General features: G+C 64.4%; 176 protein-coding genes, 1 tRNA gene, 3 pseudogenes and 1 riboswitch (2 of these 181 running past the window's edge). Of the genes and pseudogenes, 77 read left to right on the plus strand and 103 right to left on the minus strand.

Translation table 11 applies throughout. The features are described 5' to 3' along the window. Window positions 1-576: the 5' portion of a Crp/Fnr family transcriptional regulator gene (locus QA639_RS02395; protein WP_244978918.1), read on the minus strand. Its footprint begins 135 nt before the window's first position; only the first 576 of its 711 coding nucleotides appear in the window; the start codon lies at window positions 574-576; the stop codon falls past the left edge of the window. A gap of 550 nt (window positions 577-1,126) precedes the next feature. Between QA639_RS02395 and QA639_RS02400 the strand changes: the two genes are divergently transcribed. The 6 genes from QA639_RS02400 to QA639_RS02425 all read left to right on the plus strand — a co-directional run bounded on the left by QA639_RS02400 (window position 1,127) and on the right by QA639_RS02425 (window position 7,898). Beyond that, a complete protein-coding gene (locus tag QA639_RS02400; RefSeq protein ID WP_157348973.1) occupies window positions 1,127-2,650 on the plus strand; it encodes a flagellin N-terminal helical domain-containing protein in 1,524 nt (507 codons plus the stop codon). Between the two features lie 388 nt (window positions 2,651-3,038). Continuing rightward, window positions 3,039-5,753: a hybrid sensor histidine kinase/response regulator gene (locus QA639_RS02405; protein WP_283088106.1), complete on the plus strand. Its 2,715-nt coding sequence runs from the start codon at window positions 3,039-3,041 to the stop codon at window positions 5,751-5,753. 22 nt (window positions 5,754-5,775) lie between these two features. Continuing rightward, window positions 5,776-6,249: a chemotaxis protein CheW gene (locus QA639_RS02410; protein WP_283089095.1), complete on the plus strand. Its 474-nt coding sequence runs from the start codon at window positions 5,776-5,778 to the stop codon at window positions 6,247-6,249. Between the two features lie 43 nt (window positions 6,250-6,292). Then, complete coding sequence (locus QA639_RS02415) at window positions 6,293-6,682, plus strand: response regulator (RefSeq protein WP_018269419.1); 390 nt, start codon at window positions 6,293-6,295, stop codon at window positions 6,680-6,682. A 37-nt stretch (window positions 6,683-6,719) separates the two neighbouring features. Beyond that, entirely contained in the window at window positions 6,720-7,577 is an 858-nt protein-coding gene (locus QA639_RS02420) for a CheR family methyltransferase (protein WP_028338016.1), read from the plus strand. 3 nt (window positions 7,578-7,580) lie between these two features. Then, on the plus strand, window positions 7,581-7,898 hold the full coding sequence (locus tag QA639_RS02425) for a hypothetical protein (RefSeq protein ID WP_028338017.1): 318 nt from the start codon (window positions 7,581-7,583) through the stop codon (window positions 7,896-7,898). 138 nt (window positions 7,899-8,036) lie between these two features. Here the strand turns inward: QA639_RS02425 and QA639_RS02430 are convergent, their stop codons facing one another. Further along, complete coding sequence (locus QA639_RS02430) at window positions 8,037-8,345, minus strand: hypothetical protein (protein ID WP_157348847.1); 309 nt, start codon at window positions 8,343-8,345, stop codon at window positions 8,037-8,039. 155 nt (window positions 8,346-8,500) lie between these two features. Between QA639_RS02430 and QA639_RS02435 the strand changes: the two genes are divergently transcribed. From QA639_RS02435 to QA639_RS02445, 3 genes are all read left to right on the plus strand, one after another. Next, on the plus strand, window positions 8,501-9,133 hold the full coding sequence (locus tag QA639_RS02435; protein WP_018269422.1) for a response regulator transcription factor: 633 nt from the start codon (window positions 8,501-8,503) through the stop codon (window positions 9,131-9,133). Between the two features lie 189 nt (window positions 9,134-9,322). Beyond that, window positions 9,323-11,062, plus strand: a complete 1,740-nt coding sequence (gene araD / locus QA639_RS02440; protein WP_050383646.1) for an L-arabinonate dehydratase — start codon at window positions 9,323-9,325, stop codon at window positions 11,060-11,062. 100 nt (window positions 11,063-11,162) lie between these two features. Then, entirely contained in the window at window positions 11,163-11,882 is a 720-nt protein-coding gene (locus QA639_RS02445; protein ID WP_157348848.1) for a ribonuclease activity regulator RraA, read from the plus strand. A 307-nt stretch (window positions 11,883-12,189) separates the two neighbouring features. On the opposite strand, the gene QA639_RS02450 is transcribed toward QA639_RS02445, so the two are convergent. The 8 genes from QA639_RS02450 to QA639_RS02485 all read right to left on the minus strand — a co-directional run bounded on the left by QA639_RS02450 (window position 12,190) and on the right by QA639_RS02485 (window position 24,131). Beyond that, window positions 12,190-14,295, minus strand: a complete 2,106-nt coding sequence (locus tag QA639_RS02450) for a S9 family peptidase (protein ID WP_283089096.1) — start codon at window positions 14,293-14,295, stop codon at window positions 12,190-12,192. A 191-nt stretch (window positions 14,296-14,486) separates the two neighbouring features. Continuing rightward, window positions 14,487-16,205: an ABC transporter permease gene (locus QA639_RS02455; RefSeq protein WP_283089097.1), complete on the minus strand. Its 1,719-nt coding sequence runs from the start codon at window positions 16,203-16,205 to the stop codon at window positions 14,487-14,489. 211 nt (window positions 16,206-16,416) lie between these two features. Continuing rightward, the gene (locus QA639_RS02460) at window positions 16,417-17,481 is read right to left on the minus strand and encodes a substrate-binding domain-containing protein (RefSeq protein ID WP_157348850.1); all 1,065 of its coding nucleotides are present in this window, start codon (window positions 17,479-17,481) and stop codon (window positions 16,417-16,419) included. A 22-nt stretch (window positions 17,482-17,503) separates the two neighbouring features. Beyond that, window positions 17,504-18,556, minus strand: a complete 1,053-nt coding sequence (locus QA639_RS02465; protein WP_283090717.1) for an ABC transporter ATP-binding protein — start codon at window positions 18,554-18,556, stop codon at window positions 17,504-17,506. 376 nt (window positions 18,557-18,932) lie between these two features. Next, window positions 18,933-20,117 (minus strand): pyridoxal-phosphate-dependent aminotransferase family protein, encoded by a 1,185-nt coding sequence (locus QA639_RS02470; RefSeq protein ID WP_157348852.1) that lies wholly within the window; start codon window positions 20,115-20,117, stop codon window positions 18,933-18,935. Window positions 20,118-20,248: 131 nt separating this feature from the next. Next, window positions 20,249-21,082, minus strand: a complete 834-nt coding sequence (locus QA639_RS02475) for an LssY C-terminal domain-containing protein (protein ID WP_050383636.1) — start codon at window positions 21,080-21,082, stop codon at window positions 20,249-20,251. A 128-nt stretch (window positions 21,083-21,210) separates the two neighbouring features. Further along, entirely contained in the window at window positions 21,211-21,936 is a 726-nt protein-coding gene (locus QA639_RS02480) for a thermonuclease family protein (RefSeq protein ID WP_028338027.1), read from the minus strand. 464 nt (window positions 21,937-22,400) lie between these two features. After that, window positions 22,401-24,131, minus strand: a complete 1,731-nt coding sequence (locus tag QA639_RS02485) for a hypothetical protein (RefSeq protein WP_028338028.1) — start codon at window positions 24,129-24,131, stop codon at window positions 22,401-22,403. Between the two features lie 371 nt (window positions 24,132-24,502). On the opposite strand from QA639_RS02485, the gene QA639_RS02490 reads away from it, so the two are divergent. Further along, a complete protein-coding gene (locus QA639_RS02490; RefSeq protein WP_157348853.1) occupies window positions 24,503-25,354 on the plus strand; it encodes a caspase family protein in 852 nt (283 codons plus the stop codon). 169 nt (window positions 25,355-25,523) lie between these two features. Here QA639_RS02490 and QA639_RS02495 read toward each other — a convergent pair. The 5 genes and pseudogenes from QA639_RS02495 to QA639_RS02515 all read right to left on the minus strand — a co-directional run. After that, window positions 25,524-25,757, minus strand: a pseudogene (locus QA639_RS02495) (permuted SH3 domain-containing protein); the annotation flags it as partial. A 47-nt stretch (window positions 25,758-25,804) separates the two neighbouring features. After that, entirely contained in the window at window positions 25,805-26,683 is an 879-nt protein-coding gene (locus QA639_RS02500) for an efflux RND transporter periplasmic adaptor subunit (protein ID WP_283089098.1), read from the minus strand. Window positions 26,684-26,690: 7 nt separating this feature from the next. Then, window positions 26,691-27,602: an alpha/beta fold hydrolase gene (locus tag QA639_RS02505; RefSeq protein ID WP_283089099.1), complete on the minus strand. Its 912-nt coding sequence runs from the start codon at window positions 27,600-27,602 to the stop codon at window positions 26,691-26,693. Between the two features lie 454 nt (window positions 27,603-28,056). Further along, on the minus strand, window positions 28,057-30,504 hold the full coding sequence (locus tag QA639_RS02510) for an adenylate/guanylate cyclase domain-containing protein (RefSeq protein WP_283089100.1): 2,448 nt from the start codon (window positions 30,502-30,504) through the stop codon (window positions 28,057-28,059). A 129-nt stretch (window positions 30,505-30,633) separates the two neighbouring features. Then, window positions 30,634-32,670 (minus strand): AsmA family protein, encoded by a 2,037-nt coding sequence (locus QA639_RS02515; protein ID WP_283089101.1) that lies wholly within the window; start codon window positions 32,668-32,670, stop codon window positions 30,634-30,636. Between the two features lie 212 nt (window positions 32,671-32,882). Between QA639_RS02515 and QA639_RS02520 the strand changes: the two genes are divergently transcribed. Then, the gene (locus QA639_RS02520) at window positions 32,883-33,557 is read left to right on the plus strand and encodes a Crp/Fnr family transcriptional regulator (protein WP_016845951.1); all 675 of its coding nucleotides are present in this window, start codon (window positions 32,883-32,885) and stop codon (window positions 33,555-33,557) included. Between the two features lie 246 nt (window positions 33,558-33,803). Here the strand turns inward: QA639_RS02520 and QA639_RS02525 are convergent, their stop codons facing one another. After that, on the minus strand, window positions 33,804-34,664 hold the full coding sequence (locus QA639_RS02525) for an AraC family transcriptional regulator (protein WP_283089102.1): 861 nt from the start codon (window positions 34,662-34,664) through the stop codon (window positions 33,804-33,806). Window positions 34,665-34,849: 185 nt separating this feature from the next. On the opposite strand from QA639_RS02525, the gene QA639_RS02530 reads away from it, so the two are divergent. The 6 genes from QA639_RS02530 (at window position 34,850) to QA639_RS02555 (ending at window position 41,959) form a co-directional block, all read left to right on the plus strand. Next, window positions 34,850-36,427: an ABC transporter substrate-binding protein gene (locus tag QA639_RS02530; RefSeq protein WP_283089103.1), complete on the plus strand. Its 1,578-nt coding sequence runs from the start codon at window positions 34,850-34,852 to the stop codon at window positions 36,425-36,427. After that, window positions 36,424-37,425 carry an ABC transporter permease gene (locus QA639_RS02535; protein ID WP_028335185.1) on the plus strand — a complete coding sequence of 334 codons (1,002 nt, stop codon included), beginning with the start codon at window positions 36,424-36,426 and terminating at the stop codon, window positions 37,423-37,425. The genes QA639_RS02530 and QA639_RS02535 overlap by 4 nt, the downstream gene beginning before the upstream one ends. After that, the gene (locus tag QA639_RS02540) at window positions 37,425-38,258 is read left to right on the plus strand and encodes an ABC transporter permease (RefSeq protein WP_028335186.1); all 834 of its coding nucleotides are present in this window, start codon (window positions 37,425-37,427) and stop codon (window positions 38,256-38,258) included. Before QA639_RS02535 ends, QA639_RS02540 begins: the two co-directional genes overlap by 1 nt. Beyond that, on the plus strand, window positions 38,255-39,943 hold the full coding sequence (locus QA639_RS02545; RefSeq protein ID WP_283089104.1) for a dipeptide ABC transporter ATP-binding protein: 1,689 nt from the start codon (window positions 38,255-38,257) through the stop codon (window positions 39,941-39,943). Before QA639_RS02540 ends, QA639_RS02545 begins: the two co-directional genes overlap by 4 nt. Then, window positions 39,940-41,241 (plus strand): ArgE/DapE family deacylase, encoded by a 1,302-nt coding sequence (locus tag QA639_RS02550; protein ID WP_283089105.1) that lies wholly within the window; start codon window positions 39,940-39,942, stop codon window positions 41,239-41,241. Before QA639_RS02545 ends, QA639_RS02550 begins: the two co-directional genes overlap by 4 nt. Before the next feature lie 82 nt (window positions 41,242-41,323). After that, complete coding sequence (locus QA639_RS02555) at window positions 41,324-41,959, plus strand: pyridoxamine 5'-phosphate oxidase family protein (RefSeq protein WP_028335189.1); 636 nt, start codon at window positions 41,324-41,326, stop codon at window positions 41,957-41,959. Between the two features lie 176 nt (window positions 41,960-42,135). On the opposite strand, the gene QA639_RS02560 is transcribed toward QA639_RS02555, so the two are convergent. From QA639_RS02560 to QA639_RS02580, 5 genes are all read right to left on the minus strand, one after another. Continuing rightward, window positions 42,136-43,698 carry a winged helix-turn-helix domain-containing tetratricopeptide repeat protein gene (locus QA639_RS02560; RefSeq protein WP_283089106.1) on the minus strand — a complete coding sequence of 521 codons (1,563 nt, stop codon included), beginning with the start codon at window positions 43,696-43,698 and terminating at the stop codon, window positions 42,136-42,138. A gap of 599 nt (window positions 43,699-44,297) precedes the next feature. After that, window positions 44,298-47,450, minus strand: a complete 3,153-nt coding sequence (locus QA639_RS02565) for an efflux RND transporter permease subunit (protein WP_157348554.1) — start codon at window positions 47,448-47,450, stop codon at window positions 44,298-44,300. A gap of 13 nt (window positions 47,451-47,463) precedes the next feature. Then, window positions 47,464-48,381, minus strand: a complete 918-nt coding sequence (locus QA639_RS02570) for an efflux RND transporter periplasmic adaptor subunit (protein ID WP_028335192.1) — start codon at window positions 48,379-48,381, stop codon at window positions 47,464-47,466. A 244-nt stretch (window positions 48,382-48,625) separates the two neighbouring features. Then, window positions 48,626-49,279 carry an OmpA family protein gene (locus QA639_RS02575; protein WP_157348555.1) on the minus strand — a complete coding sequence of 218 codons (654 nt, stop codon included), beginning with the start codon at window positions 49,277-49,279 and terminating at the stop codon, window positions 48,626-48,628. 139 nt (window positions 49,280-49,418) lie between these two features. Next, entirely contained in the window at window positions 49,419-50,978 is a 1,560-nt protein-coding gene (locus QA639_RS02580) for a caspase family protein (RefSeq protein WP_028335194.1), read from the minus strand. Between the two features lie 382 nt (window positions 50,979-51,360). Here QA639_RS02580 and QA639_RS02585 point away from each other — a divergent pair, with 382 nt between their 5' ends. Together QA639_RS02585 and QA639_RS02590 are read left to right on the plus strand one after the other, a co-directional pair. Further along, a complete protein-coding gene (locus QA639_RS02585; protein WP_157348557.1) occupies window positions 51,361-52,167 on the plus strand; it encodes an N-acyl homoserine lactonase family protein in 807 nt (268 codons plus the stop codon). Window positions 52,168-52,226: 59 nt separating this feature from the next. Then, window positions 52,227-53,123, plus strand: coding sequence for an NAD(P)-dependent oxidoreductase (locus tag QA639_RS02590; protein WP_283089107.1), 897 nt, complete (start codon window positions 52,227-52,229; stop codon window positions 53,121-53,123). 226 nt (window positions 53,124-53,349) lie between these two features. On the opposite strand, the gene QA639_RS02595 is transcribed toward QA639_RS02590, so the two are convergent. Further along, window positions 53,350-53,910: a MarR family winged helix-turn-helix transcriptional regulator gene (locus QA639_RS02595; protein WP_428841133.1), complete on the minus strand. Its 561-nt coding sequence runs from the start codon at window positions 53,908-53,910 to the stop codon at window positions 53,350-53,352. 169 nt (window positions 53,911-54,079) lie between these two features. Between QA639_RS02595 and QA639_RS02600 the strand changes: the two genes are divergently transcribed. The 5 genes from QA639_RS02600 to fahA all read left to right on the plus strand — a co-directional run bounded on the left by QA639_RS02600 (window position 54,080) and on the right by fahA (window position 59,783). Further along, the gene (locus tag QA639_RS02600; RefSeq protein WP_283089108.1) at window positions 54,080-55,708 is read left to right on the plus strand and encodes an FAD-dependent oxidoreductase; all 1,629 of its coding nucleotides are present in this window, start codon (window positions 54,080-54,082) and stop codon (window positions 55,706-55,708) included. A gap of 9 nt (window positions 55,709-55,717) precedes the next feature. After that, complete coding sequence (locus tag QA639_RS02605) at window positions 55,718-55,948, plus strand: DUF2783 domain-containing protein (RefSeq protein WP_283089109.1); 231 nt, start codon at window positions 55,718-55,720, stop codon at window positions 55,946-55,948. A 28-nt stretch (window positions 55,949-55,976) separates the two neighbouring features. Further along, entirely contained in the window at window positions 55,977-56,930 is a 954-nt protein-coding gene (locus tag QA639_RS02610) for an MBL fold metallo-hydrolase (protein ID WP_092089997.1), read from the plus strand. A gap of 2 nt (window positions 56,931-56,932) precedes the next feature. Next, on the plus strand, window positions 56,933-58,279 hold the full coding sequence (hmgA, locus tag QA639_RS02615; protein WP_283089110.1) for a homogentisate 1,2-dioxygenase: 1,347 nt from the start codon (window positions 56,933-56,935) through the stop codon (window positions 58,277-58,279). Between the two features lie 232 nt (window positions 58,280-58,511). Beyond that, window positions 58,512-59,783, plus strand: a complete 1,272-nt coding sequence (gene fahA, locus QA639_RS02620; RefSeq protein ID WP_283089111.1) for a fumarylacetoacetase — start codon at window positions 58,512-58,514, stop codon at window positions 59,781-59,783. 164 nt (window positions 59,784-59,947) lie between these two features. Here fahA and QA639_RS02625 read toward each other — a convergent pair whose 3' ends face one another. Both QA639_RS02625 and QA639_RS02630 read right to left on the minus strand, forming a co-directional pair. After that, the gene (locus QA639_RS02625; RefSeq protein WP_028335203.1) at window positions 59,948-60,259 is read right to left on the minus strand and encodes a DUF1272 domain-containing protein; all 312 of its coding nucleotides are present in this window, start codon (window positions 60,257-60,259) and stop codon (window positions 59,948-59,950) included. Between the two features lie 81 nt (window positions 60,260-60,340). Then, entirely contained in the window at window positions 60,341-60,817 is a 477-nt protein-coding gene (locus tag QA639_RS02630; protein ID WP_050384067.1) for an Lrp/AsnC family transcriptional regulator, read from the minus strand. 123 nt (window positions 60,818-60,940) lie between these two features. Here QA639_RS02630 and hppD point away from each other — a divergent pair, with 123 nt between their 5' ends. Beyond that, on the plus strand, window positions 60,941-62,059 hold the full coding sequence (gene hppD, locus QA639_RS02635) for a 4-hydroxyphenylpyruvate dioxygenase (RefSeq protein WP_283089112.1): 1,119 nt from the start codon (window positions 60,941-60,943) through the stop codon (window positions 62,057-62,059). 173 nt (window positions 62,060-62,232) lie between these two features. Here the strand turns inward: hppD and QA639_RS02640 are convergent, their stop codons facing one another. The 4 genes from QA639_RS02640 to QA639_RS02655 all read right to left on the minus strand — a co-directional run bounded on the left by QA639_RS02640 (window position 62,233) and on the right by QA639_RS02655 (window position 67,401). Then, a complete protein-coding gene (locus tag QA639_RS02640) occupies window positions 62,233-63,345 on the minus strand; it encodes a CaiB/BaiF CoA transferase family protein (RefSeq protein ID WP_028335206.1) in 1,113 nt (370 codons plus the stop codon). A gap of 326 nt (window positions 63,346-63,671) precedes the next feature. Continuing rightward, window positions 63,672-64,472 (minus strand): FAD binding domain-containing protein, encoded by an 801-nt coding sequence (locus QA639_RS02645; RefSeq protein ID WP_028335207.1) that lies wholly within the window; start codon window positions 64,470-64,472, stop codon window positions 63,672-63,674. A gap of 13 nt (window positions 64,473-64,485) precedes the next feature. Next, window positions 64,486-66,825 (minus strand): xanthine dehydrogenase family protein molybdopterin-binding subunit, encoded by a 2,340-nt coding sequence (locus QA639_RS02650; RefSeq protein WP_028335208.1) that lies wholly within the window; start codon window positions 66,823-66,825, stop codon window positions 64,486-64,488. Between the two features lie 90 nt (window positions 66,826-66,915). After that, window positions 66,916-67,401, minus strand: coding sequence for a (2Fe-2S)-binding protein (locus QA639_RS02655; protein WP_028335209.1), 486 nt, complete (start codon window positions 67,399-67,401; stop codon window positions 66,916-66,918). Between the two features lie 404 nt (window positions 67,402-67,805). Between QA639_RS02655 and QA639_RS02660 the strand changes: the two genes are divergently transcribed. The 4 genes from QA639_RS02660 (at window position 67,806) to QA639_RS02675 (ending at window position 72,333) form a co-directional block, all read left to right on the plus strand. Continuing rightward, complete coding sequence (locus QA639_RS02660; protein ID WP_028335210.1) at window positions 67,806-69,521, plus strand: PQQ-dependent dehydrogenase, methanol/ethanol family; 1,716 nt, start codon at window positions 67,806-67,808, stop codon at window positions 69,519-69,521. Between the two features lie 26 nt (window positions 69,522-69,547). Next, the gene (locus QA639_RS02665; protein WP_321176917.1) at window positions 69,548-70,750 is read left to right on the plus strand and encodes a c-type cytochrome; all 1,203 of its coding nucleotides are present in this window, start codon (window positions 69,548-69,550) and stop codon (window positions 70,748-70,750) included. A 36-nt stretch (window positions 70,751-70,786) separates the two neighbouring features. Then, window positions 70,787-71,467, plus strand: a complete 681-nt coding sequence (locus tag QA639_RS02670) for a response regulator (RefSeq protein ID WP_157348561.1) — start codon at window positions 70,787-70,789, stop codon at window positions 71,465-71,467. A 119-nt stretch (window positions 71,468-71,586) separates the two neighbouring features. Next, a complete protein-coding gene (locus QA639_RS02675) occupies window positions 71,587-72,333 on the plus strand; it encodes a LuxR C-terminal-related transcriptional regulator (protein ID WP_028335212.1) in 747 nt (248 codons plus the stop codon). Here QA639_RS02675 and QA639_RS02680 read toward each other — a convergent pair. Both QA639_RS02680 and QA639_RS02685 read right to left on the minus strand, forming a co-directional pair. After that, complete coding sequence (locus QA639_RS02680) at window positions 72,328-73,701, minus strand: ATP-binding response regulator (protein WP_283089113.1); 1,374 nt, start codon at window positions 73,699-73,701, stop codon at window positions 72,328-72,330. The genes QA639_RS02675 and QA639_RS02680 overlap by 6 nt on opposite strands. Further along, window positions 73,698-74,870, minus strand: coding sequence for an FIST N-terminal domain-containing protein (locus tag QA639_RS02685; protein WP_157348563.1), 1,173 nt, complete (start codon window positions 74,868-74,870; stop codon window positions 73,698-73,700). The genes QA639_RS02680 and QA639_RS02685 overlap by 4 nt, the downstream gene beginning before the upstream one ends. Window positions 74,871-75,333: 463 nt before the next feature. On the opposite strand from QA639_RS02685, the gene QA639_RS02690 reads away from it, so the two are divergent. Both QA639_RS02690 and QA639_RS02695 read left to right on the plus strand, forming a co-directional pair. Beyond that, window positions 75,334-77,367: a methyl-accepting chemotaxis protein gene (locus QA639_RS02690; RefSeq protein WP_028335215.1), complete on the plus strand. Its 2,034-nt coding sequence runs from the start codon at window positions 75,334-75,336 to the stop codon at window positions 77,365-77,367. A gap of 292 nt (window positions 77,368-77,659) precedes the next feature. Beyond that, window positions 77,660-78,601, plus strand: coding sequence for an IS110 family RNA-guided transposase (locus QA639_RS02695; RefSeq protein ID WP_283089054.1), 942 nt, complete (start codon window positions 77,660-77,662; stop codon window positions 78,599-78,601). 51 nt (window positions 78,602-78,652) lie between these two features. On the opposite strand, the gene QA639_RS02700 is transcribed toward QA639_RS02695, so the two are convergent. Next, window positions 78,653-79,021 (minus strand): DUF3175 domain-containing protein, encoded by a 369-nt coding sequence (locus QA639_RS02700; protein ID WP_157347912.1) that lies wholly within the window; start codon window positions 79,019-79,021, stop codon window positions 78,653-78,655. Between the two features lie 184 nt (window positions 79,022-79,205). On the opposite strand from QA639_RS02700, the gene QA639_RS02705 reads away from it, so the two are divergent. The 8 genes from QA639_RS02705 (at window position 79,206) to QA639_RS02740 (ending at window position 89,506) form a co-directional block, all read left to right on the plus strand. After that, entirely contained in the window at window positions 79,206-80,696 is a 1,491-nt protein-coding gene (locus QA639_RS02705) for an MFS transporter (protein WP_283089114.1), read from the plus strand. A 3-nt stretch (window positions 80,697-80,699) separates the two neighbouring features. Continuing rightward, complete coding sequence (gene otsB, locus QA639_RS02710) at window positions 80,700-81,533, plus strand: trehalose-phosphatase (RefSeq protein WP_428841134.1); 834 nt, start codon at window positions 80,700-80,702, stop codon at window positions 81,531-81,533. 202 nt (window positions 81,534-81,735) lie between these two features. Continuing rightward, window positions 81,736-83,187 (plus strand): trehalose-6-phosphate synthase, encoded by a 1,452-nt coding sequence (locus QA639_RS02715; RefSeq protein WP_028335219.1) that lies wholly within the window; start codon window positions 81,736-81,738, stop codon window positions 83,185-83,187. A 550-nt stretch (window positions 83,188-83,737) separates the two neighbouring features. Continuing rightward, a tRNA-Ser gene (locus QA639_RS02720) sits at window positions 83,738-83,827 on the plus strand. Window positions 83,828-84,238: 411 nt separating this feature from the next. Beyond that, a complete protein-coding gene (locus QA639_RS02725) occupies window positions 84,239-85,243 on the plus strand; it encodes a TAXI family TRAP transporter solute-binding subunit (RefSeq protein ID WP_028335220.1) in 1,005 nt (334 codons plus the stop codon). Between the two features lie 32 nt (window positions 85,244-85,275). Then, on the plus strand, window positions 85,276-85,869 hold the full coding sequence (locus QA639_RS02730; RefSeq protein WP_283089115.1) for a hypothetical protein: 594 nt from the start codon (window positions 85,276-85,278) through the stop codon (window positions 85,867-85,869). Window positions 85,870-85,906: 37 nt separating this feature from the next. Next, window positions 85,907-86,521 (plus strand): DsrE family protein, encoded by a 615-nt coding sequence (locus tag QA639_RS02735; protein WP_157347910.1) that lies wholly within the window; start codon window positions 85,907-85,909, stop codon window positions 86,519-86,521. Between the two features lie 123 nt (window positions 86,522-86,644). After that, window positions 86,645-89,506 carry a coiled-coil domain-containing protein gene (locus QA639_RS02740; RefSeq protein WP_157347909.1) on the plus strand — a complete coding sequence of 954 codons (2,862 nt, stop codon included), beginning with the start codon at window positions 86,645-86,647 and terminating at the stop codon, window positions 89,504-89,506. A gap of 124 nt (window positions 89,507-89,630) precedes the next feature. Here the strand turns inward: QA639_RS02740 and QA639_RS02745 are convergent, their stop codons facing one another. The 3 genes from QA639_RS02745 to QA639_RS02755 all read right to left on the minus strand — a co-directional run bounded on the left by QA639_RS02745 (window position 89,631) and on the right by QA639_RS02755 (window position 95,712). Further along, window positions 89,631-91,058, minus strand: a complete 1,428-nt coding sequence (locus QA639_RS02745) for an HlyD family type I secretion periplasmic adaptor subunit (protein ID WP_157347908.1) — start codon at window positions 91,056-91,058, stop codon at window positions 89,631-89,633. Further along, the gene (locus QA639_RS02750) at window positions 91,045-93,687 is read right to left on the minus strand and encodes a type I secretion system permease/ATPase (RefSeq protein ID WP_244481881.1); all 2,643 of its coding nucleotides are present in this window, start codon (window positions 93,685-93,687) and stop codon (window positions 91,045-91,047) included. Before QA639_RS02750 ends, QA639_RS02745 begins: the two co-directional genes overlap by 14 nt. 576 nt (window positions 93,688-94,263) lie before the next feature. Beyond that, on the minus strand, window positions 94,264-95,712 hold the full coding sequence (locus tag QA639_RS02755; protein ID WP_244978757.1) for a hypothetical protein: 1,449 nt from the start codon (window positions 95,710-95,712) through the stop codon (window positions 94,264-94,266). A 582-nt stretch (window positions 95,713-96,294) separates the two neighbouring features. On the opposite strand from QA639_RS02755, the gene QA639_RS02760 reads away from it, so the two are divergent. Further along, the gene (locus QA639_RS02760; protein ID WP_157347906.1) at window positions 96,295-97,032 is read left to right on the plus strand and encodes a class I SAM-dependent methyltransferase; all 738 of its coding nucleotides are present in this window, start codon (window positions 96,295-96,297) and stop codon (window positions 97,030-97,032) included. Window positions 97,033-97,066: 34 nt separating this feature from the next. Here the strand turns inward: QA639_RS02760 and QA639_RS02765 are convergent, their stop codons facing one another. The 4 genes from QA639_RS02765 to QA639_RS02780 form a co-directional block, all read right to left on the minus strand. Further along, window positions 97,067-97,861, minus strand: coding sequence for a hypothetical protein (locus QA639_RS02765; protein WP_157347905.1), 795 nt, complete (start codon window positions 97,859-97,861; stop codon window positions 97,067-97,069). Between the two features lie 47 nt (window positions 97,862-97,908). Further along, window positions 97,909-99,222 (minus strand): O-antigen ligase family protein, encoded by a 1,314-nt coding sequence (locus tag QA639_RS02770; protein WP_157347904.1) that lies wholly within the window; start codon window positions 99,220-99,222, stop codon window positions 97,909-97,911. Between the two features lie 132 nt (window positions 99,223-99,354). Then, a complete protein-coding gene (locus tag QA639_RS02775) occupies window positions 99,355-100,494 on the minus strand; it encodes a glycosyltransferase family 4 protein (protein ID WP_157347903.1) in 1,140 nt (379 codons plus the stop codon). Between the two features lie 63 nt (window positions 100,495-100,557). After that, complete coding sequence (locus QA639_RS02780; protein WP_157347902.1) at window positions 100,558-101,805, minus strand: glycosyltransferase family 4 protein; 1,248 nt, start codon at window positions 101,803-101,805, stop codon at window positions 100,558-100,560. A gap of 204 nt (window positions 101,806-102,009) precedes the next feature. Between QA639_RS02780 and QA639_RS02785 the strand changes: the two genes are divergently transcribed. Both QA639_RS02785 and QA639_RS02790 read left to right on the plus strand, forming a co-directional pair. Further along, window positions 102,010-102,156 carry a hypothetical protein gene (locus tag QA639_RS02785; protein ID WP_157347901.1) on the plus strand — a complete coding sequence of 49 codons (147 nt, stop codon included), beginning with the start codon at window positions 102,010-102,012 and terminating at the stop codon, window positions 102,154-102,156. After that, a complete protein-coding gene (locus tag QA639_RS02790) occupies window positions 102,153-103,163 on the plus strand; it encodes a polysaccharide deacetylase family protein (RefSeq protein WP_283089116.1) in 1,011 nt (336 codons plus the stop codon). The genes QA639_RS02785 and QA639_RS02790 overlap by 4 nt, the downstream gene beginning before the upstream one ends. Window positions 103,164-103,283: 120 nt before the next feature. Here the strand turns inward: QA639_RS02790 and QA639_RS02795 are convergent, their stop codons facing one another. The 4 genes from QA639_RS02795 to QA639_RS02810 form a co-directional block, all read right to left on the minus strand. Further along, on the minus strand, window positions 103,284-104,225 hold the full coding sequence (locus tag QA639_RS02795; protein ID WP_244978756.1) for an FkbM family methyltransferase: 942 nt from the start codon (window positions 104,223-104,225) through the stop codon (window positions 103,284-103,286). Between the two features lie 70 nt (window positions 104,226-104,295). After that, window positions 104,296-105,774: a lipopolysaccharide biosynthesis protein gene (locus tag QA639_RS02800; RefSeq protein ID WP_157347900.1), complete on the minus strand. Its 1,479-nt coding sequence runs from the start codon at window positions 105,772-105,774 to the stop codon at window positions 104,296-104,298. A gap of 341 nt (window positions 105,775-106,115) precedes the next feature. Then, complete coding sequence (locus QA639_RS02805; RefSeq protein ID WP_157347899.1) at window positions 106,116-107,264, minus strand: Wzz/FepE/Etk N-terminal domain-containing protein; 1,149 nt, start codon at window positions 107,262-107,264, stop codon at window positions 106,116-106,118. Window positions 107,265-107,383: 119 nt separating this feature from the next. After that, complete coding sequence (locus tag QA639_RS02810; protein ID WP_283089117.1) at window positions 107,384-108,883, minus strand: undecaprenyl-phosphate glucose phosphotransferase; 1,500 nt, start codon at window positions 108,881-108,883, stop codon at window positions 107,384-107,386. Window positions 108,884-109,062: 179 nt separating this feature from the next. On the opposite strand from QA639_RS02810, the gene QA639_RS02815 reads away from it, so the two are divergent. Beyond that, window positions 109,063-110,442 carry a polysaccharide biosynthesis/export family protein gene (locus QA639_RS02815; RefSeq protein WP_038377630.1) on the plus strand — a complete coding sequence of 460 codons (1,380 nt, stop codon included), beginning with the start codon at window positions 109,063-109,065 and terminating at the stop codon, window positions 110,440-110,442. A gap of 303 nt (window positions 110,443-110,745) precedes the next feature. After that, window positions 110,746-112,467, plus strand: coding sequence for an asparagine synthase B (gene asnB, locus QA639_RS02820; RefSeq protein ID WP_157347898.1), 1,722 nt, complete (start codon window positions 110,746-110,748; stop codon window positions 112,465-112,467). A gap of 165 nt (window positions 112,468-112,632) precedes the next feature. Here the strand turns inward: asnB and QA639_RS02825 are convergent, their stop codons facing one another. The 8 genes from QA639_RS02825 to QA639_RS02860 all read right to left on the minus strand — a co-directional run bounded on the left by QA639_RS02825 (window position 112,633) and on the right by QA639_RS02860 (window position 124,656). Continuing rightward, window positions 112,633-113,811 carry an acyl-CoA dehydrogenase family protein gene (locus QA639_RS02825; RefSeq protein WP_152977496.1) on the minus strand — a complete coding sequence of 393 codons (1,179 nt, stop codon included), beginning with the start codon at window positions 113,809-113,811 and terminating at the stop codon, window positions 112,633-112,635. Window positions 113,812-113,873: 62 nt separating this feature from the next. After that, window positions 113,874-115,886: a non-ribosomal peptide synthetase gene (locus tag QA639_RS02830; RefSeq protein WP_283089118.1), complete on the minus strand. Its 2,013-nt coding sequence runs from the start codon at window positions 115,884-115,886 to the stop codon at window positions 113,874-113,876. A 41-nt stretch (window positions 115,887-115,927) separates the two neighbouring features. After that, window positions 115,928-116,941 carry a thioesterase domain-containing protein gene (locus tag QA639_RS02835; RefSeq protein WP_283089119.1) on the minus strand — a complete coding sequence of 338 codons (1,014 nt, stop codon included), beginning with the start codon at window positions 116,939-116,941 and terminating at the stop codon, window positions 115,928-115,930. 74 nt (window positions 116,942-117,015) lie between these two features. Continuing rightward, window positions 117,016-117,927, minus strand: coding sequence for a 4'-phosphopantetheinyl transferase family protein (locus QA639_RS02840; RefSeq protein WP_283089120.1), 912 nt, complete (start codon window positions 117,925-117,927; stop codon window positions 117,016-117,018). Window positions 117,928-118,182: 255 nt separating this feature from the next. Further along, window positions 118,183-119,346: a GNAT family N-acetyltransferase gene (locus QA639_RS02845; RefSeq protein ID WP_283089121.1), complete on the minus strand. Its 1,164-nt coding sequence runs from the start codon at window positions 119,344-119,346 to the stop codon at window positions 118,183-118,185. A 393-nt stretch (window positions 119,347-119,739) separates the two neighbouring features. Continuing rightward, the gene (locus tag QA639_RS02850) at window positions 119,740-122,355 is read right to left on the minus strand and encodes an AMP-binding protein (RefSeq protein ID WP_080667131.1); all 2,616 of its coding nucleotides are present in this window, start codon (window positions 122,353-122,355) and stop codon (window positions 119,740-119,742) included. Between the two features lie 275 nt (window positions 122,356-122,630). Continuing rightward, the gene (gene galE, locus QA639_RS02855) at window positions 122,631-123,641 is read right to left on the minus strand and encodes a UDP-glucose 4-epimerase GalE (protein ID WP_028335243.1); all 1,011 of its coding nucleotides are present in this window, start codon (window positions 123,639-123,641) and stop codon (window positions 122,631-122,633) included. 97 nt (window positions 123,642-123,738) lie between these two features. Further along, a complete protein-coding gene (locus tag QA639_RS02860; protein ID WP_283089122.1) occupies window positions 123,739-124,656 on the minus strand; it encodes a response regulator transcription factor in 918 nt (305 codons plus the stop codon). A gap of 460 nt (window positions 124,657-125,116) precedes the next feature. Between QA639_RS02860 and QA639_RS02865 the strand changes: the two genes are divergently transcribed. Next, a complete protein-coding gene (locus QA639_RS02865) occupies window positions 125,117-125,773 on the plus strand; it encodes a LuxR C-terminal-related transcriptional regulator (protein ID WP_225162391.1) in 657 nt (218 codons plus the stop codon). Window positions 125,774-125,826: 53 nt separating this feature from the next. Here QA639_RS02865 and QA639_RS02870 read toward each other — a convergent pair whose 3' ends face one another. Together QA639_RS02870 and QA639_RS02875 are read right to left on the minus strand one after the other, a co-directional pair. After that, a complete protein-coding gene (locus QA639_RS02870) occupies window positions 125,827-126,243 on the minus strand; it encodes a VanZ family protein (protein ID WP_080667132.1) in 417 nt (138 codons plus the stop codon). Between the two features lie 620 nt (window positions 126,244-126,863). After that, the gene (locus tag QA639_RS02875; protein ID WP_028335246.1) at window positions 126,864-127,100 is read right to left on the minus strand and encodes a DUF6894 family protein; all 237 of its coding nucleotides are present in this window, start codon (window positions 127,098-127,100) and stop codon (window positions 126,864-126,866) included. Between the two features lie 499 nt (window positions 127,101-127,599). On the opposite strand from QA639_RS02875, the gene QA639_RS02880 reads away from it, so the two are divergent. Then, a complete protein-coding gene (locus QA639_RS02880; protein WP_028335247.1) occupies window positions 127,600-127,860 on the plus strand; it encodes a hypothetical protein in 261 nt (86 codons plus the stop codon). Window positions 127,861-128,183: 323 nt separating this feature from the next. Here QA639_RS02880 and QA639_RS02885 read toward each other — a convergent pair whose 3' ends face one another. Continuing rightward, window positions 128,184-128,372 carry a hypothetical protein gene (locus QA639_RS02885; RefSeq protein ID WP_157347893.1) on the minus strand — a complete coding sequence of 63 codons (189 nt, stop codon included), beginning with the start codon at window positions 128,370-128,372 and terminating at the stop codon, window positions 128,184-128,186. Between the two features lie 236 nt (window positions 128,373-128,608). Between QA639_RS02885 and minC the strand changes: the two genes are divergently transcribed. The 4 genes from minC to QA639_RS02905 are packed head-to-tail and all read left to right on the plus strand — an operon-like array spanning window position 128,609 to window position 130,733. Next, window positions 128,609-129,325, plus strand: a complete 717-nt coding sequence (minC, locus tag QA639_RS02890) for a septum site-determining protein MinC (RefSeq protein WP_028335249.1) — start codon at window positions 128,609-128,611, stop codon at window positions 129,323-129,325. A 21-nt stretch (window positions 129,326-129,346) separates the two neighbouring features. Next, window positions 129,347-130,162, plus strand: coding sequence for a septum site-determining protein MinD (gene minD, locus QA639_RS02895; RefSeq protein ID WP_028335250.1), 816 nt, complete (start codon window positions 129,347-129,349; stop codon window positions 130,160-130,162). Further along, window positions 130,162-130,440 (plus strand): cell division topological specificity factor MinE, encoded by a 279-nt coding sequence (gene minE, locus QA639_RS02900; protein WP_026192121.1) that lies wholly within the window; start codon window positions 130,162-130,164, stop codon window positions 130,438-130,440. Before minD ends, minE begins: the two co-directional genes overlap by 1 nt. Continuing rightward, window positions 130,437-130,733, plus strand: a complete 297-nt coding sequence (locus QA639_RS02905; protein ID WP_016842303.1) for a hypothetical protein — start codon at window positions 130,437-130,439, stop codon at window positions 130,731-130,733. The genes minE and QA639_RS02905 overlap by 4 nt, the downstream gene beginning before the upstream one ends. Before the next feature lie 156 nt (window positions 130,734-130,889). Here QA639_RS02905 and QA639_RS02910 read toward each other — a convergent pair whose 3' ends face one another. Then, on the minus strand, window positions 130,890-131,693 hold the full coding sequence (locus QA639_RS02910) for an NAD-dependent protein deacetylase (protein WP_050383996.1): 804 nt from the start codon (window positions 131,691-131,693) through the stop codon (window positions 130,890-130,892). A 153-nt stretch (window positions 131,694-131,846) separates the two neighbouring features. Here QA639_RS02910 and QA639_RS02915 point away from each other — a divergent pair, with 153 nt between their 5' ends. Next, window positions 131,847-132,227 carry a c-type cytochrome gene (locus tag QA639_RS02915; protein ID WP_244978754.1) on the plus strand — a complete coding sequence of 127 codons (381 nt, stop codon included), beginning with the start codon at window positions 131,847-131,849 and terminating at the stop codon, window positions 132,225-132,227. Window positions 132,228-132,247: 20 nt separating this feature from the next. Here the strand turns inward: QA639_RS02915 and QA639_RS02920 are convergent, their stop codons facing one another. Together QA639_RS02920 and QA639_RS02925 are read right to left on the minus strand one after the other, a co-directional pair. After that, window positions 132,248-133,411, minus strand: a complete 1,164-nt coding sequence (locus tag QA639_RS02920) for an Ig-like domain-containing protein (RefSeq protein WP_244978753.1) — start codon at window positions 133,409-133,411, stop codon at window positions 132,248-132,250. A 185-nt stretch (window positions 133,412-133,596) separates the two neighbouring features. Beyond that, window positions 133,597-134,061, minus strand: a complete 465-nt coding sequence (locus QA639_RS02925; protein ID WP_028335254.1) for an Lrp/AsnC family transcriptional regulator — start codon at window positions 134,059-134,061, stop codon at window positions 133,597-133,599. A gap of 161 nt (window positions 134,062-134,222) precedes the next feature. On the opposite strand from QA639_RS02925, the gene QA639_RS02930 reads away from it, so the two are divergent. Together QA639_RS02930 and QA639_RS02935 are read left to right on the plus strand one after the other, a co-directional pair. Then, a complete protein-coding gene (locus tag QA639_RS02930) occupies window positions 134,223-135,236 on the plus strand; it encodes a 1-aminocyclopropane-1-carboxylate deaminase (RefSeq protein ID WP_028335255.1) in 1,014 nt (337 codons plus the stop codon). Between the two features lie 405 nt (window positions 135,237-135,641). Continuing rightward, window positions 135,642-135,884 (plus strand): hypothetical protein, encoded by a 243-nt coding sequence (locus tag QA639_RS02935; RefSeq protein WP_050383993.1) that lies wholly within the window; start codon window positions 135,642-135,644, stop codon window positions 135,882-135,884. 1,205 nt (window positions 135,885-137,089) lie between these two features. Here the strand turns inward: QA639_RS02935 and QA639_RS02940 are convergent. Next, entirely contained in the window at window positions 137,090-137,401 is a 312-nt protein-coding gene (locus QA639_RS02940; protein WP_244481874.1) for a hypothetical protein, read from the minus strand. A 475-nt stretch (window positions 137,402-137,876) separates the two neighbouring features. Between QA639_RS02940 and QA639_RS02945 the strand changes: the two genes are divergently transcribed. Then, a complete protein-coding gene (locus tag QA639_RS02945; protein WP_283089123.1) occupies window positions 137,877-139,142 on the plus strand; it encodes a S1C family serine protease in 1,266 nt (421 codons plus the stop codon). A 308-nt stretch (window positions 139,143-139,450) separates the two neighbouring features. Here the strand turns inward: QA639_RS02945 and QA639_RS02950 are convergent, their stop codons facing one another. The 5 genes and pseudogenes from QA639_RS02950 to recQ all read right to left on the minus strand — a co-directional run bounded on the left by QA639_RS02950 (window position 139,451) and on the right by recQ (window position 145,484). Further along, a complete protein-coding gene (locus QA639_RS02950) occupies window positions 139,451-140,395 on the minus strand; it encodes a metallophosphoesterase (protein WP_283089124.1) in 945 nt (314 codons plus the stop codon). A gap of 82 nt (window positions 140,396-140,477) precedes the next feature. Next, window positions 140,478-142,226 carry a flavin-containing monooxygenase gene (locus QA639_RS02955; RefSeq protein ID WP_283089125.1) on the minus strand — a complete coding sequence of 583 codons (1,749 nt, stop codon included), beginning with the start codon at window positions 142,224-142,226 and terminating at the stop codon, window positions 140,478-140,480. Window positions 142,227-142,387: 161 nt separating this feature from the next. Further along, window positions 142,388-142,682 (minus strand): annotated as a pseudogene (locus tag QA639_RS02960) (MFS transporter); the annotation flags it as partial. A 90-nt stretch (window positions 142,683-142,772) separates the two neighbouring features. Next, the gene (locus QA639_RS02965; protein WP_283089126.1) at window positions 142,773-143,471 is read right to left on the minus strand and encodes an alpha/beta hydrolase; all 699 of its coding nucleotides are present in this window, start codon (window positions 143,469-143,471) and stop codon (window positions 142,773-142,775) included. Window positions 143,472-143,615: 144 nt separating this feature from the next. After that, window positions 143,616-145,484 carry a DNA helicase RecQ gene (recQ, locus tag QA639_RS02970; protein ID WP_283089127.1) on the minus strand — a complete coding sequence of 623 codons (1,869 nt, stop codon included), beginning with the start codon at window positions 145,482-145,484 and terminating at the stop codon, window positions 143,616-143,618. Between the two features lie 131 nt (window positions 145,485-145,615). Between recQ and QA639_RS02975 the strand changes: the two genes are divergently transcribed. From QA639_RS02975 to QA639_RS02985, 3 genes are read left to right on the plus strand one after another with little or no spacing between them, the layout of a single operon-like run. Beyond that, a complete protein-coding gene (locus tag QA639_RS02975; protein ID WP_283089128.1) occupies window positions 145,616-146,959 on the plus strand; it encodes a cytochrome c in 1,344 nt (447 codons plus the stop codon). Then, on the plus strand, window positions 146,956-147,447 hold the full coding sequence (locus QA639_RS02980) for a (2Fe-2S)-binding protein (protein WP_157347888.1): 492 nt from the start codon (window positions 146,956-146,958) through the stop codon (window positions 147,445-147,447). Before QA639_RS02975 ends, QA639_RS02980 begins: the two co-directional genes overlap by 4 nt. Beyond that, window positions 147,444-149,666, plus strand: a complete 2,223-nt coding sequence (locus QA639_RS02985) for a xanthine dehydrogenase family protein molybdopterin-binding subunit (protein WP_283089129.1) — start codon at window positions 147,444-147,446, stop codon at window positions 149,664-149,666. The genes QA639_RS02980 and QA639_RS02985 overlap by 4 nt, the downstream gene beginning before the upstream one ends. A gap of 124 nt (window positions 149,667-149,790) precedes the next feature. Here QA639_RS02985 and QA639_RS02990 read toward each other — a convergent pair whose 3' ends face one another. Beyond that, the gene (locus QA639_RS02990) at window positions 149,791-151,011 is read right to left on the minus strand and encodes a T6SS phospholipase effector Tle1-like catalytic domain-containing protein (RefSeq protein ID WP_283089130.1); all 1,221 of its coding nucleotides are present in this window, start codon (window positions 151,009-151,011) and stop codon (window positions 149,791-149,793) included. A gap of 463 nt (window positions 151,012-151,474) precedes the next feature. Here QA639_RS02990 and QA639_RS02995 point away from each other — a divergent pair, with 463 nt between their 5' ends. Then, window positions 151,475-152,002: a hypothetical protein gene (locus QA639_RS02995; RefSeq protein ID WP_157347885.1), complete on the plus strand. Its 528-nt coding sequence runs from the start codon at window positions 151,475-151,477 to the stop codon at window positions 152,000-152,002. A 15-nt stretch (window positions 152,003-152,017) separates the two neighbouring features. Here QA639_RS02995 and QA639_RS03000 read toward each other — a convergent pair whose 3' ends face one another. The 10 genes from QA639_RS03000 to QA639_RS03045 form a co-directional block, all read right to left on the minus strand. Then, a complete protein-coding gene (locus tag QA639_RS03000) occupies window positions 152,018-153,394 on the minus strand; it encodes a vWA domain-containing protein (RefSeq protein ID WP_283089131.1) in 1,377 nt (458 codons plus the stop codon). A gap of 104 nt (window positions 153,395-153,498) precedes the next feature. Beyond that, a complete protein-coding gene (locus QA639_RS03005; protein WP_021078095.1) occupies window positions 153,499-154,446 on the minus strand; it encodes an AAA family ATPase in 948 nt (315 codons plus the stop codon). A 303-nt stretch (window positions 154,447-154,749) separates the two neighbouring features. Then, complete coding sequence (locus QA639_RS03010) at window positions 154,750-155,067, minus strand: hypothetical protein (protein WP_283089132.1); 318 nt, start codon at window positions 155,065-155,067, stop codon at window positions 154,750-154,752. 165 nt (window positions 155,068-155,232) lie between these two features. Then, on the minus strand, window positions 155,233-155,865 hold the full coding sequence (locus QA639_RS03015) for an HAD-IA family hydrolase (protein ID WP_283089133.1): 633 nt from the start codon (window positions 155,863-155,865) through the stop codon (window positions 155,233-155,235). A 169-nt stretch (window positions 155,866-156,034) separates the two neighbouring features. Further along, entirely contained in the window at window positions 156,035-156,721 is a 687-nt protein-coding gene (locus QA639_RS03020) for a methyltransferase family protein (RefSeq protein WP_050383983.1), read from the minus strand. A 97-nt stretch (window positions 156,722-156,818) separates the two neighbouring features. Continuing rightward, window positions 156,819-157,160 (minus strand): hypothetical protein, encoded by a 342-nt coding sequence (locus QA639_RS03025; protein WP_152977495.1) that lies wholly within the window; start codon window positions 157,158-157,160, stop codon window positions 156,819-156,821. Window positions 157,161-157,196: 36 nt separating this feature from the next. Beyond that, window positions 157,197-157,376, minus strand: a complete 180-nt coding sequence (locus tag QA639_RS03030; protein ID WP_016842277.1) for a hypothetical protein — start codon at window positions 157,374-157,376, stop codon at window positions 157,197-157,199. A gap of 56 nt (window positions 157,377-157,432) precedes the next feature. After that, on the minus strand, window positions 157,433-157,624 hold the full coding sequence (locus QA639_RS03035; protein ID WP_016842276.1) for a hypothetical protein: 192 nt from the start codon (window positions 157,622-157,624) through the stop codon (window positions 157,433-157,435). A gap of 172 nt (window positions 157,625-157,796) precedes the next feature. After that, window positions 157,797-160,244 carry a S8 family serine peptidase gene (locus QA639_RS03040; RefSeq protein WP_050383982.1) on the minus strand — a complete coding sequence of 816 codons (2,448 nt, stop codon included), beginning with the start codon at window positions 160,242-160,244 and terminating at the stop codon, window positions 157,797-157,799. Between the two features lie 354 nt (window positions 160,245-160,598). Then, window positions 160,599-161,273, minus strand: coding sequence for a LuxR C-terminal-related transcriptional regulator (locus tag QA639_RS03045; protein WP_050383981.1), 675 nt, complete (start codon window positions 161,271-161,273; stop codon window positions 160,599-160,601). 28 nt (window positions 161,274-161,301) lie between these two features. Between QA639_RS03045 and QA639_RS03050 the strand changes: the two genes are divergently transcribed. Next, a complete protein-coding gene (locus QA639_RS03050; protein ID WP_082190529.1) occupies window positions 161,302-161,577 on the plus strand; it encodes a hypothetical protein in 276 nt (91 codons plus the stop codon). A gap of 130 nt (window positions 161,578-161,707) precedes the next feature. Then, window positions 161,708-162,469 (plus strand): S1 family peptidase, encoded by a 762-nt coding sequence (locus QA639_RS03055; protein WP_050383980.1) that lies wholly within the window; start codon window positions 161,708-161,710, stop codon window positions 162,467-162,469. Between the two features lie 98 nt (window positions 162,470-162,567). Here QA639_RS03055 and QA639_RS03060 read toward each other — a convergent pair whose 3' ends face one another. The 3 genes from QA639_RS03060 to QA639_RS03070 all read right to left on the minus strand — a co-directional run bounded on the left by QA639_RS03060 (window position 162,568) and on the right by QA639_RS03070 (window position 168,030). Continuing rightward, the gene (locus tag QA639_RS03060; protein WP_283089134.1) at window positions 162,568-164,790 is read right to left on the minus strand and encodes an acetate--CoA ligase family protein; all 2,223 of its coding nucleotides are present in this window, start codon (window positions 164,788-164,790) and stop codon (window positions 162,568-162,570) included. A gap of 170 nt (window positions 164,791-164,960) precedes the next feature. After that, window positions 164,961-165,551 (minus strand): class GN sortase, encoded by a 591-nt coding sequence (locus QA639_RS03065; RefSeq protein WP_028335277.1) that lies wholly within the window; start codon window positions 165,549-165,551, stop codon window positions 164,961-164,963. Window positions 165,552-165,756: 205 nt separating this feature from the next. Beyond that, entirely contained in the window at window positions 165,757-168,030 is a 2,274-nt protein-coding gene (locus tag QA639_RS03070; RefSeq protein ID WP_283089135.1) for a marine proteobacterial sortase target protein, read from the minus strand. Between the two features lie 199 nt (window positions 168,031-168,229). Here QA639_RS03070 and QA639_RS03075 point away from each other — a divergent pair, with 199 nt between their 5' ends. Beyond that, on the plus strand, window positions 168,230-168,997 hold the full coding sequence (locus tag QA639_RS03075) for a helix-turn-helix domain-containing protein (RefSeq protein ID WP_283089136.1): 768 nt from the start codon (window positions 168,230-168,232) through the stop codon (window positions 168,995-168,997). Between the two features lie 108 nt (window positions 168,998-169,105). Here QA639_RS03075 and QA639_RS03080 read toward each other — a convergent pair whose 3' ends face one another. Both QA639_RS03080 and QA639_RS03085 read right to left on the minus strand, forming a co-directional pair. After that, the gene (locus QA639_RS03080) at window positions 169,106-170,326 is read right to left on the minus strand and encodes an ABC transporter substrate-binding protein (RefSeq protein ID WP_283089137.1); all 1,221 of its coding nucleotides are present in this window, start codon (window positions 170,324-170,326) and stop codon (window positions 169,106-169,108) included. A 125-nt stretch (window positions 170,327-170,451) separates the two neighbouring features. Then, entirely contained in the window at window positions 170,452-171,993 is a 1,542-nt protein-coding gene (locus QA639_RS03085; protein WP_283089138.1) for an acyl-CoA synthetase, read from the minus strand. A 215-nt stretch (window positions 171,994-172,208) separates the two neighbouring features. On the opposite strand from QA639_RS03085, the gene QA639_RS03090 reads away from it, so the two are divergent. From QA639_RS03090 to QA639_RS03105, 4 genes are all read left to right on the plus strand, one after another. Then, entirely contained in the window at window positions 172,209-173,345 is a 1,137-nt protein-coding gene (locus tag QA639_RS03090; RefSeq protein WP_028335282.1) for an acyl-CoA dehydrogenase family protein, read from the plus strand. Between the two features lie 188 nt (window positions 173,346-173,533). Then, window positions 173,534-174,703, plus strand: a complete 1,170-nt coding sequence (locus QA639_RS03095; RefSeq protein WP_028335283.1) for an acyl-CoA dehydrogenase family protein — start codon at window positions 173,534-173,536, stop codon at window positions 174,701-174,703. Next, entirely contained in the window at window positions 174,703-175,359 is a 657-nt protein-coding gene (locus QA639_RS03100; protein WP_028335284.1) for a glutathione S-transferase family protein, read from the plus strand. Before QA639_RS03095 ends, QA639_RS03100 begins: the two co-directional genes overlap by 1 nt. Window positions 175,360-175,534: 175 nt before the next feature. Beyond that, window positions 175,535-176,365 (plus strand): helix-turn-helix domain-containing protein, encoded by an 831-nt coding sequence (locus QA639_RS03105; RefSeq protein WP_283089139.1) that lies wholly within the window; start codon window positions 175,535-175,537, stop codon window positions 176,363-176,365. A 170-nt stretch (window positions 176,366-176,535) separates the two neighbouring features. Here the strand turns inward: QA639_RS03105 and QA639_RS03110 are convergent, their stop codons facing one another. Beyond that, window positions 176,536-177,750, minus strand: coding sequence for an ABC transporter substrate-binding protein (locus tag QA639_RS03110; RefSeq protein ID WP_283089140.1), 1,215 nt, complete (start codon window positions 177,748-177,750; stop codon window positions 176,536-176,538). A gap of 214 nt (window positions 177,751-177,964) precedes the next feature. Here QA639_RS03110 and QA639_RS03115 point away from each other — a divergent pair, with 214 nt between their 5' ends. From QA639_RS03115 to QA639_RS03130, 4 genes are all read left to right on the plus strand, one after another. After that, window positions 177,965-178,831 (plus strand): beta-keto acid cleavage family enzyme, encoded by an 867-nt coding sequence (locus QA639_RS03115; RefSeq protein WP_283089141.1) that lies wholly within the window; start codon window positions 177,965-177,967, stop codon window positions 178,829-178,831. Window positions 178,832-178,976: 145 nt separating this feature from the next. Then, window positions 178,977-180,578 (plus strand): AMP-binding protein, encoded by a 1,602-nt coding sequence (locus QA639_RS03120; RefSeq protein ID WP_283089142.1) that lies wholly within the window; start codon window positions 178,977-178,979, stop codon window positions 180,576-180,578. Between the two features lie 121 nt (window positions 180,579-180,699). After that, on the plus strand, window positions 180,700-182,316 hold the full coding sequence (locus QA639_RS03125; protein WP_283089143.1) for an acyl-CoA carboxylase subunit beta: 1,617 nt from the start codon (window positions 180,700-180,702) through the stop codon (window positions 182,314-182,316). Next, the gene (locus tag QA639_RS03130) at window positions 182,313-184,292 is read left to right on the plus strand and encodes an acetyl/propionyl/methylcrotonyl-CoA carboxylase subunit alpha (RefSeq protein ID WP_283089144.1); all 1,980 of its coding nucleotides are present in this window, start codon (window positions 182,313-182,315) and stop codon (window positions 184,290-184,292) included. Before QA639_RS03125 ends, QA639_RS03130 begins: the two co-directional genes overlap by 4 nt. A gap of 133 nt (window positions 184,293-184,425) precedes the next feature. Here QA639_RS03130 and QA639_RS03135 read toward each other — a convergent pair whose 3' ends face one another. The 8 genes and pseudogenes from QA639_RS03135 to QA639_RS03170 form a co-directional block, all read right to left on the minus strand. Beyond that, the gene (locus QA639_RS03135; RefSeq protein WP_028335291.1) at window positions 184,426-185,418 is read right to left on the minus strand and encodes an ABC transporter ATP-binding protein; all 993 of its coding nucleotides are present in this window, start codon (window positions 185,416-185,418) and stop codon (window positions 184,426-184,428) included. Then, the gene (locus tag QA639_RS03140; RefSeq protein WP_050385084.1) at window positions 185,415-186,428 is read right to left on the minus strand and encodes an ABC transporter ATP-binding protein; all 1,014 of its coding nucleotides are present in this window, start codon (window positions 186,426-186,428) and stop codon (window positions 185,415-185,417) included. Before QA639_RS03140 ends, QA639_RS03135 begins: the two co-directional genes overlap by 4 nt. Continuing rightward, complete coding sequence (locus tag QA639_RS03145) at window positions 186,428-187,321, minus strand: ABC transporter permease (RefSeq protein WP_016848340.1); 894 nt, start codon at window positions 187,319-187,321, stop codon at window positions 186,428-186,430. Before QA639_RS03145 ends, QA639_RS03140 begins: the two co-directional genes overlap by 1 nt. A 4-nt stretch (window positions 187,322-187,325) precedes the next feature. Then, window positions 187,326-188,273, minus strand: coding sequence for an ABC transporter permease (locus QA639_RS03150; RefSeq protein ID WP_028335293.1), 948 nt, complete (start codon window positions 188,271-188,273; stop codon window positions 187,326-187,328). A gap of 36 nt (window positions 188,274-188,309) precedes the next feature. Then, window positions 188,310-189,905, minus strand: coding sequence for an ABC transporter substrate-binding protein (locus QA639_RS03155; RefSeq protein WP_283089145.1), 1,596 nt, complete (start codon window positions 189,903-189,905; stop codon window positions 188,310-188,312). 354 nt (window positions 189,906-190,259) lie between these two features. Continuing rightward, window positions 190,260-191,147: a TauD/TfdA dioxygenase family protein gene (locus QA639_RS03160; RefSeq protein ID WP_028335295.1), complete on the minus strand. Its 888-nt coding sequence runs from the start codon at window positions 191,145-191,147 to the stop codon at window positions 190,260-190,262. A gap of 95 nt (window positions 191,148-191,242) precedes the next feature. Continuing rightward, window positions 191,243-192,793, minus strand: a complete 1,551-nt coding sequence (locus QA639_RS03165) for an AMP-binding protein (RefSeq protein ID WP_028335296.1) — start codon at window positions 192,791-192,793, stop codon at window positions 191,243-191,245. A gap of 86 nt (window positions 192,794-192,879) precedes the next feature. After that, window positions 192,880-194,033, minus strand: a pseudogene (locus QA639_RS03170) (iron-containing alcohol dehydrogenase). 456 nt (window positions 194,034-194,489) lie between these two features. On the opposite strand from QA639_RS03170, the gene QA639_RS03175 reads away from it, so the two are divergent. Then, window positions 194,490-194,795: a DUF6916 family protein gene (locus QA639_RS03175; RefSeq protein ID WP_038377636.1), complete on the plus strand. Its 306-nt coding sequence runs from the start codon at window positions 194,490-194,492 to the stop codon at window positions 194,793-194,795. On the opposite strand, the gene QA639_RS03180 is transcribed toward QA639_RS03175, so the two are convergent. The 5 genes from QA639_RS03180 to QA639_RS03200 all read right to left on the minus strand — a co-directional run bounded on the left by QA639_RS03180 (window position 194,777) and on the right by QA639_RS03200 (window position 205,248). Further along, the gene (locus tag QA639_RS03180) at window positions 194,777-195,325 is read right to left on the minus strand and encodes a GNAT family N-acetyltransferase (protein WP_283089147.1); all 549 of its coding nucleotides are present in this window, start codon (window positions 195,323-195,325) and stop codon (window positions 194,777-194,779) included. The two genes, QA639_RS03175 and QA639_RS03180, sit on opposite strands and share 19 nt — an antisense overlap. Before the next feature lie 7 nt (window positions 195,326-195,332). Beyond that, window positions 195,333-195,866, minus strand: coding sequence for a phage tail protein (locus QA639_RS03185; protein WP_028335300.1), 534 nt, complete (start codon window positions 195,864-195,866; stop codon window positions 195,333-195,335). A 12-nt stretch (window positions 195,867-195,878) separates the two neighbouring features. Further along, window positions 195,879-196,373 (minus strand): phage tail protein, encoded by a 495-nt coding sequence (locus QA639_RS03190; RefSeq protein ID WP_283089148.1) that lies wholly within the window; start codon window positions 196,371-196,373, stop codon window positions 195,879-195,881. Between the two features lie 42 nt (window positions 196,374-196,415). Further along, window positions 196,416-196,916, minus strand: a complete 501-nt coding sequence (locus QA639_RS03195) for a phage tail protein (RefSeq protein ID WP_225162022.1) — start codon at window positions 196,914-196,916, stop codon at window positions 196,416-196,418. Between the two features lie 334 nt (window positions 196,917-197,250). Further along, on the minus strand, window positions 197,251-205,248 hold the full coding sequence (locus tag QA639_RS03200) for a cadherin domain-containing protein (protein WP_283089149.1): 7,998 nt from the start codon (window positions 205,246-205,248) through the stop codon (window positions 197,251-197,253). A gap of 833 nt (window positions 205,249-206,081) precedes the next feature. Between QA639_RS03200 and QA639_RS03205 the strand changes: the two genes are divergently transcribed. The 3 genes from QA639_RS03205 (at window position 206,082) to QA639_RS03215 (ending at window position 211,927) form a co-directional block, all read left to right on the plus strand. After that, a complete protein-coding gene (locus QA639_RS03205; protein ID WP_051376211.1) occupies window positions 206,082-207,299 on the plus strand; it encodes an efflux RND transporter periplasmic adaptor subunit in 1,218 nt (405 codons plus the stop codon). Continuing rightward, a complete protein-coding gene (locus QA639_RS03210) occupies window positions 207,296-210,469 on the plus strand; it encodes an efflux RND transporter permease subunit (RefSeq protein ID WP_283089150.1) in 3,174 nt (1,057 codons plus the stop codon). The genes QA639_RS03205 and QA639_RS03210 overlap by 4 nt, the downstream gene beginning before the upstream one ends. 267 nt (window positions 210,470-210,736) lie before the next feature. Further along, window positions 210,737-211,927 (plus strand): ABC transporter substrate-binding protein, encoded by a 1,191-nt coding sequence (locus tag QA639_RS03215; protein ID WP_050385076.1) that lies wholly within the window; start codon window positions 210,737-210,739, stop codon window positions 211,925-211,927. A gap of 77 nt (window positions 211,928-212,004) precedes the next feature. Here QA639_RS03215 and QA639_RS03220 read toward each other — a convergent pair whose 3' ends face one another. From QA639_RS03220 to QA639_RS03240, 5 genes are all read right to left on the minus strand, one after another. Then, window positions 212,005-212,397: an MAPEG family protein gene (locus QA639_RS03220; protein ID WP_028335307.1), complete on the minus strand. Its 393-nt coding sequence runs from the start codon at window positions 212,395-212,397 to the stop codon at window positions 212,005-212,007. Between the two features lie 232 nt (window positions 212,398-212,629). Further along, the gene (locus tag QA639_RS03225) at window positions 212,630-213,715 is read right to left on the minus strand and encodes a lipocalin-like domain-containing protein (RefSeq protein WP_283089151.1); all 1,086 of its coding nucleotides are present in this window, start codon (window positions 213,713-213,715) and stop codon (window positions 212,630-212,632) included. Continuing rightward, the gene (locus QA639_RS03230) at window positions 213,705-216,164 is read right to left on the minus strand and encodes an ABC transporter permease (protein ID WP_283089152.1); all 2,460 of its coding nucleotides are present in this window, start codon (window positions 216,162-216,164) and stop codon (window positions 213,705-213,707) included. Before QA639_RS03230 ends, QA639_RS03225 begins: the two co-directional genes overlap by 11 nt. Beyond that, window positions 216,161-216,814 carry an ABC transporter ATP-binding protein gene (locus QA639_RS03235; protein ID WP_028335310.1) on the minus strand — a complete coding sequence of 218 codons (654 nt, stop codon included), beginning with the start codon at window positions 216,812-216,814 and terminating at the stop codon, window positions 216,161-216,163. Before QA639_RS03235 ends, QA639_RS03230 begins: the two co-directional genes overlap by 4 nt. A 36-nt stretch (window positions 216,815-216,850) precedes the next feature. Next, entirely contained in the window at window positions 216,851-217,612 is a 762-nt protein-coding gene (locus QA639_RS03240) for a class I SAM-dependent methyltransferase (protein ID WP_050385073.1), read from the minus strand. Between the two features lie 223 nt (window positions 217,613-217,835). On the opposite strand from QA639_RS03240, the gene QA639_RS03245 reads away from it, so the two are divergent. Beyond that, a complete protein-coding gene (locus QA639_RS03245; RefSeq protein ID WP_283089153.1) occupies window positions 217,836-219,164 on the plus strand; it encodes an MFS transporter in 1,329 nt (442 codons plus the stop codon). Between the two features lie 74 nt (window positions 219,165-219,238). Here the strand turns inward: QA639_RS03245 and QA639_RS03250 are convergent, their stop codons facing one another. Together QA639_RS03250 and QA639_RS03255 are read right to left on the minus strand one after the other, a co-directional pair. Further along, complete coding sequence (locus QA639_RS03250; RefSeq protein ID WP_028335313.1) at window positions 219,239-220,957, minus strand: N-acyl-D-amino-acid deacylase family protein; 1,719 nt, start codon at window positions 220,955-220,957, stop codon at window positions 219,239-219,241. Window positions 220,958-221,124: 167 nt separating this feature from the next. Further along, window positions 221,125-222,945, minus strand: a complete 1,821-nt coding sequence (locus QA639_RS03255; protein ID WP_283089154.1) for a chloride channel protein — start codon at window positions 222,943-222,945, stop codon at window positions 221,125-221,127. A gap of 79 nt (window positions 222,946-223,024) precedes the next feature. Between QA639_RS03255 and QA639_RS03260 the strand changes: the two genes are divergently transcribed. Next, a complete protein-coding gene (locus tag QA639_RS03260) occupies window positions 223,025-223,477 on the plus strand; it encodes a MarR family winged helix-turn-helix transcriptional regulator (RefSeq protein WP_283089155.1) in 453 nt (150 codons plus the stop codon). A gap of 28 nt (window positions 223,478-223,505) precedes the next feature. Here QA639_RS03260 and QA639_RS03265 read toward each other — a convergent pair whose 3' ends face one another. Then, a complete protein-coding gene (locus QA639_RS03265) occupies window positions 223,506-224,744 on the minus strand; it encodes an MFS transporter (protein ID WP_283089156.1) in 1,239 nt (412 codons plus the stop codon). Between the two features lie 162 nt (window positions 224,745-224,906). Here QA639_RS03265 and QA639_RS03270 point away from each other — a divergent pair, with 162 nt between their 5' ends. After that, the gene (locus tag QA639_RS03270; RefSeq protein WP_283089157.1) at window positions 224,907-226,154 is read left to right on the plus strand and encodes an ATP-grasp domain-containing protein; all 1,248 of its coding nucleotides are present in this window, start codon (window positions 224,907-224,909) and stop codon (window positions 226,152-226,154) included. Between the two features lie 17 nt (window positions 226,155-226,171). Here QA639_RS03270 and QA639_RS03275 read toward each other — a convergent pair whose 3' ends face one another. The 3 genes from QA639_RS03275 to QA639_RS03285 form a co-directional block, all read right to left on the minus strand. Further along, window positions 226,172-227,164 (minus strand): ABC transporter substrate-binding protein, encoded by a 993-nt coding sequence (locus tag QA639_RS03275; protein WP_157343409.1) that lies wholly within the window; start codon window positions 227,162-227,164, stop codon window positions 226,172-226,174. A gap of 196 nt (window positions 227,165-227,360) precedes the next feature. Continuing rightward, complete coding sequence (locus tag QA639_RS03280; protein WP_167350403.1) at window positions 227,361-227,534, minus strand: hypothetical protein; 174 nt, start codon at window positions 227,532-227,534, stop codon at window positions 227,361-227,363. 113 nt (window positions 227,535-227,647) lie between these two features. Next, window positions 227,648-229,855, minus strand: a complete 2,208-nt coding sequence (locus tag QA639_RS03285; protein ID WP_283089158.1) for a TonB-dependent receptor — start codon at window positions 229,853-229,855, stop codon at window positions 227,648-227,650. Window positions 229,856-230,018: 163 nt separating this feature from the next. Beyond that, window positions 230,019-230,216, minus strand: a riboswitch (cobalamin riboswitch). Between the two features lie 112 nt (window positions 230,217-230,328). Between QA639_RS03285 and QA639_RS03290 the strand changes: the two genes are divergently transcribed. Further along, window positions 230,329-230,686: the beginning of a FecCD family ABC transporter permease gene (locus tag QA639_RS03290; RefSeq protein WP_157343414.1), read on the plus strand. The gene runs 686 nt beyond the window's last position; the window shows 358 of its 1,044 coding nt (coding positions 1-358); its start codon is at window positions 230,329-230,331; its stop codon lies beyond the right edge, outside the window.

The following is a 230,686-nucleotide window of genomic DNA, read 5'->3' on the forward strand; positions in this document are numbered from 1 at the left end:
AAACCCATGCGCGACAATCGAAACCGCATTGCGCCGGACGCCGATCATCTGCGCCAGCATCTCCTGGGTTAGCGGCAACGCCTCGCTGCCGCACAGATCGCGCGCGCGCAGCAGCCATCGTGACAGCCGTGCCTCCACCGGATGGGAAACGTTGCAGGCGACGGATTGTTGCGTCTGCGCCATCAGCGCCTGCTCATAGAGCGCAACCAGGGTCCGGAAATCCGCGCTGCGATTTGCTGCCTCGCGGAAATCCTCCGCCCGCATCATCGAGGCCGAGCCTGGCACCACGACAATCGCGTCGGCAAGCGGCGGCCGCTCGTGCAGGGCGGCAGACGCGCCCACGATGCCATCGCGACCGACGGTTGCAATTTCGACAGATTGCCCGTCGGACAGATTGATCATCATCGAGACCACGCCGCTATGCGGAAAATAAACCCGCTGCACCGGCGCGCCGGCATCGGCGAGCGCCGTTTCCTTGGTCAGGTCGACGGTTTCCAGAAGGGGATGGAGTTGCGCGTACTCCGTGGGGGGAAGTGCTTGCAACAGACGATTGGGCGGACGCGATACCGCGGACATTGCTGCTCCTGCCGAGGGCGGGAGCACTACGGTCTCGCATCACCTACTCTTGGCGTGTGGAAGGACTGCGAACATAGCTTGCCTGTCCAATTGCACAAGGGTTGTGGTGTCGAAACTATACCCTCTAGAGGGCAGACGGCGCGGCCGCCGCCGGCGCCGGTGATCGACGTCGATCCGCGCGGCGCGAGATACGAGCGCGACTTTGTCTCTCATTTGTTGATTTCCATTAACTCTGTTCCTCGCCGGACTTGGCATCGTGGTGGCTTGCAACGCCGGCTATCGACGCGCCGGGCCGGCCGCGCCGGGATGTCGCAAGTCCTGCACATGCGCAGGAAATTCAGGGCCATGACGTCGGTCCGGCGCCGACCGCGCGCTGCCGGGGCCAGCCATCGCGCCGGCCGCCCGTCGAATCACCGGCAAGGCCGTCCTGGGTATTTGTACGGACCAGCCCTTTAACGAACGGGTAGCGCCGACGGACCAGTGTGGCGTGGGTCGCCGTGCGAAATTTACGGCGTCGCGTCAATCGTGTTCATCCAGAAGGGTATCCAGTATGTCCGGCATCGTTCTTTCGGCATCGGTCCGTCAAAATCTGCTTTCGCTGCAGTCGACCGCTGACCTGCTCGCCACCACGCAGAACCGCTTGTCCACCGGCAAGAAGGTCAACACTGCGCTCGACAATCCGACCAACTTCTTCACGGCGCAGTCGCTCGACAACCGCGCCAGCGACATCAACAACCTGCTGGACGGCATCGGCAACGGCGTGCAGGTACTGCAGGCCGCCAACACCGGCATCACCTCGCTGCAGAAGCTCGTCGACAGCGCCAAGTCGGTCGCCAACCAGGCCCTGCAGGCTGCGGTCGGCTATTCCGCGAAGTCGTCGGTGACGACCGCCGCGATCCCCGGCGCGACCGCCGACAACCTTCTCGGCACCGCGACCCCGACCAATGCGACCCTCACCAGCACCGCCGCCTATACCGGCATCGACCTCACCGCGGCCGGCGCGAACCTGACGTTCCAGATCAACAGCCAGACTGTGACCTTGAACTCGGGCACGAACTACTCCGCCACCCAGGTTCGCGACGCCATCAACACGCAGGTCGGCGCCAGCGCCAAGGTCGCCGCCTCGATCGACGGCACCGGCAAGCTGGTCCTGACCAGCACCAACACCGCCGGCGCCGCGGACTCGCTCACGGTCGGTACGTTCAGCTCGGGCGACGCGACACAGCTCGGCCTCCCGGCCGGTGCGACGGCGACCGCAAACGGCACGGCCGGCGCGAGCGCGCTGGACACCCTCACGCTGACCATCGGCGCGACCGGCAACGGCACTGCGACCAACATCACCTTCGGCACCGGTGCCGGCAAGGTGAAGTCCCTCAACGACCTGAACGCCGCGCTGGCGGCCAACAACCTGCAGGCCTCGCTCAGTGCGGCCGGTGCGCTCACCATCAGCACCACCAACGATGCCGCTTCGGCGACCATCGGCACGATCGGCGGCACGGCGGCCGGCGCCGGCAAGCTGTTCAACGGCCTCACGGGCAGCGCTCCGGTGCAGGACCCGACTGCGTTGGCGAACCGCGCCAACCTGGTCAACCAGTACAACAACATCCTGGACCAGATCACCACGACCGCCCAGGACGCGTCGTACAACGGCATCAACCTGCTCAATGGCGATCAGCTCAAGCTGACCTTCAACGAGACGGGCTCCTCGACGCTGAAGATCCAGGGCGTGACCTTCGACGCCACCGGCCTCAACCTCACCAAGCTGACCGCCGGCACGGACTTCGTGGACAACGCTTCGGCCAACGCCACGCTGAAGACGCTGAACAACGCGAGCGGCCTGCTGCGCACCCAGGCTTCGACCCTCGGTTCGAACCTGTCGATCGTGCAGATCCGCCAGGACTTCTCGAAGAACCTGATCAACGTGCTGCAGACCGGCTCGTCCAACCTGACGCTGGCCGACACCAACGAGGAAGCGGCCAACAGCCAGGCGCTGTCGACCCGCCAGTCGATCGCGGTGTCCGCGCTGGCGCTGGCCAACCAGTCGCAGCAGAGCGTGCTGCAGCTGCTCCGCTAAGCGTAGCCGCGACAGACATCGACTATCGAGGCGGCGGAGGAAACTCCGCCGCCTTTTCTTTGGCTGCGCTTAGCCATCCCGCCCGGTTCAACCAATGAGCGATCGCGTTCGGATGCAAGCGATCGGCATGTCGCGAACGTTTCGCAAGACTTAGCGGTCCTCGATTCCAATTAGTTCAAATTGCGATGACTGGTGGAACGGGCTCTTTCCCGTCCGGGTGGTAAGGCCTGTCCTCGTGAGACCGGCCGTGATGTCGTGATGCGTCGTCGAACTGCAGAAGGGCTTCATCGTCCGTATTTGCACGGACGGCAAAATTAACGTCGCCGTGAAGCCGGCCCAGTTATCGATGCAAGGCGAGTGTTCCGTAGCACCTTGAGGGGACCTATCCATGGACGATCTGTTGCGCGAGTTCCTGACGGAGAGCAGCGAGAGCCTGGATACGGTCGACAACCAGCTGGTGCAGTTCGAGCAGGATCCGAACAACGCGAAGATCCTGGATAACATCTTCCGGCTAGTGCACACCATCAAGGGCACCTGCGGCTTCCTCGGGCTGCCGCGGCTCGAGGCGCTGGCGCATGCCGGCGAGACCTTGATGGGCAAATTCCGCGACGGCATGCCGGTGAAGGCGGAAGCCGTGACGCTGATCCTGTCCTCGATCGACCGCATCAAGGAGATCCTTGCAGGGCTCGAGGCGACCGAGGCCGAGCCTGAAGGCAACGACCGCGATCTGATCGATCAGCTCGAGGCCATGGTCGAGCACGGCATGGCGGCGATGGCAGTTGCTGCTGAAGAAGACGTGCCGGTCGTCGAAGCCCCGTCCGTGCAGGCGGCAATGACCGATGGCACGCTGGTGGTGCAGACGCTGGAGCGTCCGCTGCGTCCGGGCGAGGTCTCGCTCGACGAGCTCGAGCGCGCCTTCCGCGAGACCGAGACCGAAGTCGCCGCACCGGCGCCGGTCGTGAAGCCTGCCGCTGCGGCTCCCGCCGCCGAGCCGGCTGAGGCTGCAAAGAAGCCGGCCCGCAAGGCCGCCGGTGAGGACGTTCAGGAAGGCGACAAGATCGCCAACCAGTCGATCCGGGTCAATGTCGACACCCTCGAACACCTCATGACCATGGTCTCCGAGCTGGTCCTGACCCGCAACCAGCTGCTGGAGATCTCCCGCCGCAACGAGGACACCGAGTTCAAGGTGCCCTTGCAGCGGCTCTCCAACGTCACCGCCGAGCTGCAGGAAGGCGTCATGAAGACGCGCATGCAGCCGATCGGCAATGCCTGGCAGAAGCTGCCGCGCATCGTCCGCGACCTCTCCGGCGAACTCGGCAAGCAGATCGAGCTCGAGATGCACGGCGCCGACACCGAGCTCGACCGCCAGGTGCTCGACCTGATCAAGGATCCGTTGACGCACATGGTGCGCAACTCCGCCGATCATGGGCTCGAGACCACCGCCGAGCGGGTCGCCGCCGGCAAGGGAGAACAGGGCACCATTCGCCTGTCCGCCTATCACGAGGGCGGCCACATCATCATCTGCATTGCCGACAATGGCCGCGGGCTCAACACCGAGCGGATCAAGGCCAAGGCGCTCCAGAACGGTCTCGTCACCGAGGCCGAGCTGGAGAAGATGACCGAGGCCCAGATCCACAAGTTCATCTTCGCGCCGGGCTTCTCGACCGCCGCCCAGGTCACCTCGGTGTCGGGCCGCGGCGTCGGCATGGACGTGGTGCGCACCAATATCGACCAGATCGGCGGCACCATCGACATCAAGAGCGTGGCCGGCGAGGGTGCTTCCGTCACCATCAAGATCCCGCTGACCCTTGCGATCGTCTCCGCCCTGATCGTGGAAGCCGGCGGCGACCGCTTTGCGATTCCCCAATTGTCTGTCGTCGAGCTGGTGCGCGCCCGCGCCAACTCCGAGCACCGCATCGAGCGCATCAAGGACACCGCGGTCTTGCGCCTGCGCAACAAGCTGCTGCCGCTGATCCACCTCAAGAAGCTGCTCAAGATCGACGACGGCGCGACCACAACCGACGCCGAGAACGGCTTCATCGTGGTCACTCAAGTGGGCAGCCAGACCTTCGGCATCGTGGTCGACGGCGTGTTCCACACCGAGGAGATCGTGGTCAAGCCGATGTCCACAAAACTGCGGCACATCGACATGTTCTCCGGCAACACCATTTTGGGCGATGGCGCCGTGATCATGATCATCGACCCCAACGGCATCGCAAAAGCGCTGGGCGCGTCCGGCTCCTCGGCCCATGACCTGGCCGACGACAATGCGAACGCCCATGCGGCGAGCGGCGAGCAGCTGACCTCGCTGCTGGTGTTCCGCGCCGGCTCCGCGCAGCCCAAGGCGGTGCCGCTCGGCCTCGTCACCCGGCTGGAGGAGATCGCAACCGACAAGATCGAGCTCTCGAACGGCCGCTACATGGTGCAGTACCGCGAGCAGCTGATGCCGCTGGTGCAGATGGCCGGGGTCGAGGTGCAGTCGCAGGGTTCGCAGCCGATCCTGGTGTTCGCTGACGACGGCCGCTCGATGGGGCTCGTGGTCGACGAGATCATCGACATCGTCGAGGAGCGGCTCAACATCGAGGTCGCGGGTTCGCAGGACGGCATTCTGGGCTCGGCCGTGATCAAGGGCCAGGCCACCGAGGTGATCGACGTCGGCCACTTCCTGCCGATGGCGTTCGCCGACTGGTTCTCGCGCAAGGAGATGCGCCCGTCGGCCTCGGCGCAGTCGGTGCTGCTGGTCGATGACTCAGCGTTCTTCCGCAACATGCTGGCGCCGGTCTTGAAGGCCGCCGGCTACAAGGTCAGGACCGCGGGCGGCGCGCAGGAAGGGCTCGCCGCGCTGCGTTCGGGACAGGCCTTCGACGTCGTGCTGACCGACATCGAGATGCCCGAGATGAACGGCTTCGAGTTCGCCGAGAACATCCGAAGCGACCACAATCTGATCGGGCTGCCGATCATCGCGCTGTCGGCGATGGTGTCGCCGGCGGCGATCGAGCGCGGCCGGCAGGCCGGCTTCCACGACTATGTCGCCAAGTTTGACCGTCCCGGGCTGATCGCGGCGCTGAAAGAGCAGACCGCCGAACTGCGCCGGGCGGCATGACACGGGATAAGGACAAGGATTGATGACCAGCAAGACCGAGACAAGCGAAGGCGCGATGGCCGAATACGTCACCGCCGTGATCGGCGGGCAGCTGTTCGGCCTGCCGATCTCGCGGGTGCAGGACGTGTTCATGCCGGAGCGGCTGACGCGGGTGCCGCTGGCCTCCAGCGAGATCGCCGGCGTGCTCAATCTGCGCGGCCGGATCGTCACCGTGGTCGACATGCGCGCCCGGCTCGGGCTGCCGAAGGCCGATGACGGCCAGCTGCCGATGGCGGTCGGCGTCGACCAGCGCGGCGAATCCTATGGCCTGCTGATCGACCAGATCGGCGAGGTGCTGCGGCTGCCCGACGACAGCCGCGAGGACAACCCGGTCAACCTCGATCCCCGCATGGCCAAGCTCGCCGGCGGCGTCCACCGCCTCGACGGCCAGCTCATGGTCGTCCTCGACGTCGATCGCGTGCTCGAACTGGTGCCCAAAACAGCTGCTGCAGCGTAACACTCCACCGCGGAGACGGTGGATTCCACAAGGAGGCCAACACATGAAGACATGTCTCGTCGTCGACGATTCCGGCGTGGTGCGAAAGATCGCGCGCCGCATCCTCGAAGGAATGGAGTTCACCGTCATCGAGGCCGAGGACGGCGCGGTCGCGCTCGAGGCCTGCAAGCGCGCGCTGCCGGATGCGGTCCTGCTCGACTGGAACATGCCCGTGATGGACGGCTTCGAATTCCTCGTGCAGCTCCGTCGCATGCCCGGCGGCGATCAGCCCAAGGTCGTGTTCTGCACCACCGAGAACGGCATCGACCACATCTCGCGGGCGCTGCATGCCGGCGCCAACGAATACATCATGAAGCCGTTCGACAAGGACATCGTGATCGCGAAATTCCAGGAAGTGGGTCTGCTGGCGCTCGACGCGTCGGCCGAAGCCTGACACCCAGTTTCACCATTCAGTCCCTTGTGAGGCTCCCGTGACGCCCCCCGACTACGAGTATCTGCGTAAGCTCCTGAAGGACCAGTCCGGTCTCGATCTGTCCGCGGACAAGCAATATCTGATCGAGAGCCGCCTGCTGCCGCTGGCGCGCAAAAGCGGCCTGTCCGGCATCCCCGACCTGGTCGCCAAGATCAAGGCGGGCTCGTCCACGCACACCGTCCAGGTGGTCGAGGCCATGACCACCAACGAGACGTTCTTCTTCCGCGACAAGGTGCCGTTCGAGCACTTCCGCGACACCATCATGCCGGAGATGCTGAAGGCACGCGCCACGCGCCGTAGCGTCCGGATCTGGTGCGCCGCCGGCTCGACCGGCCAGGAGCCCTATTCGCTGGCGATGTGCCTGAAGGAAATGGGCGCGGCGCTTGCCGGATGGCGCGTCGAGATCATCGCGACCGATCTGTCGCAGGAGGTGCTGGAGAAGTCGAAGGCCGGCATCTACAGCCAGTTCGAGGTGCAACGCGGACTGCCGATCCAGATGCTGGTCAAGTACTTCAAGCAGTCGGGTGAATTCTGGCAGGTCAATCCCGAGTTGCGCGCGATGGTCCAGCACCGCCAGCTCAATCTGCTGCACGATTTCTCCCAGCTCGGCTCGTTCGACGTGATCTTCTGCCGCAACGTGCTGATCTATTTCGATCAGGACACCAAGATCAATATCTTCAACCGTCTCGCCCGGTTGATGGAGGCCGACGGCTTCCTGGTGCTGGGCGCCGCCGAAACCGTGGTCGGCCTGACCGACACGTTCAAGCCGATTCCCGAGCGGCGCGGCCTGTACCGGCCGAGCGGGGTGCGGGGCGTGCTCGCCATGCCGAAGCCTGCCATGGCGGTCGGATATTGAGCAATGACCGAGGACGGCAAATCCATTGAGCGGGTCACCTTCAGCCGGGGTGTCGACGTCTGCATCATGGCCATCGACGGCACCTGGCGGCGTGACTGCCAGCTCAATGCCATCTCCGACACCGATGCCTCGCTGACCGTCGAAGGTTCCATTCAGGGGCTCAACCTGAAGGAGTTTTTCCTCCTGCTGTCCTCGACCGGACTTGCCTATCGCCGTTGCGAACTGGTCCGCGTCAACGGCACCGAAATGGACGTCAGCTTTCTCAAGGGCAAGCCGAGCAAACGGCGATCGTCCGCGGACGAAGAGCGGGCCAGGGCCTGACGTCAGGACGACCTGATCCGACCGGGCGGGCAAGGCCCGCGGCCAATCCGGACGATGCGTGGAACAGATCGTCGACTGATGGGTTGGGCGTCGTCGGGACAGTCGAGGTGATTGGGCCGAACCTGTCGTGGCGGCGGGTCAGTTCAGCAGACGCGCTGCTGCCCCGGAATCGCGCAGGCGGTCGAGCGCCGTGCCGAGGCCGGCATCGCATGCCTTCAGGGCGGTGGATGCAGTGAGGTAGCGCGGGGTAACGTCGTCGAGAACGACGGTGTCGGCGTCGGCCTGCCGCGCGGCCAGCAAGGCCTCTCGCGCAATCGCCGCTTCGATCAGCTGCAGGCTCGCCTGGACATGGCCAATCAGCGCGACCAAGTCCGTCACGATCAGACCGCAGGGATCATTGCCCTCGTCCAAGCGCGCCGCAACGCGGTCCGACGCTGCATTTTCCATGCATGTTTCTCCACTGCCCCCCCACTTTTAGGGAACGCGGTGCTACTTGTGCGTTAAGCGGACGTCCCGTACAAATACGGGTCCATTGATCGAGATGGTCGAGTTAGTTCTTGTGCGGTCAGGGCAGCACGTTTCACCACTAATGGACGATGCATATGGTTGAGAATGGCGCTCCGCGCGGGGAAATTTTTGTAGTCGACGACGATCCTGCCGTTCGCGAGACGCTTTCAGTGGTCCTGTCGACCGCTGGTTACAAGGTGATCTGCTTTGCGGACGGCGCGGCGCTGCTCGCGGTGGCGCGCAGCAGGACACCGGCCTGCATCCTGCTCGACGTGCATATTCCCGGCAAATCCGGCCTCGATATCCTGAGGGAGCTGCATGGCGAGGATTATCCGGCGCCGATCTTCATGATCTCCGGTCAGGGTGACATCGCGATGGCGGTCAGCGCCATCAAGAACGGCGCGCTCGACTTCATCGAGAAGCCGTTCCGCGGCAACGAGATCGTGAGCCGTCTTAACGAGGCGATCGACGCCTACACCAGGCGCCAGGCCGAGACCTCGGCGTCGCGGATCGCCGCGCTGCATTTCCCGGGTCGCGAGCCGCTGACCCGCCGCGAGCGCGAGGTGCTCGAGCAATTCACCGCGGGCGCCTCCAACAAGGAGGCCGGGCGCCACCTCGGCATCAGCCCGCGCACGATCGAGGATCACCGCGCCAACATCATGAAGAAGCTCGGCGCGCGCAACGCCGCCGATCTGGTCCGCATCGTGATGACGGCGCAGCAAAAGTAGGCCACGGCCGGTTTACGTTCCGATCGCCACATTGCGGAGCCTGTGCGGCGCACGTTGAGCGAACGGCACGTCTGCGCCGGGCGCGGGACGACACGTCAGAAAATCGAGTATATGCCTGACGCAGGGCAGGCGCGCCCGAACCGCGCGCGTGCGAGCAATGTCGAGACCCATGACATCGAGACAATGGCGATGACGAAGAAGAACAAGACCCCGGATCAATTGCGCAGCGCGCGCTGGTTTGCGCCCGACGATTTGCGCGCCTTCGGCCACAGATCGCGGGCGATGCAGATGGGTTACGCGCCGGAAGAGTGGCGCGACCGGCCGGTGATCGCGATCATCAACACCTGGTCGGATGCGCAGCCCTGCCACATGCATTTCAAGAGCCGGGTCGACGACGTCAAGCGCGGCGTGCTGATGGCCGGCGGCTTTCCGCTCGAGCTGCCGGCGCTGTCGCTGTCGGAATCGCTGTTGAAGCCGACCACGATGCTCTACCGCAACATGCTGGCGATGGATGCCGAGGAACTGCTGCGCGGCCATCCGGTCGACGGCGTGGTGCTGATGGGCGGCTGCGACAAGACCACGCCCGGCCTGCTGCTCGGGGCCACCAGCATGAACCTGCCGGCGATCTACCTGCCCGCCGGACCGATGCTGCGCGGCAACTGGAAGGGCCGCACCCTGGGCTCCGGCTCGGACGCCTGGAAATACTGGGACGAGCGCCGCGCCGGCAAGATCTCCGACAAGGACTGGGTCGACATGGAGGCCGGCATCGCCCGCAGCTACGGCACCTGCATGACCATGGGCACGGCCTCGACGATGACGGCGATCGCGGAAGCGATCGGCATGACGCTGCCGGGCGCCTCGTCGATCCCCGCGGCCGACGCCAACCACATCCGCATGAGCTCGGAGGCCGGCCGCCGCATCGTCGAGATGGTGTGGGAGGATCTGACCCCGCAGAAGATCCAGACCCGCAAGGCCTTCGAGAACGCGATCACGGTCGCGATGGCGATGGGCTGCTCGACCAACGCCATCATTCACCTCATCGCGCAGGCGCGCCGCGCCGGCCAGGACATTTCGCTCGACGATTTCGAGATCGCGAGCCGCAAGGTACCTGTGATTGCCAATGTGCGGCCGAGCGGCGACCTCTATCTGATGGAGGATTTCTTCTATGCCGGCGGGCTGCCCGGTCTGATGAACCGGATCAAGCCGCATCTGCATCTCGACTGCATCACCGTCACCGGCAGGACGCTCGGCGAGAACATCGATGGCGCCGAGGTGCACAATGACGACGTGATCCGCACCGTCGACAACCCGATCTACAAGGAAGGCGCGCTCGCGGTGTTGAAGGGCAATCTCGCGCCCGATGGCTGCGTCATCAAGCCAAGCGCCTGCGATCCGCGTTTCCTCAAGCACACCGGGCCTGCGTTGGTATTCGACGACTATCCGTCGATGAAGAAGGCGGTCGATGATCCCGATCTCGACGTCACGGCCGATCACGTGCTGATCCTGCGCAATGCCGGCCCGCAGGGCGGGCCGGGCATGCCGGAATGGGGCATGCTGCCGATCCCGACCAAGCTGGTGAAGCAGGGCGTGCGCGACATGGTGCGGCTGTCGGACGCGCGCATGAGCGGCACCAGCTACGGCGCCTGCATCCTGCACGTGTCGCCGGAATCCTATATCGGCGGCCCGCTGGCGCTGGTGCGAAACGGCGACCGCATCACGCTCGACGTCGCCGCGCGCACCATCAATCTCGATGTGCCGGAGGCAGAGCTGGCCAGGCGCCGCGCCGAATGGAAGCAGCCCGAGCAGCGCTTCGAGCGCGGCTATGGCTGGATGTTCTCGAAGCACATCAAGCAGGCCAATGAGGGCTGCGACTTCGATTTCCTCGAGTCCGGTTTTGGCAAGCCGGTCGGCGAGCCGTCGATTTATTAGTTCATCACACCGTCGTTCCGGGGCGCGAAGTGAACCCGGAACCTCGAGATTCCGGGTTCACGCTTCGCGTGCCCGGAATGACAGCCGGGGACAAAGCATCATGTCAAAACTCAACGACACCACCCGCAACAAGCTGAAATCTGTCTCCACCGCGACGGTCGCGACCGCGCTGTTCAAGCGCGGCTTGCGCATCCAGATGATCCAGGACGTTCATCCGCTCGGCCCGGATCAGCCGACCATGGTCGGCGAGGCCTTCACGCTGCGCTACATGCCGGCGCGCGAGGATCTGAACGGGATCGAGGTGTTCCGCGATCGCTCGCATCCGCAGCGCAAGGCGATCGAGGATTGCCCTGTGGGCGCGGTGCTGGTGATGGACAGCCGCAAGGATGCGCGCGCAGCGTCGGCCGGCGCTATCCTGGTGACGCGGCTGATGAAGCGTGGCTGCGCCGGCGTCGTCACCGACGGCGGCTTCCGGGATTCGGCCGAGATCGCGCGGCTCGGCTTCCCGGCCTTTCATCATCGTCCGAGCGCGCCGACCAACCTCACGCTGCATCAGGCGATCGAGATCAACGTGCCGATCGGCTGCGGCGATGCGCCGGTGTTTCCCGGCGACGTCATCCTCGGCGACAGCGACGGCGTCATCGTGATCCCGGCGCATCTCGCCGACGAGATCGCCGACGAGACCTTCGAGATGACCGCGTTCGAGGATTTCGTCACCGAGCAGGTCCAGAACGGCCGCGGCATCTTCGGGCTCTATCCTGCGACCGACGAACAGACGCTGAAGGATTTCGCGGCGTGGCGGAAGGCGAAGGGGCGGTAGCCACCACAACCACCGCCGTCGTCCGCTTGATAAGCGATCGCCATACATTCCACCGTCGTCCCGGCGAAGGCCGGGACCCATAGCCACAGGGAGGAGTTTGGCGAAGACCGGCAATGCCGTGGGACTGCGACTTCCTTGCTCGATGGATCACGCGGTATGGGTCCCGGCTTTCGCCGGGACGACGGTGGGGAGGGAGTGCGCAAGCCAACCGGCCCGTAGCCCGGATGGAGCGAAGCGCAATCCGGGGTTCTCGCAGCCGGCGCGATCGTTCCCGGATTTCGCTACGCTTCATCCGGGCTACGGTGCCCTATATCTCCGCTTTCTCCGCCATCCCGACCGCCCACAGCGCGAACGCGTAGACGATCGCGACCTCGTCGAGGCGGTTGAAGCGGCCGGAGGCGCCGCCGTGACCGGCGCCCATGTTGGTGCGCAGCAGCACCGGGCCGCCGCCGCGCATCGTGGCGCGCAGCCGCGCGATCCATTTCGCCGGCTCCCAATAGGTGACGCGCGGATCGGTGAGCCCGCCCATCGCCAGGATCGCCGGATAGTCCTTGGCCGCGACATTGTCGTAGGGCGAATAGGACAGGATGGTGCGGAAATCCTTCTCGCTCTCGATCGGATTGCCCCATTCCGGCCATTCCGGCGGCGTCAGCGGCAGCGTGTCGTCGAGCATGGTGCTGAGCACGTCGACGAACGGCACCTCGGCGACGATGCCGGCGAACAGCTCGCCGGCGCGGTTGGCGACCGCGCCCATCAGCATGCCGCCCGCCGAGCCGCCATGGCCGACGATGCGCTTCTCACCGGTATATTCCGCCTCGATCAGCGCCCGCCCGGCGGCGGCGAAATCGTCGAATGTGTTGGTCTTCTTCTCGCGCTTGCCGTCGAGATACCAGCCCCAGCCCTTGTCGGCGCCACCGCGGATATGCGCGATCGCATAGACAAAGCCGCGGTCGACCAGCGACAGCCGGTTGGCGGCAAACGAGGCCGGCATCGCCATGCCGTAGGAGCCGTAGCCATACAGCAAGAGCGGCGCCTTGCCGTCGCGGACAAAGTCCTTGCGATGCAGGATCGACACCGGCACCTGCGCGCCGTCATGCGAGGTCGCCATGATGCGGGTGGTGACGTAGTCGGCCGGGTTGTGGCCGGACGGGATCTCCTGGCGCTTGCGCAGCCGGCGCGTCCGCGTCGCCATGTCGTAGTCATAGACTTCCGACGGCGTCGTCATCGACGAATAAGCAAACCGCAGATTGGTGGTGTCGAACTCGTAGCCGCCCATGGTGTCGAGCGAATAGGCCGCCTCGTCGAAGGCGATCGCGTGCTCCTCGCCGCTGTTGAGGTCGCGGATGATGATCGCCGGCAGCGCGTTGGCGCGCTCCAGCCGCACCATGTGGCCGGCATAGAGCTCGACGTCGAGCACATAGACGCCTTCGCGATACGGGATCAGGTCGCGCCAGTTGCTGCGTTCGGACGCGGTGAGCGGCGCGGTGACGACCTTGAAGTCGATAGCGTCGTCGGCATTGGTCAGAATGAACAGCTCATCGCCGCGGTCGGCGATCGAATATTGCACGCCTTCCTCCCGTGCCGCGACCAACCGCGGCGGCGCATCGGGATTGGAGAGATCGATCAGCCGCTGTTCGGAGGTCTCATGGTCGCCGCCGGCAATCACGCAGAAGCGGCCGCTCGCGCTCTCGTGCAGGTGGGTGAACCAGCCGGAATCCTGCTCCTCATAGATCAGGATGTCGTCGGCCTGTTTGGTGCCGAGCTTGTGCCGCCACACCTGCATCGGCCGGTGATTGTCGTCGAGCTTGACGTAGAAGAAGCTCTTGGAATCCGCGGCCCACACCACGCCGCCGTCGGTCTCCTCGACGAGGTCGTCGAGATCGCCGCCGGTGGCCCAGTCGCGCACCCGGATCGAGAAATATTCGGAGCCCTTGGTGTCGGCGCTCCAGGCGTGCAGGCGGTGATCGTTGGAATGCCGACTGCCGCCGAACTTGAAATATTTGTGGTCCTTCGCCAGCGCGTCGCCGTCGAGCACGACATGGGCGTCGCCGCCGTCGCGCGGCGTGCGGCAGTACAGCTCGTGCTGGCCGCCCTCGCGGAACTTGCGGAAATAGGCGAACGGGCCGTCCGGCGACGGCACGCTGGAATCATCCTCCTTGATCCGCCCGCGCATCTCCTTGACCAGCCGCTTCTGCAACGCGTCGGTATGGCCGAGCAGGCTCTCGGTGTAGCCGTTCTCGGCTTCGAGATAGGTCCGGATGTCGGGATCGAGGATCGAGGGATCGCGCAGCACCTCCTGCCATTTCGGATCCTTGATCCACGCATAGTCGTCGGTCACCGTGATGCCGTGGGTGGTGAAGGAATGCGGCCGGCGCGGCGCGACGGGGGGCGATGTCTTGGTGGATTGGGTCACACGATCCTCATGGTGCGGGGTTCCGCTCTATATCGGGATGAATGTGGCGATTGCCAGATGGGCGGGTGATTGGACGTCCTCACTATCCTCGTCATTGCGAGCAGCGAAGCGACGATGCAATCCGTGGCTCCGCGTATGCGGACCGATGGATTGCTTCGCTTCGCTCGCAACGACCGTGGGGACAGAGCGAGCTACCCGTTCCGCAGCCTCGCCCCCGCATTCCCGCCGGACATCGGAATCCGGTTCACCGCCAGCACCACGGCGAAGGTGATCACCAGCATCGCGATGCCGAGCACCGCGATCGCGGCGAGGTCGCCGCCTTCGTTGAGGTCGTAGATCAGGACCGAGAGCACCTTGGTCTGCGAGGTGAACAGCACGATCGCCGCCGACAGTTCCCGCATCACGCCGATGAAGATGAAGCACCAGGTCGCGATCACGCCGGTGCGCAGCAAGGGGGCGGTGATCTGGCGCAGCGCCTGCAGCCGGGTCGCGCCGAGGATGCGGCTCGCCTCCTCGAGCTCGGGATGGATCGTCGCGAACGCCGCCTGCAATTGCTGGTAGGCCGAGGGCAAATTGATGGTGAGGAACGCCAGCAGCAGGATCCATAGCGTGCCATAGAGTACGAAGGGCGGCCGCGTGTAGCTCAGGAACAGGCCGACGCCGAGCACGATGCCGGGCACCGCGACCGGCGCAGTGGCGAGGAAGCCGAGCACGCGGTGGCCCGCGATCACCTTGCGCGTCGTGACATAGGCGATGACGAGCGCGAGGATGGTGCCGATCGTCGCGGTCGCGGTGCCCAGGATCACGGTGTTCTTGAGCGCGAGCTGGGTCGAAGACAGCTCGGTGAACACGAAGACGATGTTGTGCAGCGTCGCCGTCGACGGCGTCACCAGCGTGGTCGCGTTCGGCGAGAACGCGGCATTGAGCAGCGCGAGGTAAGGCAGGAATACCGGGTTGAGCAGCACCAGGAGGCAGAAGCCGAGCGCCGCCCAGCGCCAGCCGCGCAACTCGACCCGGCGCGGCGCGCCATATTTGCCGCCGATCACCGAATAGCCGCGGCGGCCGAGCAGCGCCTTCTGGCCCTGCAGCAGCAGGACGGTCAGCACCAGCAGCGGCACCGCGGCGGCGGCCGCGAGCTCGAGCTTAGGGGGATACTGGAACAGGCTCCAGATCTTGGTTGTCATGGTGTGGAAGCCGGCCGGTAGCGCCAGGATCGCCGGCGAGCCGAACAGCGTCATCGCCTGCAGGAACGCGATCAGGGCGCCCGCGACCAGCGCGGGCAGTGCGAGCGGGATCGTCACCCGCCGCGCGGTGGTCCAGGCATTGCCGCCGAGGATCGCGGAGGCGTCTTCCAACTCGCCCGGCATGGTGTCGAGCGCATTGGCCACCAGCACGAACACGAACGGGAACGTGTAGCAGGAGATCACGAAGATGATCCCGGTCATCGAATAGATGTTGAACAGCGGGTCGGCATCCTCGCCGGCGAACAGCCGGTAGAGCTGGTTCAACAGTCCCGAATTCGGCGCCGCCAGCAATTCCCAGGCGACCGCGCCGAGAAACGGCGGCGTCACGAACGAGGCCGTCACCAGCGCGCGGATGGTCTGCCGCCCCGGCATGTCGGTGCGCGACACCAGCCAGCTGATCGGCGCCGCGACGATGCAGCAGATCAGCGCCGACGTGGTCGCGATGATCGCGGTCGTCAGCAGCGGATCGAGGAAATCGGGATTGCTGAACAGCGTGACGAAGTTTTGCAGCGTCGGATGCCGGCCCTTGTCGGTGAAGGCGAACACCGCGAGCCACGACAACGGCAGCAGGATCAGCAGGATGAGCACCGCCGCGAACAGCCACAGTACGGGTCGGGTCCAGTCGATGCGCGGGCGGGAGGCCGGGGAGGTGGTTGTTGTTGTCATGTTGACCCGCGGTGAACTGTCTCAGCTCCCTCGCCCCGCTCTTGCGGGGTCGAGACAAGCGAAGCTTGCTCTTGGAGGGTTGGGGTGAGGGGCTGCTTCGGCGAGCACAGCGTGCGGAGAGTCCCCCTCACCCGCCGCGCATCTTGCGATGCGCGTCGGCCTCCCCCTGCGAGCGGGGCAAGGCAAGAAAGCGTGACGGCGACCTCCATCCTCACACCCGAAACAGTCGCGCATAGCGCGTCTTGATCTCTTCGGTCATCGCCTCCACCCCCGCCGGATCCTCTTTCATCAGCTTGATGTCGGAAAGCTTGCGCCGGCCGGCCTTCGGCTGCACCTGGGCGTGCAGCGAATATTGGCCGGTGAAGTCGACGAAGAATTGCTGGGTCTCGCGGGTGTGCAGCCAGGCCTGGAACAGCTTTGCGGCGTTCGGATGTGGCGCGCCGGCGAAGATGCCTGTGGGACCCGAGATCGTCGGCGTGCCTTCGGTCGGATAGACCGGCTCGACCGGTTGTCCGGCTTCCTTCAAGAGCACGATGCCATATTCATTGCCGTCGGCCATCACGGCGCGCTCGCCGAGCGAGAGCTTTTTCGGTGGATCCGTCGAGGACTGCACCTGCATCACGCGCTGTTTCGCGAGTTTCTCCAGATACGGCCAACCGAGCTCGCGCACGATCTGGAACGTGGTGGTCATGATCGTGCCGCTATAGGCGGGATGGCCCTTCACCATCTTGCCCACCCATTTCGGGTCGAGCAGATCGGCAAAGCTCTTCGGCGCGTCCTCCGCCTTCACCAGGTTGGTGTTGTAGGCAATCGACGACAGCCACAGCCGAGTGGTCACGGCCATGCCGTCGGGGTCGCGATAGTTGTCGGGAAAATGTTTCGCGACGTCTTCGGGCACGAACGGCATCAGCCAGCCGCTCTTCTTCCAGGGGATGAAATGCGAGGCATCGGCGCTGTTGACGACGTCGGCGGCGTGAATGTTGGAATCGAATTCCTGCGCCACGCGCTGGAACAGCCGCTCCGAGCCGGAACGTTCGATCTGCACGGTGATGCCGGGATAGGCGGTCTCGAACGCCTTGCCGAGCTTTTCGCCGACCGGCAGGTCCATCGACGAATAGAACACTAGCTTGCCTTCCTTGATCGCGGCCGCGACGAGATCGGGCGTGATCGCGACCGGCGCGGGTGCGGCCGCGCGTGCCGGTGACGCGAACACCGTGCCGACCGCAAGCGCCGCAGAGCCTTTCAGGACATCGCGTCTGGAAATCGGCTTCCGCATCGCGTCGCTCCGTTTCTTGTTGTTATCGGTTCAGCGCCCGGCAGCGCGCGGCCGGCAAGGTCAGCCAGACCTCGCTGCCTCTCTCGACCGCGGTTTCGGTCGGCGTGGTCACCCGCAGCGCCGTGCCGTCAGCAGTCTCCACCATGTAGTCGCGATTCATGCCGAGATAGACCTGCCGCGTCACGACGGCCTTCAGCGTATTTTGCTCCGCGGCGGGGGCTCGCGTCGCGAGCTGGATCTCATGCTGGCGGATCGCGACCGGCGCACTCTGGCCGGCCGTCAGCGTGGCGCCGACCACCTCGAGCGTAGCGCCAGCGAACTCCACGTGGTTCGCATCGCGCGCGGTGCCCTTGATCACATTGGCGGCGCCGATGAAGCGCGCGACGAATTCGGATTCCGGCCGCGCATAGATGTCCTCAGGCGCGCCGAGCTGGTCGATCTTGCCGGCATTCATCACCGCGATCAGGTCGGCGGTCGTCATCGCCTCGGACTGGTCGTGGGTGACATAGACCGTGGTGTAGCGATACTCGTCGTGCAGGCGGCGGATCTCGAACCGCATCTCCTCGCGCAGATTGGCGTCGAGATTCGACAGCGGCTCGTCGAGCAGCAGCGTCTCGGGGCCGACGATCAGCGCGCGCGCCAGCGCGACGCGCTGCTGCTGGCCGCCGGAAAGCTCGCCCGGATAGCGCTGCGCCAGTGGTTCCAGCTTGGTGGTCACCAGGATCGCGGCGAGCTTCTTGGCGATGGTGTCGCGATCCATTTTGCGCAAGCGCAGGCCGTAGACGATGTTCTCGGCCACCGTCATATGCGGCCACAGCGCGTAGCTCTGGAAGATCATCGACATGTTGCGCTGCTCGGGCGGCAGCGTGCGCGCCTTCGAAGACACCACGCGCTCGCCGACGCGGATTTCGCCGTCGGATGGTTCGAGGAACCCGGCGATCAGCCGCAGCGTCGTGGTCTTGCCGCAGCCGGACGGCCCAAGCAGGCAGACCAGCTGGCCATGATCGATCGTGAGCGAAACATCATCAACCGCGACAAACGATCCAAACCGCTTGACCAGGCCGCGCAATTCCACCGATGCCAAGCGGTCCCTCCATTTTGTTGTGTCGCAGGGATCCGTGCCCGGCTGTTGCCGGCAGTAAAGCGGAAAATGATGACGACGAAAAGTGCTCGTGCCTTAGCAATGCGTTGCATGCATTGCCTCCCGTCACCCTTGTGGGCGTATTATTCACAAGCGACGCCAAACATTCAGTGTCGTCCCGGCCTGGCGCGCAATTGCGCACGGGGGCCGGGACCCATAGCCACCGATGGTCATTGTTGTGCGCCGGTGGAACGACGAGGCTGCCCACAATATTCGCCACGGATTATGGGTCCCGGCTTTCGCCGGGACGACAGCGGAGCGTGCGGCCTCGTTCGTACCTCAGGATGACGGGTCGCTGCCTGCGCTCGGCCTACGCCTTCACGTTCTCGCCGAGCCACTGGATGGCGGCGTCGGCGCCGGCCTTGCCGTGCGGGATGTTCAGCGCTGTCAGCGCGACCTCGACGACGCCGAGGGTGCCGAGGATCATCGGGGCGTTGACGTGGCCCATATGCGCGATGCGGAAGGCCTGACCCTGCAAATCGCCGATGCCGGTGCCGAGCACCACGCCGCATTTCTCCTTGGCATAGCGCTGGATCGCGGCGGGATCCGCGCCCTTCACGGTCACCGTCGTCACGGTGTTGGAACGCTCGGCGGGCTCAGTGATGTTGAAGCCGAGCACCTGTCCTTCGCCCCAGACCGCGACCGCGCGGCGCACGGCTTCGCCGAGCAGCCGATGCCGCAGATGCGCATTCTCCAGGCCTTCGGCATGCAGCATGTTGATCGCCTCGCGCAAAGCGAACAAGAGATGCACCGGCGCGGTGCCGGCATATTTGCGGTAGTGCTCCGAGCCCTCGCGCTCGGTCCAGTCCCAATAGGGCGTGCGCAGATCGGCTTTCTTGTGGGCGTCCCAGGCGCGGTCATTGGCGGCGACGAAGCCGAGGCCGGGCGGCGTCATCAGGCCCTTCTGCGAGCCCGACATCGCGACGTCGACGTACCATTTGTCCATCTCAAACGGCATGCAGCCGAGCGAGGCCACGGTGTCGACCATGAACAATGCAGGATGGCCGGCGGCCTTGATCGCCTTGCCGATCGCCTCGATGTCGTTATAGGCGCCGGACGCGGTGTCGACCTGTACCACCAGGATCGCCTTGATCGTGTGCTCCTTGTCGCGCCGCAGCCGCTCCTCGACCTCGGCCGCGCGGATCGCGCGGCGCCAGTCGCCCTTCAGCACCTCGACCTCGGCGCCCATCGCGGCCGCAGCCTGGCCCCAGCCGATCGCGAAGCGCCCGCTCTCCAGCACTAGCACCTTGTCGCCGCGCGACAGCACGTTGGAGAGCGTCGCCTCCCAGGCGCCGTGGCCGTTGGAGATGTAGATGTAGGACTTGCCCTGGGTGGCGAACAGCCTTGAGAGGTCGCGCAGCAGGCTGTCAGTGAGTTCGACCATCTCGTTGGAGTAGATGTCGAGCGCCGGGCGGTGCATCGCCTGCAGCACCTGATCGGGCATCGTGGTGGGCCCGGGGATGGCCAGAAATTCCCGGCCCGCGCGAACGGTCATCGTCCTGTTCCTTTTGGATAAAGCGCGCAAATCATGCGTGTGAGGGGTCAGGCGCGGAGACTATTCCATCGCGGCTACGATTGCGAGCAGGACGAAGCAATCCAGCGTTTCCAAAACCGCGGGACACGATGCTATTTGCCGATCGATTCGACGACCGCGCGCCAGATCTGGTCCTTGAACTCGGTCGCGGCAGGGCTCGGGAGCTGCTCGACGGTGCCGTGGTTCTTGCGGCAGGCCTCGACCAGCCGCAGTACCCAGATTTCGCCGTCGGTGTAATAGGGATCGCCGCCGCCATTGCGACCGTTGAAGGTCGGGCCGATGCCGGTCACCTGATATTTCGCGGTGGCCATGCCGGCGGACTCGAGGTCGGTGGCGAGCAGCGCGCGTTCGGCGTCGAGGTCGGCCGCGATGTGATGGGTTACCGCGCCAGTGTAGTGGCTGACGCCGACGCTGCGGTCGAGCGTCGCGGCACCCAGCCACACCGGACGCTTCTCCTCGCCCTGATCGAGCACCTTCCAGAACCGCACATGATTGCGGCGGTCCGCGCTCGATCCGACCGGCCGCTCGAAGGCGAGATCCTCGCGGCGGTCGAGATAGAACAGGTTGCTCACCGGCGCATCCTTGTAGGGACGATCGAGCAGCACGCTGCCGACGATCTCGATCGAGGATTTCAGCGTGACCGGATCGGCCGGATACCAGCCGGCCTCGTGCATCGCGCAGACCACGTCCCTCTTGTCGCCGATCAGCCCGACATTCATCGGATCGCCGGGAATACCCTGCGCGGTGCGCGTCACCATCGGCAGATTGGCGAGGCCCTTCTGGTGCTCGTAATGCGTCCACAACGCCGGCAGCAGCAGATAGGCCGCGATCAGGTAGATCGCCAGAACGAGCAGCAATAGTATCTGCGCTTGCCGGAGGCGGCTGCGCCGGCGCGCGGAAGGAGGCTTGATCTCGACATCGGTCATGCCGTGGTCCTCACCCGCTTGCGGGGGAGGTCGGATTGCATCGAAGATGCAATCCGGGTGGGGACTTTCTCCTCATAAAGAGCGTCGCAAGCGGTGCCGATGAGGCTACAACCCAATCGCACTTCCGACTAGCGCCGCGTCTCGCGGCAGCCGGCGGCCTCGGCTTCCTCGACCGAGCAGAACCAGCGCGTGCCCTTGCTGATCTTCATTTCGATCTTGGCGTACCAGCGGCTGGTCCGCTGGTGAAAGATGCATTCACCGGAGCGGTTGACATTGCCCTTGATGGTGCAGTCGGGTGACGGCGCCACCGGGCCGGAGGCCGAGGCGAGCAGGATCGCGTTGGCGCCATCCGGCGGCTTCACCGCGCCGAGCACGGTGGTCTTCTTGTTGCGCACCCGCCAGTCCCACGGCGCGATGAAGGCGCCCTGCCACATCCCGGCTTTTGCCTCACGCGCGGCCTTCTCGTCGGCTTCGTAGTCATGCGAGGCGCGGGTGTAGGCCAGCGCCCAGCCGCTCGCGACCAGCCATTTCTGGATGTCCTCGCCGTCGACCTCGCAGCGCGCGATGGTGCGGCCGCGACGATCGACCGAGCGGGCGTGGCAGGTCCAGGTCTTGTTGCCGGCATGCTTGATCAGCTCGTCGCGCGCGGCGACGCCGCAGGTCCAGCGCTCGCCCTTGGTGTTGAGGCAGAGCTGGTCGGTCGACGGCGCGTCGATGCCTGCGAGCCGGATGCGGACGCTGCCGATCATGAGCTGGTCGCCGTCGCGGATCTTCGGCACGCCGGTGATGTCGGCGGCGACAGCCAGCGTCGGCAGCGAGAGCAGCAGGCCCGCGGTGAGCAGCGTCTTGAACATCGGCGTTCCCGGCCAGGTTCTTATCGTTCAAATGGCTTTTAGCGTGCAGAGGTCAGTGCCCAACGATTGTGCGGGCAATTGGGCAACCGTGCCAGTGCTGTTGCGTTTCCGCCAGTTTCAACTTCGCGTCATCCCGATGTCCGCGATCCTCCCCTGGAGGGGGAGGATCGGGTCGCATGAAGCGCAGCGCAATGCGAGCCGAGGTGGGGTGAAGGTCTGTCCACTTGAGCAGTGCCCGTGTTGAGAGATCACCCCACCCCGTATCGCATCTTGCTTCGCGCGATGCGATACGACCCTCCCCCTCCAGGGGAGGGTGAAGTCCCGCAGCCCGGATGAGTAGAGCGCAGCGTCATCGGGTATCAACGAGGCGTTGGTCTTTATCCGTAGCCCGGATGAAGCGAAGCGCAATCCGGGGAGGTGCGTCTGCGTCGGCAGCCCCCGGATTTCGCTGCGCTCCGTCCGGGCTACAACACCGCGGCCATTCGTCGCTTCGCCAGCGCCAGCGCCATCAGCACGAAGGCCGAGGTCACCTCCGGCCCGCCGACCAGGATGCGGGTCGGCGTCTTCATCTTATTCCACTCATAGGCCCGGTAGGGCCCCTTGCGGCCGCCCTCGCCGAGGCCCTGCACGATGCAGTGCAGCGCCGGCGTGAAGGTCGAGACTTCGGCGCCGAGATGCGCCAGCGCCATCAGCGCCAGCGCGGCGTCGAACGGGTTCATCTCGTGGGCGATCAGCTCGTGCGTGACATAGCCGAGCACGCGGGCGCGGATCAGCGCGAACACGTTGCCGGGATCGATGATGCGCTGCGCCGCCAGCGGCAGCGCGACGAAGGCGGCATAGCAGCGGCCGAAATAGGCCGAATAGAGCTCGGGCAGATAATAGATGTGCGAGCGCGGATTTTTGAACGCGCCGCTTTCGACCAGATTCTTCTGGAAAGCGATGATGCGTTGCACCGTCTCCAGCCGCTGCGGCGTCTCGATGATCTGCCAGCGGGCGAGGTTGCGGAACGAGACCTCGAGGATGTCGAGATTCAGCGTCGGATCGAGGTCGTTGCCATAGGGCCGCTCGCCGGCGAGATTGTCGATCCAGGTGACGACGCCGCCCTCGTAATCGATGTTGTCGTTAAGCGGCACGGTGACGCGCGGCTCGTTGGCGCCCGATCGCACCTGGTAGCCGCGGTAGAAGTCGAGCAGCGGCTGCTGCAGGATCGGATCGTCGGAGCCGGCCTGGGTCGCCGCCGAGAACGAGCACGCCGTGGTGTCGCAGTCCGGCACATAGATGCCGAAGCCGAGATCCTGCTTGATCTGCGCGAAGAAGCGCGAGAAGCGCGGATGCCGGCCCGGCGCCAGCGCGGTGATGACCTTCACCGTCGAGCCGTCATGCGACGGCACCTCCTCGGCGCTGGTCTTGAGGCAGAAATCCACCATGTCGGCGACCGCGCGCCGCGCGGTAGCAGCTTCATCCGGCGAGGCAAGCCCGGTCTCGACGAAGCCGAGCAGCGCCTCGGTGAAGAAGGCGTCGTAATAGGCCGAGCGGTGGCGGATCTGCACCGGCTCCCACATCGGCTCGGCGATGCCGCGCCAGGCCGGGTTGATCAGCGCGCGCGCCGGCGAATGCGCGATGAAGATCCGCGCCAGATTGAACAGCAAGGTCGAGTTCTTGTAGCCGCGCGCGTTCAGCCCGGTCAGCGCCATCAGCAGCTCGCGCCCGCCGACGTCGGGGTCGCCGATCAGGTTGAAGGCGGCGTAGGTCGGGATGAAGCCGTTCCTGCCGAACGAGCGCAACAGATGCGCGCCGGTCAGGCGGATCACGCGGTCGATCTCGGCGACCTCCGGCGGGCGGCTAGGTGCGGTCGCGGCGGGCGGGGCCGGGTGGTGCACGCCGATACCGTCCATCAATGCCGCGACGGGCGTGCCGATCGCGGCCCAGTCCGGCGTCGCGACGTCGCGCGCCGCGGTGAGCGCCGCGCGCAGGCCGGCAAGGCGGTCGGGATCGTCGAGCGCGGGCAGGCCGGTGCGGCGGAGCAGCGCGCGCAGCGGCGGATTGCCGAGCGCGGTCCGGTAGAATTTTCCGAGATGGGCATCGCCGCCGCGATAGGCCTGCAGCACGGGGTCGCAGACGTCGTACAGCGATGGGCCGTCCTTTCGGGCGGTCAGCGACCGGCACACCGCGCCTGCGATCTCGTGAAGGCCCAACAAGCTCAAAGAATCCCCTTTCCCGAGGACCGGTTAACGCCGCCGCCCGACGGTGTTTCCTGTCGCTCTGCCCCAAACCCGCAAGCCTTTGGAAAGCTACATGAATCGCTACAAAACACAAATGTGACTGAGGTCACGTAACGGGATTTTAACGGCGTCAATGGCCTCTGCCGGGCGGTGGCATGCGGCAATTCGGGTTGCCCCGGGCGGCCGTCCGGGTTAAAGGAGCGTTTGTTGCGGCGCCGCAAATTGAGTTCAATTCAACGGCACACACACCTCAACCCCATTAAACCTGAACGTCTTTGACGCGACTAACTGGCGCGATCTTCGCTTGAGCGCCATCGGGATAAGAATTGGGACTTAGGAACGCTATGGACCTTAGGCAGCTTCGCATTTCCCGCCGCACCATCGCCGTCTGCGTGGCGGTGGCCGGCACGGTGTCGCTGGCGATTGGCGCCCATGCCGCGCTCAACAAGCGCACCCTCGATGTCGTCAAGGGTGGCGACAAGGTCGCCGCCACCGAGCTGACCGGCAGCATTCCGGCAGGCACTTCCCGCCTCGCGCTGATCATCGGCAACGGCCACTACCCGGACGCCGCGGCGCCGCTGGCCCAGCCGATCAACGATGCCCGCACCCTGTCGTCGGCGCTGCGCCGCGAGGGCTTTGACGTCGACGTGGTCGAGGATGCGACCAAGGACGACATGTTCCGCGCGGTCGAGCGCATGAAGGCCAAGATTCGTCCCGACACCGTCGTGATGCTGTTCTTCGGCGGCTACGGCGTGCAGGTCGGCCGCGAGAGCTACATGATCCCGGTCGACGCCACGATCTGGAAGGAAGCCGACGTCAAGCGCACCGGCGTCAGCGTCGAGTCCGTGCTCGATGCGATGAAGGAGCGCGGCGCCAAGGCCAAGCTCGTCGTGCTCGACGCCTCGCGCCGCAATCCCTATGAGCGCCGCTTCCGCGCGTTCTCGCACGGTCTCGCCCCGATCAGCCCGCCGGAGAACACCATCGTGCTGAGCTCGGCGACGCCGGGCAAGGTCGCCGACGACTCTAAGGCGCCGAACAGCGTGCTGGTCTCCGAGCTGCTCAACAACCTCAACGCCCAGGCCGGCGCCGAAAGCGCCTTCAACAAGACCCGCGTCGCGATCTCGCGCGCGTCGGAAGGCGAGCAGGTGCCGAGCGTGTCGTCCTCGCTGCTGGAAGACATCAAGCTCGGCGGCTGAGGCTCGCCGTCCCCTCAATGTCGTCCTGGCGAAAGCCAGGACCCATAACCACGACCGGGTATTGTGGCTCCGCGCTGTGGCCCGAGCGCGATCCTATTCGCGCATTCGTGGTTATGGGTCCCGGGTCGCGCTTCGCTTGCCCGGGACGACACTGTGAATGTGGTGGCGCCTATTTCGCATCCGCGCTGGCGCCCACCGGCCGCACCGGATCGCCCTCGCGCAGCAGCGCGCCGGCGCGGGCGACGACGATGTCGCCTTCCTGGATGCCGTCGCGGATCTCGACCTGTCCGGCCGACATCAATCCGGTCTCGACCCGCCGCGTCTCGACGCGGCCGCCGCGCACCACCTGCACCACGGTGCCGGCGGTGGAATAGAGGATCGCGGTCAGCGGCACCGCGACGCCGGGTCGCGCTTCGCTTGCCCGGGACGACACTGTGAATGTGGTGGCGCCTATTTCGCATCCGCGCTGGCGCCCACCGGCCGCACCGGATCGCCCTCGCGCAGCAGCGCGCCGGCGCGGGCGACGACGATGTCGCCTTCCTGGATGCCGTCGCGGATCTCGACCTGTCCGGCCGACATCAATCCGGTCTCGACCCGCCGCGTCTCGACGCGGCCGCCGCGCACCACCTGCACCACGGTGCCGGCGGTGGAATAGAGGATCGCGGTCAGCGGCACCGCGACGCCGCAGCTCTGCCCGGTCTTGATCTGGGCGCGGCCAGACGAATTCACCAGCAGCCGCTTGTTGGCGCCAATGCCGATGAACACCTGGCCGAGCTGGCTGTTCGGCTCGACCGTCGGCGCGATCCGCCGCACCTTGCCGTCGAGATCGCCGGCGCCGAGGACTTTGAGCTGGGCCGTCTGCTCGGTCTTCAGCTTGGCGATATCGCGGGTCGGCACCATGCCGACCAGGTCGTACTCGCTCTTGGCGATGATCGAGAACAGCGCGTCCTTGCCGGAGGCCGGCGCGCCGACGATCGCCGACGAGCCCGAGATCGTGCCCGCCACCGGCGCCGTGACGTTGACCGAGTTGGCGCCGTCGGTCATCTTCGCCAGCACTTGCCCTGCGGTGACGGTGTCGCCGGGATCGGCCATCACCTCCGCCACCTTCAAGCCGAAACGATCGGGCCGGATCTGCTGCTCGTCGCGCGGCAGCACGATGCCCGAAACCTCGACGATATTGCCGAAGCAAAATTTCGAGGCCTTCAGCACCGTCACCGCCGCGCCCTTCGGCACCGTGTCGGCCTCTCCTGCGGCGAGCGCGGGAGAAGCCGCGAGCACGAGCAGCGCGGAGGCGGCGAGGGCTGAAGCGCGCGTGCGGGGCAAAATCATCTGCAGACTATTCCCAAAATGAGGGCCTCCTGAATACCAGATGCCGCCTGGCCGAGCCAGCCGGCTGCGCTGCGTCGGCCGGTCCCGCATCCGCCGCCAGCTCCAGCTTCGCCAGCTCCAAATTCGCCAGCTCCTGGGCGCGCCAGATATGCCGCAGGATTTCCGGGTTGACCCGATCGGCATGCGTCGCCGGCAGCATGTGGCCGGCACCCGGCAGATGCCGCAGCTCGGCGCCATCGATCAGCGCGGCGAGTTTGGTGACAATGCGCTGTGTCACATAGGGCGACAGCCCGCCCGACAGCAGCAGTGTCGGCACCTGCAACGCGCGCGCGGCTTCCGCCACCCCGTCGAGGTCGAGCGCGGCGGCGAAATCGCAAGCCAGCTTGTCAGCCTGCTCGATCATCCGCAGCCGTCCGCTCGGCGAGAACTGCTCGCGCGGCCCGGAGCCGGCCCAGAACGCGGTGAACGCCTCGACCGCCTCCATCACGGCGCCGTCGAGAATATCCTTTGAGACGATCTGCGCGATCCGCGCGAAGCGATCGTACAGCCGCGCGTCGGCGGGCGTGTCACGAAGCAGCGTGGGTAACACCGGCTCGATCAGCGTCAGGCTGCGAATGTGCTGCGCATAAGGCGAGGTGGTCGCCAGCCGAAACGCGATCGCCCCGCCATAGGAATGCCCGATCAGATGGATCGGCCCGTCGGCCCTGGCGAGCCAGGGCTCAAGCCGCGCGATCTCGCCATCCAGCGTCCGCGGCCAGTCGCGCCCGCAGGCGGCAACGCCATAGCCGGAAATATCCGGTGCCATGAACCGGTCGCCGCCGAGCGCCGCCGCAAGCTTGGTCCATTGCCGTCCCGACCCCAGCGAGCAATGCAACGCCACCACCGACGCCGCCGCGTGCGTCCCATCCAAACCCGTCATCAAACCCGTCCTGCTTGTTCTTGTTGTCGCCGGCCGCGCGTTCGCACGCGCCCGTCATGACGCGAGCGAGGAGGGGGAGGGGTTATTCCTGGGAGGGGGTGGGTGGGGCCGTGATCGTGATTGCGCGCGCAGTCAGATTCACTGGATGGTGATTTTGAGGTTCGTGGCAGTCGGCGCCCGGCCTTCCCTGCGCCCTCTCCTGTGTGAGGGTGGTTAATCGCATGACTCGCGCGCGGCGGCATCGCGAGGTTGCCGGCGTGTGTTTCTCCCTTGGCTGTTTGATAGTTGAATCGGGAACGGGGCCCACATTTGGTGTCGTCCCGGCGAAGGCCGGGACCCATAACCACACATGGTGGTTGTGAGGTAGGGTGGGGCCGCAGCGTACTCTAACAAATGACAGCGGTGGTAATGGGTCCCGGCCTTCGCCGGGACGACGTTGGGGAGAGTGTGCCGCTTACTCCGCTGCCGCTTCCGCTGACGGCTCGTCCTTCCAGCGCAGGATCTCCGCCGCCAGGATCGGATGATTGAATCCCTTCAGCACGAGGTCGTCGATGGCGCGGCCTTCGACGTAGGGTTCGACCATGCCGTAGACGCGGCGGCTCACCACGATCTGGCCGGCCTTGGCCTCGCCGCACAGGCGGGAGGCGAGGTTGGTGACGCTGCCGATCGCGGCATATTCCAGCCGCTGCTCGAAGCCGACCTGGCCGAGCGTGGCATAGCCGAGCGCAATGCCGATGCCGAAGCCGAGACTGTGCCCGCGGTTGCGCCACTTCTCGGTCAGCGGGCCGACCGTGTCGCGCATCTCCACCGCCATCTTCACGGCGCGCGCGGTGTGGTCGGCAAGCTGGATCGGCGCGTTGAACAGGATCATCACGCCGTCTCCGGCATATTTGTCGAGCGTGCCTTCATACTTGAAGATCAGCTTGCCGAGCGCGGCGTGATATTCGCGCAGCACGTTCATCGCCTCCTCGGGCTCGGTCGCCTCGGTGAAGGCGGTGAAGCCGCGCAGGTCGCAGAACACCACGGTGACCTCGCGGCGGTGGCTGTCGAGCAGGCCCTCGGGATTGTCCGACGAGGCGATCAGCTGCGCCACCTGCGGCGCCAGGAAGCGCTCGAGCCGGCGGACCCGTTCGAGCTCGCCGAGCTGGGTCTCGACCCGCTGCTCCAGCGACTTGTTCCAGTCCTTGAGCGCTTCGGTCTGCTCGCGCAGCTTGTCGGCCTGCTCGCGCACGGTGGTATTGGCCGCTTCCAGCGCGTGGCTCTTCTGGTCCACCTCGGTGAACAGCCGCGCATTGCGCATCGCCAGCACCGCCTGGTGCGCGAAGGTCTTCACCAGGCCGATCAGGCTCGACGGGAAGTCGCCGGCCGCCTTGCGCAGCACCACCAGCGCGCCGAGCACGCCCTGCTGGTCGACCAGCGGCACCACGAGTACGGAGCGGAAGCCGGCGCCGACCACGACATCGCGCAGCGGATGATCGGGCGGATAATCGGGACTTGCCGCGAGATCGGGAAACGCCAGCGGCTCGCCCTTCGCGGCGGCTTCGCCGAGCGGACTGTTGGCCGCATCGATCGCGCGATGACGGCCTTCGGCCACGGCATCGATGCCGATCGATTGCGTCAGGTTGAACGTGCGCCGTGCCGCGTCATAGCCATAGATCAGTACGGCGTCGGCATGGGTGATCTCGAGCGCGCGGGCGGCGACCGTCGGCAGCACGGCATTGAGGTCGAGCGAGGACGCCACCGCGCGGCCGACCTCCTCCAGCACCTTCAGCTCGTTGATCGATTGCGCGAGGTCGCGGGTGCGCTCCTTCACCTTGGCTTCGAGGTCGGAATAGGTCTCGGCAAGCTGGGTGGCCATGCTGTTGAACTGACCGGCGAGCTCTTCCAGCTCATCGGATGTTTTCACCTCGATGCGATGGCCGAAATCGCCGGCCCCTAACCGCCGCGCGCCGGTGCGCAGCGCGGTGATCGGCTCCAGCATGCGCCGCGCCAGGATTGTGCCGGCGATGATCGCGACCACGAGGCCGAGCGCGATCAGAAGCGCGATGCGCACCAGCTGGTCGCGGATCGGCGACAGCGCCTGCGCGGTCGGCTGCTCATAGAACACGTGCCAGCCGAGGTTCGGCGCGGCCGTCGCTGTCGTCAGCACCGCGTTGCCGTCGACATCCTTGCCGGAGGCGATCGGCCTGCCACTTGGCGACAGCACCGCGGTGACCTGCGGCAGCGCGGCGAGGTCCTTGCCGACCTCCGGCCCCTTCGACGAACTCGCCAGCACCCGGCCCTTGGCATCGACGACATACGCATGCGCGAGCCGGCCGACCTGGGAATCGCCGAAATAGTCATTGAGGAAGCGCAGGTCGATCTCTGCCATGGTGACGCCGGCATTGAAGCCGGAATGCTGCTCGCCGATCGACATGAACGGCCGCCCGTCGCGAAAATACGCCGGCGCGTAGGCGGTGCCGCGGGCGATGGTCTCGGTGAATCTGATATCGCGGGAGAAGTCGGCGTTGGAGTTGACGGTGGTGGTCTGGCGCGACAGCCGCAGCAGCTCGCGGCCCTGGCCGCTGATCAGGGTGAGCTGGCTCACCGCCGGCACCTGGCCGAGCAACTGCGCGTAGTCGGCACGGCGCAGCTCGATCGTGTTGGAGGAGGCGCGGGTCACCCAGGAGATCTGCCGTTCGAGATCGGAAATCGCTTGCTCGATGCGCTTGGCGGTGGCGTCCGCCTTCTCGCTCATCGCGTCCGTCAGCGTGCCCTTGATGCCGCGGTAGCTGATCCAGGTCTCGAGCGCGCCGTTGACCGCGAGCACGAACACGACGAGGCCGACCAGCGCGAGGACGTATTTGGCGAACAGGCCGCCGCGCAGGAACCAGTTCTTGCCCTTGTCCGTAGCCGCGCTCATCCAGCCTCGTCCGGCCCCTGATCGGGTGCGCCGCATGATCCGCCGCTGTTTAGCACGGATCGGCTGGGCGGGGCGGCTCCTCGGGCCGCATGGTTATCCCTTCATATCGGCGGGGGATATCCGGGAATATCAGCGATTGAACAGCTGACGCAGCACGTCCTTCATCGCGGGACTGTCGTGCTGCTCGGCGGTCTCGCCGGGCGGAGGGGGCGGTGGCGGGGCCTGGTCGGGGGCCGGCGGCGCGGGCTGGCTCAGGTCGCGGCTCGAGCGCGACGCGTTGCTCTGGTTGAGGGTGGAGAGGCCCTGCTGCAGCAAATTGCCGATGGTGTCGCCAAGCTGCGCGCCGAGCGGGTTGCCCTGGCCGGCGCCGCCGCCCGGTGGCTGGCCTGTGCCGCCCTGCGCGCCGTTGAGCAGATTGGTCAGCCCGTTGAGGCCCTCACTCAGCCCCTGGCCGTTCGCCCCGAACAGGCCCTTGCCCATCTCCTTCAGTTTGGCATAGGCGGCCTGCGGATTGTCGAGGATGCCCTGCATCTCCGGATAGATCCGCGGCGATACCCAGGGTCCCTCGAGCATCACGGGAATGCCGAGGCCGACCGGATTGCCGGCGCGGCCCTGACCTTCGGTGGTCATCACGAGCTGCGGCTCGACGCGGAATCCGATCTGGCGGGTGTTGAGGTCGATCGTGCCGACCCCGGTCATCTTCACCAGCGGGCCGATCAGGTTGAGATCGGTGGTGACGGCCTGGCCCTTGTCGACCTTGAACGAGGCCGAGAGCTGGCTGAGATCGGTCGACAGCTCCTGGCTCTCCTGCCAGCCCGACAAGGTGCTGGTGGTGAGGTTGCGGATCATCTGCGCCACGTTGAGGCCGAGGATCTTGCCGTCCTGGAATACGATGAAGGCGGTGCCGGCGAGATTGCCGACGATGGCGCGCTCGCTGCCGCCTTGCGAGGTCAGCGCGATCTTGGCCTGCATCCTGCCGTCGAGCTTGTCGAATTCCGCGAGACTCTTCAGCACCGGCAGCGCGCGCACCCCGGCGAGGTCGAGCCGCAGCGCGTAGGTTGGATTCGTAGCTCGCGCGTCAATGGTGACGTCGCCATCGGCGGTGCCCTCATAGGCGCCGAGATTGGCGAGCCGGCCCTTCAGCACGCCGCTGTCGATGGACGCATCGATTGCCGCCTGCGTGAAACGGCCGTCGCCGATCACAAGCTCCGCCGCCGAAATGCGCGCCTGCGCGTCGACATAGTTGAGCCCGGCAAGATCGACCGACGCGTTGCTCCAGGTGTTGGTGCCGAGCGGCTGCGTGGTGCCGGACTGGCCCGGCGGCATCGCGATCGCAATGCGCTGGAAGTCGAGATCGAGCTTCACCAACGGCTTGTTGCTGGCGAAATCGACCGAAGCCCAGCCGGTAAAGCCGCCATCGCCCAGCGTGCCGGACACGCCGTTGAACATCACCACCGTGCCGTTCAGCCGCGCTTCCGCATTCGCCTTGATCGCGGCGGGCAACAGGCCGGGCGCATCGATGCTGAATTCGGCCGGCACGCTCTGACGCTCCAGCGATGCTTGCGGCGCGGTCGCGCGGATCTCGAACTTCAGCGGCTTGTCGCCGGCGTGTGCGTCACCGGTCACGATGATCTTGCGGTCGTCGCCGATGGTCGCGTCCGCGTTGAGCGTGTCGATCCGGCTCTCGATCCGGTCGCGCACATTGGCGAAGACGATGGTGCCGCTGCTGACGCTGACATGCCGGATCGTGATGCCGCCGCCATCGGGCGCGGAGGATTTCGCCGGCGGATTGTGGTCGCGGGTGCGCTCGCGCTGCAGCGGCAGGTTGATCACCGGCTTGACGATCGCGAGGTCGGTGATGTCGGTCCGGCCCGACCACAGGCTCGACAGCGTCATCTCGGCTTCGACGCTGCTTGCCGCGAACCGGTTGTTGACGTCGCGCCCGCGCGGGTCCTGCAACACGACGTCGCGCAGCGTCAGATTGACCTTCGGCCAGAGGCCAATCTTGGCACCGCCATTGATGGTGAGCTTGTAGCCGGTCTCGCGCTCGACCCGGTCGGTGATGGTCGATGTGAGGAACGAGGACGGGATCCCGATCACAGCCACCAACGCGATGATCACGATCACGGCAGCAATGGCGGCCCCGGCGAATTTCAGTGCTCTCATGTCGTTGTTCCAGGCCGGGCAAGCGGGGTTCCGTTGCAGAAAGTCACGGCCGATCACACGAGTTTATCCCGCAAGCGGGAGCTGGCTCCAATGACCGGAAAAATAATCCGTTACCGCATGAACTTATGTGACCTCTCCCACACTCTTATGAGGGTGATTTTTGCTAACCGGGCGTCAGGGGACTGCTCGGATTGGATTTGGAAGGCAGTACAATGAGCAAACAGGCCGAATTTGCGGTCATTCTGAAGATGAATCCGATGTTCGCCGATCTCGGTGCGGACGAGTTGCAGCGGCTTTCCGGCCTCTGCCACACCCAGCAGCTCGCGACCGGTGAGGTGCTGTTCCAGAAAGGCGATCCCGGCGATGCCCTGTTTGGGGTCCGCCGCGGCCAGATTCGGATCGAGACCGGTGCTTCCGACGGCAGCCGGCTCACACTCAACTTCATGGGATCCGGCGATCTGTTCGGCGAAGTCGCCGTGCTCGACGGTCAGGACCGCACCGCGGATGCGACCGCGGGCGAGCCCAGCGAATTATTCGTGTTGCGGCGACAGGATTTCCTCGGCTTCCTCGAGCGCGAGCCGAAGGTTGCGGTCAGGCTGATCGAATTGCTCTGCCAGCGGATTCGTTGGCAGAGCGAGCGGATGGAAGAATCCGTGCTGCAGCCATTGCCGGTCCGCCTCGCACGGCGGCTATGCGCGCTGGCCGAGGATTTCGGTTCCGAGGTGCACATCTCGCAGGAACAGCTCGGCATCTTCGTCGGTGCCGCGCGCGAAAGCGTCAACCGGCAGCTGCAGACCTGGCGCAGGGACGGCATCGTCGACCTGCAACGCGGCCGGATCATGCTGCACAACATGACCAAGCTGACGGCGGTCGCCCGCAACGACTGAATCGGACCGCATACAACGCGCGCGCGAAGGTGAGATTTTCTCGCGCGCGCCGCTTGCGGATGTTGACGCACTCCTGCCTAAAAGACGTGCTTGCATGATGAGGCCGGTACCGCTTTGATCCGGCCGCCGGTCCTTGGGGTGACACCCAGCCTTGCTGGCCTCACGCCATCCACCTGCAAACCCCTGCGGTCTCTCCCGTTGACCGCAGGGGTTTTGCATTTCGATAGATGCGTGACGCGAACGCGCCTACCGCATCACCACTTCGGGATCGGCCCAACGCAGATACTGGCGCGGCGCGGCGCCGAGCTCGCGCTTGAACATCGCGGCGAAAGCGCTCGGACTTTCATAGCCGACGTCGAGCGCAACGCAGGTGACGGCCTCGCCGGCGCCGAGCCGCGCCAGCGCTTCGAGCAGCCGCACCCGCTGGCGCCAGGCCGCAAAGCTCTGGCCGGTCTCGCGCCGGAACAGACGCGTCAATGTCCGCCGGCTGAGCTGGCAGCGATCGGCCCACTCGTCGAGCGTAAGATCGGAACTCGGATCGACCAGCACGGCCTCGCAGATTGCGGCGAGCCGCGGATCGGGCGGCACCTGCACATGCAGCGACACTTCCGGCATCCTGCCGATCTCGTCGAGCAGGAAATCGACCAGCCTGCCGTCGCGCCCTTCCGGATCGTAACGGGTCGGCATGTGCACCGCTTCTTCCATCAACGCCTCGACCAGCGCGGAGACTTTGATCAGGCGGCATGTCGCCGGAGCATTCCTGATGCGGTCAGGCGTGACATAGATGGTCTGGATCTCGACCTCGCCCCATGCCCGCGACTGGTGCGCTACGCCGGCCGGAATCCACAGACCGTGGCCGGGCGGCACGACGAAATGGCCGCGCTCGGTCATCATTGAAGTGACGCCCGCGGTCTGCAGGATGAATTGATCGCGTCGGTGCGCGTGTCGCGCGCTGGTGCTTTCGTTCGGATAGGAGGCCGCCATCGCCGCGAGCGGCCGTTCGACCTGTTGCAGCTGTCCGGCATAGCGCGCGGCGGCTGCGGGACCCGATTGCTTGCGGCAAACGCGCAAGCCGGTGGTGTCATTTCGTCGCGCTGCGACTTTCAAGTGTCGTGAGCTCCTGATCGATCGTCGTTTTCGCAGGGTGCTCATGCATCTTCCGGGCCACTTGGCCCGATCGCGATGGTTGTTGTCCCCCTTCAGGTAGCGCGGGATATAGCGTTTGGCAACAATGCCTCACCCCGCGGCATTCGCCGAAATCGAATGTGAGAGCGCGGAGACGGAGAGGTCCGATGAACAGACGCGAATTCACCAAGGCAATGCTGGCCTGCGGTGCAGCCATCCCGTTCGGCATCACGCGGGCGGTGGGCCAGACCCGCGGTGGGACGCTCAACACCATCATCCAGCCCGAGCCGCCGGTCCTGGTGACCGCGCTGAACCAGCAGCAGCCGACCCTGACGCTCGGCGGCAAGATTTACGAAGGCCTGCTGAAATACGGCGCCGATCTCAAGCCGATGCCAGGCATGGCGCAGTCCTGGGAGATCTCGCCCGACGGCCTGACCTATACGTTCAAGCTGTTTCCGGGCATCACCTTCCACGACGGCAAGCCGATGACCTCGGAGGACGTGGTCTTCAGCTGCATGAAGCTGCTGGTGGAGACGCATCCGCGCGCACGGCAAAATTTCGCCCGTGTGGCGTCGGCGGAGGCGCCCGATCCGCTCACGGTCGTGTTCAAACTGAAGCAGCCGTTCGCACCCTTCATCGGCTGCTTCGATTGCACGTCCGCCCCGATCGTGCCCAAGCACATCTATGACGGCACCGACTACCGCAAGAACCCGGAGAACGACAAGGCGATCGGCACCGGCCCCTTCAAGCTGAAGGAGTGGGTGCGCGGCTCGCATGTTCATCTCGTCCGCCACGACGGCTACTATCAGAAGGACCAGCCCTATCTCGACGAGATCGTCTATCGCGTGATTCCGGATGCGGCCTCGCGCGCGCTGGCGCTCGAGAACGGCACGGTGCAGCTCGTGCAATGGTCAGACGTCGAATTCTATGACGTGCAGCGCTTCAAGGCGCAGAAGAATCTCGAATTCACCACCAAGGGCTACGAGTATTTCGCGCCGCATCAGTGGCTCGAAATGAACAACCGCATCGCCCCGATGAACGACAAGCGGTTCCGGCAGGCGGTGATGCACCTGATCGATCGCGAGGCGTTCAGCAAGCGGGTCTATTTCGGCAATGCCAAGGTGGCGACCGGACCGATCTCGTCGAAGACGCGGTTCTACGATCCGAACGTGAAGCGCTACGAGTTTTCGGTCGACAAGGCCAAGGCCCTGCTCGACGACATGGGACTGAAGCCTGGCGCCAATGGCAAGCGCGCCGAGATCAAGTACATCGTGCCGCCCTATGGCGAGTCCTATCAGCGTGCCGGCGAATTCTTCCGCCAGAGTTTTGCGCGGGTCGGCATCGATCTCGTGCTTGTCGGCACCGACATGGCCGGGTGGGCCGAGAAGGTCGGCAACTGGGACTATGAGATGACCCAGAATCTGCTCTACCAGCTCGGCGATCCCGCGCTCGGCGTCGCTCGCACCTATATTTCGTCGAACATCAAGAAGGGCATCCTGTTCTCCAACACGCAAGGCTATTCGAATCCCGAAGTCGACAAACTGTTCGACGAGGCCGCGGTGACGCTCGATGAAGCCAGGCGCCAGGAGCTCTATAGCAAGGTGCAGCAGATCCTGGTCGAGGATGTGCCGGTGGCCTGGACGCTCGAGATCGAATATCCCATCATCTACGACAAGGCGTTCAAGAACATCGTGACGACGGGCATCGGCTCGCACGAAACCTTTGGGTCGGTCTACAAATCGTGACCCGGCTCGGCAGCGCCGCGACGATCGGACTTCAGGCGATCAGCCGCATCGCCCAACTCGTCGCCGTGATCCTCGCCATCGCGACGTTCAACTTCGTGCTGGTGCGCGCCGCGCCCGGCGATCCGGCTCAGGTCATGGCCGGGCAATCCGGCGCGTCCGATCCGAAGCTGCTCGACGATCTGCGCAAGGAATATGGCCTCGACAAGCCGTATTTCGTGCAGCTCGTGAGCCACCTCGGCCGCGTCGTCAGGCTCGATCTCGGCTATTCCTATCGCCAGCGCCGTCCGGTCGTCGATCTGATCCTCGAACGGCTTCCGGCGACGCTGTTGCTGACCGTCACGGCCTTTTGCCTCGCGCTCCTGATCGGCACCGCGCTCGGCGCGCTGGCCGGGCTCGCGGCCGGCAGCGTGCTCGACACGGTGTTCACCGTGCTCTCGCTCGTGCTCTACGCGACGCCGGTGTTCTGGCTCGGCCTGATGCTGGTGCTGGTGTTCTCGGTGACGCTCGGCTGGCTGCCGCCGTTCGGCTACGAGACCATCAACGTCCAGCTCTCGCCGGTCGAGCATGCGCTCGACATCATGAAACACATGATCATGCCGGTCACGTCGCTGGCGGCGATCTATCTGGCGATCTATGCGCGGCTGATGCGATCCTCGATCATCGAGGTCGCGCAGCAGGATTTCATCAAGACCGCGCGCGCCAAGGGCTTGTCCGGAACGCGCATCGTGGTCGGCCACATGCTGCGCAATGCGCTGGTGCCGGTCGTCACTGTTGCCGGCATGCAGGCCGGCGCGCTGGTCGGCGGCGCTGTGGTGATCGAGACGGTGTTTGCCTGGCCGGGCCTTGGTCGCCTGACTTTCGAGGCACTGCTGCAGCGCGACTATCCGGTCCTGCTCGGCATCTTCCTGATCCTCTCGATCGTCGTGATCGCGCTCAACCTGCTCACCGACCTGGTCTACCGGTTGATTGATCCCCGCATGACCACGGGAGCGGCGTGATGGACACGGTGCGCGCCTTCCTGCGTCATCCGAGCGGAATGATCGGCCTCGTCCTGCTGCTGGTCGTTGTTGTCGTCGCGGTCATCGCGCCGATCGCGTTTCCGGTCTCGCCCTGGGAGATGGTCGGCGCGCCGTTCACGCCGCCCGGCGAGGACGGATTATGGCTCGGCGGCGACACGCTCGGCCGCGACGTCGCCGCCGGCGTCGCCTATGGCGCACGCGTGTCGCTCCTGATCGGCATCGCCTCGGCGCTCGCGGCGATGGCGATCGGCGTCGTGATCGGCGCGATGTCCGGCTATTTCGGCGGCAAGGTCGATCTGGTGCTGATGCGGATGACGGAATTGTTCCAGACCATTCCGGCCTTCGTGCTGGCCATCCTGCTGGTCGCGACCTTCAATCCGTCGCTGCTGACGATCATCCTGACCATCGGCGCGGTGAGCTGGCCGCCGCTGGCGCGGCTCACGCGCGCCGAATTCCTCCGTCTGCGGCACCGCGAATTCGTCGAGGCCGCGCTGTGCCAGGGTGAACGCACCTGGCGCATCGTGCTCGGCCATATCCTGCCGAACGCGATCTCGCCGATCCTGGTGGTGACGTCGCTGACGGTGGCCACTGCGATCCTGCTGGAGAGCGCGCTGTCCTTCATGGGGCTCGGCGACCCCAATCTGATGTCGTGGGGCTTCATGATCGGCGCGGGCCGCACCGTGATCCGGAACGCGTGGTGGATGAGCGTGTTTCCCGGCCTTGCCATCCTCGTCACCGTGCTGGCGATCAACCTGTTCGGCGAGGGACTGTCGGATGTCCTCAACCCGCGCGTCTCGAGGCGCCGCTCATGAGCGAAGCCATGCAGTCCGGCGCGCCCGTTCTTGCCGTCGAGGGCCTCTCGATCGCGCTCCCCAAGGGGGGCGATCGGCCCTTCGCGGTCGAGAATGTGTCGTTTGAAATCAGGCCCAACGAGGTGGTTTGCCTGGTCGGGGAATCCGGCTCCGGCAAGTCGATGATCGCGCATGCGGTGCTGTCGCTGTTGCCGCGGGGTGTCGACATCGCGTCCGGCGCCGTGACGGTTGCAGGGCAGGATCCATCGAAGCTCGACGGCCGCGCTCTCCGCAAGCTGCGCGGCGGCAACGCCGCGATGATCTTTCAGGAGCCGTTGTCCTCGCTCAATCCCCTGAAGCGCGTCGGCAGACAGATCGAGGAGATGATCCTGGCGCACCAGCGGCCTGCGCCCTCGGTGACCGAACTCCGCGAGCGGGTGCTGACGCTGCTGACCCAGGTCGGGCTGCCGAATCCGCAGTTGCTCGAAAAGAGCTACCCGTTCGAGCTTTCCGGCGGCCAGCGTCAGCGCGTGATGATCGCGATGGCGATGGCCAACCGCCCCGCGCTCCTGATCGCGGACGAGCCGACCACCGCGCTCGATGTCACGACCCAGCGCCAGATCCTGCACCTGATCGACGATCTTCGGCGCGAGCGCGGCATGGGCGTGCTGCTGATCACCCATGATTTCGGCGTTGTCGCCGACGTTGCCGATCGCGTTGTGGTGCTGCGCCATGGCAAGGTGGTCGAGCAGGGCACGGCCAGCGAGGTGCTTCGCAGTCCGCAGGCCGCCTACACGCGCGAATTGATCGACGCGGTGCCGAAGGCGCGCCTCGCCGGCATCCACGAGGCCATCGCGCGTCCCGAGCCGCTGCTGGAGGTCATCGGCCTGCAAAAGACCTTTCGGGTCAAGCGCGGCTGGTTGCAGCCGCCGCGCGAGGTGGTCGCCGCCGATGGCGTCTCGCTGACGCTGCACGAGGGCGAGACGCTCGCGGTGGTCGGCGAATCCGGCTCCGGCAAGTCGACGCTCGGGCGCATGATTATGCGGCTCACCGAACCTGACGCCGGCGCCATCCGCTTTGGCGGCGCGGATCTCCGGCAGCTGCGCGGCGAGGCGTTGCGCCAGGCGCGGCGCCAGCTCCAGATCGTGTTCCAGGATCCGTTTGCCAGTCTCGATCCACGCCAGAAGGTCGGCGATGCCATCGCGCGCGGTCCGATGGCCTATGGCACGTCGCGGGCCGAGGCGATGGCCCAGGCGAACAAGCTCCTGGTGCGGGTCGGTCTGTCGGCGACCGCCGCCGATCGCTACCCGCACGAATTCTCGGGCGGCCAGCGCCAGCGCATCTGCATCGCGCGGGCGCTGGCGCTGAAACCGCGGGTTCTGATCGCCGACGAGGCGGTGTCGGCACTGGACGTCTCGGTGCAGGCCCAGGTGTTGGCGCTGCTCGCCGAGTTGCGCCGGGAGATGCGGCTTGCGATGATCTTCATCACGCACGATTTGCGGATCGCCGCCGAGATCGCCGACCGCGTCATCGTCCTGCAGAAGGGGCGTATCGTGGAGGAAGGCACCACCGCCGAAGTGTTCACCGCGCCGCGCCAAGCCTACACTCGCGATCTGCTCGACGCGATTCCCGGGCGCGATTTCTTCGACCAGCCGGGCCTGGCGGTCGCGGCCGATGCACGCCCCACAGCAAGGATCAATTCATGACCGACAGCCGTTCAGTCCCCCTTCCGGCCGGCGCGCGCGAGCGCATCGAGGCGGCTGTCGACGCCGCCTTCGAGCAGCAGCTCGCGACCACGATCGCCTTCTCGTCGATTCCCAGCACGCGCGGCCAGGAAGGTCCGTGCCAGGACATGTTCGCGAAGCTGCTGCGCGAGCGTGGCTATGAGATCGACGACTGGGTGATCAATCAGGACGAACTGAAGACGCTGCCCGGCTACGGGCCGGTCGAGACCGATTTTTCCCGCGCGCGGACCGTCGTCGGCACCTATCGGCCGGCGCGCGAGGAGGGACGCTCGCTGATCCTTCAGGGGCATTGCGACGTGGTGCCGGTCGGGCCGCTCGACATGTGGGAGCGGCCCCCGTTCCAGCCGGTGGTCGAGGACGGCTGGCTCTATGGCCGCGGCACCGGCGACATGAAGTCGGGCACCATTGCCGCGCTCTACGCGCTCGATGCGGTGAAGGCCGCGGGCTTTGCGCCGAAGGGCCGCATCCATCTGCAATCCGTGATCGAGGAGGAGAGCACCGGTCTCGGCGCGCTCTCGACGTTGCAGCGAGGTTACCGTGCCGATGCCTGCCTGCTGCCGGAGCCGACCGAGGAACGGTTGATGCGCGCCCAGGTCGGCGTGATCTGGTTTCGCCTCAAGGTTCGCGGAATCCCGGTCCATGTCGCACGTGCCGGCACCGGCTCCAACGCCATCCGCGCCGCCTATCATCTGATCGGCCATCTCGACGCGCTCGAGGCGGAGTGGAACGAGCGTGCCAAGTCGCATCGCTACTTCGGCGCGGTGCATCACCCGCTCAACTTCAATCCCGGCATCATCAAGGGCGGCGACTGGGCCTCCAGCGTGCCGGCGTGGTGCGACGTCGATTGCCGGATCGGCATCCTGCCGGGATGGAAAATCGCCGACGGCCAGGCCGAGATCGTCGCGTGCGTGACCAAGGCCGCCAGGGCCCATCCGTTCCTCGCCAACAATCCGCCAGAGATCGTCTGGTCCGGCTTCCTGTCGCCGGGCTATGAAGCGACCGAGGTTCAGGAGAGCGAGGCGGTCCTCGGCTCGGTCTACGAGCATGTGTTCGGGCGCAAGCTGACTGATTTTCCCTCGACCGCGCTGACGGATGCACGCTTCTATGGCCTGGACTATGGTGTTCCCGCATTCTGCTTCGGCGCCAGGATGGAGAACGCGCACGGCTTCAATGAACGGGTCCAGCTCGATTCGCTGAAGAAGGTCACCAAGGCCTATGCCCTCTTCGTCGCGAGTTGGTGTGGCATCGACGCGGTATAGAGCATGATCCGGAAAAGTGCGAAGCGGTTTTCCGACAAGATCATGCTCAACGAATTGAGACAAACCAAACGGGAGGTTCGATATGGGTGACCAGAATGCAGGCGGCAAGCCGCCGGTCAAATCGCAGGAGGATCTTCGTGCGCATTTCGGGCAATTGAGCCCGCTCGCCGAGAAAAAGGTGCTCTACCATCTCGACAAGTTCTGCCGCGACTTCATCGCGCTGTCGCCGTTCCTCGTCATTGCTTCCAGCGACGGCAAGGGTCATGCCGACGCCAGTCCGCGCGGCGATGCGCCGGGCTTCGTCTCCGTGCTCGACGACAAGACGCTGCTGATCCCGGATCGGCGCGGCAACAACCGAGTCGATACGTTCGGCAACATCATCGCGTCGCCCGGGATCGGGCTGATCTTCATGGTGCCCGGCATCAACGAAACGCTGCGCGTCAACGGGCGGGCCGAGATCTCGCAGGAGCCGGATCTGTTGACGCCGCTGACGGTGCAGAACGTCACGCCGATCATCGGGCTCAAGGTGCATGTCGACGAGACCTACTTCCACTGCGGCAAGGCGCTGATGCGCTCGAAGCTCTGGAATCCCGCCGCGCAGGTCGAGCGCCACAGCTTTCCGACGCTTGGCCGAATCATCGCCGAGCAGACCGCCGCGATCGAGGTCGAGGTCGCCGAGAAGGCGATGGAAGAGGCCTATCGCACGCGGCTCTATTAGTGCGCGACGAGGAAGGACGTGTACCTATAAGTCCATCCTCCCGAGCGGCGTCCGCATTACCGTCAGAAGCGGACAAAAGAGGCGTGCTTGGACATGTCAGCTAAGGGCCAAAAGCAGACCTCCGATGCCGGCGTCCACAACGCAATGAGCCAGAAGCGGACATTCTACGCAGCGGGTTATTCGGGCAACCCCGCTTTCCGAAGACCCTCAACAAACAGCGTTGAGTGTTTGGGAACCTGGGCGATCCACGCCGATATTGTAAAGGCCGGATCGACCTCAAGCACGCGCCCCGCCGCCTCGTGCGCCTCAGCGTCGCGTCCGAGATGGGCGAAGGCGGACGCAAGGCCGCGGTAAGCTGGCGTGAAGGAGGGGTTATGACGAAGGGCTTTCTTAAATAGTACGATCGCCTCGTCAAAGCGGCTAAGCCTCAAAAGGGCATTCCCAATGCCAAAAAAGGTCATGTGTAGCAGCGGGTCTACGGGGCTCATGCGAACGGCGCGTTCAAAGCTCCGTATCGCTTCCTCTGGAAGCCCCGCCAATATATAGACCCAGCCTCTGTTGTTCCAAGTGCGCCACGAGTTTGGGTTGAGCGCGACCGCCCGGTCAGCCATTTCGATCTCGGCTTCGCTATCGCCGACTATGCCCGCCAAGATTACTGCAATCCTCGACAGCGTGTCCGGATCACCATCATCGATGCTCAATGCCAAACGAGCAAGCCGAACTGCTTCCTTGCAGTCGAACTGGGGATCGTTGGCATACCCTAGAGCGACGTTGCTCGCATGGCAGTCACCTGCCAAAGCCGCCGCAGAGCCGAACCCCGGGTCTAGCTCCAAAGCGCGATGAGCCAGCTTGATCGCCTCGGCTAAACTTTCGCGGGTCGTCAGGTGATACTGGTGGATGGCTCGGAGAAAAAAGTCATAGGCAGTGAGGTTCTCTGGTCGCCGCCGCGTCGCCATTGCAATCTCTGTTTGAAGCATCTTTGGCTGAATAGCCGAGACGACGGCGAGGGTAACTTCGTCCTGAAGAGAGAAGACATCGGTCAGGTCACGCTCAAACCTGTCCGCCCATAAATGCGCGCCAGTAACCGCATCGATCAACTGCCCCGTGATGCGAACTTTCCCTGACGCCTTCCGCACAGCTCCCCCGAGGACATACCGCACGCCGAGCCTTCGCCCCACTTCCTTGATATCGACTGCGCGGCCCTTGAAGGTGAAGCTCGAATTGCGCGAGATGACGAACAGCGATCTGAAGCGCGACAGAGCCGTGATGATTTCTTCCACCATGCCTTCGGCGAAGAATTCTTGCTCTGGATCGACGCTCATGTTCTCAAATTGCAGTACGGCGATGGAGGGTTTGTCGGGGAGCGCAAGGTCGGGTTGTTGAAGTTCTACCTGCTGGTGGTCGGTAACTGCTGCGTCCACCTGTTCCAGCTCTTCCCGGACTGCTCCGACGAAACGGAAGCCCTTGCGCGGCAGTGTTTTGATGAAGCGCTGTTCCTCGCCGGAATCGCCGAGCGCAATCCGGGCGGCATTCAGCCGGGTTGTCAGAGCCGCGTCAGATACGATGCGCCCATTCCAGATGGCTCTGATGAGGTCGTCTTTGCTGACAACTCGATCCCTGTTGCGGATTAGGTAATCGATCAGGTCAAAAACCTGGGGCGCGACGGAGACGACGTCTACCCCGCGATGCACCTCGCGCCGGTCGACGTCGAATGAATACTCCCCGAAAAGATAGCGCAAGCTCCCAATCCCTTTAGACGGACGGTCATCAGGTCCCTTGCAATAGTTGGAACGCGAAGAATAAGCTGCTGGTGGGAAAAATAAAAGCAACACATCAAGCGCGCCGGAGTCTGGCGGTCGACGGTCCCAGTTGGGCACGGCCAGTCGCGTCGGTACGCAAATGCCGACTTCTGATGTGGGTCAAAAGGCGATATCCCTGACCGTCAGGTCGCATGTCTGGTTCGCGCCTGAAAGTGTGCTTCCCAGTTCATGAGTACGCGCCCCTAGGTCGAATAGCGACCGCAACGGCGCTGCGCTCCCTCGCTCCGTTCCTACGGGAGCGAGACAAGCGATGCTTGCCCTTAGAGGGTTAGGGTGAGGAGCCGCCTCCGCGCATATGGTGATAGCCGGAGTATGCGGAGATTCCCCGCACCCGGGCCATTGCGAGCGATGCCTGCACGATTTCGGAATTTTGGAAAAATACCCCTGATTTGCCCGACGTGTCAAGTCGCCGTGTCGAATGCCGGCCGCCGTCGGCTCCTTTGCATGCGGTTGTTTTCGATATTTTTGGAGTACGTCATCTCGTACGGGTCGCACCGCCGACGCGGTGCGAGCTCAGCTCATTCCGCGGCGGGCGAGATCATGTTCGGCGGGCCGGGCGGCCGCTTGGTGTCGTCGGACTGGTGCTCGTTCGGGGTCAGCTCGTGGTCGGCATGCGAGACCACGAGCCGTTTGCCGAAGCGCCAGATTAGGCCGCCGATGTCGTCCATCACCATGAACATCGCCGGCACGAACACCAGCGACAGCGCGGTCGAGAAGATCAGGCCGCCGATCACCGCGAGCGCCATCGGCGAGCGGAATTCGCCGCCGGCGCCGAACGCGAGCGCTGACGGCGTCATGCCGGCGGCCATCGCGATGGTGGTCATCACGATCGGGCGGGCGCGCTTCATGCCGGCGTCGATCATGGCTTCCTCGCGCGCCTTGCCGTCGCGGATCGCCTCCACCGCGAACTCCACCAGCATGATGGCGTTCTTGGTGACGATGCCCATCAGCATCAGGATGCCGATCCACACCGGCGTGGTGAGCTGCTTGCCGGTCAGCAGCAGCGCGCCGATCGCGCCGCCGATCGAAAGCGGCAGCGAGAACAGGATGGTGATCGGCTGCAGGAAGGTGCCGAACAGCAGCACCAGCACGGCATAGACCATCATCAGGCCGGCAGTGATCGCGGTGGCGAAGCCGTCGGACAGTTCGGCGAGGCTCTCGGCGTCGCCGGACGGGCTGACCCTCACGCCCTTCGGCAGGGTCTTCATGACCGGCAGGTCGTAGATCAGCTTGGTGGCGTCGCCGAGCGCGGCATTGCCGACGAGATCGGCGGCGACGGTGGCCTGCCGCTCGCGGTCGTAGCGGTTGATGCTGGTCGGGCCCTGGTCGAGCTGGATGTCGGCGACCACGGACAGCGGCACGCCGCCGCGTTCGCCGCGCTGGCCGAGCGGCACCCGCAACTGCTCCAGCATCTGCAGGTCGCTGCGCGCATTGTCCTCGAGCTGGACGCGGATCGGCACCTGGCGGTCGCCGGCGTCGAACTTCGCCAGCGCCGGGCCGACGTCGCCGATGGTGGCGACACGGATGGTCTGCGACAGGCTTTCGGTCGAGACGCCGAGCCGGGCCGCGAGCTCGGCGCGCGGGCGAATGCGCAGCTCGGGCCGGTCGAGCGCGGTCTCCGAGATCACGTTGGCGATGATCGGAATCCGCTTCATCTGCGTCGCGAGTTCGCTGGCGACGTTGTTGACGATGTTGCTGTCGGTGCCGGTGACGACCAGCGAGATCGCGCGCAGGCCGTTCTCGTCGAGGAACCAGAACCTGATATCCGGGACGTTATCGAGCTCCTTGCCGATCGACAGCTCGAGCTCACGCTGGGTGATCTTGCGGTCGGCCTTCGGCGTGTAGTTGATGATCAGCGCGGCGCGGCGGACTTCCTGGAGGCCCGGCGGCACCCGGCCGCCGTCGACGAACACGCTTCGTACCTCGGGCCGCTTGCGCAGCCGCGCCACGATCTCCTCGGTGACTTTCTCCGTGTAGGCGAGCTGCGAGCCGGGCGGCAGCTCCATCGCGAGTAGCGAGCGCGCGGTGTCCTGCGCCGGCAGGAAGCCCTGCGGCAGCAGCGTGATGCTCCAGATCGACGCGGCGAAGATCGCAAAGCCGATCAGCACGGTGATGAAATAGTGCTTCACCGACCAGGTGACGAGGCTGTGATAGCCGCGCAGGATCGGGCCGGGCGGTGGATCGTCGTGGTCATGATGCTTGAGGAAGTAGGCGGCCAGCATCGGCGTCACGAAGCGCGCGGCGAGCAGCGAGAAGAACACCTGCACCGACACGGTGATGCCGAACTGCTTGAAGAACTGCCCGGCAATGCCGGACATGAAGCTCGCCGGCGCGAAGATCGCGATGATCGTGAGTGAGATCGCGATCACCGCAAGGCCGATCTCGTCGGCGGCTTCGAGGGCGGCACGATAGGGCGTCTTGCCCATCCGCATGTGGCGGACGATGTTCTCGATCTCGACGATGGCATCGTCGACCAGGATGCCGGTCGAGAGCGTGATGGCGAGGAAGGAGACGAGGTTGAGCGAGAAGCCGAGCAGGTCCATCGCCCAGAATGCCGGGAAGATGGACAGCGGCAGCGAGACCGCCGCGATGATCGTGGCGCGCATGTCGCGCAGGAACAGCAGCACGATGATCACGGCGAGGATCGCGCCCTCGAACAAGGTCGAGATCGCGGCCTCGTAATTGCCTTTGGTGAACTCGACCGAGGTGTCGATCAGCTTGAGGTCGACGTCGGGATAGGCCACCTTCAGCGCGTCGATCCGCTTCTGTACCGCGGCCGCGACGACGACGTCGCTGGCGCCCTTGGAGCGCTTGATGCCAAGCGCGACCACCGGCTCGCCGTTGAAGCGGGCGAAGGTGCGCCGGTCAGCGATGGTGTCGGTGACGGTGCCGAGATCGTCGAGCCGGATCTCGCCGCCGCCGAACAGCGGGATCATGGTGCCGGCGAGCTCGTTCAGCGTCTTGGCGCCGGCCAGCGTCCGGATCGCCTGGTCGTTCTTGCCGATCTCGGCGCGGCCGCCGGCGACGTCGACATTGGTGCCGCGCAGGATCTGGCTGACATTGACCGCGGTGAGCCCCACTGCCTGCAGCTTGTCGGGATCGAGCGAGACCAGGATCTCGCGCTCGACACCGCCGATGCGCTCGACCTGGGCGACGCCGCGCACGCCCTGCAGGGCGCGCTTGACCACGTCGTCGACGAAATAGGACAGCTGCTCCGGCGTCTTGCCGGGCGAGATCGCGGCATAGGTCACGATCGGCAGGCCGATCACGTCGACGCGCTGGATCAGGGGCTCGGTGACGTTCTGCGGCAGGTTGGCGCGCACGCGCGTCACCGCGTCCTTGACGTCGTTGAGCGCGCGGTCGGTGTTGGTCTCCAGCGCGAACTGGATCGTGGTCACCGACAGGCCGTCGGTGATCGAGGAGGAGATGTGGCGCACGCCCTCGACGCCGGAGACGCCGTCTTCGATGGTCTTGGTGACCTGCGATTCAAGTTCCGACGGCGCGGCGCCGAATTGCGAGACCGCGACCGAGATCACCGGAATGTCGGCGCTCGGCAGCCGTGTCACCGCGAGCTTGGTGAAGGAGACCCAGCCCAGCACGAGCAGGATGATCGAGAAGACGATCGAGGGAAGCGGGTTCCGGATCGACCATGCCGAGATGTTCAAAGCCATTAGCGTGCCCGAATTACCGTGATCGCGTGCGATCGAGTTCGTCGGCGAACATGGTCTTGATCTGGTCGCCGTCATGCAGCGAGGTGCCAGCATCGGCCACGACGATTTCGCCGACGTCGAGGCCTTCAAGGATTTCGGTCGAGGTGTCGGAGGTCAGCCCGACGCGCACCCTGCGGGTCTCGACGGTGTTGCCTTTCACGACCTGCAGGGTCAGGCGGTCGATCGCGGTGCGCGGCACCGCGACGCCGCAGGAGCGCTTGGCGTCGATATTGGCGCGCGCGAACATGCCGACCTTCAGCGTCGGATTGTTGTTGATGGTGATGCGGACATGCCCGAGCTGGGTGGTGCGGTCGATCTGCGGCGAGATCTGGCGGACCTTGCCGACCATGTCGGGCGCATCGTCGCGGCTGATCCGCACATTGGCGCCGGGATTGAGTTTCAGCAGCTGGAAGCCCGGCACCTCGGCGTCGAGCTCGATCTCGTTGTTGATCGAGATCTTGAACATCGGGGGAGCCTGCGGCGAAGCCGGCGCACCGGGCGCGGTGCGCACCTCGGTGACGAGGCCGGCGGCCGGCGCCCGCAGCACAAGCGGCTTGGCATTGGCCTGTGCGGCCTGCTGCGGCGGCGGGGTCAGCCGCGCCAGTTCCTGGTTCTCGGTCACGGTATCGCCCTCGCGGACCAGCACGTCGGTGACCTTGGAGCCGTCCTGGTCGACATTCACCTGCGCCTCGCGGCGCGGCACGATGAAGCCGGTGACGCGGACCATGTCGGAGAAGCAGGCATTGGTCGACTTCGTCACCACGACCAGTGCCTGGCCCGGCGTCTCCTTCTCCTCCGGATGCGAGCGGTGCTCGAACGCGTAATAGGCGATCGCGAGGGCGAGGAAAAACACCGTGCCGAGCGCAGGCTTGAGGTATTGGGAAAAATTCATCGCCTGATCAATCCAGAGCTTGGCGCGTCATGGGCGTTGGTCGAAGTCTCATCACGCTCGCTATCGTATTGCCTGGGCATTCGGAAGGCCGGTGCCATTGTTCCGGATCATGCCCTGACATGTGAGGCGGGTCACCTGTGGGCCGCTTTGGGTCTCGGCCCAACAGCATTGGCCCTAAAGCAAATGCGCCCCGCCGGGGTGCGGGACGCATTGTAGCCTCAAAAAGGGGCCACGCCACCGCCCATCACTTGGCGGCGGTGGCCTTGTTTTCCACGTTCACGACCTGCACGCGCCGGTTCATCTCCGCCATCGGGTGGCTCGGGTCCTTCAGCTTGCTCTTGCCATAGCCGACGGTGACGAGATCGGTGCCGTTGATGCCGTATTTGTCGACGAGATAGCGCTTGATGGCGTCGGCGCGGCGTTCCGAGAGGCCCTGATTGTAGTCCTCGCCACCGGCGGCGTCGGTGTGGCCGGCGACCACGAAGGTCGAGCCCTTCAGGTCCTGATTGGTCAAGGCGCGGCCGAGCGCCTGCACCGACGGCAGCGACTTCGCGCTGATGTCGGCGGAGTTGTAGTCGAAGTTGATCTCGAGGTCGATCTTGGGCTTGTCCTGGACGATGGTCGCGATTTCCTCGCGCTCGGCCGAGGACAGCGAGCGGGTGGCGCGGCCGCGGACACTCTGCACGAATTTGGCCTGGTCTGCGTTCAGCTCCGGCGAGGTGGTCTGCGGGCCGGCCGAAAGGCCGCGGGTCAGCGGCTTCTTGTCGGGCGTCAGCGCCCTGATGATCTGGTCCTCGGTGACATCGTCACCGGCGCGGGCGGCCGCCAGGCAAAACGACAGCGCGGCGCCAACGGTCATGATTGAAACGATGGCGGCCTTTGCCGACGGCTTGAACATTGCGGTCCCTCCTGCGCAGGCTGGCGCGGTTCCAACGACTATCCAGATTGATTGCCGGCATTGCGGCCCGGCACGCACCCTCTGATTAGTCGCTCAATTCCGTCAGCGGTTCGAGCCGCGGGCAGACCTTCGTCCGTTGTCACTGCACGCCGTAGTCGGCGAATTCCTTGACGATGTTCGGGTCCATCGCCTTGGCGTTGGCGATATCGAGATCGCCCTCCGCGACTGCGCCGTTGCGTTGCTTTGCGAGCCCGCGCCCGTACAGCGACGAGGTCAGCCGCGGGTTGATCTTCAGCGCGGCGTCGAAATCGGCGATCGCGTTCTTGTTCTGCCCGCCCTTCAGGTTCATCAGCCCGCGGCTGTCGAGCGCATCGACGAAGTTCGGACGCAGCCGCAGCGCCTCGTTGCAGTCCTTCAGCGCCGCCTGCAGGTCGCCGATCACGGTGCGGACCCAGCAGCGGTTGTTATAGGCCTCGACATCCTTCGGGTTCAGCCGCAGCGAATTGGTGAAGTCCTTCACCGCGAGGTCGTAGGCCCCCTTGCTGGCATAGACCTGGCCGCGGCGATACAGCGCCGCTGCGTCATCGGGATTCTTGTCCAGCTTTTCGCTCAGGCTCTTGATCGTCGGATCATCGGCGAGCACAGGCGAATTGCTCGGCGCCGGCGTGGGCTGGATCACCACTGGCGGCGGAGCCGCGGGCGGTGGCAGGGCGATCTCGGGCGCCTTGGGCTGGGGTGACGGTGCGGTCGGCGCTGCCGCGACCGGAGGCTTCGGCGGCGCCGGTGATGGTGTCGGCGCTGTTGCCGCTGGTGGCGTCGGGGTTGCCGCAGGCGGTGTCGGCGTTGCTGCGGGCGGAGCCGGCGGAGGTGCGACCGGCGGTGCCGCTGCCACCTCGGGTGACGGCGACGCGGCGGGTGCCGGCGCGGCGTTCGACGGCCCGCCCGTGCCGGCCGGAATGAACGAGAAATCCTCGGCCAGTGACGACGAGATCCACGGCACCTGTTCCTGCCGCGAGGCGCGGGTGACGCCGACGCGGGTGCGGTTCAGCGTTTCCTCGGCCATCAGGTCGGGGGTGCGGATCTCTTTCAGGAGTTCCCGCACGAACAGGCTGTGGTCGTTGCCATTGTCGGAGACGACGGACGACAGCGCGGCCGAATACATCACCAATGTACCGTTCGGGGCGATCACCGGGGCCAGCCCTGCCGAAAAGCTGCGGAAGCGCCGCTCGAACGGGTTGCGCCGCGAGGCGTCGATCAAGGCGATCTTCACCCCGGCGCCACGGCTGTTGATTTCCCCGAGCACGGTCTCGAGGCTGAAGCCGTCGCGGCGCACGTCGGCCTCGGCCCAGATCTGCGCATCGATCGGGATCATGTAGCTCTGCCGGTTCGACTGGATACCGTAACCGGAGAAGAAGATCAGGGCGACCGAGCCCGGCTTGATCTTGCCGTAGAGCCGGTCGAAGGCGCGGCGCATGCCGTCGCCGGTCAGGTTCTCCCCGACCTCGACGGTGAAGCCGTCGCGCTTGAGCTCGTCGGCGACGTCACGGGCGTCATTGACCGGCTCCTTCAGCGGTGCGTCGGCGTCGGGATATTTGGCGTTGCCGATGACCAGCGCGAAACGGTCGCCGGCGGCAAAGGACAAAGCGGGCGCCGCGATTGAAAAAATCAGCGTGGCGAGCAAGGCAAGGCGGATTTTCATAATCGCAGCAAATCCAGATCGCGGCATTCCAGTGAAATGGCGCCGCTTCCAGCCTGCGCCTCGGGAACCTTACTCTAGCGAAAATCCATTATCAAACCACGGCCAAATCCCCGTCAACGGCTTGCGGCAGCATCGTTTATCGCGGTGATACCAGCCAGACCGCAGTGCAGCAGCATGCGGTCACGGCGGCCATCGCCATCACGGCACGGTGCTGGTTCCCACGAGCCGATCATGTGATCGCACTCACTCTCGCCACCCTGTCATGCGCTCGTCGCACTCTGCGCGGTTTGACCTTTGCGCGAGGCGATGGCTTTGTGTTCGGGACGGCAGGCCATTCAAAAACAAGCCGTCAAAACAGGCCTTGCAAACAAGAGCGAAACCGATGGGAAACGCCTACGAGATCTACGCCCTGCGCTATGCGACGATGTCGCCGCGCACGCCCCACCTCAACTTCCTGGTGCCCGATCCGCACGACACCACCGCGCAGGACCTGGATTATTTCGTCTGGCTGGTGCGTGGCCACGGCCGCGACATCCTGGTCGACACCGGATTCAACGCCGAGGAGGCCAAGGCGCGCGCTCGCAAGCTGACGCTCAACCCAGTCGATGCGCTGGCCGGCTTCGGCGTCAGCGCCGACAGCATCAAGGATGTCATCGTTACCCATCTGCACTACGACCACGCCGGCAATCTCGATCGCTTTCCGAACGCCAAATTCCATCTGCAGGAACGCGAGATGAGCTACGCGACCGGCCGCTGCATGTGCAACGGTATGCTGCGCCATCCGTTCTCCATCGAGCACGTCACGCAGATGGTGCGCCACGTCTATGGCGAGCGCGTCAACTTCCACTCCGGCGACGGCGAGATCGCACCCGGCGTCACCGTGCATCGCGTCGGCGGCCATTCCGACGGCCTGCAGGTGGTGCGCATCGAGACCGCGCGCGGCCCGGTCGTGCTGGCGTCGGACGCCGCGCATTATTATGCGAACCTGCACAAGCGCAGCCCGTTCCCGATCGTCTACAATGTCGGCGACATGGCGCAGGGCTGGGAGACCGTCGAGCGGCTCGCCGGTCATCCGGACCGCTTCATTCCCGGTCACGATCCGATCGTCAGCGAGATCTATCCGCGCGCCAGCGACAAGGTCGATGCGTTCGCACTGCATCTGGCGCCGTCGCGATCGTTCGCGAAATAGCCTCGCCGATCGGCGAGGCACGTCTGCAACACGTCAAGAAACGTCAAAGAAGAAGCTATATGACTGACACCAAGACGACTGACACCAGGACTCTCGGGTTCATCGGCCTCGGCGTGATGGGTGAGCCGATTTGCCGCAACCTGGTCAGGAAGAGCGGCAAACGCGTTGTCGCGTTCGACCTCTCGGCCGAACCGCTGCAGCGGTTGCGCGCCGACGGTGCCGAGGTTGCCGCGTCGGTCGCCGACGTCATCAAGCAGAGCGACGTGCTGTTCCTCTGCTTGCCGAGCGCCAGGCACGTGCGCGCGGTGTTCGAAGGCGACGGCATTTTGAAGAATACGAGAAGCGGCCAGGTCGTGGTCGATCTCGGCACGTCGTCAGTCAGCCAGACCCGCGATTTCGCCGCGCAGTTGCTGGCCAAGGGCGCGGCGTGGGCCGACGCGCCGATCGCGCGCACGCGGCAGGCGGCGCAGGACGGCACGCTCAGCGTGATGGTCGGCGCGGTGCCCGCGCTCTATGCCGCGATCGAGCCCTTGATCCGCTGCTTCGCCACCGATGTCACCAATTGCGGTGACGTCGGCGCCGGGCAGGTGACCAAGATCCTCAACAACATGGTGCTGTTCGAGACCGTGAATGCGCTGGCCGAGGCCGTCGCGGTGGCGAAGCACAATGGCGTCGATCCGAAGCTCTTGCTTGAGACACTGTCGAAGGGCTCGGCCGACAGCTTTGCGCTGCGCAACCACGGCATGAAAGCGATCGTGCCCGGTGTATTTCCCGAGCGCGCATTCTCGACCGAATATGCGCTGAAGGATCTGTCCTACGCGCTGGAGCTCGCTGCCGATGCGGGCATCAAGATCCGCGGCGCGGAGCTGATCGGCACGGTGCTGCAGGAAGCGATCGACAAGGGATCGAAGGACAATTATTTTCCGGTGATCGCCAAGCATATAGACAAGGCGTAGGGCACACTCCACTTCATCCCGGCTTCGAGACTGCGCGTCGCCCCGCATGGTTTTAAGTTGAGTTGGGCGTGAAGCCAACCCCGGCGTCGTCCTGGCGAAAGCCAGGACCCACAACCACAAATGTCCTTTGTTGGGCTCGCTGGAATGACGAGTCCCGTTCACAACACAGGCCGCGGCGTATGGGTCCTGGCTTTCGCCAGGACGACAGCGGAGGTATGGCTGTGGCCTAATACACGTCCTTCGCGTCGGCCTCTTCGCTGGTCTGCACCAGTTCAAGGCTGCTCTCGACCTTGCCGAGCAGGCGGCCGAGGTCGCGGCGCTCCTGTGCGGAAAGGCAGGACAGGATCTCCTGTTCCTTGCGCAGCAGGCGCGGGATCAGCTCCTCGTATAGCGTCTGGCCCGCTTTGGTCAGTCGCAGGCGGAATTCGCGGCGGTCGTCGGCGTTCTCGACGCGCTCGACGATCTCGCGCTCCATCAGCGCCGACACCGCGCGGCTGATGGTGGATTTATGGGTGCGCGTGCAGTGCGCGATATACTGCGCGCTGCAGGGATCGCTGCGGAAGCCGAGCGTTGCGAGCACGCGCCACTCCGGAATGTCGAGCCCGTAGCGCGCCTGATATTCGCTCGACAGCGCCGAGGACACCTCGGCCGCCAGCCGGTTCAGGCGGAACGGCATGAAATGGAAGAGATCGAGGCGCTTCTTGGTCGGCGCGATAGTGTCGCGCACCTCCGCTTCCACGGCACTGCGCGGGCGGGCTGGAGGCTGGCTTGCAGAGGTCCGTGCCAAAAATCTCTCCAATTTGAGTTGACGGCAGCCCCGACTGGGGGTTTAAGATAGTTGCAAGTGAGACTAATTTAGCAAGGTCGCGGCCGGCTCGCAAGGTCCCGGTCGCGGGCCGGTCACACAGAACCGCAGCCAGAGGCCGCGGCGCAAGGGAAACATCCAGGGTCACGCAATGGCACACGCCAACACGGCACAGGCCAAAACCCAGTTCGGCTATCGCCGTCACCCCGACCAGGAGCGCTCGGGCGCCAATGTCGCGGAGCATCCCGTCGTCGTGGTCGGCGCCGGGCCGGTGGGATTGTCGCTCGCGATCGATCTTGCGCAGCGCGGCCAGCGCGTGGTGCTGCTCGACGATGCCGACCGGATCGGCGAAGGCTCGCGCGCAATCTGCTTCTCGAAGCGCTCGCTTGAGTTCTGGGACCGTCTCGGGGTCGGCGACCGCATGGTCGAGAAGGGCGTGGTGTGGAGCGTCGGCAAGATCTTCCACGGCGCCTCGCAGCTCTACCAATTCAATTTGCTGCCTGAGGAAGGCCACAAGCGGCCCGCCTTCATCAACCTGCAGCAGTTCTATGCCGAGGCCTATCTGGTCGACCGGGTGGGGCAACTGCCTGAAATTGACCTGCGCTGGCGCAACAAGGTGATCGCGCTGGAGAGCCGTAACGATGGCGTTGCGCTGACCATCGCAACTCCCGACGGCTCCTACCAGGTGCACGGGACCTTCGTGGTCGCCTGCGATGGCGCCCGTTCCTCGCTGCGGCAGATGGTCGGCGCGGAATTCGCAGGCCAGGTGTTCGAGGACCAGTTCCTGATCGCTGACGTCAAGATGACGGCGGCGTTTCCGACCGAGCGCTGGTTCTGGTTCGATCCGCCGTTCCATGCCGGACGCTCCGCGCTGCTGCACAAGCAGCCGGACGATATCTGGCGGATCGACCTGCAGCTCAATCCGGATGCCGATCCGGTGGCCGAGAAGCAGCCCGAGAATGTCCGGCCGCGGATCGAGCGCATGCTCGGGCACGACAAGTTCGAGTTCGAATGGATCTCGCTTTACAAGTTCCAGTGCCGCCGGATGGCCAAGTTCATCCACGGCCGGGTGATCTTCGCCGGGGATTCCGCGCATCAGGTCTCGCCGTTCGGCGCACGCGGCGCCAATTCCGGGCTCGAGGACGCCGAGAATCTGGCGTGGAAGCTCGACCGCGTGCTGCGCCGGCTGTCGCCGGAGGGCTTGCTGGAGAGCTATCAGATCGAGCGCAGCGCGGCGGCGGATGAGAACATCCGCGAGTCGACCCGCTCGACCGACTTCATGGCGCCGGTGACGAAACAGGAAGCGCGGCTGCGTCAGGCCGTGCTGTCGCTTGCCAAGGATACCGAGTTCGGCAAGCGCATGGTCAATGGCGGGCGGCTGTCGGTGCCGTCGGTCTACGACACGCCGCTGTCGAGCGGCGATCGCGACGATTGGCGCGGCGGCCCGCGGCCCGGCGCCTCGATGCCGGATGCGCCGGTGACGGAGCGGGGCGGCGGTTCCACCTATCTGACCGACGTTTTCATCAGGCAGGGAACGCGCTTCACGCTGCTGGAGTTTGGCAATGGCGCTGCTGTCGACGTCCCCGAGGGCGTCGGCAGCATCCGGATCGGCGGCGAGGGCGGGCTGGTCGACGCGCAGGGCCTTGCCGGCAAGCGGTATGATGCCGAGCCCGGCACCGCCTATCTGCTGCGGCCGGACGGCTATGTCGCCGCACGCTTCCGCAACGCGGCACGGCCGGAGCTCGATGCGGCGCTGGCACGCGCGGCCGGCCTGAACTGAGGAGCAGTCATGGTGCTGTCGACCAGTTCGAATTTCGCAAAGCCCGACGACGCCTTCCGCGCCATCGTCGAGGCCCATCGCGGCCTCACCGAGGCGCAGAGCGCCGATCTCGATGCCGCGCTGGTTCTGGTGCTCGCCAACCATATCGGCGATCTCGACGTGCTGCGCGAGGCGATCGCGCTGGCGAAGCGGCGGATGCTTGATGCAAGCCAGCAGCAACAGCAGCAACAACAACAATAGCACTGAGCAAACGGACAGGATTGAACTGATGGCCAAAGGTTTCGCATCGACCACGGATCTTTCGGAGAAGAAGGTCACCTTCTCCGAGATCGGCACCGACCTCTATGCCTTCACCGCCGAGGGCGATCCCAACACCGCCGTGATCGTCGGCGACGACGGCTGCCTGGTGTTCGACGCGCAGGCGACGCCGGCGATGGCGAACAAGGTGATCGAGCGGGTCAAGACCGTCACCGACAAGCCGATCAAATATGTCGTGCTGTCGCATTATCACGCGGTGCGCGTGCTCGGCGCCTCGGCCTACAAGGCGCAGGGCATCGTCGCCTCGCAGGAGACCTATCGCCTGATCGAGGAGCGCGGCCAGCAGGATTGGGATTCCGAATATGGCCGCTTCCCGCGGCTGTTCCAGGATGCCGCGAGCATCCCCGGCCTGACCTGGCCGACGCTGACCTTCGAGGGCGAGATGTCGATCTATCTCGGCAAGCGTGAGGTGCGGCTGATGCAGCTCGGCGCCGGCCATACCTCGGGCGACATCGTCGCCTGGGTACCGGATGCCGAGGTGATGTTCTCCGGCGATCTGATCGAATATCACTCGGCCTGCTATTGCGGCGATGCGCATTTGCGCGAATGGCCGACGACCTTGAACGAGATCCGCGCCTTCAATCCGAAGGCGATCGCGCCGGGCCGCGGCGATGCGCTGAAGGGCCTCGCCACCGGGCGCGATGCGATCGCGATGACCCGCGATTTCGTCACCACGCTCTACGGCGCCGCCGAATCGTCCGTCGCCAAGGGCCGCAGCCTGAAGGAATCGATGGCGGCGACGCGCGAGGTGATGGATCCGAAGTTCTCGAGCTTTGCGATCTACGAGCACTGCCTGCCGTTCAACGTTTCGCGCGCCTATGACGAGGCGTCGGGGATCGACGATCCCGTGATCTGGACCGACAAGCGCGACCAGGAAATGTGGGCCGCCCTGCAAGGAGGATAGCGATGAACATCAATACCTCGCCTGATCAGATCGTCCGCAGCTCAGGGCAAGTCACCCCGGGCTACATGTCCGGCTTCGGCAACAGTTTCGAGACCGAGGCCTTGCCCGGCGCGCTGCCGATGGGGCGCAATTCGCCGCAGCGCTGCGCCTATGGGCTCTATGCCGAGCAATTGTCCGGCTCGCCGTTCACGGCGCCGCGCGGCACCAATGAGCGCTCCTGGCTCTATCGCATCCGCCCATCGGTGCGGCACTCCGGCCGCTTCGCCAAGGCCGATGCCGGGCTGTGGCGCACCGCGCCGTGCCACGAATACGACATGCCGATCGCACAGCTGCGCTGGGACCCCGCGCCGATCCCGAAGGAAGACATGACCTTCCTGCAGGGCGTGCAGACCATGACCACGGCGGGTGATGCCAACACCCAGGCCGGCATGGCGGCGCACATCTACCTCATCACCAAATCGATGGTCGATCAGCATTTCTACAATGCCGATGGCGAGATGATGTTCGTGCTGCAGCAGGGCAATCTGCGCTTCGTCACCGAGTTCGGCCGCATCGACGCCGAGCCGGGCGAGATCGTCGTGATCCCGCGCGGCGTCAAATTCCGCGTCGAAATTCCCGGCGGCCCGGCGCGCGGCTATCTCTGCGAGAATTACGGCGGCGCGTTTACGCTGCCGGAGCGCGGCCCGATCGGCGCCAACTGCCTGGCCAATTCACGCGACTTCCTGACGCCGGTGGCTAGCTACGAGGACAAGGACACGCCGACCGAGCTCTACGTCAAATGGGGCGGCTCGCTGTTCAAGACCACGCTGCCGCATTCGCCGATCGACGTGGTCGCCTGGCACGGCAATTACGCTCCCTACAAATACGATCTGCGCACCTTCTCGCCGGTCGGCGCGATCGCCTTCGATCATCCCGATCCGTCGATCTTCACGGTGCTGACCTCGCCGTCGGAGACCGTGGGCACCGCGAATATCGACTTCGTGATCTTCCCGGAGCGCTGGATGGTGGCCGACAACACCTTCCGTCCGCCGTGGTACCACATGAACATCATGTCGGAGTTCATGGGCCTGATCTACGGCGTCTACGACGCCAAGCCGCAGGGCTTTGTGCCCGGCGGCATCAGCTTGCACAATTGCATGCTGCCGCACGGCCCCGACCGCGAAGCCTTCGAGCACGCCAGCAACAGCGAGCTGAAGCCGGTGAAGCTGACCGGCACGATGGCCTTCATGTTCGAGACCCGCTTCCCGCAGCGCGTGACCGAACATGCGGCGAAGTCGTCGACGCTGCAGGACGATTACTCGGATTGCTGGAAGGGCTTGGAAAAGAAGTTCGATCCGAACAAGCCGTAGGTCTTCACCCTCCCCTGGAGGGGGAGGGTCGGTACGCATGGAGCAACGCGACATGCGTACCGCGGTGGGGTGATCTCTCAACACGGGCAGTGTGCTTCGCGGATAGACCGTCACCCCACCCCGCCGCTCATTTCATTCGCGTCGACCCAAGAGCGAGCTTCGCTCGTCTCGACCCCCTCCAGGGGAGGGTGAATAAACATCAGCCATCGCATCTGATTGCACCGGGATCATCATGCCCCACCCCAACGACCCAAAGCTCCGCTCCTTCATCGACGTCGCCCCGACCTCCGACTTCCCGATCCAGAACCTGCCCTACGGCGTGTTCTCGTCGAAGGATGGTCTTGCGCCGCGCGTCGGCGTTGCGATCGGCGATTATGTGCTCGACCTCTGGGAGCTCGAGCAGGACTCGCGGCTCGATGTCGGGCCGCTCGGCGTGTTCTCGCAGCCGTCGCTCAACGCCTTCATGGCGCTCGGGCCGAAAGTGTGGTCGGCGACGCGGGCACGGATCAGCGAACTGTTGCGCTCGGATCATCCGGAGCTGCGCGACAACAGGGAATTGCGGGCGCGGGCGCTGGTGCCGATGGCCGACGTCAGGCTGCACATGCCGTTTGCGGTCTCGGGCTACACCGACTTCTATTCGTCGAAGGAGCACGCCACCAATGTCGGCGTCATGTTCCGCGGCAAGGACAATGCGCTGCAGCCGAACTGGCTGCATATGCCGATCGGCTATAACGGCCGCGCCTCGACCGTCGTCGTTTCGGGCACCAGAGTGCGACGCCCCCGCGGCCAGCTGAAGCCGCCGACCGCTGAGGTGCCGAGCTTCGGCGCCTGCAAGCGGCTCGATTTTGAACTCGAGATGGGCGTGGTCGTCGGCCAGGCCTCGCCGATGGGCGAGATGCTGACGGAGAAGCAGGCCGAGGAGATGATCTTCGGCTTCGTCATCCTCAACGACTGGAGCGCGCGCGACATCCAGCAGTGGGAGTATGTGCCGCTCGGCCCGTTCCAGGCCAAGGCGTTCGCGACTTCGATCAGCCCGTGGGTGGTGACGCGCGAGGCGCTCGAGCCGTTCCGCATGCAGGGCCCGGCGCAGCAGCCGGAGCCGCTGGCGTACCTCAAGCAGACCCAGCCGAACAATTACGACATGCAGCTCGACGTCGCGCTGCGTGCCGGTGCGATGAACGAGGCGAAGACGATCTGCAGCACCAACTTCAAATACATGTACTGGTCGTCGGTCCAGCAGCTCGTGCACCACGCTTCCAGCGGCTGCGCGATGAATGTCGGCGATCTCCTAGGCAGCGGCACGATCTCCGGCCCCGAAAAGCATCAGCGCGGCAGTCTCCTGGAAATCAGCTGGAACGGCACCGAGCCGGTCGAACTCGCCAGCGGCGTCACGCGGTCCTTCCTGGAGGACGGCGATTCGCTTGTGATGCGCGGTTGGTGCCAGGGCGACGGCTATCGCGTCGGCTTCGGCGAGGTCGAAGGCACGATCATCGCGGCGAAGTAAGTCTCCGCGCATTCCGCGGCTTCACCTCCCCTTGAAAAGGGGAGGTCGGTTTGCGCAGCAAACCGGGTGGGGATCTGGTCTCTCCGTAGACGCCAGCGCTCGCGGCTGACCCCTCTCCCACCTTCCCCCTTTCAGGGGGAGGGTGCCCGACAGGCGTGCAAACCTCACCGTTCCTCGGGCCTGACATCCCTTAAGCGCGCCGTATTCGCCGCGACGTCCTCGAGGCTGTACTTCAAATGCACCCGCTTGTCCGACGGCGGCTGGTTGACCGTGCAGACACCCGGCCGCCACGGCTTGGCCGGGCGGATTGGCCGCGGCGCAAAACCGCCGCCGCAGTTCGGGCAGACATTGCCGAGCCTGGTCTCGGCGCAATCCGCACAGAACGTGCATTCATAGGAGCAGATCCGCGCGTCGGTGGCGCTGGGTGGCAGGTCCTTGTCGCAATATTCGCAGTTCGGTCGCAGCTGCAGCGCCATGGTTCATCTCTCTTGCCGTTGCCGGAATGATCGCAAGCCAAGCCACAAAAGCGAATGGCGGATTTCCCTCGATTCGAGCCATCACGCCTGTAGCGACTTCAGCGGCAGCCTGGTGCTCTCCTTCAGGCGGTCGAGCACGATCGAGGAGCGCACATGGGCCACGCTCTGGTGCGGCATCAGCACGTTGTTGACGATGTCGGACAGGCTCTTGAGGTCGCGCAGCATCACCTTGAGCACGTAGTCGGCATCCCCGGTCAGTGCGTAGGCCTCCTGGATATCGTCGACGCGGTTGACCAGCTCGCGAAACCGCTTGGCGTTGTCGGGCGAGTGGGTCGCAAGCGTGATGTGGATGAAGGCGATCAGGCCGAAGCCGAGTGCCTCGCCGGCGAGGTCGGCATGGTAGCCGGCGATGACCTTCTCCTCCTCCAGCCGCATCCGCCGCCGCGAACATTGCGATGCCGACAGCCCGACGAGGTCGGCCAGCTGCTGGTTGGTCAGCCGGCCATCGTCCTGCAGCGCGGCGAGCATTTTCAGGTCGAATGCGTCCACTTCAGGCATGCGTGGAGTATCCATTTCATGCACGGATCGTGCGCGAGAATAGCAAAATGAGACCTATTTTGCACGCACGTTGCGCAGCAGGTGACGGAAACTGATCGCCAGACAAATCAGGGAGTTACCGTCATGGGTCCGTTTCCGCACGATGCGCCGCCGGCCGAAATCAGCACTGAGAACCCGATGGGCACCGACGGCTTCGAGTTCGTCGAATATGCCCATCCGAATCCGGCGGAGCTGCACGCCCTGTTCAAGCTGATGGGCTTCGTCGCGGTCGCCCGCCACCGGACCAAGGCCATCACGGTCTATCGCCAGGGCGACATCAACTATCTCGTCAATGAGGAGCCGGGCAGCCACGGCTTCAACTTCGTCGCCGCGCACGGCCCCTGCGCGCCGTCGATGGCGTTCCGCGTGGTCGACGCCAAGCGTGCCTATGAGCGCGCGATCGCGCTCGGCGCGGAGCCGGCGGATGTCGCGCCCGCAGCGAAGACGCTCGATGTGCCCGCGATCAAGGGCATCGGCGGCAGCCTGCTTTATTTCGTCGATCGCTACGGCGCCAAGGGCTCGGCCTATGATGCCGAGTTCGAATGGCTCGGCGCGGCCAACCCGCGCCCCGCGGGCTCAGGCCTGTATTACGTCGATCACCTCACGCACAACGTCCATCGCGGCCGCATGGATGTCTGGACTGGCTTCTATGCCAAGCTGTTCAACTTCCGCCAGATACGCTTCTTCGACATCGAGGGCCGCGCGTCCGGCCTGTTCTCCCGCGCGCTGACCAGCCCGGACGGCAAGATCCGGATCCCGATCAACGAGGACGCCGGCGATTCCGGTCAGATCGAGGAATATCTCAACGTCTATCGCGGCGAGGGCATCCAGCACATCGCCTGCGGCGCGCGCGACATCCACGCGACGGTCGAGAGGTTGCGCGCCGATGGCCTGCCGTTCATGCCGTCGCCGCCCGACACCTATTTCGAGCGAATCGACGCCCGCCTGCCCAAGCATGGCGAGGACGTCGCGCGGCTCAGGACCAACGGCATCCTGATCGACGGCGAAGGCGTGGTCGACGGCGGCCAGACCAAGGTGCTGCTGCAGATCTTCTCGGCCAACGCGATCGGGCCGATCTTCTTCGAGTTCATCCAGCGCAAGGGCGACGACGGCTTCGGCGAAGGCAACTTCAAGGCGCTGTTCGAATCGATCGAGGAAGACCAGATCCGCCGCGGCGTGCTGAAGGTCGATCACGCGGCGTAAGGACGCCGTAATGCCACGCTAGCGCTCAGCCAGAGCTGTCGTCCCGGCGAACGCCGGGACCCATACCGCGGAATCCATCGGGTGTGTCGGGTGGTAGTCCCGCGGTAGGGGCGTGCGCAACAACTCCGTTCAGTGGTTATGGGTCCCGGCGTTCGCCGGGACGACAGCGAGATTTATTTCCCCGCCTTCCACGCGCTGGTCACGTCGCCAATATTCGCCAACTCCGGCTCGCGGATCGCGGACGGTGTGCGCGAGAAGCGCGGCGCGGGGGCGGGCTGGGTCACGCCGTGGCGTTCGACGAACACCTGGCGTGCGGCCATGTGCGGATGCTTGGGCGCTTCCTCCATGGTCAGGATCGGCGCGAAGCAGATGTCGGTGCCTTCCATGATCTGGCACCAGTCCGCGCGCGACTTGCTCTTGAACACCCGGGTCAGCTTCTCCTTCAGCGCCGGCCAGGCCTTGCGATCCATCTGCGCGTCGAAGTCGGCGTCGGTCAGGTCGGCGTGCTTGCGCAGCAGCGCGTAGAACTGCGGCTCGATCGAGCCGATCGAGATGAAGTTGCCGCAGGAGCACTCGTAGACGCCGTAGAAATGCGCGCCGCCGTCCAGGAAATTCTGGTCGCGGCCGCCGCTCCAGCGGCCCTGCGCGGCCATGTCGTAGAACATCGACATCAGCGAGGCCGCGCCGTCGCACATCGCGGTATCGACCACCTGGCCCTTGCCGGACTTCTGCGCTTCCAGCAGCGCGGCGAGCACGCCGACCACGAGGTAGAGCGCGCCGCCGCCGAAATCGCCGACCAGGTTGAGCGGCGGCACCGGCTTCTCCTTGGTGCCGATCGCAGCCAGCGCGCCTGTGATCGAGATGTAGTTGATGTCATGGCCGGCGGCATTGGCGAGCGGGCCTTCCTGGCCCCAGCCGGTCATGCGGCCATAGACGAGTTTCGGATTGCGCGCGAGCACGACATCAGGGCCGAGGCCGAGGCGCTCCATCACGCCGGGACGAAAGCCCTCGATCAGCGCGTCGGCATGGCCGAGCAGGTCGAGCACTTCGGCAACCGCCGCCTTGTTCTTGAGATCGAGCTCAATGACCTTGCGGCCGCGGGTTGCAACCGCCTTCAAATTCTTGCCGGCGCCGATGCGGTCCAGGGTGATGACCTCGGCGCCCATGTCGGCGAGCAGCATGCAGGCGAACGGGCCGGGGCCGATGCCGGCGAATTCGACGATGCGGAAGCCGGCGAGCGGGCCCGAGGTACGAGCGGCGGTCTGGGAGGCGGGTTTATCGAGCACGTTGTTCTTCCGTTGGTTGCGGGGCGCTAGGCGGCTGAGATGTCGCGGCTGGCTTGGTTGCCGAACTTCATGCGTTCTCCCAGCCGTCCGTGGGACGGTATTTTTAATTAGCTGATTAGCTAAATTGTCTCGCCTAAAGCCGGATGTGGCAAGCACCTTTTGTCCTGTGCCGCCGGTAAAAACGCGAACGGCGCGCATTGCGGCGCGCCGTTGCAGACTTGTGTTTAGGCGCTAAAGCGCGATGAGAATCGTCATCACGCTTTAGCGCTTTGTTTGAGCATGATCTTTCCGGAAAACCGCCTCGCACTTTTCCGGATCATGCTTGATCAACCGGCCGCGGTCACCGCCCGCTGTCCCATCACCTTCACGAGGTTGGCGCGGTAATCCGCCGACCCGTGGATGTCGGCGAGCAGGCCGCTCGCCGGGATCGTCACGCTGTCGAGCGCCGAGGCCGCCCAGTTTGCCTTCAGCGCCTGCTCGATCGGCGCGACCCGCATGACGCCGCTCTGCGAAGCACCGGTCGCGGCGACGCGGACGTCACCGGCTTTGGTCCTGGCGACGAACACGCCGGTCAGCGCGAAGCGCGAGGCGGGATTGGGAAACTTGGCGTAGCCGGCCTTGGCCGGAACCGGGAACGACACTGCGGTGATGATCTCGCCATCCTCAAGGGCCGTCGTGAACAGGCCCTTGAAGAAATCCTCCGCCGCGATCGACCGCTTGTTGGTCTTGACCGTCGCGCCGAGCGCCAGCACCGCCGCCGGATAATCCGCCGCCGGGTCATTGTTGGCGAGCGAGCCGCCGATCGTGCCGCGATAGCGCACGGCGGGATCGCCGATCATCGACGCCAGATCGGCGAGCGCCGGGATCGCCTTCTGTACCGCGTCGCTTTGCGCCACATCGTAATGCGGAGTCGCGCCCTTGATGGTGACCGTATCCCCCGAAACCTCGATGCCGATCATCTCCTGCACCTTGGAGAGGTCGATCACGTCGGTAGGCGCGGCAAGACGCTGCTTCATCACCGGAAGGAGGGTTTGTCCGCCGGCGACGAATTTTGATTCCGTGCCCTTGGCGAAGGTTGCGGCGGCGTCAGCGACCGAGGAAGCGCGGTGATAATTTGTCTCGTACATGGCTCTTCCTCCCTCAACCGTGAATGGCGTGCCAGACGCGATCGGGCGTCGCCGGCATTTCCAGCTTGTTGTTGCCGATCGCGTCCGTGATCGCATTGATCACGGCAGCCGAGGCGCCGATCGCGCCGGCCTCGCCGCAGCCCTTGACGCCGAGCGGGTTGCCCGGACACAGCGTCGTGGTGTGCGAGAGCTGGAACGAGGGCAGATCGTCCGCGCGCGGCATGGTGTAGTCCATGAAGGATGCGGTCATGAGCTGACCGGTGCCGTCATAGACCACGCCTTCGAGCAGTGCCTGGCCGATGCCCTGTGCAAGGCCGCCATGGACCTGGCCTTCGACGATCATCGGGTTGATCAGCCGGCCGAAATCGTCGGCCGCGACGAAGTTGACGAAGGAGGTCTTGCCGGTGCCCGGATCGACCTCGAGCTCGCAGATATAGGCGCCGGCGGGGAAGGTGAAGTTGGTCGGATCGTAGAACGCCGTCTCCTTCAGGCCGGGCTCCATGCCTTCGGGCAGATTGTGCGCGGTGTAGGCGGCGAGCGCGACCATCGGCAGCGCGATCGACTTGTCGGTGCCGGTGACCTTGAACTCGCCGTTCTCGATCACGATGTCGCTCTCGGACGCCTCGAGCGCATGCGCCGCGATCTTCTTGGCCTTGGCCTCGACCTTCTCCATCGCCTTCACGATCGCCGTACCGCCGACCGCGAGCGAGCGCGAGCCGTAGGTGCCCATGCCGAACTGAACCTTGTCGGTGTCGCCATGGACGATCGAGACCTGGCTGATCGGCACGCCGAGCCGCTCCGCGATGATCTGGCAGAACGTGGTCTCGTGGCCCTGGCCGTGGCTGTGCGAGCCGGTGAGCACCTCGATGGTACCGACCGGATTGACGCGGATCTCCGCCGATTCCCACAGGCCGACGCCGGCGCCGAGGCTGCCGACCGCCTTCGACGGCGCGATGCCGCAGGCCTCGATATAGCAGGAGATGCCGATGCCGCGCAGCTTGCCGTCGGCTTTCGCCTTGGCCTTGCGGGCCGGGAAGCCGGCATAGTCGATCGCTTTCATCGCGGCATCGATCGAGGCGTGGAAGTCGCCGATGTCATACGCCATGATCACAGGCGTCTGATACGGGAACTGGGTGATGAAGTTCTTCTTGCGCAGCTCGGTCGGATCGACCTTCAATTGCCGCGCCGCCGTCTCCATCATGCGCTCGATCAGATAGCTCGCCTCGGGGCGGCCGGCGCCGCGATAGGCGTCGACCGGCGTGGTGTTGGTGTAGACGCCGATCACCTCGGCGTAGATCGCCGGGATCACGTACTGGCCCGACAGCAGCGTCGCGTAGAGATAGGTCGGCACCGCCGAGGAGAACAGCGACATATAGGCGCCGAAATTGGCGTGGGTCTTCACCCGCAGGCCAAGAATCTTGTTGTCCTTGTCGAACGCCAACTCCGCCTTCGAGACATGGTCGCGGCCATGCGCGTCGGTGAGGAAGGCTTCCGAACGGTCGCCGGTCCACTTCACCGGGCGCCCTACCTTCTTGGAGGCCCACAGCGCCACCATCTCTTCCGGATAGATGTAGATCTTGGAGCCGAAGCCGCCGCCGACGTCGGGCGCGATCACGCGCAGCTTGTGCTCGGGCGCGATGTTGTAGAACGCCGACAGCACGAGGCGGGCGACGTGCGGGTTTTGCGACGTCGTGTAGAGCGTGTAGTGCTCTTCGGCCTGGTCGTAATGCGCGATCGCCGCACGCGGCTCCATCGCGTTCGGCACCAGGCGGTTATTGGTGAGGTCGAGCGTCACCACATTGGCCGCCTTGCTGAAGGCATCCTTGACCGCGGCTTCGTCGCCGAGATGCCAGTCATACACGATGTTGCCGGGAGCTTCGGGATGAAGCTGCGCGGCGCCCGGCTTGATCGCGGCCTTGATGTCAGGCACCGCGGGAAGTTCTTCGTAGTTGACGACGACCGCTTCGGCGGCGTCCCTGGCCTGGTTCTTGGTCTCGGCGATCACGACCGCGACCGCCTGTCCGACAAAGCGCACGGTCTCCGGCGCCATCGCCGGCCACGCGCCCATTTTCATCGGCGAGCCGTCCTTCGAGGTGATGGCCCAGCCGCAGATCAAATTGCCGACCTTGTCGTCGACGATCTGCTGTCCGGTCAGCACTGCGATCACGCCGGGCATCTTCATGGCCTCGGCTGAATCGATGCCCTTGACCTTGGCATGCGCATGCGGGCTGCGGATGAAGTGAGCGTAGCTCATGCCGACCATTTTGACGTCGTCGACGTAACGTCCCTGTCCGGTGATGAACCGGCGATCTTCCTTGCGCACGACACGTGCGCCAATTCCTTCAACACCCATTGTCTAGTCCTCCCGACCGGAGATTCGATTTGCCGCCGTTTCCATCGAGACCGGCGGTGGTGAGCTTGATCGTACGCGGTGCGTGGCGCGCTATTCGGCGGCCTGCGCAACCTTCATGCGGCCGGCAGCGTCGAGCACTGCCTTGACGATGTTGTGGTAGCCGGTGCAGCGGCAGATGTTGCCTTCGAGCTCGTGGCGAACCGTTTCCTCGTCGAGCTTGCCGCCATGCCGGTGCACGATGTCGACCGCGGACATGATCATACCGGGGGTGCAATAGCCGCACTGCAGGCCATGATTGTCGCGGAACGCCGCCTGCATCGGGTGCAGCTCGTCGCCCTTGGCGAGGCCTTCGATCGTGGTGACGTTGCAGCCCGCGGCCTGGCCGGCCAGCATGGTGCAGGATTTGACCGCTCGTCCATCGACATGCACGACGCAGGCGCCGCACTGGCTGGTATCGCAGCCGACGTGGGTGCCGGTGAGGTTCAGGTTTTCGCGCAAGAGGTGCACGAGGAGGGTTCGGTCCTCAACGTCGACCGAGACCGCCTTGCCGTTTACCGTCAGTTTGACTGTAGACACGCGTTTCTCCCAATAGCTTCGTTATGGGCCCAGTAGACCACGCTTCATGTGGGTCGTAACCGCGATCAAAGTCGTAGTCGCGACCTTGTCATGAAGGCGCCGGGCAGTGCCTGCGATCCTAGCAGGCAGCCGTTCAATGGGCAATTTGCAAGCTGCCGGCGGCGCACTCCGGCGCGACGAAATTGCCCGGCAGCGCAAGCGGTTTTCGGCAAGCTGACGGTGCTCGCCGCACGCCAAAATCGTCGCCGCGATCGCTACTACCTTCCGCCTATAACGACGCAAAGGCGTTGCTGTCATTTTCATCGCCGACGCAGCGGCAGAAGATCGCTGGTTCATGAAATTCGGTAGCGATCCGCGCGCGCGATGCATCCATCGCGGCAACGAAACCATATTGGAGGAAGCCAATGAAGCTGAGGAGCGGGATTTTCTTTGCCGGCGTGTCGCTGGTCGCCATGGTGCTGGCAGGCATTGGTGCGTCGAAAGCGAATGATTCCGTCGTCAAGGCGGCGTCCGATCCCAACGGATGGGCAATCGCCGGCCACGACTACGGCAATACGCGCTTCAGCCCGTTGAAGCAGATCAACTCCGAGAACGCCGGCAAGCTGCAGCTGGTCTATTCGCTGTCGCTGGCTTCGCTCCGCTCCAACGAGTCGTCGCCGGTCGTGATCGGCAAGAACCTGTATGTGTCGACCTCGTGGGGTCCGAAATACGTCTATGCGATCGATGCCGCGACCGGCGCCCGCAAATGGACCTGGCAGCCCGACATTCCGGATGACGTGCTCCAATACGCCTGCTGCGACGTCAACAATCGCGGCGTGTCCTATGCCGACGGCAAGATCTTCGTCGGCCGGCTCGACGGCAAGCTGACCGCGCTCGACGCCGAGACTGGCAAGGAGCTCTGGACCTCGACGGTCGTCGACTACAAGCAGGGCTCGGTCATCACCTCGCCGCCGCTCGTCGTCCGCGACAAGGTCATCACCGGCTTCGGCGGCGGTGAATATGGCGTCCGCGGCGCGTTGCAGGCGTTCTCGCTCAAGGACGGCAAGCTGCTCTGGCAGACCTACACGGTGCCGGCGCCGGGCGAGCCCGGCAGCGAGACCTGGAAGGGCGACACCGGGCTGCATGGCGGCGGCGCCGCCTGGCTGGTCGGCTCCTATGATGCCAAGTCCGACACGGTCTACTGGGGTACCAGCAATCCGGGGCCGTGGAATACCGCAGTGCGCTCCACCGGCGACGGCAATTTCGGCAAGCTGACCAACCTCTACACGGCCTCGACGCTGGCGATCGATCCCAACACCGGCAAGATCAAGTGGCACATCCAGGGCACGCCGGCCGACGCCTGGGACTATGACGGTGTCAACGAGCTGCTGCTCGCCGACCTCAAGATCAAGGGCACCGAGACGCCCGTGCTGATGAAGGCGGACCGCAACGGCTTCTTCTTCGTGGCCAACCGCGAGACCGGCAAGATGATCTCCGCGGAGAAATACGTCTTCGCCAACTGGGCCAAGAAATGGGACATCAACACGATGCGGGCGGAAGAGGATCCGGACAAGCGTCCGGGCCCGGGCCATCCCGCCAAGGACATCTGCCCGAACCTGATCGGCGGCAAGAACTGGCAGCCGATGTCGTTCAACCCGCAGACCGGCCTCGTCTACATCCCGAGCAACAATGTCTGCATGGACTGGTCGGTCTCTGACGTGAACTACAAGCGCGGCGTGTTCTATCTCGGCGCCGAATTCCCGACCAAGCCGGGCCCCGGCGGCTTCCTCGGCGAACTCGTGGCCTGGGATCCGATCGCCAACAAGAAGGTGTGGAGCATCAAGGAAGACCTGCCCTTCAACGGCGGCACGCTGACGACCGGCGGCAATTTGGTGTTCTCCGGCAATCTGCACGGCGACTTCCGCGCCATCGATGCCAAGAACGGCAAGGTGCTGTGGAGCAAGAACCTCGGCAGCGGCATCGGCGCGGGTCCCGTGACCTATTCGGTCGACGGCAAGCAGTATGTCGCGATCGTGGTCGGACGCACCGCGGCGCTGCCGGCCTTCCTCGGTGACATCGGCAAGAAGATGGTCGCCGCGGCGCCCGAAGGTGGCTCGCTGTTCGTGTTCGCCCTGCAGTAACGATCGTCAAGGAGGCAGCATTGTCCGTGTCTTGCATCGCCCGAAACGAACTGCGCACCCCCTCGCGCAACACGCGGTTGGAACATGCAATCCGGACCGTGCTGCTCTCCGCCCTGCTCATGGTGCCGGCCCTGGCGGCCGGCGCCGGCGAGACAAAACCGCCGCTGCGGCTCTGCGCCGACCCGACCAACCTGCCGTTCTCGAGCGACGACCCGGGCAAGCCCGGCCTCTATCTCGAGATCGGCCAGGCGGTGGCGCAGAAGCTCGGCCGTACGGTGAGCACCAATTGGTACAAGTCCTATTTCGGCAAGCGCACCGTGCGGGAGACGCTGCTCAGCAAGCAGTGCGACGCCATGGTCGGCCTGCCGCTGATCGACGATTTCATGGGCCCGGCGGTGATCTTCTCGAAGCCGATCGCCCATGAGGGCTACGCACTGGTCGGCAGCAAGGACCGCAAGCTTGCCGGCATCGACGACCTCAGGGGATTGCGGGTTGCGGTGCAGTATCAATCGACGCCGCAGAACCTGCTCGCGCTGCGCGACGATATCCGGAAGGTGACCGTGCTCAGCCCGGAGGAGGGCATGGCGGCGCTCGAACAGGGCAAGGTCGACATCGCCTTCATCTGGGCACCGGTGGCCGGCTGGCTCAACAAGACCAGCTACGGCGACAAATACCAGATCGTGTCGACCGAGGGCGACGGCCTGCTCTGGGCGACCGCGATCGGTTTCGCCAAGGCGTCCGGCGCGCTGCGCGATGAAGTCGACGGCGTGCTGCCGGCGCTGCAGCCGGAGATTTCCGCCCTGTTTGCCAAATATGGCGTGCCGAACGGCGCACCGGTGAAGTTCGGCGAGGCGGACCGGGCGACGACGTCATCCGTCGGCTCCAGCGAGCCCGTCACGGTCGGGCAGGCGGCCGCGGCCGAGAAACCGGTTCAGACCGCCGCGACCGCCGGCGATGCCAAAGGGGACGCCACCGCCGGGCGCGAGGTCTTTAACGGAACCTGCGCGCATTGCCACGGCCCGGACGCGGTGCAGGCCGAGCGAAAGATCGATCTCAGGCTGCTCAAGAAGCGCTATGCTGACGATATGGAATCGACTTTCTGGAAGACGGTCCATGACGGGCGGCCAGCCAAGGGCATGCCGGCCTGGAAGGACGTCTTCAACGACGACGAGCTCAGAAACGTATATGTCTATCTGCAGAGCGTGCAGGATACCGGCGGATCGAACTAGAAGCTGCGATTCGCAAATTGCAGTGCGAGGGTCCTCATGATGGGGTTCCTGATCATCGACGATCACCCCCTGTTCGGGGAGGCGCTTGGCAACGCCATTCGCATCTCGCATCCCGATGCCCGGATCTATGAGGCCACCTCGATCAAGGGGGCGCTTGGCATCCTTGCCAGCGAGCCGAATATCGACTTGGCGCTGCTCGATCTGCTGCTGCCCGACGTGGTCGGCTTCTCCGGCTTTCAGAAGATCAGGGATCGCTATCCGCGGCTGCCGATCGCCATCGTTTCGAGCGAAGAGGACAAGCATACCATCCGCGAGGCGCTCGAGATGGGCGCGGTCGGCTATCTGCCGAAGTCGACCTCGCTCGGCGAGCTCTCGCAGGCGATCGCGCGTGTGCTGAGCGGGTCGGTCTCGGCGCCGCGGGATTTCGTCGCGGTCGGTGCGCTGGAACAGTCCGAGACGGCGCGGACGCTGCGCGAACGCATTCAGAAGCTGACGCCGCAGCAGATCCGCGTGCTCCATCTGATCATCCGCGGCCTGCAGAACCGCGAGATCGCCACCGAGCTCAAGCTTGCGGAATCCACCGTGAAAGCGCATGTCACCGAGATCCTGCGCAAGCTGAAGCTGTTCAGCCGCAACAAGGCGATCATCGAGCTCGGCAAGATTCCGCTTCCGGTCCCGGAGGCCTGCTCGGGCGCAAAGGCGGAGAAGGCGCCCTAGCCGTGCTGCACTGCGAGGCGGGCGCATTGGAAATCCCGCCTATAGGCTGCCACCCGGCTTTGAGATAACGTCGTGCACACAATGGCTGTCATGAGCATCCGAGGGAGGGCGGCGCAGCATTGACCACGACCGCGCCTTTGGCGGACGAGCCGCCGCTCGGCAAGGCGGGTACGCCTCGACTGCTGATCGTCGAGGATCACCCGCTGTTCCGTGCCGCCCTGATCGGCGTGATCGGGGCCGAGTTTCCCGATGCCGAGGTGCTGCAGGCGACCTCGATCGACGGTGCGCTGGATGTGATCGCGGCGCGCGACGGCCTGGATTTGATCCTGCTCGATCTGTCGATGCCCGGGACCACGGGCCTGCTCGGCGCCTACCGGGTGCGCGCCGCCGCGCCGCGCAGCGCGCTCGTGATCGTGTCGGCGCATGACGATCCCCGGATCGTCGGCGGCGCGATCTCGCTCGGCATTTCCGGCTACATCCCGAAGTCGACGCCGAAGCTCGAGCTGGCGCGGCTGTTGCGCGGCATCCTCGAAGGCGCGGTGTGCCTGCCACCGCGCTTCCGCGATACCGCCGCCGCGCGGAAGGCCCAGGCCGAGACGCGCGAGCTGGTGCAGCAGCTCGGCCAGTTCACCGCGCAGCAGCTTCGCGTGCTCGACATGATCTGCCGCGGCCTGCAGAACAAGCACATCGCCTATGAGCTCGATATCTCGGTCACCACCGTGAAGGTGCATGTCTCGGAGATCCTGCGCAAGCTCGGGGTGCGCAGCCGGACCGAGGCCATCATCGCACTGTCGAAGCTGGACTTCGGCAAGCACGACCACGCGCCGGTGACGGCCTCGCCGTCGTCGCATGGCGCGGAATCATAATCGCACACCCGACTGCTCCGCCGCCAGCAGGAACGACAGCAGCGAGCGCATCTCGGCGGGCTTGATCGGCTTCTTCAACAGCTCATGGCCGAAGGCCGATACGTCGGAGGCAGCCTTGGCCGAGTAGTCGGCGGTCACGATGATCGCCGGTACCTTGGCGTTGATCGCGCCGCGGATGACATCGACGGCCTGAATTCCGGTTTCGCCATTGTCGAGATGCAGATCGGCGATGATGGCGTCGGGAATGCCGTCCAGCGCGTGGATGCGCTCGAGCGCCTCGGTCTTGGAGATCGTCACCGCGACGTCGCAGCCCCATTTCTCCAGCAGATGGGCGAGCCCCTCGGCGCTCGAGAGGTCGTTCTCGATCAGCAGGATCTTGGCGCCCTCCATGCCGCCATAGCGGTAGTCGACGCTGGCCTGCTCGCGCACGGGGACCGCAACCGGATCCTGGGTGCGGGGCACGGTGACCGAGAACACCGAGCCTTTGCCGGCGCGCGAGCTCAGCCTGATGTCATGGCCGAGCAGGTCGGCAAACCGGCGCACGATCGAAAGACCTAGCCCGATGCCGGCCTTGTCGCCGGCGCTGGTCTCGCCGCGCTGAAACTCGACGAAGATGGCTTCGCGCTGCGCTTCCGGAATGCCCGGCCCGGTGTCGTGCACCTCGATGCAGATGTTATCGCCCCTGGCCCGGCATCCCATCAGCACGCTGCCACGCTGGGTGTAACGCAGCGCATTGGCGACAAGGTTTTGCAGGATCCGACGCAGCATCAGCGGATCGGAGCGAACCACCGCAGACGACGGCATGATCCGGAAGCCGAGATTGCGCTTGGCGGCGGTCGCGACAAATTCCTGCTCCAGCGGCTCGAACAGCGACGCGATCGCGACCGGTCCGAATTCGGGCCTGAGCACGCCCGCATCGAGCTTGGAGATGTCGAGCAGCGTCCGCAGCATGTCCTCGAGCGTCGCCAGCGAACGGTCGATCTGATCGGTCAGCGCGACGCTCTTCGACTCGCTTGCCATCTCGGTCAGCGCGGACAGCGTCAGCCGCGCCGCATTCAGCGGCTGCAACAGATCGTGCGTCACCGACACCAGCACGGATGATTTCAAAGAGCTCGCCGCCTCGGCCTGCTGCTTGGCCTGCAGCAGGCGACCATTGGTTTTCTCCAGCGATTGCAGCGCCTGCTTGAGCTGCTGGGTGCGGTCGCGCACCTGCTGATCCAGCGCGATCGCGGTCTCGAACAGCGAGAAGGCGTTGAGCTGCTGATCGGTCGATCGCTCGACGCGCGACATCAGCGCCGCGTTGATCTTGCGCAGCTTCTCGGCCTCGCGTTCGAGCGCCGCAATTCGCGTGGTCTTGGTATCCGTCATTGCGGCGCGAGTGCCCGCTTGCCGATGGCGATGCCGGTCAGCGTCTGGTTGACATGCATGGAGCGATACTGCTCGCCATAGGTTTGAAAGCCAATCACTTTGTTGCGGCGATAGAGCTCCGACATCTCCCGCGACAGCTGGCGCTGCTCGACGTCGAGCCGGCGCAGCACGCATTCGAAGCCGATGAACATCGAGACCTCGCCGAGATCCTCGGTCAGCTCCTTGAGCAGGCGGCTCGTCACATCGATCGGGTCGCGCTCGCGCGCCACCGTCAGCACCATGCCCTCGTCGATGGCGCAGAAGAATTGCAGCGATCCGTCCGGGTTGGTGCGCTGGATCGACCGCGCGTAATAGGCGCCGCCGACACGAACCAGCACAGGGTGCGCGGCGAATGAGAACAATTCGAGCTTGCTGTCGCTGAGGCCGACGGCACGGGAATATTCCAGCGCGGCCGGCTCGGCATTCAGTTCCTTGACGATGCGGTGCTCGATGTCGGCCTCGGTCACCACCATCTTGGTCGAGGTGGGTTCGAAGTGGTCGCACTTGAACAGGCGGAACGGCAGCCGGGTCCGGATCAGGATCAGGACGGCGGCATCGGTAAAGGCCTCGCCGCCATGGAAGACCCAGGACTTCTCGAAGCGCAGGCCGTCGCCGGCGGAGCCGCCGACCACCGGGATATCGCCGAGCGATGCATAGATCGCCGACATGATGGTCTCCTCACGCTGGCACATGCCGTCGATGAAGAGCAGCCCGAAGGAATCATGGGTGTGATCGCAATGCTCGGTGCGTTGCGCGAATTCGTTCTGCAATTCGGTGCAGATCGAGCGGCCGTGGTCGACCCGAAATGTCGAAAGCTCGAACAGCGGCCGGGCCGCGATGACGAAATCGGCAGCATTGAAGCCCATCGCGACGACACTGTCCTCGTCCCAACCGCCGGGCGACAATTCGCCGGCCGTGGTGCAGCCGAAGATCGGAACGGCGGGCATGCGGCTGGACAGTTCGGCAATGAATGTCTGCGGCTCGTAGACCGGCGACACGAACACCACGAGCATCGCGAGATCAGCCGACGCCAATTGGCGCGCGATCTCGTCGGCTGCTTCCCGCGGCCCGTCGGTCTTTGCCTGCACCACGACAATACTGTCGGCGGCGCTACCGTTCTGCTTCGCCAAAGGCGCTCTCCCTGACCAGAATTTTTTGTTTTTCTTGGCGCGGGCGGTTGAACCCGCGCGGGTCGTGAGGGCATCCGGAGCATGCCGCGATGGCTGGCGTTCCGGCTCGCCCGTGTCTTTCAGGTCGTGAGGGGAAATGCCATTGGCCGGGCTATTGCGCCGGCAGCTACGCTCGCCGCAAGCGCCAATGGCGCCGGTCGACGCGATGACATGGGACACCTCCCGATGTGTTCTCCTGGCCCGGGCAGGGACAGGTTTGATCGGTTCTAAACTATCGGGCCGGACCCCCGCGTCAATCACCTTACCCACCCGCCTAGCCCGACCAAGGTAGTATCGCGCCGGGCTGGGCGGCCGCTGCCCATTTACCGGGCCTTATCGATTCTGCCTTAGTTTTGCGCTCCGAGGTCTGGGGCGGGTTGCCGCCGGACCCCGCGTGGTTTTCAGAATGAAGACGGGGGTTGGAATGCCGGGGCTGAAGCGATCGTTGTCGATCAGGATCCCAACCCTCAGATTTCGCGCCAAGATCATGCTCGGCTTTGCCGTCACGCTGGCGCTGTCGGCAGCGACCATGGGCTTTGCCTATATGGGCTTCGAGCGGGTCTCCGCCGGCGTCGGCTCCTATCGCCAGAGCGTCGCGGAAGCCGATCTGGCCCGCAACATCGATCGCGAATTGATCTCCTACCGTTCGCTGGCGCGCTACTTCGTCGCGACCGGCAAGGAGGACGACGCCAAGGCCGCGCTCGCCGCCGAGGGCAGCCTGAAGGATGCCATCATGGCGTCGATGAAGGGCACCACCAATCCGGCCCGGCTCGAGCAGATCACCAAGCTGGAGCGCGAATTCCGCGCCTTCACCAAGATATTCGCCGAGATCGTCCGCATCAAGGATGACAGCGCGCAGACCGCGCAGAACAAGCTGACCCGCAGCGCAACCTCGATGCGCTACAAGCTCGACGACCTGCCGAGCAATGCCGATGATTCCGAGCTGCAGTCGATCCAGTTCGGCGCCAAGAAGGTAGCCGACCAGCTCCAGTCGATCACCGGGGCCGTCAATACCTTCGTCGTCAACGGCGACAAGACGGTCGCCTCGAGCGCGCTCGCCCGGCTGAAATTCGCCGACAATCTGGTGAAAGCGATCACCTCGAATAACGAGCGGATCACCCAGAGCGTGAAGGACATCACCGCGCTGCTCGAAGAGTACCGCGAGGCCCTCGCCAAGCTGATCGCGAATGCGAAGTCGATCGACGAACTGACCGTCGAGATGACGGAGTCCGCGGCCGCCATCAGCCAGGGAGCGGCGGCGATGAAGTCCGATCTGCTCGCCGATCAGAAGCGGCTTGAAAACGAATCGCACACCATGATCGGCGAGACCGAGCGGCTGATCCTGATGCTGGCCGCCGGCAGCTTCGTGCTCGGGCTGGTCTGGGCGTTCCTGCTGGGCAAGGGTATTTCGCGACCGATCGCGGCGATGTGTGCGGCAATGCGCGAGCTCGCGGCAGGCAATTTCGACGTCGTGCTGCCGGGTCTCGGCCGCCGCGACGAACTCGGCGAGATGGCCGGCGCCGTGGAGGAGTTCAAGGTCCAGGCGATCGCCAAGGCCGAACGCGATGCCGCGACCCAGGAGGCGCAGAACAAGGCAAGTGCGACCGCGCGGCGCAACGAGCTGATTCGTTTTGCCGACGAATTCGAATCTGCCGTCGGCTCGATCGTCTCCAACGTGTCGGCCTCCGCCGTGCAGCTCGAATCCGCGGCTGGTACGCTGACCCGAACGGCGGAGACCACGCAGAACCTGTCGAGCCAGGTCGCCGGCGCCTCCGAGGAAGCCTCCAGCAACATGCAATCGGTCGCCTCCGCGACTGAGGAACTGTCGGCGTCTGTCGACGAGATCGGCCGTCGCGCCAAGGAGTCGAGCCAGATCGCCGATTCAGCCGTGCGTCAGGCCGAGCAGACCGACGCGCGGATCGGCAAGCTCTCGCGCGCTGCGCAGGAGATCGGCGACGTCGTCAAGCTGATCACCGCGATCGCCGAGCAGACCAATCTGCTGGCGCTGAACGCCACCATCGAGGCCGCGCGCGCCGGCGATGCCGGCCGCGGCTTCGCGGTGGTCGCCGCCGAGGTGAAGTCGCTGGCGAGCCAGACCGCCAGGGCCACCGACGAGATCTCCACCCACATCTCGGGCATGCAGGCGGCGACGCAGGAATCGGTCGCCGCGATCAAGGAGATCGGCGGCACCATCGGCCAGATCTCCGGGATCGCGACCAACATCGCAAGTTCGGTCGAGCAGCAGAGCGCGGCAACGCAGGAGATCGCGCGCAGCGTGCAGAACGTCGCGCAGGGCACACAGGAAGCGGCGTCCAGCGTCACCCAGGTGAATCGCGGCGCCACCGAGACCGGAGCCGCCTCCGAAGAGGTGCTGAACTCGGCCCGCTCGCTATCGGTCGAGAGCTCGCGGCTGCGCGAGGAGCTCGACCGCTTCATGGCGAATATCCGCGCGGCGTAAGGCCCGCGCGGGTCTACCAATTGCTGATCTATTATCGTCGTCCCGGCGCAGGCCGGGACCCATAACCACCACCGTTCGTTGGCGTACGGACACTGGCCGCTTGCCCTTTCCGATGGCCACGGCGTATGGGTCCCTGTGTCTTGGAAGTCTGTCAGGATGGGTTGGGCGGGAAGCCGTTGGGTCCTTGGCGCTTGACGCCGTGAGCCGGCTCGGCCTCCCGCCCGTTCCATTACCAACCTGAACAGTTGCACGAGGCTGCGCCAACAGACCTCGCATCACAGGGACAGGCACCGTGATCATACCCCCTCGTTATGTCGGAATCGACGTCTCCAAGAAGCATCTCGATATCTTTGATGAAGCTGACGGCGTGTCCAGGCGCATCGCCAACGCGGCACAGGCCATCACACAGCAGGTGGCGCGTTGGCGATGCGATGCGCTGGTCGTCTTCGAGGCCACGGGCGCCTATGATCTCGCGCTTCGCGAGGCCCTAAGCCAGGCCGGTGTCCGCTTCGCTCGGATCAATCCGGCTCGAGCTCGCGATTTTGCGCGGGCCAGCGGCCAACTTGCCAAAACCGATCCGATCGATGCACGGATGCTGGCGGCCTTTGGCCGGGTCATGCAGCCGGCAACCGAGCGGGCCGCCAATCCCGCCCGCAACGCTTTGGCAGGGCTTGCAAAACGGCGGGACCAACTGGTTCTCATGCGCGCGCAGGAGAAGAACCGGCGCAGCGAGGCCGACGACTGCGCCATGGCCGAACGGATCAGTCGGCTCGTTGAGGTTCTCGACGGCGAGATCGCCGAGATCGAGGCCGATATCAACGCATTGACCAAGGCCGAGCCGGAGATCGCGGACGATGCGCGGTTGATGCGCTCACTGCCGGGCGTGGGTCCCGTGGCTTGCATGCAGCTGATCGCGAAGATGCCGGAACTTGGACATGTTGGAGCGAAGCAGATCGCCGCGCTCGCGGGCCTTGCCCCCTTCAACGTCGACAGCGGCGCCTTCCGTGGAAAACGCAAGATCGCCGGCGGCCGAAAGCGCGTTCGTGACGCCCTCTATATGGCGGCTCTGAACGCGGTTCGTCGGGCCGATCCATTCAAGGCCTTCTACGCGCGGCTGCGACAGGTCGGCAAACCAGCCAAGCTCGCTCTCATTGCCGTTGCCAGGAAGCTCCTAACGGTCCTCAACGCCATGATGCGCGACAGAAAGCCCTACCTGCAGACCAAGCCGACATAACAGTTGCCGGCCTCCGCCGGGACGACGCTGTTGGTTGGCGAGATGATGCGGCTAATCCCGTCCGAACTGGTGCTTCAACTCGACCTTGGCGCGCTCCAGGCGCGACCGCTCGGTCTTCGGCAGCGTCTTGCCGGCGCGGTTGATATAGAAGGTCAGCATCGAGAGCGCGGAACGGTAGGCGCCGCTCTTGCGGCGCGCGCTGTGCTCGGCGGATCGCTTCAGCGATGATGCGATCTTCTTCGCGCTGGTCTGCTTGAACACGCCGTGCTTGAGGTCGAGCGCGTCGCTCTCCTTTGTCACCCGCTGCGACCAGCGCTTCGCCGTCCTCTTGCTTACGCCACGCCTGCGACGCGTCGTGCTCGTGGACCGTGCCGGTGATGTCCTTGCCGACTTGCGCGTTGCTTTCTTGTGTGCGGCCATCGATGCCTCCGTGTCTTTTAAGCCGAGAACAGCTCGCTGCGATCGCGGTTCCTATGCCGCATTGCGGGAACCCTTGCCGGCCTGCGGCGTTGACACCGCGTGGCGGGCACTCCGTTTGCCGCAATTCCGGGTGAGTGAGCCTTGGAACGGATCGTTCCGGGGTTCTTCTCATTGGTTGATTCTGATGACAGTGCAGCCGAGACAGTTGAGTTCCGCGACGACGCAACAGGCCGTGGCTCCGGTCACGCCGGACGATGACCGCATCATCGAGACCTCGATTCCGGTCCGGCTCGACAATCTCAGCTGGAGCCGCTTTCACACCCGCGTCGTGCTGGCGCTCGGCATCACCTGGATCCTCGACGGGCTGGAAGTGACGCTCGCGGGTGCATTGTCGGGCGCGCTGAAGGACAGCCCGACGATGAGCTTCTCCAACGCCGATGTCGGTCTTGCCAGCAGCGCGTATCTCGCCGGCGCCGTGCTCGGCGCGCTGGGTTTCGGCTGGCTGACCGACCGGATCGGGCGCAAGAAGCTGTTCTTCATCACGCTCGCGCTTTATCTGTCGGCGACCGCCGCGACCGCGCTGTCGTGGAATGTCGCGAGCTACGCGCTGTTTCGCTTTCTCACCGGTGCCGGCATCGGCGGCGAATATACGGCGATCAACTCGACCATCCAGGAACTGGTGCCGGCCCGCTATCGCGGCTGGACCGATCTCGTCATCAACGGCAGTTTCTGGATCGGGGCGGCGATCGGTGCGCTGAGCGCCATCATCCTGCTCGATCCCGCGTTCCTTGCGCCGGACCACGGCTGGCGGATAGCCTATTTCACCGGCGCGGTGCTCGGCCTCGTCGTGCTGTTGATGCGGATGTGGATCCCGGAAAGCCCGCGTTGGCTGATGATCCACGGCTATCCCGACCGCGCCCACAAGATCGTCGCCGATATCGAGACCTCCGTGCTCGGCCGCGAGCAGTCGAGCGCAGACTTCGAGAAGATCAGGCTCCGGATGCGCGATCACACGCCACTGCGCGAGGTCGCGGTGACGCTGTTCTCCACCTACCGGCAGCGCTCGCTGGTCGGGCTCACGCTGATGGCCGCGCAGGCGTTCTTCTACAATGCGATCTTCTTCACCTTCGCATTGATCCTGACCGACTTCTTCGGTGTCGCCGCCAGCAATGTCGGCTGGTACATTCTCCCCTTCGCCGCCGGCAACTTCCTCGGGCCGCTGCTGCTCGGCCGTCTGTTCGATACGCTCGGCCGGCGCACCATGATCGCGCTGACCTATGGCATCTCGGGCGTGCTGCTGGCGCTGTCCGGCTATCTGTTCTCGATCGGCGTGCTCAGCGCGCAGACCCAGACCATCGCCTGGATGGTGATCTTCTTCTTCGCCTCGCCGGCCGCGAGCGCCGCCTATCTCACCGTCAGCGAGACGTTTCCGCTGGAGGTCCGCGCGCTCGCGATCGCCGCCTTCTATGCGATCGGCACCGGCATTGGCGGCGTGATTGGACCGGCGCTGTTCGGCGTGCTGATCGACACCGGATCGCGCAACAGCGTCTTTGCCGGCTACCTGCTGGGGTCGGCACTCATGATGGTCGCCGCAGTGGTCGCATGGCGCTATGCCGTCGCGGCCGAGCGGAAATCGCTCGAATCTGTCGCGCGACCACTGGCATGTGTGGAGTAGACTATGACGAAGCATGACGTGGCCGAAATGCCCATGGATGATGACATCGCCCCTGACGCCAAGACGGACAGCGTGCCGATGCCGGCGTCGCTGATTCCGCCGCTCCGCCAGGCCGCGGTGCTGCTCGACATCGACGGCACCCTGCTCGATTTCGCGCCGACGCCGCGCGAGGTCTGGGTGCCGCCGGAACTGTCGACCACGCTGAAGCAACTGCATGAGCGCAGCCACGGCGCGCTGGCGCTGGTCAGCGGCCGCTCCCTCAACGACATCGACCTGATCTTCGCGCCGGAAGTGTTTCCCGCGATCGGCGGCCACGGCGCCGAGATGCGGCTGCAGCCGGATAGCGAGGCGGTCGCCGCACACGCGCCGCCGCTCGACAAGGAATTGAAGCGCCGTCTTGCCGCGATCGCAAAGCTCAGCCCCGGCATTCTGCTCGAGGACAAGGGCTATTCGCTAGCGCTGCACTATCGGCTGGCGCCGCAGGCGGAGAAGGCGATCTATGAAGCGGTGTCGCTGATCCGCGCCGAGTTGCCGAATGCGCCGATCGAGGTGCTGCCGGGCAAGAGCGTCTGCGAGATCAAGCATTCCGGCTTCACCAAGGCGACCGGCGTGCTCGAGCTGATGACGCATGAGCCGTTCAAGGGACGGCGTCCGTTCTTCATCGGCGACGACGTTACCGACGAGACCGTGTTCGCGATCATGCCTGATTTCGACGGTCTCGCGTTCTCCGTCGGCCGTCGCGCAACCGGCGTCGCCGGACATTTCGACGGACCGAGCGACGTGCGCGAATTCCTGGCGCATCTGCTCGACGTTGATAGGGACGTTAGCCTGTCCTAACCGAGACGCATTCATCGCAGCCGAATCGAATACGGTGCTTTTGCGTCGTGGCGTCAACCTCGCGCGCAATTTTCTTTTCGCGAGTTCCCGCGAGTTCCGTGCGTGTTCGCCAGAATTTGGTTTCAATTGGGAGATTCCTTGATCAGGAACCATCTTGATGAATGGTTGTTAATACGCGAGTTGACCAACAGGAGGGGACCTGGTGAACCTCGTCGTCGTATCGAACCGCGTCTCGCGCGGAAAACCCAATGAACCCATGACGGGGGGGCTGGCTGCGGCACTATTGCCGGTGGTGGAAAAGACAGGGGCAATATGGGTTGGTTCCAGCGGACGCGTCCGCGACGGGAACCTGAAGGAACCTTTCGCGGAGGTCGAAGCGCTCGGGGCGGGCGCCTTGGCGATGCTCGATCTGCCGGCCGCGCACTATGGCGGCTATTACGAAGGCTTTGCCAATTCGGCACTGTGGCCCGCGATGCATTCGCGCGCCGATCTGATTCGTGCGTCTCGCGAGGATTACACGAGCTATCGCGAAGTGAACGCGTTCATGGCGCGCGCGTTGCTGCGCTTCCGCAAGCCTGATTCCGTGTTCTGGGTCCAGGACTATCATTTCCTCGCACTCGGCGCCGAGCTGCGCGATCTCGGCGTCACGCAGCCGATCGGCTTCTTCCTGCACACGCCATGGCCGGCGCGCGCGGTGATCGCGGGCGTGCCCAATCATCGCGAGCTGATCGAGGCGATGCTGTCCTATGACCTGATCGGCTTCCAGACCGATGAGGACTGCGAGAACTTCCTGAGCTATGTGCAGCACGATCTCGACTTCGAGCTGCGTGACGGCGTGATCAATTCGTCGTTCGGCCGCACCCGCGCCGCGGTGTTTCCGATCGGCATCGATCCCGGCAAGTTCGCGCAGCAGGCGACCAAGGCGATGACGCATCCCGACGTGACGCGGCTGCGGCGCAGCCTCAACGGCGAGAAGCTCGCGATCGGTGTCGACCGGCTCGACTACTCCAAGGGCCTCGTCAACCGCATCAAGGCGTTCGACAAGATGTGGACGCTGCATCCGAACCTGAAACGTTCGGTGTCGCTGCTGCAGATCGCAACGCCCTCGCGCGGCGCGATCGAAGCCTACGGCAATCTGCAGAGCGAGGTGGCGAAGCTCGTCACCGACGTCAACGGCGTGCATGGCGAGGTCGACTGGACGCCGATCCGTTACCTCAACAAGGGCTTTGGCCAGGGCGTGCTCGCAGGCCTTTACCGCACCGCACAGGTCGGCGTCGTGACGCCGCTGCAGGACGGCATGAACCTCGTCGCCAAGGAATATGTCGCCGCGCAAAACCCGGCGGACCCCGGCGTGCTGGTGCTGTCGAAATTCGCCGGCGCGGCGAACGAGCTCGACGCCGCGCTGCTGGTCAATCCGCACGACATCGACGGCATGGCGCGCACCTTGGCGACTGCGCTCGCGATGCCGCTGACCGAGCGGCGGATGCGCTGGGAAGCGATGATGGAGAAGCTCAACAGCGGCACCATCCAGCAATGGTTCGCCGACTTCATCGAGGCGCTGCAGGATACGCACAATGCGGGAAACGCGGCGCTGCCGGAGCCACCAACCCTGTGGCCGCGCCGCACGGCGGATTTTGCCGCGCGATATCACTGAGGCGAGCATGACGATGCAGGATGGGTGCGTTGGTTCGCCCATCCGCCGTTCTGTCGTCCCTGCGAAAGCAGGGACCCAAACTCCGCGGTGGATGTTGTGAACGGGACTCGTCGGAGCCGCATCGCACAACAATCGGCATTTGTGGTTATGGGTCGCTGCTTTCGTGCGCAATTGCGCATTAGGCAGGGACGACGCTGAGTGTGTTGCGCGGTCAGTGGTCATAACCTCGCATGCTCGCGACGGGGCTCCCGAAGGCGAAAACCCGGACTCCATTCTTCCACGAGCGAGGCGCCCCAATAGATTCCCGGCTCTCGCCGGCGGCAGGCCCCCGGAATGACGAAACGGCGGGTTGATCGGATGCACTCGTTGATTTGCGCCGGTCCCTGACCGGCGGCCGGCCAAAAGCGCGCACGGCCGCGCGCAAGCCCGCGGCGCGCGGCTGCCATCGCTATCAATTTACCCAATGTTTTCAATCTGTTGTGGAAATTTCGCGCTCCCGGCCTGCGCTCCCTTGCAAAATCCGCCTCAGCCCTTCAAGAGAGGGCCTCCCGGAGAGATGGCCGAGTGGCTTAAGGCGCACGCTTGGAAAGCGTGTGTGCGGGAAACCGTACCGTGGGTTCGAATCCCACTCTCTCCGCCATTTCCACGATCCTTGTACGCCAAACTGCGGTTGCGCCCGCTTGCGTTCGCAAGTTGTGCTGAATGCACGCCGATGGCCAGGGCAATAGCAGAAGCCGTTCATGGGACGTGGTCGGGGCGGAATTGCCGCACCGAAGCCGCCGATCGTCGGCAGAACGACAACAACGCGGCAAAACGCCATTGCCGATGCCGGCCGAATTGCAGACCGCGATCGAGCCGTACGGGACGCCGATCCCTCGCTGCCGCGGCGTGGGGACACGCACAATGGATAATCCGGAAGGAGTAGTGGGCTCCCCCATGCGGAGAAATAGCGCGCGCCGATGAACTGCATGAAACTACGACAAAATGACCGATCGGCGAGGGCGCAGATCCCATGGGACAGACCGCAAAAAGGGAATTGCACCCGTTGCGCATGCTGGGGCTGCTGATTCCGCTGCTTACGACCGTTCCGCTGTTCACCGTGGATGCACAGGCGCAACCTGCTGCACCGCGCCAATTGCGACGTGAGCTACCGCCGCAAAAGCCGCAGGTGACGATGAATGCCTGGACGGTCGGCCTCGCCGGGGGCCTGCTCGAGGGCGCGCCCATTCGTCTTGCCGCCGAAATCGCCCGCGTCGTGGACGATGGCGACAAGCTGCATGTGTTGCCGGTCGTGACGCGCGGCCCGACGGAGAATGTGAACTCACTGCTGTATTTGCGCGGCATCGATGCCGCCATCATCAATTCCGACGTGCTCGAGGAGTACAGGAGCCAGGTGCCCGATATCCAGCAACGGCTCGCTTTCGTGTTGAACCTGTTTCCGTCCGAACTGCATATCTTCGTTCGTCCCGAGATCCAAAGCCTGAGCGATCTCGCCGGCAAGAAGGTGAACTTCAATAATCTGGGTACTGCGGCAGCCTATTCGGGGCCACTGATCTTCAGCCGCCTTGGCCTCGATGTGGAAAAAACCTTCATTCCCCATCAGGTCGCGCTCGAGCAGATGCGCAAGGGCGAGATGGCCGCGGTCGTCTTCATCACCTCGAAGCCGGTGGATGCTTTCGTGCGCGGCCGCTGGGAGCCGGGGTTCAAGTTCCTGCCTGTTCCCTATGACAGGAGGTTCGAAGACTTTTATCTTCCCGCCTCGCTCGAGGCCACGGAGTATCCCAATCTCATCAAGCAGGGCGAGCGCGTCACGACAATCGCGGTGCCGACCGCTCTGGTGGCTTTCAACTTTCCGACAAAGTCGAATCGCTATGAGCGCCTTGCGCGCTTCGTGGAGTATCTGTTCTCGCGGATCGACAAGCTGCAGCAGCCGGGCTTCGACCAAAAGTGGAAGACGATTAATCTCGCCGCAACCGTTCCCGGCCTGACGCGCTTCCCCGCAGCGCAGGCGTGGCTCGATCGCGAGCCGCGCGCCGCCGCAAATCCATCGCAATGAGACGCGCGGCGACCTGCGCGGTGGCTGGAGTCTTGCTCGCAAGCGGCATTGCTTCGGCGCCGGCGGCAGGACTTCGCCAGATCGCCCAGCTCCGCGATTGCTCCGCCAAGGAACGCTCCGAACGGCCGGAGTGCTCCGAAAAGACACCGCGGGCGTCACCGCTGCCCCAGGCAAACCAGGGTAACAGCTGGGTCGTCAGCCTGACCACTTCACCGCTCGACTATTCACCGGTCGCCATCGCCACGACGTCATCGCGCGACGGTGCCGGCGAAAGCGGAATGACGCTTTCGATTCGCTGCCATGGCGGGCGGAGCGAACTGATCGTCGCCGGATCCCGCGTGTCCGGTCGCGGCGATGGATATGCGATTTCCTACCGCATCAACGATGGTCCGCCGCAGCAGGTCGCGGCAGCCGTGCCTGCGTCCGGGACCGGCGTTGCGTTCGGCGGCGACGTGATTCGCTTTCTGCAGTCCCTTCCGGACGGCGGAGGTCTCAGTATTCACCTCGCACCCCGTACCGGACCGGCGCTGGATGCGGTGTTCCCGTTGGGCGGGATGGATGTGGTGCGCGCGAAGATCACCGCTGCCTGCAGGTGGCCACAACCGACCGCAAAACCCAACGGCTAGGGATTTGAATAACGTGTCTTTAACAGGAGAGGTACCCATGCGCGTGTTTCAGCATATTGCGAAGGTAACCATCATCGGAGCCGCAACGGCGCTCCTGGCCGCTTCATTCGCTGCGGCGGAGCAAGGCGGCGGACGATATTGGACACCGACAACAACGAACCGCACTGCGGACTATCAGCACGTTTCAGAAAAGGTCCAAAGGGTTCACGTCTCGCGCAAGGCGACGACCCACAAGAGGGAACGGTCTCCTCTCAACGCCAACGCCCGGCTTCCATCCAACGCCAAGTCGCACAACCTGATCCTGCAGGTGAACACGAACGATCCCGCAGCCATGAATCTCGCGCTCAACAACGCAGTCAACGTTGCGCAATATTACAAGGATCTCGGCGAGAAGGTGAAGATCGAGGTGGTCACCTTCGGACCCGGCCTGCACATGCTGCGCGACGACACCTCGCCGGTGAAAGCCCGTCTCGAGGAAATGGCGCTGAGCACGCCGGAGGTCTCGTTCAAGGCCTGCGGCAATACCCAGGAAAAAATGCACAAGGCCGAGAACAAGGACATCCCGATTGTTCGCCAGGCGGAGGTGGTGAAGTCAGGCGTCGTGCGCGTGATGGAACTGCAGGAGAAGGGCTGGTCCTATGTGAAGCCGTGATCTGCGGCCTAACCCGAAAGGGGTGGGTGGGGTCCTCCATGCGGGCTGTAGGCTTCGCGCTGCAGTACGGCGCATAATGCCGTACCTCAACAGATCGTGTCGCCGCGCGACAGGTGATTGCGGATGAGTCCGGTTACCTTCAAGGACAGAGCAGTCGCCCGCTGCGACGTCGCAGATTCGTCGCGCCGGCTGCTGCCCAAGGCGGGACGGTCCGCGCTGTCGTGGACGACCGCTGCCTTGCTCGCAATGGCGTGCGCGCCGGAAACACGGGCGTCCCCGGCCCCGGCGGGCCCGTCGACGCAACCGCAGCATGCGGCGGCCGCCCGCAGTCTCGGTTTCATCGAAGCGGCAAGGAGCGGCGCTCCCGAAGCCTTGCCGCCGGGTCGAGGCGGCAATGACAGACCGGTGCAGGTTGCCCAAGCGAGCGTCAGCGACACGGGGCAGGCTCCGAAACGGGAATACAACTGGGCGGAGTCGCTCTCCTGCGAACTGACGAATGCGAGACGCGACATCGAGTTGCTGCAACGCCTCGAGCAAGAGCGCTATCGGGCCGAGTCGATGGAGCAGAGTCTCGCGGCGGCTCGCCGCGATATCGAGGCCCAGGCCGCGTTGACGGACAAGGCGGTCCAAGGGAAGCAGGCCGCGCAGGGCGGCGCGGAGTTGCTGAACTCCCTGCAAGAGACGCGTGAGCGGGCGGAGCGCCTGGAGCGGGATCTGGCGGCAGCGCGGCGTGATGTCGAAACCCAGACCGTGCTGGCGACAAAAACGGGTGAGGAAGCGTCTGGGCTGAAAGCAGCGGCGGAAGGCGGCGCGGCGGATCTGCAGCGGGAGCGCGAGCGGTCCGCGCGGCTCGAGCAGGATCTCGAGGCGTTGCGCCGCAACGTCGAGACCCAGACTGCGCTGGCGGCAAAGGCAGGCGAGGAGGTTTCCCGGCTGAAGGGGATGCGTGAGAGCGGCGCTATGGAGCTGCAGTCGTCCCTGCAACGGGAGCGCGAGCGGAGCGCGCAGCTGGAGCAGGATTTGGCGGCAGCGCGGCAGGATGTCGAGACCCAAATGGCATTGGCGACAACGACAAAGGAAGAAGCTCTGCGGCAGAAGCAGGCGGCGGACGTCGGAGCTGCCGAGCTCAGGCAATTGCGCGAACGAGCCGAGGCGCTGGCACGAGACCTCTCGCTGTCGCGGAGCTCGATCTATGCATACGAAGCCCAAGTCCGCAAATCCGGAGACGAAGCGACGGAGCTCAAGCAGGCGGTTGCAAGCTGCACGGCTTCGGCCAGCAAATTCGCACCCGACGAAGGTGAGCGGTTCGCGCGGCTGGAGCGGGATCTTGCGGCTGCTCGCAGCAATGTCGAGACCCAGGCCGCGCTGGCGACCAAAGCAGGCGAGGAGGTTTCCCGACTGAAACAGCAAAGCGAAAGCGGAGCGGCCGAGTCGCAGGGCTCCCTGCAAAAGGAGCGAGAGCGGTCCGCGCGGCTGGAGCAGGATCTCGCGGTCGCGCAGCGTGATGTCGAGGCCCAGACCGCGATGGCGGCAAAGGCGGCCGATGAAGCCCTGCGGCAGAAGCGGACGGTGGAGGCCGGGGCCGCCGAACTGCGGGAATCGCGCGCGAAGGCCGACGCGCTGGCACAGGAGCTTTCCCAGACGCGAAGCACGATCTACGCCTTCGAGGCGCAGGCACGCAAGGCCGGTGAAGAAGCGGCGGAGCTCAGGCAGGCGGCCGAGAGCGGCGCAGCTTCGGTTCACAAAGCCACACCGGACGAACGTGAGCGACTGGTGCGGCTGGAGCAGGATCTTGCGGCTGCCCGCCGCGATGTCGAGACGCAAACCGCGCTGGCGGCGAAAGCGAGCGAGGAAACCGCCCGACTGAAGCGGGAAAGGGAAAGCGGTGCGGCAGAGTTGCAGAACTCACTGCAAGCGGCGCGGGCTGACCGGCTGGAGCAGGATCTTGCGGCAGCGCGGCGCGATGTCGCGACCAGGACGGCGCTGGCGACGAAAGCAGACGAGGAAGTATCCCGGCTGAAGGTGGTGGAAAAGAGCGGCGCGGCCGACCTGCAAAGGGAGCATGAGCGGTCCGCCCGGCTGGAGCAGGATCTTGCGGCAGCGCGACGTGATGTCGAAAGCAAGGCCGTGCTGGTGACCGAAGCGGGCAAGGAAACGTCCCGGCTGCAAGCGGCGGGAAAGAGTGCTGCGGCGGACCTGCAAAAGGAGCGTGAGCGGTCCGCGCGGCTGGAGCAGGATCTTGCGGCGGCGCGACGTGATGTCGAGAGCAAGGCCGTGCTCGTGACCGAAGCGGGCAAAGAAACGTCCCGGCTGCAAGCGGCGGGAAAGAGCGCTGCGGCGGACCTGCAAAAGGAGCGTGAGCGGTCCGCACGGCTGGAGCAAGATCTGGCGGCAGCGCATCGCGATAGCGAGACCCAGACGGTGCGGGCGGCAAAGGCAAACGAGGAAGTGTTGCTGCAGAAGCAGGCGGCGGAAGCCAGCGCTGCCGAATTGAGGCAATTGCGCGCCAGGATCGACGTGCAGCCACAGCACCTCCCTTTGTCGCGGAGCGCAATCCATGCGTATGAGGCCGAGGATCGCAAGGCGCACGGCGCGGCGTTGACGACCGGTGCGACCGCGCGGGACAAGTCCATCGAAGTGGCCACCAATCCGACCGCCGAACAGACCCGAGCGGCGCCTGCTCGCGCGGTTGCCCAGCCTGCTCCCGAGCAGGCTGCGGAAGCAGGAGGGTTGGTTGCGCGGGCGAGCTCCTTGCTGCGTCAGGGCGACATAGGCGCGGCGCGGCTTGTACTCGAGCGCGCCGTGGAAATGGGCAGCGCCCAGGCGAGCTTCGCGTTGGCAGAAACCTACGATCCCCTGATTCTTGCGAAGTGGGGGACTTACGGCACGCGCGGCGACGAGCGCAGGGCACAAGACCTCTATGCCAAGGCCAACGCCGCGGGAGTCCAGGAGGCGAAATCGCGTCTGGAAGCGCTGCGCCGATAGCGCATGTGCCAATCCACCGGCAAGTTCATCTCAATCGTCCTAACGACGGGCGCCACCACGACGAGCTTCGCTCTCACGCGAGTGGCGCCCAGCCCGGCCGCAACGTCCGGCGACGGGCTTCGCTTTACCGTTCGCGCAGGGCCTCCTGCCGGTACCGTGCCAGCGGCGAAAGCAGGTAGCTGATGATCCTGCGCGTGCCGGTCTTGATCTCGACCGTCACTGCCATGCCCGGCCCGAGCTTGACGAGCTTGTCCTCGATTTGCATGTGCGTCCGGTCGAGCGAAACGCGCGCGGCGTATTCCAGCTCCTGACCTTTAGGCTCGCTGCTGCTCTGTGCCGCGCCCAATGTCCGGTCATTGGGGCTGCCCTGTTGCTTTTCGCGCGTGATGGCATCCGTCGACACGCTGAGCACATCGCCATGAAGCAGCCCGTACCGGGTGAAGTTGAACGTATCGACCTTGATCTCCGCCTTTTGGCCGGGATGAACGAAGCCGATGTCGCGGTTCGACAGCATGGCCTCGATCTCGAGCTGGCTCTCGCTCGGGACCACGACGGCCAGCGCCTGAGCGGGCGTCACCACGCCGCCCACCGTATGAACGGCAAGCTGCTGCACGACGCCGTCGACCGGTGCGGTCAAGCGCTGGAGCTTCGTTCGCCGATCCGCCTTGACCACCTCCTGGGCGGCGCTCGCAGCCTTCTGCTCGGCCTTCGCAAGGGCATCATAGGTCGCGCGGCGATACTCCGCGGCAGTCTTGTCCTTGGTCTCCTTCAGCAGCGAGATCGCCGCATCGGCTTCGCGCAGCCGGCTCTGCTGCAGGACGAGATCCTGCTGCATGGCGACCAACTCCTGGTACTCCGAGAGATAGACGACCTTCGACGCCAATGCCTTCTCGACGAGACCCTTGCGGATGTCGACGCGCTCCTTCAGCACCGGGATCGTCGCCTCCAACTTGGCGACGCTCGCCGATGTGGTCGCCCGTTCCGCCTCCTTCTGCCCCTGCTGGCGCTCGATTTCAGAAAGCTTTGCGCTCTGTTCGGCGCGCTGGCTGATCAGGAACTGGCGATGCATCTCGATATCGGCTGCACTCGCGTTTTGCGGCGGCTGGAAGGCCGCAAGCGGGTCTGCGGCCAGCGCGGCGCGCAGCCGCGCGACGTCCAGCTCGGCTGCAAGCAGATCGCTCTTCTGGCGCTCCTGGTCGGCTTCCGTCATCGTCGGGTCCAGCTCGATCAGGACGTCGCCGGCCTTGACGGTCTGGCCGTCGCGGACGCGGATGGCGCGGACGACGCCGGTCTCGAACGGCTGGATCAGCTTGGTGCGCCCGCCTGGCACGATCTTGCCGGTCGCGCTGGCGACGATATCGACGCTGCCGAGCGTCGCCCACACCAGCGCGATGCAGAACACGGCGATGATGCAGGCCCCGATCGCGCGCCCGATCGGTGATGGCGGCGATTCGGCGATCTCGAGCGCCGCCGGTAGAAAGGCGATTTCTTGCTCGCGGCGGCGAGGTTCGCGTCTCGGGAACGCGACGATGTTGCGGCTAGCGGACGTCATGGATACCGGCCTGCAGATAATGGAGGTTGGCGTAACGGCCGTTGGTGCGGATCAGCTCGTCATGGCTGCCGTCCTCGACGATGCGGCCATGCTCGAGGGTGATGATCCGGCTCGCATTGCGCACCGTCGACAGCCGGTGGGCGATGACGAACACGGTCCGTCCGGCGGAAATCCGCCTCATGTTCTGCTGGATCGCGCGCTCGCTTTCGTAGTCCAGCGCGCTGGTCGCCTCGTCCAGGATCAGGATGCGTGGATCGGTGATGAGTGCACGCGCGATTGCGATGCGCTGGCGCTGCCCGCCGGACAGGCTGCTGCCGCGCTCACCCACGACGGTGTCGTAACCCTCCGGCAGTTCGAGGATGAAGTCGTGGGCGCCGGCTAGCTCTGCCGCTTCGATGACGCGCTCCATCGGCATCGCCGGATCGGCCAACGCGATGTTGTCACGGATCGTGCAGTTGAACAGTACGTTCTCCTGCAGCACGACGCCGATCTGGCGCCGCAGCCAGCTCAGATCGACCATCGCGAGGTCGACGCCGTCGACGAGCACGCGTCCGCTCTCCGGGACATAGAGACGCTGGATCAGCTTGGTGACGGTGCTCTTGCCCGAGCCCGACGAACCCACGATGCCGATGACCTGGCCTGGCTCGACGCTGAAGGACACGTCGTGCAGCACCTCGGGGCCGTCGATGCGGTAGCGGAAAGTCGCGTGCTCGAATGTGACCTGGCCGCGGATCGGCGGCAGCGCCGCGCGAGCCGGCGTGAAGCTCGGCTCGGGAATGGTGTTGAGGATGTCGCCGAGACGATCGATCGAGAGGCGGGCTTGATGGAAGTCCTGCCAGATCTGTGCGAGCCGCAGAACCGGCGCGCTGACGCGCGCGGCCAGCATGTTGAACGCGACGAGCTCGCCGACAGTCAGGTCTCCGCTGACCACCAGGCGGGCGCCGAAGTAAAGGGTCGCGGCGATGACCAGCTTGTTGATCATCTGGACCGCCTGGCTCGCCGTGTTGTTCAGGCTGAGCACGCGGAAGCTTGCGGACACATAGCCGGCGAGCTGCTCCTCCCAGCGGCGTTGCATCTGCGGCTCGACCGCCATGGCTTTCAGCGTTTCGATACCGGTGACGCTCTCGACCAGGAAGGCCTGGTTCTCGGAACCGCGATTGAACTTCTCGTCGAGGCGCCGACGGAACAGCGGCGCGGCTCCCGCGGAGATGCCGATGTAGAGCGGGAAGGACGCCAGCACGATCCACGTCAACGTCGTCGAGTAGTAGAACATCACCGCAAGGAAGACGACGGTGAACAGCAGATCGATCACCAGTGTGAGCGCCGAGCTGGTCAGGAACTGGCGGATGTTCTCGAGCTCGCGGACGCGCGCCACCGAATCGCCGACGCGGCGGGCCTGGAAATAGGCGATCGGCAGCGCCAACAGATGACGGAACAACCTGGCGCCGAGCTCGACGTCGATACGGTTTGTCGTATGCGCGAACTGATAGACACGCAGCGTCTCGAGAACGGCCTCGAACACGGTCAGTACGACAAGCCCGACGACCAGCACGTCGAGCGTGCTCATGCTTCGATGCACGAGCACCTTGTCGATCACCACCTGGAAGAACAGCGGCGAGACAACGGCGAAGATCTGAAGGAAGAACGACGCCGCCAGCACCTCGCCGAGCAGGCGACGATACTTTTGCATGGCGCCGACGAACCAGGAGATATCGAAGCGTCGCGCGAGGTCGGTCAGGCTGGCGCGCCGGGCCATCAGGATGATGCCACCGTCCCAGATGGCCTCGAGTTGCGCCTGGGTGATTGCTTCGGGCCGCGGAGACAGCGGGCGCTGAATGAGAAGCTTGTCGTCGATAACCTTGCCGAGGATCAGGAAGCTGCCGTCGCGCAGCAGCGCAATTCCCGGCAGCGGGGTGACGGCAAGCCTGTTCCAGCTCGTCCTCTGCACCTTTGCCTTGAGCCCGAATTCCTTGGCACAGCGCAATATCTCAGTAACGCCGAGGCGCGCTGCGCCGATCCGGTGGCGAATTTGGCCGGGGTCGGCAGCGATGCCATGGCAACGCAGCAAGATCGCCAGCGCAATGAGCCCGGATTCATCGTCGTTTTCGGAGTCGACGCCGGCGGCCGGGGATTCGGTGTTCGCCGGATGGTCTGCGACATCGTCGAGAGGCCCGCGCATCAGGATGCCAGGTCTCATCGTCAAGAAGCTCTTCGTGAGGCCGTCACGGGCACGCATCAGGCCCCCGCCGGCGCGGTGCATCAGGCCGGCGCCCAGGTCAAACGAGCGCGTGCGGATGCCGGCAAATGCATGACGTGCGCGCTGTGCGAGGCTCTGTGATCCAGCACAGATCAAACCGCCATCCCAGATCGCTTCGAATTCCGCGCGCGTCATCCGGCTCGGATGCGGCGAGGTCGGGTGCAGCACAAGCGCCACCTGGTCGTCGATCTTGCCCAGCAGCAGAAATCCGCCGTCACGCAGCGAGGCGATTCCGGGCAGCTGGATACCCGCAAGGCGGGTCCAATCCATCGTCCGCGAACGGACCTTGACCCCGAATTCGCGCGCGCAGCGAAGCATCGCGCGGATGCCGATCTCGTCGCTCCCGCAACGATCGCGGAGCTGGTCCGGCACAGTATTCACGCCATGGAGGCGCAGGAACAGAGCTAGCGCGCGAAGCCCTAGATCTGCGGCGGGGGCATTTCCGTTCTGGATCGCCATTCTTACTCAACCCTTCGCGGCTACCCGGCCGCGTTAGTGTTCCTTCTCATGCATTTCCAAAGACTGGGAATTCCAATGCCGCGCATCGACAGAGCATGCGACATACCGCTTGCTCGCAGCCAAAAGGCGCAAGCAACATCAAAGCACTAGGCGTCGAACCGCGAGGGGATTTCAAAGCAGTGGGATTTTCGACGTGGCCCCCCGACTGCTGAACGGTTCGTTAATGCGCAAAAATGGCGAAAAAAGTTTCAAATCTTGATTTTTGCACCGTTATGTTGCGCGCAAATTTGCCGCATACCCGAAGCTGTTGCGCCAGCACGCATTTCTATCGCTCGGAAACAGATGCGAGCGATGAAGCCAACCGAAACCAAGACCCGCGCGTGACCGTCCCTTCGCCGTTACTGCCCGCGATCGACCACCCGTTTTCAATTCCCAACACGTTGATGGTACTGCACCCGGGCGCAGAGCCCCCCGGGTGCAGTAGCCGGATCAACCTTGAGGCTTGCTCAGGAACGAGTTGTGCGTCCAGCCGGTCCCATTCGACATGGCCGCCACGATCTGACCAGCGTCGACCCGACCGGTGCTACCGGCCAGATACTGGTTCAGCAGCGCAAAGCCCTGGCTTGCCTGGGACGCTCGCGCGCCTTGATCGGCCCAACCGGTCGTCTGCGATGCTGTGTTCGCCAGGGTGCTGGTGTCGCCCATCTGCTGCTGCAACTGCGCAAAGCCGTGGTTTGCCAGGCTCCCCGTGCTCCAATCGGACGGCCGAGGATCCGTCACGCGGATCGTCTGCGGATCCGACGACATCACAGCGCCGGTGGTCGGATCCATAGCGCTCGCGGTCAGCGTGAGGTTCGCGACCGGATGAGCATTGCCCTTGTAGTACGATGTCAGCGTCAGTCCGCTGTCGACCTGCGCGGACGTCAGGGTGATGTTGTTGCCCCTGAGCGTCGTGCCGTCGCCGGTCGTGATCGTCTCGTATCGCGGCAATCCCATGATACTGAGGGTGAGGTTATCGTTGGGGTCGGTCGTTGTAACGGTCGTCCCCAGGTCGACCTGACCGCCTCTGCCGGCCACCCAGAGCGACTTGTCCGCGACGTCGAGCACCGGTGCGGTCACGCTCGGAGTCGAGGGGTTTGTCGGCGTCGTGGGGTCGGTCGGCGTCGTCGGCTGCGCCGGTATCGTCGGATCGGTCGGCGTCGTCGGTGTCGTGGGCGTCGTCGGCTGCGTCGGTGTCGCCGGCGAAGAGGCGCCCTGCAGCGGAGGCGGCAGATCGCCCTGCAACTGCGTCGCATTCATCGTTGTGAAATAGAGTTGCTTATAGCTGGTTGTCAGCTCGACCCAGTTGCTCATCCCGACGCCGGGATTATTCACGAATACACCATTCTGGTAGACGTACCCGGCGGTGGCGTCTCTCCACCAGTCGGCACCGATATTGGCAATGTAGTGTTCGTTCGGATTGTCGACCTTCATGCTCGCCGTGACGAAAACGCCGTCGATCGTTCCGGGCGTGTAGGTGCCGCGGGATCCGCCCGGCCAGAAATGGTCGTTGTATCCGCTGGTCGGTGCATCGACAGATACGCTGCCATCCGCGTTTGTGGTTTGACTCCATGCAATGTTCGCGTTCCCGACGAAGTCAGCGGTGAAGTGGGCGCCTCCGATGGAGCTCGTGTCCTGGTCCTGCACCTTGACCCAGCCGCCGCTCGTGAGATGCACCCAGGTCTCGAAATTTGCTATGTCGACGCTGCCCGGATTAACCGTCTGCCCGACCTCGGGATAGATCTGACCCCATCCGGTGATGGCCGAGAAGCCGGCAGGAGGGGTGCCTCCGCCACCGTTTCTGCCGGAATACCAAGAGTAGGATGAAGGAACGCCCAGCGGGAATCCTTCGCTATTGCCTGTGGTATTTTGATTGATGACATCGTCAAGAGCGGCCAAGCTAATTCTCCATTGCAGACCAAATTGAGGACGAAGAATTCCACTGCCGCGCATGGGGGACGCGCGACATACTGCGTGCTCGTAAGGTCTTGCGACCACGAACAGATTTCAATGCACTGCAGGCCTCGAACCGCGAGGAGATTTCAAAGCAGCGGGCTTAATGAATTTTGCCCCCCCGACTGCTGAGCCGTTTGGTTAATGAGCAAAAATGGCGAAAAAACCTTCAAATCGTGATTTATACACACGTATATGGGGCGCAAATCCCTTGTTCTCGACGCACGTGTGTCGCGGCGACCGATGCTTGTCGGTGCAAGCGTGGATTGAGTTCTGCGTGCCGGGGTAGCCCGCAAGGATTATTGCGGCAACCTCAAGATCAAGAACACACTCGCGGGTGAAGATGGATCGGTTCTCTTCGAATGGCGGCGCGTGGATTGGCGAATCTGAAGCCCGACAATTTGGCGATCCAACAGCGCTGGAAGGACACGCGGTCGCCTGATCGCGTACGACGAACTCGAACGCACGCCCTCGGCGCGGCTGCCGTCACAGGCTGAGGCGAGCGCAATGCAATTTAGGGAGAGAACGATGGCTGTCGTCAGAGGGGCAGAGTTCGGGTCCAACGATCTCTATACCGGGAAAGGTTATGCCGAAGCCCATCCAGGCTGGCATGACGAAGATGCAGGAACCAAGGCCGCGAAGATCGCCAAGATCGTGCGTGACAACAACGTCACCTGCCGGACGATCGTCGACATCGGTTGCGGGGTGGGAGGCGTTCTGAACGCTCTGCTCGAGCACGACATCTTCCGTGACTCGACCGCCGTTGGCTACGATATCGCTCCCTATGCCATCACCGCCGCCAAACCGCGCGAGCGGGACAATCTGCGATTCCACTGCGGAGACTTCTCGCATACCAGCGAAAATTACGATCTTCTATTGTGTATCGATGTCTTCGAGCACATCGATGACTATATGGGCTTTTTGCGAAGGATCAGAGGGCGCGCGAAATACTACGTGTTTCACATCCCGCTCGACATGACCATCCTCGGCGTTCTGCGAGGTCTGCCCCTCCAGCGGCGCAATGAGGTCGGTCACCTGCATTACTTCGACCAGACGACCGCTCTGGCGACGCTGCGCGACACCGGTTTTGAGATTATCGACAACCAGTACACCCGGATGGAGGATTTCCTCCATGTTCATCCCGAATGGCGAACCGCGAAATCAACCCTCGCCATGGCTGGGCGGCAATTGGTTCGGAGCATTGCCGGAGAGGACCTTTCGGTGCGCGTCCTGGGCGGAGCCTCCTTGATGGTCCTCGCCAGCTAGTCAGAATTCCATCGAGAGCCAGAGTTCAGGTCGGCTATCGCAAGGGCGGCGGTGGATCGGCCTGCAGCTGCGATCTGGTCATGGTCGTGAAGAAAAAGTACTGGTAGGTCGTCGTCAGTCGGACCCACGCCCCCATGCCGATGCCAGGATTGTTCACAAACACTCCATCACGGTAGAGGTACGGGGCCGAGGTGTCTCTCCACCAGTCTCCGCCGAAGTTTGCAATCAGATTTGCGTTCGCACTATCGGTGCGCAGCTCTGCCAACGAGAACACTCCGTCGACCGTTTCAGGAGCATACGAGCCCCTTGGCTCCATCCAGAAATGATCATTGTAGCCGAGCGACGGCGAGTTCATCCTGATGCTTCGGTCGGGCTCAAGAATGAGATCCATCGTTGTAGAGGAGTTGTCGGAGAAATCCGCCACGTAGTGCCCGCCATCGACCGAATTCGTTGCCTGATCCTGCACGAGCCTCCAGCCACCACCCGTCAAGTGTACAAAGACGCGATAGTCCTTCAGATAGATATTGGCAGCAACGTTCGGAGCACCAGCTTGCGGATAGATCTGCCCCCAACCCGTCAGTGAAGTGAAATCAGAAGGCGGAGCGCCGTTTCCAGTGGCGGCAGCGCCTCCGGCATACCACGAGTAGGAGGTTCTGACTCCGTGTGGATAGATGCCGGCGTCATGCCCGGAATTTTGCGATACGACGCATTCGATAGATAAGGACACGCAAATGGGCTGGTGAGCACGCTCGCCCCCGGCACTCGGTGACGGGACGAGAGCTTCGAGGACCATGAGCGCTGTGAGGGAAATGGCAAGGTATGTCTTCACGCAAAGAATTCCTAGCAGGGGCCAGCATAACAGCAGCGAAGTTCGGCTCAGATGGCTCCCGGGCTCCCCAATGCTTCAGTCCGCGAACCGGCGATCATTGAGGTCGGCGATTCACGCGATCCGGGGGCGCGTTCAACAGCAGCTTCAGGTTGGGCCAGCACCACGAAAGTGCCGAGTATCAGGTACGACAACGCCACCGTTTCCCTGTTGAAGCTGTCATCGAACAACGCCACCAGCGTTACGCCAATGAACATGGCAATCCAGAGGTTCAGAGGTTGGATTTGCGCCGACCTCCTTCCATAGCAGGCAACAAGCTTCTGCCGGTCCGACATTGCGGCCAGCGGAAGGCTGAACCAGAACACGGTAAAGGAGATCAGGCCGACCACGCCGGTTTCGAAGAACATTTCTACGAACGCACTATGCGCAAGCAGGGCGAATGGGCTGTAGAGCCCCGTTTGACCGGGGCCGTATCCAATCAATGGTTGTTCGAGTGCAAGCGTGGACAGATAGTACCAATGATAAATGCGCCAATGGACGGAGCTCGGAGCCGTGCGCCAATCCCAAACCGTGTAGTTCCCGCTCAAGATATAATCCGGAACCGAGCTCAGCTCCGAAAACGATGCTCCAAATGGAGATGTCCATATGACGATAACGAACGCTGCAGCGAACGCCGGCAAGAGGGCAGGCCGCTGGGCAAAGATATATATGGCGAAGGTCACCCCGAGTAGCGCGACCCCAGTCCTTGACGCAGCGAGGGCGAGCGCGACGAGAAAGAACAGATAAACGACAATGTCATTGTATCCCATGGAAAGGCGCAGTTTGCGACGCGACAGCTCGCAAAGGAAGAAGACCAGCACCAATTCGAGACTGAAGGATACCGGGTGCGCGGACGGGCCCGCCGCTCGTGCATGCTTGTCGTATGGCGATGCGAGCTCCGTATATCCGGCCAGGTATTGGAACAATGCGATCGCCGACATCAGAAACAGCAGAACAATAAAAACACGATGGATGCTCGGGCAAAAGCCAGGAGACTGATAAATGGAAGAGATCAATATCACAAGCATGAACAGGTAGACGTACCTGATGATTTCGTACCACGCGGCGTATTGATCGATGATGCTCCTCGTATTGACGACAAGCGACAGTACGGCAGTGGCCGTGAAGACCGACAAGCATATTAACAGCGTGAAGAGTCTCCGGTGTATCCTGACATGTCGCATGTTCCAGGCTGCCACGAGGCCGACCGCGATGATGATCAACGAAAGAGCCGATGAAATGCCGGTGCCGTACAGACGATCGATTCCGTTGGAGAACGATCTCACAAAAACAAAGAAAAGAAAGAATGTCAGGAGCGCATTCATCTTGAGCGCAACTCCGGCTCATTCAGGGGGCGAAGGACAGCCCGAAGATCGGCGCGGCGTCGCGCCCGCTGGGGACGCTTCCAACGCAAGGCGGCCAGGACGTCCGTGCCGCCATACCACCCGAACAACGCGCTAGGCTGCATGGGGAGGGGCGGTCCGGCGCCGCACGTCCTGGTGTGGCTCGATGGCTCTGCGATAGCATCCGAGCGTTCGTTCGGCGACAGAGTGCCAGTCCTCCCGCTCTGCCAACCAGCGGCGCGTTTTCTCGCGGAGTTCGGGCGGCCACGGACTGCTAGCAAAGGACGCCAGGCGACCCGCGAGCGCTGATACGTCTCCCAAATGGAAATAGTGCGAGTCGTCTAATCCGATCTCCAGAAGAGCGGGAATGTCACTGGCGACGACCGGCAGGCCGAAACTCAAGGCTTCCAGCAGCGCGATCGGCAAGCCCTCGTGCGAAGAAGGCAGGACGAAAATTCCGGCATGGGCGTACAGTTCCTGTAGCGCGATGCCATACTGAAAGCCTGCAACGACTGCCCCGGAAGTCGCCTCGGCGCGCGCTGTCACCTCCGCGGTATAGGCATCGGGATGTTCGGATGTCCCGACCAGCACGAGCTTCCATCCGTCGAGCCTGGCAGCGGCAAAGGCCTGAATCAAGTCGAGGTGTCGTTTCTCCGGAACCAGGCGGCCCACCATCAGCACATATCGTCCCGGCGTAAGCCCGAACTTCTCGAGCGCTGAGGTGCTGATTGGCACGTCGGGCAAGGTGATGCCGTTTGGAATAAGGTCTGAGTTCAAGCCGTACTTGTCCCGCACCAGCTTCAGAATGGTCTGCGAGATCACGATGCGGCCGTCGGAGAACCGCATGCCCCAGGCTTCGCCAGCGTGCAGAACCGCCTTGGCCAGTGGGCCCCACTTTTCGCGGTCGTAATCCGGGCCGTGATGCGTCACGACAACATGCAGTCCCAGCAATCGCGCGAGCGGCGCCATCAAAGCCGGCCCGATGGCTTGGATGTGCAATACGTCCGGTCGCTGCCATGCGGCGACCAGCACGCCGAGAAACGAATGCACGATCGTCTCGAGGCCGGACGCTTTCGGGCACCATACCCGCTGGTAGCGCACTCCGTGCCACTCGTCGCCACGACTGGGCGGCATGTAGGAGGAACGGACGATCACTTTGACATCGCACCCCAACTTTTTGAGATGGGGACACAGATGCTCCGCGTGAGTTTCAACCCCTCCCTGCACATTGGGGAATCCACGCAGGCCAAGCATGATCACCCTCAGTACAAGATGATCCGCACTCACTACAAGTTCCTCCTAAAATCTACAAACTATTCATGAACTCCTTGCGCCATGTACCGCCGCCACCACCGAGGTTCGGCCCGGCAGCAGTGATCGGTAGACGGCCATCAGCTCGGCGTTGTGCTTTTCGAGGGAAAAGTGCCTCTCCACACGAATCCGTCCGGCGGCCCCCATCTGTGCGCGGAGCTCGCCGTCGCCCATGAGGCACTCGAGATGGGTTCGAAGCTCGTCGGCATTGCCGGGCTCGAACAGATATCCGGTCTCCCGGTCGTTCATGAGTTCAGGAACGCCGCCAATGCGAGTCGCAATGACGGCCTTGCCCTGCGCCATCGCCTCCAGGACCGACATCGGGCAATTCTCGCACCACTCCGAAGGCACAACCACCACGGATGCTTCGGCTATCGTTGTGCTCAGCGTGTCTCCGGAGAGGTGACCCGCAAACTGCACGTTTCGTACAAACCGCGACTTCAAGTCATCAGTCAGCGGGCCCGTGCCCGCAATGACAAGCGGCCACGGACATCCCGCCGCCTGATGGGCGCGCAACAGCGTCTCCGCACCCTTGCCCGGCGCGAGCCGGCCGCAGTAAAGAACGTATCCCTTGTCCCGGCCGCGCGGCGAAATGTTCCTGACATCCACGCCGTTGTAGAGCAGCACCGTTCGGTCTGGGGAGAAGCGGCGGGATACCGAATCCTGCATGAAGCGACTCGGTGCGATAAAGCGATCCACTTTCTCGTAGCTTCCGAGCCACTGCTGTGTAACCGCTTCGAGGTAAAGCGTGGCACTCTGCGCCAACGAGCCGTCGGAACAACGATGCGTCAGCACGTGATGGAATCCGCCGGTGAGGCATAGCGAGCACAATTGGTTTCCGAGCGCCCGCGTGTGTACCGGACAGACCGGCTTCGTATCATGCAGCGTCAGGACAACCGGGATTCCGCGCGACTTGGCGACGCCGACGATCGATGGCGTCAACTGATGATAGATGTTGTGACAGTGCATCAAGTCTGGTCGCGTTTCGTCGATCAGCGATGCGAGCTTGCTTACAGCCTCGCGCGAGTGGATCAGCGCGAGGGCACCCCTTATCTTGGAGAGGTAGCCGCCGTTGCGGTAATCCTGACGAGAGACAAAATGAGTGGAGTAGGGTGACTCGATATTCCGCTCGTGCTGCATTGCGAAGTCAATGACTTCCACCCCGCTGTCCGTCAGGAACGCTCGTTCCTGAAACAGAACGGTCTCTGCGCCACCATTGTTGAAGAGGTATTTGTTAGCGAGGAGTACCTTCATTAAGGAGCCGTTCCATCGATACGCAGATCACAACAGCCGCCCGCGCCTGGTGCTGTTTGTGCTCGACAGAAAAAGGCTACCTTGAAAGCTATCCGAGGCAGGTGGCGCATTCAGGGTGGGATGGGCGAATTGAGGGGTACCTATGAGTGAGTACCGGTGTCGCAGTTGCGTAGACGCAGCGGTTCCACGATAAATGGAGGGGCAATGCCTGCCAGTGCGTACGAGACGCTCACTTTTCTTACGATGGACAATTTGAAGATGAACATCGGCGGCGCGCCGCGCGTGGAATTAACCCGGGCTCGGACTGGTGTGGTGGATTCTCTGACCAGCGGTGACAAGGGGGCGCCGTGAAGCAGAGTTTCAAGGCAGCGCTATTCCAGGCGGTTCGCTGGTCCGGACTGACGCCAGCTCTACGCAAGATTTTTGCAGGCAGGGCCGCTATTCTGATGTTTCACGAGGTTCAGCGGGATTTCCGCTCCGAGCTGATGACCGGAACATCAGAGGACTTCTTTGAGTATTCGCTCAAGTGGCTGCACCACGAGGGGTGGGAGATTGTCAGCCTCGAAACATGTCTTGAGCGGTTGGCAAATGATTCGCAGCCGCGCCGCTATGCTGTGGTTACCTTCGATGACGGTTATCGAGACAATGTTTCGACGGCGCTTCCGATCCTCGAGCGCAACAACGCCCCGTTCACGGTCTATGTTCCTACGGGCGCTCCGACGCGGACGCTGCAGTCGTGGTGGCTCGGCTTGCGCGAAGTTCTTCGCTCGCGAGACACCGTTACCATTGACGCGATGGGCATCCGGTTTTCCTGTCCCGATCTGAACAGCAAGGCGTCTGCCATGAGCAAGGTGGCAACTTGGGTTCACGAGGATTATAACCGGGCCGAATTGCTCGCCCCAACGTTCCGCAGTGCGGGTGTATCTCTGGCGGCATTGAACGACGTCTATTTCCTGGATGAACGCGAGCTTCAAAGCTTGGCGCAGCATCCTCTCGCTTCAATTGGCGGCCACACGGATTCCCACCCGGCACTGGCGTGCCTGGATGCAGCCTCAGCGCGAGCCGAAATGGCGGGCAACCGCAGCTATTTGGAGAATTTGCTTCAGAGTCCCGTCCGGCATTTCGCCTACCCTTACGGCACCCCCGGAGCGTGTGACACTCGGGAGGAGCGTCTTGCGGAGGAAGTCGGCTTCTCGACCGCGGTGACCACGCGGCATGGACAGGTGTCCGATCGCAAGCCAAATCAACTTGCACTGCCGCGTATCGGCGTGGGTGGACAATTCGACACAAAGCTTGCGTTCGAGGCCCGAATGAACGGCATCCAGTCGGCGATGCACGGACTGCTGGGTCTTAGCTAATAATCTTACACCCTGGTGATGACGGTGGGCCGCTCGCGCGTGAGGCACGAAATCAGATCGCTCGGGCTCTCAATCTATAAGGCGCTCCGCCAGGATCTTCCGTAGCGGCGCCCGGCGCGCTTATGCGCGGCCGGCAGCCCGTTCCATCCACTGGTGAAATCCACTCCCTGGTGGGCAGGTTACGAAATTGTAGCCAATTCTCGGGTTCGTCTTGACCCTGTCCAGAACGCCGAGTTCCTCGACCTTCGTAATTGCCCCGTCCGTAGCGATGGAAAAGACCGGAAATCCTTCGGTATCGATCATGTACCTCGTGGTCGTGTGGCTCCGGTCGTTGCCGTGATCCTCGTAGATGATCAGCGTATCGCGCTTTAGCACTTCGCGCGCCCCTTTGAAGGCCGAGATTTCCGCACCCTCGACGTCAAGCTTGACGACGAGCCGATCGCGGTCGGTCATCTGCAGCTGCCGTGCCAGCGAATCAAGCGTGATCGATACGACTGGTTCGATGTGCTTTGAGGGCATACCTTGCGACGTAACGATGTGTCGGGCGTCATGTGATCCGTCGTCGGAGAAGGACAACATCTGTCCGTCAGTCTCGAACAAGGCCTTGCGGCAGATCTCGAAGCGCCGATCGTTGGCACTACGGTTCTGCTCGAGAATCGCGAGCGTTTGCCGTGAGGCCTCGACAGCTATCGCGCGCTTGCGACCCAGCATTTCCGACGTGACGAGAACTGACCAGTACCCGATGTTGGCGCCGCAATCGAAGAACGTGTAGTCGACATCCTTCAGCCGCAGCAGAAGCATCGCTATGTCTGATTCGTAGGTGCGATGGGGCTGACCGACAAAGAAAGCATTCCAGTAGGCGTCGTCCAACTCAAAGTACAAGCGGCTACCGTCCGCGAAATGGACGCAAGGCGTCTGGGAATGGATCAGCGGACGGACCGCTCGCATTGCGAGTCCCATTCCACGCCCCGTACTCCGCGCAACAATCGTGTGCAGAAGCTTCACCAGCCCGATCGAAATCGGGTTTCCCGACACTTCGTAATCGAATGTATCCTGGTCCATGAGGTACCGTCTCTCGCGCCCAATTCCGATTACAGCAGTCGCGTCCTCGTATGGCAACGAACGCATTCAACTATCTCCCCGAATCACGCACGTCGTGTCCCGACCGCCGCGCGCGCGGCCGCAAGTCGAGAATGGTCGCACCGGTTTCCGGCCGCACCGCGTCCATGAGCGGCTCGGATGGGCCTCGCCGCATTGTGCGCCTTACTAGCGCAATGAGCGTCGTGGTGGCCGTGATATCGATGCCCTCCGCGGCGTACATGTGGGCCGCTGTCCATGCCCTGGTTGCCACGGCTGTGCAGGAACCAGCAATTGCCGCTCCAAGAGCCCCAAAGGCCCAGGTCGCGCTGATCATGGCCACGAGTCCCACGGCCCAGGTCGTTACCACGATTTGCATAGCGGCCCGCTGGTGTCCCGTCATACTCAGTGCGATAGCGCCGATGCCGAAGTATGTCGAAATCAACAGGCCGATTGCCAAGACCATCAGGACTGGGTAGGCGCGGGTGAAAGCGGCTCCGAACGTCATTAGCGCGAGGTCGCCGGCGACCGCCAATGTTGCGACGCAGCCGAGGACGGCGACAAACGCAGCCAGTGACGCTCCTGACGTGATGCGCGTGATTTCCGCATGACGATTTTCATCGAACAAGCGTGCCATGAGGGGCGCTGCGGGTACACAGAAAGTTGCCAGAAAGAAATCAAGCAAGAACGCGATCCGGGTGGCAGCGTAGTAATATCCGCCGGCGTCCGGGCCGACCATGACCGAGACGATGATGACATCTACCGTGCCGCCCATCACGCTGGTGATGCTGGTTACCCAGAACGGTCCCGAAGCGGAAACCATGTCGACAATCCGGTCATTCGATCGATTCACCGCCACGGTGAATACCTTATAGCCCTCTGCGAGACGTCGTAGGTAACCGTTCTGCGCGGGGATCAGCACGACCAGGACGCCGGTCGCAATCATCAGAACGTCTCCCGCCTGCAGCGGACGGCCAAACGTCAAGAAGAGAAAGCCGCCCAGCAGTATGATGAGCAACCGCCACAACACATCCTTGGTCACGAGCGCGAGGTTGACGGAACCGAGCGCGCGCCCCAACGAGCCCTGCATTTCGATCAAAGCCAATGGCAAGATCAGCAGCACGCTCGTGCAATATTGCCACCGTCCGAATATCCCATCGCGGCCGTGCGCGACGACGAACAGGAGGAGAGAGACCAAGGTCACGGCAATGCTGCCGAGACACGCCAAACGAACCTGCCTTGCGACAATCGAGCTGATCTCGGGGAAACATTTCCGGACGGCGATGCTTGGTATTTCCCGCAGCACGCGAAACTGCTGGCCGAAGAGGCCGACCGTGGAGGCGACGACCGCGAATGTCATCAGCGACATGAGCGCCCCGTATTCCTCTATGGTCATCATCCGCGCAAAACTCACGCCGAAGAGGAAGGACACGGCAGCGCCCGAGCAGCGATAGACCATAGCCAGCCATGACTGCCGGAGGATATTGCTGAGCACGGTCACCGATCCGCCGGACGCCTGAAAAAAGCTCGTCATTGCGCATTCCAACGTTGGCGAACGCCACGCGACGCCCGGCGATTGTAATCGAGTTCTTCGCGGGCGGATGGTGGGTTGCGCACTGACTGAAGGTTCAAGAGCCAACTTTCCATCATGTGGCGGATTGTCGCATGATAGGGGCCGAATGTAACTCCGTGGATGCGGAGGGCATTCGGCCCTTCCGGACTACCTACTCCGGTAGCCGTGGAGGAGATCCAAACAGAACCGGTGCCGTCTTCGTCGAGGTGAGGGCAGGTCGCCGACAAACGCCTTTTGACGATGATGTACAGGATCGGTCCAGTCTCGCGGTGATGTCGATGATCGGAAACCAACTTGTGGGACTACAGATCGGGGTTGGCCTCCTTGTATGCGTGACCTTTGTCGACCTTGAATGAACCGTCAAAATGGGGTCTCCCACTGCTGCCCTTGGGCCCTTGGAGGACTGCGGTTCCTCCGCCGGATGCGGTTCCTGCGCTCCAGCGTGCCGGTGCGCGCGCCCGGTCGGACCAGTCGCGCAGCAATCCAATTCCGATGCCAAGAAGCGCGCCGCCAAGGATCGCTATTGCAATTACCAATCGGGCGTTGGGTGAGCTGGCCGTGTACGGATGAGAGACCCCGGTAAGCAAGCGCGTCTCGAACACCGGCGCGGATTGCTGCTGCATGGCGTCCATATAGCGCAGCATCCGGAGGAAATTGTCATAGGTCCTGGCGGCGGCGTCGGCAGTCGCTTCCAATTCGCGGAGTTCGTCCTTTGATTGCGACGAGGCGATACCCGCGGGAGCCGCGACGCCGTTCCTGGCCCCGTTGTATTCCGTTACAGCCCTCTTGGCGGTCGCCGCCTGGTTGCTCAATTCGTTGACACGATCCTTGACCCATTTCTCGTTTTGCAGTCCCCACTTGTACTTCGCATCCATTTGCGTCGTAACGTAAGTCTCCACGACGGTGCCCAAGATCTCCGCCGCCCGATCGGGGTCGACGGAATTGAAGGCGAGATCGACTATGTACGTGAGACCGGCGCGCTTAACCGTGAGCTTGCGCGCGAATGCTTCCACCGCGTCGCGCGTGATGTTGCCGCCAGTTTCCGGCCTGCTCCAGCCGAGCAGCCGAGATGTCGTCTGGCTGAGGCGGTGCAACGCACCTGCGGAAAATTCCCGATCATCCGCCAAACCGAGCTTTTCTATCGTCGCGCGAGCGACGCCATCGGACCTCAAGATAGCGATCTGACTTTCCACGGCCGTCGTGACGGACGCTGTATCGCTCGAAGGTGCTTTGGCGTCGACGATGAGCTGCGCGGTGGCCGTAAACGTCGGCGTTGCGGTAACGAGATAGAGCGCGGCGAGGACAAGCGACAAAAAGCCTGTCATCAGAATGATCGGGGCGCGGCGGCGCAAAAAGGCGAGGGCGTATTTTACGAATTCGGCCGGCGAGCTAAAATCAGGCGGGATAATGTCCTGAGGTGCCGAATTGTCAGCTCTGTGAGATTGCAGCATTGTCTCGAACCTGCGCTTACTGATGACACAACCCAAGGCTCCGCCGTTTGAACGGGAACGAGATCGACTGCAATGCCGTTGCTATTTCAAATAGGCAGCATGAAGCAGGCGGCGTCACGTTAACAGGCATTCCAATAGGCCTTTCTGGAGAAGAGGGTCATGGCGATGATCTTGAGATCGAGAAGGAATGACCAATTGTCGATGTAATACAGGTCATGCTCGATACGACGTTGCATCTTCTCCAGGGTATCGGTTTCGCCGCGATAGCCGTTGACCTGTGCCCAGCCGGTAATGCCGGGCTTGACGTTGTGGCGGCGGGAAAATGACGAAATCAGCCGGGCGAAGCTCTCGTTCTGCGAGGTCGCGTGCGGACGAGGTCCGACGAGTGACATGTCGCCAACCAGCACGTTGAAGAGCTGTGGAAGCTCATCGATATTGGTGTGACGCATGAAGCGTCCCAACCGGGTCACGCGTGGATCGTGTCTGGTCACCTGCTTGAAATTGTCGCCGTCCTCCGTCACGGTCATCGATCTGAATTTCAGCACGCGAATAGTCTCGTTGTTGTAGCCGTGCCGTGTCTGACGAAATAGCACCGGCCCGGGGGAATCGAGCTTGATTGCGAGTGGAAGGATGACGAAGAGCGGACTGATTATGACAAGTCCGGCAATTGCGGTCGCGATGTCGAAGGCTCGTTTGATCGCCCGGTGGAACGGCGTCAGGGGAGACTGGAAGATGCGCATCGTCACCATGTTGCCGAATTGCGTGATGCGCGACACGGCCATGAGGTCGATTGCACCGACCGGGACGACGTGAACGTCAACAGGAAGCTCTGACAGGGCGCCGGCGAGCGCGAGGGCCGCCCGAACATCCGACTCCGAAGTCAGAATGACAATGTCATCCGCTCGCAGGGGCCGGCACTCTGCGATCAGTTCGCGGACATGGGATAGCACTTCGATCGCCTCGGAGTGCTCCGGTGCTGAAGATCCCTTGCGAAAGCTCCGCAACTCGAACGAGCGAATGGTCCGGATTCCGGTGGCGCTTACTCGTGCGGAAAAATCCAAGCAGTGGCTCGGTTCACCTATGAGGATGACGCGCCTGGCGTCGATCAGTCCGGATGCGATGGCAGGTTGCAGCAACGAGAAGCAAATTGCCCGCGCGAAGAGCACCATGACGATAACGCTTGCCGCCTGGGCCATCACGGTGGCGCGCGAGTAGCCGTCCGAGATCTTGAGAAGAAATATCGTTGAGATGAAGAAGGAGAATACGAAGAAGACGGCGCTGACGCCGCTCCATAGGAAGATGTGCCGGGGCTGCGTCTGGATCCGCGAATACTGCCGAAGCCCAACGGAAACGAGCAGCTGCAACATGGCAATCAGAAGAGATTCCAGGATGTATTTGGGAGCGTCCGGATAGTCGAGCGAAAGGACCAGTCGATAATAGAGCAGAGCAGCGGCAAAAGCCCCAACAGCTACGAGGAGGAACTCGGCGCCTGCCGCCAATACCAGCAAGGCGACCAATCGATTCTTGCCAAGGTCAGCCGCAATTGCCTTGCGGCCAGTGACCGAATGCGCCGAACGCTCGGTAGGGGCCGGCGAATTGGTGAAAAACGCATAACTCACCGGTTACTCCCAGGCAGTCCGTCAAGCAGTCTGTCCCCTGACAAAAACAATAGCATTCGGGTCAGGAGGCGGATTGGCAATAAATGGGTAGCCGGGAGTAACTACGATGGTCAGTTGAGCCGAGGCGCTGCGGGATTAGATTGTCGATCAATCCGTGAGACCGAGCCATCGAGCACGCCATGCCGAACGCCAAGCTGCGTAATTTCTTCCATCTTGACAACCGTCGCGGTCAACCAGGTCGTTGCGTCAGGTGGGGCCTGGTGGCTGTTGGCCTGACGATTTCCGCGCAGGCGAAAGCCGAATATCGAGTGAGCGTCGGAGATGTTCTGGAGGTCGCGGTGGCAGGCGTACCGGAGTTGCGGCAGCGCGCGCCTGTCCAGGTCGATGGCAATATCTCGTTGCCGCTGGTCGGGATGGTCCCGGTCGCCGGCCTGCCGTTGCAAGAGATTCGGGCCAAGGTCGGGGCCGCAATGACGAGCAAGGTCTTTCGACAGAGGACTGTGGACGGCCGCGAGGTCGTGGTCGTCATAGATGCAGATCAGGTCACGGCGATCGTGGCGGAGTACAGGCCTGTTTACGTCAACGGGGACGTGTCGAAGCCGGGGGAGTACCCTTATCGTCCGGCGAGCACCGCGCGCCAGCTCATCGCCATGGCGGGTGGCTACGACATCATGCATATCAGGATGAACAACCCGTATCTCGAGTCAGCCGACCTGAGAAGCGAGTATGGATCGCTCTGGACAGAACTCGCCAAGGAACAGGCGCGGATGTGGCGCATCAAGAGCGAACTCGGGGAAGGGACGCAGATCAATCCAAGCGCTTCTCTTGCCGACCTGCCGATAGCTCGGTCGGCGGTTTCGGAAATCGTCAATGCGGAAGCCGAATATCTGAAGACGAAGCAGAATGACTATCAGCAGGAAAAGGCGTACTTGCAGCGCAGCGTTCGGCAGGGAGACGACGAGGTCCGCGTGCTGTCGGAGCAGCAAAAGAAAGATGAAGAAGGACTTCAGTCCGACGTCGAGGATCTTCAGAAAGCGACCGACCTGTTCGGCAAGGGATCGTTGATCAGCCCTCGCGTGACGGATGCGCGTCGCGCGGTTCTGCTGTCGGCAACCCGGAGGCTGCAGACCTCTGCGCAATTGCTCCAGGTCAAGAAACTGCAGGACGAGTACGCCAGACGGTTGGTCAAGCTCGACGATCAGCGGAAGCTTGATCTGTTCCGTGAGCTGCAAGAGACCAGCTTAAAGCTCAATCAGATTCGCGAGAAACTGCAGAGCGTCGGTGAGAAGCTTCAGTACACTTCGATGGTTCGATCGCAGCTCGCACGGGGATCCGGCAGCAAGCCGGATATTGCTATTATTAGAAAGAGCGAGAAAGGACCTGAACGGGTTGTCGTGAACGAGGATGCCGAGTTGCAGCCGGGTGACACCATCGAGGTCTCTCTGCGATACCAGGATGGTCCCGACGCGGCACCTCGAAAGCTAAGCAGTTCAAACGTTCCGGTCGTGATAGGCCGGACCGACGTGACCGCGGCAGACTCGCGGCGCGACAGCAGGTGACAAAGCCGGAAGCGGCATAGTGGTCGGGATTGGCACGTCGAGCGAAATGAGGAATTTGCGCCCCCGTCGATCGCATGAAGCGCCCGGTCAGCCCGCATCAGGGGCCATTTGGAATTGGAAGACACGAGCAGCCATGGAGTTTGATGCCGCTCATCCGCATATTTTATCGCCTATGCGACGGTGCCGCCGCTTAGGCATAGGCAATTCCGCTTGATATGAGCCTTGAATATTTTGTGACCTTTGCCGTTCTCGATCCGCTGTTCCGCTTCGCTGCGATCTGAATTCACAGAAGGGGCAACCTCCTTGTGCGGCTTCGTTGGCATCTTTGGATTTAAAGAATCGCTTGAGTCGGCGCGCAGCCGGGCGCTCGAGATGGCCAAGACGGTCAGGCACCGCGGGCCAGACTGGAGCGGCATTTATTCCAGCGACGGCGCAGTGCTCGCGCACGAGCGCCTTTCCATCGTCGACGTGGAGCACGGCGCTCAACCCCTTCTCGACGTGACCGCGGGTCGCGCTTTGGCCGTGAACGGAGAGATCTACAATCATGTCGGCTTGCGCGAGGCGCTGAAGCTGCCGCACGCATGGAAAACGAAGTCCGATTGCGAAATCATCCTGTATCTCTACGACGAGTACGGCCCTGCCGTGTGCAATATGCTGAGTGGCATTTTTGCATTTGCCCTCTTCGATGAGCGCAGTGGCGATTTCTTCGTCGCCCGAGACCACATCGGCATTGTTCCGCTTTACATCGGATGGGGCAGCGACGGCACGACTTACGTCGCGAGCGAAATGAAAGCTCTCGATGGCGTATGCGAGACGATCCGGGAGTTTCCTCCGGGGCATCATTACAGCGCCAAAGCCGGAAAGTTCGTCAAGTGGTATGATCCACAGTGGGCACATACTCTTCCAAACAGGAAGGTGTCCCTGCAGGAACTCCGAACGTCGCTCGAAGCTGCGGTCAAGCAGCAAATGATGTGCGATGTGCCTTACGGGGTGCTTATTTCCGGCGGGCTCGACTCGTCGCTTATCGCGGCGCTCGCAGCGCGCCACCGCTTCAAGCGGATCGAGTCGGGGGAAACCGAAGAAGCATGGTGGCCGAGGCTGCACTCGTTCTCCGTCGGCCTCGAAAACTCACCCGACATGAAGCATGCGCGAGACGTGGCGGCTCACATCGGCACGGTCCATCATGAGATTGTTTTTACCGTGCAGGAAGGATTGGACGCATTGCCGGACGTGATCCGGCACCTGGAGACCTTTGATGTCACCACCATCCGTGCCGGCACGCCGATGTATCTCATGGCGCGCAAAATCAAATCAATGGGCATCAAAATGGTGTTGTCCGGAGAAGGCGCTGACGAGGTATTCGGCGGCTATCTCTACTTCCACATGGCGCCGTCGGCAGAAGAATTCCACGAGGAGACGGTCCGAAAGATCTTTGCACTCAGCAAGTATGATTGCTGTCGCGCGAACAAGGCAATGGCGGCTTGGGGGGTCGAAGCCCGGGTGCCCTTCCTGGACAAGGAATTCCTGGACTACGCAATGTCGATCAACCCCGCCGAGAAAATGTGCCCTGGCGAGAAGATGGAGAAGGGCATATTGCGGGAAGCATTTACCGATCTGTTGCCGCAAGCGATCTTGTGGCGTCAAAAAGAGCAGTTTTCCGACGGGGTAGGATATAGCTGGATTGAAAGCTTGAAGCATCATGCCGAGAACAAGGTCTCGGATCAGATGCTCACAGAGGCGAGCAAGCGCTTTCCGCGGCAAACGCCGACGTCCAAGGAAGGCTATTTCTACCGGACCATCTTTGACAGCATTTTCAACAACCCGACAGCCTGCCTGACTGTGCCCGTCGGTCCTTCGATCGCATGCTCCACGCCGACGGCATTTCTCTGGTCTCAGCAATTTGCGAGCATGAATGACCCATCTGGAAGGGCCGTGAAAGGGATCCACGTTCAGGCCATTGATCATGTTCGATCGGCTGGAAACCTCGGCAGTCCGATTCCGTTGGCTGGTGTTCGGCGGCAATGACGCCTACCGGGCTTTAGGGGTGAATCCGGGCGCGCCGTAGGCCGCGTCGATCGCCGCGAGCGGCCCGGATGCCGAGGTCATCCACGCCCGGCCCGCCGCACGAAGGGCCGGCACCCTGCCTTCCTATAGCTGACGTCAGAGCGACGCCTCAACGCCGCGTCAGGATCATGACATCGACGCGACCACCTCAAGCATCACCTCCGTCGCGCCGCCGGCGATGGAGAGGACGCGGGCGTCACGCGCTACGCGCTCGATCGCGCTCTCGCGCATAACGCCCATGGCGCCGTGGAACTGCACGCAATCATACGCGACCTCGTTGACGAGTTCGCCGCAGATGGCCTTCAACATCGAGATCTCGCGCAGGCAATCGTCATCGGCCGCCATGCGCCAAGCGGTGGCATAGAGAAACCCGCGGCTTGCCTCCACTTTCGCAGAAAGCATCGCGAGCCGCTGACGGATCGCCTGCATGTCCCAAAGGACGCCCCCGAATGCTCGGCGGGTTTTCACGTAGGTGAGGGTCATGTCGATCGCTGCCTCGGCCATCCCTATCGCCATGGCGGCGAGGACGAGGCGCTCGTTCTGCAAGTTGCGCATGATTGAGTAGAAGCCTTGTCCCTCCGCGCCGAGCACGTTCTCGGCGGGGATGCGGCAACCGTCGAAGACAAGTTCCGCCGTGTCGGAGGAGCGCCAGCCGAGCTTGTCCAGTTCGCGCGCGACGCTGAAGCCTGGCGTTCCCTTCTCGACGAGGAACATCGTGATCCCGTTGCTTCCTGCCGAGGGATCAGTCTTGGCTGCGACGCAGTAGAGATCCGCGTGGACACCGTTTGTGATGTAGAGCTTGGTGCCGTCGAGCACGTAAGAGTCGCCATCTCGCACCGCGCGTGTGCGGATGGCTTTCACGTCCGAGCCCGCATCCGGCTCGGTAATGGCGATCGCGGTGATCACCTCGCCGTCGATAATGCCCGGCATCCAGCGGGCCCGCTGGGCTTTGGTCCCGTCGTGAAAGACGTACGAGGAAGCCATGTCGGCATGGACGAGCATCGCGTCGGCGGCGCCGCCATAGGTCGAGCGCCCGAGTTCCTCGGCGAACACCGTTGACGCGACAGAGTCCATTTCGGCGCCACCATACTCAGCCGGGTAGCGGATGCCGAAGAAACCGAGTTCGCCCATGCGGCGCAGGATCGAACGGGGAATGAACCCGTTCTCTTCCCAGTGATCCGCGCAGGGCTTGATTTCCTCCTTGACGAACCGGCGGACCTGGTCCCGTAAGAGCTCATACTCCGCCGCCATCCAAGGCAGCTCCGGCTCTCGCGCCGCCTTCCAAGCTTTGTCCATCATCTTCATCCGATCTGCTATGAGCCTGACTCAAAGGCTCCTGTCCCGCCCAAGACCAGGAGACCTTCCGGCTAGAGTTCGACCTCCTCTCTCGGTCCCTCCGAGAGGGAAGGGGCATTGGAATCGGCCACCCAGCGCATTCCGTCGATAACTTCCGCCAGTTCGGCCAGTGTCGGCCGCTCAAAGAGGTTGCGAAGCTGCACGTCGACGCCGAAGATCTTTCGCATGCGCGACACCGCCCGCACCACCAGCAGCGACTCCCCGCCCAGTTCGAAGAAGTTGTCGTGGCGTCCGATCGACTCGAGCTTCAGGAGTTGACACCATAGCGCGGCCAGCGTCTTCTCGGTCTCTGTCGAGGGGGCGACGAAGACCTGCGCCGGCTGGATGTTTTCCGCCGTCGGCTCGGGAAGCGATGAGCGGTCGATCTTGCCGTTGGACGTGAGCGGCATCCGCTCCAGGCGAACGTAGTGCGTGGGAATCATGGACTCCAGCAGTTCTTCGGCGAGGTGCGCGCGCAGGTCCGCCACGGTCAGAGGTTTCGACGCGACATAGTAGGCCACAAGTCGTGCGATGCCGTCCTCGGGCGTCGACGGTTCGCCATGGCCGATCTGGGCCGTTTTTTGTGTCGCTGCTTTCGTCATCGAGGTGGCGACGGCGCATTCGTGAACGTCCGGGTGTTTGAGAAGCCGTGCTTCGATCTCGCCGAGCTCGATACGGGTGCCACCGACCTTCACCTGATGATCGGCGCGGCCGAGAAATTCCAGGCGTCCTTCCGAGTTCCAGCGGGCGAGATCGCCCGTTTTATAGAGCCGCAGCTTCGAGCGCCCATCTCGGGGATCGGCGACCGTGCGGAAGCGCTCGTCGGTCAGATCGGGGCGATTGAAATAGCCTCTCGCGAGACCGTCGCCGGCAATGAACATCTCACCGATGATCCCGGGGCCGGTGGGCTGATATTCTTTGCTGAGGACGTAGATTCCCGCATTCGCGGCCGGAACACCGATTGGCACCGATGCGGATTGATCCCGGTCGGTGTCGAAGCGGTGAATCATGCAGCCCACCGTGGCTTCGGTTGGTCCATACTCGTTGTAGATCTCGATAGGATGGGGAATAGCGTTGGTGATATCGCGAGCCAGCGCGGCCTTGAAGTCCTCACCGCCCACGATGAATTTGCGCAGTCTTGTGGTCTCAAGATTGCGGTCGCGGATCATCGCGAGATGTGCCGGCGTCAGCTTGATGATATCCACTGCATTGTCGTCGATCACCTTGAGCGCGACCATGCTCTGCACTCCGGGATCGCCAAGATAGACCACGATGCGGCCGCCGGTGATGAGTGGCGTAAAGAGCGTTGTGACCGTCAGGTCAAATGCGAGGGATGAGAAAAGGGGCCATGCGAGACTTTCGCCGGAGCTGTACACCCGGGCGGCCCACCAGATGTAGTTCACCAGGCTCCGGTGCTCGATCTCGACGCCCTTGGGAGTGCCGGTCGAGCCGGAGGTGAAGATGATATAGGCGGCGCCGTCCGGCGTCGCAGCGGACGGTCGGGCCGAGGCCGGTTGATTCGATATCGAATCGAAATCGGCGTCGAGCACGAAAATGTCGGCAAGGTTCGAGGCAATGCCCGAACGCAGGCGCGACTGGGTGATCGCCACGGGAGCCCTCCCGTCGGTCCCGTTGGAAATGTCCTGCAGGATTGTTGTGATCCGCCCCTTCGGCGTTGCCGCATCCACCGGCACATAGGCTGCGCCGGACTTCTGCACGCCCAGGATCGCCACGACGACTTCAATGGAGTGCTCCATGAAGACAACGGCAATCCGGCCTGGGCCCACGCCGGTCGAGCTCAAATACGCGGCCATCTGGTTGGAGCGTTCGTCGAGCTGCCGGTAGGTCAGCGTTGCATCGCCAAAGCGGATCGCTTCAGCGTCAGGACTACGTGTCGTCTGGTCGCGGAAGAGATCGATGATCGTCCTGTCCGACGGATAGCGTGCTGCCGTCGCGTTGTAATCGACAACCAGCGCCTGATGATCGGAATCCTTCAGCAGGGGAAGCGCTACGCCCTCCGGCGCGATAGGTAGGACTTCGTTCATGAAATACGCTCCCGTCGGGAAAACCAAAAAAGAAAATCACGTCAATCGTTCAGCTTCTGGGTTGCCTGGCGATAGAGGTTCGCGATGGCAGGTGCGTCAGGTTCCATCAGCATCGAGGCTTCGTTGCAGTCATCGGGCCCGAAGTAAAATTCGGCATGCGGCACTACCCGTAGCCATCGGTGTGGCGCGGCGCCCGATCGCAGCCAGGCTTTGTTGGGAAGGATTATGCAAACCCGACCCGAATACGGAGTGGGAATGTACCGCTGAAAGGCCGCGATCGCCGTCGATTTGAGCAGAGCCCTGCTCGCCAACACCGGGTCTGTCGCGACAGGCTCATTGCTCTTGCCAACGAGGGGTACGAGGGCGCGGACGTGCTCGCCCAGGCGACTGCCGAAATATCGGAGACGGGCGCCTAATGTCGGCAGCTTCGCTGTCTCATGCAGGAACGATTCCGCCTTGCCCCTGGCAATAAAATACAGCCGGCGCGGCCATTCCCCATAGGTGGTGGGGTGAAGCGGGCCAAACAGCGCAACGCACGAGACCTCGGATTCGCGCTGTCCCAGGATTTTCGCCAGTTCAAAAGCTGTTGGAGCGCCCGAGCAATAGCCGGCGATGATGTACGGACCGGTCGGCTGATATTCGACGATCTGGCGGGCGAAGTACTCGGCGATATCTTCGACGCGGTCCATCGGCTCGCTCTGCCCATCGAAGCCAGGCGGCTGGAGGGCGTAGAACGGTTGATCGCCGCCCAGGTGCTTCGAGAGGTCCAGGAATGAGGACGGTGCCCCGACATGACCGGGTACGGCGTAAATGGGCGTGCGTGTGCCGCGAGACTGCAACGGAATGATTGCAGGCGGTTGCGTGGCCGCGGCCGTGGCCATGTTCAGAAACGCGATGATCTCGCCCTTCCGACCCTGCAACTGATCGCGAAGCTCCGCCGTCAGCGCGCCGGCCGGGGCGTTGCAGCGCAGCCGGTCGCCATCCACCCAGACCTTGATGTCCTTGACCGCGAGGTCTGCAAGCAGCTCCGAAAACTGCACCACGTGCGTTGACATCGGGCTTTTCATCGATGAAGCTGACATTTCCTGTTCCGTGCACCATCGCGGCAATTTCGACTTCGGATGACAGTTCACTTCCGGACGACCACGCTCCCAACATATCCAGGTTGCGGTACGAAGCTTCGGACAGCCCAATCCCTTTCATCCCAGGAAATCGGCTGTCCCAAACCGCACCCCAGCGCCTTGGAGACAGCCTCCAGCCGGGTCCAGCGCTGGAGGAAGCCTTCCAGCCGGTCTTCCGGATCGAGGTCGGCGTAGGACCCGTATTCGGAGGTGGACAGGCAGAGCGCTGCGATCTCGTCCGCTTCGGGCACAGGGAGAACTGCCTCGATGTCGACCCCGACCTCTTGCCTGATCGAGAGGGCGATGACCGCTACTTCTCCGGATCGCGAGACGCTGAAGCGCACGTCGCGGGCGGGCATGCGACGGGAGAGGTGGGGTTTGCCCAGCCGGCCATATTCCAGCTCGATCTCCGAGGGCAAAATTCCCAGCCTGGAAGCGAGGACCTGGCGCAGTTGCCCGCGGCTAACAATAAAGCGGCGGCGATCGCGCTCCAATCTCAATCCCGCTGCGCGCCGATGTTCTTCCTCGTTGAGGTAAGTGCTTAGGTCCCGGATGACGTCCTGCTCCACATGGAGCATGAATGCCAGGACCTCCAGACCATCATGCTCGAGAACCGGCGCGACGATCCCGGGTCTCAGCTCGAGCGCTTTGTCCAGAAAGCTCAAAGGGGCGGCGCCGGCTCCGAGAGCCCCGCGTTCGAGTCTGCGATAGCCTGGCCCGTCAAAGGAACGACTATTTTCCCGCTCGCTTTGTTCACAGGCACCTGTGCGAAAAGCCATCACAACTTGCTTTCTATTAGCCTCGATCCGGAGTGCCGCCGGTAGGTTGCGAACGGTATTGCGATGGGCATTCGAGCGGACTGCTGATTGAAATTTTAATCGCGCACCGCCATGGCTCAATGGACCATCGTAATTACCCATTTTTTGCCAGTTCCCATCCGGCGACCCGGATCGGCCTGCTTGAGTTGGGTGACCCGGCGGCAGAGCCGCCGCGTCCTTCCGCCAAAAGCGCAAGCGGGGGAATATTCCTAGGGGAATTGGACCGCTAGACGGTCAATGGATGCAGTCCAGGCGTAAGCGCCTGGACCGGCCGGCAGTCAAAAAGGGAGGCTGCAACGACACGGCCACATCGCCGACCTGGACGTTGGTTCTCGCCAAGGAGCCCAAACCGATCGGTTAGGAACCAGCTCCGAATACGGAATACAGAGCCGCGGTCTTCTTTGGAAGATTCGTGGCAATGGTTCGCAGCATCCGCTTGGCACTGCGGAGCTTGGCCTCGATGTGGCGCTCTGGACTGTCTCTGCCTACAGCGATCCACGTCATGGCTTGCTCCCTGTTGGCCAGATGGGACTTGTGCCCGCCGCCACCGGCCAGGAAATCGTAGCCGCTTTCCCCGCGTGCAATGCTGTCCTCAATAGCCAGCACATGGCTGACGAGCCCGGGCTTGAGCCGGCTATCGCTCTCATAGAGAAAGCCGCTCTGGTAGTTCAGGACACGGCCGTCGTGCACGAAATTGTACACGACCCCAATTGTCTCGTTCCCGACCAGCGTCCGTGAGATGCGAACGGCCCCCGTGGGGACTCCCCGCGCAATGAGCTCCTCGTGAAACGGACGGAAGCCGGGATTGACGAAGGCTCCCCTGCGTCCCCATCGCGACCGATGAAAGTCGCTCAGCAAATCGAACGCGGCGAGGGCCTCCGTCGTTGTTTCCATGATCCGAAATTCAACGGGGCCGCGTTCGGCATACAACCGCATGGCGCGGTTCACGGCCTGGCGCGTACTGCGGCCCAATGTGGCGCGATAGTCCCCCCCTCGCTGGTGGACTGGGGCAAAGTCAACCCACAATGCCGCGTCAGCCTGTTTCACCTCGGTCACGAGCCCGGCCCGGCCTGCGGCGCGACTGGCGGTCGCCTCAAGGTCCGGATCAATTCCGGAGAGCACCAACTGATCCGAGCGGCGCAAGCGGGACGTCAACGCATTGAGACCTGCCGATATGATGGCATCGGATTGCTCTGCAAGGATACCGTTGTACTCGATGAACAATCGGTCGAAACGAGTATCTCCCGTTTCATTGAGCAGCCAACGTGTCCGTGCATACGGCCCGAGACTCCACGCTTTCCGTCGGCAAACAACCGCCAGGCCAACGATCTTGCCTGATGACCGGGCCACGAGGACGTGTGGTTGCGCGCCCTTCGGGATGTGCCGTAGCCAAGTGCCGATCCAGAGCCAGGACAAGAAGAACGAGTGAGTTACTCGCGCTTCGAGCTCTTTCCATGAGGTTTCAAGCCACGCAATGCTCTCCAGGGCATCCAGGCTGACATCGGTAACCGTCTCAGGCATGCTTTCCCGTTCCAACGCCAGAGGACCGAACGCGCGCTGCGACGGGAAGACCGAAGGACCAGGCCGCAATGCTCGCGCAAAATCCGATGCAAGGTCCGATGATGGGGGGCTGGTCACACACAGGCATCCCTCTGGCGGACACGTCGTGGTTGGGCATCTCTGACCGTTGTCTCGGCGGAGGTCGATAACGGATATTATATCCGGAATTCGATCGAGGTGCGGACCCTTTCTGATTACCCACGGTAGCTGCTTGTGCCAGCGCTGCAACTGTGCCGAGGTGAAGCTGCGATCGACCGGGTTCGAGGCGGGTGCAGCGCGCTCCTGCCTTCGGCGTCCGACGGCCTCGATCCTCCGCCCGCTCATCGGGGCGTGTCATGGCTGACGTCCGATTTCTCACGTGGCGCTCGATCCCGAGGCGAGTTTTTCAAATCTCCGCCGCAGGTGATCCACGAGCAGTTCCGCACCGATCAACAGGCAGCCGGGATGTCCGCCAGGCACCTGTATCAATTCCAGTTGAGAGCTGAGATGCCGCCACGCTCGGCCATCGTGGTCGGCCGCGTAAAAGGCCACCGGGATCTCGAGCGGCGCCGGACAATACCGCGCCATTGCGATTGAATGAGCGTCCCACAACGCCGTTGGAATCTCGACCTTGGCGATCGCAGTCCGCCCGTTCGCCGGGAGCTTCAAATATCGCTCCAGTCTCACCATTTGCTCGAAGGTCCAACGCAAGAGATAAGGGGAAACCAGCGGCTTCAGCAGCCCCAGGATCGCCCGCGGCATTGGACGGGCACTGACAGTCGGCGGGTCCACCATCGTAACCAAATCAACCGTGTGGCCGGCAGCCATCAGCTGGCGGGCCACTTCGAACGCCACCATGGCGCCATTGCACTTGCCGCCCAGAAGAAAGGGACCGCTCGCTTGCCTTGCCAGGATGAACGGCAGGCGGTCGGCGGCCATCGCCTCGATCGAGCCCGGAATCGGCTCGCCATGAAGACCGTGGGGATTGATCGAGATGATCGGATAATCCGGCCCCAGAAGCTCTACCACCCGCCGCACGCTCGCGTGGCCGCTGACAAGGTCGCCGTTGAAAAAGTACAGCGGAGACCGCGTGCCAGGCGCATGGGGCTGGAAGAACGGCGTCGTCCACGTGTCCGTTGGTACGGAAACCCTTGCGGCAAATTGCCGGACGGTTTCTGCCCCGAACATGATGGTTTCCGGCACGGGATAGCCGACAAGCCGCTCGACCTCGATCAGCATCTCCATGGCGAGAAGGGAGTCTCCGCCGCTGGCAAAGAAATCATCGTCAACGGTCACGGCCTCGTTCTTGAGCAGCCTGCGCCAGAGGGTCAGCAACTCGGCTTCCAAATTCAACGGCCCGTTCGCGACGGGCTCCGGCATCGTCGCCTGGTGCCCCCGTGGCCGGTCGACCAGCTCGCGCAGACGTCGCCGCTGAACCTTTCCCGTCACCCCCTTCGGCAGATGGTCGAGCGTCAGAATACGTCTCGGAATCTTGAACGAGGCCAGCTCGCGTTGCAGGAACAGCCGAAGCTCCGCAGCGCTCGCCTGCGCGCCGCGATGAAGGACGATGGCGACTGCGACGTCCTCGCCCAGGCGCGGATGCGAGATCGCGAAGGCCGCAGCCTCGGCGATCGCCGAATGTCGCAACAGCGCGGCTTCGATCTCGGCGGGAGAAATCTTCTCACCGCCGCGATTGATCAGCTCGCTCAGGCGGCCGTGCAGCGAAAGGAAGCCGTCTTCGTCGAGGCTGCCGATATCGCCGGTCTGAAACCAACCCTTCGTGAAAGCGGCTTGATTGAGTTCCGGCGCATCGAGATAGCCCGACGTCACGGTCGGTCCACGAATCCAGATCTCTCCGCGCTCGCCGGCTGCCAAGGGATGTCCATCCTCGCCAACGATCGCCACAGTATCGGGCCAGGGTCTTCCGCAGGTGCCGGGCCTGTTCGGACCGGGCGGCAGCTGGTTGGCGGCGATTTGGGCCGCCTCGCTGGAGCCGTAATGCTCCAGCACCGGCACGCCGAGAGCGTGTTGCAGGCCGTCCTGCACGGCTCTCGGGAGCGGCGCGCCGCCCGACATCGCGAACCGCAGAGTGTGCGCAGCCTGTGCATTCTCGAGGCCCTGCGCCTTGTCCAGCACCGCGGTGTGAAGCGCAGGGCCTGCCGAGTACCAGGTCGGCCGCAGGACATCGAACCACTCATCGAGTGCGACGACGGCACTGTTCGCCGGGATGGCAATGCTGCCTCCGGTCAGCAACGGCGTGAAGATCGTCACTTTGAGCCCATGGGAATAGTAGGGGGGCGACACGCTCAGGCATCGGTCCCGGGACGTGAGGCCGAACCAGGCCTGAAGGCGTTCGGCTGCCGCCAGCATATTGTCATGACTGAACGGAATGAGCTTCGGCTGCGCGGTCGTGCCCGACGTCTGCAGAATGAAGGCGGGGGAGCGCGGATCCGGCTCGGCGTCGATGGCAGGGGAGCCGGCAACTTGCACGGCGATCTCGAGTCCAAGCTGGCCCTGTCCGACCGGAGCGGCTTCTATGATGGCAAGCGTTCTGCGGGCCGCGGCTTGGCGAGCTTCAGGGGCACTGCCCTGCAGCACAACGAGCGCGCTCAGGTTCAGCATGTCGAGACGCTGCTCGATTTCAGGCAGGGAGAGGCGTGGGTCGAGAGGAACCGCGACGCTACAGCAGGCGACTGCCACGATGGCGAGAACCGCCTCCGGGCCGTTCGGCATCAGGACCCCGATCCGGGTATTGCAATCGAAGCCGGCCAAGCGCAGCCGCCGGCGGATTGCGTTCAACTGGCGTTCAAGACCGTTGTATGTCAGAGGCTCGAAAGCGCTCGAAACGATCGCCGGCTGGTTCGGAAACTGACTGGCAGTTCGACCGATGACCTGGCCTATTGTGAGCCGGGCTTCCGGCTCCCCACGGTCGCGAGCGCGGAAGCTCTCGGAACACATGGTGGCGCCAGTCGTCTCGTTGTCCAGAAGCATTCCGTCCTACCTTGAACCGAAAGTCGGTTCACAGGACGATAGCCTGCAGTTCCCGAAGATGCCTTGTCGTACAGCAAGTGAAGGCAGCAATTAAGGATTAACCAATACTCGGTGCGTCATCCTGCCATTCTGCGAATTGCGAGCATTGGTGAGTGGTGGCTTAACCAGGCGGCGCTACTTGAGCTGGCCGATGAGAGCAGTCGTCTGCCTTGCGCGGGATTGAGTAGGCCTCGAACAAGACAGAAATTCTCGAAGACGCAGACGGCTCTCGCCGACTACGCGCCGCGATAGCCGTTCGGGTTCTTCATCTGGAAATGCCAATGGTCGGCACACATCTGTGTCAGCGATCGCGTTGATGTCCAGCCCAACAGGTTCTTCGCGAGAGTTGGATCGGCATAGCAGGTTGCGACGTCACCGACCCTGCGTTGGTCGATCACATACGGGACTGGCCGGCCACTCACTTCCTTGAATGTCTGGATCACGTCCATGACGCTACTGCCGCTTCCTGTTCCGAGATTGACCGTCAGAAGGCCGGGCTGTCTCAGTTGGCTCAGGGCGCTCAGATGTCCGGATGCAAGATCGACAACGTGAATGAAGTCACGGATCCCGGTGCCGTCCGGAGTATCATAGTCGTTTCCCCAAACATGCACCTTCGGACGCCGTCCGATCGCCACTTGTGCTACAATCGGCAACAGATTGTTCGGCACGTCCAGGGGATCTTCTCCGATCAGTCCGCTTTCGTGGGCGCCAACCGGATTGAAGTAGCGCAAGATGGCAATCCGCCAATCCTTGTCGGACTCATGAAGATCCTTCAGTATTTCTTCGATGAAGTATTTTGTGCGGCCGTACGGATTGATCGGTGCGACAGGATGCTTCTCGTCCAGCGGCAGGTACGCGGGTGTCCCGTAAACGGTTGCGGATGAACTGAAGACCAGCGTCTTGACGGATGCTCGCGTCATGGCGGACACGAGCCGCATCGTTCCCACGACGTTGTTGTCGTAATAGGTGATGGGTTGAGCGCTGGACTCGCCCACCGCCTTGAGGCCGGCGAGATGAATGACCGCGGTCACGTCGTGGGCGCGCAGGATTTGGTAGATCGCCTCTTCATTGCGGATATCGGCATGCCGGAAAATGACCGATCGCCCGCAGATGGCTCGTATCCGTTCGAGGGAGGCGCTGTTGCTGTTGGAAAGATTGTCGACCGCGACGACATCGAGCCCGGCGTCGAGTAGCGCGACAGCGATGTGGGATCCGATATAGCCGGCACCGCCGGTCAACAAGATCATTTCCGCTTCCGTTTCGCGTCTGCGTGGTCAATGCTCGCCGCGCGCGGGAAATCATCCCGCGCGGTGATGTCGATGCGCCAGACCGGACGAGTCTCGGCTATTTCCGCAGTCGGATCGCCCCGTCGGCTTTGCTCATGTCCTTGCGGGTATGGCCATTGGTGAGGGAGACTTCGAAGTAGTTCTCCGCATGGTCGATCGCGCCAAGTGGCGCCGGCCGGCCCGCTCTCGCGATCTTGGGAATTTCCCGGCCGGGTGGGAGGAGCCGCTCGGTCACGTCAACGATCTGATGCGCCGAACTGCTGTTTCTCGACCAAGCCGCAGATCGATGGTTCAATCCCCAGATTGCCGCCTGCGTTCTGTTTTGAACCCGAATCTTGCGAAGGATCGCCTTGATGTGAACCTTCACCGTGGCTTCGGCAATCTTGATCTTGCGCGCAATGCACTTGTTGGAATCGCCTTCAATCAGGCACTGCACGATTGAAACTTCCCGCGGCGAAAGTTGCTGAGCCAGCGTGTCATCTGCCGTTGCGACGGCATGATCGTCATCGTTGGCTACAGCGACATCGTCCACCTCGCGTTTCTCGGCATCGAGAGCGGACTCCAAAAATGCCGGCGGGAATACCGTCCCACCCATCATGACGAGTTCGATGGACTTGATGAACGCGTCGCAGTTCATCACGTCGATGAAATATCCGGTGGCGCCGGCTCGGAATGCGGCAACCAGATCATTCAGTTGAAAGTGATCCGCGACAACTGCGACACGTGCATCCGCGTGACGGCGCTTGAACGAGTCGATTTGCTCGACTGTCGGGCGAAAATCATCGCCACTATGAACGATGAGGAACAGCGCCGGACTGGCGGGGGCTTTCTGAAGCGCCTCGTCGCCGGGCCAATCATCGGCGTCGTATATTGAGGTTAGGACGAAATTCTCCGAATTTAGAATTCTTGCAAGGCCTTCTTTGCGAAGACTATTTTCACCAACCAGCGCAATGGCAAAAGGATATCGTCGTCTCATGGAAACTCTCCCGGACGCTACAATGATACAAGCGGTTGAACGGTTGAACCCGGCTCATTTTTGGTGGCCCGCCCAGCTGAAAAGAACGACGTAAAAACAAGCTTCCTCAGATTTGGTCGATGGAACAAACCTGGGACGAAAAGCGCTTAACCCACTCCGAAAATATTTAAGAATGTTAGATGCTAATCCCCAATATCCCTATATACCGTTGGTTATAGGCATTTGGGGCCGCCAAACCGACGAGGGTGATCTCTTGGTCCTGGTCGACGGGCACTCGCTGAGGGTGCGACGGATCGTCGCTGCGATTACGCGTTGTGTAATCACTTTGTCGGCGCGCTCCAGGCGGTAGATTCACGGGACCCAGCGACAACAAAACCTTACTGAAATGTCTCATATTGGAGTAGCTTATTAGTGACATGGGCGCCGATCTGAACTGAGGGGGACTGAGGGTTGATCGGAAATGCATTTCAGTCGTGTAGTCATTGCCAGTAGATATCCAGTCGTTTTATTGGGTCTGAACTGCCTGCTCGAAGCAGAGCGTGATTTCAAAGTTGTTGCTCGCTGCAATGATATCGCGAGCTGCTTCAAGGCAATACAGAGCCTTGCGCCCGACATCGCCATTTTGGACATGTCGATGCCTGACATTTCTGGGCAGGCCATGCTCGAGGTCGCAAATTCCGGGGCGCTTGGTGTGCGGCTCGTGTTTCTTGCCGCCTCGGTTGAGGATCGCGATCTCGCCATGCTCGCAGCAGCGGGAGCTTGCGGTGTGCTTCTGAGCGAGGAGGAGCCCGAAACGCTCTTGCAGACGTTGCGGCAAGTCGCCGACGGCCAGAAGACGTTGCCTCCGCCCTCGTACGAAGAAGCCATCCCTTACGCGCAAACGACGATCCCGGAGAAATATCTTGCGGTGCTGACGGACCGCGAGCGTCAGATCATGCGTTTGGTATCGGAGGGCTTGTCGAACAAGGAGATTGGCCGCCGTCTGAAGGTGGCCGACGGTACCATCAAGGTTCATCTGCACCACATCTTCCGCAAGCTCGAGATCAGCAACAGGACTGTCCTTGCTACGCTTGCCGTCTCATATTCCGGGCCGACCGGGTCTCCATCCGTCGAATAGCGGCGGCGGACCGGCGTTTTTTCATCGAGCTTCGCGCGCGATGATCATCCCCGCTAGATCAACGGGCTGCCTGTCCGCTTGGAGATTGCGGAAAACGAGCGTCGCAAGGCAGTTGCGATGATGACGCCTGCGCAGCAGCCAGTGCCTTTGACGAGCATGTCCTTTACGTGTCCATGTCTGTCGGGGAGCAGTCTTTGGATGAGTTCGAAGCCGACGACTATAGCGAGAAGGACGAGCAGGATTGGCAGCACGTGCTTCGGATAGGCGAGCGAAAAGGCGACCCCGATAATGAACAGAGCTGCAAAACGATCGATGTTCGCCGATATCAACGTGTGCGGACGGAATGCCAGCGGAGTATCGGTGACGATGAAGAGGCCTAGGATCAAACCCCAAGCCAAGCATCGGAATACGGTTTGCGTCATCCCTTGTGGTTCAGCAAGAGCGCAGTAACCTGGTTTCATCATTCGCATTCGCAACTACTCTTCAGGCGCGGCCGTTTCAAAAGATGGATCGTCGTTGCACGATGGGATCAAGCTCAACTGCGGATCACCATGGCGGGCTAGGTTTTGCCAAGCCACTGGCCAATGTCTCTGGATCCGATGACCCGCTTAGGCCGATACGGGTTGATCGTTCCAGCTGAAAGTCTCTCGATGCGCTGGTCCTCCGCCAGTTTCCTTGTGAACTGCTTCGCATCCTGTTCGGATACGAATGTCGCAGTCCTTCGTGCGTGCCTGTCGGGCGGAGCATCGCGTTGATCAATGAAGGAGACGTACCAGATGTGCCTTGCTGCCATGCGGGACCTCCGAGGTCAGGTCTAGGCGCGAATACAAATTCGAGACACCAGGCGGTGATATCTGAAAGCGCTTCGGCGAAGCGTCTTCTCCGTTGTGTAGTCGTGATTGGTTTCTGCGAGCCAAAGCAAGCCGGCGATTGGTCCGGCCACAATGGACGGGAATTGCAGCTTTAGCTCAGCGTGTCTCCGGGGCTTTCAGAGTACTCCTCATGGACATCAAGCTTGCACGCTTCGTTCCATCGCGAAGTTTTAAGATGGCCACGAGGCGCCGCAAGCGAGCGCTGCGTTCGCTGCTATTCATGCCGCAATGGAAAACTGAAGGACGAACAGTGACTGGCCGCCCGGCTCGGGGCTGTCGCTGATTTCGACATGCCAGCGAAGATGACGCAAGAATGGCTCCGTCACGTCGTGCTTGAGTATCTCGCCGCTCAGTTCAATCGCCGTCGTCCGTGCGGCGAAAATGTCGGGAAGATCCAGGCCGACATCATCGAGCACTGAATGGCCGCCGTGGATATGAAAAAAATACCGCGGCATTGATGTCTCCGGATGAGGCGAACATTCCGACGACTGCGACGAGCTCGACGCATCAAAGTGGTGTCATCGCACCACGGTGAGGCGCACGGCAAGCCGCTATTCTAGGAGGGCGGATCATCATTGTTGGGTACCCCGACGTGGACCTGCACCATCATCGGTTCGGAAGGTCGAGCGACGCATCGGGTCGACAGAGGAGACCAGCCGAATTCGTGCGGGCTTGTCGGCGATGAGCCAGCGATTCGGTCGTCGTGATTTCGAGACAATGGCAAGCGGCCGGCAGGATGCCGAGAACGCCGCGCGTCACCGCGAATACAATCACGCCGTTACAGAAGCAGAGGCAGGCTGGCACCCGAAGCTAACGAGCAGCATTTTCACGACGGCCCATGGTGCTCGCCAGGGACGCGGGCGATCAATTATTTGTGCGGTGCGGCAACATTGATATTGCATTGCAATAATAGCTGACTAACTCTGCTTCTCACGTGCCATTGAGGAGCCTTCCGTGATCAAGATTTCCCTCTCCGCCATTGCCGCCGCTCTCGCGATCGCAACCGCCGCGTCCGCTGCGGAACTTCCGACCTACGAGGCCGCGGGCCTGCCGATCTCGGCGGTGCAGGCCGGCGTGATCGGCGCCGCCAATGCCCGCGAGCAGGCGCCCGTTGCCACCACGTCGGCGACGCCGCATCAGCTCAGCGTTCTGACGCCCCGCAACAAGATGACGACCGCGCGGGCCGCTGCCCGCACCGACCGTTCGGTCCACTGATCGGCGTAGCCGTTCCCGGGAGGCCCGCGACGAAGTCGCGGGTCTTCGGCGGGCCAATCCTCTTAGACCAAAATAGATCGCGTCGCCGCTAGGTCGCGCTTGCCGGCGGGTGATACGCCTCACGCCGTTGGCGCGAACTCCCGCAAGTGGAGTTTGATTGCGGCGTCGACCTCGTCCGGGTGATCGACCTGAGGCAGCCGTCGAGGTCGAGAAATGGTGGCCGATCGTCAAGTCGGCGAATATCAAGCCGGAATAGCTGCAATTAATTGATCCAATGACAATTTTTTGGCGTGATTGGCGGATGCGCGCCAAGACATCCGCTGTCATGGCAGGGCTGGCAGCTTGCAGGCTCGGCACTGGAAATCGTCGCCGCGCTCGTCGGCGCGAATTTCGAATTCCTCCGAGACCCGAACAATTCGGTTGCGAAACGGGGCGACCTCGGAAAGCTCAGCGTGGCCCGTGCGTCGGCATTTCGGGCACCGCAGGATCTCGATCCAGCTGGAGTGGGTCATGACGTGGTCTGCAAACGCTCGCGGAATGATAACCCCGTCTGGCGCGAAGAAAATTGATCCAGCTCAAAAACGCGGTCGTATCTCCCCCAATTCCGCACCTGTTCAAACGCCAAAGCGCGTTTCGAGGCTCCCGGGCGAGCGCTGTCCAAATCGGTGAAAACCCTGACTGCGTTAACCTTTGATTAACCATGCGGTCCGATTGTTAACCATTCGACAAGACAACCGAGTCAGGGGCGATGGACGCAACTCAACAGGTCGCACGTCAGCAGGTCCGCATGCGCGGCCGTTCCTACGTTGCGTTCGTTTTCTCGCCGGTCGTGCCCGTGGTGTCCTGGCTGGCCGAGATCGACGCGACGCTGGCGAAGTCGCCGGGTTTCTTCACCGGCAAGCCCATCGTGCTCGACCTCTCGGCGGTCGATCTCAGCCAGACCGCGATCGCGCATCTGATCGGCAGCCTCGGTGAGCGCAACATCCGCATCCTCGGCATCGAGGGCGTCGACGAATCGAAGCTCGGCGCCAACATGCCGCCGCTTCTGACCGGCGGCCGGGCCTGCGCGATCACCCATGTCGAGCCGCAGAAGCCGCAGGTGCAGGAAAAAAACAAGGACAAGGACAAGACCAAGTTGCCGTCGCTGCTGCTGGAGAGCCCGGTCCGTTCCGGTCAGTCGATCGTGTTTGCCGAGGGCGATGTCACCGTGCTCGGCTCGGTCGGCTCCGGTGCCGAGATCGTCGCCGGCGGCTCGATCCATGTCTACGGCACGCTGCGCGGCCGCGCGATGGCCGGCATCAACGGCAATTCGGCAGCCCGCATCTTCTGTCAGAGGATCGAGGCCGAGCTGCTCGCGATCGACGGCTACTACCAGACTGCGGAAGAAATCGCCGACAGCTTGCGCAACCGGCCCGCCCAGGCGTGGCTCGAGGGCGAAATGCTGCGCATCACACCATTGAACTGACCGACCACAAGGAGAGAGAGAATGGCCAAGGTTTTGGTCGTGACGTCTGGGAAGGGCGGGGTCGGCAAGACGACCTCAACCGCCGCGCTCGGCGCGGCGCTCGCGCAAATGGGTCAGAACGTCGTCGTCATCGATTTCGACGTCGGCCTCCGCAACCTCGACCTCGTGATGGGCGCGGAGCGGCGGGTGGTGTTCGACCTCATCAACGTGGTGCAGGGCGTCGCCAAGCTGCCGCAGGCGCTGATCCGCGACAAGCGGCTGGAGAATCTCTGGCTGCTGCCGGCGTCGCAGACCCGCGACAAGGACGCGCTGACCGAAGAGGGCATCAAGAGCGTGATCGCCGACCTCAAGACCAAATTCGACTGGATCCTGTGCGACAGCCCGGCCGGTATCGAGCGCGGCGCGACGCTCGCGATGCGCTACGCCGACGAGGCCATCATCGTCACCAATCCGGAAGTGTCGTCGGTGCGCGACTCCGATCGCATCATCGGCATGCTCGATTCCAAGACGGTCCGCGCCGAGCGCGGCGAGCGAGTCGAGAAGCATCTTCTGGTCACCCGCTATGATGCCGGCCGCGCCGCGCGCGGCGAGATGCTGTCGATCGACGACATCCTGGAAATCCTTGCGACCCCCTTGCTCGGCATCGTCCCGGAAAGCCAGGACGTGCTGCGCGCTTCCAATGTCGGCTGTCCGGTCACGCTGAACGCAGCAAGCAGCGCGCCGGCACGGGCCTATACCGACGCGGTACGCCGCCTGATGGGCGAGGCGGTGGAGATGACCGTACCGGTTCAACGCAAGGGGCTGATGGACCGGCTACTGCGACGGAGGGCGGCATGATGAACGTAATGCGGCTGTTCGGCGGCCGCGCCGCATCGGCGCCCGTCGCGCGGGAGCGGTTGCAGATCCTGCTTTCGCATGAGCGTGGCCGGACCGGCGCGCCGGATCTCCTGGAGACACTTCGTTCGGAAATCCTGAGCGTGGTTTCCAAACATATCGACGTCGACCCCGACAAGGTCGTGGTCCGGATGGACCGTGGCAAGTTCGTCTCGATGCTCGAGGTCGACATCGAGGTTCCCAATGGCGTGCAACGATCGAAGATGGTGGCGGCCACATGACGGCAGACAGCGATAGTCACATTGCCTGGCAGCGCGCGCAGCTCAAGAAGCTGCGGGCGGCGTTGAAGGCGATCGAGGCCGATCAGCTCGGTAAGGCCAATTGCGGCCGCGCGACGCAGATGACGATCGACGAATTGCAGCGCAAGATCGGCGAGTCGGGCCGCTGCATCGCCGAGTACGAGCGCCGTACCCGTCGCCCGCTGGCGACGGATCTCGGCAGCCTCGCCAGCGTCAGCTGGACGCACTGGAACGCCAACATGCCGATGGCCAAGGCGCCGCGCCATCGCGCGTAAGAGCTGGTTGTGACCGCTTGCTCCGTCATTGCGAGCCACCCGGTCGGCGCAAGGCGCCGCTGGATGACAGGCTCCGCGACGCAATCCATCCCTCCGCGCGTGGGGTGACGATAGATTGCTTCGCTTCGCTCGCAATGACCTGGAGAGGCCAGCGGCCTACAGCAAGAACGCCAGCGCGCTCTCGCAACTATCCTCGATCTTGAGCGTGAGCAGTTCGTCGGCGCGGGTGCGGCCGAGATTGACGGCGGCAATCGGCAGGCCGCGCTGCTCTGCCATTCGGACGAAGCGAAAGCCGGAATAGACCATCAGCGAGGAGCCGACCACCAGCACGGCGTCGGCCTGCTCGAGATGGGCCTGCGCTGACGCGACCGTATCGCGCGGCACATTCTCGCCGAAGAACACCACATCGGGTTTCAGCACGGCGCCGCAGGCCTCGCAGACCGGCACCACGAACGACGAAAAATCCTGCTCGAGATCGGCGTCGCCGTCGGGTGCGTCGGCGGCATCGAGCGCGAGCCAGGCGGGGTTTCGTCGCGCGAGCTCGTCCTGGAATTGTTCGCGCGGCATCGTCGCGCCGCAGCCGAGGCAGCGCACCACGTCGAGCCGGCCGTGCAGGTCGATTACCCGCTGGCTGCCGGCGGCCTGGTGCAGGCGGTCGACATTCTGCGTCAGCAGCAGCTCGCAGCGCCCTTGCTGTTCGAGCTTGGCCAGTGCGCGATGCGCGCCATTTGGCGCGGCGCGGCCGAACCGCCGCCAGCCCACCATGCTGCGCGCCCAATAGCGCTGCCGCGTCGCCGCTTCGCCCAAAAACGCCTGGATCGTCACCGGGCGCGTCCGCTTCCAGTTGCCGTCACTGTCGCGATAATCGGGAATGCCGGAATTCGTGCTGCAGCCGGCTCCGGTCAGGACAAACAGGCGCTTGTGGCTGGCGACGAAATCCTCGAGGGCGGGGTGTTGCATGGCAGCACATCTAGTGCGGCGCGCGCATCTGCGCCAGATGTGGGGCCTGCCGCGAGCGGACCTTTCACGGCGCCTCTGCGTTGACGGCATGGCACCCGAGACGTGGTGCTGCGCGCGCCTGTTTGCCTGGCGCAATTGCCGACGGAGTGATCGATGCGGCCGGGATTCATCGTCGTCGTTTGCGGGCTGATGTCGCTGGCGCCGTCGCCGTCCCATGGTCAGGATGCGGGCGTGTCCGGCGAGCAGGCGTTCAACAATTCCTGCCGCACCTGCCATACGGTCAAGGACGGCGACAACCGCGTTGGCCCGAACCTGCACAATGTCGTCGGCCGCAAGGCCGGATCGGTTGCGAACTTTCCTTATTCGGAGGCGATGAAATCATCCGACATCGTCTGGGATGAGAGCACGCTGCTGCGCTTCATCGAAGATCCCGAGGCCGTGGTGTCGGGCAACGGCATGAAGCCGTATACCGGCGTGCGCTCGGCGGAGGATCGCGCCAGGATCGTGGCGTTCCTGAAATCCCCCGGCAAGTGACCGTTGGCGAAAGGCCGGTCTCACTTTGCCGGCACGACGAAGACCTGGCCGGGATAGATCAAATTGGGATTGCGGATCTGCTGCGAGTTGGCCCGATAGATCACGGCGTAGCGCTGTCCGGCGCCGAATGCGCGCTGGCTGATCCGCCACAGGCTGTCGCCGCGGGCGACGGTGGTCGTGGTGATCTTCGGCACGATCACGGCGGAGGGGGACTTCACATCAGATGCGGTGGTGGTTGCCGCGGCGGCGAGCTGTGGTTTGGCGATATCCGCACGGCCGGACGAGGTTGGCGATGCCGGGATCGATGCGGTCGTCATCGTGTCCGGAACGTTGAACGGCACCTCGGCCCGCGCGCGGACCTTGCCGGAGGCGGGGTCGACGTCGTCGAGCCGCACCTGATAGTTGCCGGCGGTCACGCCCTTGTTGATCGTGACCGAGAGGTGCCCCGCCTCGTCGGCTGTCGCGGACGTGATCAAGCTGCCGTTGAGATAGAGCCTGACGGTCGCGCCGGGAGCTGCCTGACCGCTCACATGGAGCTTGCCGTCCGGTTCAGTCTCGACGGCCTCGATGGCCACTTTCCCAGCCGCCGGCGCCGTGGCCGCAGGTTGCGACAGCACGCGGACCGGTTTGTCCGGCGCCATCAGCGCCACCATCGGCCGCTCCCTCGTCGCAGCCTCGAGCGCCACCGCCACGCTTTGTTTGGAGGTCACCTGCTTGCCGTCGCGCGTGATGCGCAGGGTGAGGTCATAGTTTCCCGGCGGAAGCGGGCGCGGGACCATGACGAACTGGCCGGACTTGTCTGCCACGGCGCGATCGTGCACCTCGCCATTGCGCAGCAGTTCCACCGTCGTGCCCGGTGGCGCCCGGCCGGCGACAACGGTCTCGCCGGTCGGTTCGATGTTGACGACGTCGAACTCCGGCACCGCGTCGCCGCCCGGTGCTGGCGCCGGTCCCGGTCCCGCCAGCACGTCGGCCAGTGCCGCGGTCTCGGTTTGTGCCTTTGCCAGCGCGGTCTTGTTTTGGTCTCGCGCCGGAGCCGCCGGCGCGGATGGTGCCGTCGCCGTCAAAGGCGTGTTCCCGCCCAGGATTTGCTGGGTTTGGCGGATGCCGAAGACGAGCGCCGCCGTGCCGCCGGCGGCAAGTGCCAGCAACGGAATGACCAGTCGGATCGCCGTGGCGTTCATGATTGTCATCCGCGGATGATGTCCCCCGCGCATCCGCGCGCGACCCCCGCCCCCCGCGGGGATTTAGTGAGAGACTGCGCCGGTTTGCGCCGGCCATCAAGTCGGATGTAGGGATTACTTCTCTCGGGCAGGCCGGCCGATCTGCCGGCTCACGGCGCCCGGCCCGTGCCGGGATCACGTCAGGTTCAGAACTCCAGCGCCGCATTGTCCACGACCTCCTTCATGACGAAGAAGGTGCGGGTCTGTCGCACGCCGGGCAGCGCGATCAGCTGATCGCCATGGATGCGCTTGAAGTCGTCGACATCGCCGGCGCGGATCTTGAGGAAGTAGTCGAAATCGCCGGCGACGAGGTGGCAGTCGAGCACGCATTTGAGCTTCGCCACCGCCTGCTCGAAGCTCGCAAAGCTCTCCGGCGTCGAGCGGTCGAGCACGACGCCGACCATGACCAGCGTGCCCTTGCCGAGCTTGCGCGGCGCCACCATGGCGCGGACGCCGCTGAGATACCCCTCGTCGAACAGCGCTTGCGTCCGGCGATGGCAGGTGGCGGGGCTGACGCCGACCTGATCGGCCAGCTCGGCATTGCTGAGCCGGCCGTTCTTTTGCAGCAATCTCAACATCTTGAGGTCGATGCGATCGAGACGCGCGGGCATGGAAGAATCTCTCACCATTAGCGAATTTTGTGAGAGAAAACATATCATTTGGGCCAGATCCAGCAATCTTTAGGAACTACGCGAGCCGAGTTAGAGAGCACCTTTCGCGCCAGGGGTGATAGCTGTGGCCGCCGTTCCAGACCACCAAAGAGGATGCCAGCATGCTGGAGAAGTTCGCGCGCTATCCGCTCACATTCGGGCCGACCGCCATCGAGAAGCTCGATCGGCTGTCAAAGCATCTCGGCGGCAAGGTCGAGCTCTATGCCAAGCGCGAGGATTGCAATTCCGGGCTCGCCTATGGCGGCAACAAGCTGCGCAAGCTCGAATACATCATCCCCGATGCGATCGCCTCCAACGCCGACACGCTGGTCTCGATCGGCGGCGTGCAGTCGAACCACACCCGCATGGTCGCGGCCGTCGCGGCCAAGATCGGCATGAAGTGCCGGCTGGTGCAGGAAAGCTGGGTGCCGCATGAGGACGCGGTCTATGATCGCGTCGGCAACATCCTGCTCTCGCGGGTGATGGGCGCCGATGTGCGGCTGGTCGACGAAGGCTTCGACATCGGCATCCGCAAGAGCTGGGAGCAGGCGATCGAGGAAGTGAAGGCGGCGGGCGGCAAGCCCTATGCGATTCCGGCCGGTGCGTCCGTGCACAAATATGGCGGGCTCGGCTATGTCGGGTTCGCCGAAGAGGTGCGCGCGCAGGAGCGCCAGCTCGGCGTCAAGTTCGACTACATCATCGTCTGCACGGTGACCGGCTCGACCCATGCCGGCATGCTGGTCGGCTTCGCCGCCGATGGGCGTGCGCGCAACGTGATCGGCATCGACGGTTCGTTCACGCCGGCGCAGACCAAGGCGCAGGTGCTGTCGATCGCGCAGAACACGGCAAAGCTGGTCGAGCTCGGCCGCGACATCGTCGAGGATGATGTCGTGCTGATCGAGGACTACGCCTATCCCGCCTACGGCGTGCCGTCGGAGGAGACGAAGGAGGCGATCCGCCTCAGCGCGCGGCTCGAGGGCATGATCACCGACCCCGTCTATGAGGGCAAGTCGATGCAGGGCATGATCGATCTGGTCCAGAAGGGCTTCTTCCCGGCCGGATCGAAGGTGCTCTACGCGCATCTCGGCGGCGCACCGGCGCTCAACGGCTACGCCTACGCGTTCAGGAACGGCTGAGGCGAGCCGGCTTCTGATTTCGTGGCTTCGTAGCCCGGATGAAGCGCAGCGCAATCCGGGTAGGTCTCTCGGCTGCACGATCCCCGGATTTTCGCGGAGCCTGTCACCGGGCGCGCGTTCGCGCGACCCGTTGGCTCCATCCGGGCTACGCATTCCTACCTCCTCTTGAAAAGGGGAGGTCGCTTTGCTCGCAGAGCAAAGCGGGTGGGGATCTGCTTTCTCCGCTTGCAGCATCGCCTGCGGCTGACCCCCATCCCGACCTTCCCCCTTGCAGGGGGAAGGAGCTGGCGGGCTTCTGATTTCGTGGCTTCATCCGGGCTTCTTTCGATGTCCCATGTCAGGTCCGCGTCAGCTTCGCCCGGTAATTTTACTGGGCCAGGCGAGTTGGGAGACCATCGCGTGAGGATGAATGCATTCGGCCGAGCCATCGCCACGCTCGGCATTGGCATCGTCGCCGTGGGGCATTGGGTCTGGACCTACCAGGGCCAGGGTGCCGCGCCGCACGCCCGCCTGCTGGCGATGAATCACGCAGTCGAGCTCTACGCCGGCATCTTCCTGATCGGCGTCGGCGTCCATGCCCTCGCATCCTGGTACTGGTTCAGCGATCCAAATCCGCCGGCGCGCTCCTCCGTCGGGGAGCCGCAGTAGCGTCCGCCTTGGCGGCAATGCCGGTTGAGGTACTGTCCCGGTTAGGACACTCGGAGAGGGAAGTCAGGACACCTGATGCCCGGTGGAATCTGGAATGGGACACTGCCGCTGACTGACATACGCTAAAGCGCCCGCCTGATCAGACGTGTAACACTTTGAACATTATGTTCAGGACCGATTTAGATGGCGTCGAGTTCAGCCTCATAGGTTTGGCGGGGATATCGCTCGTCGCGTTCATCATCAGCTTAGGCTGGCTTCTGATCGGCTGAACTGCCGTAGCTCATTGGAGACGTCAACTTGGCCTTAGCGCTCTCCCGGCGCTGGGGCCGTTTTCTAATTAGGACACTTCCAAAATCAACCTAGGACACGGGGCATCAATACGGACAGCCGCCCGGTTGAGGTGCTGTCCTAGTTAGGACACTCGCTTGGGGAAATCAGGACACTCATTCACATATGCAAATGCCCTTCCGTGCCATCGAGGTTCTAGCTTACGCGGGGGTGTCCATAATCTTTCCCTACCCCACGGGCGCTCCCCGGCCTCAGCCTCGTTGTCCGAGTGCTGGGGCCGTTTGTTTGAGTGCCGCATCGCATCTGCCATGACACGCATGCTGACTTTCCCATGTGAATGCGGGAGCAGACCTATTGGACGCAGGGTCGAGTTCTCATGGAATGACAATCCCTCTGGCCCCGGCGCTAGCTGCGTGCCGGGGCCGCTTTATTCTCAGCGGCGCGGTAAGGCGGCCTCAGCGTTCGTTCCAACGCGCTGGGGCCGTTTCCTTGAGGGGAACAGTCTCGCTGGAAGGCCTGATTGATCGCCACTCTCTACATAGCATCTCGGATTGGTGTCCCAGCATACCCGATTGGGCTGCGACATTCCGGACAATGGCGCGCTCGGGAGCGAGTAGCTTCAAGGCCACATCATCACACTGCGCTGCCATCGCTCGCATCTCTTCCGACGTCATGGTGTCGTATTAGAGGGCGCTTCGACCGGGGCTGCATTTGCCTATGTTTCAGCCCCAAGCTGGGGATTGTGCCAGAGATTCAGCCGCGGGCTTGCGGAGGATGGATCGCAACTACAGGAAGGGACGCGCCGCTCTCTTTTGGCGTGACGGCTAACTCGGAAGCAGAAGTGCGCGAGCGATTTGAATCGAGCTTGCGCCGATGGATCGGCATCATAAACGGAGAGGCCGCCAACTGAGGCGGCCTTACTCAACGACGCCTTTGATATCGGACCTTCGCCGGAACAGTCTTATTTGTCCGATCAGCGGTCGGATCAGATATTTTAGAGCAAGGCCGAGACCTATGATCGACACCAGGATTGGCCAGTAGGCCAAGATCGCAAGAACGGCCAACCATTCCGGGCTGCGCCGCTCCCGCCAATAATACACCGACGCCGCGATGACGTGGGCCACCAATAGCGCGGCCCAAATGGCTAGCGCGACGATGACGGGCTCATCGAATGTCAACGCTTCCCACGCGGCTTCAGCCGGCCTTGAAGGCGCACTTTCGCTTCCCATGGCTTGCTCGACCTCCCTCAGCTTCCAACCCCCGCGAGGGCGGGCTTATTCCATTGGAATGCTAAGGGGGACGGTAGCGGCGGCTGGAACTCCGTTCACCCACGGAGAACCCCGGTAATACTTCTTCCCCGTGGAGGGAGAGCACTTGGCGGACCATAACGATTGCTAAAGCCAGAACATCTGACGTGCGACTCAGTATTCTTACCGAGAACATCGGCCAAGCTACGGTTTTCGTTAGCTTTATCGGAATCAGGACACCCCAAAATTCAACTTGGGACACGGGGCTTAAATACGGACAGCATCTCGGCTGACAAAGGAACAAAATAGGAACATAGGTTCTGTAACCTGAGGATGTGGCGATCGCCTCATTTGCGGCGGTATTGCGCGGCTGCAGGACCAAGGACCAAGCCGCGCACCACTTGCGGATGAATTTCGCCGCCCCCTATGATAGGTTGTGGCTGGGGGAATGCGCGTCATGAGAGTTGCGATCTGGGCGGCCGTTGCGGCCGCGTGGCTGTTTGCGCCTGCAACTCCGTCGAGCGCCCGCGGTCCCTACGGCTCGATCACGGTCGGCAACTGGAAGGGCGGTGCTTTCACCAACGACAAGAATGGCGCCTTCACCCATTGCTCGGCAGGCACCACGTATCAAAGCGGCATCTTCTTCATGATGTCGATCGCCGAGAATGGCAGCTGGCGGCTGGGCTTTGCCCATGACAGCTGGCGTCTCACGCCGGGCGAAGCGTTTCCGCTGGCGCTGACCTTCGACGGCCAGCCGGCGTTCAACGTCTACGGCATGCCGCTCGGCACCCAGCTCGTGAATGTCGAGATGCCGGTGAATTCCAGCCTGATCAACCAGTTCCGCAAGGCGCGCCAGATGACGGCCTTCGCGCAGGGACAATTGTTTCAGTTCAACCTCAATCAGACCGCGCAGCTGCTGCCGGCACTGCTCAACTGCGTCGTCTCGGTGAAGAAGAACGGCGTCTCCAATGCCGGCGAGTTCGCGGTCGCGGCGAAGCCTGCGGCTGCCCCGCCGCAGCAGGCGGCAGCACCCAACGCGCCGCCGGCGAAACAGGCGAGATCGGGGACGGGGACCGGCTTTGTGGTCAGCAGCAGCGGCCATGTCGTCACCAATCACCATGTCGTCGGCGGCTGCAGCGAGATCACGGGCAACCTGAGCGGCGAGGCGCCGGTCAAGCTGCGCCTGGTGTCCGACGACGAGACCAATGATCTCGCGTTGCTGCAGGCGCCGACTCCGTTCAAGGATGTCGTCAGCCTCAGGCAAAACCCCATCCTGGTCGGCAACGGCGTAGTGGCGATCGGTTATCCCTATCACGGATTGCTGACATCGGATTTCACGGTCACCACGGGCATTGTCTCTTCGCTGAGCGGCATCCTCAACGACACGCGTCATCTGCAGATCAGCGCCGCCGTGCAGCCAGGCAACAGCGGCGGTCCGCTGTTCGACCTTACCGGCGCGGTGGTCGGCGTGGTGGCCGCCAAACTCGACGCGGTCAGGATGGCGCGGGCAACGGGGACCATCCCGGAGAACATCAATTTCGCGATCAAGACCGGCGCGCTGCGCGACTTTCTCGACAACAGCGCGGTGGCGTACCGGACCGCCGAGTGGCGCGAGGAGATGAAGAAGGAAACCGCCGAGATTGCCAGGAATGCGCGCGGCTACACGCTGCTGATCACCTGCACAGTGAACGAGCAGAGCGCGAACGCGAAGCGGGGAAACTGAGGCCTCCGCTGTTCCCTCTCCCCGTCCTTGCGGCAGGGCGACCGGATAGGGCTATCGGCCACACGTCCTTCCCTGCGAAATCCGGGCAGCCGCCGGCTCCTTTGCATGGGGTTGTTTTCGATATTTTGGCAATGCGCGCCTGCGACGTCGGTTCGTAGGATGGTAGAGCGAAGCGAAACCCATCATCGTTCAGGTGAGAGATCGATGGGTTTCGCTGAGTTTATCATCGAGCCGCGCGTTGCGCGGACCCGTTGGCTCTACCATCCTACGCTTGCCATGCCTGCCGCGTGCAGGCGGGGCATCAGAGCTCAGTCGCCGAGCCGCCGCAGCGTATGCACCGTGATCTCGGCCGGGCAGTTCAGCCGCACCGGCGCAAGGCTGGTGCCGGCACCGGTCGATGTGTAGCCGGCAAGTTCACCGAACCGCCAGGCGCCTCTGCCCATCCGACGCGGCAGCCGCGCCTCCAGCTTGATCGCGATGCCGCCGGGCAGGCAGAGCTGGCCGCCATGGGTATGGCCGCTCAGCATCAAATCGAAGCCGGCCGCCGCCGCCGCGCGGTAGGATTCGGGCGTATGCGCCAGCAGGATCGAAAACGCATCGCGCGGGATCGCCGCGGCAGCCTTTGCAATGTCGTCGGTGCGGTAAAAGTGCGCGTCGTCGATCCCGGCGAGGTGGATCGTCACGCCATCGCGCGTGATCGGCTCCTGCTCATTGAACAGCATCCTGATGCCCATCGCCTCCAGCGCCGGTGTCATGCGGATGCCGTCATGATTGCCGAGGATGCCGTAGAGCGGCAGCTTGATCCGCGCGCACAGATCCCGCATCAACGTGAGGCTCGTTTCAAACGGACCATAGGTCTTGCCGCGGTAGTCGCCCGTGAGAACGCAGATATCGCAGGCGATGTCGCTCACGATGTCCATCAGATGCCGCATCGCGTCCTGGCTGATGTCGGCGTGGAGATCGCTGAGCTGAAGCATGGTGAAGCCGTCGAAGGCCGCCGGCAGGCGCGCCGACGTCACCAGATTGCGTCGCACCTCAACCTGGTCGGCATTGCGTCGCGCGCGGCCATGGAGGCCGGCGACTTTCAGCGCAGTTTCGATGATCCGCGGCGCCAGCTTCCAGTTCTCGACATTGAACAGCAGCGTGCCCTGGCCGAACACCTGCTTTTCGTGCGCGGCCTCGATCCCAAGCCGGCGCACGACGTGATCCGCGCCGATCCGCTTGACCAGTCCCTGCAATGCGGTGTCGGCCATCGTCCCCCGTGCGGTCCGCGATGCGAAGCACGGACCGGCGCGACACTATCATGCGCAATCCCGGTGGGGATACCGCCGGCCCTCAGACCACGGGAACCCGCTTCGCGGCGACCGCGGCCGGCGAGATCACCTCGATGTCGAGCGGCACCTGCCAGCGCTCGGTGAAACGCACCTGCGGCGGTGCATTGCCGTTGCGCCCGCCCTGCAGCACGAAGCCGTCGTAACCCGAGTTCATCACCTCATTGCACTTCTGCACATAGATCGGGAAGCCGCCGATATAGGGCATGAACACGCGGGGACGACCCGGGATGTTGGCGCCGACATACCACGAGCTGCAGGTCGAGCGCAGCGAGACCGTGGAGACGTCATTGACATGCGCGACCCAGGCGTCCTCGTCGTCGCGGACCGCTTCGATCGTGCCGGCACCGACGTCGCGCATATGACTGATGCAATCCGCCAGCCAGTCGACATGCTGCTCGATCGCCTGGATCATGCTGGCGAGTACTGAGGGGCTGCCGGGCCCGGTGATCATGAACAGGTTCGGAAAGCCCTCGGAGGCAAGGCCGAGATAGGCGCGCGGGCCTGCGCGCCATTTCTCGGCCAGCGTCTGCCCGCCGCGGCCGGTGATCGCGATCTTATCGAACGAGCCGGTCATGGCGGCAAAGCCGGTGGCGGAGACGATCGCATCGAACTTGTATTCGGCGCCGTCGACGATAATGCCTTCCGTCGTGAAGCGATCGATCGGCGTCGTCGACACGTCGACCAGCTTCACATGCGGCAGATTGTAGGTCTCGAAATAATTGGTGTCGACGCAGAGCCGCTTGCAGCCGAACACGTTTCGCGGGCACAGCAGCTCGGCGGTGGCGGGATCCTTGACGATGCCGCGGATCTTCTCGCGCGCGAAATCAGCGATGGTGTCGTTGGCGGCCTTCTCGAACAGGAGATCGCCGAACGCGCCGAGGAAGGGCAGGCCACCGCGCTGCCAGGCCTCCTCATAGAGCCGCTCGCGTTCCTGCTCGCTCGCCTGCAAGGCGGGCTGGGCGTTGAATTGGAAATAGAAGCCGGTCGGGCGCGCGCGGGCCTTGGCGCGCAGCTCCGGATAATGCGCTTTGGCCTCCTTGAGATATTCCGCCGACAGCCGCTCGTTCCACGCCGGCACCGACCAGGTCGCGGTGCGCTGAAACACGGTGAGCTCGGAGGCCTGCTGCGCGACGATCGGGATCGACTGGATCGCCGACGAGCCGGTTCCGATCACGCCGACGCGCAGGCCGGTGAAGTCGACACCCTCATGCGGCCATTCGCCGGTGTGATAGATCGGCCCGCGGAAATCCGCCATGCCCGGGAAAGCCGGCCGGTTCGGCGCAGACAGACAGCCGACCGCCATGATGCAGAACTTTGCGGTGACCTTGTCGCCGCGGTCGGTCTCGATCAGCCATGCGCCTGCCTGCTCGTCGAAGGTCGCCGCGGTGACGCGGGTGTCGAACACGATCTGGCTGCGCAGGTCGAAGCGATCGGCGACGTGATTGGCGTAAGCGAGAATTTCGGGCTGCGGTGAATATTTCTCCGACCAGCTCCAGTCCTGATCGAGTTCCTCGGAGAACGAGAAGGAATATTGCAGGCTCTCGACGTCGCAACGCGCGCCGGGATAGCGATTCCAGTACCAGGTGCCGCCGACGCCGCCGCCGGCTTCATAGACCCGCGCGGTGAAGCCGAGTCCGCGCAGCCGATGCAGCATGTACATGCCGGCGAACCCGGCGCCGATCACCACGGCATCGAACGTTCCACTTTCGGCAGGGCGCGCAGCCTTGCGCGCGGTGCTCTCCTGAGCCATGGGCCGTCTCTTCCCTATATCGTTGTGTCTTGTCCGTGTCTCGTTGGACGCGGTGGGCAAAGATTAGGGCCAGGGCGGCGCGGCCTGCAAGCGCAGGCGTTGCCCCGTCGGGTATGGCTCCTATGCCGCGAGGCGAAGGGCTGCGGTATCCGGGCGCCGCTTCACTCCAGCCGCTGGACCTTGCGCAGCGCCGGGAACAACCACATCCAAAGCAGCGCCACCGCAACAGTGCCGATTGCCGCCGATCAATGCAGCCGGCACCGTGCCGAACAAGGCGGCGGTGATGCCGCTCTCGAACTCGCTGAGCTGGTTGGAGGCGTTGACGAACAGATAGTTCACCGCGCCGACGCGGCCGCGCATCTCGTCCGGCGTCGCAAGCTGCACCAGCGAGACGCGGATCACGACGCTGATCGTGTCGGCCGCGCCCATCGCGGCGAGTGCCAGCGTCGAGAGCCAGGTGTTTGAGGCTCCATCGGCTTCCCCGTCGCAGCGACACAAACTGACATGGCCGGAACACGTCCGGCCATGTCAGGACAACTCGCGTGCTTACGCATTTGCCAGACTGGCCGCAGCCTCGTCGATGAAGGCGGTCACCTCGTCCGGCTTCGAGGCCAGCGAGGCGTGGCCGGCGGCGAGCGTGATGATCTTGCGGGGCTTCATCCGTTCCGACATCCGCTTCTGGTTGTCGGGGTTGATCATCCGGTCTTCGCTGGAAATCTGGCACCAGACCGGCTTCTTTTTCCAGGCCGGCGCGGTGACGTTGTCTCCGAACGTGCTGGCGAGCGGTGCCTTCTGCGTGACTGCCATCACCAGCGCTTCATCGGCGGGCAGATCCTGGCAGAAGCTCTCGTGAAACTTGTCAGGCTTGATCCAGAGATAGCCGTCGCTATCCGGTGCGACATTGGCAATCGCCGCCGGTGGGAGGCCCGCGGTGATGGCGCCGGGGCTCTCGCCGGCGTCCGGCGCGAAGGCCGCGATGTAAACGAGGCCGACCACGTTTGGCAGATCGCCGGCTTCGGTGATGACTGCGCCACCATAGGAATGGCCGACCAGCAGCGCCGGGCCGTCCTGCTGCTTGACCATCTTGCGCAGGCGTTCGGCGTCGTCGGCGAGCGAGGTCAGCGGCATCTCGACCGCTTGCAGACCGGTGTGCCCCTTGCGCGAGAGTGCGACGATCACCTTGCTCCAGTGCGCCGCGCCTCCCCAGAATCCGTGAACCAGAACGATCGTCGGCTTGCTGCTCATGTTCGGCTCCTCTGGTCAATGAGTTAAGGAAACGTGGTCAGCATGAGTGGGCGTCCAGCGGCCGTCAACGAGACAAAGCACGGCCGCGTCGCGCCGGTGTCACGATGTCGTCACCAACAGGCGGCAGTCGTCGACACGGGCTGTTCAGCCGTCGGTGGATTTCACAATGCGGATCAGCTCGTCGCCGTAATGCTCGAGCTTCTTGTCGCCGATCCCTGCGATGTTGCGTAGCTCGCCCAGCGTGTCCGGCCGCATCGCGGCGATGCCGTCGATGGTGGAATCGTGCAGCACCACATAGGCCGGCACGCCGCGCTGGCGCGCGACGTCCGAGCGCCAGGCGCGCAACGCCGCATGCAACGCGGGATTTGCGACGCCACCCGGACTGTCGGCCGCGGGCGCGAGCTCGCCGCGGCGCGACTTGCCGCGGACTGCGCGGTTGCGCGCGCCTTCCGGCTGCTCGCGCAGCATCACCGCGGTCTCGCCCTTCAGCACGCCGCGGGCGCTGTCGGTCAGAACAAGCGCGCCGAAGGCGTCGCTGTCGGCGCGCAGATGGCCCATCGCCACCAGCTGGCGCAGCACCGCGCGCCATTGCTTCTCGTTGAGCTCGCGGCCGATGCCGAACACCGACAGCTGGTCGTGGTTGAACTGCTTGACCCGTTCGGTGAGCCGCCCGACCAGCACGTCGATCAGGTGCATGGCGCCGAAACGTTGCCCGGTGCGGTAGACGCAGGACAGTAGCTTTTGTGCGAGCACCTTGCCGTCGCTGACGCGCGGCGGCGTCAGGCAGTTGTCGCAATTGCCGCAGGTTTCCTCCGCGCGGGTCTCGCCGAAATAGCCGAGCAGGCGCTGCCGGCGGCAATGCACCGTTTCAGCTAGCGCAACCAGCGCGTCGAGCTTGCCGACCGAGACGCGCTTGAAGGCGTCGGAGCCGGTCGATTCATCGATCATGCGGCGCTGCTGCACGATGTCGGACAGGCCATAGGCCATCCATGCCGCCGACGGCTTGCCGTCGCGGCCGGCACGTCCGGTCTCCTGGTAGTAGGCCTCGATGCTCTTCGGCAGATCGAGATGCGCGACGAAGCGCACATCGGGCTTGTCGATGCCCATGCCGAAGGCGATCGTGGCGACGATCACGAGCCCGTCCTCGTTGAGGAAGCGGTCCTGATGCCGGGCGCGCACGCCGGCATCGAGCCCGGCATGATAGGGCAGCGCCGGAATGCCGGCCTCGCTGAGGGCCGCCGCGACGTCCTCGACCTTGGCGCGGGACAGGCAATAGACCACGCCGGCGTCGCCGGCATGCCGCTCCTTGATGAAGTTCTTCAGCTGCGTGGTGGCATTCTGCTTGTCGACGATCTCGTAGCGGATATTGGGCCGGTCGAAGCTCGCGACGAATTGCGGTGCGTCGGCAAGCTGCAGCCGCTCGGCGATCTCCCTTCGGGTCAGCGCGTCCGCGGTCGCGGTCAGCGCGATGCGCGGCACCTTGGGGAAGCGCTCGGCGAGTGCGGACAGGCCGATATATTCCGGGCGGAAGTCATGGCCCCATTGCGAGACGCAATGCGCCTCGTCGATCGCAAACAGCGCGATCTGCGCCTGGCCAAGCAAATTGAGGCAGCGCGGCGTCAGCAGCCGCTCCGGCGCCACATAGAGCAGATCGAGATCGCCCGCGAGCAGCCGCCGCTCGACCTCGGAGGCTTCTTCATAGGATAGCGTCGAGTTCAGCACAGCGGCGTTGACGCCGGCTTCAGTGAGGCCCGCGACCTGGTCGCGCATCAGCGCGATCAAAGGCGATACCACGATGCCGCATCCGTCGCGCAGCAGCGACGGCAGCTGATAGCACAGCGACTTGCCGCCGCCGGTCGGCATCAGCACCAGGCAATTGCCGCCATCGGTGACGTGGCGGATGATGTTTTCCTGCGCGCCGCGGAAGCCCGACAGGCCGAACACGGAACTGAGCACGGACAGCGCATCGCGAGACGGGCCGGATGCGCGATCGAGGGCGGGCTGGGCGGTCATGATCCCTTGCGCGATCCCTTTGGGATTTTCAGGATTCCTTGAGGTCAACAGGCGGTGATCGAGGTCTTCTGGCCGAACGATACCGGAACGAAAGGTGTTAATACACGTCCCAACAACAAACTCAATTCAGCATGACAGGTCAGCTGCGGATCATCACAGGCATTGCCGCGATCGTGCTGGTCGCGGGCGCGGCGGCAGCCCTTGCCGTCGCCTGGCGGCCGCAGATTGCCGCCATGGCGCCGCCGCGGGCCGATACCTTCGACCCTGATGTGGTCAAACGCGGCCGCGAACTCGCCGCGATCGGCAATTGCAACACCTGCCATACCGTGCAGGCCGGCGCGACTTATGCCGGCGGGCTCCCGGTTCCAACGCCGTTCGGCATCGTCTTCTCATCCAACATCACGCCGGATGCCGACACCGGCATCGGGGGCTGGCCGGAGGAGGCGTTCGTCCGCGCGATGCGCTCGGGCGTGGCGCGCGATGGCCAGCATCTCTACCCGACCTTTCCCTATGACCATTTCACCAACGTCTCGGATGCGGACGACCGGGCACTGTATGCGTTCCTGATGACGCGACAGCCGGTCCACGCGTCGCCGCCGGCGAATCAGCTTTCGTTTCCGTTGAACTATCGACCGCTGATCGCGGGGTGGAAGCTGCTGTATCTGCGCAGCGGCGATGCCCCTCAGGACTCGACGAAGGGTACGGAATGGAACCGCGGCGCCTATCTGGTGGAGGGGCTCGCGCATTGCAGTGCCTGCCACACGCCGCGCAACGCGCTCGGCGCCGAGCGGGTGAATGCGCAGTTCTCCGGTGGCGAGGTCGACAATTGGCACGCCTACGCGCTGAACGACACCTCCCACGCCCCGGTGCGGTGGACCGCCGACGCGCTCTACGCCTATTTGCGCCACGGCTGGCAGGCCGATCATGGCACCGCGCGCGGGCCGATGGCTGAAGTGGTCGGCAATCTGGCGACGGTGCCCGACGGCGACGTGCGGGCCATCGCCGTGTACATGGCCGATATCTCGGGCGCGCCGGCGCCGGATCGCAAACGGCCAGCCGACGTCGTCGCACAATCGTCGTCGGATGATGCGGCACAGACCCATGCGGCCGGTGCGGCGATCTATGCCGCCGCGTGTGCCTCCTGCCATGAGGGCAGCCGGGCGTTGCCTTATGGTGGCGTCAATCTCGCGCTCAGCACGGCGATCGCGAGCCCCGACCCGCGCAACCTCCTCAATATCGTGTTGTCGGGCGTCGGCGCTATCGAAGGCGAGCGCAGCCCGATCATGCCGGGCTTTGCCGCCAGCATCGATGATACGCAGATGGTCGCGCTCACGGCCTATCTGCGCGAGCGGTTCGGCAAGCGGCCGGCGTGGGCCAATCTCGACAAGGCGGAGCGCGATGCGCGGGCGGTGCAAGCGACGTCGCTTGCGGCGCGCGACACGCCGCCGGAATCCAGACAGCGAGGCAAGCCATGATGACATTGAAGGTCAATGGCAGGGATCATCAGGTCGATGCGGAGGCGGATACGCCGCTGCTCTATGTGTTGCGCAATGATCTGGCGCTCAATGCCGCCAAGTTCGGCTGCGGGCTCGGGCAATGCGGCTCCTGCACGGTGATCGTCGACGGCAAGGCCGTGCTGTCCTGCGTCACGCCGCTGGTCCTGGTCGAGGGCAAGCCGGTGACGACGCTCGAGGGGCTCGGCACCGTGGCCACGCCGGCGCCGATCCAGCGCGCCTTCATGGAGGAGCAGGCGGCGCAGTGCGGCTACTGCATCGCCGGGATGATGATGCGCGCACAGGCGCTGCTGATGCGCAACCCGAAGCCGTCGGATGCGCAGATCCGTGCCGAGCTGGAGCCCAATCTCTGCCGTTGCGGCACCCATATGCGAATCCTGCGCGCGGTGCATCGCGCCGCCAGGTTGATGGATACGGCCGACGCCGCAAGCGACAGGAGCATCCGATGACCGCGCCGGTGGTTCTCGATCGCCGCAGCGTGCTGGCCGGCGGTGGCGCGCTGATCGTCAGTTTCTCGCTGCGCGGCGCGATCGCACAGGAGCAGAAGCCGCAGAGCCCCGCGTTGCCGGGCAGCCTGGCGAAATCGCCCAATCTGGATTCCTGGATCCGCATCGATGCCAACGGTGAGGTCACGGCCTTTACCGGCAAGGCCGAACTCGGCCAGGGATTCCGCACCGCGTTTCAGCAGATCGCGGCCGAGCAGCTCGATATTCCCTTCGATGCGCTGAAGGTGATCACCGCCGACACCAAACTCACGGCGAACGAGGGCTATACGTCAGGCAGCCATTCGATGCAGGACAGCGGCACGGCGATCCTGCATGCCGCGGCGCAAGCGCGTGCGCTGCTGGTGGCGGAGGCAGCAAGGCGTTTCGACTTGCCGCCCGAGGACTTGCGAACCGAGAATGCGGCCGTCATCGCTCCCGATGGCCGACGTCTGGGCTATGGCGAGCTTGTCGCCTCGGACATGTTGCACGTCCAGGCGCAACCGACATCGAGCCTGAAGGATCCGGCGGGCTTCAAGGTGATGGGCCAGCCGGTGCCGCGCGTCGACATTCCTGCCAAGGTCACGGGCGGCGCGGCCTATGTGCAGGACATGCGGCTTCCCGGCATGGTGCATGCGCGCGTGGTACGCCCGCCGAGCTACGGCGCGCAGCTCGTGGAATGCGACACGGCCGCGATCGAGAAAATGCCCGGCGTGATTCAAATCGTGCGCGACGGCAACTTCCTGGCCGTGGTGGCGGAGAAGGAGTTTTCGGCGGTCAAGGCCATGCACGCGCTGGCCGCGGCGGCGAAGTGGCGGGAGAGCGCGAAGCTGCCGAACCAGCACGATCTGGCCAACGTGCTGACCGCGCTGCCGTCGCAGGATTTCGCGATCTTGCAGCGTAGCGATCCCACGGTGAGCGGCGCGCGGTCGCTCGAAGCGACCTACACGCGGCCTTACCAGTCGCACGGTTCGATCGGGCCGTCCTGCGCGGTCGCGCAATTCATCGATGGCGCGATGACGGTATGGACGCACACGCAGGGCGTCTATCCCGACCGGCAGGCGATCGCCGAGATGCTCGGCATGGCGCCCGCCAGCGTCCGCCTGATCCATGTCGAAGGCTCCGGCTGCTACGGCCACAACGGCGCCGACGATGCCGCGGCCGACGCCGCGCTGATCGCCCGGGCGCTGCTAGGGCGCCCAGTTCGGGTGCAGTGGATGCGCGAGCAGGAGCACGGCTGGGAGCCCTATGGCCCGGCGATGGTGACGAAATTGAGCGCGTCGCTCACGGCCGACGGCAAGATTGCCGACTGGAATTTTGCGGTGTGGAGCAACACGCATTCGATGCGGCCGGGCGGCGCCGGCGCGCTGCTTGCGGCCCAGCACATGGCGCGATCATTCGCGGTGCCGGCACCAAAGCCGTTGCCGCTGCCGGAGGGGGGCGGCGACCGCAACGCGATCCCGATCTACAATTTTCCGAACGCGCACGTGATGCATCATTTCATCCCCGCGATGCCGCTGCGGATCTCCGCGATGCGCGCGCTCGGCGCCTATCACAACGTGTTCTCGACCGAGAGCTTCATGGATGAACTGGCCGCTCTCGCCGGCGCCGATCCGGTCGAGTTTCGTCTCAGGCATCTCGACGATCAGCGTGGCCGCGCGGTGGTCGTGAAGGCCGCGGAGGAATTCGGCTGGACGCGCGGACAGCAGCCGCCGCGAAATCGCGGCTACGGCTTCGCGTTTGCACGCTACAAGAATCTCGCCGCCTATTGCGCCATCGCGTCCGAGGTCGAGGTCGATCGCGAAACCGGGCGGGCCCGGCTGGTGCGCGCGGTCGCCGCCGTCGATGCCGGCCAGGTCGTCAATCCGGACGGCATCACCAACCAGATCGAGGGCGCGATCGTGCAGTCGACGAGCTGGACGCTCTATGAAAGTGTCACGTTCGACGAGGCAAGGATCACCAGCATCGACTGGCAGACCTACCCGATCCTGCGCTTCAATGCCGTGCCCGACAGCATCGCCGTCCACATCATCAACCGTCCCGGCCAGCCGTTCCTCGGCAACGGCGAGACCGGGCAGGGCCCGGCCGCCGCTTCGCTCGCCAATGCCATCGCGCACGCAACCGGCAAGCGGCTGCGCGACCTGCCGCTCAGCCGCAAGCGGATCAAGGACGCGATCGACGCGTAATGCGTGATGAGAACAGGTCGAATACCCAAAGCGACGGAGCTGCGCTCCCTCTCCCTGTGCTTACGGGGAGAGGGTTGGGGTGAGGGGTCTTCTCCGCGTGTACGGTGATAGCTGCCTTTGGTCTTCAGGCCGTCGGCGCGGGTGGCACCGGGGGCGGCGTCATCGGCTCGACCTTGTAGGTCTTCGGCATATTGATCGGCTTGTAGGCCGGATCCTTCTCCATGCGTTCCAGCACCGAGGCATGGATGGTCGCGCCATCCGGAATCGGACGGGGCTCGCCCATCGGCAGATAGAAGCCGAGGAAGGATTTCCGCTCCGGCCATTCCTTCCATTTGTCGCTCTTCGGAATCCATTCCAGGATTTCCCAGGCGGCGGTCAGCGAATTGTGCAGCGGGGCGGTTGCGCTCGGCGGCACATATTCGTGCTTGTGCGGCGGCAACGGCATGCCCCAGGCGAGATGATCGATCAGCGCCTGATTCATGTGCAGCCCGGCCGCCTTGGCCTGCTCGAGCAGCCAGATCAGCGGAAACTTTGACGGTCCGCTCTGGTCCTCCGGATAGCCGCCGCCGACGTCGGAGTGTACGCCGGCAAACCAGACCTGGCTGATGTCCTGCTCCACCTCCGTTGCCGGATCGAACGGATCCGAGCGGAATTTCTGCGGCTCGATCCAGCGATTGAGTCGGAACATGCGCCTGCGCTCGTCGATCGAGATCGCCTGGCGGAACCGTTTGACACTCGAATTGGTGCGGGTGAACAACAGCGTCTGCAAGTCGAACAGGAAATTGTCCTGTCGCGGCACGATGATCGAGGCCACGGTGTCCCAGACCCCGACGAACTCGACGTCGATGTTGCGGCCGCCGGCAATCTGGCTGAAGTGCCAAGCCTCCTTCAACGGAGCATAGTCGAATGTGCCGTCGGACTTCTGGGCGTCGGAGCTGGCTTTCTTGTAGGTGCCGAAGGCGTAGCTCGCGAGGTCGAGCTGGTCGACGGGCAGCAGGCCCATCACATGGACGAAGGCCGCGAGCACGCGCACCGTGTAGGCACCGCGGCTGAAGCCGAACATCCAGACCCGGTCACCGGGCTCCCACGTTCGGCACAGGAACAGGTAGGCGCCGAGCGTGTCCTGGTCGAGACCGGCGCCGAAGGCCAGCCCGAACAGGCCGCGCATCTGCTGCTTGAAGCGGCCCCAGGCGTTTTGCAGGCCGACGGTGCCGAGGCCGGGATGATAATAGATCCGCTGCCGGTCATTCTTGTCGGCGACGCGGAACAGCTTCAGCACGTTGGAAATATTGTCACCGATCTCGTTGCCGGTGCCGTCGCAGCAAATCACAATATCCTTCGGCATCCGTTGCCCCCGCGGCCGCCGTGAAAATTCGCGGTCTCTATGTACGGCAGAACGCGGTGAAAATTCAATCTCCAATTGAAGACGGTTCTGTGGCGGCGGCGTGACCGCCGGTGGTGCCGGGACGCCGAAGCGCGATGCGCGTCGGCGTGGCCTGCCGTTGGATCGAATTGAATCTCGCCACGGCCCGCCAAAGCTGCGCCAAGGACGGCGTCGCTTCAGCTCGCCGACACTCGGCCTTGACGGAGTGTCCGTGAGAGATCCAATTCCGTTTGCGATGTGTTGAGTCGGCCGCCAATGGCGCTCCCAGAATTCAATTGCAACACTTCGGAAAAGATGGAAATCTGCTCGTCGATCATTGCTTTATGCGTCGACATTTTCTCCCTTTCAGGGACTCCGCGGTGCACGCGATCATCTTTCCTTCGGCCTGCCGCCGCTTCCTCAACAACAACAGGAACGGGTCGGCATGAGCCCTCAAGCTCTCGTGACGTCCATTCTCTCGGGACTTGTGGTGGCGGCGTTCGGACTGTTCTGGTGGGTCGGCAGCTATTCCGATCGCGTGTTCGCAAGCAGGTTCCGCACCCGCTTTCCGGAGAAGACGCTCAGCTACACCGGCGACCAGCTTGGCGAGCTGGTGCAGTCCGATCTGCGGATGAAGTATGTCTTTCCGATCCTGTTTCCGTTCGATCTCATCGTCATGCTGGCGCTGGCGGGCGCGATGGGCGCGGCGTCATCGCACTGGCTCAGCCGGATCTATCCGTCCGCGGCGTGGCTCGGCCTGGTCGTGCCGGCGGTGTACCTGCTCAGCGATCTGATCGAGGATTGTCTCCTGGCATGGCTGCTGCTGCACGGCGACCCGCATGCGGCGGCGCGGTCTGTCTCGATCCTGAAGGCGATCACGACGATCAAGCTGGTCGGCATCTTCGCCTCGATCGCGCTGACACTGGCTGCGTTCGTCGGGTGGCTGTTCCACGGCGAGTCGCTTGCCATCTAAAGCGCGGCTGGCGGCCTACTGATACGTCGCGACGATATCCGACACGGCGCGCTCGAGCTGCTGCGCGGTCGCGCATTGCCGCACCACGCTGCAGAAGGTCGCGTAGCGCGGCATCTCGGAATCGCCGAAACCCCAGACCATGCGGCCTTCGGGGTTGAGCCAGACCAGCCGCTTGGAGTGCTCGCCGATGCGGCGCAGGATATCGGCGCGCGGATCGAGGTTGTTGCTGCGGGCGTCGCCGAGCACGATCACCGTGGTCTGCGGCGTGATCGCGCTCATCCAGTTGTCCTCGAAATCGGCGAAGGAATTGCCGTAGTCGGACGAGCCGAAGCCGACCTTGGACATGATCTCCTTCATCGCCTCTTCCGGCGATTTCGATTCCAGGATGTCGCTGACCTCGATCAGGTGGCCCGAGAAGGCGAACGAGCGGACATCGTCCACCACCTCGTGCAGGCTGTGGACCAGGAGCAGGAAGAAGTCCGAGACGCGGGCGACCGAGCCCGAGACGTCGCACAGCGCGACGATCTTCGGCCGGTCGCGATGCTTGCGCTTCCAGGCGGTGAGGAAGGGGACACCGCCCCAGGCCGCGTTGCGGCGCAGCGTGCGGCGGACGTCGAGATGACCGCGGCGCTGGCGCTTGCGTGGCTTGGAATAGCGCTCGCGCAGCCGGCGTGCGATCTGGCGGATCAGCGCGCGCATCTGCTCGACCTGCCGCGGCTCGATCCGCGCCAACGGCGCGTTGCGCAGGATTTCGTTGCGCAAATTCTCCGCTTCCTCGCGCCCGTACAGCAGCAGGGCCTGCGAGACCGCGTCGCGAACGGTGCCGCGCAGGCCGTTGAGCGCCTCCTGCAGCCGTTCGGCGAGCGCGGGATTGCGCGTGGTCAGGTCGTCGATGTCGTCGCGCAGGCGCTGGATCCCCATCGCGTCGAGGATGCGGGTCTGGAAGATGCCACGCTGGGTGAAGTAGCGGATATCTGGCAGCGAGGCGGCGCCGGAGGCGTAGGCGATCGCGCTCGAAATCGCGGAGCGATTTTGCGAGAGCAGCATCTGCGCCAGCGGCCCGACATTCTCGCTGGCGGCGCCGTCCGACACATCGCCGTGCTCGTCGGCCGACGGGTTGGCGCCGGATTCGCTGCCGTCGTCGGTCTTGCTCTGCTCGGCATTCTCCTGCTGCGGCTCGGGCTGGCTGAAGAATAGATCGAAGCATTCGCCGAGTGCGCGCTTCTCGTCCTGGGTCTTGGCCAGCGTCAGCAGGAAGGTGTCGCGCAGGATATCGCGATCGGCAAAGCCGACCTGGGCGACCGCCCGCATCGCATCGATGCTTTCAGCGGGCGAGACCCGGACCCCGGCTCCCCGCGCCGCGCGAAAGAAGCGATGCAGGTTCTCGCGCATGTTCTAAAGCGCGACGAAATTGGATTGAATTGTCATCGCGCTTTAGCTCCTTCCTTGAGCATGGTCTGATCGGAAAACCGCTTCACACTTTTCCGGATCATGCTCTAGCTGAACACGCCCTGGCGCGACGCCTTGGCGATGAAGGACGAAATCTGGGGCGTCGCGGCCTCGATATCGGCCTCGTATTTCAGCAGCACGTTGAGCGTGTCCTTGACGATCTCGTGGTCGAGCTCGCTGGCCTGCAGCAGCACCAGCACGCGCGCCCAGTCGATCGCCTCGCTGACCGAGGGCAGCTTCTTCAGGTCCAGCGAGCGAATCTCGTGGATGAAGCCGACCATCTGCTTGCGCAGCGTCTGCGAGATGCCGGGCACCCGGCTCTCGACGATACGCTCCTCCAGCTTCTGCTCGGGAAAGCCGATGTGCAGATGCAGGCAGCGCCGCTTCAAGGCGTCGCCAAGATCGCGCTCGCTGTTCGAGGTCAGGATCACGGTCGGCGGCGCCACCGCGGAGACGGTGCCGAGCTCGGGAATCGTGACCTGGAAGTCCGAGAGGATTTCCAGCAGCAGCGATTCGAATTCGGCATCCGACTTGTCGATCTCGTCGATCAGGAGCACGCAGCCGGCCGGCTGCTCCAGCGCCTGCAACAGCGGCCGCGGCTCGACGAATTCCTTGGAGAAGAACACGTCGCCGAAGGTGTGGAGCTGGTCGAGCGCCGCCGCCAGCGACTGCGCGCCGCCGAGCACCTCGCCGAGCTTGTCCTTCAGGATCTGGGTGTAGAGCAGCTGCTTGGCGTATTTCCACTCATACAGCGCCTTGGCCTCGTCGAGGCCCTCATAGCATTGCAGGCGGATCATCTTCATGCCGCGCCATGCGGCGATCGCCTTCGCCAGCTCGGTCTTGCCGACGCCGGCAGGGCCCTCGACCAGGATCGGCTTCTCGATCTGCTGCGACAGATAGACCGCGGTCGCGATCTGCCGGCTCGCAATATAGCCTTGCGCGGCGAGGCCGCTTTCCACGGCCTCGATCGAGGCGGTGGGCCTGGTATCAGCCACGAGGATCAGCTCCGGATTTGCCTTGAACTCGGACCTGTTCTGCGCTCGTTGCCGGCAAAGCACAAGGCTCGTTTGGCCCGCAAAGGCATGGGGTTAGCGCATGGTTCCGGGGTATTTCCGCCAAGCGCAATACGGGCTACGTTGTTAGTAGTTCGAACCTCCCCTTGAAAAGGGGAGGTTCGCTTTGCTCGCCAGAGCAAAGCCGGTGGGGATCTACTCTCTACACCGGCGTCTGCGGCTGACCCCCATCCCGACCTTCCCCCTTTCAGGGGGAAGGAGAAGAATCTCGTAGCCCGGCTGCCGTCAACCCGCGCAGCTCTTCACGAAATCCTTGCGCTGCGGGCCTGTGATCTTCTGGTCGATCGCCTGCTTCAGGCAGTCGAGATGCGCCTGCGCCATGCAGAGCTGCATCTGGTCGTGCCGCTCCTGGCCCTTCAGCGCCTTCGCCGAGCTCTGGCAGGCCGCGCGCTTCGCGCCGGGCACGGGCGCCGCCATCGACGCGCTCTCTTGCGCGGGAGCTGCCGCCGGCGCTGTTGCGGGGGCCGGCGTTGTCTGCGCGAGCGCTGCAGCCGAGATCAGCAGCGAACCAGCCGAGACAAGGGCGACGACAAGACGTTTCATGGGAAGTGCCTCCGCAGGCATGATCCGGAGAAGCGGACGTCGGTTTTCCGGAACGTCATGCTCAGATCAGGAAAGGAGTCACGATGCGATCGCGCCGTGACCCGGGGGAGGCCGACAATTAGAAGCCGCCGCGTGAATGCGGCATGAATAGGCGCGTAGCCCGCTTCACCTCAGCGTGAGGCCGGTCGCAGCTTCAAGCGCGCCGATCGCCTGCGCGGCATTCGCAACCTTGATCGTGGTCATACCCATCTCGCGCGCCGGCTTCAAATTGACGCCGAGATCGTCGAGATAGACGCAGTTCTTCGGGTTTACCTGCAGCGTCTCCACCATCATCCGGTAGATTCGCGGGTCGGGCTTGCGCAGGCCGATCTTCGCGGACTCGATGACGTGGTCGAACAGCGCCATCACCTCGGCGACGTAGAGCGTGCGTCCGCTGCGGCTGCCGATCGCGTTCGCCGGCAGATTGTTGGTGATGCAACCGGTCTTGAATTTCGCCTTGATGCGCTTCAGCGCCTCGACCATCTCGGGGCGCAGGTCGCCGGAGAGCAGCGGCAGCACGTCCTTGCCGCGCACCTCGGCGCCGAGCGCCTTCGATTCCGTAGCGAACAGCGCGTCGAACGCCTCGATATCGATCTCGGCGCGCTCGAACTTGGCCCAGGCGTTCTCGAGATGATTGGCGGCGTTGGTGCGGCGGATGATGTCGATCGGCAGGCCGCGCTCGGTCTCATAGCGCGCGAACGCCTCGAACGGCGAGGTGGTCAAGACGCCGCCGAAATCCCAGATCACTGCCTCGATCATCAAAGTCTCGACCATCAAAGTCCTGCCCGTTGCAAAGCGACGGCTTCGCCTCGGATCGTCCGGCCGACTGCAGGACAACAGGTAAACGCGCGTCCAGCCTTCTTTATTGGAATTGCCGCCGATCAGGCAAGCCGCCAGTTCGCGGCAAAATCCGCCACGCGGAACCAGCTCACCAGACCATCGGCACCAGACGATAGCGCACCCGCGCGAGATACTCGGCATAGCCGTCGAGCTCGGCAGTGAGCATCCGCTCCTCCATCAGCGACCGCAAGCCGAGCAGCGCCGCCATGATAGGCACGATGGCAAGGCCATACCACGATCCCAGCAGCAGCGGCGTACCGACATAGGTCAGGAGGCCGCTGGCATAGATCGGATGCCGCACATAGGCGTAGGGTCCGGTGGTCACCGCAGCATGCCCGCGCTCGCGCTGGATCTTCACGACCGGCGCGGCGTAGCTGTTTTCCCGGTAGGTCCGGTAGACGATGTAGAACGATGCCGCGATCATCACGGCGCCGGCGCATTGCAACCAGAAGGGGACGAGCGATGTCTGGTAGCGGACTGCGTCGAGCGCCATCAGCGGCAGCCATGTCAGCCACAACAGCGGCATGATCGTCGTGATGACGCGGTCCCAGCCCGCCTGGTCGCGCGCGGTGCGCCGCTCTGCCAGCAACCCCGGATCGTGCCGGGCGAGCCAGGCTTCGGTGATCAGCCCGCCGATCGTGATCTCGACCAGGAACGTCCAGGCGCCGGCCCATCGCAGCGTACCGGCCGCGAGAAACAGGAATGTGCCGAGGCCCACACATGTGAAGGCGGCGCGGCGCAGATTGATGCGAGGGGGACTGCCGTTCTCGTTCATGTTTCTCTCCGGCGAACGGCAACGGCCGCGCCGCCGGATCGGGCGGGCCGTTGCGTGCGTGGTTGCGGATCGCGGCCTGCTCGGCGCGCAAAGCCGATTACGGCCTGCGCGTCCAGTTTCGCGCCTGTCCGGAATAGACCTTGCTCGGCAGCGCGCGCGCCGCGGGATCGAGCAGGATCTTCATCGCGGTGTTGAGCCGCTCCTCCGAATGCGGCGAGCCATCATGGCGCATCTGCTGCGGAGCCCCCGGGCCCTGCGGCGGCGCCAGATAGGTCGGCGTCGTCGGCGGAGTGGGGGTGGTGGCGATCTTCGGGCGGGCGACCAGAGCGGCCTCCATCGGGCGCCGCGCCTGGGCCATGCGTGACGCTGCGGAAGGTGCTTCCGCTGGTGGCGGCGAGGCGGCGCTGTCGGATCCGGATTTGCGGGGCGGTTTTGCCATGGCATCGGCTCCATAGGTTCGGTGATGACGACGACGTCAGGATTTGTCTTCGTCGGATGTGGTGCGTTTGGCGATGATCGGGTTGCGGTCGCTGATCGCGGCGATCAGCGAGGCGTGGCTCACCACTGACGACACGACGATCTTGCCGGATGGCTCGATCCGGCGACCGTTCTGCTGCTGTTGCTGTGGGCTCCTGGCGGTGGATTTCTGCATCATGTCGGCCTCCTCGAGGATGGGTGGGGCCCGACATCGCCGGGCCCCGAGTTTGGCGATCAGATGCCGAAAGCACCGAGGACGCCCGGCAGCGCCTGCGCGACGCCGCCGAGGATTTCGCCCCAGCCCTGCGGGTTGACCGACCCGTTGGTCGCCACGTCGGCAATCCGCTTCGGTCCGCGCTCGATGCCCTCACACTGGATCGGGCTACGCACGCTGCCGAAGGTCTCAAAGTCGTTCCTTGCGTACATGTTCAGCTCCTTCTTTCGGTTTGAATTGACGGCAACTACGGGAGGTGGACACCGACCGGGGCAGCCGTCGCTGGACGTCGCCCAGGGGATCGCTCATCGCGTCGATCCCCTGGACCACGTGACGCATTCGCGCCACGTTCTGATCTCCTCCGGACGCAGAGGAGCAATCGCGTCAATAGACCTGCCACTGCCGCAGCGGTCCGACCGCCACCGGCACCACGTCGCTCACGTCGATCGTGTACTGATAGACTTCGCGCGCCTGGGTCAGGACCTGGGTCGGATTGAAGAAGCGGTAAGTCACGTCGTGACAAACCGAGTCCGGGCGGCAGATGACGCTCTGGTCGACCTCGACGGTATCGAGCCGCAAGCCCTTCTTGGCGACGTCGGTAAAGATCTTCCGCGTGTTGTAGGCATTCATCGCGGAATAGTTCAGCGCGCGATCCTGCGGCGAGAGGCCGACATTGCGGAACTCGTTGTAGATCCGCTCGAGGAAGCCTTCCGCGCCGGCCGGCCAGGTGTCGGGATCGGGTCCGAACAGCGTGTAGAGATCCCACTGGTAGAAGCCGCGCCAGTCGGTCACCAGCGTCGGCACCACGGTCCCGTTCAGGAGCTTGGTCGTGTTGGCGCTGTCGACCCAGCCGGCCATCGAGATCCGCGCAACGCCGCCGCGCGGCGGGAAAGCCGGCGGCGTGGTCGGCGGTGTATCGTCGCCGCCGCGCGCTGCCGGTACCACGGTTCGGGTGTTCGATGGATCGTCATGCGAGACCTCCTGATGCCAGAGCGCCAGGATCAGCGCGGCGAAGAATCCGAGACCGAACACATCGAGCGGCTTGACCGCATAGATCGGGATCGAGTCGATCGTCATCGTCCAGATGATGGCATCGGCATCCGGGAAGTTGTTGCCGGATCCGCTCGGTGTCGCGCTCTCGCCTTCGGCCTGGTTCAGCAGATAGCGCGCCATGATCGCCGGATTGTACGGCGCCGAGGTATCGCCGGAGCGGTCGCGCTCCGGCCCGAACGCCGGATCGCCGCGTCCGATCAGGCTGTCGCGCCAATTGGCGATGGCCTGCACGAAGTAGTCGAGGCGCGCCTCCTTGCCGAAATCGTAGAACAGCCGGCCGATCGGGAACGCGAGCTGTCCGGTGGATTCCGCCGCGGCGCCCTGCGGACGCATGCCGCCGCCACAGCCGCAGCTCTTCTCGCTGGTACGAACCGCGGGGGCTTCGTACATCGGCAGCGCCTGCGGCATCGCGACGGGAAGCGCGTTGCTCGGCATCAGCGCAGGCAGCTGCTGCGGCTGCAGCCAGGCCTGCGGCATCATGCCGGCCGCCGGCATCGCCATCTGGGGCATCATCATCGGCGGCATGACGATCTGCGGTGCCGGCGTCGGCATCCAGACCAGGTCGCCGCCCGCATGGGGGGCGTGAAACGGATAGGGCGCCGGCGCCGCGATCGGCGCGGCGGCGACGCCGTGATCAACGGGCGCGGCCGCAGGCGCTGCGGGCGCAGCAGGCTGCGCTTCGCTCGGCATGATCCCGGCGCTGCTGCGCAGGACCGAGCCGTCCGGCCCGAATATGCGCGGAGCCGATGGTGCAGACATTGCTGATAGATCTCCCATGGAACCCTCTCTGGTTGCAGTTGGCTGAGCGGCGGATGACGGTTGGACGAAAGGGCGCGCGGACACTCCCCGGAAGAGGGGAGACGCGGCCGTAGCACCCGACGGCATGACGGCGTCCGCCTGCTCGCCAAGCAGGGCGGCGACAGCCGCGGGAATATCGAGCCGTCCGGCGAGGCAGCGCGAGGCGCTGCCGTCGCTGCGGCAGGGCACTGCGCTTTCGAGCAGCGCAGCACGGACGGCTTGCGGATCGGCCTTGCGTCCGGTCTGGCGCAGGCACGAGAGCAGCAGAGCGACGACGCCGGTGACGATCGGCGCTGCGAAGCTCGTTCCGGAACGCAGGCTGATATTGCGGACCGGCGAGGCGCCGGCGATGTTTTCGCCCGGCGCGAGGATGCCGTTCTCGAGATAGGCGTCGCCGAAATTGCTGAAGGGCAGCGGATTGCCGGCCGGATCGCACGCGCCGACCGCAAGCACCGAAGCGAGGCTGCCCGGCACCTGGACGCAGCGGCATCCGTCATTGCCTGCGGCGGCGACGATCAGCTTGCCGGCGCGCTCGCAGGCGCGGACCGCGTCGACCAGAATGCGGTCGGCCTGGCCGGTCGCGGATTGCTGGCCGCTACTGATATTGATGACGTCGGCGCCGGCGGCGAGCGCCTGGTTGATCGCAAGTGCCAAGGTGCTTTGCGAGGACGGCTCGATCTGCCCGGAGGTGTCCTCGCGATAGATCGAGAAGACGGTCGCGTTGCAATTCGGCGCGACGCCGAGCACCGGGCTGCCGGGCGTACCCATCAGGACGCTCGTGACATGCGTGCCGTGCTCGGACTGGATCATCGGCGAGGCCGGTGCGACGAACTCGCCGCCCCTGGCGACGCGGGCCTGCCTGAGCGAAGGATGATTGAAATCGACGGGGCCGTCGATGATCGCGATCTTCACCGCGGGGTCGCCGCCCAACGTTCTCTGCCACAAGGCAGCCAGGCCAGCGATGTCGGCAACTGGATTCATGAAATCAATCCCGACTGATCTGCCCGCAAATCCGTGCAGCCGATCCGTCTTCCGCGGCAATTTGCTTTCACGCAGCGAACCAGCAGAACGGCATGTCGTTGCGTTGGAGCAGTTGTGGCAGCTGTGACGCGAAAGCCCTATTCGCCGCGGCGGATCAGAAAGGATCGAGCCGACGATACGGATCGATCGGTCCATGAGATCGATCCTGCATCTCGAACAATCGATCGAAGGGTTTAGTCGGGACCAATCCCACCGCACGATTGTGCGCGCCTGGGCAGACATGCGCGTGCATTTGCGCGCAGGTGCGCGAACGGGACTGCGCGTCGGCCGAACACGGAATTCAGGATGTTGATGTCAGTCGAGCTCGCGGGACCGATCGGGGATCGCTGCCGATGATGCGATCCACGGCGCTTCGCGCACCCGTCGCATCGCCTGTGCCCTGCGCGGTAGGCCGAGTTTCTGCAGCACGTGATGGACGTGGTGCTTGACCGTCGCAAGGCTGAGATTGAGATCGCGCGCGATCTCCTTGTTCGACATGCCTTGTCCGATCAGCTTGAGAACCTCGCCTTCGCGGCGCGTCAGTCCCTGGTCCGCGTCGATCGTATCCGTCTGACGTTCCATGCAGAACAGCGCGCGTAGCAGGCCGCCGGAAATCTCGGCGCTGCAGGCGAGCCGACCCGATGCCACGTCCGACAGCGCGCGGCAGAGCTCATCGAAGCTGGCGTTCCGGGAGATGTAGCCGCTGAACCCGGCCCGGCCACAGCGGACCACGTCGCGCCGGTCCTCGTTGAGGCCGAGCGCCACCAGCGCGACATCCGCATGCTCGCTCGCGATCACGCGCACTTCATCGAGATCGATGCCCTGTGTGACGTCGATCAGAATGACATTCACGCTGCCGGCCTCGAGGGTCTCGCGCAGGCCGGCGAGATCGGACACCGCCGCCGCAATCGCAAACTCGGCGTGGTTCTGGAAACTCGAGGTAAGCCCCTCGCTGAACAGCCTGATCGGCGTGACGATCGCTATCCTCATATTATCCTCTAACTCAACGAAATGGCGGATGGAACGCCGTGTTGAGATCAACGGCACCGGCATCCAGAAAGTCATGAAGGTAAGTATGCGATATGCTGCCGGAGGTTGTATTCGTATCGCGCCGAAATTACGGCTCCGATGCAGGCGATCAAGAGACGCAGTTCACATTCGAACATCGTCGGGCCGCGCGGCGCGCGATCCGAGGTGTTGCGTATCGCGACAAGACGTCGATGTGTGGCGCCGGCAAGCGATGGCGGTGCTGAATTCCGGCGGCGACTTCAACGGCGTAGTGATCGACGCCTAGATATTTAGACAATTGACGCGTGCAGGCCTGGATGCTCTGTACAATATTGCGTGTTCTCCAGAGCCTGGTGCGAGCGACGCAATGCCGCGCCTCGAATGGGCTCAATTCCGATGCCGACCGACAAGGTTCCATGACGAGCGTGATTCGAGCGACAGCTTTTCTCAGCCTGTTGGCGGCGACGCCGGCGCTGGCCATCGTCGGCGGCGGCGCGCCGTCGACGGATGGCGTTGCACGCTCCGTCGTCACCATCGTCGGCTCGCGCGGCAATTTCTGCACCGGCGCGCTGATCGCGCCGAAGGTCGTGCTGACCGCGGCGCATTGCGTGCAGCCCGGCGCCGATTACAAGATCGTCGAATATGGCGCGGACAGGCAGCCGAAGCTGCAGGACGTCAGGACGGTTGCGATCCATCCCGGCTTCCGGATGCAGGCGATGGCCAATCATGTCGCGACCGCCGATGTCGCACTGCTGCAGCTCGCGGCGCCGGCCGCAGGCAAGGTGCCCGCCGCGCTCGGCATGCCAAACATTCCGATCCAGGTCGGCGGCCGCTTCACCATCGCAGGCGTCGGCGTCACCGTGCGCGGTGACGGCAAAAGCGGCGGCGCCACCCGCGTCGCCGGCCTGATCGCGAGCGGCAAGCCCGGCACGTTGCAGATCCGTCTCGTCGATCCGGTCGGGCAGGGCGTGCGCGACGGGCTCGGGGCCTGCACCGGCGATTCCGGCGCGCCGGTGTTCGAGGACAAGCAAGGCGGCCCCGCAATCGTCGGCGTGGTGAGCTGGTCAACGGGACCGAACGGCGCCGCCGGCTGCGGCGGCATCACCGGCGTGACGCCGCTGACACTCTATCGCGACTGGGTGATGCAGACCGCGCGGCAGTGGGGTGCGAGCTTCTGACGACGGTTGTCATTGCCGGGTTTGACCGGCAATCCATCCGGAAACGACTTACTTCTGATGATGAATGCGCGGGTCAAGCCCGCGCATGACGATTGAGCCTAATGCCCCGCCGCCTTGTTCGCGGCGGCGTTGTTCAGCACGATCAGCCCGTCGACGGCGACGCCGAGCTTGCTGTTGATCAGGAACGGGTTGACGTCGATCGAGGCAATGCGGCCATTGGCGTCGGCCATCAGGTTGGAAAGACCGACCAGCGCCTTCACTGCCGACGGCTCGTGCAGCGCGGGCTTGCCGCGATAGCCCTTCATCTTGACCCCGGCCTTGGTCCTGGCGATCAGCTCCTTGGCCTCGGCGGCGTCGAGCGGCGCGCCGGCGAGCGCGACGTCCTTCATCAGCTCGATGTCGACGCCGCCGGTGCCGAACAGCACGACGGGGCCCATCTCGGCGTCGAGCGAGGCGCCGACCACGAGCTCGAGGTCGGCCTTGACCTGTTGCGCGATCAGGATGCCTTCGAGCTTCGGCTTGCCCTTCAGCTTCTTCACCCGCGCGGTGATGTCGTTGAACGCCTTCTTCACCTCGGCTGCATTGGCGAGATTCAGCACCACGCCGCCGATATCGGATTTGTGCAGGATGTCGGGGCTGACAACCTTGGCGACCACCGGGAAGCCGATTTTCTTGGCGATCTTCACAGCCTCGGCCGCGGTCTGCGCGACCTCTTCCTTTGAGATCTGGATGTCATAGGCCTTGAGCAGCTTCTTCGAGGCGACCTCGTCGAGCGCGGCGGCGCCGTTGGCGGCCTTCAGCGTCTTCTCCAGCACCGCGCGCGCCGATGCCTTCGAGCTCGAGGCGATATCGGGCACCTCCTTGCGCAGGCCGGCATATTCGATCAGCGACTTGATCGCGCCGACCGCGCGGTCGAGGCCCTGCATGACCGCGATATAGGGCAGCGACTTGCGCAGCCCCTTGGTGAATTCGGTGAAGCCGATCGACATCGCGCTGATATAGATCACGGGCTTGTTGGCCTGGCCGGCCATCTCGTTGACGATGCGCAGATTGCGCTCGCGCAGCTCGTGCGGCGCCTTCGGCAGCTCGGCATCGATGATGACGATATCGGTGTCGGGATCGTCGATCATGATCTTGATCGACTTCATGTAGACGGAGGGATCGACCACCGCGGCAAAGCCCGCGTCGAGCGGATTGCCGACGATGCTGCCGGGGCCAAGCATCTTCGCCAGCTGCTCCGAGGCGTTCGGACTCAGCGGCGCGAAGTTCAGCCCGGCAGAATAGAACGCGTCGATCAGAAGGCCGCGCTTGCCGCCCGATAGCGACACCGCCGCGAGGCGATTGCCCTTCGGCGAATCGGCATGGACGAAGCACTCGGTGGTCTCGATCAGTTCATCCAGCCCACGCACCCGGATCACGCCTTCGCGGGTCGAGATCGCATCGAAGGTCTCGATCGAGCCGGCAAGCGCGCCGGTATGGGCCATCGCCGCGGCGCGGCCGCCCTCGGAGGCGCCGAGCTTGAGCGCGATCACCGGCTTGCCGGCGGCGCGCGCGGCCTTGCAGGCATCGCGGAATACCTTCGTGTTCCTGACGCCTTCAAGATAGACCACGATGACGCGGATGCTCGGATCGGCGGCGAAGTAGCTCATCAGGTCCGGGGTCTCGAGGCCGGATTCGTTGCCGGTCGTGACCATGTAGCCGACGCCGACGCCGCGATCCTCCAGCGCCTGGCGGATCGCCATCACGATCGCGCCGGATTGGCCGGCGATCGCCACCGCGCCCTGCTCCATGGTGACGATGCGGTCGTCGATATTGGTGAACAGGTTCTCGCCGGCGCTGAGATTGCCGAGGCAGTTGGGGCCGGTGACGGCGAGCCCGGTCTCCTTGATCGCCTGCTTCAGCTCGACCGCGAGGCGCTGGCTCTCCTCATCCTGCAGCTCGCTGAAGCCGGAGGTGACGATGGTCGCCGAGCGCGCGCCGGCCGCGGCCGCATCGCGGATCACCTGCACCGCGAACCGGGCCGGCACCAGCACCAGCACATGGTCGGGCTTCTCGGGAAGGCTGGCGAAGTCCTTGTAGCAGGTGACGCCCCAGATCGCTTCGCGCTTGGCGTTGATCGGATAAAGGCCGCCGGCATATCCGTACTTGACCAGATTGTTCCAGATCCGTTCGGCGTAATTGCCGGGCTTGTCGGTGGCACCGACCAGCACGATGTTGCGCGGATGCAGCATCGCGTGGATGCTCTTGACGATATCGCTGGCGTCAGCGGGCGGCGCCCATTCGTGGGACACATGAGACGCGGTGCTTGCGAAAGCTTCCATGGAGCCTGCCCTTATCCTTGTTGTCTTTGTTTCCTCTGGCCACGGCGGATCACCGTGAGGCGCGCGATTTTTCATTGTTTTTATGGCGAGGGAAAGGGGGTAGCAACTCATGCTGGCGCAGGTCAGGGCACCGCGCGCAATATCCCGGCAGGCGCAAAATTGATTGCCTATCAGGAACCCGATTCGCGCGCGTGCGAATCCGTTTCGATCAAGGTCGCGTGCAGCAAGTAGCGCTCAGGGCCTGCCGTCAGCGCGTCGAACGGCCAGCAGGTCGACAGCACCAGTTCATACCGGTCAGTAGTCGGATCGATGCCGGATTGATCGAATCGGACCACCGAGCTGCGATCGGCCCGATAGCGAAACATCTTGCCGTCGCTTCGCGTGACGTCGATCTCGTCACCGATTGTGACATCCCTGAGAAAGCGAAAATGCGTGTCGCGGTGCGCGGAATAGACCGCGACGCCCCGCTCGCCGGCATCGACGGTCTGCTCGACATGGCCGGGGCCGAACGCCAGTGCCTGGCCGCTGCTGCCGGCAAGCACGGTCGCGGAGGCGTGCAGGCGCTTCACCTCGATCCGCGCCACCGGCCAGGTATCGGCCCAGCTCCACGGCTTCACCGGCTGGCCGGTCGCGATGCTCTGTGCGAAGGCGCGCTCCAGCAGCACCTGCGCCAGCAGCGCCTTGGCATGGATGTAGGCGCCCTGGCCGAACAGGATCACACCGATGAGAGCGAAGGCGAGGGATGGGACGAAGCGGGGCATTGTTGCGCCTGTTGCTGTCATTCCGGAATGGTCCGAAGGACCAGACCCGGAATCTCGAGATTCCGGGTTCGATGCTGCGCATCGCCCCGGAATGACATTGCGAGTTGAGGAAGAGTTGCGCGCGCGGCCCTTGGGGGACGGGTGGGAAGGCCGCGCGCGCGCTTGAAGGAGGAGGTCGGGGGGCACCTCCTCCTTTCATCCGACGTCATTGGGGCGACGTCTGACGCCGGTTGATCATCAGGAGGAGAAGGCTCACCGTGAGCAGGATCACGCCCGCGATCATCTTCAGCTCCGCATCAGTCGCGGTCTTCGGCAGCTGGATCGTGCCGGGACCTTGTGTGGGGACCGGTGACCGCTTCAGCGCAGCGAGCTGCAGCTTGCCGTCGCCGGCGTCGGCGCGACGCTCGCCCGGTACGGCCGGCAGACTCGGACGCTCGCCGAACACCTTCGCAAAATCCCAGCCGGCGGGCAGGTTGAGCGGCAGCTCGGAGAGTTTCAGCGGCTCGCCCTCGGGACGGCTCGGCGTCTTGTCGACCGCGACAAGGCTGGTCAGCCGCGTGACGAGCTGATGCTCCAGCGCCAGCGCGAGGATGGTCTTGTCGGCGTCCTCGGCGCTCTGCTGCCGCGTGGTGCGCGCCACCTCGGCATCGGCGATCTTGCGGCGCGCCCACAGTTTCGACAGGCCCCTGCCTTCAGCGGCATTCGCGAGCGGCAGCGTCACGCTCCACGGACGGTCGCCGATGCGGCCCTTGATCTCGACCGAGCCGGCCAGCTTGTCGAGCTTGGCGGCCAGCACCAGCGGCTCGTCGCGATAGACGTCGGGCAGTGCCGACGGCGTCAGGTCGGCCGTCGCCTCGGAGAATTTCGCGGAGAGATTCGTCACCGCGGGATTCTCCAGCTTGGCGAACAGGCCGCGCATGCGCTCGTCGACCTGCTCGACCGAGCCGATATGGGTGAAGGTGCCGCGGCCGAGCTCGGCGGCGCGTGTCATCAGATAGGTGTTCGGCGCCGAGCCGATGCCGACCATGAAGATGCGCGAGCGGCCGCGCAGCGCGCCGATGGTCTCGAACAATTGCTGCTCGTTGCCGATGGCGCCGTCGGTCAGGAACACGACCTGGCGGACGTAATTGGCGTCGCCATGGCTGGTGTCGGACAGCGCCGCGCGCATCGCCGGCACCATCTCGGTGCCGCCGCGGGCCTGCAGCGCGCTGACGAACGCCGTCGCGCTGCCGATATTGGCGCTGTTGGCCGCGACCGGCGACGGGAACAGCGTGTCCATGGTGTCGTCGAACCGGATCACATTGAAGCGATCGGTCGGCTGCAGGCGGCCGAGCGCGTAAGTCAGGCTCGCCTTGGCCTGGATGATGGAGGTGCCGCTCATCGAACCGGAATTGTCGATCACGAAGATCACCTCGCGCGGCAACGTTTTCTGTTGCGCCTGCTCGACCGACGGCGGGGTGACGAAGGCCAGCAGATAGTCGGAATTGCCGACATGCTCGCGGAACAGCCCGACCGACGGCGCCTTCTCGGCGGCCGGCTTCCAGGTCAGCTCGAAATCACGATCGGCCGGCACCGGGCCTTCGGCGAGCTTGACGAGCCGCGTGGTGCTGTCCGGGCTCTCGATCTTGACCTGGTGGAAATGGCTCTTCACCTCGCCGAGCGGAAAGCCGGCGTTGAGGTGCACCGTGACGTTGGTCGGATTGACCGGCGCATTTTCCGCCGGATCGAGCACTTCGCGCGCAATGCGGTCGCGGTCCGGCACGGGATCGGTGGTGGTGGCGCCCCAGCCGTTGCCATCGGCGCGGAGATCGACGCTCTGCACCACCGGGCGCGGATTGTAGCGCGGGCCGACCACCATCGGCACCCGCAGCGAGAACTCGCTGCCGTTCTGCTGCACCGGCTCCTGATATTCGATCTGCACCAGCACGGTTTCGCCGGGGCCGATATTGGCGACCGAATTGGTGAAGATGTTGGGCCGCTCCTGTTCGGTGAGCGCGGCCTTCTGGCCGTTCTGCTTGGCCTGCTCGTAGATCGCGCGAGCCTGCTGCCGCTCCTTGATGTCGCCGACTACGACGCGGTCGCCGACCACCATCTTCAGCGTGTCGACCGCGCCGCCCGCCGGCAGCGGATAGACATAGGTCGCCTCCACCCAGTCCTTGGTCGGGTTGCGGAAGATTTGCGTGACGCGGGCGCGGACCGTCGGCCCCGACACCGTGAGGTCGACGTCGATGCCGAGCCTGGTCGCGTCGGCATAGCCGTCGTCGGTCTTGAACAGCAGCGAGCCGGAACGCGCATCGCTCGGCCGCAGCACCACCTGTCGCGGCAGTTCGGCCGACCACACCGGATCGAAACTCACGAACAAGGCCGCAAAGCCGATCACCAGCGCGGCCACACCTTCCACCAGAAAGAACAGCACAATGCGCATCCTGCGCGACAGGCGGATCTGCGGGCTGCTGTCACATGCATCGTAAATCGTCATTTTCGTCACTCCCGAGCGAGGCTTTCGCTGCCTCGCGATCATGGAGAACGGCGGTTTTGGCGCGAGCAGAATGATCGGCAATGATTGGCCACCGTCCGGCGCGGCCCGCCGCCGGCTGCGGCGGGTTTGTGCGGTTTGGTGATGGATTGTCCGGTCTGCTAGACTGCGCGGAATCAAGGGGAACCGGGCAGGAATCTGGATGCCGACGCCTGACAAGCAGCTATCCGCCGAGCAGAGCCAGCAGGTCGCGGAGACTATCCGCGAGGAAATCGCGCGCCGTCGCATCTCGCGGCAGGCGCTGGCCGAGCAGGCCAAGCTCAGCCTGTCGACGCTGGAAAAGGTGCTTGGCGGCCGCCGCCCGTTCACGCTGGCGACCACCGTGCGGCTGGAGCAGGCGCTGGGCGTGTCCTTGCGCAAGCTGCCGGAGACGATCACGGTGGCCGCACCCGCCAATGGCGGGATCGCGCCCGACAGCCTCGGATCCTATTCGCGCCGCGCAGTGGCGCGGATCGAGGGCACCTACATCACGGTGCGTCCGTCGTTCGGCGAGCAGGGTGCGCTCTATGCCTACCGCACCGAGATCGCCTGGGACGAAGCGGCATCGTCGCTCGGCTTCCGCGAGGGCGAACGGCAGGATTCCGATTACACCCAGTATGGCGAGGTGGCGGTGCCCAATGAATCCGGCTTCGTCTACCTCGTGACCAACCGGCACGGCCAGCATCGCGTGATCACGGTGTCGCGCCCGCGCAATTCCGGCGAGATGTACGGCATCATCACGACGCTGCTCGCGGGCCGCGGCTCGCTGCTGACGCCGGTCGCCGCGCCGATCGCGTTCCTGCCGGTGAAGAACGTACCCAAGCCAAGCCTCGGCCGGGTGTCGGCGGATGATGCTAACTACGCCGCCTATCGCGAGCATCTGCGTCGGACGATCGATGAGCCGTTCGCGATTTTCTTGCCGGGTAGTTGAAGCTGGTCATTCCGGGGCGCGCGTGCGCGCGAACCCGGAATCTCGATCCACGAGCTCCAGATTCCGGGTTCGCTCGCGATCGCGAGCGCCCCGGAATGACAGGCTCGACTAGCTGCCGGTCTCGGCGCTGATGATGTCGCCGAACAGCTCCCACTGCCCGTTCTTGAACTGCATCATCTTGAGTTGCTCGACCGGCGCGAAGTCGGTCGCGCTGGTGTTGATCCTGATGCCGGGAATCAGCGTGTCGGGCGCAAAATCCTTCAGGCTGGCGGCCTGCTTCATCACGTTCTCACGTGTCAGGTTGTCGCCGGCCTGCTTCAGTACCTGCACCATGGTTTGCGCCGCGGCGTAGCCATAGACCAGATTGGCGTCGGCGAGGTTGGCGCCCGGCATGTACTTCTCGGCGAAGGCCATGAACTTCTTCATGCCCTCATCATTCTTCCATTGCGGATCGGACGCGTCCTTCAGATAGCCGGCCGACAGCACGCCTTCCGAAGCCTCGAGCCCGGCGGGCTTCATGACCGCGCCGATCGAGATCGAGACGTCGGTCATCACCTGCATCGGCTTCCAGTTGAGCTCGGCGATCTTCTTGATCGCCTGCGCCGCGAATTTCGGCGTCGAGATGTTGACGAACACGTCGGCGCCGGTGTCCTTCAGCTTGACGATGTGGGAGTCGATCGAGGGCTCGGTGGTCTCGTAGCTCTCTTCGGCGACGATCTTGACGCTCGACTTGTCGAGGATCTCCTTCAAGCCGACCAGGTAGTCCTTGCCGAAATCGTCATTGGCGTAGAAGATCGCGACCTTGGCATCCGGCTTGGCTTTCAGGATGTACTTGCCGAAGATCCGCGCCTCGACGCGATAGCTCGGCTGAAAACCCATGGTCCATGGGAAATCCTTCGGATCGTTCCACTTGCTGGCGCCGGTGGCGAGGAACAGCTGCGGCACCTTCTTGGCGTTGTGATACTTCTGCACCGCGGTCTGGGTCGGCGTGCCCAGCGCGTTGAACACCAGGAAGACCTCGTCGCTCTCGATCAGCTTGCGGATCTGCTCCACGGTCTTCGGCGGCGAGTAGCCGTCGTCATAGGAAATCCAGTTGATCTTGCGGCCGTTGATGCCGCCCTGGTCGTTGATCATCTTGAAATAGGCTTCTTCGGTCTTGCCGATGACGCCGTAGGCGGAGGCGGGACCGCTATAGGCCTCGACGTTGCCGATCTTGATCTCGGTGTCGGAGGCGCCGGTATCATACTTCTTTTGTGCAAAGGCGGCCTGGGTGGAGAACAGGCAGAGCGCCGTGGCGGCTGCCAGCAGCGACAGTGTTGTTGTTTTCATAAAGGCAATTTCCTCGATTGATCTTGGTTGGGGACTTACGCAACGAACCCGCAGCCGGTCCCGGCAGACGGCAGCGGGGCAATCCTTGTCGCGGCGAATCCCGGAACGCGCGGCGCGCGTCTGGCTCACGCCGCGGTATCGGTTGGCTTCGGCTGGCTGAATTGCTGCCGGAGCGTCGGCTTATGAATTTTGCCTGTCGCGTTCCGCGGCAGGACCTCGATGAATTCGATCAGGCGCGGGCATTTGAACCGCGCCAGATTGGCCTGGCAATGCGCGTGGACCTCGGCCGGGGTCAGCGAATCGCCGGATTTCACGGCAATGATCGCCATGCCGACTTCGCCCCATTGCTCGTCGGGGATGCCGATCACGGCGGCTTCGGCGACGGCGGCCAATTGATGCAGCACGCTCTCGACCTCGGCCGGATAGACGTTCTCGCCGCCCGAGATGTACATGTCCTTCCAGCGGTCGACGATGTAGTAGAAGCCTTCCTCGTCGATCCGCGTGGCGTCGCCGGTGTGCAGCCAGCCGTCGGTGAAGGAGGAGGCATTGGCGTCCGGCCTGTTCCAGTAGCCCGGCGTGATGTTCGGCCCCTTGACCCAGAGTTCGCCGAGCTCGCCGACCGCCGCATCGCTGCCGTCGGGCCGCACGATGCGGACCTCGGTATGCAGCACCGGCTTGCCGGACGAGCCGGCCTTGCGCGCGGCATCCTCGCGGTCGAGCACCATCACCGCCGGCGACGTCTCGGTCATGCCATAGCCCTGCTGCAGCGCGACGCCGCGCGCCTCCCAGGTCTTGAGCAGCGGCACCGGCATCGGCGCGCCGCCGACGCCGCCAATGACGAGCCGGCTGAAATCCGCTGATGCGAAGGCCGGGTGCTGCGCCATGAACTGGTAGATCGCGGGCACGCCGAAGAACACGTTGATGCCCTGCAAGGGATCGCCGATCAGCTTCAGCGCCTCGCCGGGATCGAAGGCGCGCATGATCAGCACGGTGCCGCCGGCATGCAGCACCGGGTTGGTGTAGCAATTCAGCCCGCCGGTGTGGAACAGCGGCAGCACCGTGAGCAGCACCGAGGCCGGCGAGATGTAGGCGGGGCCGCCGAGATTGACGCAATTCCAGAACGTCATCCCATGCGTGATGATCGCGCCCTTGGGCTGGCCCGTCGTCCCCGAGGTGTACATGATGGTCGAGATGTCATCGAGCATGGCCTCCTCGAACCGCTCGAGCGGCGTGGCTGCCGCGATGCCAGCCTCATAGGCGCCGCCTGGGCCGAGCCTCACGGTCGCAGCGACATTGCAGAGCTTTGCCACCGCAAGCGCGGTCTCGGCGAGATCGTCGTCGTGGATCATCACCTTCGGCGCGGCGTCGCCGGTGATGTAGCGCAGCTCGGGAACGGTGAGGCGGGTGTTGAGCGGCAGGAAGATCGCGCCGATCCGGAAGCAGGCGAACTGCACCTCCAGCGTATCCGTCGTGTTCAGTGCCAGCACCGCGACGCGGTCGCCGCGGGCAACCTTGAGCCCATCGCGCAGCCAGGCGGCGAGCCGCGACACGCGGGCGTCGAGCTCCGCGTAGCTGAAGCGGCGATCGCTGGCGAGATCGACAAGCGCCATCTTGTCCGGCGTGCGCCGGCGATGATGCGCGATCCAGTCGTAATAACGAACCGGCAAATTTCCCTCCTCCGGAACGGCAGTCTTGCGCCGCCTGTTCCTGGCTCAATTGATGCCATGAATTGGCAGTGGAGGGGGCGTATAAGGATACTGTCTTGCGTTTAGTGGCTGGCAAATCGCCGGGCCGGGCGTCGGCACCGATGGCAGCCACTCGACGCAAGTGAACCGGGAGAAATCCGGACATCGTCGGAGGGAAGAATCAACGGAGCACGCGGATGGCAAACCCGTTCTACACCGGCGAGCATGAGGCCTTTCGCGAGGTGATGCGGCGCTTTGTTGCCAGGGAAATCGAGCCTTATGCCCATCAATGGGACGAGGACGGCGAGTTTCCGCGCGAGCTCTATGCCAAGGCATCCGCGATCGGGCTGCTCGGCCTTGGCTTCCCGGAAGAGTATGGCGGAATCGCCGCCGACCAGTTCATGAAGATCGTGGCCTCGCAGGAGCTGGCGCGTGCCGGCGCCGGCGGCGTCTCATCGAGCCTGATGAGCCATACCATCGGCTCGCCGCCGATCGCGCGCGCCGCGCGGCCCGAGGTCAAGGCGCGGGTGCTGCCGGACGTGCTCGCCGGCAAGAAGATCTCCGCGCTCGCGATCACCGAGCCGAGCGGCGGCTCCGATGTCGCGAACCTGCGCACCAGGGCGCGGCGCGACGCCGACCACTACGTCGTCTCCGGCGAGAAGACCTTCATCACCTCGGGCATGCGCGCCGACTATCTGACGGTCGCGGTGCGCACCGGCGGCGAGGGCCCGGGCGGCGTCAGCCTGCTGTTGATCGAAGGCAATACGGCCGGCCTGTCCCGCACCAAGCTGAAGAAGATGGGCTGGTGGGCCTCGGATACCGCGACACTTCACTTCGACGAATGCCGCGTGCCGGCCGAGAACCTGATCGGCGAGGAGGGGCAGGGCTTCAAGATCATCATGCAGAACTTCAACAGCGAGCGCATGGGCATGGCGGCGAGCTGCACTGCCTATGCGCGCGTCTGCCTCGACGAGGCGATCGCCTATGCCAAGGAGCGCAAGACGTTCGGCAAGCCGATCGCCCAGCACCAGGTGATCAGGCACAAGATCGTCGACATGGCGCAGAAGGTCGCGGCCTCGCAGGCGATGCTGGAGATGCTGGCCTGGCGGCTCGGCCAGGGCGAAAGCCCGGTCGCCGAGATCTGCATGATGAAGAATCAGGCGACCCAGACCATGGCGCACTGCGCCTCCGAAGCGGTGCAGATCTTCGGCGGCGCCGGCTTCATGCGCGGCGTCAAGGTCGAGCGCATCTACCGCGAGGTCAAGGTCAACGCGATCGGCGGCGGCACCGAGGAGATCATGAAGGATCTCGCGAGCCGGCAGATGGGATTGTGAGAACAGCGGCAAGTTGAGCTGCGAGAGAGGAAACACCCTCCCCCTGAAAGGGGAGGGCAGGGTGGGGGTCACGCCGCAAGTCCAACTGCCGGTGTGACCCCCACCCGGCCCGCTCGGCGTTGCCGAGCGTTCCGACCTCCCCTTTCAGGGGGAGGTGAAGAAAGACGACGAGAAAACACGAGATAAACATGCTCTTCACCGCCGACCACGACGAGCCGCGCCGCGCACTACAGAAGTTCATTGCGGCCGAGATCAACCCTCATGTCGACGAATGGGAGAAGGCCGACATCTTCCCGGCGCATGAGCTGTTCAAGAAGCTCGGCAATCTCGGCTTCCTCGGCCTCAACAAGCCGGTCGAGTTCGGCGGCCAGGGACTGGATTATTCCTACGCGCTGATGATGGCCGAGGAGTTAGGGGCCATCACCTGCGGCGGCGTGCCGATGGCGATCGGGGTGCAGACCGACATGGCGACGCCGGCGCTGGCGCGGTTCGGCTCCGACGAGGTGCGGCGCGAATTTCTGGCGCCGGCGATTGCCGGCGATCAGGTCGCCTGCATCGGCGTCTCCGAGCCCGGCGCCGGCTCCGACGTCGCCTCGATCAAGACCAGTGCGCGCTCCGACGGCGACGACTACGTCATCAATGGCGGCAAGATGTGGATCACCAACGGCACCCAGGCCGACTGGATCTGCCTGCTCGCCAACACCAGCGACGGCCCGGTCCATCGCAACAAGTCGCTGATCTGCGTGCCCATGAAGACCAAGGGCGTGCAGGTCGCGCGCAAGCTCGACAAGCTCGGCATGCGCTCCTCCGATACCGCGCAGATTTTCTTCGACAATGTCCGGGTCCCGAAGCGCAACCGGATCGGCGAGGAAGGCCAGGGCTTCACCTACCAGATGATCCAGTTCCAGGAGGAGCGGCTGTGGGGGGCGGCCGCCTGCCTGAAGGCGCATGAATTCATCATCAACGAGACCATCGACTACACTCGCAACCGCAAGGCGTTCGGCGGCTCGATCCTCGACAACCAGGTGGTGCACTTCAAGCTCGCGGAAATGCAGACCGAGGTCGAGCTGCTGCGCTCGCTGATCTATCGTGCCGGCGAGGCGCTGGTGGCCGGCGAGGACGTGACCCGGCTCGCGACCATGGCCAAGCTGAAGGCCGGCCGGCTCGGCCGCGAGCTCACCGACGCCTGCCTGCAATATTGGGGCGGCATGGGCTTCACCAACGAGACGCCGGTCAGCCGCGCCTATCGCGACAGCCGCCTGACATCGATCGGCGGCGGCGCCGACGAGGTCATGCTCATGGTATTGTGCAAGATGATGGGCACGCTGCCTGGCCTGAAGCAAAAGGGAAACGCCTGATGATCACGCTCTATCATTGCGATGCCGCGCGCTCGTTCCGTCCGCTGTGGATGCTGGAGGAGCTTGGGCTTGCCTATGAGCTGAAGATGCTGCCGTTCCCGCCGCGGGTGTTCGCCAAGGAATATCTCGGCATCAATCCGCTCGGCACCATCCCGTTCATGATCGATGGCGAGACCAGGATGACGGAGTCCTCCGGCATCTGCCACTATCTCGGCACCAAATACGGCCCGACGCCGCTGATTGTCGGCGTCGACGAGCCGGCCTATGGCGCGTTCCTGAACTGGATGTATTTTTCCGACGCAACGCTGACCTTTCCGCAGACGCTGGTGCTCCGCTACAGCCAGCTCGAGCCGGAGGAGCGGCGCAACCCGCAGGTCTCGGGCGACTATGCAAAATGGTTCCTGGGCCGGCTGCGTGCGGTCGAGGCCGCCGCCTCGAAGTCGGAATTCCTCTGCGCGGAACGCTTCACCGCGGCCGACATCGCCAACGGTTATGCGCTCCGTCTCGCCGGCAATATCGGCCTCGCCAAGGATTTCGGGCCGAATGTCGCGGCCTATTGGGCGCGGCTGCAGCAGCGCGACGGTTACCAGCGCGCGGTCGCGGCGGAGCAAAAAGCCGGTCAGGAACAGAACGTTGCGCCGCGGGCGCGGCCGTAACCTACGCTGTCGTTCCGGGATGGTCCGAAGGGCCAGACCCGGAACCTCGAGATTCCGGGTTCGATGCGTCGCATCGCCCCGGAATGACGACTCTTCACATCGGTGACAGGCCTCGAATTTGCGTTATGGTAGCTCCGCCGCAGCGGCCCAAAGAGCCGCGCGAGGAGGAACCGCCATGGACGCGATCGTGGACGCGAAGTGCCAGAGCTCCAGCCAGCAATCCGGTCACCGGATGCTGATTACGCCGGAACGGGTGTTCTATGCCGGGCTGCTCGGCCGCCCGCGCGAGCGCTGTCCCGGCGCATTCCACGTCTATGTCGCGATCCGCGACGGGCTGCATCTGTCGACCAGCGAAGGCCGCGAGTCGCATGGCGAACTCGCGGTGACGATGCCGAACCTGCGCCACACCATCACCAGCGAATATCGTTCGGCGATCTGCGTTGCGATCGAGCCGGAAAGCGTGCCCGACGGCACGCTCGAAGCCGTCGCCCGCCGCCTGCAAGGACCGGACTCTCATCTGTTCGCCAATCGCATCCGCAACGCCTATGCGACGCTCGCCGAGATGCAACATCGCGACGCGATCGCGAATGCCGAGTTCGACACCATGTGCTTCGGCGACGCGCTGCCGCAGCGCGTGCTCGATCCGCGGGTCGTGCGCGCGATCGGCCGCATCGGGCAGTTTTCCGGCGAGCCGGTGACCGCGGCAGGCTGTGCCGCGGAAGCCGGGCTATCGCCCTCGCGCTTCCTGCATCTGTTCAAGGAGGAGACCGGAATCTCGTTCCGCTCCTTCCGCGCCTGGAAGCGCGCGCGGCATCTGCTGCACTTCGCCAACCAGGACATCAACCTCGCGCATCTTGCGCAGGATATCGGCTATCCCGACAGCACGCATTTCAGCCACTCGATTCGCCGCTTCTATGGCTTGAAGCCGCGCGCGATCTTCTCCGGCTCGCGGGACCTTGCGATCTATCGCACCGGGCAAGCCGCGAGCGAACGTGCGTTGACGTAACCTCCGCTGTCGTCCCGGCCAGTGCGCAATTGCGCACGGGAGCCGGGACCCATACCGCGTGATCTATCCGTGATGCGGGATGGCAGAGATCTCGTGAAGCAATTGACGGCCGTGGTTATGGGTCCCGGCTTTCGCCGGGACGACGCGTGGAATTTGGGATTCTTCTTCGGTTACAAATTCGCGCCCTGGATCACCTCGCCGAACCGCAGCCAGCCGGGACCTTCGATCCGTTGCAGCTGAAGCTGCTGCAGCGGGTGATGATTGGTCGGGCTGGTGTTGACGCGGATGCCGGGCAACAGCGTCGGAACCTCGATGTCCTTCAGGTTGTTGGCCTGCGCCATGATGTTGTCGCGCGTGAAATTGCCCTTGCATTGCTCGAGCACGATCTTCAGCACCTGCGCCACCGTGTAGGCGTAGAGGTTGTAGCCCTCCTTCGGATTGCCGTCGGGGAAGTACTTCTCCATGAAGGCGAGGAAATTCTTCACGCCGGGATCGTTGGCCCAGGCCGGGTCGGCGACGTCCTTGACATAGGCCGACGAGATCGTGCCCTGCGACTTGTCCAGGCCGACAGGCGCGATGGTCGATGAGATCGAGGCGGCGCCGCTGGCGATGAAGTGCATCGGCTTCCAGCCGAGCTCATAGATCTTGCGGATCGACTGTGCACAGAACTTTGCCGTGGTGCCGGAGATCAGCACATCTGGGCTTGCGCCGCGCAGCGCAACGATCTGGGAATCGATCGTGGGATCGGTAACCTCGTGCGAGGCCACCACGGCCGCGGTCGCGAACCGCTCGCCGAGCACGTCCTTGGCCCCGGCGACGAAATCCTTGCCGAGGTCGTCGTTCTGGTAGAGCACCGCGAATTTCGCGTTCTTGTTCTGGCTCAGTGCATATTTGACGAACACCTGGGCCTCGGTCCGCGCGCTCGGCGCAAAGCCCATGGTCCAGGGATAGGTCTTGTAGTCGCCCCATTTGTCGCCATTCACCGACAGGAACAGATGCGGCACCTTGGCGGCGTTGATGTATTTGACGACCGACGAGTTCGGCGCGGTGCCGAGCATGTTGAACAGGAAGGCGACATTGTCGCTTTCGATCAGGCGGCGCACTTGCTCGACTGTCTTCGCCGGATTGAACGCGTCGTCGTAGTAGATGTACTTGATCTGCCGGCCGGCGATGCCGCCCTGCTCGTTCAGCATCTTGAAATAGGCTTCCTGGCAGCGCGCCTGCACGCCGAGCGCGGACACCGGGCCGCTCAGGGAGGTGGTGCTGCCGATCCTGATCTCGGTCGCGGTGACGCCTGGTGTGTCGTCGGCCAGCGAAGGCTTAAGACCCGCGACCGCGGCAAGTCCCGCGCCGGTGAGCCATGTGCGCCGGTTGATCGAGACCATGACGTTCTCCCCGTGATGCCGGCTTGTTGCGCCGCTTCTGCTTGGCAGTAAGGTTAGGCGTGACGCGGGCGTCGCGTCTTGTGTTAACCGGCTGGCGACGGATTGTGCCGTGAGCACATCCACTTAGCCAGTCAACGCAAGATGGCGCGAAGGCAAAGTTCTCATCATGGCGAAATCGGCAGCGCATGTGCGCTGCAAAGCGGACAAGAGACTCATGAGCGACAAGGCCGTCATCACCTGCGCGCTGAACGGCGTGCTTACCGACCCGAAGCAGCACAACGTTCCGGTGACGCCGGAACAGATGGCGCGCGAGGCCAAGGCCGCGTTCAGCGCCGGCGCCAGCATCATGCACATCCATCTGCGGCAGCAGGAGCCGAACAAGGGCCACCTGCCGTCATGGGATGTCAGCGTCAGCAAGGAGATCCAGCAGGCAATCCGCGAGGCCTGCCCGGGCGTGATCATCAACCACACCACCGGCACCTCGGGCCCAAACTACCAGGGCGCGCTCGATTGCGTGCGCGAGACCAGGCCCGAGATCGCCGCCTGCAATGCCGGCTCGCTGAATTATCTCAAGGTGAAGGCCGACAACACCTGGGCCTGGCCGCCGATGATGTTCGATAACGCCGTCGAGAAGGTGCAGGACTATCTCGACGTGATGAAGGTGGCCGGCACCATTCCCGAATTCGAGTGCTTCGATGTCGGCATCGTGCGTTGCGTCGGGATGTATCGGCAGACCGGGATGTATTCCGGGCCGCTCGAATACAATTTCGTCATGGGCGTCGCCTCGGGCATGCCGGCCGATCCGGAGCTGTTGCCGATCCTGTTGAAGCTGAAGGCGCCGGAGGCGCATTGGCAAGTCACCGCGATCGGCCGTGCCGAGATCTGGCCGCTGCATCAGCGCGCCGCCGACCTCGGCGGCCATCTGCGCAGCGGGCTGGAGGATACATTCTATCTCGGCGACGGCACCAAGGTGACGTCGAACGGGCAGCTCGTCGAAGGGCTCGCCGCCTGCGCACGCCGCGCCGGTCGCGAGATCGCGAGCCCGGCGGAAGCGCGGCAGATTTTCGGGGTGAGGCACTAGGGCCACGACAGCCGTCATTGCGAGCGCAGCGAAGCAATCCATCTTGCCGTTTGGAAAGTATGGATTGCTTCGTCGCTTCAGCGCAAAATTGCTTTGCAATTGTGTCGCGAGCTCCTCGCAATGACGGTTGATAGGAGAACCAAGCATGGACAATCTCGCAGCAACCGGCGGCGTCACCGGGCCGGGCCGCATCGGGCGGATCGCGATCGGCGATCTCTTGAAGCGCGCCGCGCGGCGATTTCCGGATCGTATCGCACTGACCGACGGCGGCAGGCAGGTCACCTTCACCGAGCTCGAGCGCGACGCCAATCGCTTCGCCAATCATCTGGTGCAGCGCGGGCTGAAGCCGGGCGAGAAGATCTCGACCATTTGCAACAACTCCGTCGAATTCGTCAAAGCGCTGTTCGGTATTCACCGCGCCGGGCTGGTCTGGGTGCCCATCAACACCATGCTCGGACCGGCTGATATGGACTACATCCTCGGCCATGCCGGGGTGCGTTTCGCCGTCATCGACGACGCCCTTCATGCCCAGGCCGACCGCCGCGCCGCGCTGGAAGCGCGCGGCATGGAGATGATCGCGATCGACCTGACCGGCAATGCCGGCAAGACCGGATTGCAGGAGTTCAACGGTCTGCTGGAGGGACAGTCCGATATTGAGCCTGACATCGAGATCAACGACCGCGACCTCGCGATGATCATCTATACGTCAGGCACCACCTCGCGGCCGAAGGGCGCGATGCATTGCCACCTCGCCGTGGTCATGGCCGTGATGAGCAACTGCATCGAGATGCAGCTCTCGCGCGATGACGGGATCACCGGGCAGTTTCCGCTGTTCCACTGCGCCGGCCACGTGCTGCTGCTCAGCTATCTCTCGGTCGGCGGTCGCATGGCGCTGATGCGCGGCTTCGATCCGGTTGCCTGCATGGAGGCGATCGTCCGCGATAAGCTCACCGTGTTTGTCGGCCTGTCCTTGATGTATCAGGCGATCCTCGATCATCCGCGCCGCCGCGACTACGACCTGTCGGGTCTGCGCTGCTGCATCTACACCATGGCGCCGATGGGCAAGCCGCTGCTCGAGCGCGCCATCGCCGATCTCTGTCCGAACTTCGTGCTGTCCAGCGGCCAGACCGAGATGTATCCGGCGACGACGATGTCCCGCCCGGAGGTGCAGCTCGACCGCTTCGGCAACTATTGGGGCGAATCGCTGATCGTCAACGAGACCGCGATCATGGACGACAATGGCAACCTGCTGCCGCGTGGCGAGATCGGCGAGCTGGTGCATCGCGGGCCCAATGTGATGATGGGCTACTACAAGGACCCCAAATCGACCGAGGAGGCGCGCAAGTTCGGCTGGCACCACACCGGCGATCTTGCCCTGATCGACGGCAATGGCGAGGTGCTGTTCCTCGATCGCAAGAAGGATATGATCAAGTCGGGCGGCGAGAACGTTGCCTCCGTCAAGATCGAGGAGACGTTGCTGGCGCACCCCGCCGTGCAGAACGCCGCCGTGGTCGGCCTGCCGCATCCGCAATGGGGCGAAGCGGTCTCCGCCTTCGTCAAGCTGAAACCCGGCGCGGTGGCCGACGAGGCCGGCATCGAGGCGCATTGCAGAAAGCACCTCGGCGGCTTCCAGGTGCCGAAGCTGGTGCGTATCCTCGATGAGATGCCGATGACCGCGACCGGCAAGCTGCGCAAGGTCGAGCTGCGGCAGCAGTATGGCGAGTATTTCACGGAGAAGCGCGCGTGATGTCTGCTTTTTCCCTGTCATTCCGGGGCGCGCGTAGCGCGAACCCGGAATCTCGCGCAACGACTTCTGGATTCCGGGTTCGATGCTCCGCATCGCCCCGGAATGACGGATAGGGTTAGTCATGGCCATCATCGAGAACACGATTTCCACCGGCAGCGCCGCCTTCCAGGGCAATCGCGACGGCATGCTGGCGCTGATCGCCCAGATGCGGGCCCTGGAGGAGCGGACGCGCGCCGCCTCCGCCGCGGCAAAGGACCGCTTCCACAAGCGCGGCCAGCTGTTGCCGCGCGAGCGCGTCGCGCTGGTGCTCGATCCCGGCTCGTCGTTCCTCGAACTGTCGACGCTCGCCGGCTACATGTTCGACGTGGCGGATGCGGACAAGAGCGTGCCCGGCGGCGGACTGGTCGCCGGCATCGGCTTCGTCTCCGGCATCCGCTGCATGGTCAGCGCCAATGATGCCGGCATCGACGCGGGCGCATTGCAGCCTTACGGCCTCGACAAGACGCTGCGGGTGCAGGAGCTCGCGCTGGAGAACAAGCTGCCCTATGTGCAGCTGGTCGAGAGCGCCGGCGCCAACCTGCTGCGCTACCGCGTCGAGGACTTCGTCCGTGGCGGCAACATCTTCCGCAATCTTGCGCGGCTGTCGGCGGCGGGGCTTCCTGTCGTCACCGTCACCCACGGCTCCTCAACCGCGGGCGGCGCCTACCAGACCGGTCTCTCCGACTATATCGTGATGGTGCGCGGCCGCACCCGCGCCTTCCTTGCCGGGCCGCCTCTGCTCAAGGCCGCCACCGGCGAGATTGCGACTGAGGAAGAGCTCGGCGGCGCCGAGATGCACACCTCGATCTCGGGCCTTGGCGATTATCTCGCCGAGGACGACCGCGACGCACTGCGCATCGCGCGCGACATCATGACCAAGTTGCCTTGGGACCGGCCGACACCGGCGCCGGCCGCGTTCAAGCCGCCGCGCTATGACGCCGAGGAACTGCTCGGCATCATGCCGATGGACCACAAGCGTCCCGTCGACATGCGCCAGGCGATCGCGCGCTTCATCGACGATTCCGACTTCACCGAGTTCGGCGCCAATTACGGCCCGGCGACGGTATGCGGCCACGCGCGCATCGAGGGGCAGGCGATCGGCATCATCACCAACAACGGCCCGCTCGATGTGCCCGGCGCGAACAAGGCGACGCATTTCATTCAGGCCTGCTGCCAGTCGCGCACGCCGATCCTCTACATGAACAACACCACCGGCTACATGGTGGGCCGCGCCTATGAAGAGGCCGGCATGATCAAGCACGGCTCCAAGATGATCCAGGCGGTGACCTCGGCGACGGTGCCGCAGATCACGCTGTATTGCGGCGCCTCGTTCGGCGCCGGCAACTACGGCATGTGCGGCCGCGGCTTTCACCCGCGCTTCTGCTTCTCCTGGCCCAACGCCAAGACCGCCGTGATGGGCGGCGAGCAGGCCGCCGAAACCATGGCGATCGTGACTGAGGCTGCCGCCGCGCGGCGCGGCAAGCCGATCGAGAAGGAGAAGCTGGACGCGATGAAGGCGCAGATCACCGGCGTGTTCGACAGCCAGATGGACGTGTTCTCGACCAGCGCCCGCGTGCTCGACGACGGCGTGATCGATCCGCGCGATACGCGGACGGTGCTGTCAGAGGTGCTTTCGATCTGTCGCGAGGCCAAGGCCCGCAGCCCGCAGCGCATGCAGTTCTCGGTGGCGCGGCCATGAGCGGGGCAATCGTGAAGCGGACGTCGTTCTTCAAGATCCTGATCGCCAATCGCGGCGAGATCGCGCTGCGCATCATGCGATCGGCACGGCGGCTCGGCCATGGCGTCGTCGCCGTCTATTCGGACGCCGACCGCGACGCGCTGCATGTGCGTGAGGCCGATCAGGCGGTGCGGATCGGCGAGGCGCTGCCGGCACAATCCTATCTGAAGATCGACGCGATCATCGCCGCCGCCAAGGCGAGCGGTGCCGGCGCGGTGCATCCCGGCTATGGCTTCCTCGCCGAGAACGAGGATTTTGCGCAGGCTTGCCGCGATGCGGGTCTGGTGTTCATCGGTCCGTCGCCGGAAGCGATCCTTGCGATGGGCAACAAGGCCGGCGCCAAGGAGATCATGCGCGAGGCCGGTGTGCCTTGCGTGCCCGGCTATCAGGGCGCCGACCAGAGCGATGCCGTGATGCTGGCGGAAGCCAGGGCCATTGGTTTTCCGGTCATGATCAAGGCTGTCGCCGGCGGCGGCGGCCGCGGCATGCGGCTGGTCGAGGACGCGGCGGCATTTCCGGATGCGCTGCGCAGCGCGCGGTCGGAGGCGCAGGGTGCGTTCGGCGATCCCACCGTCATTTTGGAGCGCGCGATCGTCAATCCCCGCCACATCGAGATCCAGGTGTTCGGCGACCGCCATGGCAACGCCATCCATCTCGGCGAGCGCGATTGCTCGGTGCAGCGGCGGCACCAGAAGCTGGTCGAGGAGGCGCCGTCGCCGGCGGTGACGCCGGAGCTGCGCGTGCGGATGGGTGCGGTCGCGGTGCAGGCGGTCAAGGCGATCGGCTACGAGGGTGCGGGCACGCTGGAATTCCTGCTCGATCGCGCCGGCAATTTCTACTTTATGGAGATGAACACGCGGCTGCAGGTCGAGCATCCCGTCACCGAGGCGATCACCGGGCTCGATCTGGTCGAATTGCAGCTGCGCGTCGCCAGCGGCGCGCCGCTCGGCTTGACCCAGGAGGACGTCACGCTCTCTGGCCATGCCATCGAGGTCCGACTCTGCTCGGAGGATGCCGCGCACGATTTCATGCCGCAATCCGGCCGGATGGCGCGGTGGCAGATGCCCGACGGCATCCGCGTCGAGCACGCGCTGCAGTCCGGCTCGGAGATTCCGCCGTTCTACGATTCGATGATCGCCAAGGTCATCAGCCATGGCACGACCCGCGATGAGGCGCGCGGCAAGCTGATCTGCGCCCTGGAGGACGTCACGGCCTTCGGCGTCACCACCAACCAGGGCTTCCTGATCGACTGCCTGCGTCATCCGGTCTTTGCCAGGGGCGAGGCGACCACCGCCTTCATCGGCGACAACCGCGATGCGCTGCTGGCGCCGCGGCCGGATCGCGGCAGCGACCTCGCGCTTGCGGCGCTGCTGCTCTACGTCACCAATCCGCACGCCCCGCCATGGCAGCGTGGCCGATCGCTGGCCGCGACGTTCCCGCTCGGCTTGCGGATTGATCTCGGTCACGGCGTGCAGGAGATCGAGATCGTCCGCGAGCGCGACGGCAGTTACATCGCGGCTCGTAATGGCGACCGGTTCTGCTTCGCGATCGACGAGCTTAGTCAAGATAGCATCCGCTTCCACCACGCTGGGGTGATGGAGCATGCCCAATTCCTGCGCGATGGCGACCGGCTCCATATCCTGCATCGCGGCGTCACGTTGTCGGTCCGCGATCTCACGCTGGCGCCGCCGGAGAGTGCGTCAGCTGCCGGAGGCGACGGCAAGGTCCGCGCCGCCATGAACGGCCGGGTCGTCGCGGTGCTGGTGAAGCCGGGCGACAAGGTCGCGGCCGGCCAGCCGGTGATGACCCTGGAAGCGATGAAGATGGAGCACGTCCACACCGCCGGCGTCGCGGGCACGGTGTCGTCGATCGATGTCGCCGAGGGCGAGCAGGTGATCACGGGAAAGATCGTGGTGGAGATCGAGGCCGCCGCATAACCGCTGTCGTCCCGGCGCAGGCCGGGACCCATAACCACCGAAGCTGATCGTTGGAGCGCGCTGGGCCACAGCGCGGCGCAACAGCGAACATTTGTGGTTATGGGTCTCTGCTTTCGCAGGGACGACGGGAAGGTTATTCCTCGCGCCCCGTCCCGTCATTCAGCCAGCACGCGACCTGATGCACCGGGCCGGCCGCCTGCAGCGCCGGGCGTTCGATCTTGCAGCGATCCATTGCGTAACGGCAGCGGGTGTGGAAGGCGCAGCCTGAAGGTGGATTGATCGGGCTCGGGACATCGCCGTCGATCAGGGGGGCGGTGCGTTTCGCCTTCGGGTCGGCGATCGGCACCGAGGCGAGCAGTGCCTGGGTGTAGGGATGGCGCGGATTGGCGAACAGCTCGTGCTTGTCGGCGATCTCGACGATGCGGCCAAGATACATCACGGCGACACGGTGGCTGATATGGGCGACCACCGCGAGATCGTGCGCGATGAACAGGTAGGAGAAGTTCTGCTTGCGCTGCAGGTCGATCAGCAGATTGATCACCTGCGCCTGGATCGAGACGTCGAGCGCGGAGACCGGCTCGTCGCAGACGATCAGCCGCGGCCCGAGCGACAGCGCACGCGCGATGCAGATGCGCTGGCGCTGGCCGCCGGAGAACTGGTGCGGGAAATTCTTCATCTGGTCGGGCCGGAGGCCGACCTGCTGGAACAGTTCCGCGACGCGCTCCTGCTTCTTCGCGCCGGTCGCGAGGCCATGCACAATGAGGGGCTCGCCGACGATGTCACCGGCCGTCATGCGCGGATTGAGCGAGGCGAACGGATCCTGGAACACGATCTGCATCGAGCGCCGGTACGGTCGCAGCGCGGTCTTGCTGAGCGACGCGATGTCCTCGCCATCCAGCTTGATGGCGCCGCTGGTCGGCTCGACCAGCCGCAGCACGGTGCGCGCCACCGTCGACTTGCCGCAGCCGGATTCCCCGACCAGCCCGAGCGTCTCGCCGGCGCCAAGCGCGAAGCTGACGCCGTCGACCGCATGCACGGTGCCGACCTGCCGGCGCAGCACACCGCCGCGCACCGCGTAGTGCTTGACGAGGTCGGTCACCTCGAGGAGCGGGCGCTGCTCGGTCATGACGCCTCCGCTATCTCGCCGGCGCGCCAGCACGCCGCCCAGTGATTGCTCTTGGTCTCGTCGAGCGGCGGATATTCCTGACGGCAGCGGTCGACTGCGAGCTTGCAGCGCGGTGCGAAGGCGCAGCCGGGCGGCAGCTTGGTCAGCGACGGCACCATGCCGGGGATTTCGACCAGCCGGACGTCCTCTCTCGCGTCGGGCGAGGGCACCGCCGGGATCGAGGCCATCAGCCCGCGGGTGTAGGGATGCAGCGGCGTCTCGAACAAGGATTCAACCGTCGCCTCCTCGACCTTCTTGCCGGCATACATCACGATCACGCGCTGCGCGGTCTGCGCGACGACGCCGAGGTCGTGGGTGATCAGGATCAGCCCGGTGCCGAGCCGCTGCTGCAGATCGACGATCAGCGCCAGGATCTGCGCCTGGATGGTGACGTCGAGCGCCGTGGTCGGCTCGTCCGCGATCAGGAGCGCCGGCCGGCACGCCAGCGCCATCGCAATCATGGCGCGCTGGCGCATGCCGCCGGACAGCTGATGCGGATATTCCTGCGCGCGGCGCTCCGGCTCCGGAATGCGCACCAGCCGCAGCATGTCGACGGCCTGCTTCCAGGCCTCCTTGCTGCTCACCTTCTGGTGCAGCCGCACCGCCTCGATGATCTGGTCGCCGATCCGCATCACCGGATTGAGCGAGGTCATCGGCTCCTGGAAGATCATCGAGATGCGGTTGCCCCTGATGTCACGCATCGCGGCATCGTCGAGCTTCAACAAATCGGTGCCCTCGAGCGTCACCGAGCCGCCGACGATGCGGCCGGGCGGATCGGGCACCAGCCGCATGATCGATAGCGCGCTGACGCTCTTGCCGCAGCCGGATTCGCCGACGATCGCCAGCGTTTCGCCGCGGCGGACCGAGAACGAGACATCGTCGACCGCGCGGAACAGGCCGGAGTTGGTGAAGAACACCGTTTGCAGGTTTTTCACCTCGAGAACCGTATCGAGCGTCTTGGTCTCGCGCATCAGCCGCGCTGCCTCGGATCGAGAATGTCGCGTAGCGCGTCGCCGAACAGATTGGTGCCGAACACCGCGAGGCTGATCGCAATGCCGGGGAAGATCACCAGCCACGGCGCGGTGCGGACATATTCGGCGGCGGATTCCGACAGCATGCGACCCCAGGACGGATAAGGCTCGGGGATGCCGAGGCCAAGGAACGACAGCGACGCTTCGGTCAGGATGGTCGAGCCGAGCTGCGCGGTGGCGAGCACGATCAGCGGCGCGATGGTGTTGGGCAGCACGTGGCGCAGCGCAATCCGCATCTCGCTCATGCCGATCGATTTGGCCGCCTCCACGAACGGCTGCTCGCGCAGCGCCAGCGTGTTGGCGCGGATCACGCGCGCGACCGTCGGGATCAGGGGAATTGCGATCGCCAGGATCACGTTCGGCAGGGAGGGACCGAGCGCCGCGGTCATGACGAGTGCAAGCACCAAGAGTGGCAGCGATTGCAGGATGTCGGTCACCCGCTGGAACACGAGATCGACCCAGCCGGAGAGATAGCCGGAGGCGAGGCCCACGATCACGCCGAGCGTGGCGCCGAGCGTCGTCGAGCCGATGCCGACCGCAAGCGAGATCCGCGCACCATGGATGATGCGGCTCCAGACGTCGCGGCCGAAGGAGTCGGTGCCGAACCAGTGCAGTGCGGACGGCGCAGCCAGCCGGTGGGCGGAATCGACGCTGAGCGGATCGTAGCGGCTGATGACGTTCGCGAAGATCGCGGTCAGCACGAACAGCAGCATGATGACGAGGCCGACCGTGCCGAGCACGTGGCGCTGCGCGAGGAACGCAAACCGTCCCCAGCCACCGGTGGCGTTGGCCCCGGCACGTCGCAATTCGCTGTCGAAGTTGATTGTTGCCAAGCGCTCAGTCTCCAAACCGGATACGCGGGTCGATTGCCGCATAGAGCATGTCGACGATGAAGTTCACCACCACCACGACGACGGCGATGAACATCACGAGGTTCTGCACGATCGGGTAGTCACGCCAGCGCAGCGCCTCGACCAGGAAGCGGGCGATGCCGGGGATGTTGAACACGGTCTCGGTGACGATAAGCCCGCCGATCAGGAACGCGGCCTCGATGCCGATCACGGTGATGACCGGCAGCACCGCGTTCTTCAGTGCGTGGTGATAGTTCACGGAGGCCTCGGAGGCGCCCTTCGCACGCGCGGTGCGGATATAGTCCTGGCGCAGGATCTCCAGCATCGAGGAACGGGTGATGCGCATGGTGAGTGCCGCGCTGCGGAAGCCGACCGCCATCGCCGGCACGGCATAGATGGTCAGCGCCTCGAGCCAGGTTTTCGGGTTCGGATTGAAGATCGGCATGGTGCCGAACAGCGAGACCGAGGCCATCAAGATCAGGAGGCCGAGCCAGAAAGACGGCAGCGACAGGCCGCTGAGGCTGACGACGCGCAGCGCATAATCGAGCCTTGAGCCCTGGTGGACGGCGCTGATGACACCGAGCGGAATGCCGATCGAGGCGGAGAACAATAGCGCCAGTCCGGCAAGCCGCGCCGTGATCGGAATCCGCGGCAGGATTTCCTCCAGCGCCGGCTTTTCCGAGACGTAGGAATAGCCGAGGTCGCCGTGCAGCAGGCCGCCGATCCAGTGCAGATACTGGATTACGATCGGCTGGCTGAGGCCAAGCTCGCGCTCGAGATTGGCCTTGTCGGCGGGGTCGACGAAGCCCGCGGCGTCGAACAGGATGTCGACGATGTTGCCGGGAACGACGCGCAGCAGCACGAAGATGATGACCGAGATCCCGAACAGGGTCACCAGCATCAGGAACAGCCGCCGCACGATATAGGCAAACACCCTGGCTTTTCTCCCTGATCCCGTCCGTATCCAGACCTACTTGTCCAGCCAGACGTCTTCGTAACGATAGCCGTTATAGGAGCTGTTGGACATGATCGTGACATTCTTCACGTAAGGCTGCCAGCAGGTGCCGGTGCGGGCATGGAAGATGATCGGCCGCGCGACGTCTTCCTGCAGCTTCTTGTCGATCTCCCAGACCAGCTTCTTGCGCTTGTCGACGTTGGTCTCTTCCGACTGCTGGTCGAACAGCTTCTCGATCTCCTTGTTGCAATAGTTGGTGTAGTTCCGCTCCGAGCCGCAGGCATAGTTCTCGTAAAAGGACTGGTCGGGCTCGTCGACGGCATTGCCTGTGAGGTTGAGGCCGAGCGAATAGTCCTTGCGGGCGATCTTCGGGAACCATTGCGCGGTGTCGACGACGTCGAGCTCGGCGTCGATGTAGATGCTCTTGATCTGGTCGATCAGGATGATCGCGGGATCGCGATAGACGGCGATGTTGCGGGTCGAGACCTTGATCTGCAGGTGCTTGTCCGGGCCATAACCCGCCTTCTGCATCAGCTTGCGGGCTTCCTCGCGGTTCTTCTCGATGTCGGGACCGTAGCCGGGGATCTGCTCCAGCATGTCCTTCGGCATCGCCCACAGCCCGTCCGGTGCCGGCTCCATGGTACCGCCGATGTCGCCCTGGCCCTCGAACATGATCTGGATGAATGCCTTGCGGTCGAGCGCCAACGCCAGGGCGCGGCGGATGTCGAGATTGTCGAAGGGCGGCGCGGTCGAATTGATGATGATGTTGGTGGAGACGTTGTTCGGTTCCACCACGCAGGCCGCATTGGGCGCCTGCGACTTGACGTCCTTGAGCAGCGGGATCGAGACCTCGGTCGGGAACGTCATGTCGAACTTGCCGGAGACGAAGCCGAGGATCGCGGTCGAGCGGTTCGGGATGATGGTGAACTCGATACCGTCAAGATAAGGCAGGCCTTTCTTGAAGTAATCCGGGTTCTTGGTGAGCTTGATCGATTCGTTGGCCTTGAACTCGACGAACTTGAACGGGCCGGTGCCGACCGGCTTGGTGCGCATCTCGGCCGGCGACACATGGCAGGGATAGACCGGCGAATAGCCCGAGGCGAGCAGCGACAGCAGCGCCGGCTGCGGCCGCTTCAGCTTGAACGACGCCTCATAGTCGCCGTTGGTCGTGACCTCCTCGACCTGCTCGTACCAGGACTTGCGCGGATTCTGCCGGAACTTCTGCTGCGACTTGCCCATCAGCATGTCGAAGGTGCATTTGACGTCGGCGGCGGTGAACGGCTTGCCGTCGTGCCATTTCACGTCCTTGCGCAGCTTGAAGGTCAGCGTCTTGTTGTCGCCGCTCCAGGCCCAGCTTTCCGCAAGCTCGGGCCGGATCGTGCTGGCGCTGTTCTGGGCGATGTGCTGGTCGAAGATGACGAGGTTGTTGAAGATCGGCATGAACGGAACGTTCAGCGAATAGGTTGCGCCCTCGTGGATCGAGGCGCTGCCGGGGCTGTCGCGGTGATAGATCCTGAAGATGCCGCCCGGTTTCGGCTCGGCTGCGCGTGAAACGTCGCTGATGATCAGCACAGACAACACCGCGACGGCCAGCGCTTGCACGCTCCGCATGGTCCCCTCCCACATTTCGGTCTCAATGGCCGATTGGCATCGACGATACCACGGTGAGGCTGTCGGGCAACCAGCGAGGATCGCGTGGGGATTGGCAATTCGGATGACGCCAGGACATTAAAATTTCCACGGATCGGGAATAATGGCTGTGATGGCAGGGAACCTGGGTTGTTTTGCTATGCAGCGGTGAAACTCCGTTTGATTCGGTTGCCGACGCCGATGCGGGCGGGTGAAGCGGGCTGCAATCAGCGACAGTATGTCGCCGACGTGTCGCACAATTTCTTCTTCCGTCATCCTGAGGTACGAGCGGAGCGAGCCTCGAAGGATGACGGTGAAGCGGCATCACCATTCACCTCACTCCGCCGCCTGCGGCGAGGGCAGGTGCATGTTGGCGACGCCATCGGCCGCGGTCGCCGAGATCGTGGTGCGAATCATCAGGCGGCCCTCATGCGCCGGCCAGGGGCGGCCGCGATGCATGGTGGCGCGGTTGTCCCACATCACGACGTCGCCCTGCTTCCATTGATGCAGATAGCTGACGCCGGGCGCGGTCGCGGCTTCGGTCAATTGCTCGATCAGCGCCTTGCCGGCCTCGGCATCCATGCCCTCGACGCCATAGGCGTGGGAGGCGAGATACAGCGCGCCACGGCCGTTGACGGGATTGCGCCAGACCATGCGCCAGCACACCGGCGGCAGCGCGTCGACCTCTTCAGTCGTTGCGAGGCCGGTCGCCACCTTGCTGCGCGAATGCGCGTAGGAGTGCCAGGCGAACGAGTTCTCCAGCCGTTTTGCCGTGTCCTTGTCGAGCCGCTCGAAGGCAAGCCGCATCGAGACGAATTCGGTCTCGCCGCCATGTTCGGGAATGATGCGGGCGGACAGGATCGAGGTCAGCGCCGGCACGCGCTTGAAGGAGGAATCGGTGTGCCAGAGCTGGTTGGCCCTGGCGCGCAGCTGCTGCCGGTGATCGGATGGAACCACCTTGCCGTCAGGCCCGAAGGTCGAGAGGATCACGAAATGCGAGCCGGTGCCCATCGAGCCCACCTTGGTCACCTCGGGCGGGCCGAAGCGGCGCGAGAAGGCGAGCTGGATGTCGTCGCTGACGTCCTGGCCGCGGAACACCAGCACCGAATGTTCCTCGAACGCCGCGCGCACCGCCGCATAGGCGGCATCGCTGGCGGCAACGTCCGACAGCGTGACGCCGCGCAGCTCGGCACCGAAGCCAGGTTTCAGCGGGATCACTTCCATCGCAAGTCCTCCCTTTTCTTTGTCGTTGCCGCAAGCCTAGGACAGTGGCGCGACAGCGGCAAATTCGTCATGCGCGGAGCTGATCCGCATATCCGTCACACGATCCGCGAGGTCTTGTTGCCCCAATAGCGGTCACGCAGCAGGCGCTTGTAGAGCTTGCCGGTCGGCAGCCGCGGCAGCTCGGCCTCGAAATCCACCGAGCGCGGCACCTTCTGGCGCGACAGCGAGTCGGCGCAGAACGCGATCAGTTCCTCGGCGAGCTCCGGCCCCGGCGCGATGCCGTCGACCGGCTGCACCACCGCCTTCACTTCCTCGCCGAGGTCGACATTGGGTACGCCGAACACCGCGGCGTCGGCGACCTTGGGGTGAGTGATCAAGAGATTCTCGCATTCCTGCGGATAGATGTTCACGCCGCCGGAGATGATCATGAAGGTGGCGCGATCGGTGAGATAGAGGAAGTTGTCGTCGTCGACGTAGCCGACGTCGCCGACCGTGCTCATGCTGCCGTCGGCCGAGCGCGCCTCGCTGGTCTTGGCGGGGTCGTTGAAATATTCGAATGGCGTCGCGGTCTTGAACCACACGGTGCCCGGCGTTCCCTTGGGGCAGGGCTGCATGTTCTCGTCGAGGATGTGCAAATCGCCGAGCAGGACCCTGCCGACGGTGCCGCGATGCGCGAGCCACTCCTCGCTGTTGCAGGCGGTGAAGCCGAGGCCCTCGGTCGCGCCGTAATATTCGTGGATGATGGGACCCCACCATTTGATCATGTCGTCCTTGACCAGCGCCGGGCAGGGCGCGGCGGCATGGATCGCGATCTCGAGGGTCGACAGATCGTAGCGGGCACGAACCTCCTCGGGCAGCTTCAGCAGACGCGAGAACATGGTCGGCACCAGCTGGCTGTGGGTGATGCCCCATTCTTCGACCAGCTGCAGATAGCGCTCCGGGTCGAAGCTCTCCATGATGACGACCGTGCCGCCCATCCGGATGGTGAGATTGACCGCGGCCTGCGGCGCCGAGTGGTAGAGCGGCGCCGGCGAGAGGTAGACCATGCCCTCGCGGTAGTGCCAGAGCTTGGTCAGGAAATCGAACAGCGGCAGGTTCTGCGACGGTGGTTGCTCCGGCAGCGGCCGCACGATGCCCTTGGGCCGGCCGGTCGTGCCGGAGGAATACAGCATCGCGGTGCCGGCAAATTCGTCCGCGATCGGCGTTGCCGGCAGGCCTGCAGTCGCCTCTCGCAGCCCGACAATGCGATCGCTCTCGCTTTCGCCGTCGACCACGATGCAGAGCTCGACCTGCGGACACTCCTTCAGCGCCTCGCGCGCGATGTCGAGCTTCAGCTTCGAGGTGATCAGGACTCGCGACTGGCTGTTGGTCAGGATGTAGGCGAGCTCGCCCGCGGTGAGGTAGGAGTTGACGCAGGTGAAGTAGAGCCCGGCGCGCTCGCCGGCGCTGCAGGCCTCAAGGTAGCGATTGTTGTTCTCCATGAAGATCGAATAATGGTCGAGCCGCCGCAGCCCCTGCTTGCGGAACAGATGCGCGAGCCGGTTGGAGCGCGCCTCGAGTTCACGATAGGTGACGGTCTCGCCGGTCCCGGCCATGATGAAGGCGGGTTGCAGCGGGCGCAGGTAGGCATGCTTGCCGGTGTACATCGAACTCCAGATCCCCCTTGATCGTGCTTGTTCTCGTTTGACGCGTTTTTTCACGCGAACCGGTACCGCTTCGCTCGAAAAACGCTCTATGCAGCCATCTCCAGAATCTCGCGAACCTGGGATGGATTGTCGATCTTGCGCGGATTGCGCGGCACCCAGGGCGTTCGCATCGCTTGCTTTGCGATGCGGTCGAAATGCTCGGGGCCGACGTGGACCTCCTGCAGGCTGCGCGGCATGCCGAGGTCGCGGATGAAGCGGTCGAGCACGTCGCCGGCGTCCGCGCCCGCATGTCCCATTGCGGCCGCGACCAGCGCCTGCCCGTCGGCATTGTCGCGCTTGTTCCAGCGCATCACCGCGGGCAGCATCACGCACGAGGTATAGCCGTGCGGCACGTCGAACTCGGCGCCGAGCACGTAGCCGATGCCGTGGCTCGCGCCCATCGGTACGCCCGAGGCGAGCGGCCGGTGGAGAGCCAGGTGCCGATCTGGCAATCCATTCGCGCCGAAATATCCTTCGGGTCGGCTTTCACCCGCGGCAGGCCGGCTGCCAGCATCTCCAGCCCCTTCAGCGCCTGCGCGTCGCCGTAGGGATGCGCCTCGCGCGAGCAGATGCCTTCGACGCAATGGTCGACGGCGCGGATGCCGGTCGACAGGAACAGCCATTCCGGCGTGTGCACCGACAGTTCCGGATCGAGGATGGTGGCGCGCGGCATCACCAGCGGATGGCGCAGCATCTCCTTTTGCCGCTTGGCCTCGTTGGTGACGCCGGCGATGGAGGAGAACTCGCCGCCGGCGATGGTGGTCGGCACGCTGATCTGGCGCACGGTCGGTGGATTCATCGCGGGCGAGACGCCGCCATGGGTGCGGATCGTTTCGATGCCGTCAGCCGTCGTGACGTTGTTGGCGAGGCAAAGCTGCACCGCCTTGGCGCCGTCGGTGATCGAGCCGCCGCCGATCGTGACGATCAAATCCGCTTTCGCGCCGCGCGCCTGCTCTGCCGCCGCGATGACCGCGGCGCGCGGCGTATGCGCCGGCATCTTGTCGAAGGTGCCGACGCAGCGCCGCCCAAGCGCCGCGCGAACCTTTTCGATCTCGTCGGTCTCGCGGTTCAGCGTGCCCGACACCATCAGAAAGGCGCGCTCGGCGCCAATCCGGTCCAACTGCTCGACGATGGCCTCACGCGCGGGCCGCCCGAACACGACCTCGTCCATGGCGCCGAATACGACACGGCCTTGATGCAAGCGCCTGTCCTCCCTCAACACGGTCCGCCTTGCCGGCGGTCCTTTGCGGCGAGGTTAGCGGAGGAAATCGGGGCCGTCATCAGGGGTCTGGGTCGGTTGCGGGTATGGTCGTGCTGCCTATTCCGCCGTCGTCCCTGCGAAAGCAGGGACCCATATGCCGCGGCGTTCGTTGTTGAAGGAACTCGTCATTTCAGCCTCGCTCACTAATGACCACTCGTGGTTATGGGTCCCTGCTTTCGCAGGGACGACAGCGAATTTGTGGCGCGGCTTGTGAGCCATGCGTCAGCATCCTCGCGGCGCGATGCGTCCGAGTCTTGCGTTTACTTGCCTCCTATCGAAGCAGAGGGCGCAAGCAAAGCCGGTTGGCGATCTCGCGCTGCGCTGCCCGTCAGGTCCTTTTTGTCGCGCGAGGCGGCACGCGGCGTGCTACAGCTTCGGGACCAACAGGGGCAGCGCATGACGTCCACCGTCGATCTGGCGAAACTGCATATTGATGACTTCAGGCCGCATCAGGATGCGGAGTTCGAGATGCAGGCGGAGAGGGATCGCGTCGTGCCGCTGAATCTCACCAAGATCGAGCCCGCGGGCAACAGCGGCCGGCCGGGCGGCGCGTTCTCGCTGCTGTTCACGGCGCCGAAGGGCGCGTGGCTGCCGCAGGCGATCTATCCGGTGCGGCATCCGGCATTGGGCGTGATCGAGATGTTCCTGGTGCCGATCGGTCCGGTCGCGCACGGCAATGGTTATCAGGCGATCTTCACCTGACGCTCTGCCGCCCGCCAGCGCATCAGGTCGTAGACGCCCTTGTCTTCCTCGGTGATGAAGCCGAGCCGCCGGTAGAGCCGCATCGCTGGGTTGAGCTTCTCGACGTGGATCGAGACGTCCTTGCCGGCGGCCTCCGCCTCGTCGATCGCGTCGCGCAGCAACGCTTCGCCGTAGCCCCTGCCACGATGCTCCGGCAGGAAGGCGATGTCGATGATGCGGTGCTGGCTCGGCCAGCGTTCGAGATAGAACCGGCCGACGTCTTCGCCCTGGCGCGCGATCACCAGCCAATCGGCGTTCGGATAGTGCTGCTGGTAGTGCGCGTGCTGGGCGCGGAATTGCTGCTCGAGAAAGGCGGCCTTGTCGGCCTCGCTCCACGGCACCGGCGCAAGTTCTTCGGCGCGCGTCGAGGCATAGAGGCGGCTGAGGAACGGCAGGTCCGCCTCCGACAGGCGGCGAAAGCCGCAACCGGCTTCGGCCGCGCGCGCCCAGCCGAAGGCGGGCGTGATGGTGCCTGGCGTGTCGAGAGCCAAAACGAGCTCAGCCTCGCGCCGGGAAGACGCCCTGCAGTGCGATGCAGAAGTTCAGCGTGAGGTAAGGCTGCATGTTGTTGTGCGGAAGGTTTCCGCCCGTCATGCCGATCATGGTGGCGTTCATCTGCGTCAGTGTCGGCGCCGGGCTCCCGGGCACGTAGGCGAACGCGTTGGCCGATTTGCCGAGGATGCGGGTCGGGCTCGGGACTTGAACGTCGGCCGTGTCCTGCGTACCGACGTTCACGGGGTGGTTGTGCTGCGGTATTTGGTTTTGCAGCAGCGTCACATTGGGAGAGCCGGTGGTCTCCCCGAGGTCATACAGCGACAGCCCCGGGCCCTGTCCGGGCGCGAGCGGCGCGTTGCCCTGCATGTTGGGAAGCGCGAAATTCGTCGTGCCGTTGCCGCCATAGGTGACGCCGAGCAGCGAGAACAGCGCCGTGTTCTGCGAGATCGGCAGGATCTGGCCGCTGCAGAAGGCCCAGCCCTTGGGAGCGAAGTTGAACGGAAAGATGCGGATTTCGGCGACGAAGGGGTCGGCCATGGTGTCGCGCTCCTAGCCCTGGCTCGGAAAAATGCCGTACAGCGAAATGATGAAGGTGACGCAAAGGAGCGGCTGCAAATTGCTGTGCGGCAGGTTTCCGCCGGTATTCGTCAGCATTCCGCTTGCCATGGGCCCGTCGGGCGGCTGGCCGTCGATGTACATCGCGATGGTGCCGGTCGTCTGATCGAGAATATTTCCCTGCGGGTTCGACGCGGTGCCGGTCTGCTTCGCGGCGATGAAGGCGTGCGAATGCTGCGGGATCGTCTGCGTCGTGAGTGTTACGTTTTCGACGCCGCCAGTCTGCCCCATGACATAGGTCGTGCCGCTGCTGGCGGTGCCCGTGTGGATTGGCACACGGCCGCGCAGATCGGGGACCGCGAAGGTGGATTGGCCATCGCCGCCATAGGTGGTGCCGATCAGATTGAACAGCGCGTCGTACTGGGAGATCGCCAACAGGCTACCGTCACAGAAATTCCATCCGACCGGGGCAAAGCTGCCGCCGAACATACGGATCTCGCCCACAAAAGATTCTGACATCGGCGCTTCTCGTCAATTCTGCGAGGGGAAAATGCCCTGGAGGGCAATGCTGAAATTGATCGTCAGGAACGGTTGCATGTTCTGATGGGCCTGGCTGCCGCCGGCATTGCCCACGGTCAATGGATTGAGCGGGGTGATGTCGGTCGTCGACGTGCTGTAGCCGTTGTTGAAGGCACCGAGATAGGCCCCCGAATCGAGCGGCTGGCTACCGTTGCTGTTGGTGGCGTTGGCCAAATGATTGTGCTGCGCCATCTCATTGATCGTGAGCGTGTGGCTCTCCTCGCCGCCGCGTTGGCCGAGCGTATAGCCGGGGCCCATACTGATCGGCACCCGGCCTCGAAGGTCGGGCAGGCCAAAAGTGACGCGCCCGTCCCCGCCATAGGTCGTACCTAGCAACGAGAACAGTGCCTGATTCTGAGCGATGGGAAGCAGCTGGCCGTTGCAAAATGCCCAGCCCTTGGGCGCAAAGCCGAACGACATCATGCGGACTTCGGAAAGAAACGGATCGGCCATCGGTCCTCCGCGAATACGTCGTACGATTTGTGAAAAATTCGAAGCAATGATGCTGCGTGTGCAACGTCTGCACGATAGCGTGTTTTACGGCTAGTGCAACCTCAACGATTGTCGGGTTTCCGCGATTTTTTCAATTCCGCGGCCGCGCGAGCCATTCGCAGTTCGCGACGAGACGGTATTGCCTCTGACGGGACCGTTGTCACGAATCGGACATGTCCAAACATCATGAGGCGATTGAAGTTTGCCGGGTCGACGGAAGCGTGGATCCCATCCATCTGGGGCAACGCCTGCCGCAACGGTTCGGCAGGCGTTGTGTAGTCGATACGATGCCCGGTCAGACGATCAGGTCATGGTGCAACTGGGCGTGGTTGTCGGTCGGCGTGCCGCCCATGGCGGCGAACGTCGCCTCATGGCCGACCCACCATGGGGTGCCGGCATTGGCGTGCCCGCTGAACAGATCGGACCAAGTCTGGGTGTTCGCGGCCGGGTCCGCGTGGCTCGTGCTGGCCTGCGACGGCGTCTGGGTGAACGACGAGAAGTCGAAGCCGTCGCGGTTCAGAGTCGAGGATGTGTTGCTCTGCATCGGCATCGCCTTCGCCGATCCCACGTTGGCCTGCGTGACATCCGCGGCGGTTGGGAGCCGCCGCTCGCCGTCGGCCAGACTGATATACATCAGGTCATTGACGTCGGATGACGACGTCAGGTCGGGGAGGCCGAGCACGTGTCCCAGTTCATGGACCACGGCGGTCAATAGATCGAGATGACCGGCTGCGGCCGTCGACGAATCGGTCTGCAGGTCGGAGCCGGAAGCATTGAGCGTGTGGGTGAACTCAAAATTGTCAAACGGTGTCGAATCGACAAACCAGCCATGGCCCGCGGCGTCGGCATCGATCGTGATGTGGCCGGCGCTTTCCAGGCCGACGACCTGGCCGGCGAGATCAGCGACGCTGAAGGTGACGGCATGCAGCGCCGCCAGTTGATCCGCGTCCACGCCAGCCTTCGCCCATTGGGTAATGGCCGCCGAGACGACCGAGTCGAGCTGGCTTTGCGTCAGGTGGGTTTCACCCGGGGTCGCGACGGCGGCCTGCACGCCGCCATCCGCGGCGAGCAGCGGCGATGAGCCGAACCCGTTTGTGCTGCCCGCCGTGACGCTGATCGTCGGCGCCGTGGTGACCGTGTTGTGCGCCAGGACGTAGGCTGAAATCGCGGCGGTATCGGTCGAGCCGCCGCCGTAGGACGTGCCGTCGCCCGCGTGCAGGCCGACGGTGGTATCGAAGCGATCGCGCAGCCGAATATCGGTGCCGCCATTCGCGCCCGAACCAAGGAACTGATTTTCCTGGGCTCCGGTGCCGCCCAGCGTCAGCGAGACGCTCTGCGCGTCACGTGTGGGCGCGCCGACCGTGCCAGCGTTCAGCTCGAAGCCATGATTGCCGAACGCGCCCGGATTGGACGCCGTGTTGCCCATGACGATCGCGGTCAGCAGTGCGTTGCCACCGTCCACGGCGTCGCCGGTCTGCAGATAGATACCGTCGTCGTTGTACTGGTACAGATGGTTGTTGGTGATTGTCACGCTGGAATTGGCGCCGCCCATGGTGACGAAGCCGATGTCGCTGCCCTGGGCGGAGCCGCTGTTGGCGACGCCCGCGACGCCGATCGTGTTGGAATCGATCGTTCCGTTAAACGAGCTTGCTCCCGATCCAGTGCTGATGCCGAGCGCGGTGCCGAGGGCATCGCGCATCGTGTTGTTGGCGATGTTGAAGGTCAGGTTGGCGTGGTCGCCGGTCCCGCCGGAGCTGATGGTGATGCCGCCGCCGCCCGAGACGATGTTCTGGTTGTTGTTCGAGAAGCTGTTGCCATTCAGCACGAGGTCCGAGCTGACGCCGCCGTGCAGGTCGAGCTGGAACAGGTCGCCGCGTGCCGACGTAAATGTCGAATTCTGAACGGTCGCGTTGAATGTTCCGTCGGTGGCCTGGAACACCAGCGCATCGCCCGAGCTGTTTCCGGCTGCCGAATTGGTCGCAAAGGTCGAACCGGTGATGGTGATGCGGTTGAGTGTCTGACCACTGTTATTGAAGACGTGGAACGCATCGAGCGCCGCGCCCGTGAAGGTGGAGTTCGTCACCGTCGCCGATCCGGACAGGCCGGTGAAGTAGACGTCGCCTTCGCCGATACCGCCGACATTGTCGCCGTTGGTGCCGGTCACCGTGGTGTTGCCGAGCGTAAAGCCAGTGACGTTGGTGCCGACGATGCCGTAGTTCTGGAAGTCGTGCATCGCCAGGTAGGAGAGCTGAACGTCCTTGGTGTTGTTCAGATAGACGCCGGTGCCCTGCGTGGTGCTGCCGTCGGCGCCGGTCTTGTTGGCGATGGTGCCGCCGCTGCCGGCCGTCGAGCCGTCGCCGGTGATGTGCAGGCCGCCATTGCCGGCGGCCGTGCCGGTATTCGACAGGATGATGCCGTTGTTTGCCCCGCCGCTCGAGGTGATGCTCTTGAGGATGAGGTTGGACGAGCCGATCTGGGTATTCTCGACATCGAGCGCGGTGCCGGTGCCTGACGTGATGGAGTTGTTGGTGCCGGTCAGCGTGATGGTGCCGCCATGCGTGAAGCTCATGCCGGTGCCACTGGCAGTCTTGACCGTGATGTCGGACATCGTGACGGTGCCGACATTGAAGCCGTCGTCGCTGATGCCCATGCCGGTCGAGGCCGAGGTGTCGATGCTGACGCCGTTGATGCTGTGGCCGGACGTGCCGAGCAGGTCGATGCCGTTGTCGGCGCCGGTCACCTTGATGACCGGATCGGTCCCGGTCGCGGTGTTCGCGGTCACCACGGCGCCGGTCACCGGATTGGTGAACGTCAGGGAGTGACTGCCGCCGACCAGGTTGACGCCATTGGCGAGGTTGATGCCGTTGGCCTCGGTATAGGTGCCGGACCTCAGCACGACATAGTCGCCCGAGCCCGCCGGATTCGCCGCGTTGTAGGCGGCGATCGAGGTGTATGGATCGGCCGCGGTGCCGAGATTGGCGCTGTTGGCCAGCGCCGTGGGCGAGTTGTCGATGTAGAACACCTGTGGGACGACGCCGACGTGGAAGGTCTGGGCGCCCGACGTGAGCGGCCCGCCGGTGCCGGTATTGCCGTTGTCGTTGATGTTCAGCGTGACGGTGTCCGAGCCGGTGAAGCCGTCGTCGCTGTTGTAGGTCAGCGTCGCGAGCGCGGTGTTGACCTGCGCGACGGTACCGGTCAGCGTCACCGTGTGGCTGCTGTTGTTGGTGAAGCTGGCGAGCCCGGCGGTATTGAAGGTCAGGTTGGCATGGCTTGAGGCAATCGTCGCCGTGACGTTGCCGCTCGCGGCATCGATGTCGGCGACCGAAAGCCCTGAAATCGCGAGATTGGTGTGCGAAAACGCCGTGCCGATCGAATTGTCCGCCGGCACCGACGCGGTGGGTCCATCGTCCACCGCGGTGACGCTTCCCGTCGTCGATCCTGTCCCGGTGTTATTGCCGCCATTGGCGGTGCCGCCGTCGTCGTGCACGGTCAGGCTGTAGGACCGCGCGGTAGTGTCGGGGTTTTCGCTGGTGTTGTTGAACTGGATCAGGTCCAGCGCCGCATTGTAGTGCGCAACCGTGTCGGTGCCGGTGAAGCTGATCGTTTCGGTGCCCGCGGTGCTGGTGATCTCGAAGTGGATGCCGCCGATATCGCCGCTGTTGCCGGCGTGGCCCGCGATCGACAGCGCATCCGACGGCTTCAGATTGTTCAGCACGAAGGTCGCATCGGTCAGGTTGTTGCCTTCGGCGTCCGTGATCGTCAGGTTCGGCGTGATCGTGACCGGCGTCGAGTTCGCTGCCGGCGTGCCGTTCGGCGGCTCGGAGAAGCCGGTGATGGCACCGAAGCTCACGACCGGCGCATCGTTGACCGGGGTGACATGGATGGTCGAGGTCGAGGTGTTGCTATTCGCCGAGCCGTCATTGACCGTGAAGCTGACGATGCGATCCGCGCCGGACGGATTGTCGCTCGAGTTGAAATAGGTGATGGAATCGAGCGCGGTTTTGTAGTTGGCGACGCTGGAGTTGCCGGTCAGCGTCAGCACGCCGGTCGCGGAATTGTACGAGCCGGTGATGCCGTTCTGGTTGACGAAGCCGAGCACGTCCTGGCCGGCGGCGAAGCCGCCGGTGATCTGCACCGTCGCGCCGGTCAGGTTGGCGCTGTCGACGTCGGTCACGTTGACCGACGCATCGATCACGGTCGCGGCCTGGTTTTCGGTGTAGTTCAGCGTGCCGCCGGCGGTCGTGACCGGCGGATCGTTGACCGGCGTGACGTTGATGGTGCCGGTGACCGGCGTTGAGTTCGCCGTGCCGTCGTTGGCGATGATCGTGACGGTGCGTGCCAGGCCCGACGGATTGTCGCTGGTGTTCTGATAAGTCACCGAGGCGAGCGCCGCCTGATAATCGGCGACACTGGCGGTGCCTGTCAGCGTCAGCATGCCGGTTCCCGCATTGAACGAGCCGGTGATGCCGTTCTGGGACGTGAAGGCGAGCACGTCCTGACCGTTCGCGTAGTTACCGGTGATCTGCACGGTCGCGCCGGTCAGCGTAGTGTTGTCGACGTCGGACACGGTGATCGCCGGGTCGAACGCGGTCGCGGCCTGGTTCTCGGTGTAATTGAGGGTATGACCGGCGGTGACGACGGGCGGGTCGTTGACCGGGGTGACGTTGATGGTGTCGGTGACCGGCGAGCTGTCGAGCGTGCCGTCATTGGTCGTGATGGTGACGGTGCGCGCCAGGGCGGACGGATTGTCGCTGGTGTTGATGTAAGTCACCGACGCCAGCGCGGCCTGGTAGTTCGCGACGCTGGAGGAGCCGGTCAGCGTCAGCGTTCCGGTTGCGGCATTGAACGAGCCGGTGATGCCGTTCTGGTTGGTAAAGCCGAGGACATCCTGGCCGCTGGCATAGTTGCCGGTGATCTGCACCGTCGCGGACACCAGATTGGCGTCGTCGCCGTCGGTGACGGTGATCGCCGAATCGATCACGGTCGCGGCCTGGTTCTCGATGTAGTTCAGCGTGTGGCCGGCGGTGACGACCGGCGCCTGGTCGACCACGACGGCGATGGTGAAGGTCTGCTGGCTGTGCAGCGTGCCGTCGCTCGCATCGACCGTGACGTCATAGGACGGGTCGGCAATGTTGATCTTGCTGGGATCGGCGACCGTGATCTTGCCGGTGGTCGCATCGATGGTGAAGCCGCCGCCGGAGGTGTCGCCGACCAGCGAATAGGTCACGGCGGGGCCGTTGACGTCGGTCGAGGATGCCGTGACGCTGGTTCCCGCGCCGACCGGTGCGTTGACCGCAACGCGGTTGACGCCGGCGTCGGCATCGACCGGCGTCGACGGCGCGACGTCGGTGACGGCGATGGTGAAGGTCTGCGAGCTCGTGAGCAAACCGTCGCTGGCCTGCGCGGTGACGGTATAGGCGTGCCCGGCCGGGCTTTCGTAATCGATCTTGGAGCTGTCCGCGACGGTGATGACACCCGTCGTCGCGTTGATGGTGAAGCCGCCGCCGGAGGTGTCGCCGATCAGCGACCAGGTCACGGCCGGGCCGTTGACGTCGGTTGCCGACGCGGTGATGCCGACGGTCGAGCCGTTGGCCGCGCCTTCGGCGATCGAGTTGGTGCCGGCGTCGGCATCGGCCGGGGTCGACGGTGCGGCGTCGTTGACGGCGATGGTGAAGCTCTGCGAGCTCGCCAGCGTGCCGTCGCTGGCCTGCGCGGTCACCGTGTAGGAATGGGTCGGGCCGCTGCTCTCATAATCGATCTTGGTGGGGTCGGCGACGGTGATGACGCCGGTCGTCGGGTCGATGGTGAAGCCGCCGCCGGAGGTGTCGCCGATCAGCGACCAGGTCACGGCCGGGCCGTTGATGTCGGTCGCATGCGCGGTGATGCCGACCGCAGTGCCGGCGGCCGCGGCTTCGACAACGCTGTTGGCGGTGGCATCGCTGTCGACCGGGGTCGATGGCGCAAGGTCGGTGACGGCGATCGCGAAGTCCTGCGTGCTGGTCTGGGTGCCGTCGCTGGCCGCGACGGTGATAGTGTAGCTGTGGCTTGGGCCGCTGCTCTCGTAGTCGATCTGGCTGGGATCGGCGACCGTGACGACGCCGGTCGTCGCGTTGATGGTGAAGCCGCGCGCATCGCCGACCAGCGAATAGGTCACGGCCGGGCCGTTGATGTCGGTCGCTGCCGCGACGATGCCCACGGTGGTGCCGGCAGCGGCGCCTTCAACCACGCTATTGGCGCCGGCGTCGCTGTCGACCGGGGTCGACGGCGCGACATCAGTGACAGCGATCGTAAAGGTTTGCGAGCTCGCCGTCGTGCCGTCGCTGGCCTGCGCGGTGACCGTGTAGGAATGGGTCGGACCGCTGCTCTCGTAATCGAGCTTGGTGCTATCCAGGACGGTGATGACGCCGGTTGTCGCGTCGATGGTGAAGCCGCCGCCGGAGGTGTCGCCGATCAGCGCGTAGGTCACCGGCGGGCCGTTGACGTCGATCGACGACGCCGTGACACCGACGGTCGAGCCGTTGGCCGCGCCTTCCGCGATCGCATTGGCGCTGGCGTCGCTGTCGACCGGGGTCGACGGCGGGGCTTCGGTGACGGCGATGGTGAAGGTCTGCGAGGTCGCAAGGGTGCCGTCGCTGGCCTGCGCGGTGACGGTATAGGCGTGGCCGGGCGCGCTTTCGTAATCGAGCTTGCTCGGGTCGGCGACGGTGATGACGCCTGTTGTCGCGTTGATGGTGAAGCCGCCGCCGGAAGTGTCGCCGGTCAGCGAATAGGTCACCGCCGGGCCGTTGATGTCGGTCGAGGATGCGGTGACGCCGACCGTGGTGCCGACGGCCGCGCCTTCGACGACGGTATTGGCGGCAGCATTGCTGTCGACCGGGGCCGACGGCGCAACGTCGGTGACGTTGACGGTAAAGGTCTGCGTGCTGGTCTGCGTGCCGTCGCTGGCCTGCGCGGTGATTGTGTAGGCGTGGCCGGGCGCGGTTTCGAAATCGATCTTGGTGGGATCGGCGACGGTGATGACACCGGTCGCGGCATTGATGGTGAGGCCGTGGGCATCGCCGACCAGCGAATAGGTTACTGTGCCGCCATTGATGTCGGTGGCGTGCGCGGTGATGCCGACGGCGGTGCCGATGGCGGCGCCTTCGACCACCGTGTTGGTCGCGGCGTCAGAGTCGGTGGGAGCCGACGGCGGGGCGTCGGTCACGCCGATCGTGAAAGTTTGCGTCGTCGTGGTCGCGCCGCTCGTCGCCTGCACCGTGATGGTATAAGCGTGGCCCGGCGCGCTTTCGTAATCGAGCTTGTTCGGATCGGCGACGGTGACGACACCCGTCGTGGCATTGATGGTGAAACCGCCGCCGGAGGTGTCGCCGGTCAGCGAATAGGTGGTTGCGGGGCCGTTCGGATCGACCGCGGAGGCGGTGATGCCGACCAGCGTGTTGACGGCAGCGCCTTCGACGACGCTGTTGGCGGCGGCATTGACGTCGACCGGGGTGCTGACCGCCACGTTGTTGACGTTGATCGTGAAGCTCTGCGAGCTGACGCCGCCATGGCCGTCACTGGCCTGGACCGTGATGGTGTAGGCGTGACCCGGCGCGGTCTCGAAGTCGATCTTGCTGGAATCGGCGACGGTGACGATGCCGGTGTTGGGATCGATCTTGAAGCCGCCATGGGAGGAATCCGATGTCAGCGAGAAGGTGACACCGGGGCCGTTGACGTCGGCTGACGACGCGGTGATGCCGACCGAGGTGTTGACCGAGGCGCCTTCGTTGACGGCGTTGGCGGTGGCGTTGCCGTCGATCGGTGTCGAGGGCGGCGCATTGCTAACCGCGATCGTGAAGCTCTGCGACGAGACGAAGATACCGTCGGTGGCCTGCACATTGACGACGTAGCTGCCGCCGGAGCTCTCGAAATCGACCTTGGAGGGATCGGCAATCGAGACCACGCCGGTATTTGGATCGACCTTGAAGCCGCCATGCGAGGAATCGGACACCAGCGAATAGGTGACCGGAAGACCGATCAGGCTGGTGGATTGCGCGGTGATGCCGACCGATGTATTGGCTGCGGCGCCCTCAACGACCGTGTTGGCGCCGGAATTGGCGTCGGTCGGAGGCGACAGGAAGCCGGGCACCGGCGGCCACGGCGTTCCGGGAGGACAGCCCAGGTAAAGATATTGCAGACCATACGTATTGACGAATGCCTGGGCGGCCGGATCCAGAATGATATTGCCGCTCGGATCGAGATGAAGCTCGGGGCGGGTTAAACCACCGATTGTATAGGCAGGTATGGTCGTCATGAGCACTCCTGCGATCGGCGTGAAAGCCGATCAACTAACTACATTTGTTGGGGACGATGAGGTGTGAAGCAGTTCACACGTTTAGGTTGATCATACGCGACCCGAGATCGCACCGGTCCGCTCGCAATATGCGGACACCGCGACGGTTGCGGAGTCCCGACATCAGCAAGTTCAAATGCGCTTGCCATTACGTAATCGCTTCCACTCACTCACGCCGCGAGAAAAGCCCTATGAATGTTCGAGAAAAGCGCGGCGGCCAAGAAAATTTACCGGTTGGCAACCACGACCGTATTGTCGATGCTTCCGAGTGTCAATGAGCGTCCACGTGACATCGCGTCGTTAACCACGATTCGGCCATGCAGCGGGAGGTAGAGTGTGGAAACTCGACCATTTTTACTCTTGTGCGACCCCCGGTGGTTTATGCGCCGCAGACGGAATTGGCGTTGTGCGACGAATATGTGTCGGTGATTCGCCTTGTGATTGATTCCCGGCGAACCTTCTGTGATCTCTCCTCACCCCGAAAGGCCAGCGAATCTGTCCCTTCCTGTCGTCACGGCTTCGCGATCACGTCGTAAGGCTTTCAGATTACGCAACTATTCGCTTGATCCGGCGGCCATCTTGAACAGACTGGGGAGCGGCTACATCTGTGACGTCCGCTGCCGCGACATTGCGGTGGTCCATCCGCGTTGAATCACCGCAAGTTCAATTGCGACTTTCGTAGCCCTGCACTGATCCTGGGGGAGAGGGAATTGAGTTCGATTGACAGAACGGGGCGTGTGGCTCCGGTGACCGGCGTCGAGCGTCATTCGCTTCGCCGCCATGCCTCACGCGGCCTGTCGCTCAGGCCTTGGCTCGGCCTTGCGCCGATCGGGCTGCTGGCGGCGCTGGCGCTCGGCGGCTGCGACAACAAGAGCGCGCAATCGCAGGCCGCGCCTCCGCCGCCACCCGTGACCGTCGCGCAGCCGGTCAAGCGCACGGTCACCGACTGGGACGAGTTCACCGGCCGCTTCGAGGCGATCGAGGAGGTCCAGGTCCGCGCCCGTGTCGGCGGCTTCGTCAACAGCGTCGAGTTCAAGGATGGTGCGATCGTCCACGCCGGCGATCTGCTCTACATTATCGACCCGCGGCCGTTCGAGGCTGTCGTGCTGCAGGCCGAAGGCCAGCTCGCCGACGCGCGCGCCAAGGGGGAGCTTGCCAAGCGCGATCTCGAGCGCGGGCTGAACCTTGTGCAGACCAGCGCGGTCTCGGAGCAAGTCGTCGATCAGCGCCGTCAGGCGTTGCAGGCGGCGCGCGCCGCAGAGACCCAGGCCGAAGGCACGCTGAAGGCCGCGCAGCTCAATGTCGAATTCACCCATGTGCTGGCGCCGATCACCGGCCGCGTCAGCCGGCATCTGGTGACTCCGGGCAATCTGGTGCAAGGCAGCGAGGGCGGCGCGACGCTGCTGACCTCGATCGTGTCGCTCGATCCGATCTACATCTATTTCGACGTCGACGAGGCGACCTATCAGCGCAACAGCAAGCTGTGGTTCGAGGGCAGGCGGCCGAGCTCGCGCGACACCGCGAACCCGGTGCAGGTGATGCTGACCGGCGAGACCAAGCCCTCGCATGAAGGCAAGATGGACTTCCTCGACAACCGCCTCGACGTCTCCACCGCGACGCTGCGCAGCCGCGCGGTCGTTCCGAACAAGGATCTGTCGGTCCTGCCCGGCCAGTTCGGCCGGGTCCGTATCATCGGCTCCTCGCCCTATGAGGCGCTGTTGATCCCGGACAGCGCTGTTGCCACCGACCAGTCGCGCAAGATCGTGTTCGTGGTCAAGGACGACAACACGGTGGAAGCAAGAGCAGTCACGCTCGGGCCGCTCGACGAGGGCCTACGCGTCGTCCGCGAAGGCCTCAAGGCGGAGGATCACGTGATCGTCGACGGCCTGCAGCGCGCCCGCGTCGGCGCCAAGGTGACGCCGAAGATGGCGCAGGCTCCGGCGGATTCCAAGCCGGCCGCAGGCGACAGGCCGGCGGCCGCTGACAAGCCCGCCGCAGGTGCCAAACCATGAATCTCGGCAGGCTCTCCATCAACCAGCCGATCCTCGCGATGGTTCTGTCGATCGTGCTGCTGATCGTCGGCGCGATCGCCTATCCGACGCTGCCGGTCTCGGAATATCCGCAAGTGGTGCCGCCGACCGTCGTCGTCACCACGCAATATCCGGGCGCCTCGGCGCAGACCGTGTCCGACACCGTCGCCGCTCCGATCGAGCAGGAGATCAACGGCGTCGAGGACATGCTGTATCTCTACAGCCAGGCGACGTCGAACGGCCAGCTCACCATCACCGCGACCTTCAAGCTCGGCACCGACCTCGACAAGGCCCAGGTGCTGGTGCAGAACCGCGTCGCGATCGCGCAGCCGCGGCTACCCGAAGAGGTGCAGCGCAACGGCGTGACCACGCGCAAGAACTCGCCCGACATTCTGATGGTCGTGTTCATGCTGTCGCCCGACGACACGTTCGACCAGCTCTACATTTCCAACTACGCGCTGCTGCAGGTTCGCGACCAGCTGTTGCGGCTCGATGGCGTCGGCGACATCCAGATGTTCGGCGCGCGCGATTACTCGATGCGGCTGTGGCTCGATCCCGACCGGATCGCCAATCTCGGTCTGACCTCGACCGAGGTGCTGGCGGCGATCCGGGCGCAGAACCTGCAGATCGCCGGCGGCCAGATCGCCGAGCCGCCGATCGCCGATCGCGCATTCCAGCCGAACCTCGTCTTCACCGGCCGCCTCAAGGACATCAGGCAGTTCGAGGATATCGTGGTGAAGGCCGGCTCCGACGGCCGCACGGTACGTCTGCGCGACGTCGCCCGCGTCGAGCTCGGCGCGCTGTCCTACGCCACCAACAGCTTCCTGCTGCGCAAATCCGCCGTCGCGCTGCTGGTGACGCAACGGCCCGGATCGAACGCGCTCGCCACCGCCAAGAGCATCTCCGACACGATGGAGCGGATGAAGGCGAGTTTCCCGAAGGGGCTCGACTACAATATCGGCTACAACCCGACCGAATTCATCGCCCAATCGGTCCACGAGCTGATCAAGACGATCTACGAGGCGATGGCGCTCGTCGTCATCGTGGTGCTGGTGTTCCTGCAGGGATGGCGGCCTGCGATCATCCCGATCATCGCGATCCCGGTGTCGCTGGTCGGCACCTTCGCGGTAATGGCCGCGCTCGGCTTCTCGATCAACAATCTGACGCTGTTCGGTCTGGTGCTCGCGGTCGGCATCGTGGTCGACGACGCCATCGTGGTGGTCGAGAATGTCGAGCGGCATCTCGAGCACGGCATGAGCCGGCGCGAGGCGGCGCTCAAGACCATGGAAGAGGTCGGCGGTGCGCTGGTCTCGATCGCGCTCGTGCTGTGCGCGGTGTTCGTGCCGACCGCCTTCCTCGGCGGCATTTCCGGGCAGTTCTTCCAGCAATTTGCGGTGACGATCGCGGTCGCAACCGCGATCTCCTGCTTCTGCTCGCTGACCCTGTCGCCGGCGCTGGCCTCGCAGATCCTGGTACCGCATGAGGAGAAACGCCCGCCGGCGCGCTGGAACATCATCGCGCGCGGCTGGGACAGCTTCACTGCGCTGTTCAACCGGGTGTTCGACCGGCTGGCGCACGGCTATGCATCGGTGGCCGACTTCGTGATCCGGCATACGGTGGTGATGCTTGCGCTCTACCTCGTACTGATCGGCAGCGCCGGCTGGCTGCTCGCGACCACCTCGCAGGGCTTCATTCCGGCGCAGGATCGCGGCTACGTCATCATCTCGGCGCAGCTGCCGGGCGCCGCGTCGCTGGCCCGGACCACCGCCGTTGTGCGCGAGATCGAGCGGATCGCGCTGGATACGCCGGGCATCGTTCGCGTCGCGGCTTTCGCCGGCTTCTCCGGTGCGACGCGCACGCAGCAGGGCAACGCCGCGGCGCTGTTCCCGGTATTCGACGAGCCGGAGGCGCGCCTGAAGAAGGGGCTGACGGCGAACGCGATCACGGCCGAATTGCGCAAGCGTCTCTCGGTGATCCAGGGCGCCTTCATCATCGTCATTCCGCCGCCGGCCGTGCCCGGTATCGGCACCGGTGGCGGCTTCACCATCCGTGTCCAGGATCGCCAGGGGCGCGGACCCGAACTGCTGGCTTCCGCGACCGATGAACTGGTGACAGCCGCGCGCAAATCGCCGTCTCTCACGTCGGTGTTTTCGCCGTTCACCGCGAACACGCCGCAGCTGTTCGTCGACATTGATCGCGTCAAGGCGCAGAAGCTTGGGGTGCCGATCGCCAACATCAATGACACGATCCAGACCTATTTCGGTTCGACCTATGTCAACGACTTCAACCTGTTCGGCCGCACCTATCACGTTACCGCGCAAGCCGATCTGCCGTTCCGGAAAGACAGCCCCGATCTCGCAAGGCTGCGCACCCGCAACGTCGCCGGCGACATGGTGATGCTCGGCAGCATCGTGGACTTCAAGGACGTCTCGGGACCCGACCGCGTCGCTCGCTATAATCTGTACTCGGCGTCCGAACTGCAGGGTGAGCCGGCACCGGGCGTGAGCTCGACGACGGCGCTCAACACCATCAAGCAGCTCGCCGACCAGACATTGCCGAGCGGCTTTTCCTTCGAATGGACCGACCTGTCCTACCAGCAGGTCACCGGTGCCAATGCCGGTCTCTACGTGTTCCCGATCTGCGTGCTGTTCGTCTATCTGGTGCTGGCAGCGCAATATGGCAGCTGGACATTGCCGTTCGCGGTGATCCTGATCGTGCCGATGTGCCTGTTCGCGGCCACGATCGGCGTGCGCCTGATGGGCCAGGACGTCAACATCCTGACCCAGATCGGCTTCGTGGTGCTGGTGGGGCTGGCCGCCAAGAACGCGATCCTGATCGTCGAGTTCGCGCGCGACATCGAGCTCGAGGGCCGATCGCGGCTGGACGCGGTGATCGAGGCCTGCCGGCTCCGTCTGCGGCCGATCCTGATGACCTCGTTCGCCTTCATCCTCGGCGTGCTGCCGCTGGTGGTATCGACCGGTTCGGGCTCGGAGATGCGGCAGGCGGTCGGCGTTGCCGTGTTCTTCGGCATGCTCGGCGTCACCCTGTTCGGCCTGATCTTCACGCCTATCTTCTACATGGTGGTGCGCAACCTCGCGGAAGGAAAGAACGAGGGCAAGCCGGCCGAGCCCAAGGCAACTGTGGCGGGGTGAGCAGCCCAAACTTGTGCCCGTCACCCTGAGGAGCCTGCGAAGCAGGCGTCTCGAAGGGTGCACGGCCACGAGCCGGCCGTGCACCTTCGAGGCTCGCCCAGCGGCGCAGTTGCGCCGCAAGGCTTGCGCCTCAGAATGACGGAAGGGCTGCAAGCGCGCGTCGACAGAGGCAATACTTTTGGCTGAGCGGAAAGAGATGGGCAGACGTGGGGTTATAAAATAATGTCGCGCCGATTTTCCTGATAGAAACTGCTGGGAGAGCATAAAATGAAGTCCGGATTTTTGGCCGCGGTCGCGGCCTGCAGCCTGATGCTTGCGGCGCCGGCGATGGCCCAGGGCGTCAAGATCGGCATTCTGAACGATCAGTCCGGCGTCTATGCCGACTACGGCGGTAAATACTCGCTCGAAGCCGCGCGGATGGCGGTCGAGGATTTCGGCGGCGAGGTGCTGGGACAGAAGATCGAGATCGTTACCGCCGACCATCAGAACAAGCCGGACCTTGCGACCGCGATCGCGCGGCGCTGGTACGAGGTCGAGAACGTTGACATGATCACCGAGCTCACCACCTCGTCGGTCGCGCTCGCGGTGCAGGAGCTGTCGAAGGAAAAGAAGAAGATCGACATCGTGGTCGGCGCTGCGACCTCGCGCATCACGGGCGATGCCTGTACGCCCTACAGCTTCCACTGGGCCTATGACACCCGCGCGCTCGCCGTCGGGACCGGCGGCGCGCTGACGGAGGCTGGCGGCGACACCTGGTTCTTCCTGACCGCCGACTACGCCTTCGGCTACGCACTGGAAAAGGACACCAGCGACATCGTCGTGTCGAAGAAGGGCAAGGTGGTCGGCTCGGTCCGCGTACCGCTCAATTCGTCGGACTTCTCGTCCTTCCTGCTGCAGGCGCAGAGCTCAAAGGCCAAGATCATCGGGCTCGCCAACGCCGGCCTCGACACCACCAACTCGATCAAGCAGGCGGCCGAGTTCGGCATCGTGCGCGGCGGCCAGAAGCTTGCCGGCCTGTTGATGACGCTGTCGGAGGTGCACGGTCTCGGGCTCGAGGCGGCGCAGGGTCTCGTGCTCACCGAGGGCTTCTACTGGGACCACGACGACGCCTCGCGCGCCTTCAGCGAGCGCTTCTTCAAGCGCACCAGCCGGATGCCGAGCATGATCCATGCCGGCACCTATTCGGCGACGCTGAGCTATTTGAAGGCGGTGAAGGCCGCCGGCACCAAGGACAGCGAGGCGGTCGCCGCCAAGCTGAAGGAGCTGCCGGTCGATGACGCCTTCGCCAAGGGCAAGGTGCTCGCGAACGGCCGCATGGTGCACGACCTCTATCTGTTCGAGGTCAAGAAGCCCTCGGAGTCGAAGAAGCCGTGGGATTATTACAAGCAGGTCGCCGTGGTGCCCGGCGACAAGGCCTTCTTCACCGCCAAGGAAAGCGGCTGCCCGCTGACCAAGTGAGGCGTGGCTGGCGAAACAGAACAAACATCGGTGTCGTCCCGGCGAAGGCCGGGACGACGGCGGAATATGTGGCGGCGTTACGCGTGGACCAGCCGCCACACCGCGCCGCCGATCGCGCCGACCCAGAGGATGACGCAGGCCAGCGCCTGGATGGCGAAACCGGGGCTGCGTTTCGCCACCGCTTCGCGATAGCCGATGAAATAGACGATGCGGCCGATCACCCAGATTGCGCCGACCGCCGCCGCGGCGGCATCGCCGACATAGACCGCGAACAGCCAGAGCGACGGCAGGAAGATCGGCATCCATTCCAGCGTGTTCATCTGGATGCGGTAGATGCGCTCGAAATCCGGATTGCCCGTGATCGCCGGCAGCTTGACGCCGTAGACCGCGCGGGCGCGGGCGACCTGCAGCGCGAAGAAGAAGTGCAGCGCGACCGCAAGGCAGGTGACGATGGCGGTGTAGTGGTACATGTCAGGCATTTCCTCTTTCCATTGGCCCCGATGTCATGACGGGACAGCGAAGCCCGGTGTGACATGCGGCCTCGCTTTACCTCTCCCCGCGCGCGGGTGAGGGGGGACCTCGGCGAGACCAGCTGTCGCCGGGTACGCGGAGACGGCCCCTCACCCCAATCCTCTCCGCGTAAGAATGGGGCGGGGGAGCACCGTTATGCCGCGGCCCCATTCGGACCAAGTCAGTCACGTCCTAGTACCCCGTCATCTCAAGATAGCCGATTCCGGCGTGGCTGCCTGAAAAGCGGATCGGGCCTTCCCAATAGGGGAAGCTGGTTCCCATCCAGGCCTTCGGATTGAGCGGCGTGGTCTCGATGGCAAGGCCGCGTGCGGGCAGGCTGACGCGCCATGACGTCGGCAGCTTGCGGCCGTCGATCTCGGTGGTCGTCACGGGCGCGATGCTGTTGCCGCTGGCGGCGATCTCGGCCGAGCGGCCGTCCGGCGTGATCCAGTTGCCGAACAGGTTCTCGCGGCCGTCCTTCTGGCGCAGCCGGTACAGCATCAGCTTCTCCTCGCCGGGAAGATGCAGCGAGAACCAGTCCCAGCCGGTCTGATCGGCCGCCAATGGCTGGCTGCTCCATTCGCGATCCATCCACGCCGAGCCCGTGACGTCGACCGGTCTGTCGTCGATCACGATGCGACCGGACGCCTTGTAGAACGGCTGGCTGTAGTAATAGGAGGCCTGTCCGCGATCCGACTTGCGGCTGTAGCCGTGGTCGCCCTGCAGCACCAGCGCGCGGTTGGCTTCGAGCTGCAGCGCGGTGCTGAAGTCGGCGGCGGAGGCCTTGAGCTCGAGCGGCGCGACGCGCTGCGCATCGAATGCATCGTGCCCCCGCAGCTCCCAGGCGTCGATCCAGCCGCGGAACGGCGTGGCCTCGACGCCGGCCTGCCCGACGCCGCCGCGCGCAAAGGTCTCGCTGAAGCGGTGCGTGGCGGCGCTGGTCACGGCGGCGTGGCCCATCCAGAGTTGCTGATTGGCCCAGCCCTCGGCCGGGCCGCCCGCTTTCATCGCCTGGCGGAACAGCGTCCATTGCGCGCCATAGGCCGCGCCGCTCGTGTCGGACAGGTTGGCGGTCACGTACCACCATTCGATCCGGAATTCCGGATGCGGGCCGTGGTCCGCGGGGAACGTGAACGGCTTGCCCGGCGTGACGGCGGCAAATCCTTCCGCGGTCTCGCCAAGTCCGGCGAAGCCCTGCGCAAACGTCTTGCCGCCGAGCGCGAGCCCCAGCGCACCGCCGGCAAAAGCGCGACGCGTGATGGTGCCGCTAGCGTTCATTGACAAAGATCCTGATCAGGCTGGCCGGCTGCATGCGCGCCAGCCTCGCGACCGGAAGCGCGGCGGCACAGAATGCGGCGGCCAGCGCCACCGCGAGCAGCTCGATTAGCTGCAGCGGGAAGACGTGGAACGGCAGCCGCCAGCCGAACGCCTTGACGTTGACGATCGCAAGCAGGCACCACGCCACCAGCAGGCCGAGCGGCAGCGCGAACAGCGCGGTGATCAGCGCGACCGCCATGGTCTTCAGCAGTTCGAGCGCGGCGAGCCGCCGCCGGGTCAGGCCGATCGCCCACAACGGAGCCAGCTGCGGCAGCCGCGAATTGGCCAGCGTGAGCAGGCTGGTCAACAGCGCAATGCCGGCGACGCCGAGCGTGAAGGCGTTGAGCGCGGCGGTCACCGAGAAGGTGCGGTTGAAGACCCGCTTCGATTCCGTTTTCATCCTCGCCTGGTCGGCGATGTTGCGATCATCGAGACCGAATTTCTCCTGTAGCGCGGTGATCAGCGGTGCGATCTTGTCCGGTGCCACGCGGAGGCCCATCCGCGTCATTGGTGTCTGCGGGAAGCGCCGGGTCAGCGCGGCGAAGTTGACCGCGATCTGGCCCTTGGGGTTGCCGTAATCGGCATAGATGCCGACGATCTCGAGCGGCCAGTTGCCGCCGGGGGCGGGCACCTCGATATGATCGCCGATCGCCAGCTTCATCCGCCGCGACAGCTGCTCGCTGACGAGGCAGGTATCGCCGGGCCGCAGCCGAACCCACGCATTCGCGACGTTTTCGAGCAACGGCCAGTTGTCGCGATAGGTGGCGTGGTCGGGCAGGCCGAGCACCTCGATCGGCGCGCCGCCGAGCTGGGTGTCGGCGCGGCCGCCGGGCAGGACGGCCTGAACCTCGGGCTGATCGCGCAGCCAGGCCTTGATCTCCTTTGCCTGCTGATCGCTGGCGGCGCTGACATAAACGTCGGCGGCGAGCCTTCCGTCGAGCCAGACCAGGAAGGTGCGGTTGAAACTTTCCACCATGGTGCCGACGCCGACATTGACCGCGAGCGCAAGCAGCAGCGCCATCAGCGCCAGCGACAGTCCCGACAATTGCTGGCGGCTGTCGGCCCAGAACCAGATGCCGACCGGCGCCCGCGCGCTGCGCTGGCCGAAGGCAAGCGCGACTTGCAGGACCATCGGCAGGATCAGCGCCGCGCCGAGCATCAGCGCCGCGAGCACGGCGAAGCCCGCGATCAGGGAATCGCCGAACCAGATCAGGCCCGCGGCGACCGCGAACACCGCGAGTGCCGCCGCGCTCTGGAGCAGCAGCCAGCGCCGCTGCGCCTGCTGCCAGGCCTGCGGCTGCGCCGTCGCCAGCACCGGCATCCGGATCGCCTTGGCAAGGCTCGCCGCCGCCGCGGCGAGCGCGCCCAGGATGCTGATGGCAACACCGGCGAACCACCAGACGGGTTTGAGCGAAAGCTGTCCGGGAATCTGCGCGCCATAGAGCCCGCGCAGCGATGCCGCGACGTCCGGCAGCAAGGCAGCCGCGATGAAGTAGCCGCAGACGAGGCCGACCAGGCCGGCGACCAGCGCCAGCGACACCAGCTCGATCACCAGCACGGTATTGAGCATCCGCGCCGAGACGCCGCAGGCGCGCAGCGTGCGCAGCATCGGCAGCCGCTGCTCGAAGGCGAGGCCGATCGCGGAGTTGACGATGAACAGGCCGACGAAGAACGACAGCAGGCCGAACGCGGTGAGATTGAGATGGAAGCTGTCGGTCAGCCGTTCGAGATCGCTCTCCGCGCTCGGCTCGACCAGGCGGAGCTTGTCACCCGCCACGCTTTCCAGCGCTGCGTGCGGCGCCTTGGCCTTGCCGACCAGCAGGCGCGAGACCTGGCCGGGCATTTTGAGGATGTCCTGCGCCATGCCGATATCGACGATCAGTGCGCCGGGCGCGAGCTCGGCCTGTACGCGCAGCGGCGGCAAGCTCGTGCCGTTGGCCTCTGGCCGCTCGCCTTCCTTGAGGCCGAGATCGCGCAGCGTTTCCGGGGCCACCAGCATTTCGCCCGGCGGCGTGATGAAGGATTGCAGGCTGCCGCGTCCGACCGCGGGCGCGTTGCCGACCTCGGACGGCAGCGTCACCGGCTCGACGCCGAGCAGGCGGAAGCTGCGCCCGTCGATCTGGACCCGGCCCTCCAGCATCGGCGACACCGGCCAGCCGGCACGCCGCAGATCGACGAACAATGTTTGCGGGAAGGTCGCGCCGTCCCGGGCGACCAGCATCGCGGTGCGCGACCCGCCGAAGGTCGCGGCGGCGCGGTCATAGGCGATGCGCGCCTGCTGGTTCAGCGCCTGCACGCCGCTCCACAGCGCGGTGGCCGAGATCAGTCCGATCAACAGCGTTGCGAGCTGCATCGGATGCCGCCGCCAGTGGCTGAGCAGCGCCGCGAGGATCCACAGCGCGCGCCTCATGCGACGATCCCGGCATGCAGGGTGACCTGGCGGTCGAGCGTCGCCGCGAGCCGCGCGCTGTGCGTGACCATCAGGAAGCCGCAGCCGGTGCGGGTTACCAGATCGCGCGCCAGCGCCAGCACCTCGTCGGCGGTGTCCTCGTCGAGATTCCCGGTCGGCTCGTCGGCGAGCAGCAACAGCGGCTTTGGCGCCAGCGCGCGGCCGATCGCGACGCGCTGCTGCTGGCCTCCGGACAATTGCTCGGGATAGCGCCTGAGCAGGCTTTTCAGGCCGAGGCGCTCGACCAGTTCGTCGTGCCAGGCGGCGTCATGCCGGCCGGCGATGCGCGACTGAAACACGAGATTGTCCGCGACCGTCAGGCTCGGGATCAAATTGAATTGCTGGAACACGAGGCCGAGCCGGTCGCGGCGCAATTCGGCGCGGCCGGCGTCGTTGAGGTGGGAGACGACGGTGTCGGCGAGGGCGATCTCGCCGCTATCGGCGGCATCGAGTCCCGCGATCAGATGCAGCAGCGTGCTCTTGCCGCTGCCGGATTCGCCTGATAGCGCCACGCTCTCGCCGGTCGCAACGGCAAGGTCGACACCGCGCAGCACCGCGATGTCTTCGCCGGCAGAGCGGTAACTCTTGGTCAGGCCGGTGACGCGAAGCACCGCGGCGGTCTGGTCAGATGAAGCGATGGCCGTGCCTCATTGCGGCTTCTGGTATTTCAGGACGAACTCGTCGATCGGCACCGGTGCCTTGAAGACGGGAATGTCCTTGGGGTCCTCCGCATGATGCAGGAAATCGCCCTCGGCCACCAGCTTGAAGCCGGCCGCCTCGATCTCCTGCTTCAAGGTGCTCTCCTCGATCCGGTGCAGCGTCTTGGCGACGCTGGTGCCTTCGCCCGTCTTGGCCGAGTGATCCGCGATCACGAGGAAGCCGCCCGGCTTGAGCGCGGCGAACATCTTCTTGTTCATCGCGGCGCGGTCGACCGGCAAATAGGTGATGTCGTGATAGAAAAAGAAGAAGGTGATCATGTCGAGGTTCTTGACCTCGGGCGGGATCGGATCGTCATAGTCCCGCACCACATGGACGACGTTCTTCATCGCCGGCGCCTTGGCGCGGTTGTCGAACTTGTCCTTGACGAAGCGCTCGAGCACGGTCGCGGAATCCTGTGCGTAGACCTTGCCCGACGGAGCTACGGTGCGCGCCAATAGTTCGGTGCTGTAGCCGGCGCTCGCCGCCATGTCGAGGATCGTCATACCCGGCTTGACGCCGGCAAAGGCGAGCATCTTGGCCGGCTGCCGGCGCTGGTCGACCTGACGATCCGCATCGCTGCGATCGGGTGCGGCGACGATCGCGGCGTAGTCGGGATTGGGGGCGTCTTCCGCGCGAACTTGAGGCGCGGCAAGCAGCGCGGCAAATACAAGTGCAGCGCAGGCGGTGGCACGTAGGATCAATCTGTTCATGAAATAACCCCGGGCTTTTCGTTGGCCCTGAACATAGCAGTCGGGACATGACAGTTCACCGCTCCACTGGCGCGACCGACGCGATCGTGATCGGGACGTTAGAAGCGCTCCGGGGCGCACAACCCCGAGGAAATGCGGTGTTGCGTTGCACGGCGAGGCGTGGCTAGCATCGCCGGACGGGGCCGATTTACGAAGCCAAGAACGAAACGACGGGGAGCCGGACATGACGACGCAAGCGACGTCCAAGAGGACGTCAGAGGGGCTGTCAAAGGGGACGCCGAAGGGCGCCTGGCAAACCACCTTCCTTCTATTCCTGTTCATGGTGGTGAACTTTGCCGACAAGATCGTGGTCGGGCTCGCCGGCGTGCCGATCAAGAAGGAAATGGGCCTCACCCAGGAGCAGTTCGGCGATCTCGGCTCGTCATTCTTCCTCTTGTTCTCGATCTCGGCGATCGTGGTCGGCTTCATCGTCAACCGCGTCGCCACCCGCTGGGTGCTGCTGATCCTGGCGGTGATCTGGTCGCTGGCGCAATTTCCGATGGTCGGCACCGTCAGCTTCACGACGCTGGTGATCTGCCGCATCATCCTCGGCGCCGGCGAGGGGCCTGCGTTCTCGGTCGCCGCGCACGCGATCTACAAATGGTTTCCGGACGAGAAGCGCACGCTGCCGACCGCGATCCTGTCGCAGGGCTCCGCGTTCGGCGTGATCCTCGCGGTGCCCGCGCTGAACTGGATCATCGTCAATCACAGCTGGCATCACGCCTTCGGCGCGCTCGGCATCGTCGGCCTGATCTGGGCCGTCGCCTGGTTCGCGCTCGGCAAGGAAGGGCCGCTGGTGTCGACGTCTGCAGTGACGGCAGACGAGCCGCGGATTCCGTATAGGAAGCTTTTGACCTCGCGCACCTTCATCGGCTGCGTGGTGGCAACCTTTGGCGCCTATTGGGCGCTGTCGCTTGGGCTCACCTGGTTCACGTCCTTCATCATCGAGGGGCTCGGCTTCTCGCAGCACCAGGCCGGCTTTGTCTCGATCCTGCCCTGGATCTTCGGCGCGACGATCGTGCTGCTGACCGGCTGGATCTCGCAGCTGATGCTGACGCGCGGCTTCACCACCCGCGGCGCGCGCGGCGTGCTCGGCTCGGTGCCGCTGATCGTCGGCGGCGCCATCCTTGCGATGCTGCCCTATGCGCCGCCCGGCGGGATCATGATCGCGCTGCTGGTGATCGGCTCCGGCCTGTGCGGCTCGATCTATGTGGTATGCCCGCCGATGCTCGGCGAGTTCACGCCGGTGTCGCAGCGCGGCGCGATCATCGCGATCTACGGCGCGCTCTACACGATCTCGGGTATCCTGGCGCCGATGGTGATGGGCAATGTGATCCAGCACGCGGCAACGCCGATGGCCGGCTACATGTCCGGCTTCACCATCAACGCGGCGATCATGGCCGGCTCCGGCCTGCTCGGATTGCTGCTGCTGTGGCCGAACACCGAGCGGGCGCGCCTGACCGGCACGTCGCAGCCGGCAGGCACGATCAAGGGCGCGATGTCGCCGACGTAAGGGGGCGCGCAGACTTGCTCTACCTTGCCTCTCCCGCAAGGGGAGAGGCGGGAGTTTGCCGTGACGGTCTTACCCTAATTCATTCCCTGCGCGCCGCGCACCAGTCTGCCCGGGCGCGCGCCGGTGGGCTTGGCCTCGCGCTGGGTCACGATGCCCGACACGATGGTGGCGTCGTAGCCGTCGACCTGCTGGAGCAGGCGGCGGCCGCCGACCGGCAGGTCGTAATGCACCTTCGGCGGATGCAGGTGCAGCCGGTCGTAATCGATCACGTTGACGTCGGCCTTGAAGCCAGGAGCGATCACGCCGCGATCATGCAGGCCGACCGACAGCGCGGTCTTGCGCGACTGCGCCGCGACCACGAACGGGATCGAGAGCTTCTCGCCGCGGCTGCGGTCGCGCGTCCAGTGCGTCAAGAGATAGGTCGGGAAGCTGGCATCGCAGATGATGCCGCAATGTGCGCCGCCGTCGGAGAGGCCGGGCACGGCGCTCGGTTCGCGCAGCATCTCATGCACGGCGTCGAGATTGCCGTCGGCGTAATTCAGGAACGGCACATAGAGCATGCCGCGGCCCTCGTCGGTCAGCATCGCGTCATAGGCGAGCTCTTCCGGCTGCCGGCCCTGGCGCCGCGCCTGCGGCCCGAGCGCGTTTTCCGGCGGCTGCTCATAGTCCGGCGGATTACCCAGGAGGTACATCTTGTCGTAGTTCGGGCGGAAGAACAGCGGATCGTCGGTCGCCGTCGCGCTCTCGCTCAGGATCGCCGCGCGCACCTCGGGCCGGCGCAGCTGCGCGAGCCGCTCGGCCAGCGGCAGCCTGGCGATCTCGCGATAGCTCGGATGGGTCTGGAACGGGTTGCGCGACAATTCGAGCCCGAGCAGCAGCCCGACCGGCCGTGCCGCGATCTGGGTCGTGATCGACAGGCCACGGGCGGCGGCTTCGTTGATGGTGTCCATGGTCTGCCGCCAGCGCCGCGGCGCCTTGTCGGCCTGGGCGACGGAGAACGAGATCGGGCACCTTGTGTTCTCGGCGACCCGCAGCATCATCGGCAGGTCTTCGTGCACGGTGCTCTGGTCGAGCACGAATTGCAGCACGCTGCGGCCGACGCCGTGCATCGCGCCGGCGATCGCGGTCAGTTCATCCTCGCCGGCTTTCAGCGTCGGCGTGTAGTCGCCGGTCGAGGTGCGGTGATTGAGCGTGCGCGAGGTCGAGAAACCCAGCGCGCCCGCACGCACCGCATCGCCGGCGAGTGCTGCCATCGCCTTGTTGTCCTCGGCCGTTGCGGGATCGCGGCGCGCGCCGCGCTCGCCCATCACATAGACCCGCAGCGCCGCATGCGGCAGCTGTGCGCCGATGTCCATATCGAAGCTGCGCTTCGACAGCCACTCCATGTAGTCGGGGAAGCTCTCCCACGCCCAGGGAATGCCGGCCGAGAGCACCGGCTCCGGAATGTCCTCGACGCCTTCCATCAGCTGGATCAGCCTGGTGTGGTCGCTCGGCCGGCACGGCGCGAAGCCGACGCCGCAATTGCCCATGATCGCCGTGGTGACGCCGTTCTGCGACGACGGCGTGATGTCATGGCTCCAGGTCACCTGGCCGTCGTAATGGGTGTGGACGTCGACGAAGCCCGGCGCCACGAGCTTGCCGCGTGCGTCGATCTCTTCCTTGCCCTTCGCCGAGACCTTGCCGACTTCGGTGATCTTGCCGCCTGTGATCGCGACATCGGCTTCATAGAGGTCGCCGCCCTTGCCGTCAGCGATGGTGCCGCCGCGGATCACGAGGTCTGGGGTCGAGGTCATGGCATTTCATCCCGAGTCTGATTTTGGTTGACGGCATCATGGGTCAGCCCCTGATGCTGTCAACCAGCGCCGATGAAGCTCTGGGATGCGCCGGCGGCGATTTGCCAGCTGGGATCGAGCGTTGCCGCCCGGCGGAAATTTGTTCCGCCGGGCAACCCGCCGCGAACTTATCGCGCGCCGAAGAACGCCGTCTTCTGGGTCTCCTCGGCCTGCAGCCTCGCGCGCACCCGCATCAGGTCCTTCCAGCCGATATAGCCGACCAGGCGCTGATCCTCGCGCGAGATCACCGGCAGATGCGAGACGTTGACCTGCATCAGGCGGTCGGCGAGCCGGTCGAGATATTCGTCGGGATAGGCGACGGTGATCTTGCCGCCGGCCAGCAGCTGCTTGAGCGTCGCAGTGCGATGCTTGCCGGCGCGGCGCCAGCGCAGCACGGAGGGCGGGTCGATCACGCCGAGCACGTGATGGTTGGCGTCGACGACGGGAAAGCTCGGGTGAGCTGTCTTCGGGTTGGTCAGGAAGGCGGCCGCGCCGTGCAGCGTCATGGTGTCGGAGACGGTTTCGACCGCCTTGGTCATGACGTCGCGCACGCGCGTCAGCGCGAACGGATCGACCCGGTACTCGCGCACCAGATGATGGCCGCGCCGCGCCACCTTCTCGGTCAGGATCGAGCGCCGCATCAGCAGCACGGTGACGCCGTGCGCGCTGCAGCAGGCTGCGATCAGCGGCAGCAGCACGTGGGTGTTGCCGGTCAGCTCGACGGCGAAGAAGGTCGCGGTCAGCGGCGAGCGCATCGTGCCGCCCATCGTCGCCGCCATCGCCAGCAATGCCCAGAAGCCGGGGCTTGCCGGCGGCAGATAGCCGCTCAGCGCCGTTCCCATCGCGCCGCCCATGATGAGCAGCGGCGCCAGCACGCCGCCCGACGTGCCCGAGCCGAGCGCGACCGACCAGATCACAGCCTTTACCACCAGCAGCAGCAGCGCCGCCTTCAGCACCACGTCGCCGCTCAGCATCGACGCGAGGTTGTCGTAGCCGACGCCGAGCGCCTGCGGCTCGATCAAGCCGCCGAGACCGACGACCAGGCCGCCGATCAGCGGCCACCACATCCAGTGGATCGGCAGCTTGAGGAAGATGTCCTCGCAGCCATAGACCAGCTGGGTGAGCACGCCCGACAGCAGGCCGGAGAGAATTCCGATCAGCATCCAGGCGCCGAGCTGCAGCACGGAGATGTCGACGCCGCCGGTGAACGGAAACAGCGGTGCGGGCATGTGCAGGAAGGTGCGTCCGACCGCCGCCACCACCGCGGCAACGGTGACGGGAATGAAGCTGCGCGGCGTCCATTCGAACAGCAACAGTTCGACCGCGAGCATGATCGCGGCGATCGGCGTTCCGAACACGGTGGTCATGCCGGCTGCGGCGCCCGCCACCAGCAGGGTCTTGCGCTCGTTGTCGCTGACCGGGAGCATCTGCGCGATCAGCGAGCCGATCGCGCCGCCGGTCATGATGATCGGACCTTCGGCGCCGAACGGGCCGCCGGTGCCGATCGACACCGCCGACGACAACGGCTTCAGGATCGCCACCTTGGGGTCGAGCCGGGAACGGCCGAGCAAGATCGCTTCGATCGCTTCCGGAATGCCGTGCCCGCGGATCTTCTCGCTGCCGAAACGCGCCATCAGCCCGATGATTAGCGAGCCCGCGACCGGCACCAGCACGGTCCAGAGGCCGAGCGGCGAATCCTGCAATTTCAGGTCGGCGAAGCTGAATTGGCCGAAATAGGCGATGTTGGTGGCGAGCTTGATCAGTTGCAGCAGTCCCGCCCCGGCCAGCACGCCCGCGGCGGAGACAAACACGGCGATCGCCGAGATCACCACGACGCGCGGATCGGTCGTGAAGTCGCTCAGGAGGTGGCTGGCCTTCTCGCCGATTTTGGCGGTGTTTGGGGCGGTGTTCGTGGCGGAGGCGCTCGATTTGGTGGAAATGACGCTCATTGGTGGCGTAAGGCTCGAGTGAAGTGGACGCGGGGGCGTCATATCGCATTGCGATATAATTACAAGCGGGAGACATCGAATGGCAGCGTTGAAAGGACCGTCGAAATCGCCGAGGCAGGACCAGAAGCGGGTTCCCAGCCAGGCCGATTACGAGGCGCTGTCGCAATTTCGCTATCTGATCCGCCGGTTTCTGGAGTTCAGCCAGGATGCCGCGAAGGCCGCGGGCCTGACGCCGCGGCAGCATCAGGCCTTGCTGGCGATCCGGGGGTATCCGGGCGGCGGGCCGGTTGCGGTCGGCGATCTGGCCGAGCGGCTGCGGCTTCGTCACCACACCACGGTCGAACTGGTCGACCGGCTGTCCGAGGCCGGGCTGGTCGAGCGCGTGCTGGATCCCGCCGACCAGCGGCGGGTGCTGCTGAAATTAACCGGCCTTGCGGCCGATCATCTCGCCGAATTGTCGGCGGTCCATCTCGATGAGCTGTCGCGGATCGAGCCGCTCCTCAAGCAGGTGCTGTCGCGACGGTCGGAATGAGCGCGCCGCGTGCACAACGTTTTGCGCTTCAGCCGCGCGGGCTGGCGGTCTCGGCCTGATATCCCGAAGCCTGCGGCTTGCGCTCGGTGACGAGGGCAAGCAGCACGGTCAGCACCATGAACACCACCGAGGCGCCGAACACCCAGTGCGGCATGTGCTGGTCCATGATCCAGCCGAACAGCAGCGGGCTCACGATGCCGCCGAAGTTGAAGCCGGTGGAGACGATGCCGAAGGCGCGGCCGGCGGCGGCGGGGGACGCCGCGTTGCGCACCATCATGTCGCGGGACGGCGCGATCACGCCGCCGAGGAATCCGGCGAGCCCCATCGCCAGCGTGAGCGCCACCGGCGGCAGGTCGAGCAGCGCAATCAGCAGCACGAGGGCGGCATTGACGGCGAAGCAGCCCGCGGCGACCTGGCTGTGGCGGTGGGTCCAGTCGGCGAGATAGCCGCCGGCAAGCACGCCGGCCGCGCTGGCGCCGAGGAATGCGGTCAGCGCGATATTGGCCGTCGAGAACGACGCGCCGTAGCCGCCCATCAGTGCGACCACGCCGAAATTGTTGATGCCCGAGGTCGACAGGCTGAGCAGCGTGAAGAAGGCCGTCAGCACCATCAGCGCCGGCGTGATCACGCTCGCCTTCGGCGCGGCGTCGTCCTTTGCCTTGTTCTTGTTGGCGCCGGCATCGGGAATGCCGAGCACGATCAGGAACAGCGCCACCAGCGGACCGACCGCGCCGGCGACGATCAGCGCGCCGAGGCCGCCGATCGAGGCGACGAGTGCCGCCATGATCGCGGGCGCCACCGCGCCGCCGAGGAAGCCGGCGAAGGTATGGATCGAAAAGGCGCGGCCCATCCGCGCCTCGTCCATATGAGCCGAGAGGATTGCATAGTCGGCCGGATGATAGACGCTGTTGGCGAGGCCAAGCAGCACCGCGCAGACGATCAGCGACGTATAGCTGAGATGCAGGCCGAGCCCGATCAGCGCGCAACCGCCGACCGTCAGCCCGATGAGGAGGATCTTGCGCGCGCCGATATGATCGGCGAGGTAGCCGATCGGCGCCTGGGTCAGCCCGGAGACCACCGCGAACACCGTCAGCGCCAGGCCGAGCTCGACATAGCCGACGCCGAGCTGCTGCTTCAGGAACGGGAACAACATCGGCAGCACGAAGATATGAAAATGGCTAACCCAATGGGCGACCGAGATCCCCGTCAGCGTGCGCAGCGCACTGTCGGCTTTCGCTTGCTGCGGTGCGGCCAGAACGTCGACCATGTGTCTGAAAACCCTAATTCCGGAAAGCCCGCCGAAAATAGAGATTGGCCGCTAATTGTCCATGAACGCAGGCGCATGGCTGCCCCCGGCGTGGGCGTGCCGGATCGACACATGCGGCATTAAATGCGGCGACAAAGCACGGCGGCACGGCGATGATCGGCCATGATCGACGCCAAAAAGCAGCTCCGCGTGCTGGTGTCGGAGGGCTCCAGCACCTCCGGCCGCGAGGCGATCACGATCCTGGGCCTGGCCGGCCATCACGTCGAGGTTTGTGACCCCTCGCGCTGGTGCCTGGCGCGCTACTCCCGCTTCGTCCGCAAATACCACCATTGTCCGCCGCTGCGGTCGGATCCGGCCGGCTTCCTGCGCTTCGTCGAGCGCCTGTTGGCGTCGCGGCATTTCGATGTGCTGCTGCCGACCCATGAACAGGGATTTCTGTTCGCCCGCGCCGCGGCGGGGCTGGCATCACGTACCGGCCTCGCGCTGCCGGATTTCGCCAGCTATCGCGCCGTGCACAGCAAGGCCGGCTTCAGCCGCCTGCTCGATCGGCTCGGTCTGCCGCAGCCGCCGACCCGGATCGTGACCTCGGCCGAGGAGCTGCGCGAGGCGGTGCGGTTTCCATCCGTGGTGAAGACGTCGGTCGGCACCGCCAGCCGCGGTGTCTGGTTCGTGCGCGACGCAAGCGATCTCAATCGCGCGCTCTACGACCTCGAGTCCTCAGGCGATTTTGCCGGCGAGGTGCTGGCGCAGGATTTGGTCACCGGCACGGTCGAGAAGGCGCAGTCGGTGTTCTGCCATGGTACGCTTGTCGGCTTCCATGCCTACCGCCAGATTGCGGCCGGTGTCGGCGGCGGCGAGGCGATCAAGGAGAGCGTGAGCCGGCCGGCGATCCGCGCCGGCCTCGAGACCATCGGCGCGCATCTTGGTTGGCACGGTGCGCTCTCGGTCGACGTCATCATGCCGCTCGACAGCGCGACGCCGCTGTTGATCGACTGCAACCCGCGGCTGGTCGAGCCGATGAACGCCTTTCAGTCGGGCGTCGATCTGGTCGATCTGCTGCTGCGCGTCTCGCGCGGCGAGATGCCGGCACCGCTGGCCGAGGGGCGCGCCGGGGTGCGGACGCATCTGGCGATGCAGGCGCTGCTCGGCAGTGCGTCGCGCGATGGCACGCGGCGTGACCTGATCCGGGAATGCGGCCGCATCGCCACTGGCGAAGGACACTATCGGGGAAGCAGCGAAGAGCTGACGCCGGTGCGGCTCGACTGGCTCAGTGCCGTGCCGCTGGCGATGACGACAGTGCTGCTGCTGGCATCGCCGCAGATCGCCTCATCGCTGGCGCGCGGCGGCTTTGGCGCGCATCTGCTCGATCGCGGCAGCATCAAGGCGATCGAAAACGGCGATTTCCGCTAGTATCCTTCAGCGCAAATTCACTGCACGATCTTGTCCGCGCGCTTCAATAGCTCCGATGGAATCTCGACGCCCACCGCCCGGGCTGCCTGGAGATTGAAAATCAGCTCTCGCCTGGTGACGACGCCGACCGGCAGGTCGCCCGGCTTTGCTCCCTTGAAGATCTTGTCGGCAAACGTCGCAAACTCGCGCCATGTATCGGCGACGTTGGCGCCATAGGTAATCACCCCGCCCGCGTCCGCCTGGCCGCCGGGAAACATTGCCGGCAAGCGGTTCTTCATGGCCAGTTCACCGACTCGTTTTCGATTGCTCCAGGGCACCGGCACTTCCAGGACCAGCAGCGCCTCCGCGCCTTCCTTTGCCATCCCGGCGATCGCGGTTTCCAGATCGTCCGCACTCTTGACCTTCACGATTTGCGGCTCCAGCCCCAACGCCTTGGCTGCGGCCTCGTTGGCGCGGTCAATCGGAGCAAGCCCGCGTTCATCAGCGCCGGGGATCGTTTGATCACTGAGAATCGCAACGCGCTTGATCCCGGGGAGTGCCTCCTTCAGAATTTTGAGTTGGTTGCTGGCCTGCTGCGGATCGAGATTCGTGAGGCCCGTGACGTTGCCTCCCGGTTTTTCCATCGAGGCGACAAGCTTCAATGCAACCGGATCGGTGACGATCGCAAAGATCACGGGGATCGTCGACGTGGCCTTCTGCGACGCTACGGCCGCCGGGCCACCGAGTGCGAGGATGACATCCACATTCGCGCCGACCAGCTCCGAGGCGAGGCCCGGAAGGCGCTCGAGCTTCGATTCGGCAAATCGCGGTTCGATGACGATGTCGCGTCCTTCGAGATAGCCCCGTTCGGCGAAATCGCTCAGTAGGTTTTTCTTGATGGAGTCGAACAGCGGCGACGGGCTGCCGTTGATGAGGATTCCTACTTTCCGGGGGGCCTGTTGCGCATTGGACGGGTCGCACATCGACGCGATGATGCAGAAGACCGTGAGCACCGCCTTCGCAAATCTCATGGCACCGCCCCCCAGCAAGGACCCAGCGTCCATGCGGAGCCTAGCATGGTAACCAATCCGGAAGGGGGGCCAGCCCATGACCCCGCTGCGACCTATTGTCTGCTTGGCGACGACGAGCCGGGCTCGGTAGCTCGCAAGCTACCAGGCCGCCGCGCGCGACTGAGCGCAGGATCTGTCGATCGATATTCGCCGCGCCTCACAACGGCTCGTCATCATTGCCGTAGCGGTCGAGCTTCGGCGTGGCGATGTCGCCGTCCTCGTAATAGTCATCGTCCTGTAGCGCTGCGGGTGGCGGAGGCTTCTTCGCCTTGTCGTCGGTCTTGTCCTTGATCTTCGTGCCGCCCTTGGTCTGCTTCCCGGCCTTGGCCATGCGTTTCCCCTGCGCGGGTCAAATCAGCTGCCGGAACTCTACCCCAGTTTCCGTGCGTTTGTAATGTTCGGGAGACGGTGCGGCAGGGCACACCCGCCCCACCGGATCACGCTCTAAAACGTCGCGCCGGCCTTGACCATGTAGGTGCGGCCGGGCAGCGGATAGGCCGAGAAGCGGCCATCCGTGAACGTGCTCGCGATGGCGTAGTCGTAGTAGAGCGCGTTGAACAGGTTGTTCACGCTCAGCGACCAGAAGAAGCGGTCAACTTGTCCGCTCAGCTTGATATCGGCGGGGGCGTTGCCGGGAATCCGGCTCTGGGTGTTGGCCTGATCGTTGTCCATGATGCGCGAACTCCAGGCCCGCACCGTGGCGTCGAACACCAGGTAGTTCTGCCAGATATTCCAGGTGACGCCGAGATTGCCGGTGTAGCGCGACACCAGCGGTACGTCGTTGCCGGCCCACACGCCTTCGCGGAAGACGGCGCGGGTGATCGCCATGCCGCCGCGCAGGGTCACGCTGTCGCTGACCCTCAGCGAGGCGCTGGTCTCGCTGCCGTAGCGGCGGGTGGGGTCGAGGTTGGTGTTGTAGAACAGCACCGGGTTGAAATGGATCTCGTTGTCGAGATCCATCAGATAGACGCTGGTCTGGACCTGGAAGCGATTGGTCCTGACGCGGAAGCCGCCCTCGACGTCCTGCGAGGTCTGGGTCTTGAGCTGGAAGGTCTGCGGGATCGGGGCGAAGGTCAGCGGGTCGAATGACGGCCCTGATGCAACGCGCTCGTCGACATCAGGCGTGCGGAACGCGCGGGCCGCGCGGCCGAACACGGAGAAGGTGTCGGTCAGGCGATGCTCGACGCCGACATGCAGCGCGTATTGCGTCTCGTTGCTGTCGAGCGGCGCTGCCTGCGCATCGAACGCGAACGGCGCATTCGGGTCGTAGCGATCGCGCGCCGAGATGCTGGTGTTCTGGACCCGCGCGCCGTAGGAGAAGTCGGTCGTCGGCAACAGGCCCAGCGCATGTTGCCAGTAGCCGGCCACGGACCGCTGCTCGATATTGTAGATATGGAAGGGATCGACGCCCTGATAGGCGCCGCGCGCCTCACGGAAGGTCGAATCGTAATAGTCGATGCCGGTCAGGATCGTCGACGGCATCCCCAGCATCACGTTCTTGACGCTGAGCCGCGGTGTCAGAGACCAGGTCTGCAGCGCGGCGTCATTGTAGGTCGAGGCGAAGCTGATGGTCGGCACCCTGCCGAAGAAGCCGCTCTGCGTCTCGCGCTGCCGCCAGCCGCCGTCGACGATGAGGTCGACGCCGTTCATCAGCGACCTGGTGAAGCCGGCGGTGACGCTGGCGGTCTGCTGGTTGGCATAGTCGAAGGGCGTCGCGGCGCCGCGGCGGTCGGTGAGCAGCTCATTGACGCCGATCGACGGATCGACCAGCCGTCCGCCGGGCAGGCCGAGCTTCTGGTCGCTGCCGGTGACGGTCAGGAAGGCGGTGAGATCAGGCGTCGTGTAGTTGATGTTGCCGACGGCGTTGCGCTGGTCGAGCGCATTGTTGACGCGGTAGCCGTCGGACTTGATGCCGTTGCCGTAGAACGAGGTGGACCACGGTCCGGAGTTGAGCGCCGCGGAGACCGCGGCCATGCGGGTGTTGAACGAGCCAAATCCGGCCTCGGCGCGCATCGTCGTCGGCGGGCCGCCGACGCCGGTCTTGGTAATGATGTTGACGACGCCGCCCACCGCGTTGTCGCCGTAGAGCACCGCGCCGCTGTTGCCGCGCGTGATCTCGATGCGCTCGATCGAATCGAGCGGGATCGTGGTGAGGTCGAAGCCGGCCTTGTCGACGTCGTTGAGGCGGCGGCCGTTGAGCAGGAACAGCGTGTTGTCGGTCGCGAAGGCGCCGAAGCCGCGCAGGTCGACCGAGGTCTTGGCGCCGTTCGGTCCGCCATAGGGCGTTTGCAGCTGCACGCCTGGCACCTGCGCGAGGATCTCGGGCAACGACTGCACCGGCGAATGGGCGATGTCGTCGGCGGTGATCACGGCCGAGGAGGAGCCGACAATGCCGGCGAACTGGCGGCCGCCGCCGGTGCCATCCGTTCCGGTGGCCGCGCCGGTCGCTGTCGTGCCCGATCCGCTGCCTGTGTCGTTGCCTTGCGAGGTGCCCGGCGCCGGGCGTCGCGGCGCCGGCGCTTCGTCAGCGGCCGGCCTGGCGCGCGTGACGTTCTGGTCGCGCGGCTTGGTGACTTCGATCGCCGGCAGCTGATCGGGAGCGGGTGCCTGCTGCGCCCGCGCGGCGGAGAAAAGGATTGCCGGCGCGATCATCGTCGACGCGAGCAGAAGCGCGCGGTGTCGCCGATGGAAAGGGAAGGAGAACATAAGCGAGGTCTCGGTAACGTCAGTGGCACGTCACCGCGAACCAGTCTCACCATCGTGCTCACAGCATCAGGTGAAGCTCATGCCTGTACTCCCCGACCGGCAGCATCGCGTGTGATCACGGCTGACGGCAGGTCTCCTGGCTCGCGGGTCGTTACCCTTCATCGCCTTCCCGGGACCGAGATTCCCAGTGGCCTGTGACGAAGGATTCACCGCATACAGTTGCGGGGGCAGCCGCGGCGTTGGGGAAGTTTCCCCGTACCGCATTCCCTTTTCATCTCACGAAAGAACCGTCATGTTCATCTAGGGTTCGGCCGGGTAGCAAAGTCAATCCGGCGGAAGTCGGGCAATGGCCGGGCGGCCACGGTTTTTGCCGAGTGTCGCTTGTCTGCCACGGCGATCGCTGTAAGACCATGGATCCAATGAGCGTGCAGGATTTTGCCTTGGCGGCCGAGGTCGCGGCGCGGCGCCGGTGGGGCGCCACCGCGGCGCTGCTCGCGCTCGTGGCCCTGCTGTGCGTGCTCTCGCTCGGCATCGGGCCGGTGCGGCTGTCGCCGCTCGCGGTGATCGAGGCGCTGTTCGGCGGCGGCAGCGATGTGGCGCAGGTGATCGTGCGCGAGATCCGCCTGCCGCGCACCATCCTGGCATTCGCGATCGGCGGTATTCTCGGGCTGTCGGGTGCGTCGCTGCAAGGGCTGCTGCGCAATCCGCTAGCCTCGCCGTCACTGTTCGGCGCGCCGCAATCGGCCGCCTTCGGCGCGGTGCTGGTGATCGCGCTGG

The sequence above is a fragment of the Bradyrhizobium pachyrhizi genome, assembly GCF_029714545.1.
Classification (GTDB): Bacteria; Pseudomonadota; Alphaproteobacteria; order Rhizobiales; family Xanthobacteraceae; genus Bradyrhizobium; species Bradyrhizobium pachyrhizi.

What these genes read in the sequence shown, in the direction of transcription:
- QA639_RS03055 (WP_050383980.1), top strand. Translation starts at nt 161,708, where the DNA reads ATGACGAGCGTGATTCGAGCGACAGCTTTTCTCAGCCTGTTGGCGGCG.
- QA639_RS02850 (WP_080667131.1), bottom strand. Translation starts at nt 122,355, where the DNA reads ATGCTTCTGGACAACGAGACGACTGGCGCCACCATGTGTTCCGAGAGC.
- QA639_RS03030 (WP_016842277.1), bottom strand. Translation starts at nt 157,376, where the DNA reads ATGATGCAGAAATCCACCGCCAGGAGCCCACAGCAACAGCAGCAGAAC.
- QA639_RS03270 (WP_283089157.1), top strand. Translation starts at nt 224,907, where the DNA reads ATGATCGACGCCAAAAAGCAGCTCCGCGTGCTGGTGTCGGAGGGCTCC.
- QA639_RS02590 (WP_283089107.1), top strand. Translation starts at nt 52,227, where the DNA reads ATGACTGACACCAAGACGACTGACACCAGGACTCTCGGGTTCATCGGC.
- QA639_RS03080 (WP_283089137.1), bottom strand. Translation starts at nt 170,326, where the DNA reads ATGAAAACAACAACACTGTCGCTGCTGGCAGCCGCCACGGCGCTCTGC.
- QA639_RS02745 (WP_157347908.1), bottom strand. Translation starts at nt 91,058, where the DNA reads ATGACGTCCGCTAGCCGCAACATCGTCGCGTTCCCGAGACGCGAACCT.
- QA639_RS02455 (WP_283089097.1), bottom strand. Translation starts at nt 16,205, where the DNA reads ATGACAACAACAACCACCTCCCCGGCCTCCCGCCCGCGCATCGACTGG.
- QA639_RS02740 (WP_157347909.1), top strand. Translation starts at nt 86,645, where the DNA reads ATGAGTCCGGTTACCTTCAAGGACAGAGCAGTCGCCCGCTGCGACGTC.
- QA639_RS02975 (WP_283089128.1), top strand. Translation starts at nt 145,616, where the DNA reads ATGACAGGTCAGCTGCGGATCATCACAGGCATTGCCGCGATCGTGCTG.
- QA639_RS02780 (WP_157347902.1), bottom strand. Translation starts at nt 101,805, where the DNA reads ATGAAGGTACTCCTCGCTAACAAATACCTCTTCAACAATGGTGGCGCA.
- QA639_RS02505 (WP_283089099.1), bottom strand. Translation starts at nt 27,602, where the DNA reads ATGACGGGTTTGGATGGGACGCACGCGGCGGCGTCGGTGGTGGCGTTG.
- QA639_RS02945 (WP_283089123.1), top strand. Translation starts at nt 137,877, where the DNA reads ATGAGAGTTGCGATCTGGGCGGCCGTTGCGGCCGCGTGGCTGTTTGCG.
- QA639_RS02870 (WP_080667132.1), bottom strand. Translation starts at nt 126,243, where the DNA reads ATGCGAATGATGAAACCAGGTTACTGCGCTCTTGCTGAACCACAAGGG.
- QA639_RS03065 (WP_028335277.1), bottom strand. Translation starts at nt 165,551, where the DNA reads ATGCCCCGCTTCGTCCCATCCCTCGCCTTCGCTCTCATCGGTGTGATC.
- QA639_RS02935 (WP_050383993.1), top strand. Translation starts at nt 135,642, where the DNA reads ATGAATGCATTCGGCCGAGCCATCGCCACGCTCGGCATTGGCATCGTC.
- QA639_RS02510 (WP_283089100.1), bottom strand. Translation starts at nt 30,504, where the DNA reads ATGAGCGCGGCTACGGACAAGGGCAAGAACTGGTTCCTGCGCGGCGGC.
- QA639_RS03265 (WP_283089156.1), bottom strand. Translation starts at nt 224,744, where the DNA reads ATGGTCGACGTTCTGGCCGCACCGCAGCAAGCGAAAGCCGACAGTGCG.
- recQ (WP_283089127.1), bottom strand. Translation starts at nt 145,484, where the DNA reads ATGACCGCCCAGCCCGCCCTCGATCGCGCATCCGGCCCGTCTCGCGAT.
- QA639_RS02805 (WP_157347899.1), bottom strand. Translation starts at nt 107,264, where the DNA reads ATGCTGCAATCTCACAGAGCTGACAATTCGGCACCTCAGGACATTATC.
- minD (WP_028335250.1), top strand. Translation starts at nt 129,347, where the DNA reads ATGGCCAAGGTTTTGGTCGTGACGTCTGGGAAGGGCGGGGTCGGCAAG.
- QA639_RS03155 (WP_283089145.1), bottom strand. Translation starts at nt 189,905, where the DNA reads ATGCGGAGCGTGCAAGCGCTGGCCGTCGCGGTGTTGTCTGTGCTGATC.
- QA639_RS02470 (WP_157348852.1), bottom strand. Translation starts at nt 20,117, where the DNA reads ATGACCGTTCGCGCGGGCCGGGAATTTCTGGCCATCCCCGGGCCCACC.
- QA639_RS02875 (WP_028335246.1), bottom strand. Translation starts at nt 127,100, where the DNA reads ATGCCGCGGTATTTTTTTCATATCCACGGCGGCCATTCAGTGCTCGAT.
- QA639_RS02600 (WP_283089108.1), top strand. Translation starts at nt 54,080, where the DNA reads ATGGCACACGCCAACACGGCACAGGCCAAAACCCAGTTCGGCTATCGC.
- QA639_RS03110 (WP_283089140.1), bottom strand. Translation starts at nt 177,750, where the DNA reads ATGGTCTCGATCAACCGGCGCACATGGCTCACCGGCGCGGGACTTGCC.
- QA639_RS02835 (WP_283089119.1), bottom strand. Translation starts at nt 116,941, where the DNA reads ATGTCAACGCACGTGGTGCAGTTTTCGGAGCTGCTTGCAGACCTCGCG.
- QA639_RS03090 (WP_028335282.1), top strand. Translation starts at nt 172,209, where the DNA reads ATGGCAAACCCGTTCTACACCGGCGAGCATGAGGCCTTTCGCGAGGTG.
- QA639_RS02910 (WP_050383996.1), bottom strand. Translation starts at nt 131,693, where the DNA reads ATGCAACACCCCGCCCTCGAGGATTTCGTCGCCAGCCACAAGCGCCTG.
- QA639_RS02885 (WP_157347893.1), bottom strand. Translation starts at nt 128,372, where the DNA reads ATGACCCACTCCAGCTGGATCGAGATCCTGCGGTGCCCGAAATGCCGA.
- QA639_RS02670 (WP_157348561.1), top strand. Translation starts at nt 70,787, where the DNA reads ATGATGGGGTTCCTGATCATCGACGATCACCCCCTGTTCGGGGAGGCG.
- QA639_RS03185 (WP_028335300.1), bottom strand. Translation starts at nt 195,866, where the DNA reads ATGGCCGACCCCTTCGTCGCCGAAATCCGCATCTTTCCGTTCAACTTC.
- QA639_RS03060 (WP_283089134.1), bottom strand. Translation starts at nt 164,790, where the DNA reads ATGGAAGCTTTCGCAAGCACCGCGTCTCATGTGTCCCACGAATGGGCG.
- QA639_RS02845 (WP_283089121.1), bottom strand. Translation starts at nt 119,346, where the DNA reads ATGCCTGAGACGGTTACCGATGTCAGCCTGGATGCCCTGGAGAGCATT.
- QA639_RS02990 (WP_283089130.1), bottom strand. Translation starts at nt 151,011, where the DNA reads ATGCCGAAGGATATTGTGATTTGCTGCGACGGCACCGGCAACGAGATC.
- QA639_RS02530 (WP_283089103.1), top strand. Translation starts at nt 34,850, where the DNA reads ATGAACAGACGCGAATTCACCAAGGCAATGCTGGCCTGCGGTGCAGCC.
- QA639_RS03175 (WP_038377636.1), top strand. Translation starts at nt 194,490, where the DNA reads ATGACGTCCACCGTCGATCTGGCGAAACTGCATATTGATGACTTCAGG.
- QA639_RS02425 (WP_028338017.1), top strand. Translation starts at nt 7,581, where the DNA reads ATGACCGAGGACGGCAAATCCATTGAGCGGGTCACCTTCAGCCGGGGT.
- QA639_RS02725 (WP_028335220.1), top strand. Translation starts at nt 84,239, where the DNA reads ATGCTGGGGCTGCTGATTCCGCTGCTTACGACCGTTCCGCTGTTCACC.
- minC (WP_028335249.1), top strand. Translation starts at nt 128,609, where the DNA reads ATGGACGCAACTCAACAGGTCGCACGTCAGCAGGTCCGCATGCGCGGC.
- QA639_RS03120 (WP_283089142.1), top strand. Translation starts at nt 178,977, where the DNA reads ATGGACAATCTCGCAGCAACCGGCGGCGTCACCGGGCCGGGCCGCATC.
- QA639_RS02460 (WP_157348850.1), bottom strand. Translation starts at nt 17,481, where the DNA reads ATGCGGAAGCCGATTTCCAGACGCGATGTCCTGAAAGGCTCTGCGGCG.
- QA639_RS02980 (WP_157347888.1), top strand. Translation starts at nt 146,956, where the DNA reads ATGATGACATTGAAGGTCAATGGCAGGGATCATCAGGTCGATGCGGAG.
- QA639_RS03025 (WP_152977495.1), bottom strand. Translation starts at nt 157,160, where the DNA reads ATGGCAAAACCGCCCCGCAAATCCGGATCCGACAGCGCCGCCTCGCCG.
- QA639_RS02540 (WP_028335186.1), top strand. Translation starts at nt 37,425, where the DNA reads ATGGACACGGTGCGCGCCTTCCTGCGTCATCCGAGCGGAATGATCGGC.
- QA639_RS02565 (WP_157348554.1), bottom strand. Translation starts at nt 47,450, where the DNA reads ATGGCTTTGAACATCTCGGCATGGTCGATCCGGAACCCGCTTCCCTCG.
- QA639_RS03260 (WP_283089155.1), top strand. Translation starts at nt 223,025, where the DNA reads ATGGCAGCGTTGAAAGGACCGTCGAAATCGCCGAGGCAGGACCAGAAG.
- QA639_RS03135 (WP_028335291.1), bottom strand. Translation starts at nt 185,418, where the DNA reads ATGACCGAGCAGCGCCCGCTCCTCGAGGTGACCGACCTCGTCAAGCAC.
- QA639_RS03115 (WP_283089141.1), top strand. Translation starts at nt 177,965, where the DNA reads ATGAGCGACAAGGCCGTCATCACCTGCGCGCTGAACGGCGTGCTTACC.
- QA639_RS02490 (WP_157348853.1), top strand. Translation starts at nt 24,503, where the DNA reads ATGGACCTTAGGCAGCTTCGCATTTCCCGCCGCACCATCGCCGTCTGC.
- QA639_RS02660 (WP_028335210.1), top strand. Translation starts at nt 67,806, where the DNA reads ATGAAGCTGAGGAGCGGGATTTTCTTTGCCGGCGTGTCGCTGGTCGCC.
- QA639_RS02770 (WP_157347904.1), bottom strand. Translation starts at nt 99,222, where the DNA reads ATGAATGCGCTCCTGACATTCTTTCTTTTCTTTGTTTTTGTGAGATCG.
- otsB (WP_428841134.1), top strand. Translation starts at nt 80,700, where the DNA reads ATGACGAAGCATGACGTGGCCGAAATGCCCATGGATGATGACATCGCC.
- QA639_RS03165 (WP_028335296.1), bottom strand. Translation starts at nt 192,793, where the DNA reads ATGTACACCGGCAAGCATGCCTACCTGCGCCCGCTGCAACCCGCCTTC.
- hppD (WP_283089112.1), top strand. Translation starts at nt 60,941, where the DNA reads ATGGGTCCGTTTCCGCACGATGCGCCGCCGGCCGAAATCAGCACTGAG.
- QA639_RS03210 (WP_283089150.1), top strand. Translation starts at nt 207,296, where the DNA reads ATGAATCTCGGCAGGCTCTCCATCAACCAGCCGATCCTCGCGATGGTT.
- QA639_RS02445 (WP_157348848.1), top strand. Translation starts at nt 11,163, where the DNA reads ATGTCAAAACTCAACGACACCACCCGCAACAAGCTGAAATCTGTCTCC.
- QA639_RS02520 (WP_016845951.1), top strand. Translation starts at nt 32,883, where the DNA reads ATGAGCAAACAGGCCGAATTTGCGGTCATTCTGAAGATGAATCCGATG.
- QA639_RS02955 (WP_283089125.1), bottom strand. Translation starts at nt 142,226, where the DNA reads ATGGCTCAGGAGAGCACCGCGCGCAAGGCTGCGCGCCCTGCCGAAAGT.
- QA639_RS03200 (WP_283089149.1), bottom strand. Translation starts at nt 205,248, where the DNA reads ATGACGACCATACCTGCCTATACAATCGGTGGTTTAACCCGCCCCGAG.
- QA639_RS03215 (WP_050385076.1), top strand. Translation starts at nt 210,737, where the DNA reads ATGAAGTCCGGATTTTTGGCCGCGGTCGCGGCCTGCAGCCTGATGCTT.
- QA639_RS02795 (WP_244978756.1), bottom strand. Translation starts at nt 104,225, where the DNA reads ATGGACCAGGATACATTCGATTACGAAGTGTCGGGAAACCCGATTTCG.
- QA639_RS03245 (WP_283089153.1), top strand. Translation starts at nt 217,836, where the DNA reads ATGACGACGCAAGCGACGTCCAAGAGGACGTCAGAGGGGCTGTCAAAG.
- QA639_RS02515 (WP_283089101.1), bottom strand. Translation starts at nt 32,670, where the DNA reads ATGAGAGCACTGAAATTCGCCGGGGCCGCCATTGCTGCCGTGATCGTG.
- QA639_RS02500 (WP_283089098.1), bottom strand. Translation starts at nt 26,683, where the DNA reads ATGATTTTGCCCCGCACGCGCGCTTCAGCCCTCGCCGCCTCCGCGCTG.
- galE (WP_028335243.1), bottom strand. Translation starts at nt 123,641, where the DNA reads ATGATCTTGTTGACCGGCGGTGCCGGCTATATCGGATCCCACATCGCT.
- QA639_RS03100 (WP_028335284.1), top strand. Translation starts at nt 174,703, where the DNA reads ATGATCACGCTCTATCATTGCGATGCCGCGCGCTCGTTCCGTCCGCTG.
- QA639_RS03230 (WP_283089152.1), bottom strand. Translation starts at nt 216,164, where the DNA reads ATGAGGCGCGCGCTGTGGATCCTCGCGGCGCTGCTCAGCCACTGGCGG.
- QA639_RS02415 (WP_018269419.1), top strand. Translation starts at nt 6,293, where the DNA reads ATGAAGACATGTCTCGTCGTCGACGATTCCGGCGTGGTGCGAAAGATC.
- QA639_RS02475 (WP_050383636.1), bottom strand. Translation starts at nt 21,082, where the DNA reads ATGACCGATGTCGAGATCAAGCCTCCTTCCGCGCGCCGGCGCAGCCGC.
- QA639_RS02760 (WP_157347906.1), top strand. Translation starts at nt 96,295, where the DNA reads ATGGCTGTCGTCAGAGGGGCAGAGTTCGGGTCCAACGATCTCTATACC.
- QA639_RS03070 (WP_283089135.1), bottom strand. Translation starts at nt 168,030, where the DNA reads ATGACGATTTACGATGCATGTGACAGCAGCCCGCAGATCCGCCTGTCG.
- QA639_RS03190 (WP_283089148.1), bottom strand. Translation starts at nt 196,373, where the DNA reads ATGTTCGGCGGCAGCTTTGCCCCGGTCGGATGGAATTTCTGTGACGGT.
- QA639_RS03000 (WP_283089131.1), bottom strand. Translation starts at nt 153,394, where the DNA reads ATGCGCGAGAACCTGCATCGCTTCTTTCGCGCGGCGCGGGGAGCCGGG.
- QA639_RS02605 (WP_283089109.1), top strand. Translation starts at nt 55,718, where the DNA reads ATGGTGCTGTCGACCAGTTCGAATTTCGCAAAGCCCGACGACGCCTTC.
- QA639_RS02430 (WP_157348847.1), bottom strand. Translation starts at nt 8,345, where the DNA reads ATGGAAAATGCAGCGTCGGACCGCGTTGCGGCGCGCTTGGACGAGGGC.
- QA639_RS02830 (WP_283089118.1), bottom strand. Translation starts at nt 115,886, where the DNA reads ATGAACGAAGTCCTACCTATCGCGCCGGAGGGCGTAGCGCTTCCCCTG.
- QA639_RS02840 (WP_283089120.1), bottom strand. Translation starts at nt 117,927, where the DNA reads ATGGGTAATTACGATGGTCCATTGAGCCATGGCGGTGCGCGATTAAAA.
- QA639_RS03225 (WP_283089151.1), bottom strand. Translation starts at nt 213,715, where the DNA reads ATGAACGCTAGCGGCACCATCACGCGTCGCGCTTTTGCCGGCGGTGCG.
- QA639_RS02690 (WP_028335215.1), top strand. Translation starts at nt 75,334, where the DNA reads ATGCCGGGGCTGAAGCGATCGTTGTCGATCAGGATCCCAACCCTCAGA.
- QA639_RS03105 (WP_283089139.1), top strand. Translation starts at nt 175,535, where the DNA reads ATGGACGCGATCGTGGACGCGAAGTGCCAGAGCTCCAGCCAGCAATCC.
- QA639_RS02630 (WP_050384067.1), bottom strand. Translation starts at nt 60,817, where the DNA reads ATGCCTGAAGTGGACGCATTCGACCTGAAAATGCTCGCCGCGCTGCAG.
- QA639_RS02930 (WP_028335255.1), top strand. Translation starts at nt 134,223, where the DNA reads ATGCTGGAGAAGTTCGCGCGCTATCCGCTCACATTCGGGCCGACCGCC.
- QA639_RS03250 (WP_028335313.1), bottom strand. Translation starts at nt 220,957, where the DNA reads ATGACCTCGACCCCAGACCTCGTGATCCGCGGCGGCACCATCGCTGAC.
- QA639_RS02570 (WP_028335192.1), bottom strand. Translation starts at nt 48,381, where the DNA reads ATGAATTTTTCCCAATACCTCAAGCCTGCGCTCGGCACGGTGTTTTTC.
- QA639_RS02925 (WP_028335254.1), bottom strand. Translation starts at nt 134,061, where the DNA reads ATGCCCGCGCGTCTCGATCGCATCGACCTCAAGATGTTGAGATTGCTG.
- QA639_RS03125 (WP_283089143.1), top strand. Translation starts at nt 180,700, where the DNA reads ATGGCCATCATCGAGAACACGATTTCCACCGGCAGCGCCGCCTTCCAG.
- QA639_RS03275 (WP_157343409.1), bottom strand. Translation starts at nt 227,164, where the DNA reads ATGAGATTTGCGAAGGCGGTGCTCACGGTCTTCTGCATCATCGCGTCG.
- QA639_RS03075 (WP_283089136.1), top strand. Translation starts at nt 168,230, where the DNA reads ATGCCGACGCCTGACAAGCAGCTATCCGCCGAGCAGAGCCAGCAGGTC.
- QA639_RS02580 (WP_028335194.1), bottom strand. Translation starts at nt 50,978, where the DNA reads ATGAAAATCCGCCTTGCCTTGCTCGCCACGCTGATTTTTTCAATCGCG.
- araD (WP_050383646.1), top strand. Translation starts at nt 9,323, where the DNA reads ATGACGAAGAAGAACAAGACCCCGGATCAATTGCGCAGCGCGCGCTGG.
- QA639_RS02785 (WP_157347901.1), top strand. Translation starts at nt 102,010, where the DNA reads ATGCCTGCCAGTGCGTACGAGACGCTCACTTTTCTTACGATGGACAAT.
- QA639_RS02405 (WP_283088106.1), top strand. Translation starts at nt 3,039, where the DNA reads ATGGACGATCTGTTGCGCGAGTTCCTGACGGAGAGCAGCGAGAGCCTG.
- QA639_RS03020 (WP_050383983.1), bottom strand. Translation starts at nt 156,721, where the DNA reads ATGAACGAGAACGGCAGTCCCCCTCGCATCAATCTGCGCCGCGCCGCC.
- QA639_RS03035 (WP_016842276.1), bottom strand. Translation starts at nt 157,624, where the DNA reads ATGTACGCAAGGAACGACTTTGAGACCTTCGGCAGCGTGCGTAGCCCG.
- QA639_RS02735 (WP_157347910.1), top strand. Translation starts at nt 85,907, where the DNA reads ATGCGCGTGTTTCAGCATATTGCGAAGGTAACCATCATCGGAGCCGCA.
- QA639_RS02625 (WP_028335203.1), bottom strand. Translation starts at nt 60,259, where the DNA reads ATGGCGCTGCAGCTGCGACCGAACTGCGAATATTGCGACAAGGACCTG.
- QA639_RS03285 (WP_283089158.1), bottom strand. Translation starts at nt 229,855, where the DNA reads ATGATCGCGCCGGCAATCCTTTTCTCCGCCGCGCGGGCGCAGCAGGCA.
- QA639_RS03050 (WP_082190529.1), top strand. Translation starts at nt 161,302, where the DNA reads ATGGAACGCCGTGTTGAGATCAACGGCACCGGCATCCAGAAAGTCATG.
- hmgA (WP_283089110.1), top strand. Translation starts at nt 56,933, where the DNA reads ATGAACATCAATACCTCGCCTGATCAGATCGTCCGCAGCTCAGGGCAA.
- QA639_RS02905 (WP_016842303.1), top strand. Translation starts at nt 130,437, where the DNA reads ATGACGGCAGACAGCGATAGTCACATTGCCTGGCAGCGCGCGCAGCTC.
- QA639_RS02985 (WP_283089129.1), top strand. Translation starts at nt 147,444, where the DNA reads ATGACCGCGCCGGTGGTTCTCGATCGCCGCAGCGTGCTGGCCGGCGGT.
- QA639_RS02860 (WP_283089122.1), bottom strand. Translation starts at nt 124,656, where the DNA reads ATGAGACGACGATATCCTTTTGCCATTGCGCTGGTTGGTGAAAATAGT.
- QA639_RS02940 (WP_244481874.1), bottom strand. Translation starts at nt 137,401, where the DNA reads ATGGGAAGCGAAAGTGCGCCTTCAAGGCCGGCTGAAGCCGCGTGGGAA.
- QA639_RS03095 (WP_028335283.1), top strand. Translation starts at nt 173,534, where the DNA reads ATGCTCTTCACCGCCGACCACGACGAGCCGCGCCGCGCACTACAGAAG.
- QA639_RS02480 (WP_028338027.1), bottom strand. Translation starts at nt 21,936, where the DNA reads ATGTTCAAGACGCTGCTCACCGCGGGCCTGCTGCTCTCGCTGCCGACG.
- QA639_RS02825 (WP_152977496.1), bottom strand. Translation starts at nt 113,811, where the DNA reads ATGAAGATGATGGACAAAGCTTGGAAGGCGGCGCGAGAGCCGGAGCTG.
- QA639_RS03255 (WP_283089154.1), bottom strand. Translation starts at nt 222,945, where the DNA reads ATGAGCGTCATTTCCACCAAATCGAGCGCCTCCGCCACGAACACCGCC.
- QA639_RS03040 (WP_050383982.1), bottom strand. Translation starts at nt 160,244, where the DNA reads ATGAATCCAGTTGCCGACATCGCTGGCCTGGCTGCCTTGTGGCAGAGA.
- QA639_RS02400 (WP_157348973.1), top strand. Translation starts at nt 1,127, where the DNA reads ATGTCCGGCATCGTTCTTTCGGCATCGGTCCGTCAAAATCTGCTTTCG.
- QA639_RS03045 (WP_050383981.1), bottom strand. Translation starts at nt 161,273, where the DNA reads ATGAGGATAGCGATCGTCACGCCGATCAGGCTGTTCAGCGAGGGGCTT.
- QA639_RS02995 (WP_157347885.1), top strand. Translation starts at nt 151,475, where the DNA reads ATGAGCCCTCAAGCTCTCGTGACGTCCATTCTCTCGGGACTTGTGGTG.
- QA639_RS02865 (WP_225162391.1), top strand. Translation starts at nt 125,117, where the DNA reads ATGCATTTCAGTCGTGTAGTCATTGCCAGTAGATATCCAGTCGTTTTA.
- QA639_RS03010 (WP_283089132.1), bottom strand. Translation starts at nt 155,067, where the DNA reads ATGAAACGTCTTGTCGTCGCCCTTGTCTCGGCTGGTTCGCTGCTGATC.
- QA639_RS02815 (WP_038377630.1), top strand. Translation starts at nt 109,063, where the DNA reads ATGCCGAACGCCAAGCTGCGTAATTTCTTCCATCTTGACAACCGTCGC.
- QA639_RS03240 (WP_050385073.1), bottom strand. Translation starts at nt 217,612, where the DNA reads ATGAACAGATTGATCCTACGTGCCACCGCCTGCGCTGCACTTGTATTT.
- fahA (WP_283089111.1), top strand. Translation starts at nt 58,512, where the DNA reads ATGCCCCACCCCAACGACCCAAAGCTCCGCTCCTTCATCGACGTCGCC.
- QA639_RS02920 (WP_244978753.1), bottom strand. Translation starts at nt 133,411, where the DNA reads ATGAACGCCACGGCGATCCGACTGGTCATTCCGTTGCTGGCACTTGCC.
- QA639_RS03015 (WP_283089133.1), bottom strand. Translation starts at nt 155,865, where the DNA reads ATGATCGAGGCAGTGATCTGGGATTTCGGCGGCGTCTTGACCACCTCG.
- QA639_RS02545 (WP_283089104.1), top strand. Translation starts at nt 38,255, where the DNA reads ATGAGCGAAGCCATGCAGTCCGGCGCGCCCGTTCTTGCCGTCGAGGGC.
- QA639_RS02550 (WP_283089105.1), top strand. Translation starts at nt 39,940, where the DNA reads ATGACCGACAGCCGTTCAGTCCCCCTTCCGGCCGGCGCGCGCGAGCGC.
- QA639_RS02435 (WP_018269422.1), top strand. Translation starts at nt 8,501, where the DNA reads ATGGTTGAGAATGGCGCTCCGCGCGGGGAAATTTTTGTAGTCGACGAC.
- QA639_RS03130 (WP_283089144.1), top strand. Translation starts at nt 182,313, where the DNA reads ATGAGCGGGGCAATCGTGAAGCGGACGTCGTTCTTCAAGATCCTGATC.
- QA639_RS03140 (WP_050385084.1), bottom strand. Translation starts at nt 186,428, where the DNA reads ATGCGCGAGACCAAGACGCTCGATACGGTTCTCGAGGTGAAAAACCTG.
- QA639_RS02645 (WP_028335207.1), bottom strand. Translation starts at nt 64,472, where the DNA reads ATGTACGAGACAAATTATCACCGCGCTTCCTCGGTCGCTGACGCCGCC.
- QA639_RS02575 (WP_157348555.1), bottom strand. Translation starts at nt 49,279, where the DNA reads ATGTTCAAGCCGTCGGCAAAGGCCGCCATCGTTTCAATCATGACCGTT.
- QA639_RS02800 (WP_157347900.1), bottom strand. Translation starts at nt 105,774, where the DNA reads ATGACGAGCTTTTTTCAGGCGTCCGGCGGATCGGTGACCGTGCTCAGC.
- QA639_RS02775 (WP_157347903.1), bottom strand. Translation starts at nt 100,494, where the DNA reads ATGCTTGGCCTGCGTGGATTCCCCAATGTGCAGGGAGGGGTTGAAACT.
- QA639_RS03160 (WP_028335295.1), bottom strand. Translation starts at nt 191,147, where the DNA reads ATGGAAGTGATCCCGCTGAAACCTGGCTTCGGTGCCGAGCTGCGCGGC.
- QA639_RS02705 (WP_283089114.1), top strand. Translation starts at nt 79,206, where the DNA reads ATGACAGTGCAGCCGAGACAGTTGAGTTCCGCGACGACGCAACAGGCC.
- QA639_RS02555 (WP_028335189.1), top strand. Translation starts at nt 41,324, where the DNA reads ATGGGTGACCAGAATGCAGGCGGCAAGCCGCCGGTCAAATCGCAGGAG.
- QA639_RS02585 (WP_157348557.1), top strand. Translation starts at nt 51,361, where the DNA reads ATGGGAAACGCCTACGAGATCTACGCCCTGCGCTATGCGACGATGTCG.
- QA639_RS02915 (WP_244978754.1), top strand. Translation starts at nt 131,847, where the DNA reads ATGCGGCCGGGATTCATCGTCGTCGTTTGCGGGCTGATGTCGCTGGCG.
- QA639_RS02610 (WP_092089997.1), top strand. Translation starts at nt 55,977, where the DNA reads ATGGCCAAAGGTTTCGCATCGACCACGGATCTTTCGGAGAAGAAGGTC.
- minE (WP_026192121.1), top strand. Translation starts at nt 130,162, where the DNA reads ATGAACGTAATGCGGCTGTTCGGCGGCCGCGCCGCATCGGCGCCCGTC.
- QA639_RS02410 (WP_283089095.1), top strand. Translation starts at nt 5,776, where the DNA reads ATGACCAGCAAGACCGAGACAAGCGAAGGCGCGATGGCCGAATACGTC.
- QA639_RS02950 (WP_283089124.1), bottom strand. Translation starts at nt 140,395, where the DNA reads ATGGCCGACACCGCATTGCAGGGACTGGTCAAGCGGATCGGCGCGGAT.
- QA639_RS02680 (WP_283089113.1), bottom strand. Translation starts at nt 73,701, where the DNA reads ATGACGGATACCAAGACCACGCGAATTGCGGCGCTCGAACGCGAGGCC.
- QA639_RS02965 (WP_283089126.1), bottom strand. Translation starts at nt 143,471, where the DNA reads ATGAGCAGCAAGCCGACGATCGTTCTGGTTCACGGATTCTGGGGAGGC.
- QA639_RS03220 (WP_028335307.1), bottom strand. Translation starts at nt 212,397, where the DNA reads ATGTACCACTACACCGCCATCGTCACCTGCCTTGCGGTCGCGCTGCAC.
- QA639_RS02700 (WP_157347912.1), bottom strand. Translation starts at nt 79,021, where the DNA reads ATGGCCGCACACAAGAAAGCAACGCGCAAGTCGGCAAGGACATCACCG.
- QA639_RS03280 (WP_167350403.1), bottom strand. Translation starts at nt 227,534, where the DNA reads ATGGCCAAGGCCGGGAAGCAGACCAAGGGCGGCACGAAGATCAAGGAC.
- QA639_RS03195 (WP_225162022.1), bottom strand. Translation starts at nt 196,916, where the DNA reads ATGGCCGATCCGTTTCTTTCCGAAGTCCGCATGATGTCGTTCGGCTTT.
- QA639_RS02650 (WP_028335208.1), bottom strand. Translation starts at nt 66,825, where the DNA reads ATGGGTGTTGAAGGAATTGGCGCACGTGTCGTGCGCAAGGAAGATCGC.